The sequence below is a fragment of the Staphylococcus pseudoxylosus genome (genome assembly GCF_044794325.1).
Lineage (GTDB): Bacteria > Bacillota > Bacilli > Staphylococcales > Staphylococcaceae > Staphylococcus > Staphylococcus pseudoxylosus.
Map to the genome: position 1 here is coordinate 1,441,789 of NZ_CP085024.1, position 230,686 is coordinate 1,672,474.

Sequence of the window (230,686 nt, forward strand, 5' to 3'; positions counted from 1 at the left end):
AAATAATTGAGCTAGCGAATATGACGGCCTTTTACTAGGTCGTCATTTTTTTTAACTAAAATAATAGAAATATTCGCTAATTTCATATATCATTTATAGTGAGAACTTTTGAATTGAGGTATGCTATTTTGTTAAAAAGATTAAAAGAAAAGTCAAATGATGAAAAAATTAGAAATACAATGAATAAAAGAATTAGCTTTATATTTGGTGTGATTGTATTTATTTTTGCAGTAGTTGTCTTAAGGTTAGGTTATTTACAAATTGCACAGGGTTCTCATTATAAACAACTGATAAAAAATAGCGAAAATTTAACAGTTAATGAAGCCGTACCGAGAGGGCGTATATTAGATAGAAACGGTAAAGTTCTTGTTGATAACGCTTCTAAAAAAGCGATTACATATGCGCGTGGAAGAAAAACTTCACAAACAGAAGTTTTAAAAATTGCTAAAGATTTATCTGATTTAATTAAAATGGATACTGACAAAATAACAGATCGAGATAAACAAGACTATTGGATTCAATTACATCCAAATAAAGCGAGAACATTAATGCAAAGCGAACAAGCATTACTTGATGATGGCAGTATTTCTCAAGACGACTATGACGAGTCCTTATATAAAAAAATTGGGAAAAAGCAAATCAACACACTAACTGACAAAGATTTGCAAGTCTTAGCTATTTATAGAGAAATGATGTCTGGTTCAGCGCTTGATCCACAAATGATTAAAAATGAGGATGTCACTGATGAAGAATACGCAGCGGTGTCACAAAAATTATCTGATTTGCCAGGTGTCAATACAACAATGGATTGGGACAGAAAATACCCTAATGGTGATACATTAAGAGGTATCTTTGGAGATGTATCTACGACTGAAGAAGGTATCCCTAAAGAACTAACCGAACAATACTTGGCTAAAGGATATTCTCGTAATGATCGTGTAGGAAAATCATATCTAGAATATCAATATGATGATATTTTAAAAGGCAAGAAAAAAGAAATGAAATATACTACTGATAAATCAGGTGAAGTCATTGACTCCAAAGTCATTAATCCTGGTTCCCGTGGTGATGATTTAGTGCTTAGCATTGACATCGACTTACAGAAAAAAACCGAAGAATACTTAGAGAAGCAAATATCAAAACTTCGTAGTGAAGGCGCTAAAGATATGGATAATGCACTCATAGTTGTGCAAAATCCAAATAATGGCGATATTTTAGCGATGGCTGGTAAACAAATAGATAAGAACGGCGATTTAACAGATTATGACATCGGTACATTTACATCACAATTTGCCGTTGGCTCATCTGTAAAAGGTGGCACTTTATTAGCTGGTTATCAAAATAATGCAATTAATGTTGGTGATCAAATGGTCGATGAACCACTGAAATTTGCTGGTGGTCTGACAAAACGCTCTTACTTTAACCAAGATGGTAGAAAAACGATAAACGATAAAGAAGCGCTAATGCACTCATCTAACGTTTATATGTTTAAGACAGCATTGAAAATGGCTGGGTCTCCATATTCAGAAAATATGACATTACCAAATGATATTTCTGAGGCAGGTCAAAAGCTACGTAAAGGATTGAATCAAGTAGGACTTGGTGTCAAAACAGGTATTGATTTACCGAATGAAACAAATGGACAAATTGAACCATTAACTGATAATCCAGGTAATTTCCTTGATTTAGCAATAGGGCAATATGATACGTATACACCTTTACAATTGGCACAATATGTTTCTACAATTGGTAATAACGGATATAGAGTTCAACCACATATTGGCTTAGAAATTAGACAGGCAACAAATAAAGATACATTGGGCCCTGTTAAAGAGAAAGTGAAGGGTAAAGTGCTTAACAGAGTAAATAACTCAGGAGAGCAAATTAAACAAATTCAAGATGGATTTGAGATGGCGTTTAATGAAAAACCTGGTACAGGTTATCAAAGCTTTAACGATACCGAAGTTCCATCCGCAGGTAAAACAGGTACCGCCGAAGTTTTCCAAAACGGTGAATCAAGAGTAAACTCAACTTATGTTGGTTATGCACCAATTAAGGACCCTAAACTTGCATTTTCAATTGTGTATACCAATCAACCAGTTCCAGAACCGTGGTTAAATGGTGGAGATTTAGGTAGAGATGTTATAAACTACTACTTTAAAGAACGAGCTGAAAAATAAAATAAACGATTTTGTTATAAATACTGATATAGTCGTCTTTATTGAAAAATAATACTTTTCAATTTTATAACTAAATGGTATGATTAATAGGTCGTATTTTGAAAAGGTAAGGAGGAATTAGCATGCGCGTAAACGTAACTCTAGCTTGTACAGAATGTGGAGAAAGAAACTACATTACTACAAAAAATAAACGTACTAATCCTGAACGTATAGAAATGAAAAAACACTGTGCACGTGACAACAAACACACTATGCACCGTGAAACAAAATAATTAATATTTTAAACCAGATTCTTGTATAGAATCTGGTTATTTTTTCGCTTATTTTAAAAAGCAGTTAAATGACATTACAAATCTTTAACGTTATAATAATAGAAGTATGTATTTGGGGAAGGTGTTCAAAATGTCCAAAAAAATATTACGTCAAAAAAATATTAATTTAATGAAACAATTTATGAAACAATCAAATAAGCAAGCGGCAGATAAATATCTAAGCGATCACTTTTTCAATACAGATGAATACAAACTATCACAACGGATTGGCATTGTGTTATCGATGCCTCATGAAGTAAATACATATCCTATTATTCAACAAATGATAGAAGACGAAAAAACTGTTTTTGTACCCGAAACAAATTATCAAACGAAGGAAATGACATTTAAACATGTAGATGATTTAAACCACATTGGTCCAGATGACAAAGGCATTAATCACGTCAATACAGATACTGAAATCACTAATAATTTAGATTTAGTAGTAGTTCCTGGCGTCGTATTTAATAATATTGGTTACCGTATCGGTTATGGTGGGGGATATTTTGATAGATTTTTAAGTAACAATAAACAATCTACTATCAGTCTGCTATATGACTTCCAATTAAATTCGTTTGAAACAGAAGTACATGATGAACCAGTTGAAAAATTAATCATAACTACAACTAAATAATGGAGGCAAATATGATCACTGAGAAACATTATTGGAAGTGCATATATACTTGGATTAAATATCTGAATTATTATGTTGTTCACACAAATAAAGATAATGATGAAGTTTGGTTAGCAAATAAGAAATCACAAAGTATTGTAATATTTAAATATGGCGCTAATTCAACTCAAGATGTTAGATTTGATAAAACTCGAATCCAAGAAAACCAAGATAATATCATTACATTTTTAGGGTTTAAACCCAAGAATTATGAATTATTTATTTTTACAGATAAAATGTTTACAGATGAGAACTTAAATGAAACTAAACCGGTTAAATTTAAGGTTAAAATCATTAGAGAAGCAGAGCATATAGAAAGAATCATGCCAAATTTCTTTGTAAAAAAAATGTATCATCGTACAACCAAACATACAAAAGCGTATTATAAACAACGTACGCTCAATAACAATCCTATTGAAAAACATATGCTTAAGTTCGCCCCTGTTACATATACGATAATAGCAATTAATATTATTATTTGGTTAGCTATGACGTTGTTTTTGAATCGTTTTTCAGATTTAAAATTATTAGACTTAGGTGGGCTTGTACATTTTAATGTTGTACATGGTGAATGGTATAGATTGATTACCTCTATCTTTTTACATTATAATTTTGAACATATTTTAATGAATATGTTGAGTCTATTTATATTTGGGAAAATTGTAGAAGCTATCGTTGGCCATTGGAGAATGTTCGTAATATATATTGTCGCTGGTTTATTTGGTAATTTTGCATCACTTTCATTTAATACAGATACCGTTTCTGTAGGTGCAAGTGGTGCTATATTCGGATTGATTGGTGCAATATTTATATTTATGTATGTAGGTAAACAGTTCAACCGTAAATTAATTGGACAATTATTAATTGTACTTTTAATTATGATTGGGCTATCACTGTTTATGCAAAATGTAAATATTGTTGCGCATATAGGCGGCTTCATTGGTGGTTTGTTAATAACATTAATAGGATTTTATTTTAAAACAAATACAAATCGTTTCTGGTTTCTCATAGTATTAACACTAGTCTTATTTATTGCCGCTCAAATCAGAATTTTTACAATTAAAGAAGATAATATATACAATACGATTATTACAAAGGAAATGAAACAAGGTAATTATGATGATGCAAAAGATATGGTAAAGCATACTATTAATAAGGATTATGCCGATGACGAAACTTATTATTTAAATGGACTTATTAAAGCAACGTTAGACTCGAAAGCAGAAGGCATTGCAACATGGGAAAGAGGGTTAAGAGCACACCCTAATTCAGGACTCTTGAACTATCAATTAGCCATTGCAAACAGGTCCCTTGATAACAAGGGTAAAGCTAAGAAATACATAAAAGCTGCGTTAAAGTCTGACCCTAGTAACAATGATTATATTAATTTAAACAAAGAATTGAGCGATGATAGTGATTCAGAAAATTAATACATTTTATGACGTCCAGCAACTCCTTAAAAAATTTGGATTTATCGTTTACTTTAAAGATAAAGCAGACATGTATGAAATAATGGAACAAGAAATAAAATCGCTATATAAAATAGGGCTTATTTCAAAGGATGACTATTTAAAATGTCGATTAATTATTAACCAAAGAAAAAGTGATTAAATAGAGTTGTAGCAGAGGTCGAGACAGTGTTTTGTCTCGACCTAATATATTATATTATGACTATTTATCTTAAGTTAGCATAAGCGCGATAATGATAATTTAAACTTAATGCTTTTTAACTTGTAAATATTATAAATTACAAGTATCTTGTACTGTTAGATAAGTTGTTTCATAATTATTGCAATTGAGAATTGATTAAGATTAAAATGTAAATAAGGAAATATAAATCTATATTAAATGGTTTATAAAGACTAGATTCAAAAAGGCTTATTATCTAGAATACTTATTGGTGTAAAATCTCCAAATCCCTTGATATATAAGTGTTTTTGAACTACAGTTAGAGGATGTACACCCTTTTAATAAATCAGAGAAGGATGAAAATTAAATGAACAAAATTATATTAGCAGCAGATATTGGTGGAACAACATGTAAACTAGGAATTTTTGATGAAAATCTTAACCGTTTATCAAAATGGTCAATCGATACAGATACCTCAGATACTACTGGCTATTTACTATTAAAAAATATTTATGATTCTTTCATACAGCATATAGATAAATCAGACAACACTTTTTCAGATGTTTTAGGTATTGGAATTGGTGTGCCTGGCCCTGTGAATTTTGAAACGGGAGAAGTATACGGAGCGGTTAATTTATATTGGAAAGACACAGTAAATGTGCGAAATATTTTCAAACAATTTGTAGATTGTCCAGTTTACGTTGATAATGATGCAAACGTTGCTGCCTTAGGTGAAAAGCACAAAGGTGCGGGTAATGGTGCAGATGATGTAGTTGCTATTACACTTGGTACTGGATTAGGTGGCGGTATTATTTCAAATGGTGAAATCGTGCATGGTCATAATGGTTCTGGTGCTGAGATAGGGCATTTTAGAGTAGACCATGACCAACGCTTTAAATGCAATTGCGGAAAATCAGGTTGTATAGAAACGGTGGCATCTGCTACGGGTGTCGTCAACCTAGTTAATTTCTATTACCCTAAACTAACATTTAAATCTTCAATTTTACAATTAATTAAAGATAATAAAGTAAGTGCAAAAGCAGTCTTTGATGCTGCAAAAGCTGGCGATCAATTCTGTATCTTTATAACAGAACGTGTAGCCAATTATATCGCTTATTTATGTAGTATAGTCAGCGTTACGAGTAACCCGAAATACATCGTTTTAGGTGGCGGTATGTCTACTGCAGGATTGATATTAATTGAAAATATTAAAACAGAATATCATAATTTAACATTTACTCCTGCTCAACAAAACACTGAAATTGTACAAGCTCAGCTTGGAAATGATGCAGGTATTACAGGTGCTGCAGGGCTAATCTATACTTATATTATTGAAAAGGATGGTGTGAAATAATGGCTATCGTAGATGTAGTTGTTATACCAGTTGGGACAGAAGGACCAAGCGTAAGTAAATATATTGCCGAAATTCAAACTAAATTAAAAGAATATAAAGCTCAAGGGAAAATTGATTATCAATTAACGCCAATGAACACGTTAATTGAAGGCGATTTAAAAGATTTATTCGAAGTGGTGCAAGCAATTCATGAATTACCATTTGATAAAGGGTTAAGTCGTGTATGTACAAATATTAGAATTGATGATCGAAGAGATAAATCACGCAATATGAACGAGAAAGTAAAGGCAGTAGAAAAATATTTGAACGACGGAGGTAACTAGAATGAAAATTTCGAGTCTATCTTTAGGTCTAGTCGAAACAAATGTATATTTTATAGAGAATGATACAAGTGTCATTTTAGTTGATCCAGCTAATGATAGCGATTTAATTATTAAGAAGTTAAATCAAATTAATAAAAAATTAGTCGCTGTATTACTTACTCACGGCCATTTTGATCACATTGGCGCTCTAGATGACATTATTGAAAAATACGATGTGCCTGTATTTATGCATAAATCGGAATTTGATTTCTTAACAAACACAACTAAAAATGGTTCAGAAAAATTCAAACAGTATGGATTACCTAATGTTATCAGCCATGCAACACCACAACCACTTGAAGAAGGCGATGCAAATGTAGCAGGTTTTAATTTCAACGTATTACATACTCCTGGTCATTCCCCAGGAAGTTTGACGTTTGTCTTTAATGAGTTTGCTGTTGTGGGTGATACTTTATTTAAACAGGGTATAGGTAGAACTGATTTATATAAAGGTGATTACGAAACATTAGTTAATTCAATATTAGATAAATTATTCGAATTAGATGATGATTTACCTTTATTCCCAGGACATGGTCCGTATACTACAGTAGAAGATGAACAAATGAATCCATATTTACATGGGTAAATAGCGTAGGATTAAATTTCTGTAGTAATATGAACGAAACAAAATAAAAGTAATTTTCACACCTCTTACGTGTATATATGTAGGAGGTGTTTTTTTATTGAAGCTATTGTTTAATAGTATGATTGAAAAGGCAATTAATAATGATGCATCAGATATACATTTTATTCCTGCAGATAAAGAAGTTATGATTAAATTTAGAATCCGTGATGATTTAAAATCAATAGAAACATTGCAATTAAATACGTATTTGAAATTACTAACCTATATGAAATACCAAGCTGGACTAGATGTCTCTAAACACAACGTTGCTCAGAGTGGTAGATATATTTATAAATTAAAACAAATTTACTTCCTTAGAATATCAACGCTTCCTTTATCTCTAGGAAATGAAAGTTGCGTTATTAGGATTATTCCGCAATATTTTCAAAAGCATAAAAATAACCAGAACATAACGCATTTATATAATCTAATAAACAAAAAACAAGGATTAATTTTATTGAGTGGACCTACTGGCTCTGGAAAAAGTACGTTAATGTATCACATGTTATCTTATGCGAAAGAACACTTAAACTTAAATATAATTACAATTGAAGAACCTGTTGAACAATTAATAAATGGCATAACGCAAATTTCATTGAATGAAAAGGCAGGGATAAATTATGAAAGTTCTTTTAAAGCAATATTGCGATGCGATCCAGATATTATTTTAATAGGTGAGATAAGAGATGCAAATGTAGCTAAATATGTGATACAAGCCAGTTTAAGCGGCCATTTAGTACTTACAACAATTCATGCCAGTAATTGCAAAGGTGTGATATTAAGGCTGCTAGAAATGGGTATAACAGTCCAACAGCTTATACAATCAATCATTAGTATATTAAATCAAAGGCTTATTACTACTAAAGAAGATAAAAGGGAACTTGTATATGAACAGATGACTAGAGAAGATATTTATCACTTCTTTAAAAACAGTTATACATTACCCAAAGATTTCCGTAACTTATCTTATAAGTTAAACAAAATGTCAAAAGAGGGGATGATATGTGAAACATCGATGGAACGTTATCTCTAAATTTTATCCTTTTACAATATTAAGTGAAAAGGACAAAATTAATTTGCTATCAAAGTTAAAAGACTTACTGGAACATGGTTTTACTTTAAGTGATTCATTTGATTTTTTACTACAACATACCAAGATCAGGTCGCTAGAAATCAAATCATTAATTAAAGCGGAATTAAGACATGGTGCTGATTGCTCTCAAATTCTTAAATTACTAAAGTATCCTAAATCAATTATTATGCTAATTTATTTTGCTGAGATGTTTGGTGATTTAACAGAGACATTACCACATGCTAAAGCGTATTTAATACGTAATTATAAGATTAAACAACGTTTACTTAAAACAATACAATATCCTTTACTTTTACTTTCTATATTCATCATTATGCTCATTGTTCTTAATCATACTATTATTCCAGAGTTTCAAAATTTATATCATAATATGGGAGTAGAAATTACTTCAGTACAGCGAGACCTAACTTTTATAATAGTAAATCTACCTTCTTTCATTTGGTATTTTTTTATTGTTGTTCTGATAACTCTGGTACTATTTTGGTTGTTATATATAAAGCTCTCTGTACATTATAAATTAAAGTTAATGTTATCAATGCCCATTGTTTCAAAATTCTTTAAGCTTTATAAAACTTTTCGTTTGTCTTCAGAGTTTTCGCTATTTTATAAAAATGGAATTAGTCTACATAAAATTGTTGAAATTTATTCTGAGCAAAAAGATGATAGTTATTTAAATTATTTAGCATACGTGCTCTCAAGTGGTACACAGAGAGGTTTGAAATTGAGCGAAATTCTAACAAAATTATCATGCTTTGAGGAGGATCTAGTTATTTTTATAGAAGAAGGTGAGAAAAAAGGACGGCTTGAAGTGGAATTAAAATTATATAGTGAAATCATTATTGATAAAATTCAACAATCAATGCAATTCATAATCAAATTTATACAGCCATGTATATTTTTAGTAATAGCTATTATGATTGTGTCATTATATTTAGTCATCATGTTACCAATGTTTGATTTAATGCAAACAATAAAATGAAATGAGGGTTCAATAATATATGAAAAATTTTAAATATAAGTTTAACAAAAAGGCATTCACACTCATTGAAATGTTATTGGTTTTACTAATAATAAGTTTGTTATTAATATTAATTATACCTAATATAGCTAAACAATCTTCACACATACAAACTACTAGTTGTGAAGCACAGCTTAAAATGGTAGATAGCCAAATTGAAGCTTATAGCTTGAAATTCAATAAGAAGCCAACTACTATGGAAGAACTCGTTAATGAAGGTTATATAAAAGAGAATCAAAAACGATGTAAATCAGGCGCATTAATATCTATCAATGATGGTGAAGCAGTTGCAAGTTAGTCGAGCATTTACTTATATTGAAATGTTATTTGTATTGAGCATTGTAAGCTTGCTTGTTTTTTTACAAATGCAACGACTATCTTTTAACAAAAATGACTTAACTTCACCACATTCAAAGATTAATAACTTAATAATGCAATTTAATTACTTAAAATCAAAAGCAATTAAAGATCAACAATCTATCACATTAATATTCAATGATTTTTCAACTCAAATTCGTGTAAAAGAACAACATATGCAGAATTCTACTATCGATTTACCTCAAAATACCTACATACATCCTCGTACAAATTTAAATTATATAAACTTAGACAAAAATGGTGACGTAAACAAATTTGGTTCTTTATATCTAAGTATTGATAAATCTTTATATAAAATAATATTTCATATAGAGAAAGGCCGCTTAAGATATGAGAAAGTATAATTTACAAGGTTCATTATTTATAGATGCGCTTTTATCTTTTTCAACAATAACCTTGATATGTATTTTATTTATCCCTCTAATGTTACAACTTTCCAAAGAAGTCCAAAATAAAATAATCGATATGGAGATGAAACGGGTTATACTTAGCTCTTTATACCGACATGACAAATCTGCTCTTAAAAAGGGTATGGATTTAAATATTTATCATCTAAAACTAAGTAATCAAAAAATTTGCATAACAAGAAAAGGAACTAAATATGAAAAATGCTATGGTAAAAAAACTTAAAGCGTTTACGTATGTCGAAGTATTATTTGCATTATTCATTACGATATTGATATTTACAATATTACCTTCATTATTTAAAACAACGCACTTTATCGAAGCGCAATTATCAAATCAAACTAATTTAGATTTAGAATTTTTTGCTGTTGATTTAACACGTGACTTGTTAGCAAAAAATTTCCAAATTATAGTAAGTGATGTACGTAAAAGTAAAATAGTCATAAAAAATAAAGATATTATTTATGAATTAAAAAATAACAAGATAATCAAAAGTATAAACGGTAAAGGAAATATAACATTATTAAACAATGTGAAATCAGTAGAATTTAAGGTTGTAAATTATAAGACGCTGAAAGTTAATTTAAACATAATTGAAAAAGGACATTCTTATGAAAAACAACTATATATTTAATTGTAATGCCTACATCTATCCTTTTGTGTTGGTAGTATTTATGCTATATTTATCTTTAATTACAATTTATGTATTTCAAATTGGCATACAATTAAAAACATTAGATAATATAGAGAAATATTATGAAAACCAAATTAATTTATTTATGAAGAAGGAAGATATTTTTGAATAACATTAAAATAGAACCATTGATATTAATTGGATTTATGGGAACTGGTAAGACAACATTAGGTAAATATCTTTCAAAGCATAATCAACTATCCTACGTTGACTTAGATGCGTACATAGTAGAACAAGAAGCTCGATCTATCCCAGATATATTCGAACAAATAGGGGAAGTGGGTTTTAGAGAATTAGAATATAAGTATCTAAAAGAATGTATCAACCATTATCATATTATTTCGACCGGCGGAGGTATTATTGAAAGCGATCAAACATTCGACTTTTTAAAACTACAAAAGCGAGTAATATGGTTAGATTGTGACTTGAATGTTGTTTACAACAGAATCAAAAATGATAGCAATAGACCTAATGCAAACAATAAATCACTTTTTGAATTAAAAAGCTTGTATTCCTCAAGGGTTTCAAGATATAATGAAATCGCATTCATAAAATTAAATAGCAGTAAATCTCTAAACTCACTACAAAGTGAGATTATGGAAGAGATTATTTGCGAATGATCAGTATTGGAGAGAATGGTTAGTTATATTATTTATAACTTTAATCCATCGCCGAAGGTGCAAGTTTAACGAAACTCTCAGGCAAAAGTATAATACTGTGACGCATTCCTGGAGAATTTAAACAGGGTAGCTTAGTCTACTCTGTTTTTTTTTATATATTTACTTAAACAATAGGAGGTTTCTTCATGTCCAATGAACTGAAAAAAACACCGCTTTATCAAACTTTTATAGATAGTGGTGCTAAAATCGTAGAATTTGGTGGATGGGCTATGCCAGTCCAATTTTCAAGTATTAAAGAAGAACATAATGCTGTTAGAACAGAAATCGGTTTATTTGATGTAAGCCATATGGGTGAAATTCTGATAAAAGGTAGTGAAGCTGCGCAACTAGTACAATATTTGCTATCTAACGATACTGAAAATTTAACTACAAATAAAGCTCAATATACTGCACTGTGTAATGAAAATGGCGGTATTATTGATGATTTGATCACATATAAATTAGATGAAAACCAATATTTATTAGTAGTAAATGCTGGTAATACAGATAAAGACTTTGCTTGGATGAAAGAGAAAGCTGAAAAATTCGATGCTGAAGTAGTTAATGTTTCGAATGATTATGGTCAATTAGCAATTCAAGGGCCCAACGCGCGTAATTTAGTTCAACAACATGTTGATATAGAAGTATCCTCAATGAAACCTTTCGAATTTAAACAAAATGTAGCGTTTTTTGGGAAAAACGTAATTTTATCACAATCAGGATATACTGGTGAAGATGGTTTTGAAATTTACTGCGACGCTGATGACACACCTTATTTATGGAAGAAACTAATAGAACATAAAGTTGTGCCATGTGGCTTAGGAGCAAGAGATACACTAAGATTAGAAGCTGGTTTACCATTACATGGTCAAGATTTAAGTGAAGAAATCACACCTTATGAAGCTGGAATCGCATTTGCTGCTAAACCATTAATTGAAGCTGACTTCATTGGTAAAAGTGTTCTTAAAGAACAAAAAGAAAATGGTTCGAAACGTAGAACAATAGGCTTAGAAATGATTGAAAAAGGGATTCCTAGAACTGGTTATAAAGTGTTGGATTTAGAAGGTAATCAAATTGGAGAGGTTACTTCGGGTACTCAATCACCATTAACTGGTAAATCCATTGGTTTGGCTCTAATTAATCGTGATGCTTTTGAAATGGGAAAAGAAGTGTTAGTTCAAGTAAGAAAGAGACAAGTTAAAGCAAAAATTGTTAAGAAAAATCAAATAAGTAAATAATACAAAGGGGTGTTACTGTGAGTCATCGTTATATTCCATTAACAGAACAAGATAAGAAAGAAATGTTAGATACTATAGGTGCAGAATCAATTGCAGAATTATTCGGTGATGTACCAAATGACATATTATTAAATAGAGAGCTAGCTATTCCAGATGCAGAAGCTGAAACTACGTTGACCAAACGCTTAAGTAGAGTCGCAAGTAAAAATATCACTAAAGAAACGCACACTTCATTTTTAGGTGCAGGCGTATACGACCATTACGCACCAGCAGTAGTAGATGCGATGATTTCTCGTTCGGAATTCTATACTGCATATACACCTTATCAGCCAGAAATTTCACAAGGTGAACTACAAGCAATTTTTGAATTCCAAACTTTAATTTGTGAATTAACGGACATGGATATTGCAAATTCATCTATGTATGATGGCATTACAAGTTTTGCTGAAGCATGTATTTTAGCGTTTAATCAAACGCGCAAAAATAAAATTGTAGTTTCTAAAGGTTTACATTATCAAGCCTTACAAGTTCTTAACACATATGTGAAAACACGTGAAGTATTTGAAGTCGTAGAAGTTGATTTAGATGGTACTATTACTGATTTAGAAAAGTTAGAAGCAGCTGTAGATGATAATACAGCTGCAGTAGCTGTTCAGTATCCTAACTTCTATGGTTCAATTGAGGATTTAGAGAAAATCCAATCGTTTATTGAAGGCAAAAAAGCTTTGTTTATTGTTTATACTAACCCACTAGCATTAGGCTTACTTACACCTCCAGGTAGTTTTGGTGCGGATATTGTAGTAGGAGATACACAACCATTTGGTATACCTGCACAATTTGGTGGGCCCCATTGTGGTTTCTTTGCTACAACTAAAAAATTAATGCGCAAAACACCTGGGCGTTTAGTGGGTCAAACCGAAGATGCAGATGGGCATCGTGGTTTTGTTTTAACATTACAAGCTCGTGAACAACATATACGTCGCGATAAAGCTACTTCAAATATTTGTTCAAACCAAGCATTGAATGCATTAGCTTCCTCAATTTGTATGTCAGCACTAGGAAAAGAAGGTATTTATGACATTTCAGTACAAAATTTTGAAAATGCAAACTATGCCAAGGAACAATTTAAACAAGTTGGTTTAGAAGTGTCTACTGGAACTTCATTTAATGAATTTGTAGTGAAATTCGATAAACCTGTTAAAGATATTAATGATGCACTTATACAAGAAGGAATCATAGGCGGTTTCGATTTAAGTGAACTAATAGAAACCTTTGAAAATCATATGTTAGTTGCTGTAACAGAATTGAGAACAAAAGATGAAATTGACACATTTGTTAAGAAAGCAGGTGAATTAAATGGTAGTAAGTAAATCAAGTCCATTAATTTTTGAACGTTCTAAAAAAGGTCGTTATGCGTATTCGTTACCAAAAAAAGAAATAGATAATGGTGCTGTTGAAAAATTACTAGATGAAAAATATATTAGAAAAAATAAGGCAGAACTACCAGAAGTTGCTGAATTAGATTTAGTGAGACATTACACAGAGCTTTCAAATAAAAATTTTGGTGTAGATTCAGGATTTTATCCATTGGGTTCTTGTACTATGAAATATAATCCAAAAATAAATGAAAAAATTGCTAGAATTCCTGGATTTGCAGAATCACATCCATTACAAGATGAATCGCAAGTTCAAGGATCTTTAGAAATTATTCATAGTTTACAAGAAGAGTTGAAAGAAATCACTGGTATGGATGAAGTAACGTTACAACCTGCTGCTGGTGCGCATGGTGAGTGGACAGCATTAATGATTTTTAAAGCATACCATCAAAAAAACGGAGAAGGTCATCGTGATGAAGTTATTGTTCCTGACTCTGCACACGGCACCAATCCAGCTTCAGCTGCGTTTGCAGGCTTTAAGTCTGTAACAGTTAAATCAAATGAACGCGGAGAAGTAGATATTGATGATTTGAAACGTTTAGTTAATGATAAAACAGCTGCTATCATGTTAACTAATCCTAATACTTTAGGTATTTTCGAAAAAAACATTATGGATATTCGTAATATCGTTCATGAAGCCGGAGGATTATTATATTATGATGGTGCAAATTTAAATGCCATTATGGACAAAGTTAGACCAGGTGACATGGGATTTGATGCAGTTCACTTAAACTTACACAAAACATTTACAGGCCCACATGGCGGCGGTGGCCCAGGCTCTGGCCCAGTAGGTGTAAAAAAAGAACTTGCGAGCTTTTTACCTAAACCAATGGTTGTCAAAGAAAATGATATTTATAAATATGATAATGATATAACAAATTCTATAGGGCGCGTTAAACCATTCTATGGTAATTTTGGTATCTATTTAAGAGCTTATACTTATATTCGTAGTATGGGGAACAAAGGACTTGAAGAAGTATCTGAAGCTGCTGTATTAAATGCCAATTATATTAAAGCGAGACTGAAAGAACATTTTGAGATTCCTTACACTCAATATTGTAAACACGAGTTTGTCTTGAGTGGATCTAAACAAAAAGAACAGGGCGTTCGTACACTAGATATGGCTAAACGACTATTAGATTTCGGAGTACATCCACCGACAATTTATTTTCCACTTAATGTCGAAGAAGGCATGATGATTGAACCGACTGAAACTGAGTCAAAAGAAACGCTAGACCACTTTTGTGATACGATGATTCAAATTGCAAATGAAGCTAAAGAGAACCCGGATATTGTATTAGAAGCGCCACATACAACTATCATTGATAGGTTAGATGAAACCAAAGCAGCAAGAAATCCAGTATTAAAATTTGAAAACTTACGTTCAGAAAAAGAATAGTTAGTTTACACTTTTACACGTTTATATTGAATTTTCCTTTTATATATAAACACTTAAAGATCGGACTGGTATAAAACCAGTTCGATTTTTATGCAAATTAAAAAGCGTGGTCAACTTTAATTGTTGACCACGCTTTTATTTTAAATATTCACTTTATGTCTTTAATTTTGAGATATAAAGTTATTTTTTAGATTTAATTTTGCCAGTCCATTTTTTATATCCACCTTTTAACATGTAGATATCTGTGTAGCCGTTTTTCTTTAATATTTTTGCTGCACGATAACTGGCAATGCCATTCGCATCACAAAGATAGATAGGTTGGTCTGATCGTAAACCTTGATATCTTTGTTTAAACATTGTAATTGGAATATTACGTGCACCATTGATGTGTCCGTAATCATAATCCACTTTTTCTCTTACATCAATAACTTGAGCTTTGCGCAAACCATCATGGAACTCATTTTGGTTTAATTCTGTGACTGCTCTTTTATTAAGAAGATAATTGATTAGCATGTAAGCGATGATAATTATTAATACTGCTAAAGGTATAAACCAAAAGTTACTCATCTTGCATCCTCCCTAATTAACCGATATTATATATTATAAGACTGTTAGCGCAATTTATCAAAATATTTTTCTCACGATAAATAGTTATTGCTGACAAACTTGAACAATTATTGAAAACGATAACACAAAATCGCTGTTATCACAATTTAATTTAGCGATAGGAGTTTTGAAAGTGACAGAAACATGGAATTTTATAAATACTGGTAGCAAAGACCCATATTTTAATATGGCAATGGATGAAGCTTTACTTAATTTTGTATCTAGAGGAGAGATAGATCCAGTAATTAGGTTTTATACATGGGACCCTGCGACTTTATCAGTTGGTTATTTTCAAAGGCTAACTAAAGAAATAGATATTGAAAAGGTGAACGCTAAAGGTTATGGTCTTGTACGCCGTCAAACTGGCGGTAGAGGTGTGTTACATGATAAAGAACTGACATATAGTGTTATCGTTCCAGAATCACACCCTGAGATGCCTTCTACAGTTACTGAAGCCTATAGAGTTATTTCAGAAGGATTACTAGAAGGGTTTAAACATTTAGGATTTGATGCTTCATTTGCTATTCCAAAATCAAAAGAAGAAAGAGCAAATTTAAAACAACCAAGAAGTGCAGTTTGCTTTGATGCGCCTAGCTGGTATGAACTAGTTGTAGAAGGGCGTAAAATTGCTGGAAGTGCTCAAGTTCGTCAAAAAGGAGTTATCTTACAACATGGTTCTTTGCTACAAGATGTAGACGTAGACGATTTGTTTGATATGTTTGTTTTTAAAAATGATCGTCTCAAAGATAAAATGAAGCAAGCATTTGTAGAAAAAGCTGTAGCAATTAACGATATTTCAGATCGCCATATTAGTTTAGAAGAGATGGAAGAAGCGTTTGAAATAGGTTTTAAAAAAGGTTTGAATATTGACTTTAAGCCACTAAAGCTCAATGAAAAACAACAAAATGAAATAAATGAGTTAATTGATAAATATAAATCTGATGAGTGGAACTATCGTAAATAGTTTAGTTTTAAATTGCTCACTCGATATTTAAAGTAGCAACACATATCAAGATATTTTGAATAAGTGTAAATTATAAAATAAATCCCCGAAAAGATTATCTTAAAATAGATATCTTTTCGGGGCTATATATATCCATGTTACTTTTTCTTTCTATTTTGTTTTTTATACTTACGTTGCGCACGTTTGTATTTACGCTGATCCTCAGTTAAGAAGAAGAAATAGTAAATGGCGTATATAATACCACCGAAAATGGCTAAGCTAATGACCATTCTTACAAAACTGAAAATAAAGGCATCAAGATTGAGTACTAATCCTACGACGGCAATTGCGATAACGATATAAAATATTGCTTGTTTCACCTAAAACACTCCTATGTGATTGTTAACTTTGACTATCTTTAATACTGATGACTGATAAAGCTTTTTGACCTTTTTGAATCTTCTTCTTATCTTTAGCATCGTAACCCTCTTTAATATCACTAAATGCTGAATTTAAGTCTTTGTCTAATTTAGTTATATTTTTATTTTGGGTTTTATCTTCGCTATCCATTTTTTCTTTATCGACATCATTTTTATATGTCGTAAAGGCGGTATCCATTTTATTTTTTAGTTCTGCAATTTTATCTTGTACTTTCTTATCACCTTTGTTTTTTGATACATCACTTTCGATTGCATTATATTGGTCAATTAATTTAGCGATATCTTGATAATATGTAGAAGACGCTTTTAAATTAGCTGCTTTCTTTTTATTACTTTTCGCTTTGCCAATGTCTTTCTTATCTTTCTCTAGAGCTGCAATTTTATTTTGTTCTTTACTAATTTCTTGTTTTAATTCTTGAATGTTCCCCTTTAACTTATGGTTTTCATCGCGAAGTTTGGTCGTCTTTTCTTCTAAAGGACCAAGGTTTTGACTTCCGCAACCAGCAAGTACACATGAAGCACATAAAATAGCCACTATTTTTTTCTTCATAACTCTCTCCTAATTCAAAAACTATAAATTCATACAATAATTATGCTATCATTTTAATGTATAAAAAGAAAATGTACAAACTTATTGTGTAGGAGGATGACAAATGACAAGAATTGATAAATTAAATACTGCTATAGAAGCCAAACATTTAGAAGCAGTGGTAGTACTATCTGACTTTAACAGACGTTATTTATCCGGTTTTACTGGTACAAGTGGTGCGTTAATTATTACGAAAGATCATAACTTATTGCTAACTGATTTTAGGTATATTGAACAAGCGACTGCGCAAGCCCCAAAATTTGAAATCATCAAACAAGAAGGTAGTTTAATTGATGAAGTCAAAAATCAACTTGAAAAATTAGATGTGCAAAATGTTGGATTTGAAGGAAACTTAGTCAGCTATGATACATATCTTCAATTGAGCAAATCATACATTAGTTTGATTAGTATTTCAGGAATGATAGAAAAGATACGTGAAGTTAAAGATGAATCAGAGATTGAATTAATTCAAAAAGCAGCAGATATCGTCGATGAGGCATACGAATATATTTTAACTGTCGCAAAAGCTGGTATGACTGAACAGCAACTAAAAGCAAAATTAGAAAGTAAAATGTTAGAACTTGGTGCAGAAGGAACTTCATTCGAAACAATTGTAGCTTCTGGTGAACGTGGTGCGCTACCTCACGGAGTTGCTAGTGACAAAGTTATCAATTCAGGGGAATTAATTACATTAGATTTTGGTGCATATTACAAAGGATATTCATCAGACATCACTCGTACATTTGCAATAGGTGAACCTGATCCAAAACTTAAAGAAATATATAATATTGTATTAGAGGCGAATCAAAAAGGCATTGACGCCGCTAAAAAAGGTATTACTGGTAAGGCATTAGATACTATTGCTAGAGATTATATCACTGAAAAAGGTTATGGCGAGGCGTTTGGCCATTCACTTGGTCATGGTATTGGATTAGACGTTCACGAAGGCCCTAACCTTTCTAGAAAATCTGAGACGCCATTAGATATTAATAACTGTGTTACAATTGAACCCGGTATATATATAGATGGATTGGGTGGCGTTCGTATTGAAGATGACATTTTAATTAAAGAAAATGGCTGTGAACGCTTTACTAAATCTTCCAAAAACCTTATTATTTTATAGAAGACCTTATAATTGAGGAGGAAACTGAATGATTTCGGTTAATGATTTTAAAACAGGCTTAACAATATCAGTAGATAATGGCATTTGGAAAGTTTTAGATTTCCAACATGTTAAACCAGGAAAAGGTTCTGCATTTGTACGTTCTAAACTACGTAATTTAAGAACTGGTTCGATCCAAGAGAAAACATTCAGAGGTGGCGAAAAAGTAGAAACTGCTATGATTGAGAATCGTCGTATGCAATATCTATATGCCGATGGAGATACGCATGTTTTCATGGATAATCAAACATTTGATCAAACGGAGCTACAAGGAGATTATTTACAACACGAATTAAATTTCTTAAAAGCAAATATGGAAGTTCAAATTCAAACATACGGTAATGAAACACTTGGTGTTGAATTACCAAAAACAGTTGAACTTGTAGTAACAGAAACTGAACCAGGTATTAAAGGCGACACAGCAAATGGCGCTACTAAATCAGCTACAGTTGAAACAGGATATACATTGAATGTACCTTTATTTGTCAATGAAGGAGACACACTTGTAATTAATACAGGTGACGGCAGCTATATTTCTAGAGCCTAACATTTTATTATTTAAAAACGATATGTAATAAAAGTGATGAGCAAAAACCTTTCCGATTTATAAATTGGAAAGGTTTTTATGGTTATTATGAATATAAAAGGTTATATTAGATAATATAATGTTTATGAATACTATAAATTCTATAATTAAAATGTTAAATTATAAATGTTTAACTTTATATTTAATGTTTAGCCTAATAATTATTAAGCGTATGACACTTTGTTACATATCGATTTGTATCTGAACATAAAGAAGTGGATTAAACAACTGTCACCAAATTATAATAGTTAATGATATCTAAATTATAGCGATGTAATTTACTTATAGATACGCGAAGCTAAATATTGCGACTTAATGTGCAATATATTTCGCTTTCTTTTGTTAAAATCAGAAATCACATCATCTCACTCAAAAAATTCAGATTTCAGCACGCTTATAGGTATATAGAACACGATAAAAGTTAATCAGTTTATTATAGAAAGTATGTATATGCTTGAATTGAACATATCACTAAAGTAAAATAAACAAGGTAAATGAAAACAATCTGAAGGAGTCAGTATTTATGAATTTTAAAGAAATTAAAGAATTGATAGAAATTCTTGACCAATCTAGCTTGACTGAGATTAATATTGAGGATAAAGGCAATATTGTAAATTTAAAAAAAGAAAAAGAAACTGAAATTATAACACCTCAAATTTCACAACAACCGATGCAACAAATAGCACCACAACAAGGCGTGGCATCAACTCCTGCAGGAACACAAGGTGCTGATGAAATTAGCACGAATAGTAATGCAAATACTAATACGGCAGAAGATAACTTGCAAACAATTAATGCGCCAATGGTTGGTACGTTTTACAAATCACCGTCACCAGAAGAAAGTGCCTACGTTCAAGTTGGAGATTCTGTAACAAATGATTCAACTGTATGTATATTAGAAGCTATGAAACTATTCAATGAAATACAAGCCGAAGTCAGTGGTGAAATTGCTGAAATCTTAGTAGAAGACGGTCAAATGGTAGAGTATGGCCAACCGTTATTTAAGGTAAAATAATGAATAAAATTTTAATAGCAAATAGAGGGGAAATCGCTGTAAGAATAATTCGTGCATGTCATGATTTAGGTTTACAAACGGTCGCAATATACTCAGAAGGAGATAAAGACGCTTTACATACTCAAATTGCTGATGAAGCATACTGCGTCGGGCCAACACAATCTAAAGATTCTTATTTGAATATCCCAAACATTTTATCTATAGCAACATCAACAGGGTGTGACGGCATTCACCCTGGATATGGTTTCTTAGCAGAAAACGGTGATTTTGCTGAATTATGTGATGCATGCCAACTTAAATTCATTGGCCCAAGCTTTGAATCTATCCAAAAAATGGGTATCAAAGACGTAGCTAAAGAAGAAATGAAACGCGCTGAAGTACCAGTTGTTCCTGGTAGCGAAGGGCTTGTTTTAAATATTGAAGACGCGAAAAAAATTGCAAATCAAATAGGCTATCCAGTTATCATCAAAGCTACTGCAGGTGGCGGTGGTAAAGGTATTAGAGTTGCTCGTGATGAAAAAGAATTAGAAACTGGTTTCAAAATGACACAACAAGAAGCCGAAACCGCTTTTGGTAACAGTGGTCTATATTTGGAAAAATTCATCGAGAACTTCAGACATATTGAAATACAAATAATGGGAGATAGTTATGGCAACGTGGTTCATTTAGGTGAACGTGATTGTACCATTCAACGTAGAATGCAAAAACTTGTTGAAGAAGCGCCTTCTCCAATATTAACTGAAGAAAAAAGACAAGAGATGGGTAATGCTGCAGTAAGAGCTGCAAAAGCAGTTAATTACGAAAATGCAGGTACGATTGAATTTATATATGACTTAGATTCAAATGAATTTTACTTCATGGAAATGAATACACGAATACAAGTTGAACACCCTGTTACTGAAATGGTTACAGGCGTAGACTTAGTTAAACTACAATTAAAAGTTGCGATGGGTGAAAAATTACCATTCAAACAGAAAGATATTAAAATTGAAGGACATGCGATGGAATTTAGAATTAATGCTGAAAATCCATATAAAAACTTTATGCCTTCACCAGGGCAAATCACGCAATACTTGGCTCCAGGTGGATTTGGCGTAAGAATTGAATCTGCATGTTATACTAATTATACAATTCCTCCATATTATGACTCTATGGTTGCAAAACTTATTGTTCATGAACCAACTAGAGATGAAGCAATCATGACAGGTTTACGTGCATTAGGTGAATACCTTGTATTAGGTATAGACACTACGATTCCTTTCCATGTCCGTCTATTGAACAATGATATTTTTAGAAGTGGGGAATTTAACACTAATTTCTTAGAAACATATAATATTATGGATGATGAATCTAATTAGGGGGTAAGTGAAATGGTCAAAGTATCAGAGTCCACACATTCCAATTTAGGGAAAATTGAGATTGCGCCCGAAGTTTTAACAATTATAGCAAGTATTGCAACATCTGAAATCAAAGGCATTCAAGGTCATTTTAAAGAGTTAAAACATACTAGTATTGAAAATATAAGCAAGAAACAATTAAGTAGAGGTATAAAAGTAGATACAAGAGAAGATGGCATTTATATAGATGTCTATTGTACTTTGTCCTATGGAATTAATATCTCAGAAACAGCTAAAAAAATACAACAGGCTATATATAATTCATTAACTACAATGACCACGATTGAACCAAGTCAAATTAATGTCCATATCACGCATATCGAACCAATAAATTAAAATTAAATAAAGCAAATTTACTTTATAAATACATTTTGTATACAACTGAAATAATCATTGATTTATAAAACGTATCGTATTTCTATATACAAATGATTTACAAATAACACTATGCTTAAGGGAGTTTATAATGAGTCGTAAAGAATCGAGAACACAAGCTTTTCAAACTCTATTTCAGCTTGAAATGAAAAATAATGAATTAACTATTGATGAAGCGATAAGTTTTATTAAAGATGATAATCCTGATTTAGAATTTGATTTTATCAACTGGCTAGTAACTGGTGTGAAAGATCATGAATCAGTCTTAGATGAGAAAATTCAACCACATTTAAAAGATTGGACTTTAGATAGATTGTTAAAATCTGATCGCATTATTTTAAGAATGTCTACTTATGAATTGTTAAATAGTTCAACACCACAAAAAGTAATCATCAACGAAGCTGTGGAATTAGCCAAACAATTCAGTGATGATGATCATTATAAATTTATAAATGGTGTATTGAGCAATATTGAATAAAAGAGTGATATAACATGGCAGAATATTTAAGTGTTTCTACACTTACAAAATATATAAAATATAAATTTGATCAAGACCCACATTTACAATCTGTGTTGATTAAAGGGGAACTTTCTAATTTTAAAAAACATAGTAGTGGCCATCTCTATTTTAACGTCAAAGACAACAATAGTGTTATTAGTGCCATGATGTTTAAAGGTAATGCTTCGAAAATTGATTTTGATCCTAAAGAAGGTGACGAGGTACTTTTAGAGGCACGTGTATCCGTATACGAACGCCGTGGGAGCTATCAAATTTATGTCAATAAAATGCATTTAGATGGTGTTGGTAATCTATATCAAAGATTAGAACAACTGAAGAAGAAACTTACTAAAGATGGTTATTTTGATCAAAACAATAAGAAACCTATACCTAAGTTTCCCAATAAAATTGCAGTGTTAACAGCAGGTACAGGTGCAGCCATTAGAGATATTCACACTACAATCAACAGTAGATATCCTTTAGCAGAACAAATCCAAATCAACACGCTAGTACAAGGTGAACAAGCGAAAAACGATATTATAAAAAACATACAACATGCCGATGATATGGGTGTAGATACTATAATTATTGGACGAGGCGGAGGTTCTATTGAAGACTTATGGAACTTTAATGAGGAAGATGTAGTCAAAGCAATATACGCATGTACTACACCTATTATTTCAGCAGTTGGTCATGAAACGGATTTCACGCTTAGTGATTTTGTTGCAGATGTTCGTGCAGCTACACCAACACAAGCAGCAGTTATGGCTACACCAGATCAATTTGAATTACGCCAATACTTGCAACAAACCAATTTGTCGCTTACTCGTTTTATAAAACAACATTTACAGCAACAAAGAAAGCATTTACAACATGTATCATCGTATTATAAATTTCAAACACCAACATTATTGTATGATCAACAAATTCAAAAACGTGATGATTTAGAAAAGCAACTTAACCTATCGATGAATTTAACAATCAAAAATCATCAACAACAATTACAATTATTATTGAATAAGTTTAACCTTAAAGGTTTTAAACAAAATATCAATAGAGAACAAATCACAAATGCTCAAAAGCGTGATGATTTAAATAAAGTTATGAATAACTTTATTCAAAATCAAAAAAATAATCTAGCTAGAAAATTAGAAAGTCTTAATAATTTGAGTCCTACAAATACGATGTTGCGTGGTTATACAATCGTTAATAAGGATGACAATGTTATTACAAGTACTAGTGATTTAGCTGAGAACGACAACATAGTATTAACAATGAAAGATGGCGTTGTTGATGCTCAAGTTAAGAAGGTAAGGTGTAATGATGAGTAATAGTAATGCACAAAGTTTCGAGGAAATGATGAAAGAGTTAGAAAATATAGTGCAAAAACTTGATAACGAAAATGTATCTTTAGAAGAATCTCTGAACTTATATCAACGTGGTATGAAATTATCAGCAACTTGCGATGAAACGTTAAAAGACGCTGAAAAGAAAGTCAACGAATTAATGGCAGATGAGCATACTGATAATAATGACGATGTCGTGAAGGAAGATAATGAAAATGAATAAAAAGATGGACAACTTAACAGCGGAAGTTAACCAACTATTATCCGAGACGATCCCGAATTCAGATTTAAATACAAACTTAGAAGAAAGTATGCGTTACTCATTAGAAGCTGGTGGTAAGCGAATCAGACCAGTGTTATTACTATTAACTTTAGAAATGTTATCTAGTGATTATAAAGCTGGGCTTTCTTCGGCACTTGGCTTAGAAATGATTCATACCTATTCTTTAATACACGATGATTTACCACCAATGGATAATGATGATTATCGCAGAGGCAAGCTTACAAATCATAAAGTGTTTGGTGAGTGGAAAGCAATCTTAGCCGGCGATGCACTTCTAACTAAAGCATTTGATATTATTGTTAATGATGAAGCAGTTAATGATACTGCTAAAATCAAGTTAATTAAGCGTTTAGCTTTTGCTAGTGGTCATTTGGGTATGGTTGGAGGTCAAACTCTTGATATGCAAAGTGAAGGCGAAGGTGCCAAAGTGAATATCGACACACTCGAACAAATTCACAACGCTAAAACTGGTGCGTTACTTAAATTTGCAGTGATGGCTGCAGTAGACATTGCTAAGCCAGAACAAAATGTTGCTAATGCATTAGAAACATTTAGCGAGCATTTAGGATTAATGTTTCAAATCAAAGATGATTTATTAGATGTATATGGTGACGAAACGAAATTAGGTAAAGCCGTAGGCAGTGATATTGATAATGATAAAAGTACCTATGTATCACTATTAGGACAACAAGGTGCCGAAGATAAAATGACATATCATACACAAGAAGCTTATGAATGTCTAAATCAATTACCAGAACAGTACAATAAAGAAAACTTGACTTATATTATTGAGTTATTTAATAATCGCGAATCTTAATGCGTTCTTGTTGAGAGCGAGAATAAGAAATCACTTATCTAATTTTGATTTCTGTTCCCGCTCTCTTTTTATTATAAAAAATGTACAATATACGCTTCGTATTTTAAGAGATTAAACTTTATTTTGAAAACAAGGACGATTTTTATTTATTAGAAATCACATACTATTCAATAATTATTCATCACTTTCATAATATACACCATGATTTAGCAATCATTCAAATGTACTTTAATTTGTGATTTTACCTTTAATATGCAGAGTTATCGTTTTCACATAAGTAAAATTCCAACTATCTTTAGTAGTAGTATTTATATGCATGTGTTAAAATAAATGTATAAATATTCGTTTATAGAGGTGCTATACATGGCTAAAAAATCAGTAAGACATATTAAAATTAGAGAAATAATTTCAAACGAAAAAATCGAAACACAAGATGAATTAGTAAAAAGATTAAATGAGTATGAGTTAAACGTTACTCAAGCTACAGTTTCTAGAGACATCAAAGAATTACAATTAATAAAAGTCCCCACGCCAACAGGACAGTATGTTTATAGTTTGCCAAATGATAGAAAATATCATCCTCTAGAAAAACTGGGCCGTTATTTAATGGATTCATTTGTAAATATAGATGGCACTGGTAACTTATTAGTTCTAAAGACATTACCAGGAAATGCGCAATCAATCGGTGCAATCTTAGATCAAATTGATTGGGAGGAAGTTTTAGGTACTATTTGTGGTGATGATACTTGCTTAATTATCTGTAGAGATGAGTTAGCAAGTGAAAAAATCAAAACGCGCATCTTTAATTTATTATAAGTGTAAGGAAGTGTTAAAAAGGATGCTACAAACTTTATCTATCAAACAATTCGCTATCATTGATGAACTAGAAGTTCACTTTGGTGATGGATTAACAGTGTTAAGTGGTGAAACTGGCGCAGGTAAATCGATTATTATCGATGCCATTGGACAACTGATTGGTATGCGCGCATCATCTAATTATGTAAGACATGGTGAGAAGAAAGCTATTATTGAAGGAATATTTGATATTGATGAAAGTAAAGAAGCCATTTCGATACTTGAAGCTTTAGACATCGACATAGATGAAGATTTTTTATTAGTTAAAAGAGAAATTTTCAGCACAGGTAAAAGTATTTGTAGGGTTAATAATCAAATAGTCACATTGCAAGATTTACGTAAAATTATGCAAGAGTTGTTAGATATCCATGGACAACATGAAACACAAACTTTATTAAAACAAAAATATCATCTACAATTACTCGACAACTATGCTGAAAATCAATATAAAAATTTACTTGAACAATACGTTACCACTTATGATCAATATAAAGCTAAAAAGAAAGAGCTTGAAGATTTAGAATCTGCTGATCAAGCCTTATTACAACGTCTAGATTTACTAAAATTCCAGTATGAAGAAATACAAGAAGCAAACTTGGTCGACGGTGAAGTTTCGCAACTCGAATCAGACATTAAACGTATACAAAATTCAGAGAATCTAAGTTTAGCTTTAAATAATGCGCATCTTACTTTAACAGACGAGCATGCGATTACAGATCGCTTATATGAATTGAGCAATCAATTGCAATCCATAAGTGATATTCTACCGGAAAAATACGACACGCTTAAAGAAGAAGTCGATCAATTTTACTATACTTTAGAAGATGCTAAACATCAGTTGTATGATGAATTGACCAATACTGAATTTGATGAGCACTACTTAAATGAACTTGAAGCTAGAATGAATGTTCTGAATGATTTAAAAAGAAAATATGGTAAAGATATTACTGAATTAATAAAATATCAAGACAAATTAGAAAATGAAATTAATAAAATCGAAAACTACGAAGAAAGCACTTCACAGTTAAGACAAGAAATTGAAAGCTTATATGAAGATGTAATTAAACTAGGTACAGAATTATCGCGTGAACGTCGAATTGTGGCACAAACCCTGCGCGATCATATCGTAGATGAAATTCAAAATTTACAAATGAAAGATGCTAATTTAGAAATTTCATTTAAACCTTTAGATGTTCCAAATCGAGAAGGTATTGAATTTGTAGAATTTTTAATCAGTCCTAATAAGGGAGAACCACTTAAAAGTTTAAATAAAATTGCTTCTGGTGGGGAATTATCACGTATAATGCTTGCACTTAAAACGATTTTCGTTAAAACACGAGGACAAACCGCAATATTATTCGATGAGGTAGATTCTGGAGTTTCAGGACAAGCAGCACAAAAAATGGCTGAAAAAATGAAAGGCTTAGCTAAGCATATTCAAGTAATTTGTATCTCTCATTTACCACAAGTTGCATCAATGAGCGATCATCATCTATTTATCAATAAAGATTCGGTAGATGACCGTACTACAACACATGTCCAAGAGCTATCAGGCTCAGAGCGTATAGATGAAATAGCAAGAATGATTTCAGGAGCTAGTGTAACTGATATCACACGTCAAAATGCTAAAGAAATGATAGAACAAAATCAACATGCCTAACGATGTACATTTTCAATAATTATTTATAGTGATATCAAATATAGTCACTTTATAAAATGAGAAAGGTGTTGATTTTTATGCAATATCAACATTTAATTGATTCTTCATATAATTTAAAGGGTAATGTTGCTATTTTATATGCAAATGATGAAAAAATGTTATCCGTTATCATGAAAGCGCTCGTTTTGACACAGATTGATGTATATTTATATGACACACAAGATCCTACAGAGATAATTCGCTCATTCGATATGGATCCACGATTACTCAATAGGATTCATATTCTTAATTTTAGTAACGACAACGAACTCTTTAAACAATGTGCTGATGATTTGTCTTCTGGTAAAGTATCAGTATTAGTCAAAGGTAATTTGATGTCATCAACATTATTATCCTTTGTACTGAGTAATAAAAGTTTTATTGCTAAACATGGTTTCTTAAATCACGTTGCATGTTTTAACATACCAACTTATCATAAAATATTGATGTTAAGTGATGTAGCATTAAATATTAATCCATCCGTTGAAGAAAAAAAGCAAATTATTAATAATTTAACTGAATTTTCTAAAGCACTAGGCTATGAACAGTTTAAAGTTGGTCTTCTTTCATCCGTTGAAAAACCTACTAAGAAAATCTTGTCATCTACGGATGCTGAAAAGCTCAAGCATATATTTAGTAGAACGACATCTGACTATTTATATGTCGATGGTCCATTAGCTTTTGATAACGCAATTAGTATGGAAAGTGTTATTAAAAAAAATATCAAGTCCCATGTAGCAGGTGATGTAGATGCATTATTGGTATCACATATAGATGTTGGTAACGCACTATACAAATCTTTCACTTATTTTGCAGGTGCACGTGTAGCTAGTTTAGTCTTAGGAGCAAAATTCCCGATTGTATTGACTTCAAGGACAGATACGAAACAAAATAAACTAGACTCATTAATACTAGCGCTGAAAATATTAAATTAATTTATTGATTACAAGAATTAATTAGGTGACTCAAACTAGTTAAGAATCATAGGTAGCAATTATCTGGAAACAGATATTTGAAAAAAATTAAATCAGCAAATTTTCTTTCATTTTCAATCCCTAATTTAACTTCAAAAATAGGTTATTAATTTTATAATGTAAGAAGTTGATGTAATATATAAGTAGATAATATAATTTATAAATACAATAAATTAGTTTGAGGCACTTAATATCCAACTATCTAACGTAATTGATTTTAAGTATTTAGGTCTAATGTCTAAGAGGTTTGTTATTTTCAAAAAGAAGGTGCTGCAATGGCTCGAATTCTAGTTTTAAATTTAGGTAGTACATCATCAAAAGTTGCGGTATATGAAGCGCATCAATGTATGTGGCATGAAACAATTCGACATGATATACAGCTTACATCTGCATCATTAATAGAACAAAAACCAGCAAGGCTCAAGGAAATTATAGCTTCTTTAAATCACACATCAGATTACACATTAAAAAGTTTTGATGCAATTGCATGTAGAGGTGGATTACTAAAACCAATGCAAGGTGGCGTTTATCATATAAATAACGAAATGTATAACAATCTTAAGGCATTTAAATATGGTGTACACGCATCTAATTTGAGTGGTATGATTGGTTATGAATTAGGAAAAGAGCTGAACATTCCTGCATTTACGATAGATCCCGTCGTTGTTGATGAGTTAATAGATATTGCAAAAGTGACAGGCTTAAAAAATATTGAACGACGTAGTATATTTCATGCATTAAATCAAAAAGCTGTTGCGAGATTATATGCATTATCGATTCATAAAACGTACGAAGATGTAAATGTTATCGTTGCACATATGGGCGGAGGTATAACCATTGGCGCACATAAAAATGGGCAAGTAGTAGATGTAAATGAAGGGTTGTTAGGTGAAGGTCCTTTTAGTCCAGAACGTGCCGGTTCAATACCCAATGATCAACTCTACGCATTTGGATACAAACTTAATTTCACACCACAAGAGATGAATCACTTTTTAAGTAAAAAAGGTGGTTTCATTAGTATGTTCAAAACAAATGATTTAAAATTATTATCGGATAAATATGATTCAAACTCCGAAGTTAAATTAGCATTTGATGCGTTAGCATATCAAATTTCTAATGCTATTGGAGCTCGGTCAATTATTTTCCGCGGACAGGTAGATCAAATTATTTTAACGGGTGGTTTAAGTTACAATAAATTATTAGTTCAAAAAATAATATCGTTCGTTGATTGGATTGCACCTGTAACAATATATCCAGGCGAAAAAGAAATGGATACATTGGCGTTACGTACATCAAACGTACTAGACGGAAAAGAAAAGGTTAAAGCTTATAGTTAGGAGTATTAATATGTCAGAAGAAAAATATGATTTAGTCATTCTTGGTGGAGGTACTGCGGGTTATGTATCTGCGATAAGAGCTTCACAATTAGGAAAGAAAGTGGCACTTGTAGAAAAATCATTACTTGGTGGCACTTGTTTACATAAAGGATGCATTCCGACAAAAGCATTATTAAAATCTGCGGAAGTTATGCGTACAATCACAAACGCAATTGATTATGGCGTGGATGTTGAAGGGTTCAAATTAAATTTTGCGCGTGTTCAAGAACGAAAAAATGAAGTAGTAAATCAAATGTTTAGCGGTGTTAACCATTTGATGGAACATAACAGTATCGATGTATTTAATGGTACAGGTAGGATATTAGGACCTTCTATATTCTCGCCACAAAGTGGCACGATTTCTGTAGAATACGAGGATGGTGAATCTGAATTAATACCCAATAATAATGTCCTCATAACTACAGGATCACAACCTATGTCTTTATCTTTTCTACCGTTTGATCATAAAGTTGTCCTTTCTAGCGATGATATCTTGCAATTAGAACAATTGCCAAATAATCTAGCTATTATTGGTGGCGGCGTTATCGGTTTAGAATTTGCTTCTTTGATGACAGATTTTGGTGTCGATGTAACTGTAATTGAGGCAGGTCCGCGCATTTTACCAACTGAAAGTAAAATAGTTGCCAAAACTTTAAGAAAAGAATTAACGGATAGAGGCGTGACATTTTATGAAAATACACAATTATCTGAGTCTGATATAACAGTCAATGAAGATCATATTAATATCACATTAAATGACGAAATAGTACAATTTGAAAAATCATTGATTTCTATTGGCAGACTGCCTAATACCGAAGATATTGGATTAAATAATACAAAGATTCAGTTAACAGATAAAAAGCATATCCGTGTTAATGAATATCAGCAAACTGATGATAAACATATCTACGCAGCGGGTGATTGCATCGGTAATTTACAATTGGCACATGTTGGCTCTAAAGAAGGCATGATTGCAATTGAACATATGTTTGATCAATCACCACTTCCAATTGATTACAATAAAATGCCGAAATGTGTTTACACGCAACCCGAAGTGGCGAGTATTGGGCTGAATATGGACCAAGCTAAATCTGAAAACATTAAAGCAAAAGCAGTTAAAGTACCTTTCAAAGCGATTGGTAAAGCAGTTATTGAAAACACCACTAATCAAAGTGGCTTTTGTGAAGTAATCATTGATCAAGAACAAGATACTGTGTTAGGACTTAATATGATTGGTCCCCATGTCACAGAATTAATTAACGAAGTGTCACTATTCCAATTTATGAATGGTTCAACTTTAGAACTCGGCCTAACAACACATGCACATCCATCATTATCTGAAGTATTGATGGAGTTAGGCTTGAAGGTTGAGAACAGATCGATTCACGTTTAATTTAGGAGGAAATAAGATGTTTGATTATAAATCAGTTGGACTAGAAGAGTCTGATTTAAAAGCAATGTATAAATGGATGGATTTAGGGCGTAAAATAGATGAACGTATGTGGCTATTAAACCGTGCAGGTAAAATACCATTTGTTATTAGTTGTCAAGGACAGGAAGCTACTCAAATAGGTATGGCGTATGCTATGCAAGAAGGTGATATTTCTTCACCTTATTATAGAGATTTAGCGTTTGTAACCTATATGGGTATGACAGCTTTAGACTCGATGTTAGCAGCATTTGGTAAACGTGATGATATAAGTTCAGGTGGGAAGCAAATGCCGTCACATTTCAGTAAACGTGAAAAAGGTATTCTATCTCAAAGTTCACCTGTTGGCACACAAATTGTACATGGTGTTGGAGCAGCATTAGCTTTGAAAATGGATAATAAACCAAATATTGCTATGGCTACAGTGGGTGAAGGTAGTTCAAACCAAGGTGATTTCCATGAAGGCTTAAACTTTGCAGGCGTGCACAAATTACCGTTTGTATGTGTTATTGAAAATAATAAGTATGCTATTTCTGTACCAGATTCTCTACAATATGGCGCTGAAAAATTATCTGATCGTGCTATTGGTTATGGTATGCACGGTGAACATGTTGATGGCAACGACCCAATTGCGATGTATAAAGTCATGAAAGAAGCTAGAGAACGAGCATTAAATGGTGGTGGTTCTACATTAATTGAAGCCATGTGTACAAGAATGACAGCCCATTCGTCAGATGATGATGATAAATATCGTACTAAAGAAGAGCGTGAAGAATTAAAATCATTAGACTGTAATCTTAAATTTAAAACATTTCTTCTTGAGGAAGGCATTATAAACGAACAATGGTTAGAAAAAGTTGACAGTGAACATAAAGAAATTGTAAACCAAGCAACTAAAGAAGCCGAAAAAGCACCTTATCCGTCGCCAGAAGAAACATATACACATGTCTATGAAGAAGGGAGTTTAGACAATGCCTAAATTAAGTTACTTAGAAGCAATCCAACAAGGGCTCGACCAAGCTATGGAAAAGGATAACGATGTATTTGTATTAGGAGAAGACGTCGGGAAAAAAGGTGGCGTATTTGGTGTCACTTTAGGTTTACAACAAAAATATGGTGAAGCACGTGTTTTAGATACGCCGTTAGCAGAGTCAAATATCGTAGGAACAAGTATTGGTGCAGCTATGTTAGGCAAACGTCCTGTTGCAGAAATACAATTTGCCGAGTATATTTTACCTGCGACAAATCAAATTATGAGTGAAGCTGCAAAAATGAGATATCGTTCAAATAATGATTTTCATTGCCCTATTACGATTCGCTCTCCATTTGGCGGCGGTATTCACGGTGCGCTTTATCACTCGCAAAGTGTAGAATCTATATTTGCTAACACACCAGGGCTCACAATTGTTATCCCATCTACACCATATGACGCGAAAGGGTTATTATTAGCTTCAATTGAGTCAAATGACCCAGTACTATATTTCGAGCATAAAAAAGCTTATCGTTTACTTAAAGAAGAAGTTCCAGAATCATATTATACAGTTCCAATTGGTAAAGCAGATGTTAAACGTGAAGGCGATGATATTACTGTGTTTACCTATGGACTTTGTGTAAATTATTGTATTCAAGCAGCCGATATGCTATCAGAAGATGGTATCAATGTAGAAGTTGTGGATTTACGTACAGTTTATCCTTTAGATAAACAAACGATTATTGAAAGAGCAAAATTAACAGGTAAAGTTTTATTAGTAACAGAAGATAATTTAGAAGGTAGTGTTATGTCTGAAGTAGCTGCTATAATAGCAGAAAACTGTCTGTTCGACTTAGATGCCCCAATAATGAGACTCGCAGGTCCCGATGTTCCAGCAATGCCATTTGCGCCAACACTCGAAGACGAGTTTATGATTAATCCAGATAAAATAAAAATTAAAATGCGTGAACTCGCAGAATTCTAAGGAGGCACAATCATGGAAATAAAAATGCCTAAACTCGGCGAAAGTGTTCATGAAGGTACTATAGAACAATGGCTTGTTTCAGTAGGAGATAAAGTTGAAGAATATGATCCTTTATGTGAAGTTATTACTGATAAAGTCACTGCAGAGGTACCTTCATCATATGCAGGTACAATAACCGAAATCAAAGTTGATGAAGGCGATACAGTAGCGGTAGATGAGATTATTTGTCTACTAGATACTGGTAACGAGCAGAATGAAACTGAACAAGATCAAACAACTGAGAATCAATCTGAAGACATTAAAGAAGATTTAACTAACAAACAAACAAGTAGTAACAATATCCAAAATGATTCAGCTTCAACTACTGCTAATACTAGTGCAGAGGGACCTAAAAACAATGGCCGTTATTCACCTGTCGTCTTCAAATTAGCTTCTGAAAATCAAATTGATTTAGGTCAAGTTGTAGGCACAGGCTTTGAAGGTCGTGTAACGAAGAAAGATATAGAGAAAGTCATTAAAGAAGGAACAAACAAATCACCTTCTACAATTGTAGCGCCAAAAGATTCTCCTAAAGTATCACAACAATCAGCGTATAATGATCCATCACCAGGTTCATCAATTCCAGTTAATGGCGTACGTAAACAGATAGCTCAAAATATGGTAAATAGTGTTAACGAAATACCTCATGCTTGGATGATGGTAGAAGCAGATGCAACTAACTTAGTTAAAACACGTAATTATCATAAGCATAGCTTTAAAGAAAGTGAAGGCTATAACCTTACGTTCTTTGCGTTTTTCGTTAAAGCAGTTGCTGAAGGATTAAAAGCTTATCCATTATTAAATAGCAGCTGGCAAGATTCTGAAATAGTGATGCATAAAGATGTTAATATCTCTATAGCAGTCGCAGATGAAGATAAATTATACGTGCCTGTAATTAAAAATGCTGATGAAAAGTCAATTAAAGGTATCGCTCGAGAAATTAACGAATTAGCGCAAAAAGCACGCAATAAGAAATTACGCTCAGAAGATATGCAAGGTGGTACTTTTACTGTAAATAATACAGGTACATTTGGGTCAGTATCTTCTATGGGTATAATTAATCATCCTCAAGCAGCAATATTACAGATTGAGTCCGTGATTAAAAAACCAGTAGTAATTGATGATATGATTGCAATACGAAATATGGTTAACTTATGTATATCGATCGACCATCGTATTTTAGATGGCTTACAAGCAGGTAGATTTATGAACTTCGTAAAAACACGTATCGAACAATATTCAATTGAACATACAAGTATTTACTAATTCACTACAAATTAATAAAGTTGAGAAAATTTTAGGCTGAGACATAAGATATATGTCTTAGCCTAAAATTTTATATAATTAATGTAGTTGTTTTGCCTTTCAATAATAAGCTACAAATTAATTATATTAGCAATATAAATAACGCAAAAATTGAAAATGGGCTTTCAAGTCTTTTAAAAAATATAAATTTTGAACAAGAAGAAGTAACTTATAATTAATCTAATAACTTTTATTTTGCTATATAATCTATGTCCAAAAAGCAAATATTTTTGAAAGTTTATTGAATCGTGTGTACACATGTTGAACAATTGAATATATATTAGTAGAATGAAGATATCAATTCGAAATGAAAGGTGAATTTATTATGGACTTAAACTTTGATTTATATATGACAGATGTAGTTAATCAAGCACGTAATGAAATTGAAGAAGCGGGTTACGAACAATTAACATCTGCAGAAGAAGTAGATAACGTTTTAAAACAAGAGGGAACAACATTAGTAATGGTCAATTCTGTTTGTGGATGTGCAGGTGGTATTGCGAGACCAGCAGCCACGCATGCATTGCACTATGATAAACTACCAAATCGTCTTGTTACTGTTTTTGCTGGTCAAGATAAAGAAGCTACACAACAAGCTAGAGACTATTTTGAAGGCTTTGCTCCATCAAGTCCATCGTTCGCCTTAGTTAAAGATGGTAAAGTCACAGAAATGATTGAAAGGCACCAAATCGAAGGCCATGATGTGATGGATGTGATTAATCAATTACAAAACTTATTCGACACTTATTGTGACGAAAAATAGAGGTCTTATTAGATGATGAGTTTAAATCCATATCGAATCGGATTTAGAACAATTAAGACTGCAGTTGGAATGGCGCTAGGAATCATAATTGCTAAATTAATGGGTTTAGATAATTTTGCTTCCAGTGCCATTTTAGTTGTTTTGTGCATCAAACATACTAAAGTACATTCACTACAAGCAATTGTTTCTCGTTTTGTATCATGTCTTATGGTGCTAATTCTAGGTTCTGTTGCTTTTAGTATGTTAGGACAAAGTGCGATTGTTTTAGGTCTAATTGTACTGTTTTTTATACCGTTAACAGTAGTATTTAAAGTACAAGAAGGCGTTGTAACCAGTTGCGTCATTTTATTACACGTTTTCAATGCATCAGTTATTGATTTGCAATTGTTTTACAATGAGATCCTTCTTTTAATCGTAGGTCTGGGAATTGCATTCTTAATGAACGTTATTATGCCTAGTTTAGATAATAATTTAAAACATTATAAACAAGAAATTGAACAACAATTTACTTATATTTTTGAACAGTTTAGCAATACATGTACAAAGCCAAATAATAATGTAAATATCGCTTTTGACGAATTAAAATATACGATTCGCAAAGCAAAATCCATCGCTTTTAGAGATGTTAAAAATCATTTTGTTAGAAATGAAAACTCTTATTACCATTATTTTGATATGCGTGAGGAACAATTAGAGCTTTTACGTCGAATGTCTGCAATCATTGAAAACATTGAAACTAAAGACTGTTTATTGTCTAAAATATCTAATTTGTTTGCAGAAGTAGCTACCAATGTAAATAGCAATGATTACACTGTGCTACGTCTACACTCATTATATGAGATAAGGTTAGAATTAAACAAATTAGAATTGCCAACTACGCATGAAGGGTTTAGAACACGTGCGAATCTATTACAATTATTGAATGAATTAGAAGCATATTTAGCTGTTAAATCACAATTTGGCTCATTACGTCTACACAGCGATCAAAAACCTGCAGCAACATAAAAAGCTCACACATAGTATGAGAGCGGTTTGAGTTTATATACTCTGCCTTGTACCTATACTATGTGTGAGCTTCGTTTATTTTAAGAGATTGATATACAACATTTAAACTTACACTTAATTAATGATTAATTCACTAGTGGAACGACACTTGTTAATATCAATGCAAGTACAACAGCTACTAACATTATTACGATAATAACTCTCAATACTTTATTATTGTTCAACGTATATTCCTCCAAATCATTGAAAATAGGATTAATCTGTATCTGTTCATTTATAACATTTAACCAACTATATTCAAATTTAAATTCATTTTATATTGTCATTATAGCATATGATCAGTCTGAACACAGAGTCATATTTGTTTTACTACAATATATATTTCGTTAAACTAAACGAGAGGACACATAAATATAAGAATGGGGAATTATAAATGATAAATAAAAAACGACTTATTGATACTTTCTTAGAATTAGTAAAAATCAATTCTGAGAGTGGTAAGGAACAAGCCATACAACAATTCCTTAAATCCAAATTTGAAGCTTTAGGTGTTATTGTAAAAGAAGATAATGCAAGCATTAATGAAAATTTGGGCGCTAATAATTTAGTTTGCACATTAAAAGCAACAGAAAATATGAATCATGTAGATAAAGTATATTTTACAAGTCACATGGACACAGTAACGCCAGGTGAAGATATTAAACCCCAAATTAAAGATGACGGCTACATATATTCTGACGGAACTACGATTTTAGGCGCTGATGATAAAGCTGGATTGGCATCTATCTTGGAACTTGTACAAACAATAAATGACAATAAATTATCACATGGTCAAATACAATTCGTTATAACAGTGGGCGAAGAATCTGGATTGGAGGGAGCAAAAGCTTTAGATCATACATTATTGGATGCTGATTACGGTTATGCAATTGATGCAAGTGTTGATGTGGGTAAGACAGTTACCCACGCTCCTACACAAATGAAAGTTAATGCGACAATATATGGTAAAACAGCACATGCAAGCACACCTAATAAGGGAATCAGTGCAATTAATATAGCTGCAAAAGCCGTAAGTGAAATGAAGTTGGGTCAAATTGATGCGTTTACGACTGCTAATATCGGTCGCTTTGAAGGGGGTTCTGCTACAAATATCGTTGCAGATAAAGTTACGCTTAAAGCTGAAGCACGATCACATTCTGAGTCAAGTATACAGGCTCAAGTAGAACATATGCAGTCTGTTTTTGAAGAAACCGCTCAAAAATACGGCTGTACTGCTGATGTTGAAATAATAAAAAGTTATCCCGGCTTTGAAATTGCAAATGATGCACTAGTTACCAAAGTAGCTAAGTCAAGTGCTGTCGCTTTAGGATTAGCTCCTGAGACTGTGATTGCTAGCGGTGGATCGGATGGCAACATCATCAATCAATTAGGTATACCAACTGTAATTTTAGGTGTAGGGTATGAAAATATCCATACTACTGATGAACGTATGCCTATTAGTTCATTAAATCTGTTAGCAGAACAGTTAATTAAGATTGTTGAAATAATTAGTCAGAAATCTTAAAACTGATTAAGTGAATATTCTTACGTCTTTATGATACAATATACTAGAAAACTTTAATAAGAGAGGTTAGTAATATGACACAACAAATTGGTGTAGTAGGTTTAGCCGTAATGGGTAAAAACCTTGCTTGGAATATTGAATCACGTGGATACAGCGTTTCTGTTTTTAATCGCTCATCTGCAAAAACGGATGAAATGGTTACAGAATCTGAAGGTAAGAACATACATCCAACATACTCTATAGAGGAATTTGTTAATTCTCTAGAAAAACCCCGCAAAATTTTATTAATGGTAAAAGCTGGACCTGCAACAGATGCAACAATTGATAGCTTATTACCATTATTAGATAACGATGATATCTTAATTGATGGTGGTAATACGAACTATCAAGATACTATTAGACGTAATAAAGCACTTGCTGAAAGTGGTGTTAACTTTATCGGAATGGGTGTATCTGGTGGTGAAGTTGGTGCATTAACTGGTCCTTCATTAATGCCAGGCGGTCAAGAAGACGCATTCGATAAAGTAAGTCATATTTTAGAATCAATCTCAGCCAAAGCTGATGACGGCGCTGCTTGTGTTGCTTATATCGGTCCTAACGGTGCGGGTCACTACGTAAAAATGGTGCACAATGGCATTGAATATGCAGATATGCAATTAATTGCAGAAAGTTATGCAATGATGAAAGATTTACTAGGTATGTCTCATGAAGAAATTTCAAAAACTTTTAAAGATTGGAATGCTGGCGAATTATCAAGTTATTTAATCGAAATTACTGGTGATATCTTTACTAAATTAGATGAAGGTAAAGACGAAGCTTTAGTTGAACAAATTCTAGATACTGCCGGCCAAAAAGGCACAGGTAAATGGACATCAATCAACGCTTTAGAATTAGGTATCCCTTTAACAATTATAACTGAGTCAGTATTTGCTCGTTTTATTTCTTCAATCAAAGAAGAGCGTGTTAATGCTTCTAAACAATTAAATGGCCCAAGTGCTAAATTCGAAGGAAATAAAGATGAGTTCCTTGAAAAAATTCGTAAAGCATTATATATGAGTAAAATTTGTTCATATGCACAAGGTTTCGCTCAAATGAGAAAAGCTAGTGAAGATAACGAATGGAATTTAAAACTAGGCGAATTAGCTATGATTTGGCGTGAAGGTTGTATTATTCGTGCACAATTCTTACAAAAAATCAAAGAAGCATATGATAATGATACTGAATTACAAAACTTATTATTAGATCCATACTTCAAAGATATTGTAACGAATTATCAAGATGCATTACGCGATGTAGTTGCAACTGGTGTTCAAAACGGTGTGCCAACACCTGGTTTCTCTGCAAGTATTAACTATTATGATAGCTATCGCTCAGAAAACTTACCAGCTAACTTAATCCAAGCTCAACGTGATTATTTTGGTGCACATACTTATGAGCGTAAAGATCGTGATGGTGTATTCCATACACAATGGATTGAAGATTAAGATTAACACTTAATTTCATTTTAAAGAAATGAACTACCCGTAACTAAAGACATATGTTTTTAGTTGCGGGTAGTTTTTGTATCTTGCAAATCTTAATAAGTAACAAACCATCCAATTTATGCAAGCGTTTGCACAAATTCTTTGACATGCTAAACGCCTTTAATTATTATAAGAGTTAGTAACATAAAGTATCATTTTGAAACTAAATAAAGGATGACGTTTATGGTCACAATTAAAGACATTGCACAAGCAGCAAATGTTTCAGCTTCAACTGTTTCGAGAGTCATTCGTGGCAATCCAAGAATTAGCATGGCTACACGTGAAAAAGTAAAGGCAACTATGAAAGCTTTGAATTATCAACCAAATCAAGCGGCGAGAACGTTAGCTACAAAACAGTCAAATACAATTGGTATTATACAAAAGTCTGTTTCTATTGAAGAAAGTCAAAATCCATTTGTATTAGATGTACTTTCGGGTATTTTTAGTGAATCTAAAAAACATGGTTATTCCACAATTTCAACTACAAATGGTGAAACTATTAGAATAGAACTAGAAGTTCAAGAAATGATTCATTATCATTCTGTTGATGGCTTTATAGTCCTTTATTCTAAAAAGGATGACCCTATCATTGATATATTAAAGGCACATGCTATGCCATATGTGATTATTGGCAAGTCTTTAACAAATGATGACATCATACATATAGATAATGACAATGTAAGTGCATCGCAGTCATTAACACGTCTCTTAATTGATAAAGGACATAATAAATTTTTATTTGTAGCAGAAACTGGCGACTATGAAGTTGTAAAAGATAGGATAGCTGGCCATCTAAACGCTATAGAACAAGATGGCTCAGTTACGGAAATTGTATATTTTGATAAAAATCGCCAGTATATTAGGTCGTTTTTTCAAGAGCTCATTAAACATCGTACATTACCTACTGTCGTAATTACATCCGACACATTACTGAACCACCTAATATTGAGTGTTTTTTATGAATTAAAGTTGCATATTCCTACAGACATTCAAACGGCAACATTTAACGATTCTTATTTAAATGTATTTGCATCTCCACCACAAACAACGGTGAATATCTATCCAAAATTGCTCGGTGAAGTAGCTGCTGAATCAGCTATAAATGTAATACAAGGGCACGATATAGTAGATTTTAATAAATTAATACAAACATCAATTATTGAACGTGATTCAACGACAACAATTCAGGAGGTATAGTATGAACAAACAATGGTGGAAAGAAGCAGTAGCGTACCAGGTTTATCCGAGAAGTTTTAATGATGCTAATAATGATGGTATCGGTGATTTACCTGGTGTTATTGAAAAGTTAGATTACTTAAATGAATTAGGGATTGATGTGATATGGTTAAGTCCTATGTATAAATCTCCTAATGACGATAACGGTTATGATATTAGTAATTATACTGATATTATGGATGAATTTGGAACAATGGACGATTTTAATTCCTTGCTTGAAGGTGTTCATCAACGTGGTATGAAATTAATTCTTGATCTAGTTGTTAATCATACGTCTGATGAACATCCATGGTTTATAGAATCCAAATCTAGTAAAGATAATCCTAAACGTGATTGGTATATATGGCAAGAACCAAAACCTGATGGATCAGAACCTAATAATTGGGAAAGTATATTTAATGGTTCTACATGGGAATATGATGAAATAACAGGTGAATATTACTTCCACTTATTTAGCAAAAAACAACCAGACTTAAATTGGGACAACGCAGAGGTTCGTAATGCTATTTTTGAAATGATGAATTGGTGGTTTGAAAAAGGAATTGATGGTTTTAGAGTAGATGCTATCACTCATATTAAGAAATCGTTTGAAGCAGGAGATTTACCTGTTCCAGAAGGCAAAACTTATGCCCCTGCATTTGATGTGGATATGAATCAACCTGGAATTCAAACTTGGTTACAAGAAATGAAAGAAAAATCATTGAGTCAGTACGATATAATGACAGTCGGTGAAGCAAATGGTGTAAATCCGGAAAATGCAGTAGAATGGGTAGGTGAAAATAAAGGAAAGTTTAATATGATATTTCAATTTGAGCATTTGGGCTTATGGAATACCGGTGATTCTAAATTTGATGTCAAAGCCTATAAAGATGTTCTTAATAGATGGCAGAAACAATTAGAGCATATAGGATGGAATGCATTATTTATAGAAAACCATGACCAACCCCGTCGCGTCTCAACATGGGGAGACGATCAAAATTATTGGTATGAATCAGCTACAAGCCATGCTACTGTTTATTTCTTACAACAAGGCACGCCATTTATTTATCAAGGGCAAGAAATTGGTATGACAAATTATCCTTTTGAAAGTGTAGAAACCTTCAATGATGTTGCAGTAGTTAACGAATATAATATTGTTAAATCACAAAATGGAGATGTTTCTGCATTATTGGAAAAACATAAAATGGAAAACAGGGATAATTCAAGAACACCAATGCAATGGAATGATCAAACAAATGGTGGTTTTTCAGAACATAGTCCTTGGTTTCCTGTAAATCCAAATTATAAAACAATTAATGTTGCTAAACAGCAACAAGATCCAAACTCAATATTAAACTTTTATAAATCATTAATTGTTTTAAAAAAATCTGATGATATATACACATATGGTACATTCGACTTAGTAGATAAGAATAATGAACAAGTATTTGCTTATACTAGAACATTAAACAACAAAAAAGTACTAATTGTAGGTAATTTAACAAATCAAACTGCTACGTTTAATTATGATGGCCCAGTCAATGAGAATAATATTTTACTTCATAATTATAAGGATGAAGCAATAGATATTAATACAATCAAACCTTTTGAAGCATTTGTTGTATCTATATAATAAATAACGTTTGAGAAATAAATAGATCGACAAATGAAAAGAATCTAATAAAAAAGTATAGGTTAACGACATCTAATTTTTAATAAGATAAACGTCAACCTATACCAATATTAATATTTTAATTATATTCAATACAGCTTCTGAACAGATTTTGAATTTAAATTTTTACTAACTTTAAGAAACTACCAACATATATTCTTTTTTAACCTTACTGCCAGCAAAACGTCTGTTTTTGTGGGCAGTTATTCATTTATACACTTTAGATAGGCTTTTGTATCAATACAACAAACTTGTAATCGTTCTTCATAACGACACTACTTAAAAATCATCTGTTACATATTGTTCTTGATCAACAGGCATCCATAATTGAACTTTGGTGAATGGATCGTCAAATGAAATATCAAAAGGATAAATTTCTACATAAAGACTATTATGTTCGTATGGTAAAGTCATCTGTAAGCTAGTTTCAATATAATACCAAGCTTCATTTACTACGTAATCGAGTTCTCCTTGCAAATTAAATTTTGCATATTGTCTTTCTGGTAAAAAACGACTTTCTAAATGAGCAGGGTATCTATCACTTGGAACACCAACAAATATTTCCATACCTTCATCTAATGGACAGTTAACGACAAACAATTCATGAGGGCTAATATCATTATAGCGTTGAAGCTCAGTTATTTTACCTTCATTTAGTAAATCGTCTAAAAAATCTGGCACTTTAAATGGATTTTCTAAATGTTCTGAATCAACAAACTGAGCATAACCCACTAATGAAATACCTTGTGTATCCTCTAAACGATAAGCATTTGGCGGTTTTTCTGTTGTTGTAAGTTTGATATAAAGTCGAGCTTGCATCTTTAATTCATCACGCTTTGTATTTACTTGTATAGGTGAGACACCATGAAAATCGCTAAAGTCATTTGCAAAATCATTTGTGTTAGCATAATTATATTTTTTTGCAACATCTACTAATCGACTTGATCCACTGATAATATCTTTTGCTGCCAAAGTCATTCTACGAGCTCTAGCATATTCAGTGGGGGATTGACCAACTATCATTTTAAAAGATTGATCAAGATGATAAGGTGAAAGACCAACGTAATCACTGAGTGATTGCAAATGAAAAGGCTCTAGCAAATGATCCTCAATATAAACAATTGCCTGTTGTATTTGCTTGATAACGTCCAAAACTTTCACTCCTAATTTTCAATTAACTACTTTTCACTTTTCAAACCATATTAATGCTATATCTACATGTTTTGCATGTTTACTAATTAAGTATATTCTACATCATTTTCGTTCCACTTACATCTAAAAAATAATCAATAGGGTAAAATGTAAATAACTGGGTTTAATCAACTGTTTTACTTCAACAAATTAAATAATAACACAAAAAAGATATAAGAAAAAAGAGAGCGAGACTGAAATCAAATATTTATAATTGATTTCACGTCATGCTCTCTTAATATAAATCTGTTAATAATCAAAAATGAAGTAGTTAATATAGGTCACTCAATACATCAAAACTTAATAACTAGATAATAAAGGTTTTATAAAGCAACTATATATACAAACCACATATTTTTCACTTAATTATTAATGAATATCGTCCCACCAATGGAAACCATCTCTACTTAAAAGTAAATCACTTTCTAATGGACCATTTGTACCTGCTTCATAGTTTGGGAATTCTGGTTCGTTTTGATTCCATTCTTCTTGTATAGCATCTACAAATTTCCAAGTAGATTTTAATTCTTCCCAATGAGTAAAGTTTGTGGCATCTCCATTTAAACAATCAAAGAGTAAGTTTTCATATGCATCTACTGTATTCATCTTATCTTGAGCACTCATAGCGTAAGATAATTGCACAGGTTCAGTTTCAATACCTTGGACATTTTTCTTCGCATTTAAATGTAGTGATACGCCTTCATTAGGTTGGATATTAATAACAAGTAAATTAGAATCTAATTTTTTATCTGTTTCATAATATAAATTCATAGGTACTTCTTTGAATTCAACGACTACTTGGATTGTTTTGCTCTTCATTCGTTTACCAGTTCTAATATAGAACGGTACGCCAGCCCATCTAAAGTTATCGATCGTTAATTTCCCTGATACAAAAGTAGGCGTTGTAGAATCTTCAGCTACTCTATCTTCATCTCTATATTTAGGAACTTTTTTACCATCAATCGTGCCTTCGTCATATTGGCCGCGGACAAAGTTGTGGCGTACTTCTTCTGTTTCAAGTTTACGTAATGACTTTAATGCTTTAACTTTTTCGGCTCTGATGTCTTCACTATTTAAGCTGATCGGCGCTTCCATCGCAAGTAGGGCAACCATTTGTAACATATGGTTTTGTACCATATCTTTTAGCGCACCACTAGATTCGTAATAACCGCCTCTGTCTTCAACACCAAGAACTTCAGAAGATGTAACTTGAATATTAGAAATATATTTATTGTTCCACAGAGGTTCAAACATTGCATTGGCAAAACGTAATACTTCAATATTTTGTACCATATCTTTCCCTAAATAATGATCGATACGATAAATTTCTTCTTCTTTAAATGAACGACGCAATTGCTCATTTAAATTTTCAGCTGATGCTAAATCTGTACCAAATGGTTTTTCAATAACAAGGCGTTTGAAGCCTGTTGTATCTGTTAATCCAGATGATTTCAAATAATCTGAAATTACACCGAAGAATTTAGGTGCCATTGCTAAATAAAATAGTCTATTGCCTTTTAGCTGGAATTCACTATCAAGCTTATTACTTACTTCTAGTAATGATTGATAACTCGCTTCATCACTAACATCATGCTTATGATAAAAAACGTGTTCCATAAATTTATCTAAATGTTTTGTATCTTTAACATGTTCTTGTATTGATGACTTCACTTGATTACGGAAATCATCATTTGTTAAGTCTCTTCTACCAATACCAATTATAGCAACTTGCTCATTTAAATTTTCTTGTTGATATAAATGGAACAATGACGGGAATAATTTTCTATGACTCAAATCCCCAGTTGCACCAAAAATTGTTATTAAGCATGGAATGTCTTTATTTTTAGTATTCAAGATCAAAACCTCAATTCTTTTTAATAAATCTGTATTTATTATAGAACAATAATCAAACATGTTCCTACCATTTTGCTTGAAAGAATTTATTTTTAATATATTTTTTATTCTTTTCTGTGATAAAATGTGAACAAGAAGAGGAGGCATATGCATGGAAATCACATTTTTTGGTACGAGTGCTGGTCTACCAACAAAAGAACGTAACACACAAGCTATCGCTTTAAATTTGGAACCATACTCCAATAGTATCTGGTTGTTTGATGTAGGGGAAGCTACACAACACCAAATCTTGCATCACTCTATAAAATTAGGTAAAGTTGATCATATTTTTATTACGCATATGCATGGCGATCATATTTTTGGCTTACCCGGTTTATTAACAAGTAGATCTTTTCAAGGTGGCGAAGGAAAACCTTTAACTGTCGTCGGACCAAAAGGTATAAAAGCATTTATAGAAACAACTTTGCAATTGTCTGAATCGAAATTAAATTATCCAATTACATACATAGAAATAGAAGACCATTTATCATATCAAAATAATGGTTTTAATGTGGAAGCACATATGTTAAAACATGGTATACCGTCATTTGGTTATCGTATTGAAGCACCTTATACATCTGGAAAAATTGATGTAGTTGCCCTTAAAGAAATAGGTCTTGAGCCAGGACCTAAATATCAAGAAGTTAAAAACAATGAAACTTTTGAGTATAATGGCCAAATTTATACTTCGAAAGACTTTAAAGGAGAAGCAACCAAAGGACCTGTTATCGCAATATTTGGTGATACAATGCCATGTAACAATGAAGCACTTATTGCAGATAAAGCAAATGTTATGGTCCATGAAAGTACATATATAGAAGGTGATAAATCTTTAGCAAATAATTATCATCACAGTCACATCGAAGACGTGTTTGACTTAATAGAAACAGCACAAGTGGAATATAGTTTAATCACACATTTAAGCAATCGATATACTCTCGATGAAATAGAGGATATTAGTTTAGCACTTAAATCTAGACCTTCAACACCACCATTTACCTTCGTTAAAGATTTTGATTCTTGGACATTTTAATTACTCATTTAAATTAAAAAATGTGGTTGAGACATTTCTTCTGTCTTAACCACATTTTTTATAAATTATTAACAAAACGTCAATGACACTAAATTTAAATTATTCTTCATCTTGGTTTGATAATTCAACACTTCGGTTGACTGCTGCTCTTAAACAATCTTCAAAGATACTTTCTAAGTCATGTTGACTTAATGCATTTAAGCCAGCTTGTGTTGTACCACCTTTAGAAGTTATGTTCTTTCTTAGCTGTTCCATGCTTAATTCTGAGCGTTCAATCATTTTACTTGTTCCAATAATTAAATTACGTATAGATTCTTCAACTTGAGCTTTTTCAAGCCCTAGTCTAGTCCCAGCAGTGACATACTGTTCAAAAACATGATATAAAAATGCTGGTCCGCTTCCAGTAATAGCTGTCACTTGATGTAAATTATCTTCAGAGACTTCTATCGCTGAACCGAATGCATTAATTAAACTATCAACTTCTTCTTTTGATTTTGCCCCAAAGTTACTAGAAAAACTAATACCTGTTACAGAATGACCGACGTGTGCATTCGTATTTGGCATAATACGAGCAACTGGGCTGTTAAAATCTAATTTTTCACGAATATAACTAATTGGTAAACCAGCCATAATTGATATAAATTTATTATTTTCAACAATATACGGTTTGATTCTTTCTGCTAAATCATCAAAATCATAAGGTTTTGTTCCTAAGAATACATAATCTGCATCCTTTAATAAAGCTTCATCATCATAGCTGTAATTAACACCTAATTCATCAGCATATTCTTTTAAAGCAACTTCATTTGAACGATTTGTTAAATATATATCGTTAGAATCAATAACATTTGAATTAACGATACCTGTAAAAATTGCATGTGCCATATTACCAGCACCATAAAATACTAGTTTCATGTGAACATTTCACTTCCTCTAAGTTTTTATGTATCCATACTAACATAGTTTTAACATATGGCTAATATTTATAGATGACACATATAAATCTTTTCATTTATACTGGAATTAAATTAACAAAGGGGAGGGATGTCTATATGATTGGCAAGCATTATGTGTTGACTGGAGGGACAAGCGGGTTAGGTCAAGCTTTATTAGAACTATTATTAAATAAACAGGTACATGTAACCGTGCTAGCACGAAATCCACAAAAGATAGCAAATAAGTATGATACTTCATTATTAACAGTCTTAAAATGTGATTTACAGTCTCAAGAACAAATTTTAAATCTCAAAAATCAATTTAATGGCAAAACAATTGATGGGATTATCTATAGTTCAGGATTAGGTTACTTTAAATCTATAGAACAACATTCAACAGAGGAGATGCTTGATACTTATAACTTGAACGTAGTTAATTTCAATACATTATTAACTACGTTACAACCATTTTTTAGTCGCTTTCCTACAATCGTTGGTATTGGTAGTCAATCTGCATTTTTAACACAAGCTTATGCAGCACATTACGGGGCCAGTAAATCTGCATTTAATCAAGTGCTAAATGCATTACGTATTGAAAAAACTAATTATCATGTATTAACAGTTAATACAGGACCAATTGCTACACCGTTCCACGAGAAAGCCGACCCATCATTAGCCTTTGCTCAAAAATATAAAAGCATTATGCTTGATCCTTATGAATTAGCACATAAAATTATAAAAGGGATGCTCAGTACCAAACAAGAAATCAATGAACCTAAATGGATGCATTTATTTTTACGAATATACCAAATAGCACCACGATTCGTCGAAAAACATTTCACATTCCTGTTTAAAAACAAAATGTAAAGAACCACTCTCAATTTATTGAGTTAGTGGTTCTTATGCATGAGCGTAAGTTCATGTGATTGACTTCTGAAAATACGTCATTTCAAGTCTTCATTGATAGAGTAAGTCGAGTCATATTATAATTTTTAATCAAAAGGCACCTCGTTCATTGAGTTTAGTAGTGCTTATTAAATTATTAGTAAGGGCTTATTTTTGTACTAAAATGCACGATTTTTAACGTTTTTGTAACGTACTGACGCCAAGGGGAAGAGTATAAGTGAGAGACTACAGGCTCGAACCATATCCAAGGCAAGCACGCACGATCAAAAAAGTGAGATTTTTATATAAAAAGACTAATCCATTTTTAAATACGGATTAGCCCTTTAATTAGAGCATAGGGATATATGCCCCATGCTCTTGGTACATGCGTTTTAGCTCATTATTTCAAATGTTGTGTATATTCTAAATTTTTAGCTCTTTCACGAGCAGCTTTTAATTGTTCCAAACTAATATCTCTTGAAAGCTGATAGTTCTTCACATTCTCATCTAATTGATCCACGCTACTTGCGCCAACTATAATCGAGCCTAGCGCGTCATGCGAAGTAAGATAATTAAATGTTAAACCTGTTAAATTACTTTCTATTTCTTTAATAGAAGCAATAGTTTCTCCTAATTCTTGATAACTATAATCAAAAATACCTTCAGCAAACTTATCATCTAAAGCTTGATTACTATTAGAAGTTAATAATCCTTTAAATACTGGTCCACGAGCGAGTACTTTCACCTTTTGTGCATGTATATCATCCAATAATGCTTCTGGTCTATTATCAATTAAGTTAAATTGTGACATTAATGTTTCTATATCACTATGCTTTAAATAATAGTCAATTACATTTGGACGTATGGAAGAAATCCCATAAGCACGTATTAAGCCTTCTTGTTTTAACTCATCAAACGCACTAATTGTTTCATCCAATGGGTCATCGATAGTACCACCGTGCAATTGATATAAATCTAAATGATTTAATCCTAAACGTTTTAGCGAATCTTTCACAGCTTCTTTTATATAAGTTTTTGATGGGTCCCAAAAAGTAGAACCATCTTCAGCTAAATGATTACCAACTTTTGTACCTATAACGATATCATCTCTATCCTGGTATTTTTTTAATGCCTTACCCACGATAGCTTCATTGATACCTTTATCATAAATATCTGCTGTATCAAAATAAGTAATGCCATGTTCTACCGCACGTTCAATAATAGGTTCTGCTTCATTATAATCAGTACCTAAACTCATACAACCTAAACCTAATTCTGAAACCTCGATACCACTTCTTAATACATTTTTTTGCATGTCGTTTCTCCTTTCGATACACTTAAATCATAGGGTGCAAAAACAATATATGCAATATTACTTAATTTGATGTGTATATTAACTGTAATAGTTGCTCCCTACATACTGCCGTATATATCTTAACAATAACTCAAATCAAATAAAAGGAACGTGATTAAAATGAACCTATACGAAAAGACAATACATAAAACATCCATTTACCAGGGGTCCATTATTGATTTAGAAGTACACGATGTTGAATTACCCGATGGTAAAACATCTAAACGTGAACTTGTTTATCACAACGGCGCAGTAGCAGTCTGTGCATTAACACCTGAGAATAAAGTGTTACTTGTTAAACAATTTCGTAAACCAGCTGAAAAACCATTATTAGAAATTCCGGCAGGCAAACTAGAAATAGATGAAGTGCGTGCAGAAGCGGCTAAGCGTGAACTAGAAGAAGAAACCGGCTATATTGCTGATGATTTAGAATTAATAACTGAGATGTATGGGTCTCCTGGTTTTTCAAATGAAAAAATATCAATTTATTTAGCTAAAGACTTAAAAATAGGTCAAATGAATTTAGATGATGATGAATTTATTGAATTAGAACAGTATTCTATATTAGAAGTCAAAGACATGTTGAAAAACAAAGAACTTGAAGACGCTAAAACGATTATCGCATTACAACACTTACTCCTTAATTATAATGATTATAAATAAGGAACGCGTATACTTGCGTATTTTATCAATTACTGGTATTTTATATATAAATCATTATACAAATTAAAATGATTATAATTATTAGTAGGGGAGTGAGGCTTCCGTGGAAGAACGTCTAAATCGCGTGAAGCAACAATTACAACAATCTTCATATAAACTAACGCCACAACGTGAAGCGACGTTACGTGTATTAATTGAAAATGAGAAAGATCATTTAAGTGCCGAAGATGTATATTTAAAAGTAAAAGACAAAGCACCTGAAATAGGTCTAGCTACTGTGTATCGTACACTTGAGTTATTATCAGAACTTAAAGTAGTTGATAAAATTAATTTTGGAGATGGCGTTGCTCGATTTGATTTGCGTAAAGAAGGCGCAAAACATTTCCACCATCATCTCGTTTGTATGGAATGTGGTAAAGTTGAAGAAATTGAAGAAGATTTATTACCTCAAGTAGAAGAACGCGTTGAACAGGATTTTGATTTTAGAATCTTAGATCACCGTTTAACATTTCATGGCGTATGCTCAAATTGCCAAGCTCAAGGTAAATAATCTTGTACAAACAAAAACCTTTTATGAATAGAGGTGTTAAGCTTGGATGATATAATTGAAGAATATTTGAAATTTATACAATTAGAAAAAGGTTTGAGCACAAATACCATAGGTGCATATCGTAGAGATTTAAAAAAATACAAAGACTTTATAGAACTTCAAAAAATCAGTCACATTGATTTTGTAGATAGACAAGCTGTACAACTATGCCTTGGTCACTTACATGATGAGGGAGCATCCGCAAAATCATTAGCGCGTTTTATATCAACGGTTAGGAGTTTTCACCAATTTGCTTTAAGAGAAAAATACGCTGCAAAAGATCCGACTGTGCTAATTGAAACACCGAGATATGATCGTAAATTGCCTGACGTATTAGAAATTAATGAAGTGTTAGCTTTATTAGAAACACCAGACCTTTCAAAAAATAACGGTTACAGAGACCGTACAATGTTAGAGCTTCTGTATGCTACAGGTATGCGTGTTTCTGAGTTAATTCAAATTGAGCTTGAAGATATCAATTTAATTATGGGCTTTGTTAAAGTGTTCGGTAAAGGGAACAAAGAACGTATCATTCCATTAGGAGATGCGGTTATCGATTATTTGACTACATATATTGATACGGTAAGGCCACAATTATTAAAAAGAACCGTAACGGATGTGTTATTTTTAAACATGCATGGCAAACCTTTATCTAGACAGGCGATATGGAAAATGATCAAACAAAATGGTGTCAAAGCAAATATTAACAAATCTTTAACACCACATACCTTAAGGCATTCATTTGCAACACATTTATTAGAAAATGGAGCAGACTTACGAGCTGTTCAAGAAATGTTAGGACATTCCGACATTTCTACAACTCAACTGTATACACATGTATCAAAATCACAAATTCGTAAAATGTATAATGAATTCCATCCACGTGCATAAACACAGACCAGTTTATTCGTAGAATAACTAGCCTGTGTTTTTATATGTCTAATATTCAAAATAGAAATTTCATTATTACATTTTAGTATTTCTTCTTTCGCGAAGTGCTTGTAAACGTGCAGCTTGAACTTCAGACCGATCTCTTTCTAAATGATGATTTACTATATAACTGTCCTCAATAGTATAATCAGTCATCGTAAAGTTAGGATAAGCCTTTAGTATAGCTTGTTGCATGCTTGGTGTTAACGGCAGTTGTATTGGTACAAAATGATCGTCATTTTTAGCTGCTGCTATTAATTCTAAAAGTATTGTTTTATATGACTCTAATTCAATGCCTAATTCTGTATCATTAGTATAAGCTTGGATTACATTTAGCGCTTTACGAAATGATTTCATAGCACCTTTATGATTAGCCCGACGAAAATGATAACATCCTGTCGCTAATAAGATTAAACTTACGACTGCATCATCTTTATGAAAGTGTTCGTTGTCTTTCCATGCTTCTTCTAATATGTCATGACATAAAAAATAGTGTTGTTTAGTGTGAAAGTGAAAATAAAAATCTTTCAATGCTTTTTCCATATTAAAACCGCTCCAAATTTAAATGTTTACTATAAACATGCTATAATATTTTAGTGAATTACGCACTTAACTTGCGATATGAGGTAGATAAAATGTATGAAGTAAAGTTAGATGCCTTTAATGGTCCTTTAGACTTATTATTGCATCTTATTCAAAAAATTGAAATTGATATTTATGATATTCCAATGAAGGAATTAACTGAGCAGTATATGCAATATATTCATGCGATGAACCAGTTAGAAATAAATATTGCAAGTGAATACTTAGTAATGGCTTCTGAATTACTTGTGATTAAAAGTAAGTTACTATTACCACAAACAAATGAAGAAGAAACTTTAGATGACGACCCACGTGATGATTTAGTCGGTCGATTAATTGAATATCAAAACTATAAAGCATATACAGAAATTCTAAATGAAAAGAAATCAGAACGCGCTCACTATTTTTCAAAACATCCAACCGATTTATCACATTTAGAATCAACAGAAACATGGGATTCAGAAAACACAATAGATTTAACAGAATTAATCATTGCCTATCAGAAAGTGAAAAACAGAGTAGAATTTAATACACCTAAAACTGTTGATATACATAAAGAGACATTTACTATTCAACAAGCCACAACACAAGTTTCTGAACGTTTAAAACAGCATGATTCTTTCAATTTCTTTAGTTTGTTTAATTTTACTGAACCCGTAGAAATGGTTGTAACACATTTTCTAGCAATACTTGAAATGTCCAAATCTGGTATTGTTAACATTGAACAACCCAAAAGTTTTGATGATATCAACATTTTAAGAGGGGTAAACTATGGAATCGAACGTTAAAGGAATTTTAGAATCACTATTATATACAGCTGGTGATGAAGGGCTAGACAAAAAACAATTACTTGAAATTTTAGAAATAGATGATGCTACTTTATCAGAACTTGTAAATACATATCAATCTGATGGTTTAATGATTCAACATTTTGGACAAACTTATGTATTAACAACTAAAAAAGAAGCTTCAGAATATATCGAGAAATTAATTGAACAAAAATCAAAAATGAAGTTATCACAAGCTGCAATGGAATCTTTATCTATTATTGCCTACAATCAACCTTTATCACGAAGCGATATAGAAATGATTAGAGGCATTAATTCTGATGGTGCTGTGAAAACTTTAATTGCTAGAGGTCTTGTAGAAGCAAAAGAGCAAGCTGATTCAAGAAGCCAACAACTCTATACAACTGAATTATTTTTAAATGTATTTGGTATTGAGCATTTGGACGATTTACCTACAACTGATGAAGAAGATGAAGAAATCGAAGCATTCTTCAGTAATTTAGTGAACCAAAAAGGAGAAAATAATGACTAAAGAGACAGAAAGATTACAAAAACGCATAGCCAATAGTGGTTACACATCACGCCGTAAAGCAGAAACGCTTATTACAGAAGGTAAGGTTAAAGTCAACGGTTCGGTTGTCACTGAATTAGGCACTAAAGTGAAAAATTCAGATAGTATAGAGGTTGAAGGTATTAAACTAGAACAAGAAGATAAGTTATACATTTTGTTTTATAAACCAGCACAAGTAATTACAAGTGTATCTGATGATAGAGGCAGAAAAGTCGTAACTGATTACTTTAAAGAAATTAAAACTAGAATCTATCCTGTTGGCCGTTTAGATTACGACACTTCGGGGTTACTTTTATTAACGAATGATGGAGAATTTACAAATTTAATGACGCACCCTAGCTATAAAATAAAGAAAAAGTATGTTGTTAAATTAAAAGGGTATCTTATGAGAGAAGAAGTTAAAGCATTAGAACAAGGTATAAAATTAGAAGACGGCGTTACGCAACCAGCAATTGTTAAAGTTAAAAATCAAGATAAAGATAAAAATAATACACTTGTTGAAATTACAATTACAGAAGGTCGCAATCGTCAAGTTCGTCGCATGTTTGAACACTTTGGACACCAAGTATCTAAACTTCAACGTATTGAATTCGGACCATTAGACTTAAAAGGGTTGAATGCGGGCGAGGGCAGAGTTTTAACGCCTCATGAAGTTAAAACAATTCGCCACCTTGCAGAGCACGGTAAATAGATATTAATTTCGCTTCTTCTATGCTTATGAGAATTTTTTCACAAACTTTAAGGTCACAGTCACTTTTAAAGACAAACCTATGATATAATATTGTTGAATATGAAAGTAGCAGTGTGGGAGGTATATATGCATGTCAAACGAAATACTTATCGTAGACGATGAAGACAGAATCAGAAGATTATTAAAGTTATATCTTGAAAGAGAATCTTTTGAAATACACGAAGCAAGTGATGGTAATGAAGCATATAAAATGGCTGTAGATCATGATTATGCTTGTATTTTATTAGATTTAATGCTACCAGAAATGGATGGAATCACTGTAGCATCTCGATTAAGAGAACATAAAGAAACACCAATTATTATGTTAACTGCTAAAGGTGAAGAAACAAACAGGGTAGAAGGGTTTGAGTCTGGTGCTGATGATTATATCGTTAAACCATTTTCACCACGTGAGGTTGTGTTACGTGTCAAAGCATTATTAAGACGTACTCAAGTTGCATCTCCTGAACAAAGTGAGCCACATGCAAGAGATTTAATTGAATTTGATTACTTAGTTATAGATAATGATGCACACAGAGTGTTGGCTGATGGGAATCAAGTGAACTTGACACCTAAAGAATATGAGCTATTAATCTTCTTAGCCAAAACACCAAATAAAGTATTCGATAGAGAACAATTATTAAAAGAAGTCTGGCATTATGAGTTCTATGGCGACTTGCGTACAGTAGACACGCACGTTAAACGTTTAAGAGAAAAGTTAAATCGAGTATCAGAAGATGCTGCTCATATGATACAAACTGTATGGGGTGTAGGATATAAATTTGAAGTCAAATCAAATAATGAACCTACTTAATAGTGTAGTTGTAAAACTGTGGTTAACTATAATATTTATAGTAACTACAGTTTTAATTCTATTAAGTGCAGCTCTTATAACGTTTATACAGTCTTATTTCACTCAAGAAACAGAAGATTCTTTATTAAAAGACGCCAAAAGGATAAGCCAACTTGTTGAAAGTTCTGACGATAGAGCTACTGCTATCGAACATAGTCGTAAATTAATTGAAGGCCCTGTTGGTCTAATCATAATGAATGATAAACACAAAGATAACCAAGACAATGATGTTACAAAAAATGAAATGTTCAAGGAAATTAAAAATAACAAAGATTATGATCGCGTCTTTGATCACGGCAAACAAATTTCAGAACATGTAACAGTCAGCTTTAATGACAAACAACGAACATATGTATTAATTGGTTATCCAACGAAAAATATTGAAGCAGCAAATAGTCCGAATAGTAAATATAGTGGCGTGTTTATCTATCAAGACTTAAAGACAATAGAAGAAACCAATAATGTGATTACAGTAATTATCTTAATCATTGCTATCATCTTTTTAGCAATAACAACCGTATTTGCTTTCTTCTTATCGTCACGGATAACAAAGCCTCTACGTAATTTAAGGACGCAAGCTCTAAAAGTCTCTAAAGGTGATTATGCTCAAGTTGTACCAGTTAACTCAAAAGATGAAATTGGTGAATTATCACGTACATTTAATACAATGAGTTCTGAAATTCAACAGCATATTGATGCATTGTCATCCTCTAAAAATATTCGAGACAGTCTAATTAACTCCATGGTTGAAGGCGTTTTAGGATTTAATGACAAAAAAGAAATTATTATTTCTAATAAATTAGCCAATACCATTTTGCAAATGTTAGATGAATATGCGTTAGAAAAATTAGATGAACAAAATGAACTTACATTTAGCAGCAAAAAAACGCAATTTGAAGTTTATGAAATCAATACACGTTATTTTGTAATTATCACTAGCTATATAGAGCAAATACAGCCTGATGGGAGAAGTGGTATCGTAGCCATAATTCGTGATATGACAAACGAGCATAATATGGATCAAATGAAAAAAGATTTTATTGCAAACGTCTCTCATGAATTACGTACGCCTATATCCTTATTGCAAGGATACACTGAATCTATTGTTGATGGTATCGTAACTGAACCTGATGAAATTCATGAATCATTATCTATCGTTTTAGATGAAACTAAAAGATTGAATAGGTTGGTCAATGAATTATTAAATGTAGCGCGAATGGATGCTGAAGGTTTAACTGTAGATAAAGTTGTGCAACTAATTGATCCATTACTTAATAAAATGCAACAAAAGTATCAAAAGCATGCCAAAGATTTAGAATTAAATATGTGTTTAAACCCAGATACGCAACAACATTTGTGGTATTTTGATTCGGATAGAATTGAACAAGTGTTAACTAATTTAATAGATAATGCGTCTAGATATACTGAACCTGGGGATACAATCAACATAGAGGTAAGTGAAACTAATTCAGAACAAATACTATATATATCCGACACCGGCTCTGGTATCGCACCCGAACATTTACAACAAGTTTTTGATCGTTTTTACAAAGTAGATACTGCACGTAAGCGTGGCAAACAAGGAACTGGGTTAGGATTATTTATCTGCCGTATGATTATTGATTCTCATGGTGGTACTATTGATGTACAAAGCAAACTAGGGAAAGGGACTACTTTTATCATTTCCTTACCTAAACCAGAGATTGAAGATGACAATAGTTAAGTATCGTGACTAGATTAATGAAAAACTAAGTATAAGCATGATAATTTGAAATAATAAACATATATACAGTATATCCTTATATGCAATTCATTTATGTATAGAACTTAAAAACTGCCGACAAAGTTAAATGCTTTGTTGGCAGTTTTTATGCCAGTTTCATCCATTTTATTGACGTTGATAATATATTTTAAGCAAGTCTATTGTTTTTATCTGAGCAATAAGCTATGATAAATTTATAAAATTTAAGAAATTCATCTTCGGGGTAGGGTGTAATTCCCAACCGGCAGTAATTTAAGCCTGCGACCCATTAATCTAATTCATAGATTAATGGCTGATCTAGTGTAAATCTAGAGCCGACAGTATAGTCTGGATGGGAGAAGATGGAGGGTTTATTTGTTGTGCAATTATATCCTCCTATTCTAAGAAAGATGAATGGAAGGAGATAATTTGATATGCAACAACAAACAAAACGCCTCATTACGATTAGTATGTTGAGTGCAGTAGCATTTATTTTAATGTTTATAAAGTTCCCGATACCATTTTTACCACCATATTTAACTTTAGATTTTGGTGATGTACCAGCCTTGTTAGCAACATTTACTCTAGGTCCTGTAGCCGGACTTATTGTAGAATTTATTAAAAACTTACTCAATTTTCTATTCAATATTGGAGATCCAGTAGGTCCTGTAGCTAACTTTTTAGCGGCATCAAGCTTTTTATTAACAGCTTATTTCGTCACAAAACATAAAGGTGTCCTCAAATCTCAAATTATAGGACTTAGTGTGGCTACGTTAGTGATGACGATTGTTCTAAGTATACTAAACTACTTTGTTTTATTACCTTTATATGGCATGATTATGAACCTAACTGATGTAGTAGAAAATATTAAAATAGTTATTGTATCGGGCGTCATACCTTTTAATATTATTAAGGGTGTCGTCATCTCAATTGTCTTTATTCTTTTATATAATCGATTAAAAAACATTTTACCACGTTAAAATGATAGTATAACTTATCATCTAGAATGATAAACGCCCTTCATTTTTCACTGATCGAGTGAGAAATGAAGGGCGTTTATATTTTAAATATAAATATGTATATAAAGGTTACTTTAAGGAATTTATAGCTGAGATTGCAGTTATTTCAAAAGTGAATAGCCAGAATCCGATCATGTTTACAATATAAATTCATTGAAGTAATACAACTTTATAGAATAACTGGATACAAAAAATCCGAGACAGTTATTTGTGTCTCGGATTTAAATTCAATTATGTCTAAGTCATTAAATGAGGTTATTACAATAGTAGATAACCGCTTGTTTACGCTTAAATATAATGCATTTCTATTCAAATTTTAACGCGTCACCATCAAATGGTTCTTCTTCAATTTTAATAGAATCAGTAGGGCATCCGTCTATAGCATCTTCCATATCTTCATATAATTCTTCTGGTACCTCTGCAGTACCTTGGTTATCATCTAGTATTACATAAGCGATACCTTCGTCATCATAGTCATATATATCAGGGGCAGCGGCACCGCAAGCGCCACATGCTATGCATGTGTCCATATCAACAATTGTATATTTAGCCAATTTCTTCGCCTCCTTTGACAAAAATGCTACAATAATTACACAAATATTATTGTAATCACTGTTTATCATTTTTTCAAATGTTTTCGATTTATAAAAGTGAGGGAGCATCCATGTATAATTTAATTCATTTTGCATACACAAAGTCACATAATTACAAAACCGAAAAAAGTATATTTAATATTATCACAGGTAAAAAATCGCATCAAACCTTTTTTGATGCCTGTAGTCAACAACTCTTATCATTGTATCATAGTATGCCTAAACTAAAATATCCTTTATTCGAACAATATTCTAGTAATTCTAACATCAACGAACAACAAATTCAAAATATCATTAGCCACCCACGGCATACATATGACAGCTTATTAAACACTTTCAATGCACTACAATTGTTAACGCAAACGTTGTCTAATATCCAACATGACAATTATCAATTTGTACCTATTACACAACATAGAACAGTTCATCAAAAGGTTAAACACTTATATAAAAAAATTTCTGACGACCAATTAGAAAAATCATTTATAGCAGAACTCACGTTACTTTTTCAATCTTTAACTAACCATAATAATGACATATACATTCATTATTATTTGCAAGGTTTCGAAGAAAGTATGTATACAAGACAACAAGTTAGTTTAATAGAAGCAATATCGCAGGAAATGCTTTTTGAATTAGAAATGAGGGATTTAGTAACTTTAATGTATGAAATAGAGAATGAAGAAAAGTATCCATTATTACATAGCTTAATTATTCTTCCGACATTATTAAACAAAACTGAAAAAACTTATTTAGGAATACAAAATGGATTAAACTTCAAACAACTTGCTGCGCAACAAAATGTTAAACCTAATACAATCGACGATCATATTTTAGAATTATTTATCAAAGGATACATAACCGATTACGATAGTTATTTAAACCATGTAGAATACAAACCATTTATAACTTATTATATAGCTAATCGTAGTGAAAGACTACGTAGCTATAAGGACACTTTCTCTGAACTCAGTTACTTTGAAATTAAATTAATTATTGTTGGTGTCGAAAGAGGTGAACTAAATGTTACATGATGACTTGAAAAAATGGTTTGGATTTGAATCATTTAAGCCTGGCCAAGAAGAAATTATTAACAATGTACTTAATAATATTGATACTTTAGGAATCCTGCCTACTGGTAGTGGTAAAAGCCTATGTTACCAATTGCCAACCTACATAAAACAAAAACCAACGTTAGTTATCTCTCCGTTAATTTCACTGATGGATGATCAAGTTATGCAACTTAAGTTACAAGGAGAAAAAAATGTATGTTGTATACATTCAGGCATGGATGAAAATGAAAAGCAACAAAACATTAACTGCTTAAACCAAAGTAAATTTATTTTTTTAAGTCCAGAGTTTATATTACAAAAACACAATTTCAAATTGATTAAACGTTTAAATATCGGCATGATTGTATTAGATGAAGCGCATTGCCTATCTGAATGGGGCTATGATTTTAGGCCGCATTATGCACTTATAGGCAAAATTGTAAATCATTTCAATGATGCTACCGTATTAGCATTAACTGCAACAGCACCTTCTTATTTAACTTTTGATTTAGAGCAAATATTAAGTAAATCATTTTCAGTCATAAAAAATAGTATGAATAGAGATAACATTTCACTAGCGCATAAAAATTTTGCTGATGATGATGAAAAATTAAAATGGCTTTTACCTACATTAGAGCAATCAGGGCCAACAATTATTTATGTATCATCTAAAAAAATGTGTCTATCATTAGCTCAAAGTATTTATAATTACGGTTTTTTAACTGGAATTTACCATGGAGATCTATCATACCAAGAAAGGCATACAGTACAACATCAATTTATTAATAATGAAATCCCTATTATCGTTGCTACAAGTGCTTTTGGCATGGGTATTAACAAAAAAGATATTAGAACAATTATTCATTTCCATTTATCTACAAGTCCATCTAGTTATATGCAAGAAATAGGTAGAGCAGGCCGTGACGGTAAACAAAGCCAAGCAATAAGCCTTTATCAACCTGATGATAGCTTTCTTTTAGAAACTTTATTATTTACAGACATAATTAACGTTGAGGATGTAAATGCGTATGAATTATCGCAGTTTCTACCACCTGAAAAGTCAGACATACTTGATGTACTAAGTACACAGTATACTTTTGAGCAATTGCGCAATATCTTTGATATGGCTTATAAACGTAAAAAATTAGGTTATATACGTATGCTAGGTTACAAAAATCTTGATCAATGCAGAAGATCTTATTTAGTTGAATTTTTTGATGAAATTCTGATAGAAAAGCCTAAACTATGTTGCGATAATGATTGTGAATTAAATTTAATAAATATAATAAATAGAAAAAAAGTAAAAAGAAAAATGGAATTTAATGAAAAAATACAAAATTTGTTTAAAAAATAGACAATTACTTTACTTCATATTTTCAATCAAGCTATAATACGATATATACACTTATTTAGCAGTATTTTTTCTAAAAAAATTATACATATTTACGTTCTGTTAGGGTAAAACAGTATATACTTAAATAAAAAGGAAGGATGATGAATTTGTCTAAAAACAATTTTAAAGATGATTTTGAAAAAAATCGTCAATCCATTGATCCAAAAGAACATCAAGACAACGCCAAGGACTCAGTTAACAATTCAGTTGACAATGTAAAAGAGGAAGTTTCTGATAAAACAGACGAACAATTCCCTCCAAGAAATGCTCAGCGAAGACAACGTAGAAGAGATACTGCTACAAATCAAGGTGAAAATGAACAGACTAATCAAACAGATCAACAAGAACATAGCGAGGATGAAGCATTTGATAGTGAACAGTACAACGAAGACAATTCAACATCTGACTTAACATCAGAACGTAATACTGATGACCCTTCACAAAATAACAATTTAAGTCATGAGCCTACTAGCGATAAAACAAATGCTAATGATCATAAGTACAGCGAAGACAATAATGGTTTAGAGGACGAAAACAGTTCTAAGAAAAAAGGCGCTGCTGTAGCAGGCGGAGCAGGAGCTACTGGTGCTGGCGCTTATGCTGCTAGTAAACATAAGGATAAAGATAGTTCAGATGCAAACCATGACGAGTCAAAAAATGACAATCAACAACATGCAGATGAACAAGATGTTGATGAAAATCAACCAGATAACCAATCCAATCAAGACCAAAACGAATCACAACAAGATGATTCTAAAAAAGGCTCTAAGAAAAAAGGTGCTGCTGTAGCAGGTGGAGCCGCGGCTGCTGGAGCTGGTGCATACGCAGCGGGTAAACATAAAGGTAAAAATGATAAAAACGCTAGTCATGATGATGATACATCAGAAAATGATAAAAACGACAACAAGGATCAACAAAATAACGAGAAAAGTAGTAACAAGAAAAAAGGTACTGCTGTAGCAGGTGGAGCGGCAGCTGCTGGAACTGGTGCTGCTGCTAGCCATTCAAAATCAAACGGTGGTAATGGTGGTAACGGTAACGGCGGTAACGGTGGTAATAACAATAATGACGATGACGACAACAAGAAAAAAGGTGGTTTATTAGGAAAATTACTACCTATTCTTGCTGCTATCTTAATCTTAGCTGCTATTGCTATATTCGCCGGTATGGCACTTACTGGAAACAACGACGATAGTAACAACAACGATGATAAAAAAGTCGCTGATAATAAAGATAAAGCTTCTGATAAAGACTCTGACAAAGATAAAAAATCAAATGACGATAAAGCTAACAAAGATGATGACAAAAATGCTTCTTCTGACTCAGATGATAATAGTAATTCTTCAGATGATGCTAATAGCGATTCTGACCAATCAGATTCTGACTCTCAAGACCAAGCAAATAGTGATCAAAATCAAAATAATCAAGATCAAGCTAATCAAAGCGATCAATCACAACAAAATCAACAAGATAGTCAATCACAACAAAATGATCAAGCCGATACACAAAATGGTTCAACTGAACAATCTCAAGGTTCATCAAATAATAACCAACAGAATGACCAAGCTACAACTAATAATTCTGGACAACAAACACATGTTGTAAATGGCCAAAACCTTTATAGAATTGCCATCCAATATTACGGTGAAGGTTCTCCAGAAAATGTAGAAAAAATTAGAGAGGCGAATAACATACAAGGTAATGACATCCATAATGGTCAACGTTTAGTTATTCCTCAATAAAGAAAATAAAAGTATTTATTTCATAATTTAAAATGGATTGCAGCAATAATCCATTCATATAAAAAGATCTCACTATGAGCTTGCATTTATAGTGAGATCTTTTTTATTTTCTCAATATATTTATAGACACAAACAATTTTGTAATAAAATTTTCAATTTCTTTCATTTGGTTTTTTTAAAACTATTGGTATAATATATGGGTGGTAAAAGGAGGACGAAGGAAGAATGCAAACAGTTGAAAGTATAATTATAGGTGGCGGTCCTTGTGGACTTAGCGCTGCTATCGAACAAAAAAGAAAAGGGATAGATACATTAGTTATAGAAAAAGGGAACGTTGTAGATGCAATTTATAATTACCCAACACATCAAACGTTCTTTTCTTCAAGTGATAAATTAAGTATTGGGGACGTTCCGTTTATAGTGGAAGAAAGCAAACCACATCGTAATCAAGCGTTGGTTTACTATAGAGCTGTTGTAAAACATCACCAACTTCGTATTAATGCTTTTGAAGAAGTCCTCACAGTAAAAAAAATAAATAACCGTTTTACAATAACAACTACTAAGGACGTATATCAATGTAGATTTCTTACTGTAGCTACAGGTTATTACGGACATCATAATCAACTTGAAGTTGAAGGTGCTGAACTTCCTAAAGTTATGCATTACTTTAAAGAAGCGCATCCTTATTTTGATCAAAATGTAGTCATTATTGGCGGTAAAAATTCTGCTGTAGATGCGGCATTAGAATTAGAAAAAGCAGGTGCAAACGTTACAGTCATTTATCGAGGTAGTGATTATCCTAAAGCGATTAAACCTTGGATATTACCGAATTTTGAATCTCTCGTCCGTCACGAAAAAATTAATATGGCGTTTGATTCAAATGTGACTAAAATAACAGAAGATAGTGTTATTTATGAACAAAATGGGCAAACTTTTGAAATAGCTAATGACTATGTTTTCGCGATGATAGGATATCACCCAGATTATGAATTCTTACAATCGATAGGTATTGAAATTAACGAGAATGAATATGGCACTGCACCAATCTATAATAAAGAAACATATGAGACAAATGTAGAAAATTGTTATATCGCAGGTGTTATTGCTGCAGGTAATGATGCAAACACAATATTTATTGAGAATGGTAAATATCATGGTGGTATTATAACTCAAAGTATTTTATCTAAAAAACAAACTCCACTTGAATCTTAAAATGATCATATTTTAATCACATTCTTAGCAAGTATTTATAATTATTCTTCAATAATCAAAATCAAAAAGCACAACCACTTATACTAGGTTATAAATGGTTGTGCTTTTTATTTACATATATATTTTCATTATAACTGTGATTCAAAATATTGTTTCAACTGTTCTGATGACAATTGATTACTTAACCCTACAAGAAGTTTTAAACGTGCTTTTGGACCATTTAAACCATTTGAGAAAATAACACCTTTCTCTGCTAGCGTTGCGCCGCCACCTTCATAAGCGTATATTGGTCCAACAATACCATTGAATGATCTAGAAACTAGAACTATTGGTATATGTTTATGCAAACAATTATCCAAACCTTCCAAACTAGTTGGCGGTAAATTCCCTTGCCCAAGACCTTCAATAATAATACCATCTACATTGTTTTGGCTATAAAAAGTCAAGACATCACTGTTCATTCCCATATAAGCCTTAACTAAAGGAATGTTTAAATTGTGATCTATTTCATTAAGGATTAGATGCTCAAAAGGTTTATGATGGAATTGAACACTGTTTTTAGTTACTACACCTAAAGGGCCATGGTTGGGACTTTGAAATGTATTTGTGTTAGAAGTATGTGTTTTTGTTACATTGCGAGCAGTATGTATCTCATCATTAAAGACAACCATAACACCCATATCTGTAGCTTCATCACTTGTTGCAACTCTAATAGCTGATATGAAATTATACAAACCATCCGAACCAATTTCATTTGAGGAACGCATTGCACCTGTAATTGCTATAGGTTTGGAAATAGCAATTGTTAAATCTAGCAAGTATGCAGTTTCTTCCAATGTATCTGTACCATGTGTGATAACAAATGCATCAAAGCTTTCATTTTGAGCTGCATTTTCAATTAATGCTTTTAATTTTTCAACATATTTAATATCCATATGTGGTGAGGGAACATTAAATGGTGTAATTTCAGTTACATCAGCATACCTTTCTATTACATCCTTGTGATTAGATATAGGGTTATCTGTATTTGTAACTACTTGATTAGCTTCATCTTGTGACATGCTAATGGTGCCGCCAGTATGAATAACAAGAACTTTTTTCATGCGGGCATTCCTCCTATTTATAAAGTACATATTTATGATAAAATATTATTCATAAAACAACAAGGAAGGGTTACTAAAATGAAATTATTAAATATCGCACTTGATGGACCTGCAGCAGCAGGAAAAAGTACAATTGCTAAACTTGTTGCTAGTGAATTATCTATGATCTATGTAGATACTGGTGCAATGTATCGTGCAATTACTTATAAATACTTACAACAAAATAAAACTGAAGACTTTAATGAATTAATCGATACGACAGAATTATCACTCACATATGATGAAATTAAAGGTCAAAGGGTCATTTTAGATAATCAAGATGTCACTGACTACTTAAGAGAAAATAATGTAACGAGTCATGTATCATATGTGGCTTCAAAAGAACCGGTTCGCACATTTGCAGTCAAAAAACAACAAGAATTAGCAGCCAAAAAAGGTATTGTTATGGACGGTAGAGATATCGGAACTGTCGTATTACCAAATGCTGATTTAAAAGTCTATATGATAGCTTCAGTGGAAGAACGTGCGTTACGCAGACAGAAAGATAATGAAGAAAGAGGTATTGAATCAAATATAGAGCAATTAAAAAAGGAGATTGCAGACAGAGATCATTATGATATGAATCGTGAAATTTCTCCTTTAATGAAGGCTGACGATGCCATTACTGTGGACACAACTGGTAAAAGCATAGAAACTGTAACAGCAGAAATATTAACTTTAGTAAAATCGCTAGATTAATCGTAGATGTCTCTGATTTAATATAAATATTTTTCATATAGTGTAAAAAGGTTATACAATGAAAAAAGTGGGTATATAATACACGTGTATTATTATACTAATCAGAATTAATATACTATATAAAATGTAAAGTATAGGTAAATTTTTAGTTCTTTTTGTTAGATTAGAAAAACCTATTTTACAAGACATTAACAATTTAAAATCGATTCTCTCGAATAAAGGGGAATTTCTTGACAATTCTGTCAGTTTATAAGATGTTATAATTATGTAGTGTAATAAGGAGGCAGACAAGATGACTGAAGAGTTTAACGAATCAATGATTAACGAGATTAAAGAAGGGGATAAGGTTACTGGTGAAGTTCAAGAAATTGAAGAAAAACAAGTAATCATCCATGTCAATGGTGGTAAATTTAATGGCATCATCCCTATTAGTCAACTTTCAACGCATCATATTGACAACCCAAGCGATGCAGTAAAAGTTGGTGATGAAATCGGTGCATATGTTACGAAAGTAGAATATGACGAAGAAAATGAAACGGGTGCATACATCCTTTCAAAACGCCAACTCGAAACTGAAAAATCATATGAATTTTTACAAGAACAGTTAGATAATAACCAAACTATCGAAGCTAAAGTCACAGAAGTAGTTAAAGGTGGTTTAGTTGTAGATGTTGGCCAAAGAGGATTTGTACCAGCCTCATTAATTTCTACAGATTTCATTGAAGATTTCTCTGGTTTTGAAGGACAAATTTTAAAACTTAAAGTTGAAGAATTAGATCCTGCAAATAATCGTGTCATTCTTAGTCGAAAAGCAGTAGAGGCAATAGAAAACGCAGAGAAAAAAGATAAATTACTGGAGTCACTTAACGAAGGTGACGTTATCGAAGGTAAAGTAGCGCGTTTAACTAATTTCGGTGCTTTTGTTGATATTGGAGGCGTGGACGGTCTTGTACACGTTTCGGAATTATCACACGAACATGTTAAATCACCTGAAGATATTGTGGCTATTGGAGATAGCGTGAAAGTTAAAATCAAATCAGTAGACAAAGATTCTGAACGTATTTCACTGTCTATCAAAGATACATTACCAAGTCCTTTTGAAGCAATTAAAGGCGAAATCAATGAAGGTGAAGTTATAGAAGGAACTGTAGTTAGATTGACTAACTTTGGTGCTTTCGTGGAGATTCAACCTGGCGTACAAGGATTAGTTCATATTTCAGAAATTAGTCATTCACACATCGGCACACCTGGCGAGGTATTACAACCAGGCGAAAAAGTGAGTGTGAAAGTACTCAGTGTGGATCCTGAAAACGAACGTATTTCATTATCAATAAAAGCAACATTACCAGATGAAAATGTCATTGAAAGCGATAGCGAAACGACGCAATCTTATTTAAATGATACTTCAGAAGATGAAGATAACCCAACGCTTGGTGATGTATTTGGAGATAAATTAAAAGACTTCAAATTTTAACAATGTAAGTAATAGCAACTTTAAATCTTGTCCTAGTATATGTTAGGGCAAGATTTCTTTTTTTGTTATTCAAATTTTGTATGATAATACTATAACAAAATATTGATTTAATATTTCTTTTGATTTCATTACCCCTTATGATAGAATTATAGAGATTAAAGAAGAGAGGAAGTTAGTTTATGACTAAACCTATAGTAGCTATTGTAGGCAGGCCAAATGTAGGCAAATCTACAATTTTTAACAGAGTCGTAGGTGAACGCGTTTCAATCGTAGAAGACACACCTGGCGTGACTCGCGATAGAATTTATTCATCAGGTGAATGGTTGACTCACGATTTTAACATTATTGATACTGGTGGTATCGAGATTGGAGATGCCCCATTCCAAACACAAATTAGAGCACAAGCTGAAGTTGCAATCGATGAAGCCGATGTAATTATTTTTATGGTAAACGTAAGAGAAGGCCTAACTCAAAGTGATGAAATGGTTGCTCAAATGTTATATAAATCAAAAAAACCGGTAGTACTAGCAGTAAATAAAGTTGATAATCCAGAAATGAGAAATGAAATTTACGATTTCTACTCACTTGGTTTTGGGGATCCGTATCCAATTTCTGGTTCACACGGACTAGGTTTGGGAGATTTATTAGACGAAGTTGTTAAACATTTTAAAGAAGAAGAAGCAGACCCATATGACGATGATACAATACGTTTATCAATCATTGGACGCCCAAATGTTGGGAAATCAAGTTTAGTAAATGCAATCCTAGGTGAAGATCGTGTAATCGTATCAAACGTAGCTGGTACTACTAGAGACGCTGTTGATACCGAATATAGCTACGATGATCAAGATTATGTATTGATAGACACTGCAGGAATGCGTAAAAAAGGTAAAGTCTATGAAAATACAGAAAAATATTCAGTGCTACGTGCTTTAAAAGCCATTGAACGCTCAAATGTAATTTTAATCGTTATTGATGCAGATCAAGGTATCATCGAGCAAGATAAGCGTGTTGCTGGCTATGCACACGAAGAAGGTAAAGCAATTGTAATTGTCGTGAATAAATGGGATACAGTAGATAAAGAAACGAATACTATGAAAAAATTTAAAGATGAAGTTCGTAAAGAATTCCAATTTTTAGATTATGCAGAGGTTGCATTTGTTTCCGCAAAAGAGAAGCAACGTCTCAGAACATTATTCCCATATATTAAAGAAGCTAGTGAAAATCATAAAAAACGTGTTCAAAGTTCCACTCTAAATGAAGTGATTACGGATGCAATTTCTATGAATCCTACACCTACAGATAAAGGTCGACGTTTAAATGTATTCTATGCTACGCAAGTTGCAATTGAACCGCCGACATTTATCGTATTTGTAAATGATGTCGAGCTATTGCATTTTTCATACAAACGTTATTTAGAAAATCAAATTAGAGCCGCATTCGGCTTTGAAGGTACACCAGTACACATAATAGCAAGAAAAAGAAATTAATACCGGGGGGGATTCCATGACTAAAGTAACTGTCTTTGGTACAGGAAGTTTTGGTACGGCATTAGCAAATGTCTTAGCAGAAAACGGACACCAAGTTTTAATGTGGGGAAAAAATGAACAAACAATCAATGAGATTAATTCACAACACATTAATAGCAAATACTTAAAAAACGCACAGCTTAATGACACAATAGAAGCAACATTAGATATTAACAGCGCCGCATCATTCTCAGAAGTCTATTTAATGGCGTTACCGACAAAAGCAATGAGAGAAGTAGCGAAATCAATCGATTCACTATTAACCTCTAAAAAGACCTTTATTCACGTTGCAAAAGGCATTGAAAACGAAACATATAAACGTGTTTCTGAAATGTTGGAAGATTCAATTTCACCAGAACATAATGCAGGTATAGCTGTACTTTCAGGGCCAAGTCATGCTGAAGAAGTTGTAATTAAACAACCAACTACTGTAGCAGCTTCATCTAAAACACCAGAAGTCAGTCAACTAACACAAGACCTTTTCATGAATGATTATTTACGCGTATATACAAATGATGACTTAGTAGGCGTTGAACTAGGTGGCGCATTAAAAAATATCATTGCAGTAGCTAGTGGCGTTATATCAGGAATGGGATTCGGTGATAATGCTAAAGCAGCGCTTATGACTAGAGGTTTAGCTGAAATTAGCCGCTTAGGTGAAAAACTAGGCGCAGACCCAATTACGTTCCTAGGCTTAGGAGGCATAGGAGACTTAATTGTAACTTGTACCTCAACCCATTCTAGAAACTATACACTTGGTTTTAAATTAGGTGAAGGTAAATCATTAGATACAGCTTTAAACGAAATGAACATGGTCGTTGAAGGTGTATATACAACAAAATCTGTTTATCACTTAGCTAAAGAGGTCGATGTAGATATGCCAATCACTGCCGCACTTTATAGTGTATTGTTTGAAAATAGACCAGTGGATGAAAGCGTTAAAGACTTGATGGGACGTGGAAAGAAAGCGGAATAGTGAGGTATTATTACACTTTTTAGTTAATTTATATCAATTAACTGTCAAAATCCTATTATTTCAATGTTTTTTGCGCATAAATCATTGCAGTAGCAGTAATCGTTGTGTTAAAGTCATAGCATAATGATATTAAGTTATCATTATTAACCCTAGGGGAGGTGAATTCATAATGAACAAGACAGATTTAATCAATGCTGTTGCAGAACAAGCTGACTTAACTAAAAAAGAAGCTGGCTTAGCTGTAGATGCAGTATTCGAATCAATTCAATCATCACTTTCTAAAGGTGAAAAAGTACAATTAATTGGATTCGGTAACTTCGAAGTACGCGAACGAGCTGCTCGTAAAGGCCGTAACCCTCAAACTGGTAAAGAAATTGATATCCCTGCAAGCAAAGTTCCAGCATTTAAAGCTGGTAAAGCTTTAAAAGACGCAGTAAAATAATTCTTTACTCAAAGTAAAGCCCTTTTCAAGGGGCTTTTTCTTTTTTTATAGAGAATTTTTTATAAAGCTTTAAATCATATATCTTTTAACTTTATAATTGTGATATCATTCGAAGTAGCGATTTTTAATAAATGTAGTAATACAACTATTAAAAATTAGTGAGTTTGTTAAAGAAATTTACATATAACAATTACTTTATTACACAAATACATGAGTATTTTTAATATATATTACATAAATATCCTTTACTTTGATTTACGTTGATTTTATTTTTTTCTATATAATGTTAATATGTATATGGATAATAACGTGAGGTGTGAACATGGAAACGACATTCAGCATATTAGAAACTCAAATTGCACAGCGGCTTAGCAGTGTGAATCATTATGAACCAATCTATATCAATCAAGCATTAGCAGAAATACTTGATTCTTATGATATACCTCAAGAAGCTAAATTAGCTTGCCTCACAATAGATACTGCGATGCGTCATCTAGACGAAGTTTCAACTACGTTATCGTCTAAGAAATCTATTTTAATTGGCGACTTATTAAGCGCTCATTTTTATACATTATTAGCAAAACTCAATGATCCAATTTATCAAAAAGAAATTAGTACAGCAATTGTTGAAGTGAATGAAATGAAATCTTCAATTCATCATGCCGCAATTGATAATAATGACATTAGTGACTATATTTTAAAAGTTGAAAATACTTTTCCGTTTATTACAATTAAAAAATATGTCCCTGAAGTTAATATTAATTTTATCAATGACAAAATGATAGCGAGTTTAGCTGAACATCATCCTTCTTACTTAGGCGAATTTTCTAAAGAACAACTAGATGGTTTTATAGATAAATTAAAAGCTGAAATACATTCAAAAAGAGGTAATTAACATGGCAGATAATAAAGCAAAAAAAGAACAAGTACACAACGTTTTTCAAAATATTTCTGGTAAATATGATCGACTCAACAATATCATTAGCTTTGAACAGCACAAGACATGGAGAAAACGTGTTATGAAAGAAATGAACGTTAAAGCTGGAAGCAAAGCACTAGATGTATGTTGTGGTACTGCTGATTGGACGATCTCATTAAGCAAAGCAGTGGGACCAACTGGCGAAGTAATTGGTGTTGATTTTAGTGAAAACATGCTTGAAGTCGGTAAAAACAAGACATCAGACATGCATAATTTAAAGCTTGTACATGGCGATGCAATGAATTTACCATTTGAAGACAACGAATTTGATTACGTAACTATTGGATTTGGTTTAAGAAATGTGCCTGATTATTTAGCCACTTTAAAAGAACTGAACCGTGTTTTAAAACCTGGTGGAATGGTTGTTTGTTTAGAAACTAGCCAACCAACAACACCTGTTTTCAAACAATGCTATAAACTTTATTTTAAATTTGTAATGCCAATCTTTGGTAAAATATTTGCGAAATCCAAAGACGAATACGAATGGTTACAACAATCTACATTCGATTTTCCAGACAAAGAAAAATTGAAACGTTTGTTTACACAAGCTGGTTTCAGCAACATAAAAGTCCGTAGCTTTACAGGTGGCGTTGCAGCAATGCACCTTGGCTATAAATAAAATGAATCAACCAAAGGTGATTAGCGTGGCAAAGTTAAACATGAGCAGTGAAATAAAAAAAATTGAAAAACAATTAGAGCAGTCTATAAAAAGTAATGACAAGATTCTCGAATCAGCGTCATATCATTTATTTTCATCGGGTGGTAAACGCGTTAGACCCGCCTTTGTAATCTTAAGTAGCCAATTTGGTAAAGAAAGAAACGACGAAGTCTATCGTGTTGCCGTAGCGCTTGAACTTATTCATATGGCAACGTTGGTACACGATGATGTGATAGATAAAAGTGATAAACGAAGAGGTAGCTTAACTATAGCTAAAAAATGGGATCAGAATACAGCTATACTTACAGGAAACTTCTTATTAGCTCGCGGACTTGAGCACATATCTAACATCGAAGATAATCGTGTACATAACGTCATATCTAGTGCAATTGTAGAAGTTTGTATGGGCGAGTTATATCAATTCCAAGACCAATTCAATGGTAATCAAACAATCACCAACTATTTACGGAGAATTAATCGTAAAACAGCATTGCTTATTCAATTATCTACTGAAGTGGGTGCAATTGCTTCGGGAGCAAACGATAAAACAATTCGCAATTTAAAAATGATAGGCCACTATATTGGTATGAGTTTTCAAATTGTCGACGATATCTTAGACTTCACGAGCACTGAAAAAAAATTGGGTAAACCAGTTGGTAGTGATTTAATGAACGGCCATCTTACACTTCCAGTGCTGTTAGAGATGAGAAAAAACGAAGAATTCAAAGCAATGATACAACAATTAAATGCAAATAGTAATCAAGCAACGTTTGACTATTGTATTAATCATGTGAAGAATTCTGATGTCATACAGCAGTCTCAGGCAATCAGCGATAAGTATTTGGATAAGGCACTTTACTTAATTGATCAATTAGAAAATGAAGATTCAAAACCATTATTTAAGAAACTAATTAAAAAAGTTGGAAAAAGAAATGTGTAAGTTGTGTGAAAATCATTGAAAGCGCTTTAATTACCTGTTAATATATTAATGTGATTCAAAACATACTTTTATTTTGATACATATACAATTTTATATATTGTTGGAAAATAGAAGGACATTGATACATAACATACAGGGGGATAAACACACAATGGAAAGAACATTTTTAATGATTAAACCAGATGCAGTGCAAAGAAATCTAGTAGGAGAAATTATTTCTCGTATTGAAAGAAAAGGACTAAAACTTGTAGGTGGTAAATTTATGACTGTACCACAAGCACTTGCTGAGGAACATTATGCAGAACATACAGATAAACCTTTCTATAAACATTTAATTAGTTTTATTACATCAGCACCAGTATTTGCTATGGTTGTTGAAGGGGAAGATGCTGTAAACGTAGCTCGTCACATCATCGGCAAAACAAATCCGTCTGAAGCAACTCCAGGTACAATTCGTGGAGACTTAGGTTTAACAGTAGGTAGAAATATCATTCATGGTTCAGATTCAGTAGAATCAGCTAATAAAGAAATTAACCTTTGGTTTAAAGCAGAAGAATTAAGTGATTATACAGAAGCACGTGAAGCATGGTTATATGAATAATTTAAATACTTATAGAACAAAATTCTAGACTACGTTCTCTTAAACAATAAATAAACGATGATTTTTACTTTATATCTGTAAAAATCATCGTTTTTTATATTTTATAATGTTGTATTATAATGTTCTGTTAAATACATACAATAGCTAACAAAACTATTTTAAATATTAAATTTAAACTTCCGAAGTCTTTGAGAACAAAAAATATAATGAACTTTTTCTATTATTTTATAGCTTTATGTAGGACGAATCGTTTAAAATTATGGTATTACAATCATAAAAAAGCAAAATTCAATATTAATAAAAATGTTTAAATGTTACACTGAAAAATAACATTTAAACCGTAAAAATTTAAGAAGATTTATTATTTGTAAATTTTTCTGTTAATTTGAACAATTGAATATGATAAGATATAGAACATATACCAATTTAAAGTACTAAAGAACGGAGTGGGTAAAGTATGAGATATTTAACTTCTGGTGAGTCACACGGACCACAGTTAACTGTAATTATTGAAGGTGTTCCAGCAAATTTAGCAATCAATGTTGCTGACATTAACGAAGAAATGTTTAAAAGACAAGGCGGTTATGGCCGTGGAAGACGCATGCAAATTGAAAAAGATGCGGTTGAAATCGTATCTGGCGTGAGAAATGGTTATACTTTAGGAAGTCCTATTACGCTTATAGTTACTAATGATGACTTTACTCATTGGAAAAAAATTATGGGTGCAGACCCAATTAGTGAAGAAGACCAAGACAATATGAAGCGTGTCATTACTAAACCTCGTCCAGGACACGCAGATTTAATCGGTGGCATGAAATATAACCACAGAGATTTAAGAAATGTTTTAGAACGTTCTTCAGCAAGAGAAACAGCTGCACGAGTTGCTGTTGGTGCAGTTTCTAAAATATTACTTAAACAATTAGATATTAATTTTTATAGTAGAGTAGTAGAAATCGGTGGCATTAAAGATGATATTGAATATGATATCGATACAATTAAATCTAATATTGATAAAAATGATGTACGCGTCATTAATGATGAAATTGCACAAGCAATGCGCGATAAAATTGATGCAGCTAAAAAAGCTGGCGATACAATTGGTGGTGTAGTTCAAACTATTATTGAAGGTGTGCCTGTTGGCATTGGTAGTTATGTACATTATGATCGCAAGCTTGATGGCAGAATTGCACAAGGTGTAGTAAGTATCAACGCTTTTAAAGGTGTAAGTTTTGGTGAAGGTTTTAAAGCTGCAGAGAAGCCAGGTAGCGAAATACAAGACGAAATATTATATGATACGACAAACGGTTATTATAGAGGTTCCAATCACTTAGGTGGTTTTGAAGGTGGTATGTCTAATGGTATGCCTATCGTAGTTAATGGTGTAATGAAACCAATCCCTACACTTTATAAACCTTTAAACTCAGTAGATATTAATACAAAAGAATCATTCAAAGCGTCGATTGAGCGTTCTGATAGCTGTGCTGTACCTGCTGCAAGTGTTGTTGTTGAAAACGTAGTGGCTTTTGAATTAGCAAAAGCATTACTTGAAGAGTTCCAATGTAATCATATTGAGCAATTACAATCGCAAATTAAAGAACGTCGCTTATTAAATATTGAATACTAATCAATCAATTAATTAAAATTTATAAAATAATTAGGTGATTACATGAAATTAGAAACCACTTATAAATCTAATAACTATCCAATTATTATCGAACATCACGCCCTCGATCAATTACATGATTATATTAAAAATTATCAAGATGTTGTCCTTGTCATTGATCAAAAAGTTGAAAACGAATGGAGTCATATAACTGACTTCATCGCTAGTGAATATGAAGCGCATAAACTGATCATACCTTCTGGCGAAACAACGAAGACACTATCTTTTTACGAAGAAACAATTGAATCGTTGTTGAGTAAACAACTAACAAGAAATACTTGTTTAATTGCTATCGGAGGAGGCGCCACTGGTGACTTCACTGGGTTCCTTGCCGCTACTTTATTAAGAGGTGTCGATTTCATTCAAATACCAACGACCATCTTAGCTCATGATTCGAGTGTAGGTGGTAAGGTTGGAATCAATTCTAAACACGGTAAAAACCTAATTGGTGCTTTTTATAGACCTAAAGCAGTGATTTATGATTTGAACTTTTTAAGTACATTACCATATTCAGAAATTTTAAGTGGATACGCAGAAGTTTATAAACACGCTTTATTAAATGATATTGAATCGGTAAATCATATCGAAGCACAGTACTCAGATGAACAAGCGCTTAAATCACTTGATGAAATCGAATATTATTTATACAAAGGTGTTCAGACAAAATTGAATATTATTGTAGCAGACGAGAAGGAATCAAACGTCCGTAAATTTCTTAACTTAGGCCATACATTTGGCCATGCCGTTGAATATAAATTTAAAATTCCACACGGACATGCTGTTATGATAGGTATCGTTTTTCAATTTATAGTTGCGAATATAACGCTAAACAAATCATTTAATATTGCACATTATGTAAATTATCTAAGGGATTTAAACTATCCGTTAGATATTGTTAATGATTTAGAATTTGAATCTTTATATCAATTAATGCTAAACGACAAGAAAAATGATGAACAAGGTGTGCAAATGGTACTACTCAATGATATTGGAGATCCAATTGTGAGACACATTGATTACAAAACGCTTTCTAAAGCTTTCGGAGAATTTAAATCATATTTTAATAAGTAGGTGACTGATTTGGCAAACAGTAAGACAATAGACATTAATGGACCGTTAGTCGGTGAAATCGAAGTACCTGGAGATAAATCTATGACTCATAGAGCTATTATGCTCGGTTCTCTAGCTACAGGAAAATCAACAATATATAAACCATTACTTGGTGAAGATTGTTTACGTACTGTTGAAATATTTAAGTTATTAGGTGCTGACATTAAAGTATCTGAAGATAAAATAGAGATTGATTCACCAGGATTTAAGCATTTTAAAACACCTCATCAAGTTTTATATACAGGCAATTCAGGTACGACCACACGTTTAGTGGCTGGTTTATTAAGTGGTCTTGGCATAGAAACTGTTCTTTCTGGTGATGAATCAATAGGCAAACGACCAATGGACAGAATTATGAAACCTTTAAAATTAATGCAAGCCAATATTACAGGCATCGATAATAACTATACACCTTTAATCATCAAACCGGCTAAAATCAAAGGTATTGCATATGAAATGGAAGTTGCCAGTGCACAAGTTAAAAGCGCCATACTATTCGCAAGTTTATTCGCTGAAGAGCCAACGACAATTAAAGAATTGGATACTTCTAGAAACCATACCGAAACGATGTTCCAACAATATCACATCCCTGTTTCTACAAAAGACAAATTGATAGATATGCCTGCTCGTGGCATTGACCATATCAAACCTGCAGATTTTCACGTTCCAGGCGACATATCTTCAGCAGCGTATTTCATTGTAGCTGGCTTGATAACACCTGGAAGTGATATTACAATACACAATGTTGGCATTAACCCAACTCGTTCAGGTATTATTGATATCGTGACGCAGATGGAAGGGAATATTACTTTATTCAATCAAACTGATGGACCAGAACCGACTGCATCCATACGAGTGCAATACTCTCCAGACATGAAACCCGTTCATATTGATGGTAACTTAGTGCCTAGAGCAATCGATGAAATTCCTATCGTTGCTTTGCTTTGCACACAAGCTAATGGTACAAGTGTGGTTAAAGAAGCTGAAGAATTAAAAGTAAAAGAAACCAATAGAATTGATACAACCGCTAATATGTTAAATTTACTTGGTTTTATGTTACAACCTACTAATGATGGTATGATAATTCACCCATCAGCTTTAGAACAAACTGCAACTGTAGATAGCTTTACAGACCATCGTATAGGTATGATGTTAGCAGTTGCCTCACTTTTAACTGATGAAGCCATTACCATTAATCAATTTGATGCAGTTAATGTTTCTTTCCCAGGATTCTTACCAAAGTTAAAACAATTAGAAAAAGAGGGATAAAAGTATGGAAGATATCTATAAATTAATAGATGATATCAACTTACAAAAATTAGAGAACCTAGACACACGTGTTAATGATGCATTAAGTTCTCCTAAGGACGATGCTTTATTTATTCTAGGTGAAACATTATATAATTATGGATTGATGCCACAAGGTTTAGAAGTATTCCGTACGCTTTACCATAAATATCCTGATGAAAGTGAATTATTAATATACTTTATCGAAGGACTAATGGCTGAAAATCACACAGATGAAGCTTTAGAATATTTAAGTGAGGTTGAAATATCAACAGAACGCTTAATGCTAGAAGCAGATTTATATCAACAATTAAATATGCTTGAAGTTGCAATTAGTAAACTTGATGAAGCGATTGATATTGAGCCAAATGACCCAATAATACATTACGCACTTGCTGAGATATTATACTTTGATGGCCAATATTTACGAGCAACTTCAGAATACGAAACCGTACTTGAAACAGGAGAATATGAAGTGAACGGTGTAAATCTATTTTCTCGTTTAGCCGATTGTAGCTTGCAAAGCGGTAACTACAGTGATGCAATTAGAATGTTTGATGAAATTAATGAAGATGAAATGGATTCAGAAGATTATTTCAAAAAAGCCATCGCTTATGAAAAAAATGATTTCTCACAAGAAGCTATTAAATTAGTTCAAACACTATTATCTAAAGACCCTGATTTTCTACAAGCCTATTTCTATTTACAACAGTTATATGAAAACGAACATAATCACGCCGATGCAATCGAAATCGGTAAAGAAGGATTAAGATTAACGCAATTCTATAAAGAATTGATGGTATCCACTGGTAGCATCCAAATAGAACACGGAGACGCTAATGAAGGCGTCCAATTATTAATTCAAGCACTTGAAGTTGATAACGCGTACCAAGAACCATTATTGATATTAAGTGATTTATATAGACAAGAAGAAGATTATGAGTCACTTATTGGGTTATTAAAATATGTAGATGAAGAAGACTTAGATCCAGTATTTATGTGGCACCTCGCTTATGCATTAGGGCAAGAAGAACGCGATAAAGAAGCACAGCATTTCTTTGAATTAGCGTATGACACGTTACAAACTCAATCTGCATTTTTAAGTGACTATTATTTTTATGTAATAGAAATTGGTCAAATTGAGTTAGCTAAAAAGCTGTTAGACCAATTAGTTGAGTTAGAACCAACTAATGAGACATGGCATGATGAAGCGGAAAGACTAGCGTCTTTCTAATTTAGGAAGGTGAGTTAAATGTTTGATACCCTACAACAATCAAAAGCAACTTTCATAGAGTATCTACTCTTTCAATATGAATTCAAGTCTAGGATTAGTGTATGGGTATTGAACTTACTCAAATCTTCGCCAGAATTACTACAAAATGTACATTTCGTAGATGAACGTATCGATACACATAATACGCTTGAAATTTCTATGTTACACACTGAGCAATATGGTATTAAATTTAATTATAAAGACCAACAAATGATTAATAGTAATGAGATTTTCGAGCACATCGCTCTCAATCAATTATCTTTTGATATTAAACTGAATTTTAATGTTGAACAAGATAGGGAAGCGAGATTAGATGACTTACTTATTAAACAATTATTACATTCACCATATTATGCGTTATATATTCAAGACATCTATCAAATTCCGCTTTCAAAACAAAGTGAATCTTCTATTATTACACATTTGCAAGATAATATTGATTTAAGCTTACAATTACATGATAGCGATTTGTTTTATCAATTATCACAAATCCTTAATACTTTTAAATTAAGAAATGTAAATATATCAACGAAGGATTGACAGTATGAATATAAAATCACTTTGGGAATTAATGTTGTATCACAAAGGCATACTTTACTTTTTACTTTTGTGTAATTTGTTAGGTACAATCTATGGTTATATTTGGTACGGTGACCAATTAAGTATGACTGAAACTCAATTTAAAATATTTGTACCAGATAGTCCGACCGCTTCACTATTTTTATGTTTCGTACTTATTACATTCATATTAGGTAAGAACATCCCAGTATTTGAAGCTCTTGCTTTCGTCTCACTTATTAAATACGGAGTTTGGGCAGTTATAATGAATATAATCATGTTTATCCAATATGACATGGTTACAATCACAGGATGTATGCTCATACTCTCACATGGCATTATGGCAATCGAAGCATTTATATTTTATCCAAGATTCAAAATTTCAATTATTGGCTTCGTTATTGCTATGATATGGGTATTCCATAATGACATTATAGATTATGTATTTATGCAATATCCTTATTATGATTTTATTGCAAGTCATTTAGAAGGTGTTGCCTACCTCGCATTTTGGTTAAGCGTAATTCCATTAATACTTTATTTATATTTAACTCGATTTAAAAAAGATAAAATATTTGACCACCATTGATGTTCACAGTAAAATGTTTATAAAGGAGTGAGGTTTTTGTCTTTTATCTATATGATTATATACTTTGTTATTTTAATGGTGTTGCCTCTATGGGCACAGCATAAAGTTAAATCTAATTACGAAAAATATTCACAAGTTAGATCAACAAGTGGAAAGACTGGTCAAGAAGTTGCTTTAGAAATTTTACATGCAAATGGTATCTATGATGTTGATGTGGTTGAAGGAAAAGGCTTCTTAACTGACCACTACGATCCAAGAAAAAAGGTGCTTGTACTATCACCAGCCAACTTTAGTAGACCTTCTGTTGCTGGTACAGCTATTGCTGCTCACGAAGTTGGCCATGCAATTCAACATGCGCAAGGCTATTTCTTCCTAAGATTTAGAACATCGTTAGTACCACTGGCTAACCTTGGTAGCTCGATTGGTTATTTAGCCGTTTTTGCAGGTATTATTTTAACGAGTTTACAAAGTACTTTAGGTTCAACTGCACTATGGATTGGAATTGCATTTATGTCATTTGCTGTTCTTTTCTCTATCGTTACACTGCCAGTTGAATTCAATGCAAGTAGTAGAGCTATGAAGCAAATTCAAAGTTTAAACATTGTTAACGAAAAGGAATATCGTCATGCTAAAAAAGTATTGACAGCTGCAGCAATGACTTATGTTGCATCAACTGCAGTAGCTTTAGCGGAACTTGCAAGATTTATCCTTATCGCTAGATCTAGTGAATAATAATAATATAAATTGAAGTGATGCAAAAGCCTTATTTTGAAATAAGTTTTCGTTACTTCAGCTTAGATGACTAACATTTAAACAGCTTATTATAAAGCTCAATTTTTACGTTATATTATAATTATTAATATAATATTTTGAGGCTGGGACATTCGAAACATGTCTTAGCCTCCTTTTTTATGCTTAATTTAATAGGTTGTTTTGTTTAATTCAGGTCCAGTAGGTTATATCATTTTTGGCATCGCATAAAATATCACAAAATGCTTATGAAATTCCAAAAATCACACTAGACAATCGATAGGTTTAAATATGTACGGCATAAGCCTTAACTGTTGCAGGAATAATGCATGAAACATAAAATTAGTCTATACTATATAAGAAACCTAAAGGAATGAGAGGCGTTTAAAATGAAATCTATGAAAGATATGCAAACAGAAGTTGATGACTACATTAGTCAATTCAAAACTGGATACTTTTCTCCTTTGGCAAACCTTGCACGTCTAACTGAAGAAGTAGGTGAATTGTCGAGAGAAATTAACCATTATTATGGTGAGAAAAAGAAAAAATCGTCAGAAGCCGAAAATACAATTAAAGCAGAACTCGGTGACAATTTATTCGTATTAATGTGTATTGCGAATTCTTTAGACATAGATTTAACTGAAAGTTTTGATGAAACCATGCAAAAATTTAATACTCGAGATAAAAATAGATTTGAACGTAAATAATATAAACAAATAAGAAAGGATGTCCCGCCTTATGAAAATAGGCATCACTTGTTATCCATCTATGGGTGGTTCAGGCATTATAGCTACAGAGTTAGGCATAAAACTTGCTGAACGTGGACATGATATTCATTTCATCACTTCCAATATTCCTTTTAGAATACGTAAACCATTACCAAATATTACATTTCACCAAGTAGAAGTGAATCAGTATGCAGTTTTTCAATACCCACCCTATGACATTACATTAAGTACAAAAATAGCAGAAGTTATTAATGAATATGATTTAGATTTATTACATATGCATTATGCCGTTCCACACGCAGTATGTGGTATTTTAGCAAAACATATGTCTAATAAAGATATAAAAATTATGACTACACTTCATGGTACAGATATCACCGTTTTAGGTTATGATCATTCATTAAAAAATGCTATTAAATTTGGTATTGAAGGTAGTGATATCGTTACAAGCGTGAGTCAATCACTTGCAGAGCAAACATACGATATCATTGAAACAGATAAACGTATTGTACCTATATATAATTTTGTTAGAGAGAAAGAATTTCCTGTTAAACCAGATCAAGCCACTCCGGACGATGAACGTTTGAAAGCTTGTTATGGTATAAAACCAGGTGAAAAGGTCTTAATACATGTATCTAACTTTAGAGCAGTTAAACGAATTGATACAATAATAGATACCTTTGCAAAAGTTCATCAAGCGATACCTTCAAAGTTACTCTTATTAGGTGATGGTCCAGAATTGATGGATATGAAGCAGAAAGCACGTGATTTAGGCATTGATGAGGCAGTTTTATTTTTAGGTAAACAAAATTGGGTAAGTGAGTTCTATCAAATATCAGACTTGGTATTACTTTTAAGTGAAAAGGAAAGTTTCGGACTGACTTTATTAGAAGCGATGAAATCAGGCGTCGTACCTATTGGCTCTACAGCAGGAGGTATAAAGGAAGTTATTAAACATGATGAAACTGGCTTCATAGTAGATGTAGGAGATAGTAAACGAGCGAGTGAATATGCAATTAAATTATTAACAGATACAAAACTTTATAAAAACATCCAAGAAAATATGTTACAAGATGTATCAGCTCGTTTCTCCTCTGATTTAATTGCTGATCAATATGAATATTACTACAAAAAAATGTTAGAGGGTAACAATGACTAATAATTTATTCGAAAAAGCTAAACCTATTTTAGAAAGTTTACAATCACATGATTTCCAAGCTTACTTTGTAGGTGGTTCTGTTAGAGACTATATCATGAATAAGTCAATTCACGACATTGATATAACCACAAGTGCCACTCCGGACGAAATCGAGTCGGTATTTGAAAAAACAATCCCCATTGGTAGGGAACATGGCACTATTAATGTTGTTTACAAAGGCGAACAATATGAAGTAACAACTTTTCGTGCTGAAGGTGAATACATCGATCACCGCCGACCTAATGAGGTCTATTTTGTAAGAAATCTATTTGAAGATGTGAGACGCAGAGATTTCACAATGAATGCGATTGCTATGGATATGCAATATCAAATCCATGATTATTTTAATGGGCAACAAGACATTATTGATAATATAATCAGAACAGTGGGGAATCCGTCAGAGCGCTTTAATGAAGATGCACTACGTATCATTAGAGGGCTACGATTTCAGTCTCAACTAGGTTTTGAATTAGACCCTGATACTTTTAAAGCGATGGAACAACATATTTCAGATATTAGTCATTTATCAATTGAACGAATCGTGGTTGAACTTAAGAAGTTAATGCTTGGCAACGCAATTAAACAAACTTTTATTAATCTAAAGCAATTTAAAACATTTTCTTATATGCCTTTCTTTAAATATTTTGATTTATCGAAAGTTATCATAGAACAACCGATACCGCTTACAGTATTTATCGCTTTATTAAAAGTACAACAACCTGATATAACTTCAAATATTTCGGATTTAAAAATGAGTAACCAAGAGAAAAAATATATAAATAAAATCATTCAGATCATAGAAACTATTCCAAAAGTACAAACAAAGAGGCAACTTAAATTATTTGTTTATGATTATGGTAAAAAAGATATATTAGAAGTATTGAGTTATGCTGATACTTTTCAAGAAAATCAAATCATAACAAACTCTCCATTTATCATAAATAGCAGAGCAATTGTAGAAATAGCACAAGTATTACCAATACATTCAAGAAAAGAAATGGAAATCAACGGCAAAGATATTTTAGCATTGGTTGATAAACCCAGTGGCCCATGGCTCAAATCAACATTACGAGAAATTGAGTGTGCTATTATAACAGGTGAAGTGAACAACTTTAAACCTGAACTAATAAAGTGGGTGAAAACACATGTCTAAATATAGTAAAGATGTGATACACATGTTGTATCAATATCAACCCGAATATATTTCCGGTCAATTTATTGCTGAACAGTTATCAATTTCCAGAACTGCTATTAAAAAAGTTATCGATCAACTAAAAGTAGAAGGTTGTCAAATTGAATCAATAAATCATAAAGGACATCGGTTAATACAACTTCCCGATAAATGGTATAGTGGAATTGTTATACCTAGTATTAAAACACAACAACTATTTGAGCATATTGAAGTGTTCGAAAATGTTGATTCCACGCAGTTACTAGCAAAGCAAAAATTAGTAGGAAATACTGATACTTTTTTAATACTTAGTGACGAGCAGACAAAAGGTAAAGGTCGTTTCAATCGACCATGGTTATCTACACGAGGGAAAGGATTGTGGATGTCGGTTGTATTACGCCCTAATGTCCCATTCGATATGATTACAAAATTCAATTTATTTATGGCATTAGGGATTCGTGATGCTATACAAGCTTTCAGCGAAGCTCCAGTTTCTGTTAAATGGCCAAATGATATTTATATTAATGGTAAAAAAGTATGCGGTTTTTTAACAGAAATGGTAGCGAACAGTGATGGTATAGAAGCGGTTATTTGTGGTATTGGTATTAATATGAACCAAACACAAACAGATTTTGATGGTGAACTTTCACAAAAAGCGACAAGTATGCGAATACAAGGAAATGAAAAAGTAAATCGCTACGAATTTTTAAAATTACTTATACAACAAATAGAATATCGTTACGCACAATTTTTAAAAGAACCGTTTGCCACAATTCGTCAAGAATATATAGCTGTTTCAAACATTTGGGACAAGCAATTAAAATTCACTGAAAACGGTAATCAGTTCCAAGGCCAAGCAATAGACATTGACAAAAACGGCTATTTAATTGTTAATGATGAAGATAATCAACAACATCAATTAATGAGTGCAGATATCGAAATATAAACAAAATAACGATGAAAGGAGGAATCGAAATGACAAAACCGTGTTATGCTGTTGTCGACTTAGAAACAACAGGTAATCAGTTAGATTATGATGAAATTATTCAAATAGGTATTACATTTGTTCGCGAAAACAAAATAATTGGCACATATCATTCAATGATAAAAACAGATTTAGAAATTCCTCCTTTTATTCAAGCTCTAACGTCGATAGAAGAAGACATGTTAAATCAAGCGCCATATTTTCATGAAGTTGCTGAAGATATATACAAGCAAATCAAAGATTGTATATTTGTCGCACACAATGTCGCTTTTGATTTGAATTTCATAAAAAAATCGTTTAAAAATTGCAATATTAAATATCGTCCCAAAAAAGTTATGGATACTTTAGAATTATTCAAAGTTGCGTTTCCAACAGACAAAAGCTATCAATTAAGTGAATTAGCAGAGACTCACGGCATCGTTTTAACAAATGCGCATAGGGCAGATGAAGATGCTGCAACAACAGCAAAATTAATGATTATGGCTTTTGCTAAATTTGAATCACTACCGTTAGATACACTTAAACAACTCTACTATCTCAGCAAAAACTTAAAATATGATTTACATGATATTTTGTTCGAAATGGTACGTCATCATAGTGTACAGACACTCGATAATCAATATGAGCAATTTGAACAAATTATATATAAAAAACAAATCGACTTTAAAGCACCGACTGTTAATTTTAATGGAACATTAAAAGAACTCTACACACACGTAACAAATGAACTAGGCTTAACATACCGACCACAACAGTTATATCTGTCTGAAATCATATTAGAACAACTCATGCACAGTGAAAAAGCAATGATTGAAGCACCTTTAGGAAGCGGGAAATCATTTGCTTATTTGCTAGCTTCGCTTATGTATAATATTGAAACTGGCAAGCATGTAATGATTTCTACAAATACAAAGTTATTACAAAATCAGTTATTAGAAAAAGATATTCCAGCATTAAAACGTGCATTAGATTTCAAAATTAACGCAACTTTAATTAAAAGTAAGCGAGATTATATTTCATTAGGATTAATTAGCCAAATATTAAAAGAAGATTCTAGTAACTACGAAGTTAGTATTCTAAAAATGCAATTGCTTATATGGATTACAGAAACAGCTACAGGTGACATACAAGAATTAGATCTAAAAGGCGGACAGAAGATGTATTTCGAACAAAAACTAGAAACTTATGTTCCTGTTCGTAATGACATCAATTATTTTAATTTCATTAAGCGCAATGCACAAAATATACAAATAGGTATTACTAACCATGCACATTTAATACATGCAGCACATGATAATTCAATTTATCAATTATTTGATGACTGTATTATAGATGAGGCTCATAGATTACCAGATTACGCTTTGAATCAAGTTACAAACGAACTTAGTTATTCAGATATTAAATACCAACTAGGCTTAATAGGTAAGACAGAAAATGAAAAGCTACTTAAATCTATTGATCATCTGGAACAGCAAAGAATATTAGAAAAGTTAGATATACCACCCATAGATGTATTTGGTTTAAAAACTACAGTTAATGAAATTCACGAATTGAACGAAAAATTATTCTCAACGATGTATGATATCATTCATGCTTCAGAAATCCAGGATGACGAAATTCACAAATTACATTTCGTGTATCATTTTGATGTAACACCAATTTTAAATGATTTACATGCTATTATTCATAAGTTAAATATGACGTTGGAATTTTTCAATGGAATGAGTCATAAATCAATTAAATCTGTACGCAAACAATTTTTATATATCAATGATCGTTTTAAAGAAATAGAGCAAAGTCTCAAAAACAATCATACAAGTTATCTTTCAATCAAAAACTTAAATCAAAAATCAACGATTAAATTAAATGTGAAAGATTATGGAGTGAAAGAAATCCTAACAAAACAAGTGTTAGATAAATTTAATTCCCTCACTTTCATATCAGGTACATTAACTTTCAACAACACATTTGATAACTTCAAACATTGGTTCAACAAAGATATAGACTTCAATACTTTTGAAATAGACTCTACAGTGATGTCGCCAAATCAAACTACAGTGTTCATACCAAATGACGTAGTGTCTTATAATTATAAAAATATTAATGATTATGTAAGTTCAATCGTCAATTATGTAATTGAATATGTAAATATCGTTGAATCTAAATGTTTAATACTATTTACAAGTTATAAAATGATGCACATGGTACAAGAACTATTAAATGAATTACCTGAATTTGAAGATTATGTCGTATTAACACAACAACAAAATCAAAATTATAAAATTGTTCAGCAATTTAATAGTTTTAATAAAGCGATATTGCTAGGTACAGGAACCTTTTTCGAAGGATTCGATTTTGAATCAAACGGAATTAAATGTGTCATGATTGCTAAATTACCATTTATGAATCAAAACAATACTAAATATTGGCTTATGGAATCAGAGTTTACTTCAACCTTCAAAGAATATGTTTTACCGGATGCTGTAACACGTTTTAGACAAGGTCTTGGTAGATTGATACGTAGTGAAAACGACAAAGGAATTATTGTGTCTTTTGATGATCGTTTAATTAGAAGTAACTACAAACAATTTTTCGAACAATCTTTAGAAAGTTACCGCCAAAATAAAGGAGATATTAAACAATTTTCTAGCATCCTAAAAAAATTAAAAAAAGATGAGAATAACTCATAAACATAGCGTTCACAACTAGAACTTATATATGGATTTTGTTAAAATATATAAGGATAAAGCATAGAAAACTACAATATAATAGGAGACTGGTTATGAATATAACGATAAAAGAAGCAAAACAATATATCGACCAAGAAGTTACTATAGGCGCTTGGCTAACAAACAAACGCTCAAGCGGTAAAATCGCATTCTTGCAATTAAGAGACGGGACTGGATTTATGCAAGGTGTTGTTGCCAAAGCTGCAGTTGATGAAGATACTTTCCAAAAAGCTAAAGAAATTACTCAAGAAAGCTCACTTTATATCACAGGTGTCATCAGTGAAGATAATCGTTCAGATATCGGTTATGAAATGCAAGTTACATCTATTGAAGTGATTTCAGAAGCGCATGATTATCCAATTACACCAAAAAATCACGGCACAGAATTCTTGATGGATCACCGTCATTTGTGGTTGCGTTCTAAAAAACAACACGCAGTTATGAAAATAAGAAATGAAATTATTCGTGCAACTTATGAATTCTTTAATGATAATGGTTTCACAAAAATTGATCCACCAATCCTAACAGCAAGTGCACCTGAAGGTACAAGTGAGTTGTTCCATACAAAATATTTTGATCAAGATGCATTTTTATCTCAAAGTGGTCAGCTTTATATGGAAGCGGCAGCTATGGCACACGGCAGAGTATTTTCATTCGGACCAACATTCCGTGCCGAAAAATCAAAAACACGTCGCCATCTTATCGAATTTTGGATGATTGAACCAGAAATGGCATTTTGTGAACATTTCCAAAGCTTAGAAATACAAGAACAATATGTTACACACGTTGTTAAATCTGTTTTAAATAACTGTAAGTTAGAATTAAACGCACTAGAACGTGATACTTCAAAATTAGAAAAAGTATCAACACCGTTTCCACGTATCACATATGATGATGCTGTCGTATTCTTAAAAGAACAAGGTTTTGATGATATTGAATGGGGCGAAGATTTTGGTGCGCCACATGAAACTGCAATTGCCAATCATTATGATTTACCTGTATTCATCACAAACTATCCAACAAAAATCAAACCATTCTATATGCAACCAAACCCTGAAAATGAAGACACTGTCTTATGCGCTGATTTAATTGCACCAGAAGGCTATGGTGAAATCATCGGAGGTTCAGAACGTATTAACGATCTCGAACTACTTGAACAACGCTTAAGTGAGTTTGAATTAGACGCTGAAAGTTACAGCTATTATTTAGATTTACGTCGTTACGGTAGTGTGCCTCACAGTGGATTCGGTTTAGGCCTTGAAAGAACTGTAGCTTGGTTATCAGGCGTAGAGCACGTTCGTGAAACTGCTCCATTCCCACGTCTATTAAATCGTTTATATCCATAAGCATTATATATCAACATCCGTCCAGTCTAATATCTATGGCTGGACGTTTTTATAACGCAATGAATGAAAAGGAGGGTGCATGTTTGAATAGTGAACAACTTAAAGTTAGACCAGTGATCATTAGACAGGAACTATTAAATAATTATAATCAATTAGGTATAAATGAAACAGAATTAGTGATTTTAATTAAACTTATACATGCTTCAGAAACATCTAACAAACAGCCTTCCATTGAATCATTACAACAAGGGACATCTCTAGATTCCAGGGCAATTACTTCTGTCATTCAAAGTTTAATTCAAAGCGATTTGTTAGAACTTAAAGTAAATAAAGACGAAGAAGGAAAATTCACAGAGTACATGAATCTTAATCCATTTTATAATAAATTAAGTGAAATCATGGAAAAAATGGAAGTCCAACATGACGAAGAACAATCTGAAGTAGATTTTAATACGCTATTCCAACAAATCGAACAAGCTTTTGCACGACCGTTATCTCCATTTGAAATGGAAACTTTAAATCAATGGCTAGATGTTGATAAACACGATTTAAGCGTAATTCAAGCTGCACTTGACGAAGCAACAAGTCAAAACAAATTAAGTTTTAAATACATGGATCGTATTCTGCTCAATTGGAAGAAAAATAATGTCAAAACGATAGAAGACTCGAAAAAGATTAGCCGTCAATTTAATCAACCTAAAATGAAGCACACCGTAACAAAAGTACCCAAATTTGATTGGTTGAATGGAGAGAATCCAAATGATAAGTAACAAAAAAGCATTAGAAATGGTGGATGTGATTGCTGAAATGTTTCCAAATGCTGAATGTGAGCTAAAGCATGACAATCCATTTGAATTAACCATTGCAGTATTATTATCTGCTCAAACTACAGATATATCTGTAAATAAATTAACAGATAAACTTTTCAAAAAATACAAAACGCCTCAGGATTATTTAAACGTAGATATTTCAGAATTAGAAAATGATATTCGCACAATTGGTCTATATAAGAATAAAGCTAAAAATATTCAAAAATTGTGTAAGTCGCTTTTAGATAAATTTGATGGTGAAATTCCACATACACATGGAGAATTAGAAAGTTTAGCAGGCGTTGGTAGGAAAACAGCAAATGTGGTCATGAGTGTTGCTTTTGGCGAACCATCTCTAGCTGTTGATACACATGTTGAACGCATTTCTAAACGCTTAGGTATATGCAGATGGAAAGACAATGTAAGGCAGGTAGAAGATAAATTGTGTAAAGTAGTTCCAAGAGAGCGTTGGAATAAAACACATCATCAACTCATCTTTTTTGGACGTTATCATTGTTTAGCAAGAAATCCTAAATGTGATGTTTGTCCATTATTTGAAGAATGTAGAGAAGGACAAAAACGCTATAAAGCCAATGTGAAAGAGGCATAAATATAATGATTACAAAAGAACATTTTACAATTTTAGAAGATCAACTTGATTATTTTGCAAAAACAAAACAACTAAAATCAACTGAAGCGAAAGCATTACTAGATGATTACTTTGAATTAATTGAACAATATTTTAAACAAATAAATAATATTAATAAACTTGAATTTCAAGAGTTGGATCATTATCCTGTTGTACCGATGAATTTTGAAGAACGCTACAATTATATGATTGCTAGAAAATATCACTTTATGGGTTATAGTCAAATGAAAACATTAAAGTCAGAACTCATTAAAATGAATGCATCCTATCAAATTCGTCGAAAAAAATAAAAAAATGATTAATAACACGGTGTTCATTGGAGATGTTTAATTCCTTTGAATATACCGTGTTTTTTTGTCTCGGGAAAGACAATATCATTATGAATAATAAAAAACACACTCAACGCTAAACTTAGCGTCGAGTGTGTTTCAAATCTCAGACATGGGGATAATAATCATTTTTAAAATAATTATGTTAATTCACCTTTGTCCTAGACTATTTGTTATTATATTAAGTACTATCTTGCGGCACTTTGACCGCTTGTACTATTTGAGGAACTACTACTAGAACTATCACTGCTATTTGAGCTTGATGAAGAACTACTGCCTCCACCTTGTCCTTGAGGTTTATTCGATGTTGTATTGTCATCTGGACTACCCTTAACAGATAATGAGTCTTTCGAATCTCCACTTACTGAATCAGGTTTACTGAAGTCTTTACCATCTCTTGGTGAAATGTTATCCATAACATCTTCTAACAGATATTGTGGGTATTCTTGTTCTTCATGGCCAACAAAGGAATTTGTACCACCTTGTTTAACTTCACTGAATCCCATCCATACAGACATACTGTATTTTGGTGTAAATCCGTTAATCCAAACATCTTTTGCAGCATTATCTGGTAAATTATATTGTTGATAAGTTTCAGCACCATAAGTACCTGTACCAGTTTTTGCAGCTATGTTAACGCCAGAAATATTATGGCCATAAGCTGAACCGTAGGCTTCAAATGTACCTTTTAATACTTCAGCTAACATGTAAGAAGTTGAATCTTTCATTGCTTTTTTACTTGTATGGTCATATTCAATCGTTTCGCCGTTTTGTTTTTCAACTTTTTTAATTGAATGAGCGTTATTGTATTCACCACCATTTGCAATTGCTGCAAAGGCAGAAGCTAATTGGGTAGGTGAGAATTCGGATGCTGAACCACCTAATACTTCAGATGGGCCAATGTCTCCTTCATAGTCAAGACCTACTTTTTTAGCAAAGTCTTTAGGTGCATCATTACCAGCGTTCTCTTTAGTTGACTGCCATGCTTTAAGTGCTGGAATGTTGAAACTTTGACGAAGTGCATCATAAAGTTTAACTTTACCATGACTTTCCGTATCATAGTTTCTGAAAGTAACACCATCTACTTGATATGATTCCTCATCTTGAATTGCATGGTTTGTTGCCCATGACATATTTTCCATTGCTGGACCATATGCTAAGAATGGTTTAAGTGATGAACCGGTAGGGTGTGCGTCAGTCGCTAAGTTTCTATCTACGATATCTTTATAATTTCTACCGCCTGATATAGCAACTAAGCCACCATTTTCACTATCTACAATAGAAGATCCTACTTGCTGATCATCATTTTTGTAATAGCTACCGTTGTTAATACGGTCTTGTAATGTTTGTTGAACATTTTTATCCATATTAGTATAAATCTTAACACCACTATTTAACACAGAACCTAAATCTTGGTCTTTAAACGCTTTGTTGTTCATAAGCTCAGATTTCACAAAGTTAATATATGAATCATATTCTGGATTTGAGTTATCTTCACTTACTTCACGTTCTTCTGAAGAACGTTGAACTAAATTATCTTCAACAGAAGTGTTTTGAGCTTTTTCTTTCTGTTCTTTTGTAATTCTATTATGATATTCCATTAAATAAAGAACAGTGTTTTTACGTGATTCTGCTTCTTTTGGATGTTCGTAGATGTTATAAGTATTTGGTACCTGTGGCAAACCAGCAAGATAAGCAGATTCAGCTAAATTTAAATCTTTTAAATCTTTGTCGAAATAGTATTTAGCAGCCGCTTTAACACCATAAACACCGTCAGAATAGTAGATTTTATTTAAGTACATTTCGAATATTTCATCTTTACTGTACTCTTGTTCTAATCTATAAGACAAATATGCTTCTTGTGCTTTACGTGCTATTGATTTTTGATCAGTTAAAAATGAACGTTTAACAACTTGTTGTGTCAGCGTCGAAGCACCTTCAGCTCCAAAACCACCAGTTACATTTTTAGCAACTGCACCGAAAAGTCGTTTATAATCTAACGCACCGTGATCATAGAAACGATTATCTTCAGTAGCTAATACCGCTTCTTTCATCGTTTTCGGAACCTCATCTAAATTAACGTGTTCACGTCGCTGTCCGTTATCTAACGTCTTAACCAAGTCACCATCTTTATCATAAATCTTTGCTGGAATAGGGTCTTGTAATTTTGATTCCGTAAACGCTGGAGCTTTCCAAGCGTAATACGCAAATAACAAGATACCAATTAATGCTAAAACGATAAATGCAATAATTAGAAAGCCAATTATCTTAATTATCGTTCGTTTTATATTCCTATTCTGTTTTTGCTCAGACTTTCCATTCTTACTGTTAGACTGGGAAGTCTTCTTTTTCTCCGTCATACGCGGTCCTCACTTTCATCTAATATCAACTTATCAACTGTTTTGAGATAATTCAATCGTGGTTGATACTGATAAGGAATATAGTAACCATTTTTTCTTATTTCTTCAACCGTTATCGACTTTTTAATTTCGTTAATGTGTCTTTCCCAAAACATTTTGAAATTAGAGTATGGAAGCAAATAAACTTCATCGAGCGATTTAAAACGAATTAATAAAAAGACAATTCCATTTTGTTTATAACAGGCATCCATGTGTTTCACTTGATGATCATGCATGTTATTTAAAGGAAAGGACGTTTTGTTTTTCGTTTCTTTCGCTTCAAAGTCTAGATATCGGCCATTATAAATACCGTTATAGTCGGTAGTCGACGGCGTTCTGAAATAAGCCTCATTTATAACAGCTTTACTTCTCATCGGATAGTGAACATTTACTATTTGAACAGGAGTAGGTTTCTTATGTATTACAGCTAAACCATGATTCAAATAATAAGTATTCGACAATTCTATATCGTTTTCTAGCGACATACCTCTGCCACCGTAATCAATTTTACTAGTTTGCCCCCGATGAGTTCTTCCGTCTTGAGACTTATTTCCATTAAATGGTTTTCCATTTGGGTAATTCATTTATTTTCACCACTTTAGTTTGGAAATCAAAAACTTGCTCCATTATACATGAGTACAGCAATTTTTTCCAAACTATGAAATTTGAACCAATGTATTTACAAATACATCACATACATTTTAACGTGCTTCGCCCAATTAAACAATATTTGAAACAAAATATTATAGTAATATAAGGTAAATGTTAGGCGACTCTTTAAAAAATGACTGAAAATCAATTTTATGGTAAATTTGAAGTGTAGGGGGAAGTCTTAATGCAACAAATTGTTACACAACTATTAAATGATGTTTTGTTAATGCAAGAAAGGTATGAATCCGTGAAAGCATCAGGAGAAGATTATGACTTTTATTCTACTGTTGTACCGTTTACCACTGAGATAGACCAACGCTTAAACACACTTTTGAACCGAGAATCACAAATCCTTCAATTACAGTATATGAACAAAAAGAAGTTCGACCTTTTAATTTCAAATATCGAGTCACTTTCAGTTGAATGCCACTTTAAACGTACAAGTCGAAAATTGTTTACAGAAAAATTAAAAGCTGTACAATACGATTTAAGTTATATTCAAAGAAATGAGTTGTGTTTATGATAAAAACAATTTATGTTACTGGCTATAAATCATTTGAACTTAACATATTTAAAGATGATGCACCAGAGGTTACCTATTTAAAAAAATTTATCGAACATAAATTAAATCAGTTGATTGAAGAAGGGTTAGAGTGGGTATTAATACAAGGACAGATGGGTATAGAATTATGGACGGCGGAAGTGGTTCTTGATTTGAAGGAGAGCCACCCTGATTTGAAATTAGGTATAATAACGCCTTTTTATGGACATAGTGAAAGGTGGAACGAACAGAATCAAGCTAAGTATAATAACATTACACAAAAGGCAGATTTCGTTGACAGTGTGTTCCATGCGCCATACGAAGGCCCACATCAGTTTAAACAAACGGATCAATTTATGCTAGATCATACAGATCAAACACTATTGATTTACGATGAAGAGCAAGAAGCTAGTCCTAAGTTCTTTAAGCACATGTTAGTTGATTTTATGGAAAAAACAAATTATACTTGTGATATTGTGACGTTCGATGAATTAACTGAGTTCATCAACGACTTACAGTGGTCTCAAGAACAAAGTTTTGAATGAGGTGGAAAAAATGTCAGATGTTTCATTAAAATTATCAGCAAAAGATATTTATGAAAAAGATTTTGAAAAAACTATGACTCGTGGCTATAGAAGAGAAGAAGTAGATGCCTTCTTAGACGATATTATAGCAGATTATCAAAAAATGGCAGATTTAGATAATGAAGTTGTAAAACTTTCAGAAGAAAACAATAAACTAAAAAAAGAATTAGAAGAGTTACGTTTACGTGTTGCTACATCGAGACCACAAGAAAATAAAAATTTCTCTTCAAACAGTAATGCAACAACTAAAAGTAGTAACAACAATAGTAACAACAATAATAATGTAGATATCCTAAAACGAATATCTAATCTAGAAAAAGCAGTTTTCGGAAAATAACATACACGCACATTAAGCTGATGAAATGTTATTAGCGTAGATTTTATATCATCTACATAGAGATAAGTTTTGATTTTTTCAAAACTTATCTTATTTTATTTGTTTAACAACTAAAATGATGATATACTTCTTGGGATGGTGTTTCGGGTAATCGCTATAGTGATATAGAGGAAAGTCCATGCTCACACAATCTGAGATGATTGTAGTGTTCGTGCTTGATGAAACAATAAGTCAAGGCATTAAGTTGACGGCAATGAAATAACCTAAGTCTTAGGATATGGTTAAATTAGTTTGAAAGTGCCACAGTGACGTAGCTTTTATAGAAATATAAAAGGTGGAACGCGGTAAACCCCTCGAGTGAGCAATCCAAATTAGGTAGGAGCACTTATTTAGCGGAATTCAACGTATATTTAAGGCATACTTTAGATAGTATGTAGACAGATGGTTACCACCAGCGTACGAGTGTTTCTAGTACACGCTTGCAGTACAATGGTACAAAACATGGCTTACAGAAATATCATCACTAGACCCAAGCTCTCCCAATATAGGAGAGCTTTTTTAATTGGTTAAAATGAATTGAAATAATCATGGATTCATTATAGAACTTAATGCAATGTCATATCTATTTAAAATAACTTTTGATAAAATAAAATAAAATCTTTAATAAGAAGGAGCAAAACAATGTATCAATTATTAGCTGTATGTCCAATGGGATTAGAAGCAGTTGTAGCTAAAGAAATTCAAGAGTTAGGTTATGAAACAACTGTCGAAAATGGCAAAATCTTCTTTGAAGGCGATGAAACTGCAATTGTTAAGTGTAACTTATGGTTACGCACAGCCGACAGAATCAAAATAGTAGTTGGACAATTTAAAGCTACAACTTTTGATGAACTATTTGAAAAGACAAAGGCGTTGCCTTGGGAAACATTGATCGAACAAAGCGGTAACTTTCCTGTACAAGGTCGTAGTGTTAAATCAACATTATATAGTGTGCCTGACTGCCAAGCTATCGTTAAGAAAGCAATTGTAGAACGCTTAAAACACGCTTATCAAGAGCGTGGGTGGTTAAGTGAAAATGGCGCAAAATATCCAGTTGAAGTAGCTATTTTAAAAGATAATGCACTATTAACTATAGATACTTCTGGTTCAGGCTTAAATAAACGTGGGTACCGTTTAGCGCAAGGTGAAGCTCCAATTAAAGAAACGCTAGCAGCTAGTTTAATTCGCTTAGCTAACTGGACAGGTGACACACCTTTAATTGATCCATTTTGTGGGTCGGGGACAATCGCAATTGAAGCTTGTTTAATCGCTCAAAATATCGCTCCTGGTTTCAACCGTGATTTTGTATCAGAAAAATGGGATATTATGCCAGATAGTTTATATGACGAAATGAGAGACGAAGCCGATCAACAAGCAAATTATGATCGTGAACTAGAAATATATGCCTATGATATAGATCCAGAAATGATTGAAATAGCCCGTAGAAACGCTGAAGAGGTCGGTCTTGCTGATATTATTCAATTTAATGTTAAAGACGTTAACACATTAACTTTAGACGATGAAAAACCATATGCATTAATTGGTAACCCACCATACGGCGAACGTATAGGTGATAGAGATAAAGTCGAAGAAATGTATCGTTATATTGGATCACTTATGCAAAATCATCCACAAATTTCAACTTACGTTCTTACAAGCAATACTGAGTTCGAATTTTTAGTTAATAAGAAAGCAACAAAACGCAGAAAATTATTTAATGGTTATATTGAATGTACTTATTATCAATATTGGGGAGAGAAAAAACCTCGCAAGTAAATGTTTCTCATGTCTTGACCATTAGAAAGAGGTGTTACAATTGAATACAGAATTTAAAAAAGGAATTATCTTTGCTTTTGGAGCATATTTCTTATGGGGCATACTACCCATCTATTGGGGGTTAATTGATGATATAGGTGCATTTGAAATATTAGCATTTCGAATTGTACTTTCAATGATTTTCATGTTATTTATCGTTATCCTTACCAAAAATACCGCGCCATTTAAGCGAGATATTCAACGACTATTTACGAATCCAATACAACTCATTGCGATTATTGCAGCTGGCTATGTGATAACAATTAATTGGGGCACATTCATATGGGCCGTTACAAATGGACACGTGTTACAATCCAGTTTAGGTTACTACATTAATCCACTTGTAAGTATTTTACTTGCATTAATATTTTTAAAAGAGCGGTTCAACAAACTTGAATGGATTGCCATAGGGCTTGCCGTTGTAGGTGTGTTATATATGACATTGAAAATAGGGGTATTTCCCGGTATTTCTTTATTGTTAGCGGGTTCATTTGGAATCTATGGCTTGATTAAAAAGCTTGTTCCAATAGATGCTATAAGCAGTATAACTATCGAGTGTATTGTAACAGCGCCTGCTGGCTTTATTTATTTATGGTACATATGGCATCAAGGTGGACTTACATTTGGTATGAACGTTTCTTCTTTTTGGTTGTTATTCTCAGGAGCCGTTACAGCAGTCCCACTTATATTGTTCTCAGCCGGTGCCAGACGCATACCGCTATCATTAACTGGCTTCATACAATATATTGGACCTACTTTAATGTTTTTAATTGGCATTTTCCTATTCAAAGAACCATTTGACTTAGATCAACTCATTACTTTTATCTTTATTTGGGTTGGTATTATAATTTATAGCATTTCACAATATGTAAAAATCAAAAAAGATAAAAACCCGGTGATAAATTAAATCAACGATAAATAATGTCTCTAGCGAAAGGACACCGTATTACATTTATATGTGTAAACCGTCCTTGAACTAGGGTTTTTATTTATTAAAAATATATTTTATAGCTTTTGACAATTCTACTTTCACGTTTATTTAACTAAAAATAGGATAACTATAATATTGTGAGTGTAAACATAAGAAGTGAATTATTCACAAAAAATAATTATACTATACATAACACTATTAAATAATAAGAGAAAAATAAAGTCTCGTATAATAACTAAAATGTACAGGAGTGATTAGATGACAAGAGTATTGATACTAGGAGCTAATGGTGCGATTTCTAAAGCAGCTATCAACTCATTTTTAGAAAATACAACATATACCTTAAGATTATTTTTAAGAGATGCAAATAGATTACCTGACTATGCCTCAGACCGTATACGAGTTCGTGAAGGCGATGCCACAAATTTAGAAGACGTTACTAATGCAATGGAAGATGTTGATATTGTTTTCGCCTCATTATCAGGTGATTTAGATAAAGAGGCACAAACGATTGTCGAAGCCATGAATGCAAATAAAGTAAAACGACTTGTATTTGTTACATCACTTGGTATCTACAATGAAATCCCAGGTAAATTTGGTGCTTGGGTACAAACTCAAATTAGTGAATCATTACCAGTCTACAAAAAAGCTGCAGACATAATTGAGCAATCCGGCCTTGATTATACAATATTCAGACCAGCTTGGTTAACTGATATAAACGAAATTGATTACGAAATCACTAAAAAAGATCAACCATTTAACGGAACTGAAGTATCTAGAAAAAGCGTAGCTGCAGTAGCAGTACAAATTGCCAAGAATCCAGAACTGTATTTAAATGAAAACATTGGTATAAATAAACCAAATACAAACTTCGATAAACCAAGATGGAAATAATTGATTTAAGATTAACGTATTAAAAGCCAGTCCGAGACATCAATAGTTGCCTCGGACTGGCTTTTGTAAATATAGAGAAATATCACAAAGTCAATTTAACAAAAAACATTTCTAATGCGTCAAATCATTGAATTTTAAATTTTGCAATTCAAAAAATATTAAAGGATTATACAACTTGTACCTATAACATCTTTAATTAAATGGTAGTATTTTCAATTTGTAACAACTTATTTTAAAATACTTACTTTAGACAAGTAACGATTTGTTATACAATAAGTAGTAATTACATATGAGTAATAAAGGGGATACGAAACATGTCTAATACTGAGCAACTCGATATTTTATATAAATTAAAAAAAGAAGTAGAAAAATCTAAAAATGGTAGATTAGTCCATATTATCAATCAAGTAATTAAAAAAGTGTTTTTAGAGCAATACACTGCTACTTTTGTAGGTCATTTTTCAGCAGGAAAGTCCACGTTAATCAATTTACTACTAGAAGAAACGATATTACCAAGTTCTCCCGTACCTACAACTAGTAATACCGCAATTGTTTCTGTCGCAGAACAGCCAGGAATTATTGCAAATTTAAGTAATCAACAATATACATTATTAAATAATTACGATGATGTAAAAAAAATGAATCGCGAAAATTTCGATGTGGAATCTGTGGAAATTAAATTTCCGTCTGATAAATTTCGCAAAGGATTTACATTACAAGACACACCAGGAGTGGACTCTAATGTATCTAGCCACCAATCTAGTACAGAAGAGTTTATGTATACCAGCAACGTACTCTTCTATACAGTAGATTATAATCACGTCCAATCTGCTTTGAATTTTCAATTTATGAAACAACTGAATCAAGCAGGTGTGCCAGTCGTTTTTGTAATTAACCAAATTGATAAGCATAATGAAGACGAAATCAGTTTTGAAACATTTAAATCACGTGTTGAAAAATCAATAGCAGAATGGGAAATCGATTTAGATAAAACTTTTTATGTTTCTAAATTTAGTCATACACATAATGAAATCGAAGCACTTTCAAAATATCTCGTAGAAAAAGATAACAACCGCGAAACAATTGAGGATTATGTTAATCGAATCGTAAAATTCATCACAGAAGAACAATTATCCTATATTAAATACGAAATCCAAGATCTTTTAGATAAATTGGATATTTTCGAGGCGGACTTTGAACAAGCTTATATCAATTTCAAACAACACAAGCAGGTTAGCGAAGAAGCAAAGCTATTAAACAATCCCAATGAGTTGTATGAATTTTTAAAACAAAAAAGAAAAGCTATTATCGATAACGCTTATATAATGACACACGATACAAGAGAAACGATTCGAATATATTTAGAAAGCCGAACTAAAGATTTCACAGTTGGCGGACTTTTTAATAAGAAGAAAAAAACACAAGAGGAACAACAACGTAGATTAAATCAAGCACTTGTGCAATTACAAGAAAAGGTTAACCAAGAGATCAGACAACCACTTAGAGAAGATATGTCATTTTTAACTCGCTTTATAAATGATTCTGAAATAAATGAAGCTATATTAAATCAACATTATGAAATCCCAGAATCCTTAATAACTGATTTATATCAAACGCAGATTACCATTAGCAATCAGTATGTATTAACATTTTGTGATGATTTAATGAAATCTCTTAAACAATATATCGGTAAAACATCTGATCCATTGTTCAAAGAAGCTATCAATCATGCTCAGGCAAATGATATTGGTATAGAACAAGAAGATGACTATAATGATTATGAAAAATTTATGGAAATGCGTAATTTAAGGGAGTCACTTGAGACACAAAATTACTTACATTATTACATTCACATAGATGACTCTCTCGATAAACTTATAGATAGAAAAGAAATCACATACACACCAAAAGCAAATAAAGTAAAATCCGTTAATCATTCGAAATCAGAAACTTCCACAGAACCAAACCAAGAAGATCAGACACAAAATATTAAGCATGCGCTTGAAATTATTCAAGATGTCCCGTTGTTCGAACAGAGCAAACAAAATATAGATGACACACTTGCTCGACTAGATAACAAAATAGTCAAAATTGGTGTGTTCGGGACGTTTAGTGCAGGTAAAAGTAGTTTAATTAATGCTTTATTAGGTGATAATTATTTAGTAAGTTCACCGAATCCTACAACAGCAGCTATGACAGAACTAACATACGGTCATGAAAGCCAAATTACGTTAAAATCGGCCGAACAACTTTTAGAAGAAATAAATCAAGTTTTTGAAGTGGAAAATATTACATTTGATAGTATCGAGGCACTTTTAAATAAAAATACAAATAAATTAAAAGCATCACTAGAAAAAAATAAGCTAGCTTTTGTGAATGCAGTAGAGAAACATTATGGCATGTATCAAGACTTGCTTAAAAATGGTTTAATACACACAATCGACCAAGATGAAATTAAAAAATGGAGCGCAGAAGACGAGTATGCTACATTTGTTAATACTGTTCATTTAAAATTACCTGTAGATTGGTTAAAAGATAAAATTATAGTAGATTCACTAGGACTGCACTCTAATAATCAACGTCATACTAATGAAACTGAAAAAGTATTAACATCAGCTGATTTAATTTTGTATGTAAGTTACTTTAACCATTCATTTACAGATAATGACAAACGCTTTATTGAACATATGAAAGCAATGAATCAATTAAACGAAAACCAAGCATTTAAAATGATAATTAATGCAACAGATTTAGCAGAGACCGAGGAAGATTTAAATGCAGTTATTGAATACGTAGGAGATGCTTTAACTCAAGTTAATATGGATTCAGACATCTTCGCAGTTTCAAGTAGAGAAGCATTAAAAACAAACGACATTGGTATCGAAAGACTTAAGAAGAGTATTGAACATTTTGTTCAAGTTGAATCCAAAAATATTCTACAAAAACAAATGTTGGGTCAACTTCACCATATTTCTGAAGCATATGAACAAATGATTGAAGCATTTCATAATGATAAAGCAGAAATCAACCAACGTAATCAAACATTACAAAGTTATGATAAAACAACAATTTTCAATAACAATCTACTTCAAATCGCTGAACAACGAACATCAAATGAAGTAGACGATCAAATCTATCATTTAAATGAACGATTAAAATTACAATTATTAGATGAAGTTAAATCTATCTATAATGGACAAATGACTAAAAACACAAATTTCAATGAGGAAAAACGTCAATCAACAAAATTATACTTAGATCAAATTCACCAGCGATTATATCTAGAGCAATCATTGCTTGTAGAACGTATAAAAAAATATTTCCATGAACAATTACACACTGAAATTGCACCATTAAAACAAAAGTTACAACAGTTGCACGTGTTTATAGAACCTGAATTTGATAAAAGTGAAATTGAGTTAGATAATCCTTACTTAAAAATCGATTTAACTCAAATGATTGACGCATTACCAAAATCACTTTCTAAAAAGAATATTTTACAGCCTAAAACGCAAAGTACAATTCAAGAACAAATAACACAAGAAACGATTAATTTATTAGCACCTTGTATCGCTAATTTAAGACAAGCTGTTAACAGCACAGTTGTACAAATGCAAAGTAATGCTGAAGATAGATTTAACCAATTTGAAAATGATGCACATAGCCAAATTAAGGAACTTTTATCTTTTGAAGTTGACGATGCATTTATTCAACAACTACAAGAAACAAATAATAATTTAAAACCATATATGTAATTAGAGGAAGAGGTACTTTTATGTCCAAAAAAATATTATTAATTGATGGCATGGCTTTACTATTTCGCCATTTCTTTGCCACAAGTCTGCACAAACAATTTATGAGAAACTCTTCAGGAACACCAACAAATGGTGTTCAAGGGTTTGTACGCCATGTCTTTACTGCAATAAACGAAATTCAACCAACACATGTAGCTGTATGTTGGGACATGGGTAAATCTACTTTTAGAAACGATATGTTCGATGGTTACAAGCAAAATCGTCCTGCACCCCCAGACGAACTGATACCACAATTCGATTACGTCAAAGAAGTCTCTAACCAATTCGGTTTTGTTAATATAGGAGTCCAAAATTTTGAAGCAGACGATGTCATTGGTACTTTAGCAGAAGCCTATTCTGAACAAAACCAAGTTTATATCGTGACAGGGGATAGAGATATTTTACAATGTATTAACCCAAATGTTGAGATTTGGTTAACCAAAAAGGGATTTAATATCTACAATCGTTACACATTAAACAGATTCCAAAGTGAATATGGTTTGAACCCTTCACAACTTGTAGACGTTAAAGCATTTATGGGCGACACTGCGGACGGATATCCTGGAGTAAAAGGTATCGGAGAAAAAACAGCAATCAAACTCATTCAAAATCATGGTTCAGTCGAATCTGTTATTGCTGCTTTAGAACAATTAACGCCTGGTCAGCGTAATAAAATAGAAACCGATATGGACAATCTTAAACTTTCAAAAACCTTAGCAAAGATCCATACAGAAGTTCCTTTAAATACAAATGACTTATTAGATGATATGGCATTTGGCACTGAAATAACAAAAGTTTTGAATATATGTAACGAACACGAGCTATATGTATCTGGTAAATATCTGGCTACTCATTTTAGTTAACTCAAATACATGCAACTAAGACTTATAAACTATATACAAAGCGGACATATAAATTCAAAGTTTTTACTTTGATTTCATATGTCCGCTTTCTTCGTTTTTAATAAATTACTAGTAGGGGCGTTATTTTTTATTTTGCTTTGTTATTGTATAAAGTTCATTTTTAGCATGATGATTTGCCTCTTTGTTTTGATTTCTAGGTACCCATCTAACGAAAAACAATTCGAAATGCTGTTCTAACGCTAACATCTTATCGTAATAAAGTTTGAATTTTTCATTTTTAACGCTACCTTTATTAATACTATCCTCTATAAGTTTCGAATCTGTAAACACTAAAGCTGTGGATATATCATGTTTAACAGCACATTCCAAAGAAAATATTAAAGATGCCCATTCAGCACTATGATTATCCATAACACCTAAATCTTTTGTATAGTGAAAACGCTCATCATCAATTACTAACACGACTGCACATGCGCTTACGCCAGGGTTACCAGCTGTAGCAGCATCAAAGTAAATTTTTGCCATAATTTCCACCTTTATCTATCATTTATGTTTATTTTATCAAACCAAGCACATATATACTATTTACGCGACATTAAATTGCTTGTAAAATTATATGATATAGCTTATACTTTTAATTATTCCTACTAAGTGAGTCGGATTTGGAAGGGCGTTGATATATTTGAAAAATATGTTTATTATACACGGTTATCAAGCAACTACTAAAAGCCATTGGTTTGAGTGGTTAGCTGCCGAAATGAAGCAGTTTGGTTATTCTACGGAAATCGTGTATTTACCGAATACATACCAACCCAATTTAGATGAATGGATAACAGCTATACAAAATAGTTTGAAAAATAAGCTAAATGCAGAAACCATCATTGTTGCACATAGTTTAGGTGTAATAACTATACTTGATTATTTGTCTAAGCTAAAACATGCACCGAGTATTAAAGGGCTATTTCTCGTTTCTGGATTTAATGAGCAATTAACAAATTTACCAGAACTTGATCACTATATATTACAAACTCAGATTGATTTCCGTATGATTAATGCACAGCACATCGTAACGATTGCCGGCAGCCATGACCCAATTGTCAATATTGATGCAACCGACCGATTGTCGCATGAATTAAAGACGGAAACATTACATGTATCACACGAAGGTCATTTCCTTGATAGCGATGGATATAGGACTTTCAATTTTCTAAAAGACCAAATCACTCAAACATTAAATAATAAAAACTCTAGGACTGGTAGTTAACCAATCCTAGAGTTTTTTAGTAACCTTCATCTAGTTTATTTATTTTACCCCTGCGGTACATTGATTTAGCCCAATAACCAAAAGGAACATTAAATATTGTTGATATTACTTTCAATAAGTAAGTAGTTATAAAGATTTCAAAAACTGCAGCATTTGGCATAGAACCAATAAACGCAATCGATACAAAAAGTGCAGTATCAATAATATTACTGATGATTGTACTACCGTATGCTCTAATAATAAACGTTTTATCTGAACTAAAAAGTTTTTTTATTAAACTAAATAATAATACATCTAAATGTTGGCCGATAATGTAAGCAATCACAGATCCCAATGCAATTCTGGGAACAAGGTTAAAGATACTTTCTAAAGCTTGTTGAGAACTATCAATTGGCGATGGTGTGAAATGCAATGACATTTGCATAACAATAATCATAACCAAGGTAGAACTAAAACCTATCCAAACTGCCCGTTTTGCAACTTTTCTACCATAAATATCATTTAATATGTCTGTCGCAAGATAGATCGAAGCGAACATGACATTACCCAAAGTTGCAGAAATCGTAAATACATCTACAGTTTTAATCACTTGAATATTTGCAATAATCGTACCTATCGCAACCCAAGCAATCAGACCATGTTTACCAAACAATCTATACATGGCTACTAATAAAAGAAATGTTACTAAAAATGTTACTATTCCAAATATTTCATTAAACAATTTATTTGCCTCCTAAATTTTGTTGATGCGGGTGTTTAGAAACCGCAAAATAAACAACTAAATAATTTTACCAAATAAAACAAAAAATACAAGCAAATTAAATAAAATCATTGTCAAATGTAGGTAAAAATTGTGCATAAATTTTAAGATTAAACAAACATTGTTACAAATGATATAATGATTTTAAGTGTCAAACACTTGTAAATTTAATGTATTTATTAGGGACATTTTACTTATAGCATAACAGGAGAGTGACGAGTATTCTAACTTATTCTGAAAAAGAAGCAATAGAAGCAATAGATCATCTTATGAACACATATTGCAATAAATGCTTACTTAAACATCACATTAATAAAACTCAAGGAAAAACACATGCCCACCATTTTTGCATATCAGAATGTTCGGTAGGGAAAGAAATTAAACAATTAGGCAATGAGCTGCAATAATTAGGAGGAATTTTAAATGGAAATCGTAGAGGTAGCACAAACACCAAACCCAAATACAATGAAAATCGTTTTACAATTATCAGGTGAGGACTATAAACCTAACACGTATACTTCTGTCAAAGAAGGTCAACCTGATTTTATCAATGCAATACTTGACTTAGAAGGTATTAAGTCTATTTTTCAAGCTATGAATTTCATATCCGTTGATAAAAAATCTGATTCCAATTGGGACGACTTATTACCAAGAGTAACCGAAACATTAGAGAATATTTAATAAGGAGGTTCTTAAATGGAAATCGTACGTGTTGAACCTACGCCAAGTCCTAACACAATGAAAATTGTACTAAATGATAAGAGAAAAGATAATAAATCAAATACGTATACTACCATCCAAGATGACCAACCCAACTTTATCAATGACGTATTAGCAGTAGAAGGTATCAAATCTATATTTTATGTTATGGATTTTCTTGCTATAGATAAAAAACCAAAATACGACTGGGAAACATTATTGCCCAAAGTCACTGCTACATTAAATAAAGATGTGGCAGAATTAGAAGAACCTATGCCAGATGAACATTTTGGAGAAGTTAAGGCTGAAGTTTTAAAATTTAAAGGCATTCCTTATCAAGTAAAACTAACAACTAATTCAGAAGAAAAACGTAAACAATTACCAGAAATTTTTGTAGATAGCATGCTTGCAGCACAGAAAGACGAAGATAATATCGTTTTTCAACGCAAGTGGGAAGATTTAGGAGTTCGTTACGGTGAACTTGATGAAATTATGTCAGAAGTTTTTGAAGAGATATTAGCAATTTATCCCGATGACAAATTAGAAACACTCGTACAAGATGCATTAAACACAGATGTAGTAATTCCTGAAAAGCATTACCAGCATGTGTCACTTGAAACTTATCAAGCTACAGAAGATTGGAAAGAACGTTTAAGAATGTTGAAAGCTTTCCCAACACCAACAGAACAGGATTTCCCATTATTAGGAGATGCTGTGAGTGAAGAAGAGAAAACACCTTTAAGACGTGAAGCTATCGTCTTACTTGGAATGGTAGAAGATAAAGCTGTGCTGCCATATCTATTTAAAGGTTTACGCGATAAGAGTCCAGCAGTAAGACGAACTGCAGGTGACTGTTTAAGTGATTTAGGTTTTAAACAAGCCTTACCAGAGATGGAAAGAGCATTAGACGATCCACAAAAAATTGTTAGATGGAGAGCTGCGATGTTCATCTTTGACGAAGGTGGTCTAGAGCAATTAGAATCTTTACATGCACACGAGAATGATCCAGCATATGAAGTTAAACTTCAAATCGAAATGGCGATTGAAAGAATTGAAAATGGAGATCAAGCTCTGGGCTCAGTTTGGAAACAAATTGCTAACAGAAATAAAATATAATTATTAAAATATTTATTATTAGATTTTAAGGAGTGTTGGAAATGAATGCATACGAAGCATATATGAACGAACTTGCTACACAGATGCGTAGCGAATTAACCGAGCGTGATTTTGAAAGTTTAGAGACTTCAGATGATGTGACGAACTATATGAACAACGTTTCAACAGACGACACTACATTCGTTGTAATCAATTCAACGTGTGGATGTGCAGCTGGTTTAGCTAGACCAGCTGCTGTAACTGTTGTAGAGCAAAATGAAAAAAAACCAACTAATAAAGTGACTGTTTTTGCTGGTCAAGATAAAGAAGCTACTGAGACGATGCGAAATTACATTCAACAAGTACCATCAAGCCCATCGTATGCATTGTTTAAAGGACAAGAGTTGAAACACTTTATCCCACGAGAACACATTGAAGGCAGAGATATTCAAGATATATGCATGGATATTAAAGATGCCTTTGATGAACACTGTTAATATGAACAAAAATACATCTTATCTTAATTAAGCATATTTAAATGCCAACTTACGACATCTCTATTTTTTAATCTTGAGATATGACTAAGTTGGTATTTATTTTTTAAAAATAATGCTACTTTTATAACGTTTACACTGAAATGTTGTATAATTTACCTAACATGCAATATTTTTACACAATCTATAGTAAATTCTTTTAATTGTTGCTAATATCCAATAAGATTAAATAAAAATATAATTGAAAGGAGTGTGCTATTATGTTAAATAGTTTCGATCAATCTTACCATAATCTGTGTGAAGAAATTCTTGAGATAGGAAAACAAAAAAACGATCGTACAAACACCGGCACAATTTCTAAATTTGGACATCAACTCAGATTTGATTTATCAAAAGGGTTTCCTTTACTGACAACAAAAAAAGTTTCCTTTAAATTAATCGCAACTGAATTATTATGGTTTATTAAAGGCGATACAAACATCAAATATTTACTTCAGTACAACAATAATATTTGGAATGAATGGGCTTTTGAGAATTATATAAATTCATCTGATTATCACGGACCAGATATGACCAATTTTGGCCATAAAGCACAAACTGACGAAGCTTTCAATGCAATTTATAAAGAAGAAATGCAAAAATTCAAGCAACAAATATTAAATGATAATGATTTTGCCTCAAAATACGGTGATTTAGGTAATGTTTATGGTAAACAATGGCGTGATTGGGAAGATAAACAAGGTAATCATTTCGATCAGTTAAAAACAGTAATTGATCAAATTAAAAATAATCCTAATTCTCGTAGACATATCATTTCTGCATGGAATCCAACTGAAATTGATACAATGGCTTTACCACCATGTCATACGATGTTCCAATTTTACGTTCAAGATGGAAAATTGAGTTGTCAATTATATCAGCGAAGTGCCGATATATTCTTAGGTGTGCCGTTTAACATTGCGAGCTATAGTTTATTAACGCACTTAATAGCTAAAGAATGTGGTTTAGAAGTGGGAGAATTTGTGCATACTTTTGGTGATGCGCATATTTACTCAAATCATATTGATGCAATAGAAACACAATTATCACGAGATAGTTTCGAACCACCTAAACTTAAAATTAATTCTGACGCTTCAATTTTCGATATAAATTATGAAGATTTAGAAATTGTAGATTATGAATCTCACCCTGCTATTAAAGCACCGATTGCAGTTTAAAACATAAGCTTTTATTTAAATTAATAAACCTTTTACTATATAATTAAGACCATGAACTTTATAAATACTTATGTAGAATTTCACTATTAGGAGGAAAATTATGACACTGTCGATACTAGTAGCTCATGACCAACAACGTGTCATCGGGGTAAATAATCAATTACCTTGGCACTTACCTAGTGATTTAAAGCATGTTAAGGCTTTAACCACGGGTAATACGCTTGTCATGGGACGTGCAACATTCGATTCTATTGGGAAGCCACTTCCTAATAGACGTAATGTTGTTTTAACAAGAAACAAATCATTCCATCATGAAGGTGTAGATGTCATACATTCTATGGAAGATATTTATGACTTACCAGGGCATGTATTCATTTTTGGTGGTCAATCACTTTTTGAAGAAATGATTGATAAAGTTGATGATATGTATATCACTGTGATTGAAGATAAATATAATGGCGATACATTTTTCCCGCCATATACTTTTAAAGATTGGGAAGTTGAATCATCAGTCAAAGGGGAAATTGATGAAAAGAACACAATTCCTCACACTTTTTTACATTTGACACGTAAGGAAACTTCATAGGAGGAAATTATGATGAAAAAGAAAATTGTAACCGATTCAACATCTGATTTATCACACTCGTATTTATCTGATAATGACATACATGTGATACCACTTAATTTAACAATCAATGGGGAATCCTATGTAGACCAAGTAGATATTTCTTCTGAAGCATATATTCAGAAAATGCAGGAAGATGCAGATGTTAAAACAAGCCAACCAGCAATTGGTAAATTCATTGAAATGTATGATGAACTAGGTGCAGACGGTTCTGAAATTATAAGTATTCATATGACTTCAGGTTTAAGTGGCACATACCAAACAGCGCTACAGGCGAGTCAAATGACTGATAGTAAGGTAACAGTTATTGATTCTAAATCCATCTCTTTTGGGTTAGGTTATCAAGTGCAACATATTGTAGACTGGAATAATGAAGGATATGACACTACAACTATCATATCTAAAATTACTGAATTACAAAAAAATATAAAGCTGTATGTTGTAATAGGCCAATTGAACCAATTAATCAAAGGTGGTCGTATTAGTAAAACTAAAGGTTTAATAGGTAATATGATGAAAATCAAACCAATTGGAACACTTGAAGATGGTAAAATCGAATTAATACACAATTCAAGAACTCAAAATGCAAGTGTACAATTTTTAAAGAAAGAAATTAGTGCATTTATCGGTGATAGAAATATAAAATCTATAGGAATTGCACATGCAAATATTATTGAATTCGTAGATAAAGTTAAAAGACATTTTTCAGAAGAATTTAACTTTACACAGTTCGACACAAACATAACAACACCTGTGATTAGTACACACACTGGTCAAGGTGCAATTGGTCTTGTAGTGTTAAAATCATAAGTTCCATTAAAAGATCGCTATGATTATACTTGAAACAATATGTCTTAATTAATAAATAAACAATTTTATAGCGTATCTCTTAAAATAATGATAACTTTATGACAAAATAGACTTAGGAGGTATATTATGGCTTATGCGACATTAGCTGGAGGTTGTTTTTGGTGTTTAGTTAAACCATTTACATCATATCCAGGTATAGAAAGTGTTATTTCTGGGTATAGTGGTGGCCATACTGATAACCCTACTTATGAAAGTGTAAGTACTAACCAAACGGGTCATGTAGAAGCAGTACAAATCACCTATAATCCGGAAATTACTTCCTTCGAAAATATATTAGATGTTTATTTTAAAACATTTGATCCAACAGACAATGGAGGTCAATTTTTTGACCGTGGTGAACATTACGAGCCGGCGATTTTTTATCACGATGAAACACAAAAAAAAGCTGCCGAAGCAAAGATACAACAATTAAATGAACAAGCAATATTTGATAATCCTGTTATCACGCCCATTAAACCGTATAAAAACTTTTATCCTGCAGAATCCTATCATCAAGATTATTACAAAAAAAATCCGCTACATTATGAACAGTATCAACGTGGTTCAGGACGCAAAGGGTTTATAGAAAAGCATTGGGGGAAGCAAAATGATTAAAAAGAATAAAAATGATTTAAACGAAATGGAGTACTTAGTTACACAAGAAAATGGTACAGAACCTCCATTTCAAAACGAATATTGGAATCACTTTGATAAAGGTATCTACGTAGACAAAATTTCTGGAAAGCCATTATTCACTTCAGAAGAAAAATTTGAGTCCGATTGCGGTTGGCCAAGTTTTTCAAAAGCGTTAGATAATGAAGAAATTATAGAACTTGTAGATAAAACATTTGGCATGGTAAGAACGGAAGTTCGTTCAGAAGACGCCAATAGTCATTTGGGCCATGTTTTTAACGATGGACCAAAAGAAAGTGGTGGTTTGAGATATTGCATTAACTCTGCTGCAGTACAATTCATACCATTCGACAAGCTAGAAGAACTAGGTTATGCAGATTTAATACCACATTTTGAAAAATAAGGAGCGAACAAGATATGTTTAAAAAATTATTCGGTAAAGGTAAAGAAGTAAATAAAGATAGCGCTATTTATGCACCACTTTCTGGAGAATATGTGAAAATTGAAGATATACCAGACCCAGTATTTGCCCAAAAAATGATGGGTGAAGGTTTCGGTATTAACCCAACAAATGGAGAAGTTGTTTCACCAATCGATGGTAAAGTAGACAATGTCTTCCCAACAAAACATGCTATTGGACTTAAAGCTGATAACGGATTAGAATTACTTGTTCACATTGGTTTAGATACTGTTCAATTAGATGGCCAAGGTTTTGATATCCTTGTCGAAAGTGGCGATACTGTAAATGTTGGAGACCCTCTTCTTAAATTTGACTTAGACTATATTAAGGAACATGCTAAGTCCGTTATTTCTCCAATCATTATTACAAATTCTGATAATACATCTTCAATTTCTGTTTCTGATGTAACTACAGTTACAAAAGGCGAAACTAAAATCGTTGATGTAACTATGAACTAATGAAAGACCATTCATTTTATCAATTTGCACTTACAGCACGAGGACGTAATGATGCAAAAGGCGAATTAGCAGAAGAAATTTTTGATGACTTATCTTTCCCAAGACAAGAAAAAGATTTTCATATACTTTCTGAATATATCGAAACTCGAGGAGACTATACAGTTTCATTAGCCGTATTCGATGATTTATATGAAGAATATACAGAGTGGCTAAAATTTTAATACTTAAATAATTGAGGAGATATAGTAAAATATATTAAAATATTTAAGTATCATTTACAGGGCTGGGATTAAACTGAATGGTTCAATCCCAGCTAATTTTATTTTATGACAAATGGATAGATTTTATTTTTACATATGTATTGGAAGTGATTAAATGTCAGATCATAAAGACATCAACGAACAAAATATTGATGCTAACGAAGATAAAGATCAACAAGCAAATCCAAAAGCCTTTAAATTCAAACGCAGTTATTTCATTTTACTATTATTAGCTACCATACTTATTACAGCAGTAATTACTGCTTTCGCAACAATAGGGATAAGTAATTGGAAAAGTGGCTTAACAAGCAATCAAAGGCATGAAGTACAAAAGATAGAAGAAGTTTATAAAACTTTAAACAATGAATATTACAAAGATACAAATCCTGAAAAACTTTCTTCTGCAGCAATTGATGGTATGGTAAAAGATTTAGATGATCCTTATTCAGATTACATGACAAAGGATGAAACAAAATCATTCAATGAAGATGTTTCTGGTGATTTTGTTGGTATTGGCGCAGAAATGCAAAAAAAAGGTGATAAAATTGAAATTACAAGTCCGATGAAACAATCACCAGCAGAAAAAGCAGGTATACAACCAAAAGACATCGTTAAAAAAGTTGATGGTAAATCCATAAAGGGGCAACCTTTAGAGTCTATTGTTAAAAAAGTGAGAGGCAAACAAGGTACAGAAGTTACTTTAACTATCGAACGAGCTAATCAAACTCATGATATTACAATAAAACGTGATAAAATTCATGTGAAAAGTGTTGAATATGAAAAACATAAAAATGTGGGTGTCTTTACAATTAATAAATTTCAAAATAGTACTTCTGGCGAACTAAAATCAGCTTTGATTAAAGCACACAAAGATGGTGTACGAAAAATCGTTCTAGATTTACGTAATAATCCTGGTGGTCTTTTAGATGAAGCTGTAAAAATGGCTAATATTTTCATAGATAAAGGGGAAACTGTAGTTCAACTTGAAAAAGGCAAACACAAAGAAGACATACAAACTTCAAATGATGCCCTAAAAGAAGCAAAAGATATGGACGTATCTATTTTAGTTAATAAAGGCTCAGCCAGCGCATCAGAAGTTTTTACTGGTGCTATGAAAGACTATGATAAGGCAAAAGTTTATGGTGCTAAAACATTCGGTAAAGGTATTGTTCAAACAACACATGAATTTGATGATGGCTCTTTATTAAAATTCACTAATATGAAATGGTTAACACCAAAATCTCACTATATTCATGGCAAAGGTATTGAACCTGATACTAAAATAAACGAGCCAGCCTATCAATCTTTAAATGTGATCCCTAATGATAAAACTTACCAGTTGGGTGATAATGACAAAAATGTTAAAACAATAAAGGTAGGTTTAACTGCGTTAGGTCATAAAACGTCTAATGAATCCAATGAGTTTGATAGCTCATTAGAAACTGCCATTAAATCATTCCAAAAAGAAAATGACTTAAAAGTGAATGGCACTTTTAATAAAGAAACAAATGAAAAGTTCACACAACAATTAGTAAATAAGGCAAATAAAGAAGACACTGTACTCAATAAACTTTTAAAAATACTAAATTAAAATGAGAGAGGTATAAGTTTCATGATTAGAATTGCTAACAAAAATGATTTGTTAAGTATATTAAATATTGTTGAAGAAGCTAAAGCAACAATGCAACAAGATAACAATAATCAATGGGATGAGCATTACCCTTTAGAAGAACATTTCAAGCAAGATATAGAGAAAGAAGCACTCTTTGTACTAGAAGAAAATGATGAAATTTATGCGTTTATTGTTGTCGACCAAGAACAAGCAGAGTGGTATGATAATCTAGAATGGCCTGTTAATCGACAAGGTGCATATGTCATTCATAGACTTGCCGGTTCAGCAAGCTATAAAGGGGCTGCAACACAATTATTTGATTTCGCAGTTAATCTTGCACTTGATCATGATATTCATGTGATATTGACAGATACTTTTGCATTAAATAAGCGCGCGCAAGGTCTATTTAGTAAGTTTGGATTTAATAAAGTAGGCGAAGTAGAGATTGATTATCATCCTTTTAATAAAGGGGAACCATTTTATGCCTATTATAAAAAATTAGAAGAATAGAGGTAATAATATGACGAAAATCGCATTTACCGGTGGAGGCACAGTTGGCCATGTATCAGTTAATTTAAGTTTAATTCCAACTGCACTCGAAGAAGGTTACGAAGCTTTTTATATCGGTTCAAAAAATGGTATTGAACGTGAAATGATCGAATCTCAATTACCTTCTATTAAATATCATTCGATATCTAGCGGTAAATTGAGACGGTATATATCATGGGATAATATCAAAGACGTTTTCAAAGTTTTAAAAGGTATATTAGACGCAAGAAGTGTATTAAAAAAGGAAAAACCTGATTTATTATTTTCTAAAGGTGGTTTTGTTTCTGTACCAGTAGTTATAGCAGCTAAATCTTTAAAGATTCCTACAATTATACATGAATCTGATTTAACACCAGGGCTGGCAAATAAAATTTCGCTCAAGTTTGCTAAAAAGATTTATACTACATTTGAAGATACCCTACAATTTTTACCTAAAGAAAAAGCAGATTTTGTAGGTGCAACTGTTAGGGAAGATCTTAAAACTGGAGATAAAAAGAGAGGTTATCAACTCACAGAGTTCAATGATAACAAAAAGGTACTATTAGTTATGGGTGGTAGTTTAGGAAGTAAAAAGCTTAATAGTATCATTAGAGAAAACCTTGATGCTTTGCAGACTTCTTATCAAATTATTCATTTAACAGGTAAAGGTCTAATCGATGAACAATATACGAAGCAAAAAGATTATATTCAATTTGACTTTGTTAAAGATGATTTAACTGATTTACTTGCTATTACTGATACAGTGATTAGTCGCGCTGGTTCAAATGCAATTTATGAATTCTTAGCTCTTCGTATACCAATGCTTTTAATACCACTAGGACTCGACCAATCACGAGGTGATCAAATTGATAACGCCAAAAATTTTGAAGCTAAAGGGTTTGGAAAGACAATCCCTGAAGATGTTTTAACCGAACAAAAATTAATAGATCAATTAAATGATATTGAAACGAATCGTGATACCATAATTAATCAAATGCAGACATATAAAGAAAGTTTCACGCGACAAGATTTATTTAGAAAAATAATTAAAGATGCATTAAGTTAATAAGGAGGTTATGCAATGAGTCGTTGGAAAAGAATTTCCTTACTCATCATTTTCACGTTAATATTTGGCATCATTGCATTCTTCCATGAATCCAGGCTAGGTAAGTGGATTGATAATGAAGTATATGAGTTTATATATTCTTCTGAAAGTTTTATTACTACTACCATTTTCCTTGGGGTTACTAAAATTGGGGAAGTATGGGCAATGGTTTGTTTATCGCTTTTATTGATAGCATATCTAATGCTAAAACGCCTGAATATTGAAGCACTATTTTTTGCAATTGCTATGGGATTATCAAGTACACTAAACCCTTTATTAAAAAATATCTTTGATAGAGAACGTCCAACATTACTTAGACTCATAGATATCTCAGGTTTCAGTTTTCCAAGTGGACATGCAATGGGCTCTGCAGCATTTTTTGGAAGCACCATGTATATTGCCAATCGAACAATGAAAGGAAAATCAAAAGCCTTCATGATTGGTTTATCTGCTTTATTTATAATTATGATTTCAACATCGCGCGTTTACCTTGGTGTCCATTATCCTACCGATATTATTGCAGGCATTATCGGTGGCGCATTCTGTGTCATTCTATCAACATTAATATTACGTCACAAATTACAAATTTAATTCCTTTTAATCCAGTGCTCTCGGGAAAGTTCAATCTTTACGGGAGCATTTTGCATTAACTTAATAAAGTAAAATCTTAAATAAAATAAAATGAGAGATTCTCAACATAAAAAGGCAGTTAAATGATAATAAAATCATCTAACTGCCTAATATGTGTCAAAATTTATTATAAAAACCGATTTTACAAAGTAAAACCGGTTTTTATATTCACGTTGTCTCGCAACGTTAGTCTTTTACGGGCATATAAAAGGGGATATTTTTGAAAATGATCAATCCAAATAAGAACGAAATATGTGTGGGGGGAATGTCTTACTTTTGGAATTGATAATCATTTTCAATTACATTATACAATACTGAGAATGATTGTCAATTGAATTTCCGAAATTTTTTAATTTCGTTAGAAAACTCTGTAAACTAGCATCTATCTTATTAATTCATGATGGCTTTTGATATATAATTATTTTTAGTAATGACTTTCTCCAATTAACTATTTCATATAATATATAACTTGAGGTGCTACTTATGACAAAAATTTTAATAGTGGAAGATGAACAAAATCTAGCTCGTTTTATCGAACTTGAACTCGAGCATGAAAACTATGAGGTCGATATTGAATATGATGGACAACCTGGTTTAAACAAAGCATTAACTAATGATTATGATCTAATCCTTTTAGATTTAATGTTACCAAATATAAATGGTCTAGAAATATGTAGACAAATTCGCCAACAACAAACAACGCCTATTATCATTATTACAGCCAAAAGTGACACGTATGACAAAGTAGCTGGATTGGATTACGGCGCAGATGATTATATTGTAAAACCATTTGATATAGAAGAATTATTAGCTAGAATTCGCGCTATGTTACGACGCCAGCCACAAAAAAATGTGATTGATATTAAAGGTATTATCATTGATAAAGATGCATTTAAGGTAACCGTCGATGGTCATCCTTTAGATTTAACTAAAACAGAGTATGATTTATTATATTTATTAGCAGAGAATAAAAATCACGTATTACAAAGGGAGCAAATTATTACGGATGTATGGGGATATGATACAGAAGTAGAAACAAACGTCGTTGATGTTTACATACGCTATTTAAGAAATAAACTTAAACCCTTTGGTAAAGATAAATGTATAGAAACTGTTCGTGGCGTTGGGTATGTGATTAGACAATGAAACAGCGTAAATTAAAAACAAAATGGATGATGATTACTACAACTATTACATTTTTAACGATATTTGTATTTAGTCTAATTATTATATTCTTTTTGAGTAGCTCACTCAGACATAACGAATTAAGTGAAGCTAATCGTAGTTCTGATGATATTGTTCAATTATTTGAATCAAAAAATATTAATCATATAACACCACTAGATTTAAATGCTTCATTAGGAAATTTTCAAAAAGTGATTTTATTTAATGATGAAGAAAAAAAAATAATCGAAACTTCAAATGATAAATCCATTACATTCTCACCAGAAGTAGTTCCTAAAGACAGGAATAATATTGTTATTAAAAAACATCAAAACACCGATTATTTAATAATTACGGACCATATAGATTCCCCAAAATTCAAAGGCTATAGTGTCATTGTACATTCATTAGAAGATTATAACGCACTTGTTAATTCTCTTTACTTTATCGCATTAATCTTCGGGGTAATTGCTACGTTTATTACAGCAATTATTAGTTATTTCTTTTCATCACAAATTACAAAACCTTTAATATTGATGTCTAATAAAATGCAACAAATACGTCGAGATGGTTTCCAAGAAAAAGTTGAATTATCTACAAACTACGAAGAAACTGATAACTTAATCGCTACTTTCAATGAAATGATGTTTCAATTAGAAGAATCTTTTAATCAACAAAGACAGTTCGTTGAAGATGCTTCTCATGAACTTCGAACACCTTTACAAATTATACAAGGTCATTTGAATTTGATTAATCGATGGGGCAAAAAAGATGCAGCTATTTTAGAAGAATCTTTAGATATCTCGTTAGAAGAAATGTCTAGAATCACAAAATTGGTAGAAGAATTATTATTACTTACGAAAGAAAATAATAACAGTCGAGATGGTAATATTGAAAATGTAGAAATCAATGCGGAAATTACGTCACGAATTAAATCATTGAAGCAACTTCATGAAGATTATACTTTTGAATTTGATGCATTCCCCAAGCCATTGAATATAAAAATCGATCGCTATCAATTAGAACAAGTTTTGATTATTTTTATTGATAATGCAATGAAATATGATCAAGTTAACAAACATATCCATATTCAGACAAAGTTAAGAAACAAACAAACATCTATAGAAATCACAGATCATGGTGTTGGCATTCCTAAGGAGGACATTGAATTTATCTTTGATAGATTTTATAGAGTAGATAAATCACGTTCACGTAAACTAGGTGGTAATGGACTAGGACTATCAATCGCCAAAAAGATAATAGAATTAAATCACGGTAAGATTCAAGTAGATAGTGTAGTAGGTCAATATACTACTTTTAAAATTACATTTTAACAATAATTCTATTAACTTTTAAAAACTATACAGCAACAAACAAAATCACCTACACTCATATTTAAAACTATTTTCAATGTGGGTTAATTCTATTCTAATGTTAGGCAAAAATGGAGTTATGACACTTTCCGAGAAGACAAAATACACTTACAACGAATTTTTTCACTATTGTAAATATTTAATGGAGGTGGGGTAGAAATCTTATTATTATAATTAGATTTCTATTGCACCCCTTTTTTCGTATAAGTGAGTTATTGGTACTTTAATTTGTATATATTTAATGCTATTATTGATTTGTAAGCGTTTCAACTATTTTGTGGAGGGTGTAAAATGAGCAACGAAAGTCAGGTTTCCGAGGCACCTGTAAATTTCGGAGCAAATCTTGGATATGTTTTAGATTTATATGATATATATCTAAATGATCCTGGTGCAGTTCCTGAAGATTTGCAAGTCCTTTTTAGTACAATTAAAAACGGTGAAGCAAACATCGCAACAAATAATGAAAGTCAGAGCAACATAACTAAAGGGGATAGCACAATTAAACGTGTTATGCGCCTTATCGATAATATTCGTCAATATGGGCATTTGTTGGCAGATATTTATCCAGTTAATAGGCCTGAAAGAGAAAATGTTCCCAAGTTAACAATCGAAGATTTTAATTTGGACAAAGAAACACTTGAATCTATTTCAGCCGGTATTGTTTCTGACCATTTTAAAGACATTTATGATAATGCATACGAAGCAATTGTACGTATGGAAAAACGTTACAAAGGTCCAATTGCCTTTGAATATACCCACATTAATAACAATAGAGAACGTGTGTGGTTAAAGCGTAGAATTGAAACTCCATACAAAGCAACATTAAATGATAATCAAAAAGTCGAACTATTTAAAAACTTAGCCCACGTTGAAGGTTTTGAAAAGTATTTACACAAAAACTTTGTTGGAGCTAAACGCTTCTCCATCGAAGGTGTAGATACTCTAGTACCTATGCTACAACAAACATTAAGAATTGCGAGCGACGAAGGCATCCAAAATATCCAAATAGGTATGGCCCATCGTGGTAGATTAAATGTTTTAACACATGTTTTAGAAAAGCCATATGAAATGATGATTTCTGAATTTATGCACACAGATCCGATGAAATTTTTACCTAAAGATGGTAGCTTAGAATTAACATCCGGCTGGTCTGGTGACGTTAAATATCATCTTGGTGGCGTAAAAACAACCCAATCATATGGTACTGAACAAAAAATCTCCTTGGCGAACAATCCAAGTCATTTAGAAATCGTATCACCAGTAGTCCTTGGTAAAACACGTGCTAATCAAGATACAACTGATAAACCAGGCTCAGTAACTACCGAATTCAAAAAATCTATGCCTATATTAATTCATGGTGATGCCGCTTATCCAGGGCAAGGTATTAATTTCGAAGCTATGAACTTAGGTAACTTAGATGGTTATTCAACAGGTGGTTCACTTCACATTATTACAAATAACCGTATAGGCTTTACAACCGAACCGCAAGATGGTCGTTCTACAACCTATTCTTCAGATGTTGCAAAAGGATATGACGTTCCAATCATGCATGTAAATGCTGATAACGTCGAGGCAACGATTGAAGCAATTGAAATTGCAATGGCATTTAGAAAAGAATTCCATAAAGATGTAGTTATCGATTTAGTAGGTTATCGTCGCTACGGTCATAATGAAATGGATGAACCATCAATTACAAACCCACTACCATATCATGAAATACGTAAACATGAGTCAGTTGAAATCTTATACGGAAAACAACTTGTCAGCGAAAATATAATTTCAGAAGATGAAATGAATCATATCATTGACGAAGTTCAAAAAACTTTAAGAGCTGCTCATGACAAAATTGATAAAAATGACAAAATGGACAACCCAGAAATGCAAAGACCTGAAAGTTTAGCAGAACCAATACAAAATGATGATTCGGAGTTAAGCTTTGAACAGTTAAAAGAAATTAATGACGCAATGCTTACTTATCCGTCAAACTTCAATGTATTGAAAAAGCTAAATAAAGTACTAGAGAAACGTAAAGAGCCATTTGAAAGTGAAGATGGATTAGTTGACTGGGCTCAAGCAGAACAATTAGCTTTCGCAACTATCACTCAAAATGGAACACCTATACGTTTAACTGGTCAAGATAGTGAACGTGGTACATTCAGTCACCGTCATGCTGTGTTACATGACCCAGAAACTGGTGAACAATTCGTACCATTACACAATGTGCCTGACCAAAAAGCAACGTTTGAAGTACGCAACTCACCATTATCAGAAGCTGCTGTTGTAGGTTTTGAATATGGCTATAATGTGCAAAATAAATCATGTATGACTATTTGGGAAGCACAATACGGGGACTTTTCAAATATGGCTCAAATGATTTTTGACAACTTCTTATTTAGTTCACGCGCTAAATGGGGAGAACGTTCAGGACTAACTTTATTCTTGCCTCATTCATTTGAAGGACAAGGTCCAGAACACTCATCTGCACGTTTAGAAAGATTTTTACAATTAGCTGGTGAAAATAATTCAACTATCGTTAATTTATCTAGTTCAAGTAACTACTTCCATTTGTTACGTGCGCAAGCGGCTAATCTTGGTACACAATCTATGAGACCATTAGTAGTTATGTCACCAAAGAGTTTATTACGTAATAAGACTGTTGCAGATCCTATCAGTAAATTCACTTCCGGTAAATTCGAACCAATTTTACCAGAAAATCACGATAAAGCATCAGTCAAAAAAGTTATTTTAGCATCAGGTAAAATGTTTATTGATTTAAAAGAGTATTTGGCCAAAAATCCAAATGATTCTATTTTAATCGTAGCGGTAGAAAGACTTTATCCTTTCCCTGCTGATGAAATTGATGCATTATTAAACGAATTACCTAATTTAGAAAATGTAGCTTGGGTACAAGAAGAACCTAAGAACCAAGGTGCATGGTCATTCGTTTATCCTTATCTAAAAGAATTAACAACTGATAAATACGATTTAAGTTATCACGGTCGTATCCAACGTTCAGCTCCTGCTGAAGGTGATGGTGAAATTCACAAACTCGTACAAAATATGATAATCGAACAAAGTACAAACATTAACTAGGGGGAAGTTAAGCATGCCAGAGGTAAAAGTTCCAGAATTAGCAGAATCCATAACAGAAGGTACCATTGCAGAATGGTTAAAACAAGTCGGTGATAGCGTAGACAAAGGTGAAGCTATTGTTGAATTAGAAACAGACAAAGTAAACGTAGAAGTTGTTTCAGAAGAAGCAGGCGTGCTTCAAGAGCTATTAGCTGACGAAGGCGACACTGTAGAAGTTGGTCAATCCATTGCAGTTGTTGGAGAAGGAAGCGGTAATAATACTTCCGAGTCATCAACGAAACAAGAAGATACAAAAGCAACTGACGATTCAAATAAAGAACAACAATCATCTGAATCATCTGAAAGTAAATCAGATGCGTCAACACAAGATAATGGACAACGAGTAAATGCTACACCATCTGCTCGTAAATACGCCCGTGAAAAAGGTATTGACTTATCTGAAGTAACACCATCTTCTAACGATGTAGTGAGAAAATCTCATGTTGATCAAAGTCAAAAACAATCAAATACGCAACAATCACAACCAGCTGCTAAAGAAGAAACTAAAAAACCAGCGCAACAAAACCCATCAAAACCAGTTATTAGAGAAAAAATGTCTCGTCGTAAGAAAACAGCTGCCAAAAAATTATTAGAAGTATCTAATAATACAGCTATGTTAACCACTTTTAATGAAATTGATATGACAAATGTTATGGACTTACGTAAACGTAAGAAAGAACAATTCATCAAGGACCATGATGGTACGAAACTTGGCTTCATGTCATTCTTTACAAAAGCAGCTGTAGCAGCGTTGAAAAAATATCCAGAAGTAAATGCTGAAATTGATGGCGATGACATGATTACTAAACAATATTATGATATCGGTGTTGCAGTTTCTACAGAAGATGGTTTACTTGTGCCGTTTGTTAGAGATTGTGATAAGAAAAACTTTGCTGAAATTGAAGATGAAATTGGTAACCTAGCTAAAAAAGCGCGTGACAAAAAACTTGGTTTAGACGATATGGTTAACGGATCATTTACAATCACAAATGGCGGTATTTTTGGTTCAATGATGTCTACACCTATCATTAACGGTAGCCAAGCTGCAATTTTAGGTATGCATTCAATTATTACTCGTCCAATTGCTATCGATGCAGATACAATTGAAAACCGTCCAATGATGTACATCGCTCTAAGCTATGACCACAGAATCATTGATGGTAAAGAAGCTGTAGGTTTCTTAAAAACAATCAAAGAATTAATTGAAAATCCAGAAGATTTACTATTAGAATCTTAATCCACAACACAAAATAGTTTACTAACCCTAATACAACGGCGTTCAGCGTCGTTGTATTTTTATGCTAATATATAATTTTAAAAATCCCTAATAAAAAGCTATCAAATTACATAGAGTCATATATTAAAAAAGCATAGAAAACAAAAGGGAGTGTCATATAAGCATAATTTTCAAATTAATGGGGAACAAAGTCAGAATTTCTATTGTTAAGCTAAAAACACCTTTAAAATGAAAATTCTAATTACTTAACACTTAAGAATTTAAAAAACACACTTTCGCAATTATAAAGTACGCACAATATAAAATTGTTATTATAAAGTGTGAAATACAACTTTAAAAACATCTGTAAAAAGGAATGATTTTATGACTTTTAAAAACGCTTTGAAATTCGGTATCATTATGTCATTAGTCATGTGCACAGCATTTTATATTATTCCACCACCTGAACACATATTAGGGAAAATAGTTTATTCATTAATTACTACTTGCATCGGTTTATTACTAGCTTATTTTATATTATGTAAAGAAAACATGAAAAGAAAATAAGGTCATAAACTCATGAATTCAATAAATAATATCTATAATGATATAGATATTAAACTATGTTGATGATACTCTGAATAAGTTAATAATTTAAATCCAACACCTAGTAATAAAGCGCGAAATATTCAGGAATAGTATAGTAGGTATTACTATCAAACAATATTAATCAATACATATCTCTATACGAAAATTGTATTGCGCATTGAATTGCAAAAACAGGAAAGTAGGGATAAAACAATGTATCATCATAAAACAAAATATATAACACTTTTAGAGTTTGACCTCACACTAATTTTCAAAACAAGCTCTGCTATTACGGGTCACCCAATGAAACGAGGATTGTGCAATTATGACAATATTAGCGATTAGTATTTTTGTTATTACTTTAATTTTCGTTATTTGGCAACCAAGAGGCTTAGATATAGGTATATCCGCATCTATTGGTGCAATTTTAGCAATAGTAACAGGTGTCGTTAGCTATGCTGATGTATTAGCAGTTACAGGAATCGTTTGGAATGCAACCTTAACATTCGTTGCGATTATATTAATTTCGCTAATTCTAGATGAAATAGGATTCTTTGAGTGGTCTGCTATACATATGGTTAAAGCTTCTCATGGAAATGGCTTAAAAATGTTCATATATATCATGATATTAGGCTCAATAGTCGCAGCATTCTTCGCGAATGATGGTGCTGCACTTATCTTAACTCCTATAGTTCTCGCTATGGTGCGTCATTTAGGTTTTAACAAGAAAGTAATTTTTCCATTCGTTATTGCAAGTGGCTTCATTGCTGATACAACTTCTTTGCCACTTGTTGTGAGTAATTTGGTCAATATCGTTTCTGCTGACTATTTCAATATCGGATTCTTAGCGTATCTTTTAAGAATGTTCATCCCAAATATTTTCTCATTAGTGGCTAGTATAGCAGTACTGTGGCTATATTTTAAAACATCTATACCAAGTAAATTTAATTCCGATAATATAAAAGAACCATATACAGCGATTAAGGACCAACGTCTTTTTAAACTTTCATGGATTGTTCTTGCTATTTTAGTTATAGGTTATTTAATTAGCGAATTTATTGCCATACCAGTATCAGTTATTGCTGGTCTTGTAGCATTAATATTTGTTATTCTTGCTCAAAAATCAAGAGCCGTACACACAAAAAAAGTAATAAAAGATGCACCTTGGAACATCGTCATATTTTCTATAGGCATGTATCTTGTTGTCTACGGCCTAAAAAATGTTGGCATCACATTAATACTTGCTGATATTTTGACGCACATTTCAAATTACGGCTTGTTTGGTAGTATTATGGGAATGGGCTTTATAGCTGCTATATTATCCTCAGTTATGAATAATTTGCCTACCGTTTTAATTGACGCAATCGCTATCGGTCAATCTAGTGCTACCGATATAATCCAAGAAGGTATGATTTACGCCAATATAATAGGATCAGATTTAGGACCTAAAATAACACCCATTGGGTCTTTGGCTACATTATTATGGCTTCATGTACTCACAAACAAAGGCGTAAAAATATCATGGGGTACTTACTTTAAAACAGGTATTATAATTACTTTACCTGTACTTTTCTTTACGCTTCTAGGTTTGTACCTAACATATCTTATCTTTTAATTAATTTTCGCAATATTATTCTAATATCTTTCTTTAGTTTTCAGTGTAAAATAGGCAATGATTTGCTCCGACTCCAATGGGAAGCGCATTAGCCGAACACTACATGCTAAGGCAGTGCTCACGGAAAACAAACGTGCACAAAAAACTGTCGGCAGTCTTCACTATACACTATATGTATGGTTTTTAATTTTTTAGTCTAAAAAAGTGCCTACACGTAAAATTGTGTAGGCACTTTTTGATTTAATAATGAATGATCATGTTCAGTCTCAATATTGAATCATGCTCGTTTAAATATTTATGAAACGTGTTCCCATTAAATTTTATTGATTCATCTGTTTTCACAACAACTCGTTCGTCACCCAATACAAGCGTCAATGTACCATCAAATACAGTAATGTATTCATTTGCACTAGAGCCACGTGGTTCTCCATTCATGGCACCTCCAGGCTCTATTACAACCATATGACTTTCAAATTTTTTGGCAATATCAAATTTAAAGTAAGGATATACGTTATATTTATGCTCAGATGACGATAAAGGTTGTATATCTTGAATCGTAATTTTTTTAACAAACTCTTCATTGTCTTGTGTCAATTCCGCAAAAGACACCTTTAAACCGTTAGCAATTTTCCACAATGTAGTAATGGATGGTATCGATTCTTTGCGTTCAATTTGTCCTAACATCGTTTTACTTACTTCTGTAAGAACTGATAAATACTCTAATGAATAACCATTTTGCTTTCTATATAATTTTAGATTTTCTGCAATAACATCATTAATTTCTTTCATCTAATAACACCTCACAATACAATATAACGTACAAAAAGAACAATATAAAGTTTTACGTTATAGCGTATTAACAGACGTTATTGCGTAATTGGACGTAGGGGAGGGGGAATTGATTGTGCAAAAATCCCTTCTTAACAGTATTTATAAAATAAATTCGTCCCATGAACACATCCACGCTAACAACATTATATTTTATGAATAGTTCATATCGATAATGAGCTCAACTATATTTGTAAATCAAACTTATTACTATATTTAATTAACCATTAGTTAAATGTTGTTGATAATAATTTTTAGGACTACATCCGTATATTGTTTTAAAACGTCTATAAAAATTCGAATAATCACTAAACCCACATAAAATGGCCACTTGTTGAGGGCTTTCTCCTTTTTTTAACATTCTTTGTGCATTTTGTAACCTTATTTGTAATAAATAGCGGTAAGGAGGGTATCCTACTATTCGTGTAAAGTGCTGTGTTATTTTATATCTACTAACATAGAATTTCTTTTCCAAATCTTCTAAAGATATCTGATCAGCATAGTGTAACTCCATATAATCTAAAACTTGTCTAACTAACTGCATATGTGGATCGTCATCCATCTTTACTTCAGCATTTTCTATAGAAACTCTGTTGAGCATTACGAAAAATTGGGTCAACATAGATTCTTCAGCTAGTTTCTTACCATAGTTATTATTTTCTTGCTCATTTAAAAGGCCTTGTAGTAAATAATAAAGCTCACGTTTTTGTACTTCTGTTAACTGTAGCGAATGTTTAAAGTTAGGTGATTTGGTATCAAAACATTGCATTAAATTACATTCAGGAGTGGAAAGTGACTCTAATAACTGCGCATCGAATCTTAGGCCAATTCTTTCAGCATGTCCATCCACCTGTTCATTTAACTGATGAAATTCGTACGGTGTAATTACCAACATAGAACCCACGTCTAATTGAAATTGCTGTCCCTCAATCGTGTACAGCATATTTCCAGACAGTGAAAAGAAAATTTCATAATGATCATGATAATGTAGCTCATTACCAAAATGGCCATCACTAATTTTATGCCATACAGCATATTCTCCCTCAAATGGTAGTGAAATAGTATCAAATTTTAGTTTAAATGTTTCATCATCTAACATTGATAAACCTCCCGCTCAAAATACAATCTTTTTATCTTTTTTTACAATGTTTAAAATTTTCTAATAATTTATACTCACATTATAACACTTAAAGTTTATTATGATGAAAGGATGATTTATATGGCCAAACCACAAATTGGAGTACAGATGATGATGCTAAAGCAAAAAGTGGAAGAAGATGGGATCTACAATGTATTGAGAACTATTCACGATCTTGGGTACCAAGCTGTAGAAGTCTCACAAATTGAAATGACGCCTCATAACATTTCAGAAATGCAAAAAGCCATCAAAGATTTCGATATGAATATTGCTGCAATGTCATGTGGAGTAGAAGATATTTCTCCTGATCAAAAGTATCCTGGAGATACTTTACAAAACGATTTTGAAAAGATTGTTGCAGATTGTAAAGCAGTTGACTGCAATATATTAAGAATTGGTATGTTGCCGATGAATTACATGGGTTCAAAGGACCGTATACTAAACTTTGCAAAAATTTGCGATGATTATGCACAACGATTAAAAGCAGAAGGCATTGATTTATATTATCACGCACACAACCTTGAATTTGTTCGATATGATGGGCAATTTATGCTTGATTTAATGCGCGATAATACAGAGAATCTAGGATTCGAATTAGATGTACACTGGATATGGAGAGCTGGCCTTAATCCTATAGAAGTTATACCAAATTACGCGCAACGAATTCGTGCAATCCATTTAAAAGATTTTCGCGTAGGCGAAATAGACATGGATCAATATCCTGGTGAAGGTCATGAAAAGATATACTATATGCTACATATGATTACGCAATTTGCAGAACTAGGTGAAGGCACCTTACCTTTAAAAGATATTATTGAAGTTGGGTTAGAAAGCGGTAGTGAATACTTCTTCGTTGAACAAGATGAATTGTATGGTGCCGATCCTTATGATTGCTTAGTTACAAGTCGAGATCATTTATTAGAACTAGGTTATAAACGCTGGTTTTAAAAGTTGCTTACAATTATAGCAAAGTGGTTTTTCACAAATTCACGATCAATAAAATGTAAACGATTACAATAATGTGCATTATTTTTTAAACAAATGGAGGTAAACTCATGTTAAATAACATTGCTGTATCAGGTTTTTCTGATGAAATTTCATCAGATTTAGACACACAATTGCAAAAGGTATCAGAATTAGGTATGCGTTATATTTCATTACGTGGCATTGACGATGAAAATATAGGTGATTATACAGTCGAGAAAATTAAAAAGAATGTTATTCCAAAATTAAAAGAATGGGATATCTCAGTCTCTTCTATTGGCTCTCCCATAGGTAAAATATACATTCAAGATGAAGAAGCATTTGAAAAGCAATTAGACGTCTTAAAAAACATGTGTCAAATCGCAAATGTATTGTCTTGTAAGTATATTAGAATTTTTAGCTTTTATATACCTAAAGATCAAAATTTTGATGACTATCAACATACAGTCATTAAAAAATTAAAAACATTTGCACAAATCGCAAAGCAATACAACGTCGTTTTACTTCATGAAAATGAAAAAGATATTTTCGGTGATATAGCTCGTCGTTGTAAATTAATCCTTGATGAAGTAGGATCTGACCATTTTAAAGCGATTTTTGATTTTGCCAATTTCGTTCAATGTGGAGAAGACACACAAGCTTGTTATGAACTCTTAGAACCTGACATTGAATATATCCACATCAAAGATGCGGTCTATAAAGACAGTATTAACGTTGTTTGTGGTACAGGAGATGGTCAAATTGAGTCTATTCTTAAACAAGCGATAGATCGTGGCTATGAAGGTTTCTTAACTTTAGAACCTCACCTTGTTGTATTTGATGCAATTAAAGATTTAGAAATAGAGCATTCTACTGAAACAATTCAAAATACAGCTGCAAAAGATGGCGCTGAAGGATATCAACTTCAGTATGAAGCGCTTTTAGAAATTTTAAAAAATATTGAAAATAAGGAGAATGTATAATGACAAATATTCGTTTAGGCATAATTGGATTAGGCGCACAAGGCAATACTTATGCTAACTTTATCAATGAAAATAAAGTGGAAAATGTAGTAATAGGAGCCATTTGTGATATCGATCCTGATAAAAAAGCACTTGCTGCCGAAAAATACCCAAACACGCCTTTTTATACAGATTATATCGATTTATTAGAAAGCGGTGATGTTGATGCTATTGTGACAACAGTACCACATTATTTGCATACAGAAATAGGTAAAGCCGCATTGAATAGAAACATACATGCACTATTAGAGAAACCAGCTGATATCTATGCCGAAAAAGTAAAAGAAATTAGTGACTTAGCCGCTTCTAAACCTGAATTAACATTCGGTATTTTCTTTAATCAAAGAACCAATCCACTTTATCAAAAAGTTAAATCTTTAATTGATGAGGGAGAAATTGGACAAATTAGACGTACAAATTGGATTATTACTACTTGGTGGCGTCCGCAAGCATATTATGAGCAAAGTTCATGGCGTGCAACCTGGAATGGCGAAGGAGGTGGTGTATTAGTAAACCAAGCACCACATCAAATAGATTTAATGCAATGGTTGTGCGGATTACCAGAAAAAGTATACGCCAATGTAAAATACGGGTATCAGAGAGATTTAAATGTTGATGATGATGTGACAGCCGTATTAGATTACGGTAATGGAGCGACAGGTGTTTTCATCACATGTACGCATGATGTCATCGGCACAGATCGACTAGAAATTACAGGAGATAAAGGAAAAATCTTAGTCGAAGATAGCAAGAAAATAACGATCAAACGTTTAAAACAATCAGAAAATGAAATGAATCAAACCATGACTTGGACAGATGTAGCAGAAATCTTCAAAGGTGATGGTATGGGAGATATCTATGAAACTGATACTTTTGAATTTGATAGTGTATGGGGCGAACAACATATCAATGTACTTGAAAACTTCGCTGCAAATATCATCGATGATACACCGCTTATAGCGCCTGGTAGCGATGGAATTAATGGCGTTAACTTCGTAAATGCAATTTATCTTTCTAGTTGGTCAGGTAAAGAGGTCACACTGCCTGTAGACCCAACAGAATTCAAAAATGCTTTACAACATAAAATCAATTCAGAAGATAAATAAATCCACCTATAACAGGAGATGGTAAAATGTTGAAAGTTGGTGTAGTCGGTTTAGGAGATATCTCACAAATTCATATACATGCAATACAACAAAACCCTAAAGCTCAATTAATCGCAGTTTGTGATGAAGATGAATCATTAAAAAACAAAGCACCTCATAGCAATTTTTATAATAATCTAAATAGCATGTTAGATTCAGAAAAGTTAGATTGTGTTCATGTTTGCTTACCTCACCACTTACATGTATCTGCTACTACAACATGTGTTGAAAAAGGGATCCATGTATTACAAGAAAAACCCTTAGCTGTAAATGCGAAAGAAGGGCTCGAATTAGTCGCTTTACAACGACAATACCCTGAAATTAAGATTGGTATATGTTTCCAAAATAGATATAATGACACCTTCCAAACATTAAAACACATGGTTCGAAGCGGCCAATACGGTGAAGTGATTGGAATAAAAGGGCTTGTTACATGGTTTCGACCTGAATCCTATTACACAGAGAAACCTTGGCGTGGTCAGATGGCTTATGCAGGCGGAGGTGTTCTAATCAATCAATCCATTCATACATTAGATTTAATGCAAGTACTATGTGGGAATATATCCTCTATTAAAGGAACCGTATCTCAATTATTAGATTATGAAATTGAAGTAGAAGACACAGCATCTGCACATATTAAATTTGAAAATAATGCAAACGGTATGTTCTTTGCTACTAATGCTAATTTTGGAAATTCAAGTATAGAGTTACAGGTTATATTTGAAAACGAAAAGCTAACAATTAAAGATAATATACTTACACGTATGAATAAAGAAGGTTATAAGATTCAAATTAAAGAAGACGAAAAGCTAGATGGTGATAAATCGTATTACGGACCTAGCCATGGCAAGTTGATTAACCAATTCTACGATTGCATTATTGAAGATACCGATGATTATATACAACCTAAAGACGCTTTAGCATCTATCGCCATGATTGATGCTATACAAAAATCTTCCAAATCAAACAGTGTAGTTCATTTTGCAAGTAATTAAATAGCTTATTATCATTCATAATTTATTGCACATCGATTTTTATCGTTGTGCATTTTTAATTCAAATTTATTTATATCAAAATTATTATCAATTGAATTTATACATATATTTCCATATACTAAACATCATATCGATAATGGTAGGTGTTAATATGAACAATCGACCGAAAGTTATTTTAGACCTTGCCGTAAGTCTAGATGGCTATATAGAAGGTCCTAACGGAGAAATTGACTGGTGTATTATGGACCCAGAAATGAATTTCAATACTTTTTTAAAACAGATTGACGCTATCATATACGGTAGGAAAAGCTATGATTTATGGGGAACTTATACGCCTCAATTAGGTAATGAAGAACATGGAGACTATAGCATGTGGCAAGAGATTCATAGTAAACAAAAATATGTATTTACGCACCAAAAAAGTCTTGTTTCTGCAGACGCCGTATATATAAGTTCAGAAGATATGCGAGTTAATATAGACAAAATCAAAGCCCAACAGACTAAAGATATTTGGTTATACGGCGGTTCAAATATTATAACTTCTTTTATAAATAATAACTTAATAGATGAATATCGCTTATCTATACACCCTGTTGTGTTAGGTTCAGGAATACCTTTATTTGAACATTTAACAGATAGAGTTAATCTGATACATGTAAAAACCAATACGTACCAAAGTGGTGTCGTACAACTTATATATAATAAAAACAAATCGTTATAGCTGAGTATTGTATAAAGGAGTATTTATATATGGCTGAAATAGCAGTAGAAATGGATCAGGTAACATTAAAACTCAACAACAAAACAATTATCAATAATTTATCATTTCAAATACCCAAAGGTTCAATCACCTTATTAAAAGGCAAAAATGGCGTCGGTAAAAGTTTGACTCTCAAATTGATGACAAAATTAATAACACCAAATACCGGTATTATTAATGTCTCTGGCTACACAAGTTACGCGCCTGACAGTTTCCCTAAAAACATAAAACTAACAACAAAATCGTTTCTAACAACGATTCAAAATTTGAATATGAAGCGGAAATCTGACGGCCATACCGTTGATGATTATTTAACACTATTAAACCTATCTTCACTACAAAATACTAAATTACATCATCTTTCAAAAGGCTCTTTACAAAAAGTGAATATCATCCAAACCTTATTAACAGATGCAGATATATTAGTATTTGATGAACCATTTTCAGGTTTAGATAAAATGTCAGAAGCACAATTTTTAACTCACTTACAACAATTATCGAAAACTAAAACAATAATTATTACAGATCATGATTCTAATATTGAACATACCATTGCGACTCATATATTAAGTTTAGATGATTATACATTTATGCCAAAATCAAAGTATCAAGAGTTGAAGTCCATCACGATTACCAACCAACAATATGTAAATGAAATCATTGAACGAGATTTAGCGTCATGTGTATGTGCTAAATTAACTTCTAATCATCAATATGTAACCTTGCAAGTTGACAAACAAAATTTAAATGTGGTTTTACAACATTTACTAAAGCAAAATTGCGAAATCATCGAAGTAAAGGATCTTTAAAATGCTATATTCTTTTTTAAAATACGAACACTTAAAATTTTTAACATCGTATCAATTCATTGCACCAGTATTTACATACTTACTGTGGGTCATCGGTATATATATCTACCGAGATATGCCTGTGCTATCAAGCTATGGTTCTACAGCAATTGGTTTATTTATAGTAATGACGTGGATGACTATTATTAATTTCGGTCGTGACACTTTAAATGAACGTCATATTTTCTATATGCAATTAAAATCAAAAACTACTTATTTGTTAATAAAAATACTATATTTATATTTATTTAGTACATTACTGATTGTTTTCTCATTGATCTATCCACTTTTACTTAGTGTATTTGATAAACCTGTTTCCTTTAACTTTGTCCTAATTGGGGTAGTTACTCATCTGTTATTAAGTATGTTTGGCATTGTATTAGGCGCTTTTATTACAAATACGAAAATTGCCACTAAATCTTATAGATGGTTATTAACCATATTTATTATGCTCATCATTTTCACTAAAGAGGTACTTATAACAACCGTACCATTTACAAAATGGTTGCTCTGGTTATTACCACCAATTAGCAATCTTTTAAATCAGTTGAATAGCGATAATTTGTCAATGCTTAATAACCATTTCCTGCTATTATGTTTATTTGCTGTGATTTATATTTTAATAGCACTTAAATTGCTTATTGTACTATTTAAAAAAACTGAGTAATTCACCATAAAAAGACATCCCTACAAGATTGTTATACATTCTTGTAGGGATGTCTTTTTATTGATTTAAATAGTTAAAATATACCTAAAATTACAATTAAGCAATATAAACAAATAGTTCAATAATAGCAAGAATTAAAAACACCAAAAATACAACGCCGTAAATATTATTCTTTTTAGCGCTTTGCTCATTTTGAGTTTTTTGTTTTGCTTTATTGTTTACGTTAGTGAAGAAGGTAATACCAGAATAAACTGCAATAAGTACGGTTATACCAAACACAAACCATATACCACCCATTATGACAAACCTCCTTTATTAATAATCAATATACTACTAATCTTTTTATAAGATTAAAATCATGATATATACCTATATTAATACATTTTTTCAGTTCATCCAATGTATATTCTAAAAATTTAATTAATATACACATTTACCATGAACTTCATCGTATAAATAACACGTAAAATAAGTTATAATGATTGAAAAGCTATGAATAAAGGGGTTAATATAATGAATGGTCTTAGAAGTGTAACCACAGGGACAGATAATTTAGAAAAAACTAAAACTTTATTTAAAGATGTATTAGGTCTAAACGTGGCAGATAAAGGGCAAGCCCTCCGTTTTGGTGATGCAGAACTAAGCTCCGGCACACGTATCCATTTTGTAGAAATACCAAACTATACAAATCAAGAGAATCATATTGAAAATATTGGTTTACGTTTACCAAGTGACGAGGGTTTAGATGAATACCAAACTATCTTAAATGACCATCAAATTGATCATAGTGAAATTACTGATTTAAATGGGCATAAGTATTTTGAATTTAATGACCATAATCATCAGACATTCAATATTTATTCAAATGAACATAATACGGGCGCACCTTTAGGAATGCCCACATTTGATAGCACTGTTAACCCACTGCATCAAATTCAAGGTTTAGGGCCAGTCTTGCTTAAAGTAAATGAATTATTACTTACTCAATCTATTCTGACAAAAGTGTTTGGCCTTACGCATTTCGCTGAATACACACCACATCCTGGCGCAGACTATAAAGTACAAGTCTTCCGAATCGGAGAAGGTGGTCTAGGTGGGGAACTACACTTACACGCTGCTGAAGAAGATTTGAAAATGCCGAAACATGGTATTGTAGAACAAATTGAGTTTGCAACAGAATCCAAAGCACAATTCCAAAATGCATTACAACAACTTGAATCTATAGGTATTCCGTACCAATCGTTAGATCAAGACGGTGAAAAATCCTTAAGAATTAGTGAAAAAAGTGGTATCACTTTTATATTGACTTTAGAAATTAAATCATAGAAAGAGGAATGTTTATTTATGTTACACGAAACATGGAAAGAAAATACACCAGTGAAAAAAGTTGAAGTTATTCATACAAATGCTAAGAAATTCACAGTTTCTGATATGTTAACTGTTGGACAACAATATGATGTTATCAATGAAACTGAAGAATATTACCAAATTATTGATAACTCTGGGCTTGTTGGTGGTTATTACAAAGAATATTTCAAAGAAGTATAGCATTAACAAATAAATCTTGCGCTCATACCGTGTTGCGCGTTCAAATAATTTCTTAACAAATAAGGGCTAGGGCGAAATATGATGATGTATTCATGCCCCAGTCTATTTTTAATGAGTTCTTATAAATAAATAAGCCATATTTTATATAGAGGAGACAATTCATGATGACAAGTACAAACTATATTAATAGAGATGAAACAGTCTTTAACGATGCAGAAGCTTTAATGCAACTAAACAAAAACATTTTACTAAAAGGACCTACAGGTTCCGGTAAGACGAAATTGGCAGAAACATTAAGTGAAACAATGAATCGCCCAATGCACCAAATCAATTGTTCAGTCGATTTAGACGCGGAAAGCCTACTCGGATTCAAAACCATACAAACTAACGACAATGGAACACAAGAAATCGTTTTTATAGATGGACCAGTAATTAAAGCCATGAAAGAAGGCCATATACTGTATATTGATGAAATTAATATGGCTAAACCTGAGACGTTACCTATTTTAAACGGTGTGTTAGACTATCGTAGAAAACTGACGAATCCATTTACAGGAGAAGTCGTCAATGCAGCACCTGGTTTCAACGTCATTGCAGCAATCAACGTAGGGTATATTGGAACTTTGCCAATGAACGAAGCATTAAAAAATCGTTTTGTTGTTATTCAAGTAGATTACATCGATGGTGACATTTTAAGTGATGTCATTAAACAACAAAGTCATTTAAATGACACTGTATTAATTCAAAAAATCATTAAGTTTAATGAAGACTTACGTACGATGACAAAACAAGGTCAAATTTCTGAAGAAGCGGCTAGTATTCGTGCATTAATAGACTTAAGTGATTTAGCTACTATTATGCCAATTGAACGTGCCATTCAACGAACAATAATAGATAAGTTAGAAGATGAGCGAGAACAACAAGCTATTTTAAACGCGGTAGAATTAAACTTTTAGTGAGGGATAAACATGAGTGATCGTTTTATAAAATTTAATGACGAACAGCTAGATGCTAAACAAGTGATGATGCTTCAGGATTTAGCACGTCTTTTACTGAAAAATGAGCAAACACAAGTTAAGATTCAAAAGTTCCCTTATTACGATCCAATTAATAACACTTTAATCACGAGTTCTTTTTGGTCACATAGAGATGAACATGTTGAAACTACAGGATTAAAAACTGACGTCATGCTCGCTGCTTATGGTTACCAGATGATGGATGAGAAGGTTGTGAATCATGTTATACAGAATCATGAGTTCAAACATCCTAAATTCTATCAACAGCTATTCAAACTACTCGAAGATCAACGCATCTTAAGCACGATAGCGAAGGAACGCCCATCAACAAAATCAGCTATTCAGATGCGTAATGAAGTTAGGCTTAACTACACTAAGACACAAATAAATGTATACAGAACCAAAACTACTTTCACAGATTTATTATTTCTATATCTAGAGGCTTCTTTTATAACAGAAAACTTTTACGATATACCACAAATACATCCACAAATTGATGATGTGTTAAATAATATGTATATGTATTTACCGAACTTTTTCTATAACAAGACTTCTGAAGATAATATGTATTTAGTTGAGCGAATTATGTTCCAAATTGACGATATATTAAAAGAGGATATGCTAAACGAATATTATCATTTACCAAAAAAAGTTTATGAATCTATACAAGCGCTTCAATTCGAGGATTTAACTAGAACAGATGCCAGCAATACAGACGGTACTTCAAATGAAGATAAAGACGAAGCTTCAATAAGTGAAGAGATGGAATCAAATAATCAAGATAGCGCCTCTCAAGGTGGCGCTTACTTAGAAATGGAATTGCATGAAGGGGAAAATAGCGAAGTCATGGGCGATAATGATAATGTGCGTGAAGGCGATCCTGCTGATGATATGACTGATATGCAAACCAAAAAGGGTAAAGGTTCATCTAATAATATAGAAGACGATCAAGGCGGTTCTGTTGGGCATAATCAAGCCTTTGCCTTAAAAGGAATTAATGAAAATGTCGAAATCAAATGGAACATCCCTGAAATTCAACCTCAATTCATCCGCCAATACCAAGAGGTTGAATCTGATGTCCAGTTTGAAATCAAAGATTTAATTCAAATCATACAAAAAACGATTGATAGAGAATATCAAGATGAGCGACATAATTTAACCAAAGGCAGATTACAAAAAAACCTACTCAATTGGTTTATAGACGATCAATATAAGCTATTTTATAAAAAACAAGACCTAAGTCAGTCATTCGATGCAACGTTCACATTATTAGTAGATGCTTCAGCCAGTATGCAAGATAAAATGGAAGAAACAATTAAGGGTGTTGTACTATTTCACGAAACATTAAAGAGTCTCAATGTAAAACATGAAATATTGGCATTTAATGAGGATGCTTTCGATGCGGATGAAGCAAACCAACCCAATATTATAGATGAAATCATCACATACAATCGTTCCATGATGGATAAAGATGGGCCAAGAATAATGGCATTAGAGCCACAAGATGATAATAGAGATGGTGTTGCTATTAGAATTGGTAGTGAAAGACTCATGCGCCATTCCCATAATCAGCGTTTCTTAATTGTATTTTCAGATGGAGAACCTTCTGCATATAATTATAGTCAAGATGGTATATTAGATACTTATGAAGCGGTTGAAACAGCCCGTAAAATGGGTATCGAAGTCTTCAATGTGTTTTTAAGTCAGGAGCCTATCACAGAAGATATTGAGCAAACGATTCATAATATATATGGACAATACGCTTTATTTGTAGAAGGTGTTGAAAATCTCCCATCCCAATTATCGCCATTATTGAAAAAACTATTATTAAAATCATTTTAAATAGGCTATTTTTGACAAATAATAAACGATATATTTAAATATTCTGAAATTTATATAGACGATATCTAATTAACCATGATAGAATAGATAATATTATTTTATTGGTTAGAAGGAGCAAGTCATATGAATAAAAATACATGGATTATAGGTTTTACATTGTTCGCAATGTTTTTTGGGGCAGGTAATCTTATTTTCCCACCAAATTTAGGCTTAGATAGTGGACAGTATTTCTGGCCATCAATTTTAGCATTTGCTTTAACAGGTATCGGACTACCACTATTAGGCGTTATTGTAGGCGCGTTAGATAAACAAGGTTATATTGGGTCATTAAATAAAATTTCACCTAAGTTCTCTATCATATTCCTAGTCATCATCTATCTTACAATTGGACCACTGTTCGCGATTCCTCGTACAGCGTCGACATCGTTTGAAATGACAGTGACGCCGATTGCCCACACAAACAGTAGTTTAGCATTACTTATCTTTACTGTTATATATTTCTTGATCGTTTTATATTTATGTATTAACCCAACTAAAATGGTAGATCGCATTGGTTCGCTATTAACACCATTGTTATTGATCACTATTTTAGCAATGATTATCAAAGGATTTGTTGATTATGGTAGTAATTCACATAGTCAAGCTGCTGAAGCATTCACATCGAACTTTGCAGGTTTCTCACAAGGATTCACAAATGGTTATCTTACTATGGATGCCATTGCAGCTATAGCTTTCTCTATGATTGTTGTTAATGCAGTAAAATCAACAGGTATTACACATGCCAACCAAATTTTCAAACAAACGTTAATGGCTGGCATTATTGCAGCTGTAGCTTTAATGTTTATTTATATCTCATTAGGATTTATAGGTAATCATATGGCAGTGCCTCAGGAAAAAATAGCGAGCCTGACTGCAAATGACCAAAATATTGGTACATATTTATTAACGACTATGGCCAGTGTTGGATTTGGGACATTTGGTAAATACTTATTAGGTATTATTGTGGCGCTTGCTTGTCTAACAACAGCTTGCGGATTAGTCGTAGCAGTATCAGAATATTTCCATAGAATTTTCCCAAGAATTTCTTATAAAATATATGTAATTGTGTTTACTCTTATTAGTTTTATTCTAGCGAACCAAGGGCTTAACTCAGTTATTACTATGTCAGTGCCAGTATTAAGTATTGTATACCCTGTAGCAATTACATCAGTATTACTTATTTTATTAGCACGTTTTGTACCTACAAAACCAATTGCACAACAAATTCCTGTAGCTATTGTTGCAATCGTATCTATTTTAAGTGTCATTCATACACAAGGCTGGCTAAAATTGAGTTTCATTGATAGCTTGCCATTAAAAGACTATTCACTTGAATGGTTCCCAATTGCTGTTGTGACAACTATTATAGGTTATATTGTAGCGACGATGGTTAAAAATCAAAAACCCATTGTTTACGAAAAAGAATAATATTTAAAATAAAAGCAAATCGACGCTTAAACTGGCGTTGATTTGCTTTTTTATGTATATAATCGGTAAATATATGCTTTTATATTATTTAAACTTCTAGTTAATTTTCAATAATACATTGATGATGATATTTACAATCATATTCATAAAATATGCTGATTTGGAGAAAATGAATTTGAAAAGTCGATTTGATTAGTTTTAAAAAGTAAGCTATACTCTTTACTTCAAGTGTTTCGTCTAAGAGCAATATAAGCGTATTACGGTGGTAGTCAATTTGTATTTTCATAAGTTCAAAATAGTGTATTTTATAGCATATGACTTTTTAATATAGATAAAACAATATTAAATTAATTATTTGTGGTTTCCACACAAACAATCACACCTCTCATATTATAGATTCATCTTTACTATTTAATGTACTAATAAGCACCTTATTAAAATGATTAAAAAGGACACCCACACTCAATAATTATATTGTTCAGAACACGTATAATAGAGGGGTCGAATAATATTAAATATTCACAATGGAAAGATAAATTAGATTGGCCAGTATTTTTAATTAGTGGGGGCATCCTCGTTTTATTTGTACTGATGTCATCCGTTTTTACACAGGCAACTTCGAATTTAGTTCAGAAAGGTTTTCAAATCTCAATTACTTATTTCGGAGCTTTTTGGCAAATATTACTTCTTGCAACATTTGCCGTAGGTGCATTTTTAGCATTTTCAAAATATGGTCGTGTTCGACTAGGAAACGCTTCTAAACCAGAAATGGGTTATTTTAGGTGGGCTGCCATCGTAATCACATCTGGTTTAGGCGCAGGGGCTATTTTTTGGGCTGCAGCAGAACCAATGTATTATTTTATAGATGTCCCACCAACTATGGATCCTGACATAAAAAATGGTAGTACTCAAGCCATACCAGCTGCTATGGCACAAAGTTTTACCTCCTGGGGCTTTACAGCGTGGGCAGTTTATGGAGCAATCAGTGGTATTATTATCATGTATGCACACTATAATAAACATTTAAAAATGCGTCCTCGTACACTATTATATCCAATTTTTGGTAGTAAAATAGAAAAAAATAAAATTGGATGGATTATAGATGTTTTCTGTATTTTAGGTGCTGTGGCTGGTACTATTGGTACAATTGGGTTCTTCGGATTTCAATTTAGTTACTGGTTACATAGTATTTTTGGTATACCAGATAACATCATTACTCAAATGTTATCTGTCGCGGGCTTAATGGTTGTTGTGACCATTTCTGCTACTACTGGCATCGAGAAAGGCATTCAATTTTTAAGCAAATTAAATGTATGGCTGGCACTAGCACTTGCAGCCTTTATATTATTATTAGGTCCTGGACACTTTATTATAGATACATTTATATCTTCATATGGTGTTTATATAACTCATTTTCTAGAAATTAGTACATTTAGAGGAAATGATAAATGGGCTGGCGCTTGGATGTTATTTTTCTTTGGTTGGTTTATAGGATATGGTCCATTAATGGGAATGTTAGTTGCTCGTGTATCTAGAGGTCGTACAATTAGAGAAATATTTTTACTCGTCTCTATAGTAGCTGCAGTAGTTTCTCATATATGGTTTTCTATTCTTGGTGGTAGTGGCTTATTTTATGAAATCAAAAATAGCGGTGCAATCAGTGAGCCGTTAACAGATAACGGATTACCTGCAGCAGTCATTTCCATTGCTTCTCATTTACCAATAGGTACCGTCATGGTAATTGTTTTATTATTGTTGACATTAATATTTGTAATCACAACTGCTGACACGATGTCGTATTCCATTTCGATGTCTGTTACTGGAGAAGGTGATCCTCCAAAAATGATAAGACTCTTTTGGGTTGTTATTATGGGGGTTGTATCAATCATTTTAATAAATATTGGAGAAGGTAGTATCAATGCAATTCAATCTTTTATTATTATTACAGCCGTTCCGATATCAATCATTATGTTGCCAGCAGTTTGGACAGCACCAAAAATTGCACATAAATTAGCTATAGAACAAAACATAGCAGTGAATAAAGAAAAAGAAACTTCAAAAAGTAATATTTTAGCTGAAAAATCTTCTGATAGTGATTAAACTGACAGTAATGCCAGAACATGTACTATAAGCGTTTCAGTTTAACACTAAAACAAAAACAAGTTGATATTAAATTCAAGAAGAGCGTATCCGTAAATGAAAATGGATACGCTTTTTTCTATAACGAATTATTTGTTGACGTAGAAAGAACAAAAAAGGGACATCTATTTATGTCCCGGAGTCATTTTTTATTATAAATATTTAATTAAACGTAAAAAATTATTTGTTTTGTTTCATATCTAAAAGTTGATTTTGTAATTCGCTTTCAAGTTGATTCAATTCGGACTCAGCTTGTTTACGTTTATTACGGCCTTGTTCTTGAATCTGTAATGTCTGTTCTATTGTTTCAATAATGTCATTTTGCGTTGTTTTTAGAGTCTCAATATCAACGACGCCACGTTCATTTTCAGTAGCAGTTGCTAGAGCATTTTGTTTCAATAGTTCAGAGTTCTTTAATAATAAATCATTTGTCGTATCAGTAACAGCCTTTTGTGCAGTTACTGCATTTCGTTGTCTCATTAAAGTTAATGCAATTGACATTTGATTTTTCCACAAAGGAATACTTGTGAGAATAGAACTTTGAATTTTTTCTGCTAATGCTTGATTAACATTTTGAATCATTCGTATTTGTGGTGCTGTTTGTATCGCAATTTGTCGAGATAATTGCAAATCATAAATACGTTTATCTAAGCGATCGATAAATTGTTCCATATCCGATGCAGCTTGAACATCCATTTGATTACCTGTTGATTTTGCCTGCGCTCTTAATTTAGGCACATCTTCTTGTTGCAGATCATGTTGTTTCTTTTTAGCTGCTTCAATATACAATGATAATTCATCAAAATAGTCTTTATTCATATTGTATAATTCATCTAACATGTCTACATCTTTGACTAGGTTATTTTTATGTTTATCTAACTCGATAGATATGCGATCTATTTGCGAACCAACCGATTGCATCTTTGAAAAAATTTCATTTACAGATGCCTTTGTTCTTCTAAAAATACGCTTTAATTTCGATTGATTTTCTGGATTCAATTCATCAGGGTTTACTGATTTCAGTTTACTCATTAATCCATTCAATGATTCACCAACTGGTCCCACATCAGTTGTCTTAACTTCATTTAATATACGGTGTGAGAATTGTGACATATGTGATTGGGCTTCCGTACCATAATTCAATAAACCGTCATGGTCCATAGGTTTTATTTTTTCACTCAGCTCATTAATCTTTTGTTGGTCTTTTTGAGTATACTGGGTAGAATTCACGACTTCAGATTCACTTGTAGAATTTTCTTCTATATATTTATCTAATGGATGTGAATTTATATAGTCTTGTTCTCTTGCCATAAAATCTCTCTCCATTCTTGTTTTAATTTGTTACTTCTTATTCCGACTTTGTTCTATCTTGTTTAATTCCATCTCTATATCTAACTTACTATAATCCTCATCATTAATCCGTCTTAAATCAGCTACCAATGTTCTTTTAACTTCATCCAAAGTAATTCTTGTTTGTTCTAATTTTTGTTTTTCTTCTTTAGTCTTCTTAGGTGATTTTGATAACCTTGTATAGGCTTCAATTAAATTTAATGCATTATCTATATGCGAATAGAAGAAACTTTCAACTTTAAAAAATGAACTTGGTTGTTGTTTTACTGCGTAAAATATAGCTCGAGATATTCGATAGATTTCATTTACTTGTCTAAAGTCTTTGATAGATCTAACATTTACAAATGATTTGAATATCCGTCTAATTTTATCCTGTGTAGTGTTTAATTGACTATTTACAAAGTGATAATCTCGACGAGTTAGACCAATTTCTTTTAAATACTTTCTAGAAGTTAAACGTTGAGTAGGGAAGTAAAACGTTATAAATGTTGCTACAGAAATCAACAAATCAAAAATAAAATAAATATCTAAGGCAAATATACTAACAAACCATGCGATAACTGCTGCTGGCAAAGCAATAATTGTCCCGATAATACGAGAAATATTATATCTCAAACTTCATCTTCCTTTATATAGTTTTAAAATCTTTCAATGATTGCTCAATTTCTATCTCTTCAGTAGTAAAATCCTCAACATGGGATGCTGGGGAAGCACCTTCTGTAACTGCGTTAATAAACCGTGTTAATGATTGCTCATCGCCTTGAGCATATATATCAACGTAACTGTCTACATTTTCTACGGTACCAACAATATGATACTTTCGTGCTAATTTTTGGGTATAATAACGAAAACCTACACCTTGTACCATCCCAAATACTTTAATGTGTTTACGTTTCATAAAATCACCTCTTAATTAACATTATACGAAATTTAACGCTACAAAACTAATATTTAAGTTTATATATTGATAGTCTATCGGCCAAAAGTATGAGTCAGATAACTTGATTTTGTATCTTAACTCGTTAAAATATTACACATAGACAAAAATTGTACGTCTCTAAATCAAAATAAGAACGTCTATATTTAGTTTTATTTTATTTCTATTTATAAACATTGGGGATTTAATTTAGAGTATATGTGTGATCAAAATACATACATAAGTATAAGCACTTTGTTCTATAGGTCTAAATAGCGAGGTACACACTCAGTTACACCAAAAAAGTGATTTGGGCTATATATGAAAGGGTGAAGATTTATAATGTGGACAGTTGCAAAAATTCGAGCTGATTATGAAGGCTGGTGGTTATTTAGTGACTGGACTGATCATATCGTAGAACAGTATGACTTCGAGACTTACGATGAAATGTTAAATTTTTATACATCTTTAATTTTAAAAAACAAAAATTCATTCGATAACTATTTAGTTGGAAAATACAACATTCATGCGTTTTATAACAATTGTGAATTAGGATTTTGTGAAGATTGCGATGAAGATTTACAAATATTCTATAGTTTTATAGTTTTAAATGAAAATGAAGTTTATTTTAATTTGCCTATAATTGAATAAACAATTAATTAACGTTTGCCTTGCAATTCAACTGAAAATATCCTATAATGTTAGTCAAGCAATTGTTTTATTCCATATTGCAAAGAATATTGTACTAACAGTTTCATCCTGTTTCATTGTATTTTTTGTAATATGCGAATAACGCATATTGAATGAATATTAGTCTTGGAGGTTTCACATTTATGAAACAAGGTACAGTAAAATGGTTTAACGCTGAAAAAGGATTTGGTTTTATCGAAGTTGAAGGAGAAAACGACGTATTCGTACACTTCTCAGCAATTAACCAAGAAGGTTACAAATCATTAGAAGAAGGTCAATCAGTTGAATTTGAAGTAGTTGAAGGCGACCGCGGTCCTCAAGCTGCAAACGTTGTAAAACTATAATATAGATTGCAATATTGACTATTTAAAGAACCTTGTTAAAGGTTCTTTTTTTATAGCCGCCGTTATTCTTAATTACGGCGGCTTAATGCTTATCAAATAAGCTAGGGGGCCTTAATGCATGTGGTCTCGCATGTACTCCTTTGCCATGAATCACCGTTATACTTAATTACTTCCGCTTAATGCATACATAATTTATATTATTTTATATCAATATAAAATAAATAAAAAGTGGTTCCATCAACCTAAAGGAGGGGATAGAACCACTTTTTATAATTTATTTCGTATCATTAATAATTAGTTGACGTAAAGATTGACGTTTAATAACTTCTCTAGCTTTCCCGTCTTTCAAGAAGAATACAGAAGGCTTCTGCATTTGATTATAGTTTGAAGCCATTGAATAATGATAAGCACCTGTAGATAAAATCGCTAAATAATCGCCACGTTTTACTGTACTAGGTAATTTTGCGTCCTTGATAATAATGTCACCAGACTCACATAATTTTCCTGCAATCGTAACTGTTTCATCTTTAGGATCATTTCTATTAACAAGTAGAGCTTCATATTGTGCATCGTATAATGAAGTTCTTATATGATCGCTCATACCTCCATCAATAGAAACGTACTTATTAACATTAGGTATCGATTTAATTGTTCCAACTTCATATAAAGTTATACCAGCTTCACCTACAATTGAACGCCCAGGTTCAATACCGATTTCAGGAATAGGATAACTAGCTTCTTCAGCAATCGATTTAACCGCAGTAGTAATTTCCTCAATACCTTCTTCGATAGGAAAACTTACATCTCCTTCAACATATTTAATACTGAAGCCGCCGCCAAGATTTATTAGCTCTACTTCAATATCATTTTCTTTCAACCAATGAACGACAAGTTTTGTAGTCTCAATCATTGCTTCAGTACCTTCAATTTGCGAACCTACATGAAAATGAACACCTTTAAGTTTTAAATGTTTTGAAGTTTTAACTTTCTGTACACCTTGAATAGCTAAACCATGCTTAATAGATAAACCGAATTTACTATCTTCTTGTCCAGTTTGAATAAATTCATGCGTATGCGCTTCAACGCCTGGGTTTAATCTAATAACTACATTGACTGCTTCATTTGCGTAACGATCAATAAGATCAATTTCTTCCAATGAATCTATAACGATATAGCCAACTTTACTTTCTAAAGCATATCGAATTTCATGCTTCGTCTTATTATTTCCGTGAAAGTGGATATGTTGGGGGTCAAACCCAGCTTCTAAAGCCGTGTATAGTTCACCCTCAGAGACAACATCTAATTCAAGATTTTCTTCTTGTACCAATTTAACCATCTGTAAACAAGTAAATGCTTTAGATGCGTATGAAATATTATAATTTAATTCACTTTTTTTAAAAGCTTCATGAAAACGTCTCATTTGATTTCTAATTTGTACTTCATCATAGACGATTGTAGGCGTCCCAAAACTTTGCGCTATAGTTTTAAGACTTGTACCTCCCATTGTAAGTTCGCCATTATCATTATATTCTACTACCATAATTTATCTATACTCCTTTATTAGTGAGTCGTGATTCATTGCACTCAGTTGTTCGGAATTAGCACCGACACCTTTAAACGTATATTCATCAACACGTATATCATTATTATATAATATAACTTCATCTCGTGCATTCACACTATCATCGACTTCTACAAACATATGACTCATCATCAACGCGCGTATAGGAAAACGTTTGCCGTTTATCATTGCTTCATGTTTCGCTCTTGATTTAAGAATACCATCACCATAACCAATATCAACCACCGCTAGTTTAGTTTGATCTTTTGTAGCTTCAAACGCAAAACTATAACCACAGTAATCACCTTGATTTACTTCTCTTACCTGGATGATATTGCCTTTAACCGTTAATGATTGTTGAATGACTGTTTCGTCTATCGTACTATATGGTCTTGATCCGTACAAAGCAATACCTACACGTGCATGTGTATGATTAGGAAATATACCTTCTTCTCTATAATAACTTGCGCTATTTTGAGCATGAATCATATCAAATTGGTAGTTTTCAGCTAATAATGCTTCTACAATATCTAACCAAGCCGCACGTTCAATTTTATAATCAGTCACATCAAATTCATCTGCATAGCCAAAATGGGTCCACAAACCCACAATATTCATTTTATTTGTATATTGATTTTGCTCATGATGTGAAAGTAGTTCTTTAATTTCAGCTATCGTCTTCAGTCCTGAACGATGTAATAAATTCTCATATTCTATATGTACTTGTATATCATATAGTTCATTTAAATTCTCATAATAAAATGATAGGGAAGGTAAAGTCATTTGGATGTTATAGGCACGTACTTTATCAAATTCATAGACAGCATTCATTAAAAAAATAGTGGCATCTGGAGCTAGTTTACGAATCCGTATAGCTTCTCTTAATGAAGTCGTGCTAAATGTATTAATACCTATTGCCAAAAATTGTGTCACTGCAAACTCTAATCCATAATGATATGCATTATTTTTAACGACTGCCATCAATTGGTTGTCTTGTTTTACATTTTCAGCGTTTTTTCGAAACTTTGCTGTATCCACAGACCAAATAGCTGTCATTTTACACGCACCTCACTGTAAACATTTAATATTTGTTCATAATAATCAGCAATTCTAATAAGCATATGTTCATTAAAATTCAAATGAGAGGTATGTAATCCCGTAACAAATCCTTTGGATTCATCCCGTACACCTACAAAAACAAAATAACTTGGAGCTAATTGACTATAAAAGCTAAAATCTTCTCCAAATAAATATGGCGTAGGTTTATCAATCACTTCAAATTTCGCATTTCTCAAACCAGTTTCTACATGTTTACGCAAATTCGGATCATTATAAGTAGGGGGATAACCTTCTTCAAATTTCACTTCACAGTCAACATTGAATAATAATTTTACACTTTCTGCAATTTTAGTCATTTGTTGCTTAACTATTTCTAAATCATTAATATCATAAGTACGAATAGTACCTTCCAAATATCCATGACTAGGTACCGTATTAATAGCTTCTCCAGCTTCAAAATGCCCCATATGAACTATATTTCGTTTCAAACCATTCAAATGATATTGTTGAATTTGACCAACTTGACCCAGTACATGTTGCAATGCCTCTCCACAAGAATATCCTTGCTCTTTATCTGCTACATGACTTGATAAACCATTTAAATAAAATCTATATTCTGTAGCACTTGCAGTAATTTCTTCGTCTCTAATGACAACACGGCCTTCATTTTCAAATGGCATCACATGGACACCAAAAACAGCCTCAATAGGGTAATCACTAAATGCACCGGCTCTAATTAATCGATTTGCGCCACCACCTGTTTCTTCAGCAGGTTGAAAGATAAAGACAATATTTTGAGGAAGTTCACCACGATCAGCTATGGCTTTACAACGTTTGACAAAGAGCATTAACGCCGTTGTATGCCCATCATGCCCACATGCATGCATCACATTATCCGTTTTACTTTTAAAATCTATATCATTTTCTTCAAAGATTGGCAATGCATCGATATCTGCTCGATAAGCAATTGTGTGTTCGCCATTACCAGGTAAGTATGCAATAATCCCTGTATCAAGAGGTCTTTGATAAACGACTCCCAATTCTTCTAAAAAGTTAGCGATATATTCAGTTGTTTTATATTCATGTAAGCTCAATTCTGGATGTTGATGCAAGTAACGTCTATGTGTTGTAACAAATTCTAACTCATTCATCAAAATCAAATCCTTTTAGTTAAAGTTATATTTAGACTCTACTTCGTTCGCACAAGCCTATTATGTATCGTTTTATATTATAAAAATGAGGAGGTAAGACGACCTTGTAATATATGAAATCACTACCACATAGAACAAGTTGAGACAATATAATAAATTTTATGCTGTCTCGTCTAAACCTCCCATTTTGCTATTTCAACATTCACTTAAATTTTATCACTATGTTTTCATTTAAATGAATATCTTTTATTTTAATTAAGTATTAGTCATTTAATTTTCTTAACGCTGAAACAATCTCACGTTTTGAATCTTCAACTTCGCTTGTTTGTTTAATGACTTTTGCTGGTGTACCAGCTACTACAGAACCTTCCGGTACATCTTGTGTTACGATTGCGCCAGCCGCAACAATAGAACCTTTACCAACACGAACACCTTCAAGAATTACTGCATTTGCACCAATTAACACATCATCTTCAATGACTACTGGTGATGCGCTTGGTGGTTCTATTACTCCTGCTAATACTGCACCAGCTCCAACGTGAACATTTTTACCAGTTGTAGCACGCCCACCAAGCGTTGCATTCATATCTACCATAGTACCTTCACCAACTACAGCTCCGATATTAATCGTAGCACCCATCATGATTACTGCACCATCTTCAATAATCGCTTGTTCGCGAATAAAAGCACCAGGTTCAATTCGTGCATTAGTGTTTGTTAAATCTTTCAATGGAATTGCAGAGTTGCGACGATCCATTTCCACTTCTAATTCATCAATACTTGATTGGTTGCTTTCGTAAAATTGTTTCCATTCGTCAGCTTCACAAAAGATTACTTTTGAATCAGCGGAACCAAAGACTTTAAAACTTTCAGGGAAGCTCACATTTTCAAAGTTTCCATTTGCATAGACTTTTAGTGGTGTAGATTTTTTTGCATCACTTATAAATTGAATAATTTCTTCTGCCGTTAAATGTTGTACCATAATTAAATACGCTCCTTAGGGTTTATAGGTTGTCAAATGTATAATAGTCATTTGCTTTATTGATTAATTTTTCTGCTGCGCCAATTGCACCATTGGCAAAAATATCTTTAGACTGTGCACGATGAGTTATTTCAATCGTTTCATCTGTACCAGCAAAAAGTATATCATGTTGTCCTACGATAGTACCTCCACGAATTGAATGAACGCCAATTTCATCTTGAGTACGCTTTTCATTGTTTTCATGTCTATCATAAACTGGTGTAGATTGTGTACGTAATGATTCAATAACATCGTAAAGTTTAACTAGTGTACCACTTGGTGCGTCAACTTTTTTATTATGGTGAGCTTCTGTAAGCTCAATATCAAAGTCTTCGAGCAATGGTACAGCTGCTTCTAAAATTTTAGTTAGTGCATGAACACCATAACTCATGTTTGCACTGAAAAATACAGGCATACGATGGCTTAATTCTTTTAGTTTATCAATAATTGTATCTTTTTCACCAGTGGTCGCAATTACCAATGGTAAAGTGAAATCTTCCTCTAATAGAGGTAATAACAATTCAGGGTTAGAAAAATCAATAGCAACGTCTGCGTCTTTAACATCCGTAATATGTTGATAAGTAGGGTAAGGGTATGCTTTAGTTTCATCTCTTACAATTAGCCCTACAATTTCATGTCCTTTTTCTTCAGCTAATCTAGCAACACGTTGATTCATTGCGCCATAGCCAATAAGTACTACTTTCATGCTTTTTCACCTGCTTTAAAATTTTCATAAGCTTGTTCTAATGCTTCTCGTTCACCGTCTTCAAGTGGAACTAATGGTAAACGGACTTCATAATTTCCAAACCCTTCCAATGCTGTTAATAATTTTATTGGAATAGGGTTTACATCCACTGATAGGGCATCAAGCAAGGTTTGAATTGGTTGAAATTGCGTTTCAATATTTTCCCCATTTTGTTTAGCATCGTATAATGCTTGGAATGATTTCGGAATCACATTTGCAACAACTGAAATCACGCCGTGACCATCTTTATTAAAATATTCAACCACATTATCGTCATTCCCACTATATAAAGCGAACTCATCTAGGTTTAGACGTTTTTTTAAATCGTCTAAATAATCAAAATCATTTGTTGCATCTTTTAGTGCGACGATATACTCATTTTGACTTAAAGTTTCGACTGTTTCTGCGTCAATTGTCATATTCGTACGAGAGGGCACATTATATAAAACGACTGGTAATTTAACTGCATCAGCAATTGTCGTAAAATGTGCAATTAAACCACGTTGGTTTGTTTTATTATAGTAGGGCGTAATCAACATGATTGCATCTGCGCCTAATTCTCTAGCACGTACGGAAGCTTGAATAGATTTTTGTGTATTGTTAGTACCTGTCCCTGCAATTACCGGTACTCGACCATCTACATGATTAATGACAATTTCTAATATTTGATCTTTCTCATCTTCAGTAAGTGTAGGGTTTTCCGCAGTAGTACCATTGACTACGATAGATTTCGTATCGTTCTCTATTAAATAATCAACATGTCTTCTAATGGCTTCATAGTCTACTTCATTGTGTGTGAATGGCGTTGCTAAAGCTACACCAACACCTTCAAAAATGTGTCCCATCTTATTTAACTCCTTTCAAGCTCATCACTTGTTCAAGAATTTGTACTGCATTTAATGCTGCACCTTTCAATAAGTTATCAGAAGTACACCAAACGTGGAATGTATTATCTAAACTATCATCACGACGAATACGTCCTACAAAGATTTCATCTTTATTAGTAGAATGTATCGCTAATGGGTATTCATTATTCTGTGGATTATCTACAAGTACAACACGATCATCATTTTCAAACAATGCTTGTATTGCTTCAACTGTCGCTTCTTGTTCTAATGTTACACTCATGTGTACGCTGTGACTATCTTGTACTGGTACACGAACACAAGTCGCTGTAACTTTTAAGTCATCTACATTTAAGATTTTACGTGTTTCATCAATCATTTTTTGTTCTTCTTTTGTATACCCATCTTCAAGGAAACTATCTATATGTGGTAACACATTATTATAAATTGGATGTGGGTAAGCTTCAGGTGCTTTGCCATTTGCACCTTCTGCTAAATCTGCCTTACCTTTAACACCAGATCCAGATACTGCTTGATAAGTTGTGTATGCTACGCGTTTCAAACCATAAGTTTCTTGTAATGGTTTAAGTGGCACAACTGATTGAATCGTAGAACAGTTAGGATTTGCAATGATCTTTCTATCTAATTTAGGTTCATTGACTTCTGGTACGATTAAATCGATGCCTTCAGTCATTCTCCATTGGCTGGAGTTATCAATAACAATAGCGCCTGCTTCTTCAAAGATAGGTGAGAAGTGCTCACTTGTACTACCACCAGCGCTCATCAATACATAATCAAATGATTCTCTAGCCGCATCTTCAGTTAACTCTCTAACTGTATACGTTTGACCTTGGAATTCTACTTGTTGTCCAGCTGAACGTGCTGATGAAAATAGCACCAATTCATCAAACGGAATCTCTTTTCTATCAATAGTTTCTAACATTTTTCTTCCTACTAAACCAGTTGCACCTGCAATTGCTAATCTTGTCATATACAATACACTCCAATGTTATTTTTTTAATAGTACTATAATTTTGAAAATTCAGATATCAAAAGCTTGATAAAGGGTTTGAACAGCACGTTCACCATTCATAGCATCAATAACACATGAAATACTAATTTCTGAAGTTGTTGTTTGATAAAATGAAATATCATTTTCAATCAATGTTTTGAATGCTTTTGAAGCTACGCCCGACATGTCTCTCATGCCAGAACCAATTAGAGAGAGTTTAACGTAATCTTCATTTATCTTAAAGTCTAACGCACTAAATGATTCTTTTAAAGACTCTAAAATCGTTGAAATTTGTATGACATCTGTATCTTTAATCGTAAATGACATTTGTAATCCTTCCAAATTAACGATTTGCGATATCATATCAACATTAACAGAACCATCTTCTAAATGGTTGAATAATGCAGTTAATAATTTGTTATCGGGTAGAGGATAACTAATTGTAACGTGCATCATATGCGTATCTAACGCAACACCTGTAACGGCTTTTCTTTCTAATATTTCAGTTTGGGGCATAATCCATGTTCCTTTCACATTTGATAAAGTTCTTCCTAAGTATAGTGGAATACTGTAATTGTTTGCCAATTCTACACTTCTTGTTTCAAGCACACCTGCACCTAAAGCACTCATCTCCATCATTTCTTCATAAGAGACATAGTCCAAACGTTTAGCATCCTTATAAAGTCTTGGATCTGTAGCATAAACACCATCAACATCTGTATATATTTCGCAAGCTATGTTATTACTTGCTGCTAATGCGACTGCTGTAGTATCTGATCCACCACGACCTAATGTAGTTACTTCAAAGTTATCATTAATACCTTGAAAACCTGCTATGACTAAAATGTCATTTTCGGTAAAAGCTTGCTCGAATGTATCAGGATCAATTTCTGCTATACGGCTCTTCAAATGATGTCCAACAGTTTTAATACCTGCTTGATAACCAGTCATGGCTTTGGCATTAATACCAATATCATTTAAAACCATCGATAAATAAGAAACTGTTTGTTGTTCTCCTGTGGTAAGTAAGAGGGCAAGTTCCTGATCTTTAGGACTACTAGTTAAAGTAGAAACGTTAGCCATTAATTCATCTGTTGTTTTACCCATAGCACTTACAACCACAATTAATTGTTCACCTTGTTCAACTCTTAACCTAAGCATTTCGGCAATATTTTTTATTTTAGTAAAATCACTTACTGAAGAACCTCCAAATTTCAAAACACTTCTTTCCAATTTCTATATCCTCCTCAACGAATAGGGGAGAATCACAGTATTATAAAAAAAGAACAAGTTCGGAATGCGAACCTGTTCTATAATATATATACAAGTGATGCACTCCATTATTTTAAAATAATGACAGACTCTTAGCTCTTAACCATAAAGTCCAACGTGTTATAAGCTGCTATTATAACTGTTTCGGCATCTCACCCTTTCAAAATTAGCTGCTAGCAGGCAGGTTCTTCTAATAATTACTAATGATTGATGCGCCTCATCAAAACCATATTTAATTTTTTGTTTATGATACACATTATACATAGGCTTGCATATACTGTAAACCGCTTTTACCAAGTTTTTTTAATTTACTGAAAAATCCAACACTTTATAACTCCTTTTTGCAACTTATGTGTAAAAAGTGTTGCAAATCAATTCGCATTCACATTTTCAAATTATAATAATGGGCGTTACAGTAGATTAAAATTCTTCATATACTGCCGGATCTTGTCCTTTTAATCTGCCGTCTTTTTGAGTTAACGCATTTATTTTTTCGATATCATCATGCTCTAAAGTGAAATCAAAAACCTCTTTATTTTGAATTTGTCTAGCAATAGAAGTTGCTTTTGGAATAGGTACTACACCATTTTGAATATGCCATCTCAAAATAATTTGAGGAATGGTTTTATCATATTTTTCTGCTATCACTTCAATATCCTTATCATTTATAACTTCTGAAGCGCGACCAAGAGGGCTCCAAGCTTGCGTAATAATTCCTTTTTCATTATGATATCTAATCATATCTTGTTGATTAAAATAAGGATGTAATTCTATTTGGTTAACCGAAGGCAGGACTCCTGTTTCTTGTTCTAACGTTTCAATATGCTCAGGCAAGAAATTACACACACCAATAGATTTAATTAATCCAGCATTGCGAGCATCAATCATCGCTTGCCAAGCCTCAACAAATTTACCGTGTCTTGGGTTTGGCCAATGTATTAAGTATAAATCGATATATTCCACATTCAGACGATAAATCGATTCTTGAATAGCAATCAATGCTGCATTGTAGTCTTGGTAACGTCCAGGAAGTTTAGAAGTTACAATAATTTGGTCTCTTGAAACATGACTCTGTTCAATCGCTTTACCAACGGTGCCTTCATTCTCATAATTGTATGCAGTATCTAATAAACGATAACCTTGATTTAACGCACTTACAATCGCATGCATCCCTGATACACCATTTAACTTATATGTACCAAACCCTATTTGAGGTATTATCTTGCCGTCAATCATATCTAAATTTTGCATTTTCAAATTCCTCCTAGCTTAAACTTATAATAATTATATAATGCTTGAAAAGCATTTCAAAGTAATTGGCCCTTACAACATTTGTTTTACAATTATCAAAAGGGGAGTAATAAAAAGTCTGCCAGATTATAATTATAACCCGGCAGACAAATATATTTTCATATTTTTAATTATTAATTAACAATCATTATTTATTTCGTTAATACACCAGTTTCTTCTAAATAAGCTTGGTATGATATCTCTTTAGATACAGCTCCAGCTGGATTTAAGTCGATTACACGATTTGCGATTGTATTGATAAATTCAAAGTCATATGAAGTGAAAATAAGAGAACCCTTAAAGTTCTTCAAGCCATCATTTACAGCAGTGATACTTTCTAAGTCTAAGTGGTTTGTAGGCTCATCAAGTAATAATACGTTTGCGCTAGATAACATCATTTTACTTAGCATACAACGCACTTTTTCTCCACCTGATAATACACTTGCTTTTTTCTTAACTTCTTCACCACTAAATAACATACGACCTAAGAAACCACGTAAGAACGTTTCAGTTTGTTCATCCTCAGGTGCGTATTGACGTAACCAATCGACAAGATTCATGTCCACACCTTCAAAGAATTCTGAGTTATCTTTAGGGAAGTAGCTGCGAGATGTAGTAACACCCCATCTTACTGTACCTTCATCAGGCTCCATTTCTCCAGCTAGTATTTTCAGTAATGTTGATTTAGCAAATTCACTATCTCCAATTAGTACAGCTTTATCATTTGGATCCATTGTAAATGAAATGTTATCAAGAACTTTAACACCATCAATTGATTTTGATAGATTTTCTACAAATAATAAGTCGTTACCAATTTCACGTTCTGGTGTGAATTTTACAAATGGATAACGGCGCGAAGAAGGTTGAATATCATCGAGTTCAATTTTCTCTAATTGCTTTTTACGACTTGTAGCTTGTTTAGATTTAGATGCGTTTGCAGAGAAACGCGCAACAAATTCTTGTAACTCTTTAATTTTTTCTTCTTTTTTCTTATTTTGATCTTGAGCCATTTTCATAGCTAATTCACTTGACTGATACCAAAAATCATAGTTACCTACATAAACTTTAATCTTGCCATAATCTAAATCAGCAATATGAGTACACACATTATTTAAAAAGTGTCTATCATGTGATACAACAATAACAGTGTTATCAAAATTGATAAGGAAATCTTCTAACCAACTTATAGCTGGAATATCTAGTCCATTGGTCGGCTCATCTAGTAATAGTACATCTGGCTGACCAAAGAGACTTTGCGCTAATAACACTTTAACTTTTTGGTTGTTTTCTAATTCTGACATCGTTTTGTCTTGCAAGTCAGCTTTAATGCCAAGACCAGAAAGTAGGGAACCAGCATCTGCTTCTGCATTCCAACCATCCATTTCTGCGAATTCACCTTCAAGTTCAGCAGCTCTTATACCGTCTTCATCACTGAAATCTGGTTTCATATAAATTTCATCTTTTTCTTTCATTACTTCATATAAACGTTCGTGACCTTTAATAACAACGTCTAAAACACGCTCATCTTCATAGGCGAAGTGATCTTGTTTCAATACTGCTAAACGTTCATTTTTACCCATTGAAACATGGCCAGTTTGAGCGTCTAATTCGCCGGATAAAATCTTCAAGAATGTTGACTTACCAGCTCCATTTGCCCCAATCAAACCATAGCAATTGCCATCTGTAAATTTAATATTTACATCTTCGAATAATTTACGATCGCCAAATCGTAAACTTACATCAGTAACTTGTAACATGCATTTACTCCTTTTCGTTAATCTACCGGACAAATTATAACACACTTAGTTTGTACTTTCGACCATTCTCGCTATACTGATGCTTGTTTCCTTATAGCATGTTATAATAAAAAAGAATAAATTTATGTACGAAGGAGAAAAGTATGGCCCAAGATGAAAAAGATATAGTAGGTTCAATAGAATTTCTTGAAGTTGTTGGCATAGAAGGCTCAACATACCAATTAAAAGGACCAAATGGCGAAGACGTAAAACTAAACCAATCTGAAATTAACGAAGAAGATGAATTACAAATAGGAGAAGAATATAGTTTCTTCATCTATCCAAACAGATCAGGAGCATTATTTGCCACACAAAATATGCCTGATATCACAACAGATAAGTATGCTTTTGTTAAAGTGATCAAAACTGACCGCGATGGTGCGCATGTAGATGTCGGTTTACCAAGAGAAGTATTAATTCCTTGGGTAGATTTACCAAAAGTAAAAGAAGTATGGCCAATACAAGGTGATGAGTTATTTGTTACTTTACGTGTGGACAGAGACAACAATATGTTTGCGCGTTTAGCGACTGAAACTATTGTCGAACAAATGTACACCCCTTCATTTGAAAATGAAAAGCAAAATCAAGTTATCGAAGCTAGACCATATCGTCTATTAAGAATTGGTAGTTTCTTACTATCTAAAGATGGATATAAAATATTTGTTCATGAATCTGAACGTAAAGCAGAACCACGTCTGGGTGAAAATGTAAAAGTGCGCATTATTGGCCAAAATGATAAAGGTGAATTAAACGGGTCATTTTTACCATTAGCTCACGAAAGATTAGATGATGATGGGCAACACATTTTTGATTTACTTGTAGAATATAATGGCGAATTACCATTTTCAGATAAATCAAGTCCTGAAGCCATTAAAGAAATCTTTAACATGAGCAAAGGATCATTTAAAAGAGCCATTGGTCATCTTTACAAAAACAAAATTATTAACATTGAAAGTGGTAAAATAGCTTTAACTCAAAAGGGCTGGGACCGAGCAGAAAAATAGTCCACGAAGTTAAATGTAAAAACTATATTCAACCATTACCTTGATAATACAAAACCAATAATATGATTGAATCAAATTATTCTTTATAGAAGTACACCTTGTAACCTGAAAATACTACGGTAAAGTAGTTATTTTCAGGTTTTTTTAGCGTTTATATTACAAACCCTAAAATTTTGTAATATATCACTTACACTAAAAACGCTGCTACCAAAGCATTTATAGTACTAATACACATTATCATATGACAAATATAAACATTGTAAATGATAAAAATGTTTTCTTAACGAAACATTTACACTAACTATATTTCTATTTAATAAACAGTGTGTAGTATAGGAACTGTAATAAATACATATAACTTTTGGGTTATTCACTTATTAGGAGGATGTTTCAATGAAAAAATGGCAATTATTTGGTACTACAGCAATCGGCGCTTCACTTTTATTAGGTGCTTGTGGTGGCGGTAACGCAAACTCAGGTAAAGGCGAAGGAGAAGTTAAGGGCGATGGCTCTTCTACAGTAGGTCCAATCATTGAAAAACTAAATGAAAAATTTGCTAAAGATAATTCAGATGTAACAGTTTCTTCTGGTACTTCAGGTACAGGTGGCGGCTTTGAGAAATTCATAGCAGGGAATACTGATTTTTCAAACGCTTCTAGACCAATCAAAGATGAAGAAAAGAAAAAACTAGATGATAAAGGGATTAAATATGATGAATTCAAAATTGCTCAAGATGGTGTAACGATTACTGTAAACAAAGATAATGATTTCGTTGATGAACTTACAAAAGAACAACTTAAGAAAATCTACTCAGGTGAAGCAAAAACTTGGAAAGATGTTAATTCAGAATGGCCATCAAAAGAAATCAAAGCTTTCTCACCTGACCAATCACATGGTACTTACGACTTCTTTACTGAAGAAGTGATGGATAAAGGGGATATCAAAGCTGAGAAAAACGCTGATACAAACGTAATAGTTCAATCAGTACAAAACAATGAAAATGGTGTTGGTTACTTTGGTTACAACTTCTATGAACAAAACAAAGATAAATTAAAAGAAGTTAAAGTTAAAGATGATGAAGGTAAAACTACCGAACCAACTAAGAAAACAATACAAGATGGTTCTTATGCTTTAAGTAGACCATTGTACATTTACGCAAATGAGAAAAAATTAAAAGATAATGAAGGATTCCAAGACTTTATGAAATTTGTACTTGAAGACAAAGGTAAATCAGCTGAAGATGCAGGTTTCGTAGCATTACCTGAAAAAGATTACAAAGAACAACAAGATAAATTAAAAGATATTATTGGGAAAGAAAGCAAAGACAGCAAAAAAGAAGAAAAATAATTTTTAATTAGATCGATAAGGGTTGGGATTCTGGAATGAACGCAAAGTAAACTTTGTACACTACTTTGTCATCACACTTCCAGTCCCAACTTTTTTAAATAATTGGGAGTTTACAAGAAGGAAGGAATTCACATGGCGAATAATAACCTCTCCGTAAGTGAAATGATAGCAAGAAATAATGCTAAAAAGAATGGTACGAGTGATAAAATTGCACCAATCATTTTAGGCATTATTGCAGTTTTTTCTATTTTAGCGACAATTGGCATTATCGTAACACTATTAACAGAAACAATTACATTTTTCACACGCGTTTCATTAGCAGACTTTTTCCTTACATTGGAATGGAATCCATTTTCATCAACACCTAAATATGGTATTTGGGCTTTAATATTAGGAACATTAAAAATTACAGCCATTGCTACCATTGTTGCAGTACCACTTGGTTTAGGTGCAGCATTATATTTAAGTGAATATGCTTCAAATAGAGCGAGAAGCATTATTAAACCAATATTAGAGATACTTTCCGGTATTCCGACAATCGTATTTGGTTTCTTTGCCTTAACTTTTGTTACACCGTTATTACGTTCTATATTCCCGGAATTAGGTAGTTTCAACTCTATCAGTCCAGGATTAGTCGTAGGGGTCATGATTATACCGTTAATCTCAAGCATGAGCGAAGATGCAATGTCTTCTGTTCCTAACAAAATGCGTGAAGGTGCTTTAGGTCTCGGCGCAACAAAATTCGAAGTCGCAACTAAAGTAGTATTACCAGCAGCTACATCTGGTATCATGGCATCAATCGTTTTATCTATATCACGTGCTATAGGTGAAACAATGATTGTATCTCTTGCAGCCGGTAGTACACCAACAGCTTCATTGGATTTAACTGGTTCTATTCAAACAATGACTGGTTATATCGTACAAGTAGCTACAGGGGACGCTACATTTGGATCAGATATTTATTACAGTATATACGCTGTAGGTTTCACGTTATTTATTTTCACTTTAATCATGAATTTATTATCACATTGGATCACAAAACGTTTCAGAGAGGAGTATTAATATGGCTGAAACAAACAATAGCAAAGTACTTGTCGATCATAACACCGTTGAGAAAAAGCTCTCTGGACGCTTATCCGTTAATAAAATTAATAAATGGGCATTTTTTGCTTGTACGATGATCGGTTTACTTGTCTTAGCAGCATTAATCATAGATACACTTTTTAAAGGCGTAGGACATCTGACACCATCATTTTTCACAAATTTCTCATCTTCAACACCATCGATGGCAGGTATAAAAGGTGCGTTAATCGGAACAGTGTGGTTGATGATTACAATCATCCCAATTTCTATTATTTTAGGTGTCGGAACTGCAATTTATTTAGAAGAATATGCTAAAGATAATGCATTCACAAATTTTATTAAAGTTAGTATTTCAAACTTAGCTGGTGTTCCATCAGTGGTATTCGGTTTACTAGGTTTAACTATTTTTGTTCGAGGGATGGGCATAGAAGCTTTAGCGCTAGGTAATTCTATCTTAGCCGCTGCGCTGACAATGTCGTTATTAATTCTACCTGTAATTATTGTAGCTAGCCAAGAAGCTATAAGAGCAGTACCTAATTCAATTAGGGAAGCTTCATACGGTCTAGGTGGTAATAAATGGCAAACGATTCGTCGCATTGTACTACCAGCAGCAATACCAGGTATATTAACAGGCTTTATCCTTGCTCTATCTAGAGCATTAGGTGAAACTGCACCATTAATACTTATTGGTATACCAACTGTATTGTTACAATTACCATCAAGCGTATTCGATCAATTCCAAGCCTTACCAATGGCAATCTACAACTGGGCTAAATTGCCTCAGGCAGAATTCCAAAACGTGGCTTCAGCAGGAATAATCGTATTATTAGTCATCTTATTATTGATGAACGCTATTGCAATATTCTTAAGAAATAAATACAGCAAAAAATATTAATCTAATAATCGAACATAGGATTTAATCTAACTAGGCTATGTGAATGGGAATATACTATCATTTTCGAAAATGGTAGTACATAGCTTTAAAAAAGGAGTATTAATTATGACTAACAAACAAATTAAAGATAGAAATGATGATTTACAAGCACATACGAATCGTAATGACACACCTATAGCAACAATAGATCCAAATGCATCAGAAAATAAAATACCTGATACGCAAAAAAATATTGTGTATTCTACTAAAAACTTAGATTTATGGTATGGTGAAAACCATGCTTTAAAAAACATCAACCTCGATATTTTAGAAAATAATGTTACTGCTATTATTGGGCCTTCTGGTTGCGGTAAATCAACATATATCAAAGCATTAAACCGTATGGTAGAACTTGTGCCATCTGTTAAAACTGCAGGAAAAATTTTATATCGTGATAATAATATTTTTGATGATAAATACTCTGTTGAAAAATTAAGAACAAATGTAGGTATGGTCTTTCAACAGCCAAACCCATTCCCTAAATCAATTTATGATAATATCACATACGGTCCTAAAATTCATGGTATTAAAAATAAAAAAGTTTTAGATGAAATTGTAGAAAAATCGCTACGTGGCGCAGCAATATGGGATGAATTAAAAGATCGCTTAGATACAAACGCATATAGTTTATCAGGCGGACAGCAACAACGTGTTTGTATCGCTCGTACATTAGCAATCGAACCAGATGTCATATTGATGGATGAACCAACTTCTGCTTTAGATCCTATTTCTACATTAAAAGTTGAAGAACTTGTTCAAGAATTAAAAGAGAAATATTCAATCATTATTGTGACACACAATATGCAACAAGCAGCTCGTGTTTCTGATAAAACCGCATTCTTCCTTAATGGCTATGTAAATGAATACGATGATACAGACAAGATCTTCTCAAATCCTTCTGACAAACAAACAGAAGATTATATCTCTGGTAGATTCGGATAATTTAAATATGGCGATTATTAGACGTAAATATGAAGGCCAACTCGACGATTTAATCAAAGATTTACGTCGACTTGGTCTTCATGTATATCGTAATATTGAATACGCATTAACGTCATTAAGTGAAGAAGATCGTAACTATGCTAGACAAACTATAGCCAAAGATAAAGATATCAATGCGATTGAAACTGAAATTAACGAAAAAGTTATTATGCTTATAACTAAACAACAACCCATCGCCAGTGATTTGCGTTTAATGATGGCAGCAATGAAAATTGCTTCTGACTTCGAACGTATTGGGGATAACTCAGCTAACATAGCTGAAATTAGACTTAGAGCTAAGATCATCGATAATTACGTCCTCACAAGACTTAATACAATGGGGAAACTCGCACTTTTAATGTTAAAAGATTTAAACGATGCTGTAAGAGATAATGATATTACTTTAATTAAAGAGATCATCGAAAGAGATGTAGATATTGACGATTTATATAGAAATATAGTCAATACGACTTATTTAATAGATAATGATCCTTTTGTGGCTGGTCAAGCACATTTAGCAGCAAGATATCTAGAGCGTATAGGAGATCATATTACAAATATCGCTGAAAATATTTACTTTTTCCTCACAGGTGATCGTTACGAATCTTATAATAAATAAAAAGCTCAATAGTCGCACAGGAGTTTAATACCTTGCGACTATTGAGCTTTTATATCATTCTACAAGCTTTACACTTGCTCAATTTTATCTGTAAGTTTTTCTAATTCATCAACTAGACTGCCTATATAACCAATTGTTGATTTTAAAGGAGCATCTGTACGAATATCAATATTAGCGATATCTGCAAGTGCTACCGGTGATTTACTACCACCAGCTTTCAATGTTTCTAACCAAGCATCGACTGCAGGTTGTCCTTCATTTTGAATGCGTTGAGACATAACTGTACCAATTGTTAAGCCAGCAGAATACGTATAGGAATATAATCCCATATAATAGTGTGGCTGTCTCATCCATGTCAATTCTGTACCTTCAGTCAATTTAACACTATCACCAAAGAATTGGCCATATACATCTAACATAATTTGATTGAGTACAGGAGCCGTTAACGATTCTCCATTATCCACTTTATTATAAACTTCACGCTGATATGCTGCTTCTAATAAATGCGTAACCATATTATGATAGTAAGTTCTTGAAACAATCGAACCAATTACCCAACGCTTAAATTTAGCATTATCACTATTTTTGAACAGATAATGAGACATTAGCATTTCATTCATTGTCGACGGTGCTTCAACAAAATACATCGAAGCTTCTGACTCTAAATAATTTTGGTGATTCTGAGCCAAAGTAAAATGACCAGCATGACCAAGCTCATGTGCTAGAACAAACGTTTCAGTCATTTTACCAGTCCAAGAGATAAAGATATATGAATGTGATGCGTAAGGACTTGCACAGTATGCACCAGTATCTTTACCTTTATTTTGAGCAAAATCTATCCATCTATCATTGTATGCTGATTCAACCATTTTCAAGTAATCTTCACCTAAGACTTCTAAAGCACCATAAATATATTGCTTAGATGCTTCAATTGAAATTTCTGGTTCATAATCCGGATCAATAGACACTTTCAAATCTTCGAATCCCATAACTTCTAAGCCATGAACGCGTTTGATTAGCTTAGCATATTTTTGCATAATTGGAGCCAAATCACTCATAATTACATCAATTTGGCGATTAAACATATCACGTGTGACTTCTTGATCTTGCAATAAATAATCAATAACTGAATCATAACCCCTTAAATCTGCTTCTATTTTCTCTTGCTGAACTTGCATATTGTATGTAGCAGCAGTAGTATGTTGGTATTTACGTAATGCATCGCTGAAATATTTGAAGCTTGTTTTTCTAAACGTTGCATCTGGATTATCTTCATATTCATTTTCAAATGTTGCATAATCTAAAGGATAGGCTTGATTATTGTGTTCAAAAGATTCAAAGTTTATGTCCAACATTTTAGTAGTGCCATATAACTCATATGCGCTTTCAAAAGTAGGGGATAAACTTGCTAATACTTTTTCAACTTCTGGTGATAATTCATATGCTTTTTTAGATTTAACTTTAGTAAGAAAATGGGGGTATTTCGACGCGTTAATTAGTTCATTTAAATCTTGTTCGGATAACGCTATAATCTCTGAGACTACAAAGGATAACTCACTTGCAATTTTGCCATAAGATGTAGATAGTTTTGCACTTAGCTTCTGTGACAATTCGTTGGCCGTATCTACACTTAAACGTAATTCTGCGTAATTCGCCATTTTGTCTAATTGAATTAATATTTCAGAATAGTCATCCAAAGCTTGTTCAATTATCTGCACATCATTCAACTGGTTAACATATTGAGCATTTAATGCTTTAGCCGATTTAATAGTCTCTGTTAAAGTTTGATAAAATTCATCGTCTGAGTTGAATAAATCTGTAACGTTCCATGTTTCTTCTATGGGAACTTCTTTTCTGAATGGTAATGTTTCAGTCATTGAATCACTCCTAAAATTTATTTAGTATTCACAGTTAATTATACATGAAAGCACCATAAGAAATACAACCGTAAGTTTAGTGAAATTCAAAGTAGGGAACAATTATAAAATAGATTGACTACACATGAATCCGCAGATATTATTAAATTATACATCCACAGTCGGAGACTGTTCATATGAAAATATAGTACAATTAAACAAACACCACTTAAAATCAGGTTTTAAAATATAAGGAGTGCAATAGATGACGATTTTTGATATGCCTAATTTTTTATGGATTTCAATTGTTGCAGTAATAGTCGTAACTGTTTTTTGTAATCTTGTATTAAATAAATGGTTTGCGACAGCTGTTCTAACATTTATAGTTTTGGCAATAGCGGCGTTTCTAATTCCTAATTTCCAAGACATTACATATGAACCATTACTAGGGTTTGCAGCTTTCATGGCTGTTCTAAGCTTAATTATTAGCTTTTTGGTATGGTATTCTACGAGAAATTGGAGACGTAAACGTCGAGAGAAGAAAGCCAAAAAAGAGATTCGTAAACGTGGAGGAATAACACAAGACGAAATCGAAAATTACAGAGAAAAAAGATAAATATTTATAAAAGGAATTGTAGCATCTATGTTACAATTCCTTTTATCATTATCACCAAATAGGTCAGTGGGGGGATTATTTATAAGCTTTTTGTATTTGCTCCAGTTGTTCGATAGTTAAACCAATACCACCTTCACCGAAAAACCAACTGTTTGGTTCAAAAAGTGTAACATCATTATTTCTAATTGCTTTTGAATTTTTAATAACATCATTTTGTAACGCTTGAGGTATGGGTTTACTATGTTCATTAGCTTTTTTAGTTCTATCGATAACAAATAATTTATCAGGATCAATTTCATTTAAGTATTCATTAGAAATAAGTATGCCACTTGAATTAGCTTTCATTTGTTTATCAGCGTGTTTAATACCTAAATCTTTATTTAAGAAACCTCCAAACCTTCCTGTAGAACCATATGTTTTTAAACCTTTATCATCAACATTTAAAAACAAGACTGATTCATCACCAATTCGTTGTTTAGTTTCAGCAACTTTGTCATCTAGTTGTGTAACTAATTTCTTTGCTTCTTTTTTCTTTTCAAAAATCATACCAATATTTTCGGTGTTTTGCTTAATTGAAGCTATGTAATTATCATTTTGTGGACTTATAAATACAATTTTTGCATTTGGCGCAGCTTTCATCATTTCTTCCAAAGTTTTAGTATGCGCTTGTCTGAAAGAAGCAAAAATAACATCTGGTTTAGACTTTGCTAACTCATCATAATTAGGTTGACCTGGATTTCCGAGGTTTTTATATTTACTATTCTTAAATGATTTTAATCTATCCGGTAAAAATGAAGCTCCTTGTCCCTTAGCAATAGCAACTATATGGTTTTCTAATTTTAATTGTTGTAATACATCTAACGCTCCATAATCCATCACTACAACCCGTTTAGGATTAATAGGAACCTCAACGGTTTCATGTTTCATTTCGCCTCTATTATGGTCCTTATTCTTATCTTTGAACTCATAAGAAGTTTTAATTTTAACTGTTTGTTTCGATTCTTTATCACTGTGAGCATGATTACAAGCACCTAAAAATAAAACACATAAAGCTGTTAACATAAAGAATATAAATTTATTCATATGCAATTCCTCCTTTAATCTAGAAGTTAATTATATATTAACTGAAAATCATTATCAATTAGAGTTTTTGCAAGACTTATTGATTGTGTGATATTTGTAGAAACTTTAAATAATCGTTACGATTGTATAAATAACATAAAATAAAGCAATGAACTAAACATTAATATTGAGTAAATACGGAACTTATAAATTGAGTAAATGCGGCCGGTTTAATAATTAAAGTAACAATATCGTTTTAATATACAACAAATAAGATGTACTAAAATACAACACTTAGCAGTCAGCAAAAAACAAATAGCTCTATATATGGTGAAATAGGGTCAAGAACTTAAACATTAACAAAACAGATATAACTTCCTATAATATATATTATGTAAACTAAAATGAATTTCAAAGTTTTAATCATCTAAATATTAGGCATTTGCTTCAAATCACATTATTTATTTTATGTATTAAAGCATAGTTACATATACACATAATCATTGCATTATCTAAAAAACCTTAGCTAGATACATATATGAACGAACCTGCACGTATTTTACATACTATAATTCGTAACCTAAGCTTGCTTATCGTCATCCGTTTACACATTTACTTAAAAGATCACATATACATAGACACATACAATTATTTTACCGTATTCATTTAAAACACACTGGATAATATCCAATAATACATAGCTGTTTATTTGCAATTAATCGATAAGTATACACGGACATCTTATTCGATGCTCAAAAATCAAAATCTCAGCGTCAAAATCCAGTAAATAAATAATAGAAAAGCAATTGTTCGCTTTAATATGTGCTATTATAACTATTAGAACCATCAATCCTTATCATATGGTTTTGATTTTGTTATTACTTATATAGGGTTACATAACATAATTATAGTTTACTTAAAAATAAGGTTTTTCCTCTCATTTTTTGGGATTTATGAGTTAGTAAAAAGTTTAAGTTCGACATTGATACAGCAATCTTCATTCATTAAATACTTCAGTTAAATCAACGACTTAATATTTCTTGTTATCAGTGTATTTATGATAAATTTTCCAGAAGAAAACTTATTTGCTATAACTTGGTTTATTGGTCTTTTATTTATAATTAATGGTTTTTCAGAAGTATTTATACGATAAGTAATCAAAACAACAGCACAGCAAAGTTCGACAAAGCGCGTTATATAAGTGATTATTATTAATGTAGCTTTTAATACGTTTAATGTAACGCATGTAGGAAAATTTTATTCAGGTTATATTATAATTTAATATGCTCATAGCAGCATTCATTATTGCAATATTTATTTGGGCTTTGTTCTATCATGTAGGTATCACCTATATGATAGATGCATTACATTAATCACTTTTTATTTATTCAAACTACTATTATGAATAGCAAAAAAGCAATTGTAATCAAAAACACCCTAAACTCAATCTTTTAGGGTGTTTTATATGCTAATTTTATAATATAATAATTGTTTTTACTATAAAATTATTTTTATGCTTGGGTATTGAAATTGTTTTACCCTATGCTATACTAAATTACGTGGAGTACAACCAGAATCGAACTTCTCAGACTATTCCACACTTTAGTTCACTGTTATATTGGAATGCCATCCTAATATAACCAACTTCAGAACGAAAGAAAGCATACTGACTAGGGCTTAACAACATCAGTATGCTTTCTTTTTTTATTATTTTCTAACCTTTTTTCTTAAGTTATTCAGTGTATTAAACAACCAGTATTTCGATTTCTTGATTGGTTTGTAGAAGTCACCGATTAATTCTTCGATTTGTACATTAAAACCACGTTTAAAGCGATAAACTCCGTAATCCTCACTGTTTTCAGTGAAATCACCAGATAGTCCATAGAAATTATAACGTCCATATCCATGATCAAAACAATAATTCAACATGAACCAATGCATCATATAAGGTCCCATATATTGGTTATATTTTTCTGAAGAGCCACCTGAGAAATAATTTACTTCATATGCATTTGCAAAGTAAACACCTGCCGCTAGATTCAATATCGCCCCATCAGTTTGTCTTAATTCACTTGCATGAAGCAATTCCTTTTTATCATGATCAATTTGTTTATCTAACTCGGCAATTTTTTTCAATTGCTTATCTGATTTGTTTTCATTTTGCATCATTTGATCTCTACGTGCTTCTTTTTCATTAATACCCTCTTGTGTATTATTGATATATTCATCTAAATCAATATATGCCAATGGTACTAACGCTTTATCTCCATAATTATCAATAAAATTATAGAAATATTCATCTGTTTTTGAAACAAAACCAGCACGTTCTTCCGTTTCACGATAAAGTTCTAAGAATATACCAAATTCTTCTCTTGGTAATAACCTTACTTTAACACCGTAATTAATTGCTTTATTTATGTTTCGCTTACGTTGACCATCGAACTGTTTTTTTAATGAAGCTGGTGTTTCACCATCAAGATTCAATACACCCATCCATCTCACTTGGCTTGACGTGTCATATTCCGTTGTAAAACCATGATGCGTATAGTTGTGAGATTTGAATAAATTTACTAATGCATCATTCTTATCTTGGTTCGGTAAAGGATTAATATCTTTATCGTAAATTTGATAAATCCAATATGGATCCATTTTTACATATAAGCAATTATGTTGTTGCAGATACGTATCTAATTCACGTAAATAAAAATCAACTAAACCTAAATCATTGTAATCCATCACTGGTCCACGATTTGAATAATAAACATAGCTTCCCATTGTAGGGATTTTAGAGAAAAGACTAGCAGCAATAACTTGATTGTCGTCATCTTTTAAGCCTAATAAAACAACTTGAAATCCATCTTCTTCTCTTGTCGCAATATTTTCTTTCACTTGAAAGTAATGACTCTCCAGTGCTGGATTCTGTACAAAATTGTCATATTCTTTGACAGTTAACTCTGTAAATTTCATTCTAGCTTAGTTCCCTTCTATTAAATGTTTATTTCTTTTTATCTTTTATTTTCTTTAATGTCGTATAAATTTTGTACATTGGTTTATTGATTGGTTTAATAAAGTCACCAACATATTCCACTACATCCGCATTAAATCCTTTTTTAAATTTAACTACACCTGCGTCTTCTGCATCTTCTGTAAAATGACCACTAATTCCATAAAAATTATATCTATCAATATTGTGATCAATAGCATAGTTAATCATCTTCCATTGAATGGCATAACTACCAGCAAAATGTCTAAACTCATTCGACGTCCCACCTGCATAATACACAACTTCATAAGGATTAATGATGAAATATGCTGCTGAAATTGGTAATTCATTACCATGTTTTTCTTGTAAAACTTTAGCTTCATCTATTTTTTGTTGATTCGCTATAAGTTGTTTCTCTAGATTATCTTTTTTGTTATATGCTTTTTTATTTTCAGGTCTTTTCTCGATATCTTTTACTGCTTTACTGATATCTTTGCTTAATACCTCACGTTCGGCTTGCAATTCTTCAATATATTCATCGAAATCCATATAAGCCAAAGGCACTAATACGCGATCCTTGTAATACCTTAATCTATTATAGTAAAAATCATCGTCTCTATCGTCAAAATCTTTAGTTTCAGATGTATCTTCCATGAACGAGCGGAAAATTGGCAACTCGTCTTCTCCTAAGAACCTTACTTTCACACCATTTTTTTGTACTTTTTTAGTATTACGTTTACGTAAACTATCCATACCATTTAATACATCTTTAGCTGTTTTACCTACTAAATCCAGTACAGAGTGGAATCTAATTTGAATAATTGAATCGAAACCAGTTAAAAATCCTTGGTGTTTATAGCCAAGCTGTTTCATTTTATCGAAAATCCAATCATGTCCTGCATTCTCCAATACCTCACCATCATGATTACGGTATTGATATGCTAAATAAGGGTCAACTCTTAAAAAAAGCGCATTATGTTTTTTTACATATTTAGATAGTTCATTGAAAAAGTAATGTACTAATTCTTTATTTTCAAAATCTATAACCGGACCTCTATTAGTGTAAAAATACTTGAAAAACTTCATTACTGGCACCGCGGTTAATAAACAAGCTGCAATGACTTCATTTTCATTGTTTTTTATACCTACTAAATGCGTTTCAGTACTTTCTGCAATTTTTAATTCATAATTCCCTACCATTTGTGTGAAATGGCTATTTGGCATTTTATCTGTAAATGCACCAAACTCTTTTGCAGTTAAATTTGTAAATTTCATTTTTATATACTCCTAATTGTCTATAATTCTTTTTCGAGTTAAACTTCAATCTTAATTATTATACAATATTCATTCATAAAACAAAATCAATACCCTGTCCACAATGCTTTATATTCGTGCTGTGTCTTACAATTATATCATTACTTCTATTCTAACAAAGTATTTATATTTAATCTTTCATCAGCATTATTTTAATTATTAAAAAGTGTTTTAATATTCATGTATTGACCAAAAGTATCTTAATAATAATATTTAAAAAACAATATTCCCTTTATATTACACTTTTAATATAGGCAATCATGTTTACATTTATCTGTTTTGATTTCGCCCTTCTTCAACTATATTAAATTCAAATATTACTGTATATTTGGCTACTTCTTAAAATATAATAAAAACTGGGAAACTTAATAAGTCTCCCAGTTTTTTTATTTAGCACAAATCACTAATAAATTATCATTGTGTTTATTTTAATGCATCACGTAACGCTTTACCGATAGCAACACTTGATTGTGGATTTTGTCCAGTGATAAATTGACTATCTGATTCTACGTGTTCGCTAAAGTTTTCTTTAGTTATGAACTTAGCACCTTGATTTTCTAATTCTGTTTGAGTTAAGAATGGTACTTTATTTTCTAAGCCCATTGCGCGTTCTTCTTCATCTGTAAATGAAGTAAGCGTAACACCGTTAACTAAGAAATTACCTTGTTTATCTTTGGCACCAACAAATGCACTTGGACCATGACATACAGATGAAATAATTTTATCTTCGTCTTTAAAATCAGCTAATATAGATGATAATTGTTGATTGTGTGCGTAATCAAATACTGTGCCGTGACCACCAGGTAGATACACAGCGTCGTACTGAGCTACATCTACTTCTGCAATACTAGGCACATCTTTAATTTTCGCTACAAATTCTGCATATTTATCAAGTTCGTTGTTTTGTGTTGAATTTGGATCTAAAGGAACTGCACCACCTTCAATAGAAGTTATATCTACAGCAATGTCTGCCTCTGTTAATATATTATAAGGTTCGCTCGCCTCTTCTAACCACAATCCTGTTGGCGTTCCATCATCATATTGATCTCTGCTTGTTAGTATGAATAAAACTTTTTTACTCATTTTATATCACCTCTTTATAAAATAAGGATTATCATCGATACAATATATACCAAGAATCCTCTGATAATCTGTTACCCTTATTTTAACAAATCTATACATAAAATTATTGTGGAATTTTATTGATTAAGTGCATTTCTTATAGATTTCAAGTAATTCAACATATTTTTTTCGCTATCATTTTCAAATCGTTTAACAATTTCACTACCTATAACTACACCATCTGATGACTCTGTAATATCTTTAACATGTTCCGGTGTTCGTATACCAAAACCAGCAACTACGGGAACCTCAGATTTATCTTTTATTTTTTTAATTCTATCTTTTAAATCAGGATGAAATTTACCATTTTCACCAGTTGTTGCATTCATTGTTACAGTGTATATAAAACCCTCTGCATCTTTGGCAATTTGATTACTTCGAGATTCAGATGTCGTCATAGCAATTAATGAGATGATTTTTGTCTTTCTTTGTGGATGGCGTTCTTTAAATTGTTGCACTAATTCATGTGGCAAGTCAGGGATAATTAATCCGTATATACCAGCACGTTCACATACTTGTAAAAAGTCTGATTCACCATAGTAATTGATGATATTATAATACGTCATTAATACATAGTCACTTTGAATTTCATCACGATGTTCTGTGAGTTGATCCAATATAAATTGTATATTTACACCTTCTTGAATTGCTTTATTACCAGCGTCCATAATGACAGGTCCATCAGCTACTGGATCAGAAAAAGGCACCCCCACTTCAATAATATCGGCACCTACATTACTTAATGTTTTCACATTTTCAATAAAATGCTTATTCCCCATAACATAAGGTATAAATAATTTATGCATGTTTGTCACCGTCCTGTTTCATATAATTTCTAATTGTTTCCATATCCTTATCACCACGACCTGATACTGTAACAACTAAGATTTCATCTGAGTTCATAGTCGGTGCTAATGTTTCTACATAACTTAAAGCATGTGCGCTTTCAATAGCAGGAATAATGCCTTCAGCTTTAGTGAATCTAACAAGCGCATCCATCGCTTGTTTATCACTCGCAGTTGCATACTTCACTCTGCCGATATCATGATAATACGAATGTTCAGGACCAACGCCAGGATAATCTAGTCCAGCTGAAATAGAGTGTGCTAATTCAATTTGTCCATGCTCATCTTGAATCAGGTACATCTTGGTACCGTGTAACACACCTTCTTTACCTTTATTTATTGCTAATGCATGTTTGTCTGAATCAAAACCTTCACCAGCTGCTTCGACGCCATATAGCTTTACATCATCTTCGACAAACGGATAAAACGTTCCAATCGCATTTGATCCTCCACCAACACAAGCAACAATTGCATCAGGTAAGCGACCTTCAATTTCTTGAACTTGTGCTTTGATCTCTGTACCTATAATTTTTTGGAAGTCTCTTACAATAGTAGGAAATGGATCTGGGCCTAACGCAGAACCTAATAAATAATGCGTATCTTCTACATGACTAACCCAATATTGCAGTGCCTTGTTCACTGCATCGGATAGTGTTCCTTGACCTTCAGTTACTGGTTCTACTTTTGCGCCTAATAATTCCATTCGAAAAACATTTAGTGATTGTCTCTTAATATCTTCTTCACCCATAAATACAACAAGTTCCATATCAAACAATGCAGCTACTGTTGCACTAGCCACGCCATGTTGACCTGCACCTGTTTCAGCAACCAGTTTGTTTTTGCCCATACGTTTAGCCAACAATGCTTGTCCAAGCGCGTTATTTATTTTGTGTGCGCCAGTATGATTTAAGTCTTCACGTTTCAAATAGATTTTGGCACCACCTAATGATTCCGAGTATGACTTAGCATAAGTCAATGGCGTTTCACGACCTACATAATCTTTTAAATAACCATCGAGTTCTTCTTGAAATTTAGGATCTTCTTTTGCCTCTTGATATGCCTGTTTAAGTTCTTGTACTGCTGGCATTAATGTTTCTGGTACATATTGCCCACCATAATTACCAAAGAAACCAAACTCATCTACTTCTGTTTGGATGTTTTTTACCATAATTAATTAGCTCCTTTTACAAGTTCTATTATTGATTGCATTTTACATTTATCTTTAACATTATTCGTTTCTATACAACTAGCAATATCATAACCACTATGTTGTAGTGATAGTTGTGCAATCTTTTGGATATTTTCATAATTGATTCCACCTGCAATCAAATAATCAATATCTCTAATAACTTCCAACATTTTCCAATCATACACTTTACCTGTACCACCATAATTTTGTGATGGTGTGTCTATAATAAATTGGTCTATTACATATTTATAATATTCAATTGCTGTCAGTAATGATGCACTATCTTTAGCTGGCAAAGCTTTAATAATTTTTATATCTTTATTTTTTTGTCTTATATATGAAATGGTAGACAATGGTTCCTCACCGTGCAATTGAATGGATGTGATACCAGTTTCTTCTATTAAACTATCTATCACCTTATATTCAGGATTCACCAAGATAACGACCTTTTCTTTATCTTCAGGGATAATATCTGTAAATTGCTTAATAGTTTGGATGTCAACAAATCGCTTACTTTTGGGAAAATGGATAAAACCCATCGCATCGATGTCCAAATCTTTTGCTTTTTTCACATCAGCTAATTGACGAAAACCACAAAATTTTAACTTCATTGCTTCACCTTATTTAATTTTAATCCTGGTAAAAACTGACTCAAATCATCACATTTCATTAACGATTCACCAATCAATAAACCATCAATACCAGAATCTACTATATTAGCTACATCTTGTTCATCACGAATGCCACTTTCTGAAATATAATAATAACCATCTTTTTTATTTTCTAAAATTTCATTAGTATGCAAGACGTCTGTAACAAATCTTTTTAGATCACGATTATTCACGCCAATAATCTGTGGATTCAATTGATAAGCACGTGATAGCTCTTCTTTATCATGCACCTCAACAAGTACTTCTAAATTTAATGACGTTGCATATTGATATAACTCTTTTAATTGTTGATCGGTTAAGACATTGACAATCAATAGAATAATTGAAGCACCTGCTTTTTTAGCTACATCTATTTGTACTTTATCTACGACAAAGTCTTTACATAATACTGGTAAGTCAGTTTGCGTAGTTAAGGATTGTAAACGTTCATAGCTACCGCCAAAGTACTGCTCATCAGTTAATATTGAGACTGCGTTTGCTCCGTTTGCTTCATAATTTTTAACTTGCTGCGTTAAATCCCTACCAGGCAATTCATTTAATGTTGGGCTTTTAGATTTAATTTCTGCAATAACAGCTAAACGATTTGATTCATCTATTTGTGCTTTAAATGTAGTTTTATGTGAAATATCTACATCATCAAGTGTTTTTAATTTTTCTTCATAATAGCCCTGTTTAAGCAAATCCTTTTTATATAATACGATTTCATCCAATATAGTCATACGTTTTTCCTCCCATTTTGTTATATTGCGCTAATGCTTTGCCTTCATCAATCAATTTCTGTGCTTTACTTACACCTTCTTGAATTGTACTCACTTGCTCTGATACATATAGTGCAATACCAGCATTCAATACAACGACATCTCTTTTAGCACTGCGATCTGTTCCATTTAGAATATTTTTAGTGATTTCTAAATTTTCAGCTGGTGTACCACCGATTAATTCTTCATTTGGCGCATAATCTAACCCAACATCGATAGCATTTAAAGTATAAGTTTTAACACTTTCATTTGTGTTTACTTCATATATTATATTGTCTCCAGACAAGGTTGCTTCATCCATACCATTAGCCCCATACACTACAATTGCTTTTTTGCGCCCTAAATCTGCTAACGTTTGAGCAATTTTGTCTAATTTTGAAGTTTCATACACACCCATAACCTGATAATCTAATTTAAATGGATTGATCATCGGTCCTGTTATATTAAAAATTGTTGGATTACTCATATGTTTTCTTATAGGTTGTATTTGCTTCATAATTGGATATGTTTCTGTTGCACTCAAAAATGCTAAACCTGTATCGGTTAATTGACTCGGTGTCTGTTCTACAGAAGTAGTTTGAATTTGCATCGCATTGAGTAAATCTGTACTTCCTGATGATGAGGTAACACTCTTATTACCATGTTTTATAACTGGAACCTTGGCACTCGCGATTATAAAAGAGACAGTAGTTGAAATATTGAAGCTATTAGATTTATCTCCACCAGTACCGCAAACACACATACTATTTGGATAATAAGGCTGTTGATCATACATAGAATGTATCAAACTTTTAGCAATGTATGTTAATTCTTCCTGTGTAATTTCTTTTTCGGAAAACGAAGTTAAATATTCTATTTTCACTTCATCTTTCACATCTTCAGAAATAAGTAACTCAATAAATGCATTCATTTGTCGTTGATTTAATGGTTTATATTGATTGAGTAATGCTTGTAATTCCATGACTTTCAACCTCCTCTACTATATTTAAAAAGTTTTTAATAATTTGTTCTCCAAATTCAGTTGCAAATGATTCCGGGTGATATTGGATACCATAATGTAATAACTGCATATGTTCGAATGATTGAATACAATCTTTCGTTTTTGCTGTAATTGCTAAAGATTTAGGCATCGTTTGTGGGTTGCTAATAAGTGAATGATATCTCATTATTTCAGAATATTCTGGAATATCAATATATAACTTTGTTTCTTTTATGATTTGCATTTGATCTTTTTTACCATGCATAATATGTTCACTTTGGATTACATCTCCCTGATGATAACAAGTTAACGCTTGTGCACCTAAGCACACACCTAATATAGGTTTATTTTCATAGTGCTTAATAATATTTATTAGATTATTCGTATCTAACGGATGACCAGGACCTGGTGATATCACAATGCCTTCAACATTTAAATTATATATACTAGGGTCATCTGGATATTTAATAATCACTTCTTTATGTTTTGCTATCATATTCACTAAATTATAAGTAAAAGAATCATAATTATCGACAATTAATATCATGGTGATACCTCCAATAAGCTTTTTGCTTTCAACTTCGTTTCTTCAAGCTCTTTTTCAGGTATAGAGTCAAATACTACACCGCAGCCTGCTTGAACATTCACATGCGTCTCATCAATCATCATCGTTCTTATGGCTAATGCAAAATCTAAATCATGATTACAGTTAATATAACCAATCCCACCACTATAAACGCCACGCTTATGTGGTTGTGATTCGTAGATACGTTGAATCGCTCTGAGTTTTGGTGCACCCGAAACCGTGCCTGTAGGTAATAAACTCGCAATTACTGTCATTGGAGAATAATTATTTTTTAATTTACCAGTTACTTCACTCACGATGTGCATTACATGTTCATAGCGTTCAATTGTCATTAGTTTTTGGATTTTTGACGTTCCTGTTTGACTTACTCTATGAATGTCATTGCGTCCTAAATCAACTAACATACTATGTTCGCTTAATTCTTTATCATCATTTTTCAACTGCGTTTCATTTAATTTATCCTCATCTTCGGTAGCACCTCTTTTAATTGTTCCAGCAATTGGATTAGTGATTACCGTTTCACCCTGTACCTTTACAAAACTCTCAGGTGAACTTCCAACAATAATAGGTTTATCCATATTCATATAATACATATATGGACTTGGATTTTGCCGTTTTAGATTTTGATAAAGTTGATATGACAATTGTTGTAGCTGTTGTCCAAAAAAGTGTTCGTAGCTATAAATAATCGATGGTACTACTTGGAACATATCTCCTTGTTGGATAAGTGTTTTCATATGTTCAACCGTTTCAACAAATTGTGTTGGCGCCATATTAGATTTTATTTCCTTCTCTGTTAAAGGATGTTCAATTTGTGTTGGATAAATATTAATTTTTTGTAACTCTGCCACACGACGTTGCACACGTTCCTGTAATTGTGAGTCATTATCATTGGAAAATAAGTTTGTCGCTATAACATATAAGTGCTCTTTATAATGATCAAAGATATAAACATCCTCTACCATATAAAACTTCGTATCATGTTGTGGGTGATCTGCTAATTCAATTTGCTTTAATACCGGAAATTCATGTCTCACTAGATCAAAACTACATGACCCTACGAATCCGGAGATAAATGGTAATTGCGCCAATATTTCGTCATCTATCGCCGTTTTGTATTGATCAATCAGTTCCTTCATCTTGTCATATGGTTGGTTACGTTCTATGTTTATTCCATTCGGTGTGTCTACAGTCATTGCATCATTGTCCAAAGTAATAGATCCATACGTGTCGAAAATGACAATAGAATAACGCCCTTTTAATTGAGATTGATCTGAACTTTCTAAAATTATTTTATTATTTCTTAATCTTGCTAGTGCTTCTGGGGTAACTTCAGCATTTAATTTTTGATATTGTACTTTCATATTACTTTCCTCCTTATAAAAAAATCAGCATCCTTAAACAATGTTCAAGGACGCTGACGCGCGGTACCACCTAAAATTAGTAGATAATCTAGTTTCTTTAAAACCATCTACTCTCTCTTTGTTATATTCATTTGTAATCCAACAAAACCCAATTTCAGTATATGTAGGTGTTAGTTCTCATCAACCACTAACTTTCTGTGACTACCTAATCATCACTTACTTCATTTTGTCTTCCAATTCAGTTCAATTTTAATATAAAAAAAACACCACACTAACGCATACTGTAAGGACGCGTTACCGTGGTGCCACCTTAGTTAACAAATTGATTGTTCACTTTAATTGCTATTTAATTTTCATTTAAAAGCCCAATTCACAATATATGCAGTGCTAATTTCCATCAACCATTAGCTTTCTTATTGCTACATCACATATTTGCTACGTTATCTTTCAAATGGCAACCTCTGTTGCGATTAGTAATTAAGTAAAATCCTACTAGTATAAATCGAATTTGTCAACATTTAAATTTAATTCATGAATTCTATTACCATCTTCAATGGTGAATCAATGATTAAAAAGCTTGTATTCACACGTTTTATCGTAATCTATCTTCATTATTTTGATATTTTTCATAATTATCTTTCGGTGCTACTTTCTTAATAATATTTGCACCTATTACAAATAAAAACAAGAATATGATTGGATGATAAGGTATCTTATGATCTGCAAATGTTACATAAGCAGCATATAACAATATTAAAAGCCAAAATATAGTAAATAGTATAGCCCTCAAACTTGGTTTTTTCATAGTTTATATTCTCCCAAATTGCATTTTCATTTTTACAACAAAATTTTATTTATAATTTCGTTCTAACTACTCACCCTCTATTTTAAAGCTATCATAGTAAGATGCAATAGCTAAAGTGAAAATCATAGTTAGTTGATGTAAAAGGTAATTTTAAATATAGCAATCTATTATCTATTTTTACTTTCTTTTTGTATCAAACAATAATTTACATTATTTCTTTATTGTATACTTAAATAAATTTCTTCATAGATACAATATGTAACGACTTATTATTCGACTTATCAATAGTATAATTATCAAATATAAAATAACCTATATCTTCATAAAGACTAACATTTCTTTTTACATTCATACGAACTTTACATGTAATTTCTGATGCACCTTTATTTTTTGCATATATTTCTAATGCCTTTAATAAATGCTTTCCTATACCTTTTCCTTGGTATAAGGGGTCTACAGATAGTCGATAAAAATTCATTTTATAATGATCTATTTTAAATCTAGCCATTGCCACTGGTTCATCTGACTCATATGCGATTAAAGCTTTTTCGCCTTCTTCCAATAATGCTACACTAACACTCTTTTCTGTTTCCTTTAAAGCGCTAGATGGAATTTCATCATTTTTGTATTCTGAAAATGCTTTAATCATCAACTTGTGAATGATTGGCGCATCAGAAATCGTTGCTTCTTTAAAATCCATTATTTACAGACCCCTCTTCGCTTAGAAATCGTTATAAACAATTTGCTTCACATTTTTAATTGCTGTGGTAAGGGCAGTGCCAAATACTCCAATCCAAAAGACTATATTTTATTTAATATAATTAAATAACTATAACGCTTACAAGTTAAATAATTTGATGTATTTTATGATAGTTCCATTACAACACTTAATTTCATTAAACTACGAATTACACATATACGAAAAATTGTATACTTTTTGTATAACTCCTTATATTATTCACAATATAAATAAATAATAAACTCTATAATAGTTAAATATTTAATCCTTTTTTAATAACCTCACTCTAGTGAAACATTATTTCACTAAATTCATCTATTTAATTTGCATTGGACAATCTGTTTAAAAATATTACTTTTCAAGCACAATAAACAAAATTAATTTATAAATTGTGTAATTTTTATACTAAATACTTATATTATTTGCTAATATGAATACATACTATATTTCATTCTTACTGGGAATTTGAATTTTATTTAATTCATTAGAATAAAAATATGATATGAATGTGTTGTTTATTTATTTCAAAACATAAAGGAGGTTCTTATAGAAGAAAAATTTCTATAAAGTAAATTTAACGATGATTAATTAAAAATTCTACAAGGCAAAACATAGAAAATACTGTTTACTATTACTAAAGGGAAATTAAAGCCTCGAATCGAAGCATTATGTTAAATTTTATATTGTTCGAAATATAAAATTATCTTGATTAAACGGGGTTCTTATTATTTAAGGAGTTTAAAATAATGATATATACAGTTACAAGTACACTTCCTCCAGTGCACGGCGGAAGAACAAAATCTTTATTGGGAAGAACGAAATTTTTAGATGAAGAATTAGGTATCCCTTCCACAATATTAACTACCAATTACAATCCTAATTATAATGATGTATATGCAAGTTTTTTTAAAGAAGAGAAAGTCACTGAAAACATAAAATATGAAAATATATACGATTGGTTAGCAAATTATGAGTTACTAACATCACCTCGAAGCAAAATACTAAAGAAAATCAAATATATAGAAACTCCACTTGAAATGAATGATTTGAAATATAAGTTTGGGAAAACTAATAATATTGTACGTTACTACGATAGTGACGATTCATATGTTTTATATAGAAGATATTTTAAAGACAGTAATATATTAGAGTTTGAAGACTTTATGTCTCCTATTAGTAAGAAGAGAATTCAGCGTTGGCAATATAACAATTATGGAGTATTACATAAAAAAATCTACTACTCTCCTAATAGTTATAAAAAAATTGCCGAAGAATTTTTTGATGCAAATGAAATAATTTATTGTAAGAAATTCTTTGAAGATAATGATGCTAACAATGTAATTCAAATACAAACTTATAAGGACGATCGGCCACACAAAACATTTAAAACTGAAAAACAATTATTCCAGTATTATTTTGATAACAAATTCAGTGAAAATGATACAGTGTTTTGTGATGCTAGATTACTTGATAAACCATTACTCAACAAAAAAATCAACACTAAGAATATACTTGTTTTCCACAGTAGTCACATGAATACTGATAAGGTTGAACAATCCTATAAATTTGCATTAGAAAACCATCATAAAGTATCTAAATATTTACTTTTAACTAATAAACAAAAAAATGATATACAAAACGTTAGCAGTATTAGCTCAGATAAAATTTCTGTAATACCCCACTTTATAAAGTCTAATCCATATTCTAATAATGTAGTGAAAGAAGATAGGTTTGTGTTTATAGGAAGAATTGCTGAAGAGAAACAAATTGATCATATACTAAAAGCATATTCTAAGTTTTTAGAAAGTGGTTACAATACTTCATTGGATATTTATGGACGAGGCGAATTTGGTCAAGTTTCAGTAATTGAGAATTTGATATTTGATCTTGGCATCCAAAACAAGGTGCATATTCATGGTTTTACAAATGATCCTACATCTGAATTTCAAAAATCTAAAGCTTCACTGTTAACAAGCTCCTTTGAAGGATTCGGCCTATCTGTAATGGAAAGTATAAATGTGGGGTGCCCTGTCATTTCATACGCTATAAAGTACGGACCCTCTGAAATAATTGATCATGGTAAAAATGGCTACCTTGTAGAAAAAAATAATATAGAACAATTAACTAAATATATGATAGATATTATTGAAAATCCATTAACCAATATTAAAACGAAACCTGAATTAACTTTTGATAGCGCCAAAAATAATTATAAACAATTATTTAGCTCAATAGGCTATAACTTATAATTTTATGTTAAAAGATTGCATATATGATGATCCTTAGATAAATTGAGATTGTTAATATGAAAGTTTAAGATATCTTTAATAAAAAACTCATATTTTAACAAATCACTAAATAATAAAACTCTCATTCTTAAAATTTGAGTTAGCCCTATTTTTCAAAGTGTATTTTAACAAATCATTTCTACTTAATATAAACCATTATTTCTAAATACTATTTTTAAGATGAAATTAAAGACCACCACCTATATAAGGCGTGGTCTTTTTGTGTAAATAGTAGTAATAAATCATATGAACTTTGTGTGTATGTTTATTATCAATTATTACTCATATTTCAAATTAAGTCTTTTCCTTCTATCTTATCTAATTCTTTTTTCGTCTTTTTCTTGTTATCTTTTTGTGCGCTATCCCATTGGCCAAGTAGAAACAACAATCCTATAAAGCCAAATATTATAGCTCCCCATATATTTAACCCCAGCTTTTCTGTTAAATATAAATAAATAAGAACGATTACAAATATAACAGGCACGATTGCCCCGACCATTTTATTTCCTGTTCTAAATAAAAAGTATTGAATTGCCAATAACACAGCATATAAAATAACTGGTGATAATGTTGCTAAAATGTTCAAGACAAATCAAGCTCCTTACTATTTAAAAAATGAAAAGTAAATTTTAATATAATCTTTGCTAATAATTTACTTATAGCCTTCTATAAGTTTCATAACAAGACTTTTTATATCATCATTATTGTATGGGAGCTAAACAATACGCATGAAGTAGTGCTTGAGTTGCTTTTAAAGAATCTATATGCGTACGCTCTAGTGCATGTGAAGATTCAATACCTGCACCAAACAAACCATGTCTGATATCAGCGCCTGCCTTTAATGCTGCAGAGGCATCTGACCCATAATATGGATAAATATCTACTTTATAAGGGATATGATTAAGTTGGCATAAATTAACTAATTGTTCACGTAATGCCTTATGATAAGGTCCTGATGCATCCTTCGCGCAAATCGATACTGTATATTCATCGGATGCTTGACCATCACCTAAAGCCCCCATATCAAAAGCTATAAAATCAACAATTTTTGGTGAAATTGAAGCATTTGCCCCATAACCAATTTCTTCATTGTTTGAAATATAGAACTGTATCGTATGAGGTAGTGTTAAGTTTTCATTGTTAATTGTTTTTAAAAACTCTATAATCATTGCAACACTGGCTTTATCGTCTAAATGACGTGATTTTATAAATCCTGATGGTGTGATTTGAGTTCTTGGATCAAAACTTATAAAGTCTCCTACATCTATACCTAAACTTTCAGTATCTTCTTTTGACATTACTTTTTCATCTAATCTGACTTCCATATGTTCAATATCTCTTGATATATCGTCATTATTTCTATACACATGCACACTCGTCTCGTGTAAACAGATGGTACCAGTAAAAGTTTGTCCTGATGAAGTTTCTATTTCACAATATTCTCCTTCAATAGCGTTATAACTAAAGCCACCAATCAAATCCAAGGCTAATCTGCCATCTTCTTTAATTTCTTTTACCATAGCGCCAAGCGTATCAACATGTGCAGTGATACATTTTTGTGCTTCATCGTTCTCACCTTTTACAGTGATTAATAATGCCCCTTTGTTCGTCAGTGTTGTTGTATAACCTAAATGTTCAACTTCATCTTTAACGTAATTAATTGCCTTTTCTGCGTGTCCTGATGGGCTATTAATTTCTGTTAATGCTTGAATTGTGGTGAAAATTGATTCAGTCATGCAATCCCCTCCTAATATATGTAAGTCTATTTTAACTTTTATCCTCAAAAATTGGTATAATTGTACAAAAATCTTTAACAGTTATAACTAATGTAATTTGTTTAATACTTAACTAAATTTAGTATCCTTTATTGAAATCAACTTTATTAGATACTGATTCATTATTTTCTAATTTTTTCAATGTGTTACAAAAGCATGATATGGCATCATCGATATCTGTTAACGCTGAAATATGAGGAGTAATCGTAACATCTTTCCTTTGCCATAACTCAGACTCCTCTGTTAATGGTTCTGACTCAAAAACGTCTAATACAACATGTCTTAACTTCCCTTCATTTAATGCATCTAATAAGTGGTCCGTGTCAACTACTTTCCCTCTACCTACATTTATAAAATACGCATTGTTTAAATGATCAAATTGATGTTGATTTAATAGCTTTTCTGTATCTTGTGTTAATGGTAAGGTACTAATTATATAATTTGAGCGTTCAAGTATTGTATGAGCATTTTGTATATTACTTATTTGATTAAAATAGGCTTTATCTTGACCACTATTTGAAATGCCATTTACAGTCGCCCCAAATGTTGAGAATACTTCTGCAATCTTTTGGCCTATCTCACCTGTACCTAGTATTGTTATAGTTTGATCCTTCAATGAACCTGGTGATTTAACAGACCAAACTTTAGCATTTTGCTGTTCTTTAAATTGGGAGTGATATTGTAAATCAGCTAATATATAACTCAAGCAATACTCACTCATTTTTTCTCCGAAATCACTGATTGTTCTAGTTAACAGAGTATTATCCCAACCAGAAATGGCTAAATAATTATTCACACCTGCATTAAATGTGTGCACCCATTTGACTTTAGAAGGTTCAAAATTTTCATTAGGAGCAAATCCTACATATGTATCTGCCCAGTTCATATCCTCTTGCGAAACGACATCGGTTGATTTAAAGCGTAAATTATACTTCTCTAGCTGTTTCAAATATGGCTGAAAATCAAATTCGTGTGGACCTGCAATTAAAATGTTCTCTATTTTCAAATTTTACACTCCCTTTATTTTCTGAATACCCTTATAAATAGTCTTATTTTAAAATAATTATCACTATACTTATCATAGATTGCGTTGTTCATTATTTACTTTCTCTTACTTTAGCATAATTCTATTTGGTTTATGTTCTTATGTTTCACATATTCATTTCTTATTTATTTGTTTTAGGTCATATTTCGTATTTTCAGCTCTAACAATTTATTTTCAATAAAATTATCACTACGATTTTAAAGTGCTTAAAATATCATTGGTGGTTAAGCAAAAATTTCATCACGTATTGCGTATTAGTAATACCTACTATACAATATTACTATTCTGAAAATTTTGATAGAGGTGATTCGCTTAATGAAACAAATACTTTTCGTTGGTCTAGGCTTAATCGGCGGCAGTCTAGCGAGTAATTTAAGATACTATCATAATGATATAGAAATTACAGCATTTGATGCTGATACATCTCAATTAGATAAAGCTTTATCTATTGGTATCATTGATTTTCAATCGACAGACTATAAATCAAGCGTCGAAAATGCAGATATCATTATATATGCCACACCCGTACAACAAACAATAAAATATTTACAAGAATTACCAAGCTATCAATTAAAGAAAAACGTTATTATTACAGATACTGGTAGTACAAAATCAACAATTCAACAGTATGAACAATTTCTTTTAAAACGTGATATTCACCTTATCGGCGGCCATCCAATGGCTGGGAGTCATAAATCTGGTGTATTAAATGCTAAAAGACATTTATTTGAGAATGCTTTTTATATACTCGTGCATAATGAACCAGCTAATGATCTAGCTTTTGAAGAAATCCAAGATCTATTAAAAACAACTGATGCTAAATTCATTTCAACAACTGCAGAAGAACATGATTTTGTTACTGGGATTGTTAGTCACGTCCCTCACATTATCGCTTCAAGTTTGGTTCATTTAAATGCGCAACATGTGGATGATTCTGCTTTGGTGAAAACATTGGCTGCTGGTGGTTTTAGAGATATCACTAGAATTGCGAGCAGTAACCCGGTTATGTGGCGTGATATTACAGTTGAGAATAAAGACACTATATTAAGTATCTTAAAAGAATGGAAAGATCAAATGGGAGAAGTTATATCGTTAATTGAGCGTAATAACGCTAAAGATCTCCATGCTTTCTTTAATGATGCTAAAACTTATCGTGATGAACTTCCCCTTAAACAACAAGGAGCGCTTTCTGTGGAGTATGATCTATATGTCGATATTCCGGATAAACCAGGTATGATTAGCAAAGTGACAAACATTCTGAGTTTACATAATATTTCTATAAGCAACCTTAGAATTTTAGAAGTTCGCGAAGATATATATGGGGCATTGCGTATTAGTTTTAAAAATCCTGATGACCGTAAAGCTGGCGCTGAGGCACTCAATGATTTTGATACTTATATTGGTTAATATATGAAATTTTATAAGTGGGGCTACGAAATCATTTTTCGTAGCCCCATTAGTTTAATAGTTTAAACAATGGTTTTTAGGTTTATGTGAGCTATTGCTCATGCATAACTCCCATTAACTCAACTAAATTGGTATGTGAGCTGTGAGGCTTTACATTTTATGGCCTGCCATAAGACCAAGACGACCATGTTTTGTACCTGCATCTGTATAAGATACCGCTCTAGATACAATTCCTCGTCCAAATTTCCGATGTAAGGCGTCTATAGTTTTAGCTAGCTTTTCATTTCTTTTTCTTTCGTACTCATCAATAAATAAATTCAATTGTCTATCTTTCTCATCGATGAACTGAGTTAAAGAAATACTTACTGTACGAAATAATGCATAAGGGTCACATAATTTATCTGCAAAACCTTCAACCACTTTATACATATTATCTTCTAGATTGGTTGGATCTTCTAACGTATACTGTTTGCTTATACCTCCTTCATCACTGTAACCAAATGAAAAGTGAATCGTCTTAGCTAATTGATTTCTCCCTCTAACACGACTAGCAACATCCTCAATCAATTCACGCATAACTACTTTGGCTTCGCTGTATCGATAATCTCGCATGAGTATTTGGCTCTTACAAATAGATGGATTCATCACTTTATATTTATCTCGCACTCTACTTTCATCAATTCCATTTGCATGTAAATGTAAATCAATACCAATGATACCTAAGTCTCTTTTTAAATACGTATATGAATAATGTGCTAAGTCACCAACAGTAAAAATTCCCCTTTTATTCAATTTAGCTTCTGTTCTTCTGCTAATCCCCCAAAATTTGCTCAATGGTTGAATTGGCCAAAGTTTTTTAGGTACATCTTGATAACGCCATTCTGCAATTAAACTATCGTTATGTTTGGCTTCTATATCCATTGCAATTTTACTCAATAACATATTTGAGCCTATGCCTATGGAACAATTAATACCTGTTGCTTCTTTAATTTCAAGTTGTAATTTTTGACAAAATGAATAAACTGTACTACTAAATCTATGATAACTATTCGTCACATCCATAAAGAATTCGTCTATACTGTATTGATGCAAGTCTTCTGGCGCAATATATTGCAATGCAATTTTTGATATTTCTATAGAAACTTCCAAATATTTTCGCATGCTTGGATTAATTATATAAATGTCATTTCTATGTGGTATTTCAAATAATCTAGATCCAGTTTTGATGCCTAGTGCTTTTAATGGTCCTGTCGCAGCTAATACTACTGAACCTTGTCTTTTAGTATCAGCAACCACTGCTAATTTTTCAGTCATAGGGTCTAATCCTTTTTGAATACAAGATACACTCGCAAAGAAACTCTTTTGATCTATACACAAGACGTCTCTTTCTTCCACTAGATTATAATCATACATATCAAACAACCTCCCTGAATTAATTCTATTATATACGAACACCTGTTCTTAATCAATATAAAAAAGAACAAACGTTCCTACAGGGTTACTTTTATAATTTTTCGAATTTTCGTGATATAATATCTTTAAATTATTTTAGGAGGAATTACATATGCCAATCGTAAATGTAAAATTATTAGAAGGTCGTTCAGATGAACAACTCAAAGACTTAGTAAGTGAAGTAACAAATGCAGTTGAAAAAACAACTGGTGCTAATAAAGAAGCAATCCAAGTAGTTATAGAAGAAATGAAATCATCACATTATGGGGTTGCAGGAGTTAGAAAATCTGATCAGTAGTAATAATTATTCTATTACAGAATATGAGCTCATCTTATCTAAAAATAAGAATCTTGCACCAAAAAATAGAGCAAAAATCCAATTTATTTAAAAATATTTCACCATCCTATCTCAAAGGGTAAAAGATCGACCTGAGCTATTACTCATGCATAAGTCCCACTAACTCAATAAATTGGGAAGTGGGACTTTATGTTATAATAATGAAGTCGCCTATCTCTCAGGCGTCAGTTCGACGTAGAGAGGAGGTGTATTATTTGTTAATCTTTTTCGTTCACATCATTGCGCCAGTCATCAGTGGCTGCGCCATCGCATATTTTACTTACTGGCTAAGTAAACGCGATAGATAACTCGTAGGCGACAATAGCCAACACTATAAAAAATCCCCCTCACTATGACAGTAGCGAGGGGGATTGGTGTATTAATGCTAATCTTTTTCGTTAAATCTATTATAACATCATACTGCGTAAAAATGCAAAAACTTCACCAATTCTATACTTCTTGCTAAATATAATTACTGGGACAGACTAACAAAATACGATAAAAATCAAGTGCTATATTACTTCTTTGTCTCACACTTACATAGTAGCAATATTATTCATCCAAGAATTTCTTAACTGCTTCTTTGTTTTTCTCTTTATCAATTTCTAAAGCACTGCCATCCATTGGTGACTGGATATCTTGATAAGTACCCTTAACTGGTAATGTTATAGAATCTACATTCTTATCGCCACGAATACCGAAATTCAACCCTGATTGCACCAATGCAGAATCTGGCATATTGGTGTTTAAATAGCCTCTTAAAATACCTGCAACTCTAGGTAACTTGAGAATTGAATCTACACTCACAAGTTCCTCTTTTAGCGATTGCATCACTTGTTGCTGTCTACGGACACGTCCAAAATCTCCTTCAGGGTCATGTCTAAATCTCGCATAACCTAAGAGCTCTTTACCATTTAAACGATGATGACCTTTTTTCAACGATACGCCAATATTTTTTGACATGTCTTTTTCAACGTCTATCGGTACACCGTTCGGTTCCAGTTCATCTATCATTTTTTCAAAACCAGTGAAATCTAAAACAGCGTAATATTCAGGATCAATACCTAAATTTTTCTTCAACGTTTGTCTTAATAATTCTGGTCCGCCGATGGAATATGCAGAGTTAATCTTATGTTGCCCATTTCCTGGAATGTCAGCATAGATATCACGCATGACAGAGACCATCTTCATCTTTTTATTAACATAATCGTATTGAGCGATCATAATAGAATCTGTTCTAGAAATACCACCATCTTCGGCGTCTGCTCCTAATACCATTACCGTAATCTTACCGTCATTTTTAGTGGCACCATTAAATTTTTCTTGCTTTAATGTTTTCCCGTGGTCTTTCGCATAATTAATACCGGAATTATAACCATGCACTGCATAACCTACGATAATTGCTAAAATCACAATAAAAATTAAAATGATTATCGGTAATTTCTTAAGCCGCTTCTTCTTAACCCTACGCATAGGCGCTTCTTTAGTGTTGTTGCTTGAGTTTGTATTACTTCTTTGTTTGTCTTCATTCATTAGTATCAACCTTATATCTTCAAAATTGCACTTCTATGTACTATAATTAACATATATTAAAGTTATATAAAAAGAGTATAAAAATCAAGTGATATCTTTATATATGGTACTAAGGTCTAATACGGAAAGGATGTTAAGCATGAATATTAATAAAGCATACTTCGCTGGAGGTTGCTTTTGGTGTATGGTTAAACCCTTTGATACATTTGAAGGCATAGAAAAAGTAACCTCTGGGTATATGGGAGGACATGTAGATAACCCTTCATATGAACAAGTCAAAAGTGGTAATACCGGCCATTTGGAAACTGTCGAAATCGAATATGATGTCGCATTGTTTTCCTACAACAAATTATTAGAAATTTTCTTTTCTGTAATAGATCCATCTGATGAAGGCGGGCAATTCCAAGATAGAGGTTCACAATACAAAACTGCTATCTTCTACACAAATGAAGATCAAAAAGAACTGGCAGAAATTTATATTGAGAAATTAAAGAATACTATGGATAAAGACAAAGCGATTGCAACAAAAATTCTACCCGCTTCTACATTTTACGAAGCAGAAGCTGAACATCAAGATTTTTATAAAAAGAATCCTGAGCGTTATGCAAAAGAACAACAAGATCGTCAAAATTATGAAAAAGGCTTAGATATGTAACATACATCAAATCCTTATATTTACAGAGGCAATTCGAGCCAGCGCAATAAATGAAATAAAACTATTGCTATCATTTTGTCTCATATAAATCATCAATTATATAAATTTTAAAGCCGGAGTAGTATTTACTACATCCGGCTTTATTATAGATGATTACCAATTAATTTTGTTTTTTCATTTCTAATGGAATTTTGTTTTTCTGCTCTACTTTCTTACCATCAAATAAATTCATTACTGTTTTAATGCTTTCCTCTCCCATTAAATGAGGTTGTTGCGCAACAGTAGCATATAATTTATTGTTTTCTACCGATTTAATTGCATCCTCGTTACCATCAAAACCAATAACTTTAATATCCTTATTACCCACCGCTTCTACAGCACCTAGTGCCATTTCATCATTTTGCGCAAAAATAGCTTTGATATCTGGATGTGCTTGTATAATATTTTGCGTCACATTCAATCCTTCTGTTCTATTGAACTTAGCACTTTGCTTCGATACCACATCAAGTGATTTATCTGCTACGTTATGGAATCCTTTACCACGTTCTCTCGTTGCACTTGCACCAGGTATACCTTCTAATTCAGCAACTTTCGTATTTTTACCGAATTGCTCTACAATGAGTTGGCCACCCATTTCTCCACCTTTAACATTATCTGAAGCAATAAATGATGCAACTTCCCCTTTAGCAACTTCTCTATCCAAAGTAATTACTGGGATATTTTGATCATTCGCAATTTGGATGCTACCAGAAATCGCATCTGAATCTGTTGGATTAACAATAAGGTAGTCTACATTTTGTTGAATTAAATCATCAATGTCATTTGATTGTTTTGCTGCATCATCTTGTGCATCGGCAAATTTCACTTTAACGCCTTGTTTTTTTGCTTCATCCTCAATACCATCTTTTATTTTTACAAAAAATGGATTATTTAACGTAGATATACTAACGCCAATGACAACTTCAGATTTTTTCTTGTTTGATTTATCCTTGTTATTATTTTCTAATGGAGATTCTAGTGAACACCCTGCTAAAAATAACAATATTGCAATAGCACTAATAAATACCTTTTTCATTAAATGACCTCCTCTATGATTTATTCTTTCTATCTATTAGCACTGCAATAATAATCACAACACCTTTAACGACTTGTTGATAAAATGAAGACACACCCAATAGGTTTAAACCATTGTTTAGTACCCCTATAATAAGCACACCGATTAATGTGCCGAGAATACGTCCTTTACCCCCTGTAAGTGAAGTACCTCCAAGTACTACAGCTGCAATAGCATCCAATTCATATGACATGCCCGCTGTTGGTTGTGCAGAATTTAAACGAGATGTTAATATTGCTCCTGCCATCGCAGACATTAAGCCAGCTAAACTATATATCATAACCTTCAACTTATTGACTTTGATTCCTGAAATAAATGCCGCTTTTTCATTACCGCCCATAGCATAAGTTTGTCTACCAAACACCGTTTTATGTAAAATAATATATAAAATAATGAAGGTGATAAACATCGTAACTGCTGGTACAGGTATACCTAAAAAGTAACCACGTCCAAATAGTTGAAATGCATAACTACCATTTAAATTTGTAATCGGATTACCATCAGTTATAACAAGCGTGAGCCCTCTAAATACGGTCATTGTTGCTAAAGTTGCGATAAATGGTGCCATCTTACCTAATGTAATTAAAATCCCGTTAATCGCTCCTAAAATAGCACCAAAGATACAACCAATTAACAACGCAACAATTGAATCAACACCTGTTACCATTAATATAGCTATCATCGCACTAGATAACGCAAGCGTGGATCCAACTGATAGGTCTATCCCCCCTGTCAAAATAACAAATGTCATACCAAATGCTATTAAACCATTAATAGATACTTGTCTTAATAAATTAAACAAATTAGATGGTTCTAAAAAAGCACTGTTTAATACACTTATGATAATGACTAATAATATTAATCCAATAAATGGTATAATTTTTTCTAAATATGAAAAAGATAACTTAGATTGATTCATTTATTTTCCCTCCAGTAGCTAAAGTCATGATACGTTCTTCAGATAACGATGCTTTATCTAATATCCCTGCAATGTTACCTTCATGGACAACAGCAACATTGTCACTCATGCCAATAACCTCAGGTAATTCTGATGAAATCATAATAATAGACATTCCTCTTTCTGTAAGTTCATTCATTAATTGATATATTTCTCTTTTAGCACCTACATCTATTCCTCTAGTAGGCTCATCTAAAATCAATACGCGTGGTGCTGTCGCTATCCATTTTGCTAAAACTACTTTTTGTTGGTTCCCACCAGACAAATCTATGCACGCATCATCTTGTTTGCCTTTAATATTTAATCGCTTAATCATTTGCTGTGTATATTGTTCCATTGAACCTTGAGCTAGAAAACCTGATTTTGAAAAACTTTTTAACGCAGGTAATGATATATTCTCTAAAATAGAATCCTGTAGAACTAATCCTTCTTCTTTTCTATTTTCAGTGATAAAAGCTAAACCATGTTTTATAGATTGGTGAGGATTATTCATATAAATAGCGTTACCATTCAACTCGACTTGCATAGTCCCTTTATCTAGACCAAACAACACGCGCATAATCTCTGATCTACCTGCACCCATTAAACCACTAAAACCTAAGATTTCTCCTTTATGCAACTCAAAGTGAACCGATTTTAGATTATGCTCATTTGAACTAAGCTCCTTAACAGAAAGTACTAATTTATCTTGCTCATAATTCCTTTCAGGATATTGGTTATCTAAATCTCGACCTATCATCGCCTTGACGATTTGTGGATGTGTTGTAGATTCAGTAGCAGACGTTAAAATAGAACGACCATCTCTCATAACGGTAATACGATCAGAAATACTAAATATTTCTTCCATTCTATGTGAAATATAGACAAAAGATACGCCTTCACTTTTTAACTTTTTGATTTGTTCAAATAACACTTCTATTTCATTATTGGTTAATGCAGCAGTTGGCTCATCCATTATAATAACTTTAGCCTCTTGCATAAGTGCTTTACTAATTTCTAACATTTGTTGCATACCAACAGATAAATCTCCTGCTAATTGATTTAAATCAATCGTTATATTCAATTTTTTAAATATCTCTTGTGCTTGTACCCTCATGGCTTTATTATCTACAATACCGAAAAATTTAGTTGTTTCTTTTCCTAGAAATAAGTTTTCTAACACTGTCAAATTAGGCCAAATATTCAATTCTTGTTGTATAAACGCGACACCATGATTTTCAGCATCTTTAGTATTCTTAAAATGGATTGGTTGGCCATTTTCTATTACGGTGCCACCATCCGCTTCATAGACACCTGTTAGTATTTTCATTAATGTACTTTTACCAGCACCATTTTCACCCATTAATGCATGGACCTCTGCATCGGCGATTTCAAAATCCACACCCAACAACACATCATTTTGTCCAAATGATTTATATATTTGATCCATATTAATCATTATTAATCACCCCTTTAAAATAAAACGCCACTCTTCAATATCGCATTAGCAAAAGGTTTAGCTTCGCCTGTTCTGATAATAGCTTTAACTTTCTCACTATCCGCTTTTAACTGTTCATGAGATACAGTACTAATATCGATGTTTTCTGACACCAGTTGTATATAGAGGGCATCATTTTGCTCAATCATTTCATTAGCAATCGTTACTTGCTCAATTACCATATGATTTTTTATTAAGTGAAACACTTCTAAAAATGATGGTTTCCCAAATTCTAAGGCAAGGTCTATTTTCTTAACCCCTTGTGGTACTGGCAAACCACAATCAGCAATAATAATTTGATCTGTATGACCTAAATCACTTAGCAATTTTGAAATTTCGCTATTTAAAATACCTGTTTTATACATCAAACCGCTCCTTTATTTATGTAACCCGTTACATGTTACGCATTAATGACGTGTACTCGATCTTTTTATTACGGAAATGGCTACTTTTTCTAGTTCGAAACAATCTTGATGATCGTACAATTTAAGTAACTTTGACATTGCTAGTTCTCCTAAACGATAAGCCGACTGATCGATTGTACTAATTTGGGGAAATGTCATTGTTGAAAATGGTATATTATCATACCCCACAATTTGAACATCCTTTGGAATACGCAAATTATGTTGTTGAAGTATCCCCATTACTTTAATTGCTAATAAATCATTACTGCAGATCATACTATCTATATTGTGTGTCCTAATTAAATTAATAAATGAACCTTCATCGTTTAAATCCTGCGCTAAATATGTTTTATAGTTAATACCATATTCTTCAAACATTGACACTACACCTTTAACGCGATGTTTAAAAGCATCAATCGTTAAATCTTCATGTACGATTAGACCATCATTGCAGCCTCCTTCAATAACTAGTTCTGCTTGACGTTGTCCACCTTCATAATGATCAGTTGAAACACCTGATATTTCATTATGAGTTCGGTCGACAAATACAAAAGGCATATGAAGCGGTTCTAACATATTTTCAATTATATTTTCGTTGAGTGCAGTAGTAATCATGCCAGCGCAATTATGAGATACAAATGTTGTTAAATAAGCCTTTGCTTTTTCTGTATCATTATCACTGTTACCAATTAAAACTTGGTAGCCATGTTCAACAGCAACATCTTCTACGCCTCTTGCAATTAACGTAAAGAATGGATTACTTATATCTGGTAGGAGCAATCCAATCATTTTTGATTTTCTTTTATATAATGTTCTTGCCGCTTCATTTGGTTGGTAATTCAGTTCTGCAATTGCACGATCAATTTGCGATCGCGTTTGTGCCTTAACATACCCAGTATTGTTAATCGCTCTAGAAACAGTTGCAACTGAGCAACCGGCTAATAGTGCTACATCTTTTATCGTTGTCAGTAAAATCACCCCTTATATGTAACCGTTTTCATATTACCACATATTTTCTCTATTTAACAGAGTGTTTCCATGATTAAATAACGATTATAAATACTACCTCAATTATTAATTATTTTTTACAGTAAGCAATAAAATATAATAAGAAAAAGTTTTATATGATGATGCCACTTTACTCCATATATAGAATTTTGTTCGTATAAAAATTCTATATTCCCTATATCACTAAGATTAATAGAAATATAATTCATACATTCACTTTTTAATATAGATAACGCGCCTGTTAAAGATGATGAACAACTATACAACACACAGCACAAATTATGTATGTTTAAATAAAATTGAATTGATATATCTTTGTACCAAGATATTATTTACTACTATTGATAAAATTTTCGTACAACAAACTATCTTTTCCTTCAACTAATTTAACCTCATAAATAGCTATATTCTTTTTACATAGTGCTCTAATTAAATCTGGTATAAATTGTTGCTCTGCTTTTAATAATAATACTGTTACATTATCAACATCTATAAATGTGTAACTATAATAGTTCGGGAGAAATGGTTTAATTAATTTTTCAATGATTTTTATAACTGTCTTACGAATTTTATACCCATCTAACCCTCCAATACTTATTATAAAAACTTTTTGTTCATCTGAATATTCTCTATAATCTAGCAATTTATATACCTCATTTTTTTATTTTTAATTATTATAGATTATTGATTTATAAGAAACAATTAAAATATACATTCGCATTTTTGTAATAGCATAAAGTTTATTTATGAAGTAAGTGTTTATCATTTTAAATCAAGAAAATATCTGTAATTTATAAACTTACCCGTAACTATCAATACTTCTCATAAAAGCAATTTGATAGTTGAAATTTAAGTTAAAAAACTAGCAGTAAGCCGCATGCTTTATCACTATGAATAGACGACATTTTTTAATTTGTCACTTCAAAAAAGTAATAATACATATAAATGTTAATAAGAAAACACACGTATAATATGTTCACAATAAAATGAATAAGATTTCAATACATCATTGAAAGCGTTTTCTAATGATGATATATTTATATTGTACCTTTAACAAAGGGGTAACGAGAAATTCAAATATAGTTAGAATCAAAATGATATTTAAAAGGGTAACAATTGTTAGTTTATTAAAGTAGTTAATAACTTCTCCAAAGATTAACTACACAAACCATTAAGCACTATTAAACTCCTTAAAAAGCACCTCACATGCATATGACATGTGGGGTGCTTCATGTTGTACTTCAGCTATCTTTTCTAATGACACGCATTACTTTTAACATGCTCACCCATAATGAGTGACGTTTACGATAAACGAGAAATCTTGGCTCCCATTTCGGATTGAATTTCTCTTTATATCTTCTGAGACCTTGGAATCTATATAGACCGTTAAAATGTTCAAATACACGGCCAGCTATTCTTTCACCATAAAATGAATAAGGAATTTGTCCCACATTAGATAATGTCGCCATTCCCATATTAAAATGTTCATAGTTATTAGCTTTTGACCAAAGTAGCATATTCAAGTATAAACTATCCATTAATGGCAACTCAATGTCTTGTTTCCAACGTATTAAATCAACTGAAATCACGCCATTATAATAAGTTGGCATCAATGTGCAGAAAGCAATGACGGATTGTTCATTATCTTTTAACACGCCTATCGGAGCTTGTGATATATAATGTTCGTCAAAACTACCAACAGAAAAATGCATTTCATTTTTATCAGCTAACCACTCATCACTTATGGCTTTTAAATCAGCAATCATCTGTTGTGAAAACGGTGGCTCCACCACTTCAAATGAATAACCCAAATCATCAAGTTTATTTAGCGTCGCTCGCAAACCACGCTTTTTCTTCCCTGACGTTGTAAATGTCGTTAAATTTATAACGGCTTCTTCACCTAATTTAAAGAATTGGTTACCAAAACTATGATAGAGTGACATGTGTTTATCCGTTACTTGATAAAAAATAATATCATAACCTAAATATTCCGCTTCTTGATAAAATGATTCTAATAAACTATAAAATGATTCTGTATTACCAATTGGATCACCTAAAATAATATACGTATTATTATGATAGCGGTACATTACAAAAGCATCTTCATTGTCATTTATAAAAAACTTCTTATCTCCACTGTACATTAAGTGACTTAAATAATTCCCATTGTATTTGTCAATAATCGATTCACAAGTAGCGATGTTATTTCTACTATTTGATAATCGATACCTGTATTCAAACCACCATACGATAACACCAACTATAATTGCTACTAATAAAATAGTAATCCAGAAATAATATCTCAAAATAGAAGTCAGCATTTCAATATGATAAATATCTAGAGAATAAAACGTACGCTTAATCACAAGATGATTAATATGTAGTATGATCGCACCTGTAATAACACTTAATAATAACTTGGAATACCTAAACGGTCGTTTGATAATTCGAGCTCGTTTATAAAATACAAGCAATAATACAAAGATCACTGTAAGCCAACTTAATAGTATAAATGATGCATACGTATAAGCCGTTGCAATAAATATAAACAATACAGAAATAATTGCAAATAGTATCGCACGTTTAGATAATTTATATACACCTATAACATTCAATAATAATAATAAACACGCACAGGTATGAATTGACACAATAATATAATAGATATAGTGATTTGGATCATATAATCCATCATAAATAATTGTTAAATTATTTAAAAAGAATACTAAACTCGTAAATAGCAATAAAAGTGCCATAGCAAAAGATGGTATACGTGCAATTATGTCCTTTTGATATGAGCCTAACAAGGATGTCATATCTTTTACTGGCACTAATATGCGTGAATCTTCCCAGTAACGTTTGGCAGTACTACGGAATTCAAATGTAGATAAAATCAGTGCAATAAGTACAGGGAATAAATAATAAGCAAAACGGTAAAGTAACAAACCTAAAACGATTGCTTCCTCATTAATATTTAATGCCTTTAAACCTAACAGTACAACTAAATCAAATGTACCAAATCCACCAGGAATAAAACTGATTAATCCCGATAACGCTGCTAGAATAAAAATCCCCATAAATGTAGCAAAAGGTATTTGAACACCTACGATAGCCATTGCCATGTATAACACTAATGCTGCAACAAACCATTCAACACCTGAAACAATTGTGCAATATACGCCAAGCAATCTATGTGTTTTTTGTACGGGCTTAATTATAGTGAATACCACAAATATTGGTAAAAACAATGCTACTACGTACATTAACCATTTAATCCATGGATACGGTGTAAAAATATGCGAAATATCTAAGACATGAATCACTACTAAGATAGAAAGCAAACTTAAACCAGTTAACATTGAAATTAAAACAATAGAAATGGTATGTAGCAGTGCTTTTTTATCATCAGTTGTATTTTTATAAAATAGGAAACGTACACTGGCCCCTATAAATCCTCCAAAGCCCACAACAGCATTCAAAGCATTTACAATATAACCAATTCTAATCGTTTTAACTAAACCAATTTTTAGCTTTAATGTTTTGGCTAAGATTACATCATACATTGAGAGTACTATAATAGATGCGCCACCACTAAGGAACAGTGCAACGAGCCAAAACCTATTAATTTTACTAAATGATTTTATAGCGTCTTTGAGATTAATATGTGAAAGCTCTTTGTATAAAGTAATAGCAACAATTGTAAATAACGTAAATGCGAATACAATTTTTAATATAGAAAATAATTTGCTTCTCAATTCTTTTGACATCTTTTCACTTCACTTTTAATAATCTAATCGTTCCATAAAAATATAGCACAAGAACAATACATAATAAATAAATTTTTTAATAATAACTACTAACAAAATTGTTAGACGCATGATTCAATTTTAAATATCATGAATCAAACATCATTAAATAGGGTGAAATACTCATTAATATAGCCATATAATACAAAACTTACATTAAGAACTATAAACTAACTCAGTAAGTTAATAACGCGTCACGAAAATAATTAAGGACGAGACAGAAACCATATTTTAGAAATTGGTTTCATCATCTCGTCCTCGATCGTTTTTTATAACTATAGTATATTATAAAAACGTCTATAGATTACAGTATGTACTTGTATAATATCTATAGACGCTTATCAATTTGTGTACTAGTCGTACCGCTTCAGTATGAAAACTTTTATGATATAAAATCAAAATGAAAATAGTATGCATTGTCAAAGCACACTGAAGAAAATTTATAATAATTTAACGAATTTCTTCGTCTGTTGTAATTTCATATTCTCCAGCATCTTCACCATAATACTTATTATATCTACGTTTAAACATAGTATATAAATGTGATACTAATACTTTTAATATCGCATAAGCCGGTATACCTAAAATCACGCCTACAATACCTAATAAGTTACCTGCACTTAATAAGATGAAAATGATTGTTAATGGGTGTATTTTAAGTGTTTTACCCATGACATTAGGTGAAATCAGATGACCTTCGATAAACTGAACAGCCGTCCATACTACAATCAATTTCAATAGCATAATTGGAGAAGTTATTAACGCAATAATAATTGCTGGCGATATTGCGATTGTAGGACCTATGTATGGTACTACACTTGTAACAGCAGCAATTGATGCTAGAATCAAACTATAATCTAATCCAATAATGCTATAACCTATAAATAATAAAATACCAATACAAAATGAAACAATAATTTGACCTTGAATATAAGAACCAACTTGAACACTCATTTTGTCTAATAAATCATGATAATCTTTTCTGAATTTAGGTGGCATTAATTTTGTAGAAAACTCTTTAAAGCGATGTCCATCTTTCAACATAAAGAACAACACAAATGGTGTTGTCGCAATGACTACACCAACATTTACAATTGCTTCAGCAAAATTCTTAACCTTTGAGCCAAATCCGTTAAAGTAATCTGAAACCATAGATGGCAATTTGTTAGCCAACGCGTCCAACTGCTCTTGAATTTGACTATAGAAATTCGATATCAATGAGTACTTTGTAACACTATCTATAAATTGATTGACCTTATCTACATATGATGGGAAATTATTACCAAAACTTCTGAATTGAGACCCTATTACAGGTATCAAAAGGTTAATAACAAGTGTTATCACACCTACAATCAATAGGAATAATATGATTACGCCCCATAACCTAGAAATATTATAACGTTCCATTAAATTGACTAATGGATTCAATAGATAATATAGGATAACTGAAACAATAATAGGCGCAACAATAGTATTAAAAATGATAATGAATGGTTTGAAAATATAAGATACTTGATCAAATATAAATATTGCGATACCTACTAATATTAAAATTAACAAACCAAAAAGTAAGTCTTTACCCCCCGCAAACTTCATGAAGCGGGTTTCAGGAAAACTAAGTTTTAACTTGTCTTTCCCCTTTTTATTTTCTTGTTTTACATTGTCTTCGTTCGACATATAACTCACCATACCTTAAATTAATTCTAAAAATAGTAATTACTTATTATGAATATAAATAGACGGTACAAAACTCTATCATAAAAAGCTTTAATAGTTTGTTGTACTATACTTAATAATAACACATTCTTTAAATGACAATCATCTATTATACTAAATTATAAGTGTCATCTCGCTTCTGCATAGATTATTCACTATTCCATTACAATTAAACACATTTTCTAAATTTTTCTCAATTATAATTAAATGAAAAGTGATATTGAATATAGAAAGCGAAACAATTAAAAATAAGTTGAATAAATAACCAAATTAAGAATTTCACGATTTTGATCTTGTATGATTGACTAAGCTATGGTTCGATCTTGCAGTTTCTCACTCATACTTCCCCTGGCGGCAACACGTTTCAAAATCGAAAAAATTATATGTTTTAGTACAAAAAATAAAGCCCTTTCGTATAATAAATTACCATCACATAATTTTAAAAAGAGATGCCTTAAGTATAAAGGTTATAACATGACTCAACTTACACTACCAATGGAAACTTCAAGATTTCATAAAAAAAGAAAACATCAATTTCTATATAACTCAGTAGAAATTGATGTTTATTCTTTAGTCAGAGATATTTAGGTTCCAGATCTATAAAAAATACTTTCTTTTTACGTCGTTGCTTTATTACCAGTATCACTATTATCTCGAATATTAGCAAGGTGTTTACTAGCTTTCTTTTTCGGGATAGGCACAATATAATTTCCAAATGGTAATTTGCCAATTAAATATACAATGAATACTGATAAAGCAACAGCTGCTACAAATACACCCATAAATTTACTTTGGGCATCGATATCCTCAACAAGAGGCAAACGCTTCACGAATTGGATTGCTACATAATGTACTAAATAGATACCCATTGAGTAATTTCCTATTAATGTGAGTGTACGCAAAATGATTTTATTTTTCTTTACATGTTCAAACATGTAGTTAAGAAATACAATAAAAAACGGGATATAAATTATATTTGAAACATGGATTGAACTGTGTAAATTGTCTAGATCAATACTGATCAATAAATCAATAAATAATATACCTATAATAATTGAAAGTAACGCCTTATATTTAAATATCAGTACTTTTATTTCATTGTAAAATTTTGCATAAACAATACCTAAAATGAAAAAGGATATCCAATTCATAATGAAGAGTTTATCATTTACAAACCGTTCTAGTCCACCGCCACCCAATGACACTGGTCCCATCATTATCCAAACTATATTAGCAATAGTTGCAACTACGAATAAAGCAATAATTGGCCATCCTTTTTTAAATTTGTGTACAAATGGAAATAAAAAGTAGAATTGTATTACTGTTAATATAAAATATAGATGAAAGTTTGCCTTGCCGAATACAAAATAATTGATTAATTTACCATCATCCTCTAAGTTATGTAAAAAATAAGCCCTGTATAGTAAATAAAAAATGGTCCATATAATATAAGGGATTAAGATTTTGCTAAATCTTGATTTTATAAAATAATTCAAGCTAAAACCTTTATGAACGACAGAAATAGTTAATAAAAAAGCACTAATTACTGCAAAAACAGGTGTACCTAACCTTGCAATTTGATTTATATACCCTAATCCATCTGAAGTGAATGAGTCTCCTGAAAGTGCGATACTATTAACTGTATGAATGGCAACAACAAGCATAGCTGCCACTGATCTAATTATAGGAATTTCATCATAGTACTTAATACGAAAACATCCCCTTTAAACAAAACAACTTTAAAACTAATTCTATGATTTTTAGTTGGTATAGTAAAGTGAATTTGCATACATAAATAAAAATATAATACTTTCATTACACGCAATTAAAACTCTTAATATTAACTTTATAATATACAACTAATTACACATTTAGTTTCCTATAAACTCCAACTTTGTCATAGATATTAACAATATATAATAAATATAATTGCAAAATTAAAAATACGACATCACACTGTTTAGTGACATCGTATTTTTTGAATGTAAACTATTTAAAGGTTTTAATCATTAGGTGTATTAGTATGATCGGCATCAACCATAAAATGGTAGACATGTAAAGTTAAATAAATAACTTCTGCATCATATATTTTAATACCCAATTCCTGCTGCAACATTTTCATTATTTTTAATGCGATATTGAAGCATAAAGGATACTGAGTTTTCAATAACTCTTCAAAAGCATTTGTTTTTTGCAAATTTTCTCCAGTTCTCAATCTTTTAATTAAAAATTGGATATGCCTAATAAAGCGTTGATACTGGACTGTGTCTTTTTCTATATCATGTTTTAAGTCATGTTCTAGAATAAATATACTTTTATTAATCAAACGATTAATCAGTTCCATTTCACGTATAGATAAAGTTTCCGTATTAGAAGCTATATGTAATGCTATAAAACCTATTTCGTCTTCTGGAAAATTCACATCTAATACGTGGTTTAAACGATCAATTACTTTTTCAGCAATGCCATATGCCTCTGTATATAATTGCTTTGTTTCTACAACAAAGGGGTTATTTATTAATTGATTTTGTTTCAATCGCTTATATGCAAATATAATATGATCTGTTAAAGATATGACCAATTTTTGATTATCTATCTTCATTACTGAATTTGTAATAATATTAACAGCTTCAATGACTGCTTGAATTAATGTGTCATCAGCTTGTTCAACCAGAGATTTATAATGGTCTTGTTGAGATTTTTGATCTAATATATACGTTTTTTCAACTGTTTGATTTTCTTGCAAAGTCATGCCACTTTTTTTATTAAAGCCAATGCCTTTAGCAATGAGCACATATTCTTCTTGTGCTTTTTTACAGATAATAACATTATTATTTAAAACCTTAGTTATCAGGTAATCATTCACATGAATCATCCTTCTTTTTCTGTCAATCAATATTATATAGTGTATTTTCAAAAATTGAAAGACATAAAAGAGCCTTTCAATTTCTCACTAACCAGTGATCTATTTGAAAGGCTCTATTCGTTAATATAAGTAATTTTTAATTATTTTTTCATGCCCCAACTTTCAATACCAAATAAATTAATTTCTAATTCTTCTGGTCTGAAAATAGGTTTTTTACCGGCTCTACGTTGACGTTGGTAATCGTTCATAACAGCAAATGCGATATTTGATAGTCCAATGATTGCCACTAAGTTGACAATTGCCATTAATCCCATGAATAAATCGGCAGTACTCCAAACAACATCTGTTTTAGCAACTGCACCAATAAATACTAACACGACGACTAAACATCTAAATATAAATAAAATTGTTCTATTTTTAGATAAAAATTCAATGTTAGATTGTCCATAATAATAGTTACCTACAACTGAAGAGAATGCAAACAGCGTGATCGCAATTGTTAAAAAGATACCGCCAGCACTACCTAAATGTTCATTTAAAGCAGATTGTGTAACAGCAACACCTTGTGCTGCATTGTCACCAAATTCTAAACCTGTGTAAAGTAAAATCATAATGGCAGTAGATGTACATACAAGCATAGTATCAAAGAATACACCTAAAGATTGAATTAAGCCTTGCTTGACTGGGTGTGGTGCAGCAGCCGTTGCAGCAGCATTAGGTGCTGAACCCATACCCGCTTCATTTGAGAACAAACCACGTTTAACACCTTGCAAAATTGTAGCACCAATCGCGCCCCCTGTAGCTTGCTCAAAACCAAATGCACTTTTTACAATTGTAGAAATCATAGGAATGATTTGATCGAAATTCATGAATAAGATGATAACAACCATGAAAATGTATATTATCGCCATTACAGGTACAATTACTGATGACATAGTTGCAATACTACGCACACCACCAAAGATAATAATTGCTGTAAATACTGCCAATACAATACCTGTTATCGCAGGACTTACATTATATTGTGTTTTCAATGATTCAGCGATTGTATTTGATTGAACAGTATTAAACACAAATGCAAATGTAACTGTTATTAATACTGCAAAAACAATACCTAACCATTTTTGGTTTAAACCTCTCGTTATGTAATACGCCGGACCACCACGGAACCCGCCTTCTTTATCAGGTACTTTGTAGACTTGTGCTAAAGTTGCTTCAATAAATGCACTTGCTGCCCCGATAAAAGCGATCACCCACATCCAAAATACAGCACCAGGACCACCGAGTACAATTGCGGTTGCAACACCAGCGATATTACCTGTACCTACACGTGAAGCTGCACTAATTGCAAACGCTTGGAATGGAGCAATACCTTTCTTACCATTATCTAATGTTTCAGGTTTTTCACCAATAGCGCGAAACATTTCTGGAATCCATCTTAACTGAACAAATTTTGAGCCGATTGTAAAGAATATACCGGCTGTTATTAACAGTCCAATTAAATATTGTGACCAGATTAAATCATTCCCGACTTGAACAAATGCTTTGAACCAATCTGGAATTAAACCATCAAAATCTCTCAATTTAATCCCTCTCATCTTATGTATATTTAATTTCAAAATTAGAGCAAGAGATTTATAGCTACGCTCATAGTCATACGCCTTATATTATAACTATGAGTATGAGTAAAAAATTGTGAATGCTGTTAACTAAACACATCTTTTATACTGCGCTATAAACCTCTTTATTAATTATTTATTGCACCTAACTGGTATTTTATCACTATATAGTTGTATTTACTAACAATTTTTTATAAGATGTTTTATTTTACTTCTAAAGCTTTTATTTCACCGAAATCACTAGTATCTACGATAAAACTACCATTTGTATATTGTTCTGATAAGTGGATATCCTTGATTAAGCCAGACTCTTGCTGCTTATCAGAGTAAATTGTATAAGTCGTTTGATCTGATTGAATGACTGCAGCGTCTATAATACGATGCGGTGCTTTCTTTAATTCTTTTAATAACGTAATACCACGCTGTGCGCGTTTTGCTGTTTGTAATACTTTAAAGCTGATACGTTTTAAAGATCCGCGTTGTGTCGCCATTAATATTGTATTATTTGGAGTTACAATATCTGTTAATACCACATAGTCTTCATCTTTTAAGTTAATAGATTTAACACCTGCTGCTCTCAAGCCAGTATCAGAAAGTTCATCACTATCGTAAGTAAGCGACATACCTTTGTTTGTTACCACAGTAACCAATTGTTTCTCTGATATACGCATAACACTTATAATTTCATCATTGTCTTTCAACTTCATGGAAACAAGTGGCTTATTATATCGTGTCGTTTTAAACATAGATACGTTACTCTTTTTAATCATACCATTACGTGTCGCTAAGATATAAAATGCTTCTGGCTTAAAGTTATTTTCACAAAAAGCGTTAACAACATATTCTCCTTCATCAAGTGGCACAATTTGAGAGACATGTTGTCCTAAGTCTTTCCATTTTATATCAGCTAATTTATGAACAGGTATAAATAGGTAACGCCCTTTATTGGTAAACACTAATGCTGTATCTAAAGTGTTGACTTCTTCATATTTCATGATTGCGTCTCCATCTTTAGTACCTACTTCATCTACACCACTTGCATTAAAACTACGTAATGAAGTGCGCTTAATATAACCATGCTTAGTGATACTCATAATTACAGTTTCACTAGGGACCATCACTTCTTTGTCAATCTTAATCTCTGATATCTCAGCCTCTATAGAGGATAGTCGATTTTGTTTAAATCTATTACGAATTTCGGTTAATTCCTCTTTAATTACATTTAATAATGCATCGTGATTATCTAAAATATTTCTCAAACGCTCGATTAACGCTTTCAATTCATCATGTTCTTCTTGTAGCTGAACAATATCTGTATTCGTCAAACGATACAATTGTAATGTCACTATCGCTTCCGCTTGAGCTTCAGTAAAGTCATATTCAGCTACCAAATTATCTTTAGCATCTTTTTTATTTTTTGAAGCTCTAATAAGTTTAATCACTTCGTCTAATATAGATAAAGCTTTCATTAAACCTTCAACAATATGCATTCTACTCTCAGCATGGTCTAGTTCATAACGTGTACGTTTCGTTACGACATCTATTTGATGATTTAAATAACTATCTATAAATTGACGGATGCCCATTAATACTGGTCGACCTTCACTAATAGCAACCATGTTAAAGTTATATGAAACTTGTAAATCTGTATTTTTATAAAGGAAATTAGCTACAGCTTCACTATTAATATCTTTTTTCAATTCGATTGCAATACGTAAGCCTGTACGATCAGTTTCGTCTCTAACTTCGACGATACCATCAACCTTTTTATCAGCACGTAATTCATCCATTTTTTTAACTAATGCACTCTTATTCACTTCATAAGGTACTTCTGTAACAATGAGTTGTTTTCTACCATTTCTTAATTCTTCAACCTCTACTTTTGAACGAACTACGATCTTCCCTTTACCTGATTCATAAGCTTTTTTAATACCATCCACACCTTGGATAATACCACCTGTTGGAAAATCAGGACCTTTGATATATTTCATCAATTGATTCACTGTTATATCCGGATTATCAATAAACTTAAGTGTTGCTTGAATCACTTCGCCAAGGTTATGTGGCGGAATATCTGTAGCATAACCAGCAGAAATCCCAGTACTACCATTTATCAATAAATTAGGAAGTCTTGCAGGCAAGACCATCGGTTCCATCGTCGTATCATCATAGTTTGGCATAAATGGTACAGTTTCTTTGTTAATATCTCTTAAAAGTTCTTCTGAAAGACGGCTTAATTTTGCTTCAGTATAACGCATTGCTGCAGCTGGGTCATTATCGATACTACCGTTATTACCTTGCATTTCTATAAGTACATGACGTAGTTTCCATCCTTGACTTAAACGTACCATCGCATCATATACAGACGTATCACCGTGCGGATGATACTGACCTATAACATCACCGACAGTTTTAGCACTTTTACGGAAATTTTTGTCGTAAGTGTTACCGCTTGAATACATTGCATATAAAATACGTCTTTGAACAGGCTTGAGACCGTCACGAACGTCTGGCAGTGCACGTTCTTGAATGATGTATTTACTATATCTACCAAAACGATCGCCAATAACATCTTCTAGCGATAAATCTTGAATTACTTCACTCAATTTACTTCCTCCTCATTAGGCGCTTCCTGTTCCAATATTTGAATTTCATTATTATCTAAAATACTTTGTTGTTCTTGTAAACCAAATTCAACATGATTTTCAATCCATTCACGTCTTGGTGCAACTTTGTCACCCATTAGTGTTGTAACACGTTTAGATGAACGTAACTCATCTTCAACTTGTACTCTGATCAAGGTTCTCGTATCAGGGTTCATTGTCGTTTCCCACAATTGGTCGGCATTCATTTCACCTAGACCTTTATAACGTTGTAATGAGAAACCTTTTCCTAATTTTCGTTGTAATTTCTCTAATTCTTCATCTGTCCAAGCGTATTCTACTTTTTTAGATGCACCTTTTCCTTTTTCAAGTTTATAAAGTGGTGGTAATGCAATAAATACTCTACCCGCCTCAACTAATGGCTTCATATATTTAAAGAAGAATGTTAATAATAACACTTGAATATGTGCACCATCTGTATCGGCATCTGTCATTATAATGATTCTATTGTAGTTGCTATCTTCAATTTTGAACTCATTTCCGACACCAGCGCCAATAGTATGAATAATTGTATTAATTTCTTCATTTTTAAAAATATCATCAAGACGTGCTTTCTCAGTATTAATGACTTTACCTCTAAGTGGTAAAATCGCTTGGTATTTACGGTCACGACCTAACTTTGCAGAGCCTCCCGCTGAGTCACCTTCGACAAGGTACAATTCTTTTTTCTCGGTATTTTTACTTTGTGCAGGTGTAAGTTTACCAGAAAGTAAAGTATCTTTACGTTTATTTTTCTTACCTGAACGTGCATCTTCTCTCGCTTTACGCGCTGCTTCTCTAGCTTGTTGTGCCTTTAAAGCTTTTTTAACTAACGATTTAGATAATTGCCCTTTTTCTTCCAAATAATATGGCAATTTGTCGGCTACTACTGAATCTACTGCGCTTCTGGCTTCAGGTGTGCCTAATTTAGATTTAGTTTGTCCTTCAAATTGTAACAATTCTTCAGGAATTCGAATTGAAATAATAGCAGTTAAACCTTCTCTTATATCATTACCATCTAAATTTTTATCTTTTTCTTTCAATTCATTAATACGACGTGCATAATCATTAAACACACGAGTCATAGCTGTTTTAAACCCAACTTCATGTGTGCCACCATCTTTTGTACGTACATTATTAACAAAACTTAATATGCCTTCTGAATATTGATCGTTATATTGGAATGCAACTTCCACTTCAATATTATTAGCTTCCCCAGAGAAATCTGCTACATCGTGTAATACTTCTTTCCCTTCATTGACATAAGCAACGAACTCTTTAATACCATCTTCATAATGGAAGATATCTTCACGTTCTTTGCCTGCTCTTAAGTCTTTTAGTGTGATTCTCAAGCGTTTAAGTAAAAACGCTGATTCTTGTAGTCTTTCACTTAAAACATCGTAATTAAACGATGTAGATGCTTTGAATATTTCTGGATCTGGTTTAAATGTCACTTTAGTACCAGTCTTTTTAGTTTTACCATGTTTTTTCAAACCAGTTGTCGGTTTCCCACCATCTGCAAAGCTCTGAGAATATATATTACCATCTCTATAAATTTCAACTTCCAACCATTCACTCAAAGCATTGACAACTGAAGCGCCAACACCGTGTAAGCCACCTGACGTTTTATAACCGCCTTGTCCGAATTTTCCACCTGCATGAAGTACCGTAAAAATGACTTGAACAGTAGGTTTTCCAGAAGTATGAATACCTGTAGGCATGCCACGTCCATTATCTTCTATAGTAATGCTCTCATCTTTATTTATCGTAACAGTAATTTCACTTCCGAAACCATTTAATACTTCATCGACGGAATTATCGACAACTTCATATACTAGATGATGTAAACCACGTTTATCGGTAGAACCAATATACATCCCAGGTCTTTTTCTAACGGCCTCTAATCCCTCAAGTACCTGAATGGAATCATCCGAATAATTATTTTTTTTATTCATTGCCAATCGTTTCGCCCTCCTACAAACGTACGTTCGTTTTTAAAACTATACATTAGTTATTCTTATATAAATCTTGATAAATTGCAAGTGTCAAATCAATTTTCAGTAGATAAATGCTTTTCATTTGAAATTTTTATTCGTATTATGATGCTCTTATGTGGTAAAATAATTTTAATGTCATTAAAGGATGTGGATTATATATGATGATTGTAATCATGTTAATACTAAGTTACCTCATTGGTGCTTTTCCAAGTGGCTATGTAATAGGTAAATTATTTTTCAAAAAAGATATTCGACAATTTGGTAGTGGCAACACCGGCGCAACAAATAGCTTTAGAGTACTAGGAAAACCTACTGGATTTTTAGTTACTTTTTTAGATATATTTAAAGGATTTATTGTGGTCTTTTTCCCACTATGGTTGCCTGTTCATGCGGAAGGTACAATTAGTACATTTTTCACAAATGGACTTATCGTAGGTGCTTTCGCGATTCTAGGTCATGTATATCCAGTTTATCTTGGTTTTAAAGGCGGCAAAGCCGTTGCTACAAGTGCTGGAGTCATACTAGGAGTTAATCCTGTCTTATTATTAATATTAGCAGTAATTTTCTTTGGAATATTATATTTAACAAAGTATGTATCACTCTCAAGTATCATTGCATCAATTTGTTGTGTTATCGGTGCATTATTAATTCGAGACTATATCCTCTTTGTTGTTAGTATTGGTGTAGGCGTACTACTGATAATTAGACACCGTACTAATATTGTAAGAATATTCAAAGGTGAAGAGCCTAAAATAAAATGGATGTAACTATTACAAAAGTCGCAGTATAAAAACAAATAAATTGTGTAAACAAACGCTAAGCTGGGACATTAAGATGTTTCCAGCTTTTTAACATTGTATCTATTATACTACGTAAATAACGTTTTATCATAGTATTTATATCGTTCATATTTTTGTAAATCATTTGTCGAAATTAATTGAAAAATTATGTTATACTACTTTTAACATTACTCAAAGTGGGTAATGTATAAATTACTAATTTAAAAATTAGTAATCAACGTTCATAAGTGAAATCTTATGAATCGAAAGGAGACTTTTATTATGGAAATAGAACTTTCAGATAATGCTGTATCTTGGTTTAAGGAAGAACTAGATTTACCAGAAGATGACAAAGTCTTACAATTCTTTGTACGTTATGGAGGGGAATTCCAACTAAAACAAGGATTTAGTCCTGCTTTCAGTGTAGACAAGAAAAATGATGTAGAAATTGGTTACGAAAACCATTACGATGGATTAGATGTCGTAATTGCTGAAAAAGATTTATGGTATTTTGAAGACCATAATTTATATATTGATGTTAGTAACAATATTGATGAAATTTCATATGCCACAAAATAAGCCATAAATTGTTCCAAGGTCTATCTAATTCCCTTGGCCTTTATTTTTGGAAATAAGCGCATGAAATCTTTATACATTTTAAATAAATCATGATAGATAGTAAAAAGCGTTCGGGTCTTACCCCAAACGCTTTTTTATTTCACTTAATTCTAGTTTGATTGCCATTTAACAACACATGCTCTCTTGCTTGTTTCACTGTGCTAGCCATTAAAACCTAAAACATGTCTTATATGCCTTTTATCACTTCTAAATCCTCGCCCGCTTTATTTCTTTCAGCAACTTCGCTATACACAGCGTGCCATTCAGGAAAATATTTATCTAATCGTATTGGCTTGAAGTCTTCTTTTTTAATACAAGTCAATGTAGTTGACCCTGTAGTTGCTAACTCTCCAGCTTCATTGTATATTTCATAGCAATATATAGATCGTAATCTAGAATATTTTTCAACCCATGTTTTGATTTTTACGGTTTCTGGATAAAAAATAGATTTGATATATTTTATGTCCAAATCAACAACTGGAGAGATGATACCCGAATCTTCCATGGCTTTATAACTAAAACCTAATTTAGAGATATAATCTGTACGAGCTACCTCAAACCACGTAGGATAATTACCATGATAAATCACACCCATTTGGTCAGTCTCTGAATACCGTGATTCAATTTGTGTCATACTGTAAATCATTATAAACGTCCTCTTTTCAATTATTCATCTTATATCTTTTTTACCATTAAATATTAACATAAAAAATTAAGTATAGCATTTTACTAGTTTATTCCTTAATAATACTCCAACAAAGTATCTATAACCTATACTATATGTACATCTTCAGATGTCTTCAACAACAGCTTTGAGGCTGAGACATATCTATGTATGCCCCAGCCTCATTTGAATCTTCATTATTAAATTAATGCTTCTAACTATAAAGTTATTCAGCTAATTTATTTCTTAATACTAATTGAAGAATACCACCATGACGGTAATAATCCATTTCAACATTAGAATCGAAACGAGCCATTGCTTCAAACTCTATTACTTCGCCATTTTCTTTCTTAGCTTGTACTTTTACAAGATCATGTGGTTTTACATTTTCATCAATATCTACTGAAATAACTTCAGTACCATCGATGCCAAGACTATCCGCAGATTCGCCTTCTTTGAATTGTAATGGTAAAACACCCATCATTACTAAGTTTGAACGGTGAATACGCTCATAACTCTGTGCGATAACTGTTTTAACACCTAATAAGTTTGTCCCTTTAGCTGCCCAGTCACGAGATGAACCCATTCCATAATCATTACCAGCTAAAACAACTAAACCTGTGCCATCTTCTTTATATTTCATAGCAGCATCAAATATTGACATTTGTTCACCTGTTGGCCAATAAGTTGTGAAACCACCTTCAGTACCTGGTGCTAATTGGTTTTTAATACGGATGTTCGCAAATGTACCACGTACCATTACTTCGTGGTTACCACGACGTGAACCATAAGAGTTAAATTGACGAATAGGAACACCATGTTCAAGTAAATATTTACCTGCAGGTGTATCTTTACCAATTGCACCTGCTGGTGAAATATGGTCAGTTGTTACTGAATCTCCAAATTTACCCATAACTCTTAAGTCTTTTAATGAATCAATAGTACCTGGTTCTTTAGAAAGACCTTGGAAGAATGAAGGATTTTGAATATAAGTTGATTCAGGATCAAAGTCATATAGTGGTTGATCCGTAACATCAATTTCATTCCACATTTCATTATTATTGTATACAGTTTCATATTCTTCTTTAAATAGTTTCGGAGTCACAACTGTATCAACAGTGTCTGAAACTTCTTTAATTGATGGCCAGATATCTTTTAGATAAACATCTTCTCCATCTTTACCTTTACCAAGTGGTTCATTTTGTAAATCGATATCCACAGTTCCTGCTAATGCATAGGCAACAACTAATTGTGGTGAAGCTAAGTAGTTAGCTTTAACTAATGGATGGATACGACCTTCAAAGTTACGGTTACCTGATAACACAGAAGAAACGAGCAAATCTTCATCAGCAATTGCTTTTTCAATTTCTTCTAGTAATGGACCAGAGTTCCCGATACAAGTTGTACAACCATAACCGACAAGGTTAAAGCCTAAATCATCCAGATATTCAGTTAAGCCTGAATCTCTTAAATATCCAGTAACAACTTTAGAACCTGGCGCTAATGATGTTTTAACATATTCAGGGACTTTTAATCCTTTTTCTACAGCTTTTTTAGCAACTAATCCAGCACCTAACATAACATATGGATTAGATGTATTTGTACATGACGTAATCGCTGCAATCGCTAAATCACCAGTTTTCATTGTAGTTGATGTACCATCTTTAAATTCGATTGTTGCCGTTTTATCGAATTCACTTTCATCAAAACCATGTCCTTGGTTACCTGCTGGCGCAGTAACTGATTTTTCAAATTCTTTCTTCATATCACTTAAGAAAATTAAATCTTGCGGACGTTTTGGTCCTGATAATGATGGTTCAACAGTAGATAAATCTAATTCAACTACATCAGTGTATTCAGGGTCTTCTTTTTCAACAGTGAAGAACATGCTGTTTTCTTCTAAATATTTTTTCACTAGATCTATTTGTTCATCAGTACGACCTGTTAAACGCATGTATTTTAATGCTTCTTCGTCTACAGGGAAGAAACCACAAGTAGCACCATATTCTGGAGCCATGTTAGCAATTGTTGCACGGTCTGCTAATGGTAAATGTTGTACACCTGGACCAAAGAACTCAACAAATTTCCCAACTACACCTTTTTTACGTAATTCTTGAGTTACACGTAAAGCTAAGTCTGTAGCAGTCGCACCTTGAGGCAACGCATTAGATAATCTAACACCGATTACTTCAGGAATTGGGAAATATGATGGTTGACCAAGCATACCAGCTTCGGCTTCAATACCACCTACACCCCAACCTAATACACCAAGACCATTAATCATTGTTGTATGTGAGTCAGTACCCACTAATGTATCAGGGAAAGCTACTGTTTCACCATCTACATCACGTGCATGTACAACATTAGCTAGATATTCCAAGTTTACTTGGTGAACGATACCAGTTGCTGGTGGTACAGCGCTGTAATTATTAAACGCTTTTGTAGCCCAATTTAAAAATTGATAACGTTCATAGTTTCTTTCAAACTCTAATTTCATATTACGCTCTAATGCGTCTGGATTTGCATAGCTATCAACTTGAACTGAGTGGTCAATAACTAAATCTACAGGTACTTCAGGATTAATTTTATTTAAATCTCCGCCTACATCATTCATTGCTTTACGTAACGACGCCAAGTCAACAACTGCAGGTACACCTGTAAAGTCTTGTAAGATAACACGAGAAGGTTTGAATGGTACTTCGCCTTCAGTGCCTTTAGTAAATTCTGATAACGCTTTAATATGTTCATCAGTAATTACAAAACCATCCTCTTGTCTTAATACAGATTCTAGTAATACTCTAATTGAATATGGCAATTTTGAAACTTTCGTTAAACCTTGTTCTTCTAAAGTGTTCAAATCATAAAAAGTATATGATTTGCCGTTTAACTCAAACGATTTTTTCGATTGCTGTTTAATATTAGAAGCCATATAAATCCCCCTTGAAATTTTTGTAATATATATGCCGTTATTTAAATTGTATAATTATATGTAATTTAAAACAACTAGCTAAAGTCAGAAACATCTATAATTTAGATTTGAATTTTCAATCAGTATGTATAAGCAAAACTTATCTTCACTCCAGTGTGTAATAAGTTATTATTATCAATTGAGAATCATTATCATCCTAATGTCATACATTTTCTCATTTTTTACACAAAAAAACTGAGCATCCAAATGGATACTCAGTTTTAAATTATAAAGTCTGTTTATTGATCATTTTTTTCTGCATTTCTAAGTGGTTTACGTTGTTCAATAATATCATCTTCATAATCTTCTTGTTGATGCTGTAAGTAATCTTGTAATCTATGTTTATTAGGTGTCAATGTTAAACCTAAGAATTTACGTTCTTGGTTAGCATCTTTATAGAATGAAATCATCATCATGATAACTACAAATGAGAATGGCAAGGCACTTATAATGGCGGCACTTTGAATTGCGTTAAGCGCCTCAGCACCATTTCCTCCACCTGCAAATAGTAATACAAAAGCGATTAATGATTGTGCTATACCCCATGTAACTTTGACTACGTTTGATGGCTCTAATGAACCATAAGTCGTTTGCATACCTAATACAAAAGTTGCAGAGTCAGCCGATGTAATAAAGAATGATGCAATTAATACTAAAGCAATGATAGATAATACCATACCCATTGGTATTTCATTAAACACTCCGAAAAGTTGAGTTTCAGCAGTCATATCGAATAATTCTGGTTTTTTCTTACCAGTTTCAATACCTAACACACCAAACACACTGAACCAAACGAAACTTACAAGCGCTGGTACTAGCAGTACGCCTCCTATAAATTCACGTATAGAACGTCCTTTAGATACACGTGCAATGAAAATGCCTACGAATGGGCTCCAGCTTAACCACCAACCCCAGTAGTAAAGTGTCCAACTAGACATCCATTCACGTTTTTGAGGATTTTGTGCTGCAGTGTCAAACGTATTTAATAAGAATGAGTTTAACAAACTACCTGCAGAGCTCGTCATCATATTTAAAATCAATACTGTTGGTCCAATAATAAGTACAGCAATCATCAAGATTGCACCTAAACTAATGTTTAAGTTACTTAAATATTGAATACCTTTACTTAATCCAGACCAAGCGCTCATAATAAATAGAATTGTTACTACTACTATGATTATCGCTTGTACCCAAACATTGTTTGGTATACCGAATAAATAATTAAGCCCACCATTAATTTGTAAGGCACCCATACCTAGTGATACGGCCACACCTACTACTGTAGCGAATACAGCAAGTACATCAATGATTGTCCCAATTGGGCCTTCAACTTTGTTACCTAAGATAGGACGTAATGTTCTTGAAATCAAACCTGGTTCGCCTTTTCTAAATTGGGCATAAGCTAGTGCTAATGCAACCACACCATATATTGCCCACGCATGGAATCCCCAATGGAAGAATGTTGAACGTAATGCTTCTGTATAAGCTGCTGTCGTTTTTGGTTCTGCATTTGGTGGAGCTGCAAAATCAGCCATTGGTTCTGCTGCACCATAGAATACAAGTCCAATCCCCATACCAGCACTGAATAACATTGCAAACCATGAAATTGTATTGAATTCAGGTTTGTCATTTGGTTTACCTAATTTTAATTTCCCAATAGGGCTAAAAATTAGAAATACACAGAAGAAAACTATAAACGTTGTAAGAATTAGGTAATACCATCCAAGTTTATCTGTAATCCATAGTTTAATCGTATTCGTAACATGATCAAATTGTCCCGGTAATACTGCACCGATAATAACCACGATTGCTACGATGATAGCACTATAGATAAAAACTGGAGATATCTTCTTACCATTAGGTTGGTTACTAGAAGAATTCATAATTAATTACTCCCTTTCTTATCATATTAAATTTTCAAGCCAAATAGAACTTTCATTTTTCAAAAAGATTCTATTTATGTATTAACCACGTATTAGAATAACAAAACAAAACGGTAATATCAAATTTCGTTAAAAAAACTATTCTCTTACTTTTAAATATATTGTATAATAATCTTTAAAATTAAATAAAAGGGAGTTAATCATATGTTTCAAGAGTTTAAAGAATTCGCATTAAAAGGCAATGTACTAGACTTAGCTGTAGCTGTAGTTATGGGCGCAGCATTCAACAAAATTGTTACAGCTTTAGTTTCATTCATTATCATGCCATTAATTGGGTTGATTTTTGGTACAGTTGATTTTGCTGAGAGCTGGTCATTCATGGGGATCAAATACGGTATGTTCGTTCAGTCAATCATAGACTTTATCATTATTGCTTTTGCGTTATTTATCTTTGTGAAAATTGCTAATACGCTAATGAGAAAAGAAGAAGAAGAAGAAATCGAAGAAAATACTGTATTACTTACTGAAATTCGTGATTTATTACGTGAAAAAAATTAATTAAAATACTAAAAAACGAGAGTCCTAGCAGAATGACAACTACTAGAACTCTTTTTATTTAGCTTATTTTATTGGATTTTCACACATTATATATTATTTTGAGCAACTTCGGCATATATTATTTAAGTACATTATTGTTTCTTAAAAGTAGTCGTACTTTGATATTGTTCCGTAACTACTTCTAAAATGAGAGGAATTCTTTGTTTCAATTCACTTACATGTGAAATGATTCCTACCATTCTCCCTGTGGATTTTAAACTTAACAGTGTATCTAAAGCTGTTTCTAAAGTTTCTTGGTCTAATGTCCCAAATCCCTCATCGACGAACATAGAATCTAATGCAATACCACCTGATTCTTGTTGAACTATTTCACTTAAACCTAAAGCTAAAGCTAACGAAGCTTGGAAAGTTTCTCCTCCAGACAATGAACTGATGTGCCTAGATTGGTTAGAGTGCGCATCAAACACATCAATCTCAAGTCCACTGTATCCTTGTGAAACTTGTGATCTACGTGTCAATTGATACCGTTGACCTGTCATTAAAGATAAACGTTGATTAGCTTGAGCTAAAATTCTTTCTAAATAATAAATTAACACATAATTTTCTAATGTTAATTTTTGTTCATTTTTCCCTGCTAGAATTTCTGCTAATTGAAAAACTTCTTGTTGTGTTTTTAATTCACTTTCTAAGTTACCAATTATCTCTCTAATTTCACTAATTTTTTTATTATTAAACGCAATTTTATATTCATGTTGACTCAATTCAGTAGCGATTAATTCAAACGCTTGTTGTTGTTGTTCAAAAACTTCCATTAGATGTTGAGTATCTTCTAACTTTTTACCGGAAAGCTCTGCTTTCAATTGTGAGATTACCACTTCAAAAGATTGTTTTGATTTATTAAATTCAGTTATTTCATTTTCTAGTGATTCTTTTTCACTAACTTTAGAAACTGTATTATATACTTGTTCTAAATCCGTAAAACCAATACGCTTCATTTCATCATCAATTTTCGCACTTACATTTTTAATTTCTTGTTCAATTTCCGATGAATTATTACTTAAATGATTTTTATTATTTTGTTCTATAGCAAATTCACTCTTATATTGTTGTATATTATTCTCCAACGCACCCAAGTTTTTTTCATATTTTTCAATTTCACTTTGATTATTTTCAAAAACTTCTATAAAAGTATCGACGTCAGTATAACCTGTAGTGTTTTCAAAATCATTTATAGTAATTTCATTTTGCTTTAGATTATGTTGTTTAGTTTTTTTATCTAATTCTAATTGATGATACTGTTGTTCATATTGTTGTTGTAATTCCTTTAATTCAACAATCGCTTCATTTTCCTTTTCAATGATCTGTTTTTGTTCTGTTTTTTTCTTAACTTCCACCTCAAGTTCTTGATAATTTATATTTTCTAATTTCTCTTTATCAAATTTTGCCAACTGTTCTTCTATATAATTCAGTTCGCTTTCAACTTTAATTTTATCTTCAGTTTTATCGTTTTTCTCTCGTTCTAACTGTGCGAGACTCTGATGACGTGCAGTTAAATCATCAAAATCGATATGTTGCGTTATAGTATGTACTTGATTACCACAAATTGGACAAGTGTCGCCAACATTTATTGCTGATTGCAAAGTACTAATCAAATCTTGCTTATTATTTAAATCTATACTTGTTTTATCTATTTTTTTATAAGCATTCGTTAGCTGTTGAAGTTCATCAGATAACTTTTTACTGTCATTGGCTTTTTGCTGTTTTCTTTCTTGTAATTGTCTGTATTCTTTTTTATCGAGTTCATTTTGTTTTAGCACTGTAACTTCATTTTTCAACTTGTAAATTGTTTCATTCACTTGTTCTACTTTCTTATAGTTCGGTACTCTACCGTTTATTTTTCCCTTTATTTCTTCTAATTGCTTTATCTGTAGGTCTATTTCTGTTTGAAGTGATATAAAACCTTCTTGAAGTGATCGTTGATCTTCATATGCCGCTTTGTACTTCTGGGATCTTTCAAAGAAAAGTTTTGTCTTTTCAATAAAGTTTTTACTATCTGTTATTTTATCTGAGTCATTTTTATGAGCTTCTAACTGTTCATCTGCTTTTTCTATTTGAGTTTCAAGTTCTGAAATATTTTTTATTTTCTTATTGATATCTTCTTTTATTTTTTGTTGTTTTGCATATAATTCGTCTTTAGATTCTAATAAATGAGCAATTGGTCTTACCTCATTAATTGCATTCAAACGATTGATTTTTTCATTTATATTATTTTCTTGTGTTAATAGTCTTTCATAATTTCGCTGATTTTCTTCCAATTTATTTAATGTTTCTTCTAATTTTTGGTTGTTTTTCAAACAAGTTTCAGCATCATTTAACTTAGTTTTATACTCAACCTTTTGTTGTTTTAATTTATTATGAATATATTCCGCTTTTTCATCAAACATATTTAATACTTCAAGCACTTGATTTGTTTGTCTTGGATTAATAGCTTTATTCTCAATTAATGTTTCATCGTTGAACGTTTCTAAATCTAGCCAATTTTTTTCTAACAAATGATATTTTTGTTCAATTTGCCCTCTAACTTCTTTAACATCTTCGGATAAGTATTTTTGTATTTCTTCAAATCGCTGACTATTAAAGAGTGTTCTTAATATTTCTTGTTTCTCAGAACTTTTTGATAATAAAAATCTTTTAAATTCTCCTTGAGGTAAGATAAATAACTGCCTAAATTGCTCAGCGTTAACTCCCAATAATTCTTTAATAAATTGATTGCCATTCGTTATTTTACTTTCTCTAAGCTCATACTTTTCAGTTTCCATTTCATACACAGCAAGTTGACCAAGTGTTTTATTTTTATTACCTTCTTTAACAAAAGCCCCTTGTCTTTTTATTTTGAAATATTGGTTTCTTAATTTGAATTCAAATTCTACTACCATAGGCAACTTACTTTCAGCAAAATGACTTCTCAAATCACTTTCTTTTCTATCTTTTGTAGAAGCTTCTCCAAATAAAGCGTAAACAATGGCATCAAAAATCATAGTTTTTCCTGAACCAGTTTTACCACTAATTAGAAACAATTGGTTATGATTCACATAATTAAAATCAATTGTTTCATCTAAAAAAGGACCAAAATTATTTAATTTAAGTGTTATTGGTCTCATTTATTTAGAACCTCCTTCTAACATTGTACGCATCACATACTCAATTTTTTCTTTTTGGTTTGTTGTTAATTGTTCATCAGTTATACTTTGATAAAAATTATCTATTATAGTCCCATCATCAAGCTTTTGTATTTCTATATTTTCGTGATGCATCGATGTATTAAATTCAAAGGTTTGATTAGTTAATGCTAGTGTATTTGGATAAATTTGTTTTAAATGCATCATTGGATCATTCACATGTGACATATGCTTTAATTTAAAATGCATATAGTTTTCTTTATTTTTTACTTCTAATTTTTCTTGTATTGCATCCTCATAATCACCTTCTATTACTTCCAGTTGTCTTAAAGGTTTTAAAGGTATAAATTTATCTTTTATGTCATTTTCATTTATTGCAATCACTCTATAACCTTTGGGTTGATTCACTTCTGAAAATGAATATTGTAATATAGATCCACTATAATTTATAAAATTTGATTCAATACTAAATGGGTGATGTAAATGACCTAATAGTACTCTATCAAATTGCTGAAACATATTCTCTTCTACTGATTCTACCGTACCAATAGTTAATGGTCTCTCGGAATCTGAACGTATGCCACCTTGTACCGTTAAGTGACCAATGAACATATTGATTCTATGCTCATTTATTACTTCATTCATTTGACTCAAAGCATGTCCAAGTGCCTGCTGAGGTGTTTCAATTTCTTCATTATCGAAGTAGTATTGCATCTCATTTATTGTTGCATATGGTAATGTATAAAAATCGACACCACCTATTGAAATAGGATTTTGCATATCATTTAAACTCGTGCGAATATACATATTCGATTTTTCAAACCATTTAGCACCATAATTCAATCTTTCTTTACTATCGTGATTACCACTAATTAAAATTAATGGAATCTTCATTTCAAGATTCAAGATATCAATCGTATGCTCCAACAATTGAATCGCATTTTTATTAGGATAACTCGTGTCATATAAATCTCCAGCAACGACAATTACATCAGGTCTTTCTTCTCGCATCGCTTCAATAAATTGTTCCAATATGTATGATTGATCTTCTAATAATGATTTACCATTTAAAATTCTACCTAAATGCCAATCTGCTGTATGTACAATTTTCATTTCAACACTCCTCTAAAGAACATTTGTTCGCTACTTATTATATTATCTCCTATTATACTTCAAGCATATAAAAAATGAAGCAATAATTATAGCAATCTTATTTCATAAGATGTCATAGCCTCCCCGATATAGATTGCTAGGATGATATGAATAAAAGCACTACCTGAACTAACGATTATTTAATGATTAAGGCTGAGACAATTAATTTGTCCCAGCCTCGTGTATAACTTATTGAATTAAAGTTTTTTTCACCTTTTTATATTTGTATAACATCGCTAAACGCCAAGGTACAATCATACAAAATGCAAGTAGGAAAAACATTCCTGCAATTTCGCCAGGATCTATCTGATTACTTATAAAAATTTTAATTATTGTACGTATTAAGAGTAATGTTATAAGAATTATTGGAAAGGCTTTTGAACGTTTCATATAAATTTCACTACCTTGCGTTTCAAACCTAGATGTCCAAATCAAAATTGTAGAAAATAAAACACCTAGAATAATACATTCTACTATTTCAAAACCTGTTAACCTAAAATACGGAACGACGTACATTAATGCCCCCGTTGCCATAAAAAAAGGAGGTAATATAATTTTCTTTTCATTTACTGGAAAGTGTTGTGCTTTCATTCGCACAATTATAACACCTATTCCCATTAGAAAGGCAAATACAATGGAAAATATTAAATACAACATGCTTACACCTACTTTAAGTTTCTACAAGATGATATTCACTTTGGTTAGTATATCATTTAAATAAATAATAATCAGTATTTGTACGTTCCTTTTTATTTACTATTAACCAATAGCACATATATTATATCTTAGTATTTTTTAAATTACTAAGAAAATAATTGCAGATCATTCGAATATCATAGTTAAACACAAATAAAAATACGATAAGATAAGCCTTTTTAAAAGCTCATCTTATCGTACTTTTATTTAAAAAGCATGTGTCTGGTTACATGCCGATAATGCATCATTTAAAGTGTATCTAAGATAATTCATATCATGAATTTGCATTGCATTATGATATTTCTTAAATGCCTCATCGGTCGGAAAGTTAATATGCATATTTGCTAGTCGATCAAGTACTTCTTTATCTTCCATGTCATAAGCATCCTTCACTTATCGATACCTCCCTTATATATACATTATAACAAACCACATTTTAGAATCAATTATTTTCTGAATATTTAAATAAATTGATACAGCTATAACATTATATAAACTGAATGCCAATATACTTTCATTTACCAAATCATCAAAATTTCATTTTATTATTTACTTTTCTATAAATATGAATATTTAACTGATAGTATTTATATTACTTACTTAAAATCAATTTAAAAATTCATGTATATAAGCTTACTCAATTTTATGTATAAAGCTATTTAAAAAACACAGACAGCATGTGAATATACAAATTACAAACAGAGCAATGATATTTTTATCTATTTACTTACGAAAATTTGTGTAATCAAATAATAAAAATCGAGAAATTTATTTTAGAAACAGGAAATAATATATTCCATATACACATAAAAACAGCATTAAACTGATTATTGAAGCTAAAACCATTTTAATACTAATTTGGACATTGATTTTATTAACTACAAAAGAACATAAAAACACTGCAATAAAGCAACTTAATCTTAATAAAAAACTATCTAACTGCAACATAATAACTCCTCCTATCTTACCGATAATATCACCAGCAAATATAGATATTTCCGTACTAGCGAGGTTAAACATAGTACTGCAATTAGTTCAATTAAGTGAGTCTGCTACACTACCAATTTTTTATAACTATTAATGCGACCCTTTTCGACAACTTTTTGTTTAAAGTTTGCCTCTTGTATTAAAGACTGAACTAACAATTGGTCACCTAATGTTTTATAAATTAATATTCACAATTAATATTATATCGCGCAATATTAAAGGTGTCATTTTAGATTCAAAGAAACATTATCTATTCTTATCTGGAACATATGACTTCCTAGTCGTCTTCACCACTACTAAATTATCATTTAATTAGTTCAAACTCGTAGTCATTTTAATCCTATGTGTTATAGTTTGGCCTTTTGTTATAAATTCATAATCCAATAAAAATAAGGGCTAACAACTACTCAATATAAGTAGCTGTCAGCCCTTTATTTATGCGCTATTTCTTTTTATTTCTTTTTCTTCATAGCGTCTTCCTGATTTTTATTCATCATCGTCATCATTTGATTAATTTTCTTTTGAGATGGTTTTTGACCCATTTGCATCATCATCATACGTAGCATTTCTTCATTAATTGGTGGGTTCTTTTTAAGATAATCCATCATATATTTTCTTGCAAGGAAAAATCCACCGACTAATCCTAGAATTAGTGCTAACACGATTAATAATATTGCTAACCAAGTTGCCATTGTTTCACCCACTTTCCTATCCTAATGAATTTTACTAAAATTAGTGCCCCTTTTCAAGAGCAACTCAATTAATATAGTGTTTCGACTTATGTATTATACCAATTAAAAATTAACTTTGTAAATATAAGTATATTTTTATTTCTAAAAATAAAAATTGGTATGAGAACCTAGGCTCTCATACCAACAAATTAAGCTTAGTTACATAAATTAAAATGTTTGAATTTGATTCAATACATTTTCTTTTGTGAAGCCATATTTTTCAACAACTAAGTCTCCAGGCGCACTTGCACCGAAACCGTCGATACCAATCACTTTACCTTCAGTACCTACATATTTATGCCAACCAAGTGGTGAAGCCATTTCAATTGCTACACGTTTAGTAATTGATGATGGAATTACTGCTTCTTTATATTCAGCAGTTTGTTGATCGAACGCATTCCAGTTTGGCATAGAAACAACACGTACGCCTTTACCTTGTGCTTCTAAATCTTTAGCCGCTTCAATTGCTAAGTTAACTTCAGAACCAGTAGCTAATAATAAGAATTCTGGCTCTTTGTCTGATTCGAATACGACATATGCACCTTTACGTACGCCTTCTTCTACAGTTTCTTTCGGTAAATCCATAGTAGTAAGATTTTGACGCGTTAATACAAGTGATGTCGGTGTATTTTCAGATTCTAATGCTACTTCCCAAGCTACACGAGTTTCGTTACCATCCGCTGGACGAATAACATTCATGTTTGGAATGGCACGTAATCCAGCTAATTGTTCAATTGGTTCATGTGTAGGACCATCTTCCCCAACTGCAATTGAATCATGTGTAAAGATAAACGTTGAGTTTAATCCCATGATTGATGAAAGACGTAATGCTGGTTTTAGGTAGTCACTGAACACGAAGAAAGTTGCGCCATAAGGGTGTAAACCGCCATGTGCAGCCATACCATTCACTGCAGCACCCATTGCAAATTCACGAACACCAAACCAAATATTTTTACCTTCTGGTGTATCTTTATCAAAATCTGTCGCATCTTTGACATTTGATTTATTTGAACCAGCTAAGTCAGCTGAACCACCAAAGAATGAAGGTACAGTTTTACTTAAAGTTTGAATTACTTCACCAGAGTCAGCACGTGAAGCACCACTATGCCCAGCTTCAAAGTGTGGTAACTCATCTCTATAGTTTTCTGGTAATTTACCACTGATAGCCAATTTAAATTCTTCAGCTAATTCAGGATATTTATTACTATATTCTTCAACAAGTTTATTCCATGCTTCTTCTTTTTCGTTAGCACGTTTCAACATACTTTGTTGGAAAATTTCATAAACTTCTTCTGGAACATTGAAACGTTTTTCAGGGTCTAAACCATAGTTTTCAAGCGCTAATTTTCTTTCATCTTCACCAAGAGGTGCACCGTGAACACCATGTGAAGCTTGTTTATTAGGCGCACCATAACCAATAATTGTTTTAATTTCAATAATTGTTGGTACATCTTGAGATTTAGCTTCTTCAATCGCTTTATCAATTGCGTCTAAATCATTACCTTCTTCAACTAAAATGTGTTTCCAACCATAGGCTTCAAAACGACCCTTAACATCTTCAGAAAAGGCTTTATTTAAATCTCCATCTAGTGAGATATCATTTGAATCATATAAAACAATCAATTTGTCTAATTGGTTATGCCCTGCTAATGAAGCTGCTTCGTGAGAAATACCTTCCATTAAGTCACCATCTGAAGCAAGTACATATGTGTAATGGTCAACTACTTTAGCATCTTCTTTATTAAATTTACCTGCTAAATGCTTTTCAGCCATAGCCATACCAACAGACATAGCAAAACCTTGTCCAAGTGGACCAGTTGTAACTTCTACACCATCAGTGTGTTTGAACTCAGGATGTCCTGGTGTTTTAGAACCCCATTGTCTAAATTCTTTTAATTCTTCTAATTCTAAACTTCCTGAAACATGTAATAAGCTATATAATAACGCAGAACCATGTCCAGCTGATAATACAAAACGATCTCTGTCAAAGAAATCTTTTGATTGGGGATTAAAATTCAAGTGACGTGTCCATAATGTGTATGCCATAGGAGCAGCGCCCATTGGTAATCCAGGGTGTCCTGAATTTGCTTGTTCAACTGCATCGATACTTAGTGCTCTAATCGTATCTACCGCTAATTGATCTTTTTCTTTATTCATCTAAATGACTTCCTTTCTTCTAGCAAGTTTCTATCTTATTATACCTTATTTGGTATCTATTTAACAAAAAATTGATTTAGTTTTTATCTTCTTTATTTTTAGAATCTAATATATTTTTCACTTTATCAGGCGTTACATCGTTTCCTTCAGGATCTATGACTCTTGTACTTTCAATTTGCTGCTTAAATTTTTCTCTAAATGAATCTAAGTAAGCTTTTCTCAATTTAGATTGTTCTTTAGCTTCTTTTTCAGTCAATCCTTTTTCTTTTTTCTTTTTTGCTAATTCATTGATGCGTTGTAAATCTACACCGTCTTTATCAGCCATAATAAACCTCCGATATTATTTATATAAAAAATATAACAAAAAAATGAACGAAACTAAATTGTTTCGCTCACAAAAACACCATTATATTAACATTTCTATTCACTAAAGTTTACGCCACTAAAAACTATTAGTGAACAGCTGCCATCACTTGCTGTGAAGTTTGTTCGCTTTGTAGTTTAGTTTCATCATTACTCTGTTCGCCATTTACTGATTGGCTTGTCATTTGATGGTCAGTCATTTCGTACGTCTGTTCTGAATTTGCACTATTGTGAGCACTTAATATAAATAAGGCGCAAAGCACCATTGTCACTACCAAAACTATAATATAAGACTTTATTTGCGATTTATAGTTCTTCATCATTCATAACCACTCCTAGAACGTTTGTTTGTATAGTTACTTTATCAGAACATCTGTTCTGTGTCAACAACCAAACGAACAAACGTTTGTAAAAACGCGATAAGCATGCTATAATTAAGTTAAATTAAATTAGGGAGTGCCTATTATGAGAGAGTTAACTAAACGACAAAATGAAATTTTTGAATATATCAAGCAAACCGTCCAATCCAAAGGGTATCCACCAAGCGTTAGAGAAATTGGAGAAGCTGTTGGATTAGCCTCTAGTTCAACAGTTCATGGCCATCTATCTAGATTAGAGGAAAAAGGTTACATTAGAAGAGACCCAACTAAGCCTCGTGCCATTGAAATTGTGTCAGAACAATTAGGTGAATCTATTAATATGGAAGAAACAATCCACGTTCCTGTTATAGGGAAAGTAACTGCAGGTGTACCTATTTCTGCGGTTGAAAATGTTGAAGAATACTTTCCATTACCAGAACATTTCACTTCAACCCACAATAGTGATATATTCATCTTAAACGTTGTTGGTGATAGTATGATTGAAGCTGGTATTCTTGATGGAGATAAAGTTATCGTAAGAAGTCAAACTATTGCAGAGAACGGCGATATTATCGTTGCGATGACAGAAGAGAATGAAGCGACTGTTAAACGTTTTTATAAAGAAAAAACGCGCTATCGTTTGCAACCGGAAAATAGCACAATGGGACCAATTTATCTTGATAATGTAACCGTATTAGGAAAAGTGGTTGGATTATTTAGAGAAATGTAATTGATATTTCGACTCTAATGCTAACACTCTCAAAAAAAGAGGATGCGCTCATCGCGCACCCTCTCTTTTTTCATCTTTTTTCTCTAAAACGTCTTTTACTTTTTCAAGTATATCTTCTGTTTCGTCTTTTTTGTTTGTTGTCATAACTTTTCATCCTCACATGATAAAAGATACCCTCTCACAACAGCCCTAAACATTATCCAGTATAATTTTCTGTCCAATAAGGCTGACGATCCTTATTAAAGTCAACACCTACACCAAGTGTATTAAATTCTTTCTTAAGAATATTCTTTCTATGTCCTAATGAATTCATTAGGCCCTGGTGAGCATAAATACTACTTGTTTGACCATACGCCAAGTTTTCACCTGCTGCATTAAAATCGTGTCCGTCAGCTTCCATACGATCAAATGGCGTATCGCCTGATAAATTATTATGATCAAAATAATTATGTTCAGCCATATCTTTACTGTGTTTTCTAGCTGTATCAGAAATACTAGTAGAATATTTAAGTGGCTCTAACTCATGCTGCACTCGTTCTGAATTAACTAAATCAAAGTTTTGCAATTCAAAGCTTTGAGCTAACCCCTCAGATGGCGCGCCATATTGTTGTTGTAGTCGGTTTTCCATTTTTTCACTAACTTGTAATAGTGCTGTTAAGTTATTGCTCTCATGTTTATCATAAAAAGTCGTTGTATATATTTTGTCTTTATGAAAATTATCAAATTCATCATCTTGAACATCAAATTTCACATGACCTTTTTGCTTATCAGTAATAGGTTTACCTAAACGGTCCCTTACCTTATCTTTAGGTGTACCATATTTAATTTTTGATTTAGATGATATAACGTTTTGGTTACTATATAGCGCATTTACTTTATCATCTATATAACTAACCATCACAAATCCTCTATAACCATCCGAATAATACGTGTGCCAATTTGTACCATATTCATTTGATGTGACACGTTGGGAACTACCTAGCTTTTCTTCTACAGCGCTTCTAGTCATATTCATTTGAATATTGTTAACTGCAAATTCTTGTTTACTAGGTACTTTCAACGCATCTTCATTAGTTGTTTTTGATGAAGACCAATCGGCAACTTTATCCTTTAATTGCTGTTGTACTGTAATCATTGGTTCTGTTTCTTTGATTGGTATGACAAGAATAACTACTAATAAAATAAGTACATACAAGAATAATTTTCTAATTTTTTACACCTACTAATATATTAGTCTCTATCACCGTTAAAAATTGAGTTTCTTACAATTACATAATCTACTTTTCTTAGTGATTTAAGGTCAGTGCCACCCGCATATGAAATTGAACTTTGCAAGTCTTGTTGCATTTCAATCAATGTATTAGATAATGAACCTTTGTGTTCAACAAACATTTTCTTACCTTCTACATTTTTATGTTCACCTTTTTGGAATTCAGAGGCGCTACCGAAATATTCTTTATATAATTTACCATCTAATTCCACTGTTTCACCAGGTGACTCTTCATGTGCAGCAAATAATGACCCGACCATTACCATAGATGCACCAAAACGTATAGATTTAGCAATATCACCGTGCGTTCTAATACCACCATCAGCAATAATTGGTTTTCTTGCCGCTTTACTACAGTGATTTAATGCTGATAATTGCCAACCGCCTGTACCAAATCCTGTTTTAATCTTAGTTATACAAACTCTTCCTGGTCCAATACCAACTTTGGTAGCGTCTGCGCCAGCGTTTTCTAATTCGCGTACACCTTCTGGAGTACCAACATTACCTGCAATTACAAATACTTCAGGAATATGTTGTTTAATATGTTTAATCATATTGATTACAGAATCTGAATGACCATGTGCAATATCAATTGTAATATAATCTGGAATTACTTTTTCATTAGCTAATTGCTCTACAAAATCAAATTCACGTTCTTTAACACCTACAGAAATTGATGCAATCAAACCTTTTTCATGCATTCTCTTAGTAAATGGGATACGTGCCGCTTCATCAAATCTGTGCATTATATAGAAATAATCATTTTCAGCAAACCATTCAGCTAATTCTTCATTCATTACAGTTTGCATATTTGCTGGAACGACTGGTAATTTAAAACTTTTTGGGCCAAATTGAACTGTCGTGTCACATTCAGAACGACTATTTACAATACATTTATTCGGTATTAGTTGGATATCTTCATAATCAAAAATTTTCATTGTTAACAAACCCCTAACATTTTTAATAAAACATATATTTAATGGTAAGATTTTCATGATGTATTCAATAATTATATAGAGAATAATAGTTATATTTACCAAAATTCCCGAACAATAACTTATTATTTATCTTTACCAATAGATAATATACATTGTTTTAAACTAAATGTAAATGGACTTAGGTCGTAAATTACCAACTTGCTTTTTTAACGCCTGGGATTTGCCCTTTATGTGCATGTTCACGTAATGCAATACGTGACATTCCAAACTTACGATATACACCTCTTGGTCTTCCTGTAACTTTGCAACGACGTGTTAATCTTGTAGGTGATGAATCTCTCGGTAATTTTCTTAAAGCCTCATAATCACCTTTAGCTTTCAATTCTTTACGTAA

221 protein-coding genes, 1 other RNA gene and 3 riboswitches (2 of these 225 running past the window's edge) are annotated in these 230,686 nt (G+C 32.1%); of the genes, 145 read left to right on the forward strand and 77 right to left on the reverse strand.

Annotated elements, in window-relative coordinates; all coding sequences use genetic code 11:
- From LG295_RS06915 to gcvPB, 19 genes are all read left to right on the forward strand, one after another.
- Positions 1–6, forward strand: partial view of a superoxide dismutase gene (locus tag LG295_RS06915; protein ID WP_017724588.1) — the 3' end only. Its footprint begins 594 nt before the window's first position; only the last 6 of its 600 coding nucleotides appear in the window; the start codon falls outside the window, past its left edge; its stop codon occupies positions 4–6.
- A gap of 122 nt (positions 7–128) precedes the next feature.
- Positions 129–2,180: a penicillin-binding protein 2 gene (locus tag LG295_RS06920; protein WP_325999131.1), complete on the forward strand. Its 2,052-nt coding sequence runs from the start codon at positions 129–131 to the stop codon at positions 2,178–2,180.
- A gap of 122 nt (positions 2,181–2,302) precedes the next feature.
- The gene (rpmG, locus tag LG295_RS06925; protein WP_002483181.1) at positions 2,303–2,452 is read left to right on the forward strand and encodes a 50S ribosomal protein L33; all 150 of its coding nucleotides are present in this window, start codon (positions 2,303–2,305) and stop codon (positions 2,450–2,452) included.
- A 130-nt stretch (positions 2,453–2,582) separates the two neighbouring features.
- A complete protein-coding gene (locus tag LG295_RS06930) occupies positions 2,583–3,125 on the forward strand; it encodes a 5-formyltetrahydrofolate cyclo-ligase (RefSeq protein WP_107531628.1) in 543 nt (180 codons plus the stop codon).
- An 11-nt stretch (positions 3,126–3,136) separates the two neighbouring features.
- Positions 3,137–4,594 (forward strand): rhomboid family intramembrane serine protease, encoded by a 1,458-nt coding sequence (locus tag LG295_RS06935; RefSeq protein ID WP_404476814.1) that lies wholly within the window; start codon positions 3,137–3,139, stop codon positions 4,592–4,594.
- Positions 4,578–4,775, forward strand: a complete 198-nt coding sequence (locus LG295_RS06940; RefSeq protein ID WP_404475538.1) for a YqgQ family protein — start codon at positions 4,578–4,580, stop codon at positions 4,773–4,775. Before LG295_RS06935 ends, LG295_RS06940 begins: the two co-directional genes overlap by 17 nt.
- Positions 4,776–5,160: 385 nt before the next feature.
- Complete coding sequence (locus tag LG295_RS06945) at positions 5,161–6,147, forward strand: glucokinase (RefSeq protein WP_107531899.1); 987 nt, start codon at positions 5,161–5,163, stop codon at positions 6,145–6,147.
- Positions 6,147–6,470, forward strand: coding sequence for an MTH1187 family thiamine-binding protein (locus LG295_RS06950; protein WP_029377188.1), 324 nt, complete (start codon positions 6,147–6,149; stop codon positions 6,468–6,470). The genes LG295_RS06945 and LG295_RS06950 overlap by 1 nt, the downstream gene beginning before the upstream one ends.
- Before the next feature lies 1 nt (position 6,471).
- Positions 6,472–7,095, forward strand: coding sequence for an MBL fold metallo-hydrolase (locus LG295_RS06955; RefSeq protein ID WP_107531900.1), 624 nt, complete (start codon positions 6,472–6,474; stop codon positions 7,093–7,095).
- Between the two features lie 97 nt (positions 7,096–7,192).
- Positions 7,193–8,167: a competence type IV pilus ATPase ComGA gene (gene comGA / locus LG295_RS06960; RefSeq protein WP_404475541.1), complete on the forward strand. Its 975-nt coding sequence runs from the start codon at positions 7,193–7,195 to the stop codon at positions 8,165–8,167.
- Positions 8,139–9,206 carry a competence type IV pilus assembly protein ComGB gene (comGB, locus tag LG295_RS06965; RefSeq protein ID WP_325999120.1) on the forward strand — a complete coding sequence of 356 codons (1,068 nt, stop codon included), beginning with the start codon at positions 8,139–8,141 and terminating at the stop codon, positions 9,204–9,206. Before comGA ends, comGB begins: the two co-directional genes overlap by 29 nt.
- Before the next feature lie 19 nt (positions 9,207–9,225).
- Entirely contained in the window at positions 9,226–9,543 is a 318-nt protein-coding gene (gene comGC / locus LG295_RS06970; RefSeq protein ID WP_107531903.1) for a competence type IV pilus major pilin ComGC, read from the forward strand.
- On the forward strand, positions 9,521–9,967 hold the full coding sequence (comGD, locus tag LG295_RS06975; RefSeq protein ID WP_404475543.1) for a competence type IV pilus minor pilin ComGD: 447 nt from the start codon (positions 9,521–9,523) through the stop codon (positions 9,965–9,967). The genes comGC and comGD overlap by 23 nt, the downstream gene beginning before the upstream one ends.
- A complete protein-coding gene (locus LG295_RS06980; RefSeq protein WP_107558884.1) occupies positions 9,954–10,253 on the forward strand; it encodes a hypothetical protein in 300 nt (99 codons plus the stop codon). Before comGD ends, LG295_RS06980 begins: the two co-directional genes overlap by 14 nt.
- Positions 10,225–10,662 (forward strand): competence type IV pilus minor pilin ComGF, encoded by a 438-nt coding sequence (gene comGF / locus LG295_RS06985; protein ID WP_404475545.1) that lies wholly within the window; start codon positions 10,225–10,227, stop codon positions 10,660–10,662. Before LG295_RS06980 ends, comGF begins: the two co-directional genes overlap by 29 nt.
- Before the next feature lie 206 nt (positions 10,663–10,868).
- Positions 10,869–11,342 carry a shikimate kinase gene (locus LG295_RS06990; RefSeq protein WP_107558588.1) on the forward strand — a complete coding sequence of 158 codons (474 nt, stop codon included), beginning with the start codon at positions 10,869–10,871 and terminating at the stop codon, positions 11,340–11,342.
- Positions 11,339–11,445, forward strand: a riboswitch (glycine riboswitch). It overlaps the preceding gene by 4 nt.
- A gap of 82 nt (positions 11,446–11,527) precedes the next feature.
- Positions 11,528–12,619, forward strand: coding sequence for a glycine cleavage system aminomethyltransferase GcvT (gcvT, locus tag LG295_RS06995; RefSeq protein WP_107558583.1), 1,092 nt, complete (start codon positions 11,528–11,530; stop codon positions 12,617–12,619).
- Positions 12,620–12,636: 17 nt separating this feature from the next.
- The gene (gcvPA, locus tag LG295_RS07000; RefSeq protein WP_404475547.1) at positions 12,637–13,989 is read left to right on the forward strand and encodes an aminomethyl-transferring glycine dehydrogenase subunit GcvPA; all 1,353 of its coding nucleotides are present in this window, start codon (positions 12,637–12,639) and stop codon (positions 13,987–13,989) included.
- A complete protein-coding gene (gene gcvPB, locus LG295_RS07005; protein ID WP_318832847.1) occupies positions 13,976–15,454 on the forward strand; it encodes an aminomethyl-transferring glycine dehydrogenase subunit GcvPB in 1,479 nt (492 codons plus the stop codon). Before gcvPA ends, gcvPB begins: the two co-directional genes overlap by 14 nt.
- A gap of 180 nt (positions 15,455–15,634) precedes the next feature.
- On the opposite strand, the gene LG295_RS07010 is transcribed toward gcvPB, so the two are convergent.
- Positions 15,635–16,021, reverse strand: coding sequence for a rhodanese-like domain-containing protein (locus tag LG295_RS07010; protein WP_107531604.1), 387 nt, complete (start codon positions 16,019–16,021; stop codon positions 15,635–15,637).
- 172 nt (positions 16,022–16,193) lie between these two features.
- Between LG295_RS07010 and LG295_RS07015 the strand changes: the two genes are divergently transcribed.
- Entirely contained in the window at positions 16,194–17,024 is an 831-nt protein-coding gene (locus LG295_RS07015; RefSeq protein WP_107531605.1) for a biotin/lipoate A/B protein ligase family protein, read from the forward strand.
- A gap of 137 nt (positions 17,025–17,161) precedes the next feature.
- On the opposite strand, the gene LG295_RS07020 is transcribed toward LG295_RS07015, so the two are convergent.
- Positions 17,162–17,383, reverse strand: a complete 222-nt coding sequence (locus LG295_RS07020; RefSeq protein ID WP_107558585.1) for an SA1362 family protein — start codon at positions 17,381–17,383, stop codon at positions 17,162–17,164.
- 22 nt (positions 17,384–17,405) lie between these two features.
- Positions 17,406–17,993 (reverse strand): hypothetical protein, encoded by a 588-nt coding sequence (locus LG295_RS07025; protein WP_318832848.1) that lies wholly within the window; start codon positions 17,991–17,993, stop codon positions 17,406–17,408.
- Positions 17,994–18,096: 103 nt separating this feature from the next.
- On the opposite strand from LG295_RS07025, the gene LG295_RS07030 reads away from it, so the two are divergent.
- The 19 genes from LG295_RS07030 to LG295_RS07120 all read left to right on the forward strand — a co-directional run bounded on the left by LG295_RS07030 (position 18,097) and on the right by LG295_RS07120 (position 36,912).
- Entirely contained in the window at positions 18,097–19,155 is a 1,059-nt protein-coding gene (locus LG295_RS07030) for a M24 family metallopeptidase (RefSeq protein WP_404475550.1), read from the forward strand.
- 28 nt (positions 19,156–19,183) lie between these two features.
- Positions 19,184–19,741, forward strand: a complete 558-nt coding sequence (gene efp, locus LG295_RS07035; RefSeq protein ID WP_017724564.1) for an elongation factor P — start codon at positions 19,184–19,186, stop codon at positions 19,739–19,741.
- A gap of 562 nt (positions 19,742–20,303) precedes the next feature.
- Positions 20,304–20,795: an acetyl-CoA carboxylase biotin carboxyl carrier protein gene (accB, locus tag LG295_RS07040; protein WP_107531609.1), complete on the forward strand. Its 492-nt coding sequence runs from the start codon at positions 20,304–20,306 to the stop codon at positions 20,793–20,795.
- Complete coding sequence (gene accC, locus LG295_RS07045; protein ID WP_017724562.1) at positions 20,795–22,153, forward strand: acetyl-CoA carboxylase biotin carboxylase subunit; 1,359 nt, start codon at positions 20,795–20,797, stop codon at positions 22,151–22,153. The genes accB and accC overlap by 1 nt, the downstream gene beginning before the upstream one ends.
- 12 nt (positions 22,154–22,165) lie before the next feature.
- Positions 22,166–22,528 carry an Asp23/Gls24 family envelope stress response protein gene (locus LG295_RS07050; protein WP_107531610.1) on the forward strand — a complete coding sequence of 121 codons (363 nt, stop codon included), beginning with the start codon at positions 22,166–22,168 and terminating at the stop codon, positions 22,526–22,528.
- 130 nt (positions 22,529–22,658) lie between these two features.
- On the forward strand, positions 22,659–23,045 hold the full coding sequence (gene nusB, locus LG295_RS07055; RefSeq protein ID WP_017724560.1) for a transcription antitermination factor NusB: 387 nt from the start codon (positions 22,659–22,661) through the stop codon (positions 23,043–23,045).
- 14 nt (positions 23,046–23,059) lie between these two features.
- Positions 23,060–24,397 (forward strand): exodeoxyribonuclease VII large subunit, encoded by a 1,338-nt coding sequence (gene xseA, locus LG295_RS07060; protein WP_107531611.1) that lies wholly within the window; start codon positions 23,060–23,062, stop codon positions 24,395–24,397.
- The gene (locus LG295_RS07065) at positions 24,390–24,635 is read left to right on the forward strand and encodes an exodeoxyribonuclease VII small subunit (RefSeq protein WP_107558587.1); all 246 of its coding nucleotides are present in this window, start codon (positions 24,390–24,392) and stop codon (positions 24,633–24,635) included. Before xseA ends, LG295_RS07065 begins: the two co-directional genes overlap by 8 nt.
- The gene (locus tag LG295_RS07070) at positions 24,628–25,512 is read left to right on the forward strand and encodes a polyprenyl synthetase family protein (RefSeq protein ID WP_107531612.1); all 885 of its coding nucleotides are present in this window, start codon (positions 24,628–24,630) and stop codon (positions 25,510–25,512) included. The genes LG295_RS07065 and LG295_RS07070 overlap by 8 nt, the downstream gene beginning before the upstream one ends.
- Before the next feature lie 363 nt (positions 25,513–25,875).
- Entirely contained in the window at positions 25,876–26,328 is a 453-nt protein-coding gene (gene ahrC / locus LG295_RS07075) for a transcriptional regulator AhrC/ArgR (RefSeq protein WP_017724556.1), read from the forward strand.
- Between the two features lie 22 nt (positions 26,329–26,350).
- Positions 26,351–28,027, forward strand: coding sequence for a DNA repair protein RecN (recN, locus tag LG295_RS07080; RefSeq protein ID WP_107558667.1), 1,677 nt, complete (start codon positions 26,351–26,353; stop codon positions 28,025–28,027).
- Between the two features lie 77 nt (positions 28,028–28,104).
- Positions 28,105–29,001, forward strand: a complete 897-nt coding sequence (locus LG295_RS07085) for a phosphate acyltransferase (RefSeq protein ID WP_325999115.1) — start codon at positions 28,105–28,107, stop codon at positions 28,999–29,001.
- Between the two features lie 314 nt (positions 29,002–29,315).
- Positions 29,316–30,377 carry a butyrate kinase gene (gene buk / locus LG295_RS07090; RefSeq protein WP_107531781.1) on the forward strand — a complete coding sequence of 354 codons (1,062 nt, stop codon included), beginning with the start codon at positions 29,316–29,318 and terminating at the stop codon, positions 30,375–30,377.
- A gap of 10 nt (positions 30,378–30,387) precedes the next feature.
- Positions 30,388–31,809 carry a dihydrolipoyl dehydrogenase gene (gene lpdA / locus LG295_RS07095; protein ID WP_107558668.1) on the forward strand — a complete coding sequence of 474 codons (1,422 nt, stop codon included), beginning with the start codon at positions 30,388–30,390 and terminating at the stop codon, positions 31,807–31,809.
- A 16-nt stretch (positions 31,810–31,825) separates the two neighbouring features.
- Complete coding sequence (locus LG295_RS07100) at positions 31,826–32,824, forward strand: thiamine pyrophosphate-dependent dehydrogenase E1 component subunit alpha (protein ID WP_069792139.1); 999 nt, start codon at positions 31,826–31,828, stop codon at positions 32,822–32,824.
- A complete protein-coding gene (locus LG295_RS07105; RefSeq protein WP_107531779.1) occupies positions 32,817–33,800 on the forward strand; it encodes an alpha-ketoacid dehydrogenase subunit beta in 984 nt (327 codons plus the stop codon). The genes LG295_RS07100 and LG295_RS07105 overlap by 8 nt, the downstream gene beginning before the upstream one ends.
- A gap of 12 nt (positions 33,801–33,812) precedes the next feature.
- Positions 33,813–35,105 (forward strand): dihydrolipoamide acetyltransferase family protein, encoded by a 1,293-nt coding sequence (locus LG295_RS07110; RefSeq protein WP_107558669.1) that lies wholly within the window; start codon positions 33,813–33,815, stop codon positions 35,103–35,105.
- 364 nt (positions 35,106–35,469) lie between these two features.
- Positions 35,470–35,907: a bacilliredoxin BrxB gene (brxB, locus tag LG295_RS07115; protein WP_107530800.1), complete on the forward strand. Its 438-nt coding sequence runs from the start codon at positions 35,470–35,472 to the stop codon at positions 35,905–35,907.
- Positions 35,908–35,919: 12 nt separating this feature from the next.
- Positions 35,920–36,912, forward strand: a complete 993-nt coding sequence (locus LG295_RS07120; RefSeq protein ID WP_107530801.1) for an aromatic acid exporter family protein — start codon at positions 35,920–35,922, stop codon at positions 36,910–36,912.
- Positions 36,913–37,037: 125 nt separating this feature from the next.
- On the opposite strand, the gene prli42 is transcribed toward LG295_RS07120, so the two are convergent.
- Positions 37,038–37,136, reverse strand: coding sequence for a stressosome-associated protein Prli42 (prli42, locus tag LG295_RS07125; protein ID WP_158256289.1), 99 nt, complete (start codon positions 37,134–37,136; stop codon positions 37,038–37,040).
- Positions 37,137–37,345: 209 nt separating this feature from the next.
- Here prli42 and LG295_RS07130 point away from each other — a divergent pair, with 209 nt between their 5' ends.
- The 4 genes from LG295_RS07130 to LG295_RS07145 all read left to right on the forward strand — a co-directional run bounded on the left by LG295_RS07130 (position 37,346) and on the right by LG295_RS07145 (position 42,847).
- Positions 37,346–38,476: a M20/M25/M40 family metallo-hydrolase gene (locus LG295_RS07130; protein WP_318832853.1), complete on the forward strand. Its 1,131-nt coding sequence runs from the start codon at positions 37,346–37,348 to the stop codon at positions 38,474–38,476.
- Positions 38,477–38,550: 74 nt separating this feature from the next.
- A complete protein-coding gene (gndA, locus tag LG295_RS07135) occupies positions 38,551–39,960 on the forward strand; it encodes an NADP-dependent phosphogluconate dehydrogenase (protein WP_039068377.1) in 1,410 nt (469 codons plus the stop codon).
- A 222-nt stretch (positions 39,961–40,182) separates the two neighbouring features.
- On the forward strand, positions 40,183–41,196 hold the full coding sequence (locus tag LG295_RS07140; protein ID WP_107530803.1) for a LacI family DNA-binding transcriptional regulator: 1,014 nt from the start codon (positions 40,183–40,185) through the stop codon (positions 41,194–41,196).
- 1 nt (position 41,197) lies between these two features.
- A complete protein-coding gene (locus tag LG295_RS07145; protein WP_107530804.1) occupies positions 41,198–42,847 on the forward strand; it encodes an alpha-glucosidase in 1,650 nt (549 codons plus the stop codon).
- Between the two features lie 318 nt (positions 42,848–43,165).
- Here the strand turns inward: LG295_RS07145 and LG295_RS07150 are convergent, their stop codons facing one another.
- Both LG295_RS07150 and zwf read right to left on the reverse strand, forming a co-directional pair.
- The gene (locus LG295_RS07150) at positions 43,166–44,038 is read right to left on the reverse strand and encodes an AraC family transcriptional regulator (RefSeq protein ID WP_107530805.1); all 873 of its coding nucleotides are present in this window, start codon (positions 44,036–44,038) and stop codon (positions 43,166–43,168) included.
- 408 nt (positions 44,039–44,446) lie between these two features.
- Positions 44,447–45,931, reverse strand: coding sequence for a glucose-6-phosphate dehydrogenase (zwf, locus tag LG295_RS07155; protein ID WP_107530827.1), 1,485 nt, complete (start codon positions 45,929–45,931; stop codon positions 44,447–44,449).
- Positions 45,932–46,082: 151 nt separating this feature from the next.
- Here zwf and rnz point away from each other — a divergent pair, with 151 nt between their 5' ends.
- Complete coding sequence (gene rnz, locus LG295_RS07160) at positions 46,083–47,003, forward strand: ribonuclease Z (RefSeq protein WP_107530806.1); 921 nt, start codon at positions 46,083–46,085, stop codon at positions 47,001–47,003.
- A 99-nt stretch (positions 47,004–47,102) separates the two neighbouring features.
- Here rnz and proC read toward each other — a convergent pair whose 3' ends face one another.
- Positions 47,103–47,918, reverse strand: a complete 816-nt coding sequence (proC, locus tag LG295_RS07165) for a pyrroline-5-carboxylate reductase (RefSeq protein ID WP_107530807.1) — start codon at positions 47,916–47,918, stop codon at positions 47,103–47,105.
- 137 nt (positions 47,919–48,055) lie between these two features.
- Between proC and LG295_RS07170 the strand changes: the two genes are divergently transcribed.
- Positions 48,056–48,805 carry an SDR family oxidoreductase gene (locus tag LG295_RS07170; protein ID WP_107530808.1) on the forward strand — a complete coding sequence of 250 codons (750 nt, stop codon included), beginning with the start codon at positions 48,056–48,058 and terminating at the stop codon, positions 48,803–48,805.
- Between the two features lie 418 nt (positions 48,806–49,223).
- On the opposite strand, the gene LG295_RS07175 is transcribed toward LG295_RS07170, so the two are convergent.
- A complete protein-coding gene (locus tag LG295_RS07175) occupies positions 49,224–50,138 on the reverse strand; it encodes an aldo/keto reductase (protein ID WP_107530809.1) in 915 nt (304 codons plus the stop codon).
- 159 nt (positions 50,139–50,297) lie between these two features.
- On the opposite strand from LG295_RS07175, the gene LG295_RS07180 reads away from it, so the two are divergent.
- The 3 genes from LG295_RS07180 (at position 50,298) to xerD (ending at position 52,320) form a co-directional block, all read left to right on the forward strand.
- Positions 50,298–50,840, forward strand: a complete 543-nt coding sequence (locus tag LG295_RS07180) for an NUDIX hydrolase (protein ID WP_404475561.1) — start codon at positions 50,298–50,300, stop codon at positions 50,838–50,840.
- A 103-nt stretch (positions 50,841–50,943) separates the two neighbouring features.
- Positions 50,944–51,390, forward strand: a complete 447-nt coding sequence (locus LG295_RS07185; protein WP_017724534.1) for a Fur family transcriptional regulator — start codon at positions 50,944–50,946, stop codon at positions 51,388–51,390.
- Positions 51,391–51,432: 42 nt separating this feature from the next.
- Entirely contained in the window at positions 51,433–52,320 is an 888-nt protein-coding gene (gene xerD / locus LG295_RS07190; protein ID WP_107530811.1) for a site-specific tyrosine recombinase XerD, read from the forward strand.
- A gap of 75 nt (positions 52,321–52,395) precedes the next feature.
- Here the strand turns inward: xerD and LG295_RS07195 are convergent, their stop codons facing one another.
- Positions 52,396–52,902, reverse strand: a complete 507-nt coding sequence (locus LG295_RS07195) for a DUF309 domain-containing protein (protein WP_404475564.1) — start codon at positions 52,900–52,902, stop codon at positions 52,396–52,398.
- Between the two features lie 92 nt (positions 52,903–52,994).
- Between LG295_RS07195 and LG295_RS07200 the strand changes: the two genes are divergently transcribed.
- The 6 genes from LG295_RS07200 (at position 52,995) to LG295_RS07225 (ending at position 58,604) form a co-directional block, all read left to right on the forward strand.
- Positions 52,995–53,729 carry a ScpA family protein gene (locus tag LG295_RS07200; protein WP_107530813.1) on the forward strand — a complete coding sequence of 245 codons (735 nt, stop codon included), beginning with the start codon at positions 52,995–52,997 and terminating at the stop codon, positions 53,727–53,729.
- Positions 53,713–54,261: an SMC-Scp complex subunit ScpB gene (gene scpB / locus LG295_RS07205; RefSeq protein WP_404475566.1), complete on the forward strand. Its 549-nt coding sequence runs from the start codon at positions 53,713–53,715 to the stop codon at positions 54,259–54,261. The genes LG295_RS07200 and scpB overlap by 17 nt, the downstream gene beginning before the upstream one ends.
- Complete coding sequence (locus tag LG295_RS07210; RefSeq protein WP_107530815.1) at positions 54,254–54,991, forward strand: pseudouridine synthase; 738 nt, start codon at positions 54,254–54,256, stop codon at positions 54,989–54,991. Before scpB ends, LG295_RS07210 begins: the two co-directional genes overlap by 8 nt.
- Before the next feature lie 130 nt (positions 54,992–55,121).
- Positions 55,122–55,844 carry a response regulator gene (locus tag LG295_RS07215; RefSeq protein WP_404475568.1) on the forward strand — a complete coding sequence of 241 codons (723 nt, stop codon included), beginning with the start codon at positions 55,122–55,124 and terminating at the stop codon, positions 55,842–55,844.
- Entirely contained in the window at positions 55,831–57,606 is a 1,776-nt protein-coding gene (locus LG295_RS07220) for an ATP-binding protein (protein ID WP_404475570.1), read from the forward strand. Before LG295_RS07215 ends, LG295_RS07220 begins: the two co-directional genes overlap by 14 nt.
- Positions 57,607–57,855: 249 nt before the next feature.
- A riboswitch (FMN riboswitch) is annotated at positions 57,856–57,992 on the forward strand.
- A gap of 66 nt (positions 57,993–58,058) precedes the next feature.
- Positions 58,059–58,604 carry an ECF transporter S component gene (locus LG295_RS07225; protein WP_107530817.1) on the forward strand — a complete coding sequence of 182 codons (546 nt, stop codon included), beginning with the start codon at positions 58,059–58,061 and terminating at the stop codon, positions 58,602–58,604.
- A gap of 344 nt (positions 58,605–58,948) precedes the next feature.
- On the opposite strand, the gene LG295_RS07230 is transcribed toward LG295_RS07225, so the two are convergent.
- Complete coding sequence (locus tag LG295_RS07230; RefSeq protein WP_026113585.1) at positions 58,949–59,197, reverse strand: ferredoxin; 249 nt, start codon at positions 59,195–59,197, stop codon at positions 58,949–58,951.
- Between the two features lie 110 nt (positions 59,198–59,307).
- Here LG295_RS07230 and LG295_RS07235 point away from each other — a divergent pair, with 110 nt between their 5' ends.
- From LG295_RS07235 to ypdA, 4 genes are all read left to right on the forward strand, one after another.
- A complete protein-coding gene (locus LG295_RS07235) occupies positions 59,308–60,270 on the forward strand; it encodes a helix-turn-helix domain-containing protein (protein ID WP_107558346.1) in 963 nt (320 codons plus the stop codon).
- On the forward strand, positions 60,260–61,642 hold the full coding sequence (locus LG295_RS07240) for an ATP-dependent DNA helicase RecQ (RefSeq protein ID WP_107530819.1): 1,383 nt from the start codon (positions 60,260–60,262) through the stop codon (positions 61,640–61,642). Before LG295_RS07235 ends, LG295_RS07240 begins: the two co-directional genes overlap by 11 nt.
- 140 nt (positions 61,643–61,782) lie before the next feature.
- On the forward strand, positions 61,783–63,423 hold the full coding sequence (gene ebpS / locus LG295_RS07245) for an elastin-binding protein EbpS (RefSeq protein ID WP_404475574.1): 1,641 nt from the start codon (positions 61,783–61,785) through the stop codon (positions 63,421–63,423).
- Positions 63,424–63,648: 225 nt separating this feature from the next.
- Complete coding sequence (ypdA, locus tag LG295_RS07250) at positions 63,649–64,635, forward strand: bacillithiol disulfide reductase YpdA (protein ID WP_107552024.1); 987 nt, start codon at positions 63,649–63,651, stop codon at positions 64,633–64,635.
- A gap of 128 nt (positions 64,636–64,763) precedes the next feature.
- Here ypdA and LG295_RS07255 read toward each other — a convergent pair whose 3' ends face one another.
- Complete coding sequence (locus LG295_RS07255; protein ID WP_404475577.1) at positions 64,764–65,738, reverse strand: asparaginase; 975 nt, start codon at positions 65,736–65,738, stop codon at positions 64,764–64,766.
- A 78-nt stretch (positions 65,739–65,816) separates the two neighbouring features.
- Here LG295_RS07255 and cmk point away from each other — a divergent pair, with 78 nt between their 5' ends.
- The 25 genes from cmk (at position 65,817) to LG295_RS07380 (ending at position 91,210) form a co-directional block, all read left to right on the forward strand.
- Complete coding sequence (gene cmk / locus LG295_RS07260; protein WP_107558354.1) at positions 65,817–66,476, forward strand: (d)CMP kinase; 660 nt, start codon at positions 65,817–65,819, stop codon at positions 66,474–66,476.
- A 292-nt stretch (positions 66,477–66,768) separates the two neighbouring features.
- Complete coding sequence (gene rpsA, locus LG295_RS07265; RefSeq protein ID WP_326020259.1) at positions 66,769–67,950, forward strand: 30S ribosomal protein S1; 1,182 nt, start codon at positions 66,769–66,771, stop codon at positions 67,948–67,950.
- 179 nt (positions 67,951–68,129) lie between these two features.
- Positions 68,130–69,440 carry a ribosome biogenesis GTPase Der gene (gene der / locus LG295_RS07270; protein WP_107558340.1) on the forward strand — a complete coding sequence of 437 codons (1,311 nt, stop codon included), beginning with the start codon at positions 68,130–68,132 and terminating at the stop codon, positions 69,438–69,440.
- Positions 69,441–69,456: 16 nt separating this feature from the next.
- A complete protein-coding gene (locus LG295_RS07275) occupies positions 69,457–70,455 on the forward strand; it encodes an NAD(P)H-dependent glycerol-3-phosphate dehydrogenase (RefSeq protein ID WP_325999108.1) in 999 nt (332 codons plus the stop codon).
- A gap of 169 nt (positions 70,456–70,624) precedes the next feature.
- The gene (locus tag LG295_RS07280) at positions 70,625–70,897 is read left to right on the forward strand and encodes an HU family DNA-binding protein (RefSeq protein WP_002483248.1); all 273 of its coding nucleotides are present in this window, start codon (positions 70,625–70,627) and stop codon (positions 70,895–70,897) included.
- A 322-nt stretch (positions 70,898–71,219) separates the two neighbouring features.
- On the forward strand, positions 71,220–71,792 hold the full coding sequence (locus LG295_RS07285) for a heptaprenyl pyrophosphate synthase subunit A (RefSeq protein ID WP_318832861.1): 573 nt from the start codon (positions 71,220–71,222) through the stop codon (positions 71,790–71,792).
- A 1-nt stretch (position 71,793) separates the two neighbouring features.
- Positions 71,794–72,495, forward strand: coding sequence for a demethylmenaquinone methyltransferase (locus LG295_RS07290; protein ID WP_325999107.1), 702 nt, complete (start codon positions 71,794–71,796; stop codon positions 72,493–72,495).
- 25 nt (positions 72,496–72,520) lie between these two features.
- Positions 72,521–73,474: a polyprenyl synthetase family protein gene (locus tag LG295_RS07295; RefSeq protein WP_325999173.1), complete on the forward strand. Its 954-nt coding sequence runs from the start codon at positions 72,521–72,523 to the stop codon at positions 73,472–73,474.
- 151 nt (positions 73,475–73,625) lie between these two features.
- Positions 73,626–74,075, forward strand: a complete 450-nt coding sequence (ndk, locus tag LG295_RS07300) for a nucleoside-diphosphate kinase (protein ID WP_017724512.1) — start codon at positions 73,626–73,628, stop codon at positions 74,073–74,075.
- 457 nt (positions 74,076–74,532) lie between these two features.
- Positions 74,533–75,699 (forward strand): chorismate synthase, encoded by a 1,167-nt coding sequence (gene aroC, locus LG295_RS07305; RefSeq protein WP_107531894.1) that lies wholly within the window; start codon positions 74,533–74,535, stop codon positions 75,697–75,699.
- 42 nt (positions 75,700–75,741) lie between these two features.
- A complete protein-coding gene (gene aroB, locus LG295_RS07310; protein WP_107531895.1) occupies positions 75,742–76,809 on the forward strand; it encodes a 3-dehydroquinate synthase in 1,068 nt (355 codons plus the stop codon).
- Positions 76,810–76,818: 9 nt separating this feature from the next.
- Positions 76,819–78,117, forward strand: a complete 1,299-nt coding sequence (gene aroA, locus LG295_RS07315) for a 3-phosphoshikimate 1-carboxyvinyltransferase (protein WP_107531896.1) — start codon at positions 76,819–76,821, stop codon at positions 78,115–78,117.
- Positions 78,118–78,121: 4 nt separating this feature from the next.
- Positions 78,122–79,369: a lipopolysaccharide assembly protein LapB gene (locus LG295_RS07320; protein WP_107558441.1), complete on the forward strand. Its 1,248-nt coding sequence runs from the start codon at positions 78,122–78,124 to the stop codon at positions 79,367–79,369.
- Between the two features lie 18 nt (positions 79,370–79,387).
- Complete coding sequence (locus LG295_RS07325) at positions 79,388–79,948, forward strand: YpiB family protein (protein ID WP_107558440.1); 561 nt, start codon at positions 79,388–79,390, stop codon at positions 79,946–79,948.
- A 4-nt stretch (positions 79,949–79,952) separates the two neighbouring features.
- On the forward strand, positions 79,953–80,555 hold the full coding sequence (locus tag LG295_RS07330) for a DUF1405 domain-containing protein (RefSeq protein WP_107558439.1): 603 nt from the start codon (positions 79,953–79,955) through the stop codon (positions 80,553–80,555).
- A 36-nt stretch (positions 80,556–80,591) separates the two neighbouring features.
- Positions 80,592–81,287, forward strand: a complete 696-nt coding sequence (locus LG295_RS07335) for a zinc metallopeptidase (protein ID WP_017724505.1) — start codon at positions 80,592–80,594, stop codon at positions 81,285–81,287.
- Between the two features lie 407 nt (positions 81,288–81,694).
- Entirely contained in the window at positions 81,695–82,012 is a 318-nt protein-coding gene (locus LG295_RS07340) for a nucleotide pyrophosphohydrolase (RefSeq protein ID WP_107558438.1), read from the forward strand.
- 31 nt (positions 82,013–82,043) lie between these two features.
- Complete coding sequence (gene bshA / locus LG295_RS07345; RefSeq protein WP_325999103.1) at positions 82,044–83,192, forward strand: N-acetyl-alpha-D-glucosaminyl L-malate synthase BshA; 1,149 nt, start codon at positions 82,044–82,046, stop codon at positions 83,190–83,192.
- Complete coding sequence (locus LG295_RS07350; RefSeq protein WP_325999101.1) at positions 83,185–84,384, forward strand: CCA tRNA nucleotidyltransferase; 1,200 nt, start codon at positions 83,185–83,187, stop codon at positions 84,382–84,384. Before bshA ends, LG295_RS07350 begins: the two co-directional genes overlap by 8 nt.
- Positions 84,377–85,348: a biotin--[acetyl-CoA-carboxylase] ligase gene (locus LG295_RS07355; RefSeq protein ID WP_404475584.1), complete on the forward strand. Its 972-nt coding sequence runs from the start codon at positions 84,377–84,379 to the stop codon at positions 85,346–85,348. Before LG295_RS07350 ends, LG295_RS07355 begins: the two co-directional genes overlap by 8 nt.
- Before the next feature lie 29 nt (positions 85,349–85,377).
- Complete coding sequence (locus LG295_RS07360; RefSeq protein WP_326000154.1) at positions 85,378–88,077, forward strand: helicase C-terminal domain-containing protein; 2,700 nt, start codon at positions 85,378–85,380, stop codon at positions 88,075–88,077.
- A 92-nt stretch (positions 88,078–88,169) separates the two neighbouring features.
- On the forward strand, positions 88,170–89,462 hold the full coding sequence (gene asnS / locus LG295_RS07365; protein WP_107531502.1) for an asparagine--tRNA ligase: 1,293 nt from the start codon (positions 88,170–88,172) through the stop codon (positions 89,460–89,462).
- A gap of 83 nt (positions 89,463–89,545) precedes the next feature.
- Positions 89,546–90,232 carry a DnaD domain-containing protein gene (locus LG295_RS07370; protein WP_325999172.1) on the forward strand — a complete coding sequence of 229 codons (687 nt, stop codon included), beginning with the start codon at positions 89,546–89,548 and terminating at the stop codon, positions 90,230–90,232.
- Positions 90,222–90,881 (forward strand): endonuclease III, encoded by a 660-nt coding sequence (gene nth / locus LG295_RS07375; protein WP_326028882.1) that lies wholly within the window; start codon positions 90,222–90,224, stop codon positions 90,879–90,881. Before LG295_RS07370 ends, nth begins: the two co-directional genes overlap by 11 nt.
- A gap of 5 nt (positions 90,882–90,886) precedes the next feature.
- Positions 90,887–91,210, forward strand: coding sequence for a YpoC family protein (locus LG295_RS07380; protein ID WP_325999098.1), 324 nt, complete (start codon positions 90,887–90,889; stop codon positions 91,208–91,210).
- 227 nt (positions 91,211–91,437) lie between these two features.
- Here LG295_RS07380 and LG295_RS07385 read toward each other — a convergent pair whose 3' ends face one another.
- Positions 91,438–93,609, reverse strand: coding sequence for a transglycosylase domain-containing protein (locus tag LG295_RS07385; protein ID WP_107531498.1), 2,172 nt, complete (start codon positions 93,607–93,609; stop codon positions 91,438–91,440).
- The gene (gene recU / locus LG295_RS07390; RefSeq protein ID WP_107531497.1) at positions 93,606–94,232 is read right to left on the reverse strand and encodes a Holliday junction resolvase RecU; all 627 of its coding nucleotides are present in this window, start codon (positions 94,230–94,232) and stop codon (positions 93,606–93,608) included. Before recU ends, LG295_RS07385 begins: the two co-directional genes overlap by 4 nt.
- Before the next feature lie 251 nt (positions 94,233–94,483).
- On the opposite strand from recU, the gene LG295_RS07395 reads away from it, so the two are divergent.
- From LG295_RS07395 to LG295_RS07435, 9 genes are all read left to right on the forward strand, one after another.
- Positions 94,484–94,822 (forward strand): DUF1798 family protein, encoded by a 339-nt coding sequence (locus LG295_RS07395; RefSeq protein WP_318832867.1) that lies wholly within the window; start codon positions 94,484–94,486, stop codon positions 94,820–94,822.
- The gene (locus tag LG295_RS07400) at positions 94,819–95,385 is read left to right on the forward strand and encodes a DUF1273 domain-containing protein (RefSeq protein ID WP_107531495.1); all 567 of its coding nucleotides are present in this window, start codon (positions 94,819–94,821) and stop codon (positions 95,383–95,385) included. Before LG295_RS07395 ends, LG295_RS07400 begins: the two co-directional genes overlap by 4 nt.
- A 10-nt stretch (positions 95,386–95,395) precedes the next feature.
- Positions 95,396–95,761 (forward strand): DivIVA domain-containing protein, encoded by a 366-nt coding sequence (locus LG295_RS07405; RefSeq protein WP_107531494.1) that lies wholly within the window; start codon positions 95,396–95,398, stop codon positions 95,759–95,761.
- A 139-nt stretch (positions 95,762–95,900) separates the two neighbouring features.
- Positions 95,901–96,275: RNase P RNA component class B (rnpB, locus tag LG295_RS07410), an RNA gene on the forward strand.
- A gap of 167 nt (positions 96,276–96,442) precedes the next feature.
- The gene (locus tag LG295_RS07415) at positions 96,443–97,576 is read left to right on the forward strand and encodes a class I SAM-dependent RNA methyltransferase (RefSeq protein WP_107531493.1); all 1,134 of its coding nucleotides are present in this window, start codon (positions 96,443–96,445) and stop codon (positions 97,574–97,576) included.
- 40 nt (positions 97,577–97,616) lie between these two features.
- Positions 97,617–98,522 carry an EamA family transporter RarD gene (rarD, locus tag LG295_RS07420; RefSeq protein ID WP_107558429.1) on the forward strand — a complete coding sequence of 302 codons (906 nt, stop codon included), beginning with the start codon at positions 97,617–97,619 and terminating at the stop codon, positions 98,520–98,522.
- A gap of 282 nt (positions 98,523–98,804) precedes the next feature.
- A complete protein-coding gene (locus LG295_RS07425) occupies positions 98,805–99,440 on the forward strand; it encodes an SDR family oxidoreductase (RefSeq protein ID WP_107531491.1) in 636 nt (211 codons plus the stop codon).
- A 314-nt stretch (positions 99,441–99,754) separates the two neighbouring features.
- Entirely contained in the window at positions 99,755–103,195 is a 3,441-nt protein-coding gene (locus LG295_RS07430) for a dynamin family protein (RefSeq protein WP_325999096.1), read from the forward strand.
- A gap of 20 nt (positions 103,196–103,215) precedes the next feature.
- A complete protein-coding gene (locus tag LG295_RS07435) occupies positions 103,216–104,097 on the forward strand; it encodes a 5'-3' exonuclease H3TH domain-containing protein (RefSeq protein WP_325999095.1) in 882 nt (293 codons plus the stop codon).
- 120 nt (positions 104,098–104,217) lie between these two features.
- Here LG295_RS07435 and LG295_RS07440 read toward each other — a convergent pair whose 3' ends face one another.
- A complete protein-coding gene (locus LG295_RS07440; RefSeq protein ID WP_107531804.1) occupies positions 104,218–104,622 on the reverse strand; it encodes a ribonuclease HI family protein in 405 nt (134 codons plus the stop codon).
- Positions 104,623–104,788: 166 nt separating this feature from the next.
- Between LG295_RS07440 and LG295_RS07445 the strand changes: the two genes are divergently transcribed.
- Complete coding sequence (locus LG295_RS07445) at positions 104,789–105,361, forward strand: alpha/beta hydrolase (protein WP_318833039.1); 573 nt, start codon at positions 104,789–104,791, stop codon at positions 105,359–105,361.
- A 16-nt stretch (positions 105,362–105,377) separates the two neighbouring features.
- On the opposite strand, the gene LG295_RS07450 is transcribed toward LG295_RS07445, so the two are convergent.
- Positions 105,378–106,082 (reverse strand): queuosine precursor transporter, encoded by a 705-nt coding sequence (locus LG295_RS07450; RefSeq protein ID WP_107531802.1) that lies wholly within the window; start codon positions 106,080–106,082, stop codon positions 105,378–105,380.
- A gap of 251 nt (positions 106,083–106,333) precedes the next feature.
- Here LG295_RS07450 and LG295_RS07455 point away from each other — a divergent pair, with 251 nt between their 5' ends.
- From LG295_RS07455 to arsB, 20 genes are all read left to right on the forward strand, one after another.
- Positions 106,334–106,528 (forward strand): zinc-finger domain-containing protein, encoded by a 195-nt coding sequence (locus LG295_RS07455; protein WP_029377283.1) that lies wholly within the window; start codon positions 106,334–106,336, stop codon positions 106,526–106,528.
- Positions 106,529–106,544: 16 nt separating this feature from the next.
- Positions 106,545–106,802: a NifU N-terminal domain-containing protein gene (locus tag LG295_RS07460; protein ID WP_318832870.1), complete on the forward strand. Its 258-nt coding sequence runs from the start codon at positions 106,545–106,547 to the stop codon at positions 106,800–106,802.
- 15 nt (positions 106,803–106,817) lie between these two features.
- Positions 106,818–107,936 (forward strand): virulence factor, encoded by a 1,119-nt coding sequence (locus LG295_RS07465; RefSeq protein ID WP_325999094.1) that lies wholly within the window; start codon positions 106,818–106,820, stop codon positions 107,934–107,936.
- 41 nt (positions 107,937–107,977) lie between these two features.
- A complete protein-coding gene (gene brxA / locus LG295_RS07470; protein ID WP_107531799.1) occupies positions 107,978–108,412 on the forward strand; it encodes a bacilliredoxin BrxA in 435 nt (144 codons plus the stop codon).
- 257 nt (positions 108,413–108,669) lie between these two features.
- Positions 108,670–109,626, forward strand: a complete 957-nt coding sequence (locus LG295_RS07475) for a thymidylate synthase (RefSeq protein WP_107531278.1) — start codon at positions 108,670–108,672, stop codon at positions 109,624–109,626.
- Between the two features lie 100 nt (positions 109,627–109,726).
- Positions 109,727–110,212: a dihydrofolate reductase gene (locus tag LG295_RS07480; protein ID WP_107531277.1), complete on the forward strand. Its 486-nt coding sequence runs from the start codon at positions 109,727–109,729 to the stop codon at positions 110,210–110,212.
- Between the two features lie 9 nt (positions 110,213–110,221).
- A complete protein-coding gene (locus LG295_RS07485) occupies positions 110,222–111,061 on the forward strand; it encodes a DegV family protein (protein ID WP_318832871.1) in 840 nt (279 codons plus the stop codon).
- 126 nt (positions 111,062–111,187) lie between these two features.
- A complete protein-coding gene (msrA, locus tag LG295_RS07490) occupies positions 111,188–111,715 on the forward strand; it encodes a peptide-methionine (S)-S-oxide reductase MsrA (RefSeq protein ID WP_107531275.1) in 528 nt (175 codons plus the stop codon).
- Positions 111,708–112,136: a peptide-methionine (R)-S-oxide reductase MsrB gene (gene msrB, locus LG295_RS07495; RefSeq protein ID WP_017724473.1), complete on the forward strand. Its 429-nt coding sequence runs from the start codon at positions 111,708–111,710 to the stop codon at positions 112,134–112,136. The genes msrA (LG295_RS07490) and msrB overlap by 8 nt, the downstream gene beginning before the upstream one ends.
- A 14-nt stretch (positions 112,137–112,150) precedes the next feature.
- Positions 112,151–112,651, forward strand: coding sequence for a PTS glucose transporter subunit IIA (locus LG295_RS07500; protein ID WP_017724472.1), 501 nt, complete (start codon positions 112,151–112,153; stop codon positions 112,649–112,651).
- The gene (locus LG295_RS07505) at positions 112,651–112,872 is read left to right on the forward strand and encodes a YozE family protein (RefSeq protein WP_325999092.1); all 222 of its coding nucleotides are present in this window, start codon (positions 112,651–112,653) and stop codon (positions 112,870–112,872) included. The genes LG295_RS07500 and LG295_RS07505 overlap by 1 nt, the downstream gene beginning before the upstream one ends.
- A gap of 154 nt (positions 112,873–113,026) precedes the next feature.
- Complete coding sequence (locus tag LG295_RS07510) at positions 113,027–114,502, forward strand: S41 family peptidase (protein ID WP_325999091.1); 1,476 nt, start codon at positions 113,027–113,029, stop codon at positions 114,500–114,502.
- 21 nt (positions 114,503–114,523) lie between these two features.
- Positions 114,524–115,033: a GNAT family N-acetyltransferase gene (locus LG295_RS07515; protein ID WP_107531271.1), complete on the forward strand. Its 510-nt coding sequence runs from the start codon at positions 114,524–114,526 to the stop codon at positions 115,031–115,033.
- A gap of 10 nt (positions 115,034–115,043) precedes the next feature.
- Complete coding sequence (locus tag LG295_RS07520; protein WP_107558751.1) at positions 115,044–116,117, forward strand: undecaprenyldiphospho-muramoylpentapeptide beta-N-acetylglucosaminyltransferase; 1,074 nt, start codon at positions 115,044–115,046, stop codon at positions 116,115–116,117.
- 15 nt (positions 116,118–116,132) lie between these two features.
- Complete coding sequence (locus LG295_RS07525; protein ID WP_107531269.1) at positions 116,133–116,747, forward strand: phosphatase PAP2 family protein; 615 nt, start codon at positions 116,133–116,135, stop codon at positions 116,745–116,747.
- 522 nt (positions 116,748–117,269) lie between these two features.
- The gene (locus LG295_RS07530) at positions 117,270–117,932 is read left to right on the forward strand and encodes a response regulator transcription factor (RefSeq protein WP_107531268.1); all 663 of its coding nucleotides are present in this window, start codon (positions 117,270–117,272) and stop codon (positions 117,930–117,932) included.
- Positions 117,929–119,284 (forward strand): HAMP domain-containing histidine kinase, encoded by a 1,356-nt coding sequence (locus tag LG295_RS07535; protein WP_107531267.1) that lies wholly within the window; start codon positions 117,929–117,931, stop codon positions 119,282–119,284. The genes LG295_RS07530 and LG295_RS07535 overlap by 4 nt, the downstream gene beginning before the upstream one ends.
- A gap of 330 nt (positions 119,285–119,614) precedes the next feature.
- Positions 119,615–122,416 carry a 2-oxoglutarate dehydrogenase E1 component gene (locus LG295_RS07540; protein ID WP_107531266.1) on the forward strand — a complete coding sequence of 934 codons (2,802 nt, stop codon included), beginning with the start codon at positions 119,615–119,617 and terminating at the stop codon, positions 122,414–122,416.
- Between the two features lie 13 nt (positions 122,417–122,429).
- Positions 122,430–123,692, forward strand: a complete 1,263-nt coding sequence (sucB, locus tag LG295_RS07545) for a dihydrolipoyllysine-residue succinyltransferase (protein ID WP_107531265.1) — start codon at positions 122,430–122,432, stop codon at positions 123,690–123,692.
- An 892-nt stretch (positions 123,693–124,584) separates the two neighbouring features.
- Positions 124,585–125,874 (forward strand): arsenite efflux transporter membrane subunit ArsB, encoded by a 1,290-nt coding sequence (gene arsB / locus LG295_RS07550; RefSeq protein WP_107531264.1) that lies wholly within the window; start codon positions 124,585–124,587, stop codon positions 125,872–125,874.
- 240 nt (positions 125,875–126,114) lie between these two features.
- On the opposite strand, the gene LG295_RS07555 is transcribed toward arsB, so the two are convergent.
- Both LG295_RS07555 and LG295_RS07560 read right to left on the reverse strand, forming a co-directional pair.
- Positions 126,115–126,663, reverse strand: coding sequence for a helix-turn-helix domain-containing protein (locus tag LG295_RS07555; protein ID WP_107531263.1), 549 nt, complete (start codon positions 126,661–126,663; stop codon positions 126,115–126,117).
- A 259-nt stretch (positions 126,664–126,922) separates the two neighbouring features.
- Positions 126,923–127,801: an AraC family transcriptional regulator gene (locus LG295_RS07560; RefSeq protein WP_107558147.1), complete on the reverse strand. Its 879-nt coding sequence runs from the start codon at positions 127,799–127,801 to the stop codon at positions 126,923–126,925.
- Between the two features lie 120 nt (positions 127,802–127,921).
- On the opposite strand from LG295_RS07560, the gene LG295_RS07565 reads away from it, so the two are divergent.
- The 7 genes from LG295_RS07565 to LG295_RS07595 all read left to right on the forward strand — a co-directional run bounded on the left by LG295_RS07565 (position 127,922) and on the right by LG295_RS07595 (position 134,240).
- The gene (locus tag LG295_RS07565) at positions 127,922–128,788 is read left to right on the forward strand and encodes a sugar phosphate isomerase/epimerase (RefSeq protein ID WP_318832876.1); all 867 of its coding nucleotides are present in this window, start codon (positions 127,922–127,924) and stop codon (positions 128,786–128,788) included.
- Positions 128,789–128,895: 107 nt separating this feature from the next.
- A complete protein-coding gene (locus LG295_RS07570; RefSeq protein ID WP_107531260.1) occupies positions 128,896–129,786 on the forward strand; it encodes a sugar phosphate isomerase/epimerase in 891 nt (296 codons plus the stop codon).
- Complete coding sequence (locus tag LG295_RS07575; RefSeq protein ID WP_318832877.1) at positions 129,786–130,931, forward strand: Gfo/Idh/MocA family oxidoreductase; 1,146 nt, start codon at positions 129,786–129,788, stop codon at positions 130,929–130,931. The genes LG295_RS07570 and LG295_RS07575 overlap by 1 nt, the downstream gene beginning before the upstream one ends.
- 26 nt (positions 130,932–130,957) lie before the next feature.
- Positions 130,958–131,965, forward strand: a complete 1,008-nt coding sequence (locus LG295_RS07580; protein ID WP_318832878.1) for a Gfo/Idh/MocA family oxidoreductase — start codon at positions 130,958–130,960, stop codon at positions 131,963–131,965.
- A gap of 151 nt (positions 131,966–132,116) precedes the next feature.
- Positions 132,117–132,686, forward strand: a complete 570-nt coding sequence (locus LG295_RS07585) for a dihydrofolate reductase family protein (protein WP_107558144.1) — start codon at positions 132,117–132,119, stop codon at positions 132,684–132,686.
- 29 nt (positions 132,687–132,715) lie between these two features.
- The gene (locus tag LG295_RS07590) at positions 132,716–133,534 is read left to right on the forward strand and encodes an ATP-binding cassette domain-containing protein (RefSeq protein ID WP_107531256.1); all 819 of its coding nucleotides are present in this window, start codon (positions 132,716–132,718) and stop codon (positions 133,532–133,534) included.
- A gap of 1 nt (position 133,535) precedes the next feature.
- A complete protein-coding gene (locus LG295_RS07595) occupies positions 133,536–134,240 on the forward strand; it encodes an ABC transporter permease (RefSeq protein WP_107558142.1) in 705 nt (234 codons plus the stop codon).
- A gap of 96 nt (positions 134,241–134,336) precedes the next feature.
- On the opposite strand, the gene LG295_RS07600 is transcribed toward LG295_RS07595, so the two are convergent.
- Positions 134,337–134,537 (reverse strand): Mid2-like cell wall stress sensor domain protein, encoded by a 201-nt coding sequence (locus LG295_RS07600; RefSeq protein ID WP_107530929.1) that lies wholly within the window; start codon positions 134,535–134,537, stop codon positions 134,337–134,339.
- A gap of 216 nt (positions 134,538–134,753) precedes the next feature.
- Here LG295_RS07600 and LG295_RS07605 point away from each other — a divergent pair, with 216 nt between their 5' ends.
- The 6 genes from LG295_RS07605 (at position 134,754) to LG295_RS07630 (ending at position 142,213) form a co-directional block, all read left to right on the forward strand.
- On the forward strand, positions 134,754–135,566 hold the full coding sequence (locus tag LG295_RS07605) for a VOC family protein (protein ID WP_318832880.1): 813 nt from the start codon (positions 134,754–134,756) through the stop codon (positions 135,564–135,566).
- A gap of 18 nt (positions 135,567–135,584) precedes the next feature.
- Entirely contained in the window at positions 135,585–135,788 is a 204-nt protein-coding gene (locus LG295_RS07610) for a DUF6501 family protein (RefSeq protein WP_042362710.1), read from the forward strand.
- Between the two features lie 164 nt (positions 135,789–135,952).
- Positions 135,953–136,744 carry a MoxR family ATPase gene (locus tag LG295_RS07615; protein ID WP_318832881.1) on the forward strand — a complete coding sequence of 264 codons (792 nt, stop codon included), beginning with the start codon at positions 135,953–135,955 and terminating at the stop codon, positions 136,742–136,744.
- 12 nt (positions 136,745–136,756) lie between these two features.
- Positions 136,757–138,646, forward strand: coding sequence for a hypothetical protein (locus LG295_RS07620; protein WP_318832882.1), 1,890 nt, complete (start codon positions 136,757–136,759; stop codon positions 138,644–138,646).
- A 123-nt stretch (positions 138,647–138,769) separates the two neighbouring features.
- On the forward strand, positions 138,770–140,113 hold the full coding sequence (gene brnQ3, locus LG295_RS07625; RefSeq protein WP_107530933.1) for a branched-chain amino acid-like transporter carrier protein BrnQ3: 1,344 nt from the start codon (positions 138,770–138,772) through the stop codon (positions 140,111–140,113).
- 510 nt (positions 140,114–140,623) lie between these two features.
- On the forward strand, positions 140,624–142,213 hold the full coding sequence (locus LG295_RS07630) for a BCCT family transporter (RefSeq protein WP_199186499.1): 1,590 nt from the start codon (positions 140,624–140,626) through the stop codon (positions 142,211–142,213).
- 219 nt (positions 142,214–142,432) lie between these two features.
- On the opposite strand, the gene LG295_RS07635 is transcribed toward LG295_RS07630, so the two are convergent.
- The 3 genes from LG295_RS07635 to LG295_RS07645 are packed head-to-tail and all read right to left on the reverse strand — an operon-like array spanning position 142,433 to position 144,500.
- Positions 142,433–143,563 carry a toxic anion resistance protein gene (locus LG295_RS07635; protein WP_107556111.1) on the reverse strand — a complete coding sequence of 377 codons (1,131 nt, stop codon included), beginning with the start codon at positions 143,561–143,563 and terminating at the stop codon, positions 142,433–142,435.
- Between the two features lie 30 nt (positions 143,564–143,593).
- Positions 143,594–144,217, reverse strand: a complete 624-nt coding sequence (locus tag LG295_RS07640) for a 5-bromo-4-chloroindolyl phosphate hydrolysis family protein (RefSeq protein WP_107530936.1) — start codon at positions 144,215–144,217, stop codon at positions 143,594–143,596.
- 13 nt (positions 144,218–144,230) lie between these two features.
- The gene (locus tag LG295_RS07645; protein WP_107530937.1) at positions 144,231–144,500 is read right to left on the reverse strand and encodes an acylphosphatase; all 270 of its coding nucleotides are present in this window, start codon (positions 144,498–144,500) and stop codon (positions 144,231–144,233) included.
- Between the two features lie 360 nt (positions 144,501–144,860).
- Between LG295_RS07645 and msaA the strand changes: the two genes are divergently transcribed.
- Positions 144,861–145,169, forward strand: a complete 309-nt coding sequence (gene msaA / locus LG295_RS07650; protein ID WP_107530938.1) for a regulatory protein MsaA — start codon at positions 144,861–144,863, stop codon at positions 145,167–145,169.
- Between the two features lie 182 nt (positions 145,170–145,351).
- Complete coding sequence (gene cspA / locus LG295_RS07655) at positions 145,352–145,552, forward strand: cold shock protein CspA (protein ID WP_001831260.1); 201 nt, start codon at positions 145,352–145,354, stop codon at positions 145,550–145,552.
- Positions 145,553–145,826: 274 nt separating this feature from the next.
- On the opposite strand, the gene lysA is transcribed toward cspA, so the two are convergent.
- From lysA to LG295_RS07705, 10 genes are all read right to left on the reverse strand, one after another.
- Entirely contained in the window at positions 145,827–147,092 is a 1,266-nt protein-coding gene (gene lysA, locus LG295_RS07660) for a diaminopimelate decarboxylase (protein ID WP_107558138.1), read from the reverse strand.
- A 3-nt stretch (positions 147,093–147,095) separates the two neighbouring features.
- Positions 147,096–148,169: an alanine racemase gene (locus LG295_RS07665; RefSeq protein ID WP_107558137.1), complete on the reverse strand. Its 1,074-nt coding sequence runs from the start codon at positions 148,167–148,169 to the stop codon at positions 147,096–147,098.
- Positions 148,166–149,323, reverse strand: coding sequence for an amidohydrolase (locus tag LG295_RS07670; protein ID WP_318832883.1), 1,158 nt, complete (start codon positions 149,321–149,323; stop codon positions 148,166–148,168). The genes LG295_RS07665 and LG295_RS07670 overlap by 4 nt, the downstream gene beginning before the upstream one ends.
- Before the next feature lie 262 nt (positions 149,324–149,585).
- Positions 149,586–150,305: a 2,3,4,5-tetrahydropyridine-2,6-dicarboxylate N-acetyltransferase gene (gene dapD, locus LG295_RS07675; RefSeq protein ID WP_042362720.1), complete on the reverse strand. Its 720-nt coding sequence runs from the start codon at positions 150,303–150,305 to the stop codon at positions 149,586–149,588.
- A 22-nt stretch (positions 150,306–150,327) separates the two neighbouring features.
- The gene (gene dapB / locus LG295_RS07680; RefSeq protein ID WP_107530942.1) at positions 150,328–151,050 is read right to left on the reverse strand and encodes a 4-hydroxy-tetrahydrodipicolinate reductase; all 723 of its coding nucleotides are present in this window, start codon (positions 151,048–151,050) and stop codon (positions 150,328–150,330) included.
- Positions 151,047–151,934, reverse strand: a complete 888-nt coding sequence (gene dapA, locus LG295_RS07685; protein WP_107530943.1) for a 4-hydroxy-tetrahydrodipicolinate synthase — start codon at positions 151,932–151,934, stop codon at positions 151,047–151,049. The genes dapB and dapA overlap by 4 nt, the downstream gene beginning before the upstream one ends.
- 1 nt (position 151,935) lies before the next feature.
- Positions 151,936–152,925, reverse strand: coding sequence for an aspartate-semialdehyde dehydrogenase (locus LG295_RS07690; protein WP_107530944.1), 990 nt, complete (start codon positions 152,923–152,925; stop codon positions 151,936–151,938).
- Between the two features lie 51 nt (positions 152,926–152,976).
- On the reverse strand, positions 152,977–154,179 hold the full coding sequence (locus LG295_RS07695) for an aspartate kinase (RefSeq protein WP_107530945.1): 1,203 nt from the start codon (positions 154,177–154,179) through the stop codon (positions 152,977–152,979).
- Positions 154,180–154,268: 89 nt separating this feature from the next.
- Positions 154,269–154,447, reverse strand: a riboswitch (Lysine riboswitch).
- A gap of 191 nt (positions 154,448–154,638) precedes the next feature.
- Positions 154,639–155,469 (reverse strand): aldo/keto reductase, encoded by an 831-nt coding sequence (locus LG295_RS07700; protein ID WP_107530946.1) that lies wholly within the window; start codon positions 155,467–155,469, stop codon positions 154,639–154,641.
- Between the two features lie 191 nt (positions 155,470–155,660).
- Complete coding sequence (locus LG295_RS07705; RefSeq protein WP_107530947.1) at positions 155,661–157,265, reverse strand: ABC-F family ATP-binding cassette domain-containing protein; 1,605 nt, start codon at positions 157,263–157,265, stop codon at positions 155,661–155,663.
- Positions 157,266–157,408: 143 nt separating this feature from the next.
- Here LG295_RS07705 and LG295_RS07710 point away from each other — a divergent pair, with 143 nt between their 5' ends.
- The 6 genes from LG295_RS07710 to phoU all read left to right on the forward strand — a co-directional run bounded on the left by LG295_RS07710 (position 157,409) and on the right by phoU (position 163,272).
- Positions 157,409–158,308, forward strand: a complete 900-nt coding sequence (locus LG295_RS07710) for a S1-like domain-containing RNA-binding protein (protein WP_318832885.1) — start codon at positions 157,409–157,411, stop codon at positions 158,306–158,308.
- A gap of 393 nt (positions 158,309–158,701) precedes the next feature.
- Positions 158,702–159,655, forward strand: a complete 954-nt coding sequence (locus LG295_RS07715) for a PstS family phosphate ABC transporter substrate-binding protein (protein WP_404475604.1) — start codon at positions 158,702–158,704, stop codon at positions 159,653–159,655.
- 132 nt (positions 159,656–159,787) lie between these two features.
- Positions 159,788–160,717, forward strand: a complete 930-nt coding sequence (gene pstC, locus LG295_RS07720; RefSeq protein WP_107530950.1) for a phosphate ABC transporter permease subunit PstC — start codon at positions 159,788–159,790, stop codon at positions 160,715–160,717.
- 1 nt (position 160,718) lies between these two features.
- On the forward strand, positions 160,719–161,633 hold the full coding sequence (pstA, locus tag LG295_RS07725; RefSeq protein ID WP_318832887.1) for a phosphate ABC transporter permease PstA: 915 nt from the start codon (positions 160,719–160,721) through the stop codon (positions 161,631–161,633).
- Positions 161,634–161,738: 105 nt separating this feature from the next.
- Positions 161,739–162,614, forward strand: a complete 876-nt coding sequence (gene pstB / locus LG295_RS07730; protein ID WP_318832888.1) for a phosphate ABC transporter ATP-binding protein PstB — start codon at positions 161,739–161,741, stop codon at positions 162,612–162,614.
- A gap of 7 nt (positions 162,615–162,621) precedes the next feature.
- Positions 162,622–163,272 (forward strand): phosphate signaling complex protein PhoU, encoded by a 651-nt coding sequence (gene phoU, locus LG295_RS07735; protein WP_107530953.1) that lies wholly within the window; start codon positions 162,622–162,624, stop codon positions 163,270–163,272.
- Positions 163,273–163,340: 68 nt separating this feature from the next.
- Here phoU and pepF read toward each other — a convergent pair whose 3' ends face one another.
- On the reverse strand, positions 163,341–165,149 hold the full coding sequence (gene pepF / locus LG295_RS07740; RefSeq protein WP_404475607.1) for an oligoendopeptidase F: 1,809 nt from the start codon (positions 165,147–165,149) through the stop codon (positions 163,341–163,343).
- A 244-nt stretch (positions 165,150–165,393) separates the two neighbouring features.
- On the opposite strand from pepF, the gene LG295_RS07745 reads away from it, so the two are divergent.
- The gene (locus LG295_RS07745; RefSeq protein ID WP_107530955.1) at positions 165,394–165,744 is read left to right on the forward strand and encodes a hypothetical protein; all 351 of its coding nucleotides are present in this window, start codon (positions 165,394–165,396) and stop codon (positions 165,742–165,744) included.
- A gap of 75 nt (positions 165,745–165,819) precedes the next feature.
- Here the strand turns inward: LG295_RS07745 and LG295_RS07750 are convergent, their stop codons facing one another.
- A complete protein-coding gene (locus tag LG295_RS07750) occupies positions 165,820–166,827 on the reverse strand; it encodes a siderophore ABC transporter substrate-binding protein (RefSeq protein WP_404475609.1) in 1,008 nt (335 codons plus the stop codon).
- Between the two features lie 1,036 nt (positions 166,828–167,863).
- On the opposite strand from LG295_RS07750, the gene LG295_RS07755 reads away from it, so the two are divergent.
- On the forward strand, positions 167,864–167,959 hold the full coding sequence (locus LG295_RS07755; protein ID WP_325999083.1) for a hypothetical protein: 96 nt from the start codon (positions 167,864–167,866) through the stop codon (positions 167,957–167,959).
- 554 nt (positions 167,960–168,513) lie between these two features.
- Here the strand turns inward: LG295_RS07755 and LG295_RS07760 are convergent.
- From LG295_RS07760 to LG295_RS07815, 12 genes are all read right to left on the reverse strand, one after another.
- The gene (locus tag LG295_RS07760; protein ID WP_107531962.1) at positions 168,514–169,773 is read right to left on the reverse strand and encodes an aminoacyltransferase; all 1,260 of its coding nucleotides are present in this window, start codon (positions 169,771–169,773) and stop codon (positions 168,514–168,516) included.
- A gap of 28 nt (positions 169,774–169,801) precedes the next feature.
- Complete coding sequence (locus LG295_RS07765; protein WP_107558857.1) at positions 169,802–171,064, reverse strand: aminoacyltransferase; 1,263 nt, start codon at positions 171,062–171,064, stop codon at positions 169,802–169,804.
- A gap of 462 nt (positions 171,065–171,526) precedes the next feature.
- A complete protein-coding gene (locus tag LG295_RS07770; protein ID WP_107531827.1) occupies positions 171,527–172,186 on the reverse strand; it encodes a type 1 glutamine amidotransferase domain-containing protein in 660 nt (219 codons plus the stop codon).
- Positions 172,187–172,302: 116 nt separating this feature from the next.
- Positions 172,303–173,031: a tryptophan synthase subunit alpha gene (gene trpA, locus LG295_RS07775; RefSeq protein ID WP_325999082.1), complete on the reverse strand. Its 729-nt coding sequence runs from the start codon at positions 173,029–173,031 to the stop codon at positions 172,303–172,305.
- Positions 173,024–174,238, reverse strand: coding sequence for a tryptophan synthase subunit beta (gene trpB, locus LG295_RS07780; protein ID WP_107531825.1), 1,215 nt, complete (start codon positions 174,236–174,238; stop codon positions 173,024–173,026). Before trpB ends, trpA begins: the two co-directional genes overlap by 8 nt.
- 2 nt (positions 174,239–174,240) lie before the next feature.
- Positions 174,241–174,870, reverse strand: a complete 630-nt coding sequence (locus LG295_RS07785; RefSeq protein ID WP_318832891.1) for a phosphoribosylanthranilate isomerase — start codon at positions 174,868–174,870, stop codon at positions 174,241–174,243.
- Complete coding sequence (gene trpC / locus LG295_RS07790) at positions 174,867–175,649, reverse strand: indole-3-glycerol phosphate synthase TrpC (RefSeq protein ID WP_318832892.1); 783 nt, start codon at positions 175,647–175,649, stop codon at positions 174,867–174,869. The genes LG295_RS07785 and trpC overlap by 4 nt, the downstream gene beginning before the upstream one ends.
- Positions 175,633–176,649 (reverse strand): anthranilate phosphoribosyltransferase, encoded by a 1,017-nt coding sequence (gene trpD / locus LG295_RS07795; RefSeq protein WP_318832893.1) that lies wholly within the window; start codon positions 176,647–176,649, stop codon positions 175,633–175,635. The genes trpC and trpD overlap by 17 nt, the downstream gene beginning before the upstream one ends.
- A complete protein-coding gene (locus LG295_RS07800; protein ID WP_107531821.1) occupies positions 176,618–177,214 on the reverse strand; it encodes an aminodeoxychorismate/anthranilate synthase component II in 597 nt (198 codons plus the stop codon). Before LG295_RS07800 ends, trpD begins: the two co-directional genes overlap by 32 nt.
- Entirely contained in the window at positions 177,211–178,617 is a 1,407-nt protein-coding gene (locus LG295_RS07805; RefSeq protein ID WP_107531820.1) for an anthranilate synthase component I, read from the reverse strand. The genes LG295_RS07800 and LG295_RS07805 overlap by 4 nt, the downstream gene beginning before the upstream one ends.
- 592 nt (positions 178,618–179,209) lie before the next feature.
- The gene (locus LG295_RS07810) at positions 179,210–179,422 is read right to left on the reverse strand and encodes a hypothetical protein (protein WP_107531819.1); all 213 of its coding nucleotides are present in this window, start codon (positions 179,420–179,422) and stop codon (positions 179,210–179,212) included.
- A 229-nt stretch (positions 179,423–179,651) separates the two neighbouring features.
- Entirely contained in the window at positions 179,652–180,122 is a 471-nt protein-coding gene (locus LG295_RS07815) for a GNAT family N-acetyltransferase (RefSeq protein ID WP_107558748.1), read from the reverse strand.
- A 785-nt stretch (positions 180,123–180,907) separates the two neighbouring features.
- Here LG295_RS07815 and LG295_RS07820 point away from each other — a divergent pair.
- Positions 180,908–182,410 carry a glycosyltransferase gene (locus LG295_RS07820; RefSeq protein WP_325999080.1) on the forward strand — a complete coding sequence of 501 codons (1,503 nt, stop codon included), beginning with the start codon at positions 180,908–180,910 and terminating at the stop codon, positions 182,408–182,410.
- A 328-nt stretch (positions 182,411–182,738) separates the two neighbouring features.
- On the opposite strand, the gene LG295_RS07825 is transcribed toward LG295_RS07820, so the two are convergent.
- From LG295_RS07825 to LG295_RS07835, 3 genes are all read right to left on the reverse strand, one after another.
- Positions 182,739–183,035, reverse strand: a complete 297-nt coding sequence (locus LG295_RS07825; protein WP_107558635.1) for a hypothetical protein — start codon at positions 183,033–183,035, stop codon at positions 182,739–182,741.
- Positions 183,036–183,150: 115 nt separating this feature from the next.
- Positions 183,151–184,185, reverse strand: coding sequence for a M42 family metallopeptidase (locus tag LG295_RS07830; protein WP_318832897.1), 1,035 nt, complete (start codon positions 184,183–184,185; stop codon positions 183,151–183,153).
- A gap of 118 nt (positions 184,186–184,303) precedes the next feature.
- A complete protein-coding gene (locus LG295_RS07835; protein WP_325999078.1) occupies positions 184,304–185,230 on the reverse strand; it encodes a D-2-hydroxyacid dehydrogenase in 927 nt (308 codons plus the stop codon).
- A 354-nt stretch (positions 185,231–185,584) separates the two neighbouring features.
- Here LG295_RS07835 and LG295_RS07840 point away from each other — a divergent pair, with 354 nt between their 5' ends.
- Positions 185,585–186,676 (forward strand): prephenate dehydrogenase, encoded by a 1,092-nt coding sequence (locus LG295_RS07840; protein ID WP_107531575.1) that lies wholly within the window; start codon positions 185,585–185,587, stop codon positions 186,674–186,676.
- Between the two features lie 150 nt (positions 186,677–186,826).
- On the opposite strand, the gene LG295_RS07845 is transcribed toward LG295_RS07840, so the two are convergent.
- Positions 186,827–188,089, reverse strand: coding sequence for a Y-family DNA polymerase (locus tag LG295_RS07845; protein ID WP_107558638.1), 1,263 nt, complete (start codon positions 188,087–188,089; stop codon positions 186,827–186,829).
- A 151-nt stretch (positions 188,090–188,240) separates the two neighbouring features.
- Here LG295_RS07845 and LG295_RS07850 point away from each other — a divergent pair, with 151 nt between their 5' ends.
- Together LG295_RS07850 and LG295_RS07855 are read left to right on the forward strand one after the other, a co-directional pair.
- Positions 188,241–188,426 carry a 2-hydroxymuconate tautomerase gene (locus tag LG295_RS07850; protein ID WP_017724403.1) on the forward strand — a complete coding sequence of 62 codons (186 nt, stop codon included), beginning with the start codon at positions 188,241–188,243 and terminating at the stop codon, positions 188,424–188,426.
- Between the two features lie 254 nt (positions 188,427–188,680).
- Positions 188,681–188,773, forward strand: a complete 93-nt coding sequence (locus tag LG295_RS07855) for a type I toxin-antitoxin system Fst family toxin (protein WP_107531577.1) — start codon at positions 188,681–188,683, stop codon at positions 188,771–188,773.
- A gap of 244 nt (positions 188,774–189,017) precedes the next feature.
- Here LG295_RS07855 and LG295_RS07860 read toward each other — a convergent pair whose 3' ends face one another.
- The gene (locus LG295_RS07860) at positions 189,018–189,998 is read right to left on the reverse strand and encodes an LCP family protein (protein ID WP_107531578.1); all 981 of its coding nucleotides are present in this window, start codon (positions 189,996–189,998) and stop codon (positions 189,018–189,020) included.
- A 139-nt stretch (positions 189,999–190,137) separates the two neighbouring features.
- Between LG295_RS07860 and msrA (LG295_RS07865) the strand changes: the two genes are divergently transcribed.
- Positions 190,138–190,653: a peptide-methionine (S)-S-oxide reductase MsrA gene (gene msrA, locus LG295_RS07865; RefSeq protein WP_325999073.1), complete on the forward strand. Its 516-nt coding sequence runs from the start codon at positions 190,138–190,140 to the stop codon at positions 190,651–190,653.
- 160 nt (positions 190,654–190,813) lie between these two features.
- Here msrA (LG295_RS07865) and LG295_RS07870 read toward each other — a convergent pair whose 3' ends face one another.
- The 13 genes from LG295_RS07870 to parE form a co-directional block, all read right to left on the reverse strand.
- Positions 190,814–191,728: a D-ribose ABC transporter substrate-binding protein gene (locus tag LG295_RS07870; protein WP_404475617.1), complete on the reverse strand. Its 915-nt coding sequence runs from the start codon at positions 191,726–191,728 to the stop codon at positions 190,814–190,816.
- 13 nt (positions 191,729–191,741) lie between these two features.
- A complete protein-coding gene (locus tag LG295_RS07875; RefSeq protein ID WP_107531581.1) occupies positions 191,742–192,686 on the reverse strand; it encodes an ABC transporter permease in 945 nt (314 codons plus the stop codon).
- A complete protein-coding gene (locus LG295_RS07880; protein ID WP_318832903.1) occupies positions 192,673–194,163 on the reverse strand; it encodes a sugar ABC transporter ATP-binding protein in 1,491 nt (496 codons plus the stop codon). Before LG295_RS07880 ends, LG295_RS07875 begins: the two co-directional genes overlap by 14 nt.
- 14 nt (positions 194,164–194,177) lie before the next feature.
- Positions 194,178–194,567, reverse strand: coding sequence for a D-ribose pyranase (gene rbsD / locus LG295_RS07885; RefSeq protein WP_107558641.1), 390 nt, complete (start codon positions 194,565–194,567; stop codon positions 194,178–194,180).
- A 42-nt stretch (positions 194,568–194,609) separates the two neighbouring features.
- Positions 194,610–195,584, reverse strand: coding sequence for a LacI family DNA-binding transcriptional regulator (locus tag LG295_RS07890; RefSeq protein WP_325999060.1), 975 nt, complete (start codon positions 195,582–195,584; stop codon positions 194,610–194,612).
- 358 nt (positions 195,585–195,942) lie between these two features.
- Positions 195,943–196,257, reverse strand: a complete 315-nt coding sequence (locus LG295_RS07895) for a hypothetical protein (RefSeq protein WP_318832905.1) — start codon at positions 196,255–196,257, stop codon at positions 195,943–195,945.
- 598 nt (positions 196,258–196,855) lie between these two features.
- On the reverse strand, positions 196,856–199,381 hold the full coding sequence (gene mprF / locus LG295_RS07900; protein ID WP_318832906.1) for a bifunctional lysylphosphatidylglycerol flippase/synthetase MprF: 2,526 nt from the start codon (positions 199,379–199,381) through the stop codon (positions 196,856–196,858).
- A 489-nt stretch (positions 199,382–199,870) separates the two neighbouring features.
- Positions 199,871–201,097, reverse strand: a complete 1,227-nt coding sequence (locus LG295_RS07905) for an AI-2E family transporter (RefSeq protein WP_107531945.1) — start codon at positions 201,095–201,097, stop codon at positions 199,871–199,873.
- Between the two features lie 656 nt (positions 201,098–201,753).
- Positions 201,754–202,845, reverse strand: coding sequence for an acyltransferase (locus LG295_RS07910; RefSeq protein ID WP_107531944.1), 1,092 nt, complete (start codon positions 202,843–202,845; stop codon positions 201,754–201,756).
- A gap of 293 nt (positions 202,846–203,138) precedes the next feature.
- Positions 203,139–204,002: a glucose PTS transporter transcription antiterminator GlcT gene (gene glcT, locus LG295_RS07915; RefSeq protein WP_107531530.1), complete on the reverse strand. Its 864-nt coding sequence runs from the start codon at positions 204,000–204,002 to the stop codon at positions 203,139–203,141.
- A gap of 140 nt (positions 204,003–204,142) precedes the next feature.
- Positions 204,143–205,585: a sodium:alanine symporter family protein gene (locus LG295_RS07920; RefSeq protein WP_107531529.1), complete on the reverse strand. Its 1,443-nt coding sequence runs from the start codon at positions 205,583–205,585 to the stop codon at positions 204,143–204,145.
- A 239-nt stretch (positions 205,586–205,824) separates the two neighbouring features.
- Entirely contained in the window at positions 205,825–208,227 is a 2,403-nt protein-coding gene (parC, locus tag LG295_RS07925) for a DNA topoisomerase IV subunit A (protein ID WP_318832907.1), read from the reverse strand.
- On the reverse strand, positions 208,224–210,218 hold the full coding sequence (gene parE / locus LG295_RS07930) for a DNA topoisomerase IV subunit B (protein ID WP_172592876.1): 1,995 nt from the start codon (positions 210,216–210,218) through the stop codon (positions 208,224–208,226). The genes parC and parE overlap by 4 nt, the downstream gene beginning before the upstream one ends.
- A 200-nt stretch (positions 210,219–210,418) precedes the next feature.
- On the opposite strand from parE, the gene plsY reads away from it, so the two are divergent.
- Positions 210,419–211,027: a glycerol-3-phosphate 1-O-acyltransferase PlsY gene (plsY, locus tag LG295_RS07935; protein WP_017724388.1), complete on the forward strand. Its 609-nt coding sequence runs from the start codon at positions 210,419–210,421 to the stop codon at positions 211,025–211,027.
- A gap of 294 nt (positions 211,028–211,321) precedes the next feature.
- Entirely contained in the window at positions 211,322–211,618 is a 297-nt protein-coding gene (locus LG295_RS07940; protein WP_107531526.1) for a HesB/YadR/YfhF family protein, read from the forward strand.
- Between the two features lie 226 nt (positions 211,619–211,844).
- Here LG295_RS07940 and menI read toward each other — a convergent pair whose 3' ends face one another.
- From menI to LG295_RS07955, 3 genes are all read right to left on the reverse strand, one after another.
- Entirely contained in the window at positions 211,845–212,303 is a 459-nt protein-coding gene (gene menI / locus LG295_RS07945) for a 1,4-dihydroxy-2-naphthoyl-CoA hydrolase MenI (RefSeq protein WP_107558643.1), read from the reverse strand.
- 244 nt (positions 212,304–212,547) lie between these two features.
- The gene (acnA, locus tag LG295_RS07950) at positions 212,548–215,250 is read right to left on the reverse strand and encodes an aconitate hydratase AcnA (protein WP_107531524.1); all 2,703 of its coding nucleotides are present in this window, start codon (positions 215,248–215,250) and stop codon (positions 212,548–212,550) included.
- Between the two features lie 278 nt (positions 215,251–215,528).
- On the reverse strand, positions 215,529–217,172 hold the full coding sequence (locus LG295_RS07955; protein WP_107531523.1) for a BCCT family transporter: 1,644 nt from the start codon (positions 217,170–217,172) through the stop codon (positions 215,529–215,531).
- A gap of 204 nt (positions 217,173–217,376) precedes the next feature.
- Here LG295_RS07955 and mscL point away from each other — a divergent pair, with 204 nt between their 5' ends.
- Entirely contained in the window at positions 217,377–217,730 is a 354-nt protein-coding gene (gene mscL / locus LG295_RS07960) for a large conductance mechanosensitive channel protein MscL (protein WP_107531522.1), read from the forward strand.
- 131 nt (positions 217,731–217,861) lie between these two features.
- Here the strand turns inward: mscL and sbcC are convergent, their stop codons facing one another.
- From sbcC to sosA, 8 genes are all read right to left on the reverse strand, one after another.
- The gene (gene sbcC / locus LG295_RS07965) at positions 217,862–220,891 is read right to left on the reverse strand and encodes an exonuclease subunit SbcC (RefSeq protein WP_404475624.1); all 3,030 of its coding nucleotides are present in this window, start codon (positions 220,889–220,891) and stop codon (positions 217,862–217,864) included.
- Positions 220,892–222,022 carry an exonuclease subunit SbcD gene (gene sbcD / locus LG295_RS07970; RefSeq protein ID WP_107531352.1) on the reverse strand — a complete coding sequence of 377 codons (1,131 nt, stop codon included), beginning with the start codon at positions 222,020–222,022 and terminating at the stop codon, positions 220,892–220,894.
- 228 nt (positions 222,023–222,250) lie between these two features.
- Positions 222,251–222,718, reverse strand: a complete 468-nt coding sequence (locus LG295_RS07975) for a CcdC protein domain-containing protein (RefSeq protein ID WP_325999048.1) — start codon at positions 222,716–222,718, stop codon at positions 222,251–222,253.
- 246 nt (positions 222,719–222,964) lie between these two features.
- Entirely contained in the window at positions 222,965–223,150 is a 186-nt protein-coding gene (locus tag LG295_RS07980) for a hypothetical protein (protein ID WP_029377392.1), read from the reverse strand.
- 1,046 nt (positions 223,151–224,196) lie between these two features.
- The gene (locus LG295_RS07985) at positions 224,197–224,436 is read right to left on the reverse strand and encodes a YneF family protein (RefSeq protein ID WP_017724378.1); all 240 of its coding nucleotides are present in this window, start codon (positions 224,434–224,436) and stop codon (positions 224,197–224,199) included.
- Between the two features lie 207 nt (positions 224,437–224,643).
- Complete coding sequence (tkt, locus tag LG295_RS07990) at positions 224,644–226,632, reverse strand: transketolase (RefSeq protein WP_107531354.1); 1,989 nt, start codon at positions 226,630–226,632, stop codon at positions 224,644–224,646.
- 76 nt (positions 226,633–226,708) lie between these two features.
- Positions 226,709–226,957 carry a DUF896 domain-containing protein gene (locus LG295_RS07995; protein ID WP_107531355.1) on the reverse strand — a complete coding sequence of 83 codons (249 nt, stop codon included), beginning with the start codon at positions 226,955–226,957 and terminating at the stop codon, positions 226,709–226,711.
- A gap of 127 nt (positions 226,958–227,084) precedes the next feature.
- Positions 227,085–227,318, reverse strand: a complete 234-nt coding sequence (gene sosA / locus LG295_RS08000) for a DNA damage-induced cell division inhibitor SosA (RefSeq protein WP_107531356.1) — start codon at positions 227,316–227,318, stop codon at positions 227,085–227,087.
- A 142-nt stretch (positions 227,319–227,460) separates the two neighbouring features.
- Here sosA and lexA point away from each other — a divergent pair, with 142 nt between their 5' ends.
- Positions 227,461–228,084 carry a transcriptional repressor LexA gene (gene lexA / locus LG295_RS08005; protein ID WP_122065235.1) on the forward strand — a complete coding sequence of 208 codons (624 nt, stop codon included), beginning with the start codon at positions 227,461–227,463 and terminating at the stop codon, positions 228,082–228,084.
- Between the two features lie 196 nt (positions 228,085–228,280).
- On the opposite strand, the gene LG295_RS08010 is transcribed toward lexA, so the two are convergent.
- From LG295_RS08010 to rpsN, 3 genes are all read right to left on the reverse strand, one after another.
- On the reverse strand, positions 228,281–229,279 hold the full coding sequence (locus LG295_RS08010) for a CAP-associated domain-containing protein (RefSeq protein ID WP_107531358.1): 999 nt from the start codon (positions 229,277–229,279) through the stop codon (positions 228,281–228,283).
- A 35-nt stretch (positions 229,280–229,314) separates the two neighbouring features.
- Positions 229,315–230,292 (reverse strand): GMP reductase, encoded by a 978-nt coding sequence (gene guaC / locus LG295_RS08015; RefSeq protein WP_107531359.1) that lies wholly within the window; start codon positions 230,290–230,292, stop codon positions 229,315–229,317.
- A gap of 190 nt (positions 230,293–230,482) precedes the next feature.
- Positions 230,483–230,686: the 3' portion of a 30S ribosomal protein S14 gene (gene rpsN, locus LG295_RS08020; protein ID WP_107531360.1), read on the reverse strand. The gene runs 66 nt beyond the window's last position; 204 of the gene's 270 nt are visible here — the last part of the coding sequence; its start codon lies beyond the right edge, outside the window — the gene reads right to left on this strand; its stop codon occupies positions 230,483–230,485.

Coding starts and splice junctions, on each gene's coding strand:
- rpmG (WP_002483181.1), top strand. CDS start 2,303: ATGCGCGTAAACGTAACTCTAGCTTGTACAGAATGTGGAGAAAGAAAC.
- LG295_RS06930 (WP_107531628.1), top strand. CDS start 2,583: ATGTCCAAAAAAATATTACGTCAAAAAAATATTAATTTAATGAAACAA.
- LG295_RS06935 (WP_404476814.1), top strand. CDS start 3,137: ATGATCACTGAGAAACATTATTGGAAGTGCATATATACTTGGATTAAA.
- LG295_RS06945 (WP_107531899.1), top strand. CDS start 5,161: ATGAACAAAATTATATTAGCAGCAGATATTGGTGGAACAACATGTAAA.
- LG295_RS06950 (WP_029377188.1), top strand. CDS start 6,147: ATGGCTATCGTAGATGTAGTTGTTATACCAGTTGGGACAGAAGGACCA.
- LG295_RS06955 (WP_107531900.1), top strand. CDS start 6,472: ATGAAAATTTCGAGTCTATCTTTAGGTCTAGTCGAAACAAATGTATAT.
- comGC (WP_107531903.1), top strand. CDS start 9,226: ATGAAAAATTTTAAATATAAGTTTAACAAAAAGGCATTCACACTCATT.
- comGD (WP_404475543.1), top strand. CDS start 9,521: ATGGTGAAGCAGTTGCAAGTTAGTCGAGCATTTACTTATATTGAAATG.
- LG295_RS06980 (WP_107558884.1), top strand. CDS start 9,954: ATGAGAAAGTATAATTTACAAGGTTCATTATTTATAGATGCGCTTTTA.
- comGF (WP_404475545.1), top strand. CDS start 10,225: ATGAAAAATGCTATGGTAAAAAAACTTAAAGCGTTTACGTATGTCGAA.
- LG295_RS06990 (WP_107558588.1), top strand. CDS start 10,869: ATGGGAACTGGTAAGACAACATTAGGTAAATATCTTTCAAAGCATAAT.
- gcvT (WP_107558583.1), top strand. CDS start 11,528: ATGTCCAATGAACTGAAAAAAACACCGCTTTATCAAACTTTTATAGAT.
- gcvPB (WP_318832847.1), top strand. CDS start 13,976: ATGGTAGTAAGTAAATCAAGTCCATTAATTTTTGAACGTTCTAAAAAA.
- LG295_RS07010 (WP_107531604.1), bottom strand. CDS start 16,021: ATGAGTAACTTTTGGTTTATACCTTTAGCAGTATTAATAATTATCATC.
- LG295_RS07025 (WP_318832848.1), bottom strand. CDS start 17,993: ATGAAGAAAAAAATAGTGGCTATTTTATGTGCTTCATGTGTACTTGCT.
- LG295_RS07030 (WP_404475550.1), top strand. CDS start 18,097: ATGACAAGAATTGATAAATTAAATACTGCTATAGAAGCCAAACATTTA.
- efp (WP_017724564.1), top strand. CDS start 19,184: ATGATTTCGGTTAATGATTTTAAAACAGGCTTAACAATATCAGTAGAT.
- accB (WP_107531609.1), top strand. CDS start 20,304: ATGAATTTTAAAGAAATTAAAGAATTGATAGAAATTCTTGACCAATCT.
- accC (WP_017724562.1), top strand. CDS start 20,795: ATGAATAAAATTTTAATAGCAAATAGAGGGGAAATCGCTGTAAGAATA.
- LG295_RS07050 (WP_107531610.1), top strand. CDS start 22,166: ATGGTCAAAGTATCAGAGTCCACACATTCCAATTTAGGGAAAATTGAG.
- nusB (WP_017724560.1), top strand. CDS start 22,659: ATGAGTCGTAAAGAATCGAGAACACAAGCTTTTCAAACTCTATTTCAG.
- xseA (WP_107531611.1), top strand. CDS start 23,060: ATGGCAGAATATTTAAGTGTTTCTACACTTACAAAATATATAAAATAT.
- LG295_RS07065 (WP_107558587.1), top strand. CDS start 24,390: ATGAGTAATAGTAATGCACAAAGTTTCGAGGAAATGATGAAAGAGTTA.
- LG295_RS07070 (WP_107531612.1), top strand. CDS start 24,628: ATGAATAAAAAGATGGACAACTTAACAGCGGAAGTTAACCAACTATTA.
- ahrC (WP_017724556.1), top strand. CDS start 25,876: ATGGCTAAAAAATCAGTAAGACATATTAAAATTAGAGAAATAATTTCA.
- recN (WP_107558667.1), top strand. CDS start 26,351: ATGCTACAAACTTTATCTATCAAACAATTCGCTATCATTGATGAACTA.
- LG295_RS07085 (WP_325999115.1), top strand. CDS start 28,105: ATGCAATATCAACATTTAATTGATTCTTCATATAATTTAAAGGGTAAT.
- buk (WP_107531781.1), top strand. CDS start 29,316: ATGGCTCGAATTCTAGTTTTAAATTTAGGTAGTACATCATCAAAAGTT.
- lpdA (WP_107558668.1), top strand. CDS start 30,388: ATGTCAGAAGAAAAATATGATTTAGTCATTCTTGGTGGAGGTACTGCG.
- LG295_RS07100 (WP_069792139.1), top strand. CDS start 31,826: ATGTTTGATTATAAATCAGTTGGACTAGAAGAGTCTGATTTAAAAGCA.
- LG295_RS07105 (WP_107531779.1), top strand. CDS start 32,817: ATGCCTAAATTAAGTTACTTAGAAGCAATCCAACAAGGGCTCGACCAA.
- LG295_RS07110 (WP_107558669.1), top strand. CDS start 33,813: ATGGAAATAAAAATGCCTAAACTCGGCGAAAGTGTTCATGAAGGTACT.
- brxB (WP_107530800.1), top strand. CDS start 35,470: ATGGACTTAAACTTTGATTTATATATGACAGATGTAGTTAATCAAGCA.
- LG295_RS07120 (WP_107530801.1), top strand. CDS start 35,920: ATGATGAGTTTAAATCCATATCGAATCGGATTTAGAACAATTAAGACT.
- LG295_RS07130 (WP_318832853.1), top strand. CDS start 37,346: ATGATAAATAAAAAACGACTTATTGATACTTTCTTAGAATTAGTAAAA.
- gndA (WP_039068377.1), top strand. CDS start 38,551: ATGACACAACAAATTGGTGTAGTAGGTTTAGCCGTAATGGGTAAAAAC.
- LG295_RS07140 (WP_107530803.1), top strand. CDS start 40,183: ATGGTCACAATTAAAGACATTGCACAAGCAGCAAATGTTTCAGCTTCA.
- LG295_RS07145 (WP_107530804.1), top strand. CDS start 41,198: ATGAACAAACAATGGTGGAAAGAAGCAGTAGCGTACCAGGTTTATCCG.
- rnz (WP_107530806.1), top strand. CDS start 46,083: ATGGAAATCACATTTTTTGGTACGAGTGCTGGTCTACCAACAAAAGAA.
- proC (WP_107530807.1), bottom strand. CDS start 47,918: ATGAAACTAGTATTTTATGGTGCTGGTAATATGGCACATGCAATTTTT.
- LG295_RS07170 (WP_107530808.1), top strand. CDS start 48,056: ATGATTGGCAAGCATTATGTGTTGACTGGAGGGACAAGCGGGTTAGGT.
- LG295_RS07175 (WP_107530809.1), bottom strand. CDS start 50,138: ATGCAAAAAAATGTATTAAGAAGTGGTATCGAGGTTTCAGAATTAGGT.
- LG295_RS07180 (WP_404475561.1), top strand. CDS start 50,298: ATGAACCTATACGAAAAGACAATACATAAAACATCCATTTACCAGGGG.
- LG295_RS07195 (WP_404475564.1), bottom strand. CDS start 52,902: ATGGAAAAAGCATTGAAAGATTTTTATTTTCACTTTCACACTAAACAA.
- LG295_RS07200 (WP_107530813.1), top strand. CDS start 52,995: ATGTATGAAGTAAAGTTAGATGCCTTTAATGGTCCTTTAGACTTATTA.
- scpB (WP_404475566.1), top strand. CDS start 53,713: ATGGAATCGAACGTTAAAGGAATTTTAGAATCACTATTATATACAGCT.
- LG295_RS07210 (WP_107530815.1), top strand. CDS start 54,254: ATGACTAAAGAGACAGAAAGATTACAAAAACGCATAGCCAATAGTGGT.
- LG295_RS07215 (WP_404475568.1), top strand. CDS start 55,122: ATGTCAAACGAAATACTTATCGTAGACGATGAAGACAGAATCAGAAGA.
- LG295_RS07220 (WP_404475570.1), top strand. CDS start 55,831: ATGAACCTACTTAATAGTGTAGTTGTAAAACTGTGGTTAACTATAATA.
- LG295_RS07225 (WP_107530817.1), top strand. CDS start 58,059: ATGCAACAACAAACAAAACGCCTCATTACGATTAGTATGTTGAGTGCA.
- LG295_RS07235 (WP_107558346.1), top strand. CDS start 59,308: ATGTATAATTTAATTCATTTTGCATACACAAAGTCACATAATTACAAA.
- LG295_RS07240 (WP_107530819.1), top strand. CDS start 60,260: ATGTTACATGATGACTTGAAAAAATGGTTTGGATTTGAATCATTTAAG.
- ebpS (WP_404475574.1), top strand. CDS start 61,783: ATGAATTTGTCTAAAAACAATTTTAAAGATGATTTTGAAAAAAATCGT.
- ypdA (WP_107552024.1), top strand. CDS start 63,649: ATGCAAACAGTTGAAAGTATAATTATAGGTGGCGGTCCTTGTGGACTT.
- LG295_RS07255 (WP_404475577.1), bottom strand. CDS start 65,738: ATGAAAAAAGTTCTTGTTATTCATACTGGCGGCACCATTAGCATGTCA.
- cmk (WP_107558354.1), top strand. CDS start 65,817: ATGAAATTATTAAATATCGCACTTGATGGACCTGCAGCAGCAGGAAAA.
- rpsA (WP_326020259.1), top strand. CDS start 66,769: ATGACTGAAGAGTTTAACGAATCAATGATTAACGAGATTAAAGAAGGG.
- der (WP_107558340.1), top strand. CDS start 68,130: ATGACTAAACCTATAGTAGCTATTGTAGGCAGGCCAAATGTAGGCAAA.
- LG295_RS07275 (WP_325999108.1), top strand. CDS start 69,457: ATGACTAAAGTAACTGTCTTTGGTACAGGAAGTTTTGGTACGGCATTA.
- LG295_RS07280 (WP_002483248.1), top strand. CDS start 70,625: ATGAACAAGACAGATTTAATCAATGCTGTTGCAGAACAAGCTGACTTA.
- LG295_RS07285 (WP_318832861.1), top strand. CDS start 71,220: ATGGAAACGACATTCAGCATATTAGAAACTCAAATTGCACAGCGGCTT.
- LG295_RS07290 (WP_325999107.1), top strand. CDS start 71,794: ATGGCAGATAATAAAGCAAAAAAAGAACAAGTACACAACGTTTTTCAA.
- ndk (WP_017724512.1), top strand. CDS start 73,626: ATGGAAAGAACATTTTTAATGATTAAACCAGATGCAGTGCAAAGAAAT.
- aroC (WP_107531894.1), top strand. CDS start 74,533: ATGAGATATTTAACTTCTGGTGAGTCACACGGACCACAGTTAACTGTA.
- aroB (WP_107531895.1), top strand. CDS start 75,742: ATGAAATTAGAAACCACTTATAAATCTAATAACTATCCAATTATTATC.
- LG295_RS07320 (WP_107558441.1), top strand. CDS start 78,122: ATGGAAGATATCTATAAATTAATAGATGATATCAACTTACAAAAATTA.
- LG295_RS07325 (WP_107558440.1), top strand. CDS start 79,388: ATGTTTGATACCCTACAACAATCAAAAGCAACTTTCATAGAGTATCTA.
- LG295_RS07330 (WP_107558439.1), top strand. CDS start 79,953: ATGAATATAAAATCACTTTGGGAATTAATGTTGTATCACAAAGGCATA.
- LG295_RS07340 (WP_107558438.1), top strand. CDS start 81,695: ATGAAATCTATGAAAGATATGCAAACAGAAGTTGATGACTACATTAGT.
- bshA (WP_325999103.1), top strand. CDS start 82,044: ATGAAAATAGGCATCACTTGTTATCCATCTATGGGTGGTTCAGGCATT.
- LG295_RS07350 (WP_325999101.1), top strand. CDS start 83,185: ATGACTAATAATTTATTCGAAAAAGCTAAACCTATTTTAGAAAGTTTA.
- LG295_RS07355 (WP_404475584.1), top strand. CDS start 84,377: ATGTCTAAATATAGTAAAGATGTGATACACATGTTGTATCAATATCAA.
- LG295_RS07360 (WP_326000154.1), top strand. CDS start 85,378: ATGACAAAACCGTGTTATGCTGTTGTCGACTTAGAAACAACAGGTAAT.
- asnS (WP_107531502.1), top strand. CDS start 88,170: ATGAATATAACGATAAAAGAAGCAAAACAATATATCGACCAAGAAGTT.
- nth (WP_326028882.1), top strand. CDS start 90,222: ATGATAAGTAACAAAAAAGCATTAGAAATGGTGGATGTGATTGCTGAA.
- LG295_RS07380 (WP_325999098.1), top strand. CDS start 90,887: ATGATTACAAAAGAACATTTTACAATTTTAGAAGATCAACTTGATTAT.
- LG295_RS07385 (WP_107531498.1), bottom strand. CDS start 93,609: ATGACGGAGAAAAAGAAGACTTCCCAGTCTAACAGTAAGAATGGAAAG.
- recU (WP_107531497.1), bottom strand. CDS start 94,232: ATGAATTACCCAAATGGAAAACCATTTAATGGAAATAAGTCTCAAGAC.
- LG295_RS07395 (WP_318832867.1), top strand. CDS start 94,484: ATGCAACAAATTGTTACACAACTATTAAATGATGTTTTGTTAATGCAA.
- LG295_RS07400 (WP_107531495.1), top strand. CDS start 94,819: ATGATAAAAACAATTTATGTTACTGGCTATAAATCATTTGAACTTAAC.
- LG295_RS07405 (WP_107531494.1), top strand. CDS start 95,396: ATGTCAGATGTTTCATTAAAATTATCAGCAAAAGATATTTATGAAAAA.
- LG295_RS07415 (WP_107531493.1), top strand. CDS start 96,443: ATGTATCAATTATTAGCTGTATGTCCAATGGGATTAGAAGCAGTTGTA.
- LG295_RS07425 (WP_107531491.1), top strand. CDS start 98,805: ATGACAAGAGTATTGATACTAGGAGCTAATGGTGCGATTTCTAAAGCA.
- LG295_RS07430 (WP_325999096.1), top strand. CDS start 99,755: ATGTCTAATACTGAGCAACTCGATATTTTATATAAATTAAAAAAAGAA.
- LG295_RS07435 (WP_325999095.1), top strand. CDS start 103,216: ATGTCCAAAAAAATATTATTAATTGATGGCATGGCTTTACTATTTCGC.
- LG295_RS07440 (WP_107531804.1), bottom strand. CDS start 104,622: ATGGCAAAAATTTACTTTGATGCTGCTACAGCTGGTAACCCTGGCGTA.
- LG295_RS07445 (WP_318833039.1), top strand. CDS start 104,789: ATGTTTATTATACACGGTTATCAAGCAACTACTAAAAGCCATTGGTTT.
- LG295_RS07460 (WP_318832870.1), top strand. CDS start 106,545: ATGGAAATCGTAGAGGTAGCACAAACACCAAACCCAAATACAATGAAA.
- LG295_RS07465 (WP_325999094.1), top strand. CDS start 106,818: ATGGAAATCGTACGTGTTGAACCTACGCCAAGTCCTAACACAATGAAA.
- brxA (WP_107531799.1), top strand. CDS start 107,978: ATGAATGCATACGAAGCATATATGAACGAACTTGCTACACAGATGCGT.
- LG295_RS07475 (WP_107531278.1), top strand. CDS start 108,670: ATGTTAAATAGTTTCGATCAATCTTACCATAATCTGTGTGAAGAAATT.
- LG295_RS07480 (WP_107531277.1), top strand. CDS start 109,727: ATGACACTGTCGATACTAGTAGCTCATGACCAACAACGTGTCATCGGG.
- LG295_RS07485 (WP_318832871.1), top strand. CDS start 110,222: ATGATGAAAAAGAAAATTGTAACCGATTCAACATCTGATTTATCACAC.
- msrA (WP_107531275.1), top strand. CDS start 111,188: ATGGCTTATGCGACATTAGCTGGAGGTTGTTTTTGGTGTTTAGTTAAA.
- msrB (WP_017724473.1), top strand. CDS start 111,708: ATGATTAAAAAGAATAAAAATGATTTAAACGAAATGGAGTACTTAGTT.
- LG295_RS07500 (WP_017724472.1), top strand. CDS start 112,151: ATGTTTAAAAAATTATTCGGTAAAGGTAAAGAAGTAAATAAAGATAGC.
- LG295_RS07505 (WP_325999092.1), top strand. CDS start 112,651: ATGAAAGACCATTCATTTTATCAATTTGCACTTACAGCACGAGGACGT.
- LG295_RS07510 (WP_325999091.1), top strand. CDS start 113,027: ATGTCAGATCATAAAGACATCAACGAACAAAATATTGATGCTAACGAA.
- LG295_RS07515 (WP_107531271.1), top strand. CDS start 114,524: ATGATTAGAATTGCTAACAAAAATGATTTGTTAAGTATATTAAATATT.
- LG295_RS07520 (WP_107558751.1), top strand. CDS start 115,044: ATGACGAAAATCGCATTTACCGGTGGAGGCACAGTTGGCCATGTATCA.
- LG295_RS07525 (WP_107531269.1), top strand. CDS start 116,133: ATGAGTCGTTGGAAAAGAATTTCCTTACTCATCATTTTCACGTTAATA.
- LG295_RS07530 (WP_107531268.1), top strand. CDS start 117,270: ATGACAAAAATTTTAATAGTGGAAGATGAACAAAATCTAGCTCGTTTT.
- LG295_RS07535 (WP_107531267.1), top strand. CDS start 117,929: ATGAAACAGCGTAAATTAAAAACAAAATGGATGATGATTACTACAACT.
- LG295_RS07540 (WP_107531266.1), top strand. CDS start 119,615: ATGAGCAACGAAAGTCAGGTTTCCGAGGCACCTGTAAATTTCGGAGCA.
- sucB (WP_107531265.1), top strand. CDS start 122,430: ATGCCAGAGGTAAAAGTTCCAGAATTAGCAGAATCCATAACAGAAGGT.
- arsB (WP_107531264.1), top strand. CDS start 124,585: ATGACAATATTAGCGATTAGTATTTTTGTTATTACTTTAATTTTCGTT.
- LG295_RS07555 (WP_107531263.1), bottom strand. CDS start 126,663: ATGAAAGAAATTAATGATGTTATTGCAGAAAATCTAAAATTATATAGA.
- LG295_RS07560 (WP_107558147.1), bottom strand. CDS start 127,801: ATGTTAGATGATGAAACATTTAAACTAAAATTTGATACTATTTCACTA.
- LG295_RS07565 (WP_318832876.1), top strand. CDS start 127,922: ATGGCCAAACCACAAATTGGAGTACAGATGATGATGCTAAAGCAAAAA.
- LG295_RS07570 (WP_107531260.1), top strand. CDS start 128,896: ATGTTAAATAACATTGCTGTATCAGGTTTTTCTGATGAAATTTCATCA.
- LG295_RS07575 (WP_318832877.1), top strand. CDS start 129,786: ATGACAAATATTCGTTTAGGCATAATTGGATTAGGCGCACAAGGCAAT.
- LG295_RS07580 (WP_318832878.1), top strand. CDS start 130,958: ATGTTGAAAGTTGGTGTAGTCGGTTTAGGAGATATCTCACAAATTCAT.
- LG295_RS07585 (WP_107558144.1), top strand. CDS start 132,117: ATGAACAATCGACCGAAAGTTATTTTAGACCTTGCCGTAAGTCTAGAT.
- LG295_RS07590 (WP_107531256.1), top strand. CDS start 132,716: ATGGCTGAAATAGCAGTAGAAATGGATCAGGTAACATTAAAACTCAAC.
- LG295_RS07595 (WP_107558142.1), top strand. CDS start 133,536: ATGCTATATTCTTTTTTAAAATACGAACACTTAAAATTTTTAACATCG.
- LG295_RS07600 (WP_107530929.1), bottom strand. CDS start 134,537: ATGGGTGGTATATGGTTTGTGTTTGGTATAACCGTACTTATTGCAGTT.
- LG295_RS07605 (WP_318832880.1), top strand. CDS start 134,754: ATGAATGGTCTTAGAAGTGTAACCACAGGGACAGATAATTTAGAAAAA.
- LG295_RS07610 (WP_042362710.1), top strand. CDS start 135,585: ATGTTACACGAAACATGGAAAGAAAATACACCAGTGAAAAAAGTTGAA.
- LG295_RS07615 (WP_318832881.1), top strand. CDS start 135,953: ATGACAAGTACAAACTATATTAATAGAGATGAAACAGTCTTTAACGAT.
- LG295_RS07620 (WP_318832882.1), top strand. CDS start 136,757: ATGAGTGATCGTTTTATAAAATTTAATGACGAACAGCTAGATGCTAAA.
- brnQ3 (WP_107530933.1), top strand. CDS start 138,770: ATGAATAAAAATACATGGATTATAGGTTTTACATTGTTCGCAATGTTT.
- LG295_RS07635 (WP_107556111.1), bottom strand. CDS start 143,563: ATGGCAAGAGAACAAGACTATATAAATTCACATCCATTAGATAAATAT.
- LG295_RS07645 (WP_107530937.1), bottom strand. CDS start 144,500: ATGAAACGTAAACACATTAAAGTATTTGGGATGGTACAAGGTGTAGGT.
- msaA (WP_107530938.1), top strand. CDS start 144,861: ATGTGGACAGTTGCAAAAATTCGAGCTGATTATGAAGGCTGGTGGTTA.
- cspA (WP_001831260.1), top strand. CDS start 145,352: ATGAAACAAGGTACAGTAAAATGGTTTAACGCTGAAAAAGGATTTGGT.
- lysA (WP_107558138.1), bottom strand. CDS start 147,092: ATGGTAGTAGAATATAATGATAATGGCGAACTTACAATGGGAGGTACA.
- LG295_RS07665 (WP_107558137.1), bottom strand. CDS start 148,169: ATGACAGCTATTTGGTCTGTGGATACAGCAAAGTTTCGAAAAAACGCT.
- LG295_RS07670 (WP_318832883.1), bottom strand. CDS start 149,323: ATGAATGAGTTAGAATTTGTTACAACACATAGACGTTACTTGCATCAA.
- dapD (WP_042362720.1), bottom strand. CDS start 150,305: ATGGTACAACATTTAACGGCAGAAGAAATTATTCAATTTATAAGTGAT.
- dapB (WP_107530942.1), bottom strand. CDS start 151,050: ATGAAAGTAGTACTTATTGGCTATGGCGCAATGAATCAACGTGTTGCT.
- dapA (WP_107530943.1), bottom strand. CDS start 151,934: ATGGGACACATTTTTGAAGGTGTTGGTGTAGCTTTAGCAACGCCATTC.
- LG295_RS07690 (WP_107530944.1), bottom strand. CDS start 152,925: ATGACAAGATTAGCAATTGCAGGTGCAACTGGTTTAGTAGGAAGAAAA.
- LG295_RS07700 (WP_107530946.1), bottom strand. CDS start 155,469: ATGCAAAATTTAGATATGATTGACGGCAAGATAATACCTCAAATAGGG.
- LG295_RS07705 (WP_107530947.1), bottom strand. CDS start 157,265: ATGTTACAAGTTACTGATGTAAGTTTACGATTTGGCGATCGTAAATTA.
- LG295_RS07710 (WP_318832885.1), top strand. CDS start 157,409: ATGGCCCAAGATGAAAAAGATATAGTAGGTTCAATAGAATTTCTTGAA.
- LG295_RS07715 (WP_404475604.1), top strand. CDS start 158,702: ATGAAAAAATGGCAATTATTTGGTACTACAGCAATCGGCGCTTCACTT.
- pstC (WP_107530950.1), top strand. CDS start 159,788: ATGGCGAATAATAACCTCTCCGTAAGTGAAATGATAGCAAGAAATAAT.
- pstA (WP_318832887.1), top strand. CDS start 160,719: ATGGCTGAAACAAACAATAGCAAAGTACTTGTCGATCATAACACCGTT.
- pstB (WP_318832888.1), top strand. CDS start 161,739: ATGACTAACAAACAAATTAAAGATAGAAATGATGATTTACAAGCACAT.
- phoU (WP_107530953.1), top strand. CDS start 162,622: ATGGCGATTATTAGACGTAAATATGAAGGCCAACTCGACGATTTAATC.
- pepF (WP_404475607.1), bottom strand. CDS start 165,149: ATGACTGAAACATTACCATTCAGAAAAGAAGTTCCCATAGAAGAAACA.
- LG295_RS07745 (WP_107530955.1), top strand. CDS start 165,394: ATGACGATTTTTGATATGCCTAATTTTTTATGGATTTCAATTGTTGCA.
- LG295_RS07750 (WP_404475609.1), bottom strand. CDS start 166,827: ATGAATAAATTTATATTCTTTATGTTAACAGCTTTATGTGTTTTATTT.
- LG295_RS07755 (WP_325999083.1), top strand. CDS start 167,864: ATGATAAATTTTCCAGAAGAAAACTTATTTGCTATAACTTGGTTTATT.
- LG295_RS07760 (WP_107531962.1), bottom strand. CDS start 169,773: ATGAAATTTACAGAGTTAACTGTCAAAGAATATGACAATTTTGTACAG.
- LG295_RS07765 (WP_107558857.1), bottom strand. CDS start 171,064: ATGAAATTTACAAATTTAACTGCAAAAGAGTTTGGTGCATTTACAGAT.
- LG295_RS07770 (WP_107531827.1), bottom strand. CDS start 172,186: ATGAGTAAAAAAGTTTTATTCATACTAACAAGCAGAGATCAATATGAT.
- trpA (WP_325999082.1), bottom strand. CDS start 173,031: ATGCATAAATTATTTATACCTTATGTTATGGGGAATAAGCATTTTATT.
- trpB (WP_107531825.1), bottom strand. CDS start 174,238: ATGGTAAAAAACATCCAAACAGAAGTAGATGAGTTTGGTTTCTTTGGT.
- LG295_RS07785 (WP_318832891.1), bottom strand. CDS start 174,870: ATGAAGTTAAAATTTTGTGGTTTTCGTCAATTAGCTGATGTGAAAAAA.
- trpC (WP_318832892.1), bottom strand. CDS start 175,649: ATGACTATATTGGATGAAATCGTATTATATAAAAAGGATTTGCTTAAA.
- trpD (WP_318832893.1), bottom strand. CDS start 176,649: ATGGAATTACAAGCATTACTCAATCAATATAAACCATTAAATCAACGA.
- LG295_RS07800 (WP_107531821.1), bottom strand. CDS start 177,214: ATGATATTAATTGTCGATAATTATGATTCTTTTACTTATAATTTAGTG.
- LG295_RS07805 (WP_107531820.1), bottom strand. CDS start 178,617: ATGAAAGTACAATATCAAAAATTAAATGCTGAAGTTACCCCAGAAGCA.
- LG295_RS07810 (WP_107531819.1), bottom strand. CDS start 179,422: ATGAAAAAACCAAGTTTGAGGGCTATACTATTTACTATATTTTGGCTT.
- LG295_RS07815 (WP_107558748.1), bottom strand. CDS start 180,122: ATGGATTTTAAAGAAGCAACGATTTCTGATGCGCCAATCATTCACAAG.
- LG295_RS07820 (WP_325999080.1), top strand. CDS start 180,908: ATGATATATACAGTTACAAGTACACTTCCTCCAGTGCACGGCGGAAGA.
- LG295_RS07830 (WP_318832897.1), bottom strand. CDS start 184,185: ATGACTGAATCAATTTTCACCACAATTCAAGCATTAACAGAAATTAAT.
- LG295_RS07840 (WP_107531575.1), top strand. CDS start 185,585: ATGAAACAAATACTTTTCGTTGGTCTAGGCTTAATCGGCGGCAGTCTA.
- LG295_RS07845 (WP_107558638.1), bottom strand. CDS start 188,089: ATGTATGATTATAATCTAGTGGAAGAAAGAGACGTCTTGTGTATAGAT.
- LG295_RS07850 (WP_017724403.1), top strand. CDS start 188,241: ATGCCAATCGTAAATGTAAAATTATTAGAAGGTCGTTCAGATGAACAA.
- LG295_RS07860 (WP_107531578.1), bottom strand. CDS start 189,998: ATGAATGAAGACAAACAAAGAAGTAATACAAACTCAAGCAACAACACT.
- msrA (WP_325999073.1), top strand. CDS start 190,138: ATGAATATTAATAAAGCATACTTCGCTGGAGGTTGCTTTTGGTGTATG.
- LG295_RS07870 (WP_404475617.1), bottom strand. CDS start 191,728: ATGAAAAAGGTATTTATTAGTGCTATTGCAATATTGTTATTTTTAGCA.
- LG295_RS07875 (WP_107531581.1), bottom strand. CDS start 192,686: ATGAATCAATCTAAGTTATCTTTTTCATATTTAGAAAAAATTATACCA.
- LG295_RS07880 (WP_318832903.1), bottom strand. CDS start 194,163: ATGATTAATATGGATCAAATATATAAATCATTTGGACAAAATGATGTG.
- rbsD (WP_107558641.1), bottom strand. CDS start 194,567: ATGTATAAAACAGGTATTTTAAATAGCGAAATTTCAAAATTGCTAAGT.
- mprF (WP_318832906.1), bottom strand. CDS start 199,381: ATGTCAAAAGAATTGAGAAGCAAATTATTTTCTATATTAAAAATTGTA.
- LG295_RS07905 (WP_107531945.1), bottom strand. CDS start 201,097: ATGTCGAACGAAGACAATGTAAAACAAGAAAATAAAAAGGGGAAAGAC.
- parE (WP_172592876.1), bottom strand. CDS start 210,218: ATGAATAAAAAAAATAATTATTCGGATGATTCCATTCAGGTACTTGAG.
- plsY (WP_017724388.1), top strand. CDS start 210,419: ATGATGATTGTAATCATGTTAATACTAAGTTACCTCATTGGTGCTTTT.
- LG295_RS07940 (WP_107531526.1), top strand. CDS start 211,322: ATGGAAATAGAACTTTCAGATAATGCTGTATCTTGGTTTAAGGAAGAA.
- menI (WP_107558643.1), bottom strand. CDS start 212,303: ATGATTTACAGTATGACACAAATTGAATCACGGTATTCAGAGACTGAC.
- acnA (WP_107531524.1), bottom strand. CDS start 215,250: ATGGCTTCTAATATTAAACAGCAATCGAAAAAATCGTTTGAGTTAAAC.
- LG295_RS07955 (WP_107531523.1), bottom strand. CDS start 217,172: ATGAATTCTTCTAGTAACCAACCTAATGGTAAGAAGATATCTCCAGTT.
- mscL (WP_107531522.1), top strand. CDS start 217,377: ATGTTTCAAGAGTTTAAAGAATTCGCATTAAAAGGCAATGTACTAGAC.
- sbcC (WP_404475624.1), bottom strand. CDS start 220,891: ATGAGACCAATAACACTTAAATTAAATAATTTTGGTCCTTTTTTAGAT.
- sbcD (WP_107531352.1), bottom strand. CDS start 222,022: ATGAAAATTGTACATACAGCAGATTGGCATTTAGGTAGAATTTTAAAT.
- LG295_RS07975 (WP_325999048.1), bottom strand. CDS start 222,718: ATGTTGTATTTAATATTTTCCATTGTATTTGCCTTTCTAATGGGAATA.
- LG295_RS07985 (WP_017724378.1), bottom strand. CDS start 224,436: ATGGCAACTTGGTTAGCAATATTATTAATCGTGTTAGCACTAATTCTA.
- tkt (WP_107531354.1), bottom strand. CDS start 226,632: ATGAATAAAGAAAAAGATCAATTAGCGGTAGATACGATTAGAGCACTA.
- LG295_RS07995 (WP_107531355.1), bottom strand. CDS start 226,957: ATGGCTGATAAAGACGGTGTAGATTTACAACGCATCAATGAATTAGCA.
- sosA (WP_107531356.1), bottom strand. CDS start 227,318: ATGATGAAGAACTATAAATCGCAAATAAAGTCTTATATTATAGTTTTG.
- lexA (WP_122065235.1), top strand. CDS start 227,461: ATGAGAGAGTTAACTAAACGACAAAATGAAATTTTTGAATATATCAAG.
- guaC (WP_107531359.1), bottom strand. CDS start 230,292: ATGAAAATTTTTGATTATGAAGATATCCAACTAATACCGAATAAATGT.